The 230686-nt window shown below is 60.9% G+C and carries 214 protein-coding genes and 12 pseudogenes (2 of these 226 running past the window's edge); 93 read left to right on the top strand and 133 right to left on the bottom strand.

The features are described from left to right. The 3 genes in view from tnpC to H4I97_RS22545 are tightly spaced (at most 19 nt apart) and all read left to right on the top strand, a layout consistent with a single transcriptional unit that may run on beyond the window. Nucleotides 1-1305, top strand: the 3' portion of a protein-coding gene (gene tnpC / locus H4I97_RS22555; RefSeq protein ID WP_182307264.1) for an IS66 family transposase. Its footprint begins 333 nt before the window's first position; 1305 of the gene's 1638 nt are visible here — the last part of the coding sequence; its start codon lies off the left edge, out of view; it ends in the stop codon at nt 1303-1305. Continuing rightward, nucleotides 1305-1604: a hypothetical protein gene (locus H4I97_RS24700; RefSeq protein ID WP_244658735.1), complete on the top strand. Its 300-nt coding sequence runs from the start codon at nt 1305-1307 to the stop codon at nt 1602-1604. The genes tnpC and H4I97_RS24700 overlap by 1 nt, the downstream gene beginning before the upstream one ends. 19 nt (nt 1605-1623) lie before the next feature. Next, on the top strand, nt 1624-2013 hold the full coding sequence (locus H4I97_RS22545; protein ID WP_182307936.1) for an NAD-dependent epimerase/dehydratase family protein: 390 nt from the start codon (nt 1624-1626) through the stop codon (nt 2011-2013). 171 nt (nt 2014-2184) lie between these two features. Here H4I97_RS22545 and H4I97_RS22540 read toward each other — a convergent pair whose 3' ends face one another. The 8 genes from H4I97_RS22540 to H4I97_RS22505 form a co-directional block, all read right to left on the bottom strand. Further along, complete coding sequence (locus tag H4I97_RS22540; protein WP_244658832.1) at nt 2185-4368, bottom strand: glycosyltransferase family 2 protein; 2184 nt, start codon at nt 4366-4368, stop codon at nt 2185-2187. Between the two features lie 5 nt (nt 4369-4373). Beyond that, nucleotides 4374-4904: an ABC transporter permease gene (locus H4I97_RS22535; RefSeq protein ID WP_244658831.1), complete on the bottom strand. Its 531-nt coding sequence runs from the start codon at nt 4902-4904 to the stop codon at nt 4374-4376. Between the two features lie 292 nt (nt 4905-5196). Next, nucleotides 5197-6456 carry a KpsE/RkpR family capsule polysaccharide export protein gene (locus tag H4I97_RS22530; RefSeq protein ID WP_182307935.1) on the bottom strand — a complete coding sequence of 420 codons (1260 nt, stop codon included), beginning with the start codon at nt 6454-6456 and terminating at the stop codon, nt 5197-5199. Between the two features lie 37 nt (nt 6457-6493). Beyond that, the gene (locus H4I97_RS22525; protein ID WP_182307934.1) at nt 6494-7147 is read right to left on the bottom strand and encodes an ABC transporter ATP-binding protein; all 654 of its coding nucleotides are present in this window, start codon (nt 7145-7147) and stop codon (nt 6494-6496) included. A gap of 9 nt (nt 7148-7156) precedes the next feature. Further along, nucleotides 7157-8419 carry a KpsE/RkpR family capsule polysaccharide export protein gene (locus H4I97_RS22520; protein ID WP_182307933.1) on the bottom strand — a complete coding sequence of 421 codons (1263 nt, stop codon included), beginning with the start codon at nt 8417-8419 and terminating at the stop codon, nt 7157-7159. An 18-nt stretch (nt 8420-8437) separates the two neighbouring features. Further along, a complete protein-coding gene (locus H4I97_RS22515; protein ID WP_182307932.1) occupies nt 8438-9487 on the bottom strand; it encodes a hypothetical protein in 1050 nt (349 codons plus the stop codon). Nucleotide 9488: 1 nt separating this feature from the next. Beyond that, entirely contained in the window at nt 9489-10277 is a 789-nt protein-coding gene (locus tag H4I97_RS22510; RefSeq protein ID WP_244658830.1) for a class I SAM-dependent methyltransferase, read from the bottom strand. 343 nt (nt 10278-10620) lie between these two features. Next, nucleotides 10621-11085, bottom strand: a complete 465-nt coding sequence (locus H4I97_RS22505) for an alpha/beta fold hydrolase (RefSeq protein WP_182307930.1) — start codon at nt 11083-11085, stop codon at nt 10621-10623. 200 nt (nt 11086-11285) lie between these two features. Here H4I97_RS22505 and H4I97_RS24820 point away from each other — a divergent pair, with 200 nt between their 5' ends. The 12 genes and pseudogenes from H4I97_RS24820 to H4I97_RS22445 all read left to right on the top strand — a co-directional run bounded on the left by H4I97_RS24820 (nt 11286) and on the right by H4I97_RS22445 (nt 24417). Then, nucleotides 11286-12212 (top strand): CatB-related O-acetyltransferase, encoded by a 927-nt coding sequence (locus H4I97_RS24820; protein ID WP_182307929.1) that lies wholly within the window; start codon nt 11286-11288, stop codon nt 12210-12212. Between the two features lie 64 nt (nt 12213-12276). After that, a complete protein-coding gene (locus tag H4I97_RS22495; RefSeq protein ID WP_182307928.1) occupies nt 12277-13275 on the top strand; it encodes a capsular polysaccharide export protein, LipB/KpsS family in 999 nt (332 codons plus the stop codon). 140 nt (nt 13276-13415) lie between these two features. Further along, the gene (locus H4I97_RS22490; protein WP_182309040.1) at nt 13416-14159 is read left to right on the top strand and encodes a FadR/GntR family transcriptional regulator; all 744 of its coding nucleotides are present in this window, start codon (nt 13416-13418) and stop codon (nt 14157-14159) included. Nucleotides 14160-14198: 39 nt separating this feature from the next. After that, entirely contained in the window at nt 14199-15176 is a 978-nt protein-coding gene (locus H4I97_RS22485; RefSeq protein WP_182307927.1) for a sialic acid TRAP transporter substrate-binding protein SiaP, read from the top strand. A gap of 76 nt (nt 15177-15252) precedes the next feature. Beyond that, the gene (locus H4I97_RS22480; protein ID WP_182307926.1) at nt 15253-15864 is read left to right on the top strand and encodes a TRAP transporter small permease; all 612 of its coding nucleotides are present in this window, start codon (nt 15253-15255) and stop codon (nt 15862-15864) included. Next, on the top strand, nt 15828-17234 hold the full coding sequence (locus tag H4I97_RS22475) for a TRAP transporter large permease (RefSeq protein ID WP_182307925.1): 1407 nt from the start codon (nt 15828-15830) through the stop codon (nt 17232-17234). Before H4I97_RS22480 ends, H4I97_RS22475 begins: the two co-directional genes overlap by 37 nt. Nucleotides 17235-17245: 11 nt before the next feature. Continuing rightward, a complete protein-coding gene (locus H4I97_RS22470; RefSeq protein ID WP_182307924.1) occupies nt 17246-18289 on the top strand; it encodes an L-idonate 5-dehydrogenase in 1044 nt (347 codons plus the stop codon). Between the two features lie 148 nt (nt 18290-18437). Then, nucleotides 18438-18575, top strand: coding sequence for a DUF1127 domain-containing protein (locus H4I97_RS22465; RefSeq protein WP_182307923.1), 138 nt, complete (start codon nt 18438-18440; stop codon nt 18573-18575). Nucleotides 18576-19041: 466 nt separating this feature from the next. Next, nucleotides 19042-20640 carry a peptide ABC transporter substrate-binding protein gene (locus H4I97_RS22460; protein WP_182307922.1) on the top strand — a complete coding sequence of 533 codons (1599 nt, stop codon included), beginning with the start codon at nt 19042-19044 and terminating at the stop codon, nt 20638-20640. A gap of 118 nt (nt 20641-20758) precedes the next feature. Next, nucleotides 20759-21681 (top strand): annotated as a pseudogene (gene oppB, locus H4I97_RS22455) (oligopeptide ABC transporter permease OppB). Then, a complete protein-coding gene (locus H4I97_RS22450) occupies nt 21674-22822 on the top strand; it encodes an ABC transporter permease (RefSeq protein ID WP_182307921.1) in 1149 nt (382 codons plus the stop codon). Before oppB ends, H4I97_RS22450 begins: the two are co-directional and overlap by 8 nt. A gap of 2 nt (nt 22823-22824) precedes the next feature. Next, nucleotides 22825-24417 carry an ABC transporter ATP-binding protein gene (locus tag H4I97_RS22445; RefSeq protein WP_182307920.1) on the top strand — a complete coding sequence of 531 codons (1593 nt, stop codon included), beginning with the start codon at nt 22825-22827 and terminating at the stop codon, nt 24415-24417. Nucleotides 24418-24562: 145 nt separating this feature from the next. Here H4I97_RS22445 and H4I97_RS22440 read toward each other — a convergent pair. Then, a pseudogene (locus tag H4I97_RS22440) lies at nt 24563-25149 on the bottom strand (nucleotidyl transferase AbiEii/AbiGii toxin family protein); the annotation flags it as partial. A gap of 81 nt (nt 25150-25230) precedes the next feature. Next, entirely contained in the window at nt 25231-25500 is a 270-nt protein-coding gene (locus H4I97_RS22435; RefSeq protein ID WP_182307919.1) for a hypothetical protein, read from the bottom strand. Nucleotides 25501-25882: 382 nt separating this feature from the next. Here H4I97_RS22435 and H4I97_RS22430 point away from each other — a divergent pair, with 382 nt between their 5' ends. After that, nucleotides 25883-27949: an ATP-dependent helicase gene (locus H4I97_RS22430; RefSeq protein WP_182307918.1), complete on the top strand. Its 2067-nt coding sequence runs from the start codon at nt 25883-25885 to the stop codon at nt 27947-27949. Between the two features lie 64 nt (nt 27950-28013). On the opposite strand, the gene H4I97_RS22425 is transcribed toward H4I97_RS22430, so the two are convergent. After that, nucleotides 28014-28880 carry a hypothetical protein gene (locus H4I97_RS22425; RefSeq protein WP_244658911.1) on the bottom strand — a complete coding sequence of 289 codons (867 nt, stop codon included), beginning with the start codon at nt 28878-28880 and terminating at the stop codon, nt 28014-28016. Next, nucleotides 28780-29169, bottom strand: a complete 390-nt coding sequence (locus H4I97_RS24690; protein WP_244658829.1) for a GNAT family N-acetyltransferase — start codon at nt 29167-29169, stop codon at nt 28780-28782. The genes H4I97_RS22425 and H4I97_RS24690 overlap by 101 nt, the downstream gene beginning before the upstream one ends. Nucleotides 29170-29362: 193 nt before the next feature. Here H4I97_RS24690 and H4I97_RS22415 point away from each other — a divergent pair, with 193 nt between their 5' ends. The 3 genes from H4I97_RS22415 to H4I97_RS22405 are packed head-to-tail and all read left to right on the top strand — an operon-like array spanning nt 29363 to nt 32182. Then, on the top strand, nt 29363-30412 hold the full coding sequence (locus H4I97_RS22415; protein ID WP_182307916.1) for an aromatic ring-hydroxylating dioxygenase subunit alpha: 1050 nt from the start codon (nt 29363-29365) through the stop codon (nt 30410-30412). Between the two features lie 3 nt (nt 30413-30415). Further along, nucleotides 30416-31159, top strand: a complete 744-nt coding sequence (locus H4I97_RS22410) for a GntR family transcriptional regulator (protein WP_182307915.1) — start codon at nt 30416-30418, stop codon at nt 31157-31159. 42 nt (nt 31160-31201) lie between these two features. Then, a complete protein-coding gene (locus tag H4I97_RS22405; protein ID WP_182307914.1) occupies nt 31202-32182 on the top strand; it encodes a PDR/VanB family oxidoreductase in 981 nt (326 codons plus the stop codon). A 61-nt stretch (nt 32183-32243) separates the two neighbouring features. On the opposite strand, the gene H4I97_RS22400 is transcribed toward H4I97_RS22405, so the two are convergent. The 13 genes and pseudogenes from H4I97_RS22400 to H4I97_RS22340 form a co-directional block, all read right to left on the bottom strand. Further along, entirely contained in the window at nt 32244-33164 is a 921-nt protein-coding gene (locus H4I97_RS22400; RefSeq protein ID WP_182307913.1) for a nucleotidyltransferase and HEPN domain-containing protein, read from the bottom strand. A 440-nt stretch (nt 33165-33604) separates the two neighbouring features. Further along, the gene (locus H4I97_RS22395; protein ID WP_182307912.1) at nt 33605-35023 is read right to left on the bottom strand and encodes a 4Fe-4S binding protein; all 1419 of its coding nucleotides are present in this window, start codon (nt 35021-35023) and stop codon (nt 33605-33607) included. Continuing rightward, nucleotides 35020-35856, bottom strand: coding sequence for an FTR1 family iron permease (locus H4I97_RS22390; RefSeq protein WP_182307911.1), 837 nt, complete (start codon nt 35854-35856; stop codon nt 35020-35022). The genes H4I97_RS22395 and H4I97_RS22390 overlap by 4 nt, the downstream gene beginning before the upstream one ends. A 69-nt stretch (nt 35857-35925) precedes the next feature. After that, complete coding sequence (locus tag H4I97_RS22385) at nt 35926-36270, bottom strand: cupredoxin domain-containing protein (protein WP_378143326.1); 345 nt, start codon at nt 36268-36270, stop codon at nt 35926-35928. 57 nt (nt 36271-36327) lie between these two features. After that, a complete protein-coding gene (locus H4I97_RS22380; protein WP_378143325.1) occupies nt 36328-36885 on the bottom strand; it encodes an iron transporter in 558 nt (185 codons plus the stop codon). 181 nt (nt 36886-37066) lie between these two features. Continuing rightward, nucleotides 37067-37560: pseudogene (locus tag H4I97_RS22375) on the bottom strand (GNAT family N-acetyltransferase). Continuing rightward, nucleotides 37560-37865, bottom strand: coding sequence for a type II toxin-antitoxin system TacA family antitoxin (locus H4I97_RS22370; protein ID WP_378143324.1), 306 nt, complete (start codon nt 37863-37865; stop codon nt 37560-37562). The pseudogene H4I97_RS22375 and the gene H4I97_RS22370 overlap by 1 nt, the downstream one beginning before the upstream one ends. Nucleotides 37866-37968: 103 nt before the next feature. Beyond that, on the bottom strand, nt 37969-39066 hold the full coding sequence (locus H4I97_RS22365; RefSeq protein WP_182307908.1) for a glycoside hydrolase family 88/105 protein: 1098 nt from the start codon (nt 39064-39066) through the stop codon (nt 37969-37971). Then, a complete protein-coding gene (pglA, locus tag H4I97_RS22360; protein ID WP_182307907.1) occupies nt 39063-40613 on the bottom strand; it encodes a polygalacturonase PglA in 1551 nt (516 codons plus the stop codon). Before pglA ends, H4I97_RS22365 begins: the two co-directional genes overlap by 4 nt. A 59-nt stretch (nt 40614-40672) precedes the next feature. Next, on the bottom strand, nt 40673-41938 hold the full coding sequence (locus H4I97_RS22355; protein ID WP_182307906.1) for an ABC transporter substrate-binding protein: 1266 nt from the start codon (nt 41936-41938) through the stop codon (nt 40673-40675). Further along, nucleotides 41935-43074: an ABC transporter ATP-binding protein gene (locus tag H4I97_RS22350; protein ID WP_182307905.1), complete on the bottom strand. Its 1140-nt coding sequence runs from the start codon at nt 43072-43074 to the stop codon at nt 41935-41937. Before H4I97_RS22350 ends, H4I97_RS22355 begins: the two co-directional genes overlap by 4 nt. A 1-nt stretch (nt 43075) precedes the next feature. After that, nucleotides 43076-43981 (bottom strand): carbohydrate ABC transporter permease, encoded by a 906-nt coding sequence (locus H4I97_RS22345; protein WP_182307904.1) that lies wholly within the window; start codon nt 43979-43981, stop codon nt 43076-43078. A 3-nt stretch (nt 43982-43984) separates the two neighbouring features. Beyond that, nucleotides 43985-44866 (bottom strand): carbohydrate ABC transporter permease, encoded by an 882-nt coding sequence (locus tag H4I97_RS22340; protein WP_182307903.1) that lies wholly within the window; start codon nt 44864-44866, stop codon nt 43985-43987. A gap of 227 nt (nt 44867-45093) precedes the next feature. Between H4I97_RS22340 and H4I97_RS22335 the strand changes: the two genes are divergently transcribed. Further along, nucleotides 45094-46062 carry a helix-turn-helix domain-containing protein gene (locus tag H4I97_RS22335; RefSeq protein ID WP_182307902.1) on the top strand — a complete coding sequence of 323 codons (969 nt, stop codon included), beginning with the start codon at nt 45094-45096 and terminating at the stop codon, nt 46060-46062. Nucleotides 46063-46147: 85 nt separating this feature from the next. Here H4I97_RS22335 and H4I97_RS22330 read toward each other — a convergent pair whose 3' ends face one another. The 10 genes from H4I97_RS22330 to H4I97_RS22285 form a co-directional block, all read right to left on the bottom strand. Beyond that, entirely contained in the window at nt 46148-46726 is a 579-nt protein-coding gene (locus H4I97_RS22330; RefSeq protein ID WP_182307901.1) for a cysteine hydrolase family protein, read from the bottom strand. A gap of 86 nt (nt 46727-46812) precedes the next feature. Further along, a complete protein-coding gene (locus H4I97_RS22325) occupies nt 46813-48102 on the bottom strand; it encodes an amidohydrolase family protein (protein ID WP_182307900.1) in 1290 nt (429 codons plus the stop codon). A gap of 137 nt (nt 48103-48239) precedes the next feature. Beyond that, entirely contained in the window at nt 48240-49067 is an 828-nt protein-coding gene (locus H4I97_RS22320) for a carbohydrate ABC transporter permease (protein ID WP_182307899.1), read from the bottom strand. Continuing rightward, nucleotides 49064-49948, bottom strand: a complete 885-nt coding sequence (locus H4I97_RS22315) for a carbohydrate ABC transporter permease (RefSeq protein ID WP_182307898.1) — start codon at nt 49946-49948, stop codon at nt 49064-49066. Before H4I97_RS22315 ends, H4I97_RS22320 begins: the two co-directional genes overlap by 4 nt. Before the next feature lie 70 nt (nt 49949-50018). After that, nucleotides 50019-51293, bottom strand: a complete 1275-nt coding sequence (locus H4I97_RS22310; protein WP_182307897.1) for an extracellular solute-binding protein — start codon at nt 51291-51293, stop codon at nt 50019-50021. A 79-nt stretch (nt 51294-51372) separates the two neighbouring features. After that, complete coding sequence (locus H4I97_RS22305; RefSeq protein WP_182307896.1) at nt 51373-52443, bottom strand: ABC transporter ATP-binding protein; 1071 nt, start codon at nt 52441-52443, stop codon at nt 51373-51375. Between the two features lie 7 nt (nt 52444-52450). Then, on the bottom strand, nt 52451-53962 hold the full coding sequence (gene arfA, locus H4I97_RS22300; RefSeq protein WP_182307895.1) for an arabinosylfuranosidase ArfA: 1512 nt from the start codon (nt 53960-53962) through the stop codon (nt 52451-52453). Nucleotides 53963-54089: 127 nt separating this feature from the next. Further along, nucleotides 54090-55019: an ArsR/SmtB family transcription factor gene (locus H4I97_RS22295; RefSeq protein WP_182307894.1), complete on the bottom strand. Its 930-nt coding sequence runs from the start codon at nt 55017-55019 to the stop codon at nt 54090-54092. A 135-nt stretch (nt 55020-55154) separates the two neighbouring features. Then, nucleotides 55155-55979, bottom strand: coding sequence for a transporter substrate-binding domain-containing protein (locus H4I97_RS22290; protein WP_182307893.1), 825 nt, complete (start codon nt 55977-55979; stop codon nt 55155-55157). A gap of 160 nt (nt 55980-56139) precedes the next feature. Continuing rightward, nucleotides 56140-57069 (bottom strand): LysR family transcriptional regulator, encoded by a 930-nt coding sequence (locus tag H4I97_RS22285; RefSeq protein ID WP_182307892.1) that lies wholly within the window; start codon nt 57067-57069, stop codon nt 56140-56142. Nucleotides 57070-57226: 157 nt separating this feature from the next. Between H4I97_RS22285 and H4I97_RS22280 the strand changes: the two genes are divergently transcribed. The 10 genes from H4I97_RS22280 (at nt 57227) to H4I97_RS22235 (ending at nt 66659) form a co-directional block, all read left to right on the top strand. Then, a complete protein-coding gene (locus H4I97_RS22280) occupies nt 57227-58399 on the top strand; it encodes an NAD(P)/FAD-dependent oxidoreductase (RefSeq protein WP_182307891.1) in 1173 nt (390 codons plus the stop codon). After that, nucleotides 58396-58650: a 2Fe-2S iron-sulfur cluster-binding protein gene (locus tag H4I97_RS22275; protein ID WP_182307890.1), complete on the top strand. Its 255-nt coding sequence runs from the start codon at nt 58396-58398 to the stop codon at nt 58648-58650. The genes H4I97_RS22280 and H4I97_RS22275 overlap by 4 nt, the downstream gene beginning before the upstream one ends. Next, nucleotides 58643-59989, top strand: a complete 1347-nt coding sequence (locus tag H4I97_RS22270) for an FAD-dependent oxidoreductase (protein ID WP_182307889.1) — start codon at nt 58643-58645, stop codon at nt 59987-59989. Before H4I97_RS22275 ends, H4I97_RS22270 begins: the two co-directional genes overlap by 8 nt. Before the next feature lie 13 nt (nt 59990-60002). Then, a complete protein-coding gene (locus tag H4I97_RS22265; RefSeq protein WP_182307888.1) occupies nt 60003-61397 on the top strand; it encodes an aldehyde dehydrogenase family protein in 1395 nt (464 codons plus the stop codon). Between the two features lie 11 nt (nt 61398-61408). Then, nucleotides 61409-62152 (top strand): 4-hydroxy-tetrahydrodipicolinate reductase, encoded by a 744-nt coding sequence (locus tag H4I97_RS22260; protein ID WP_182307887.1) that lies wholly within the window; start codon nt 61409-61411, stop codon nt 62150-62152. Nucleotides 62153-62178: 26 nt separating this feature from the next. Next, the gene (gene dapA, locus H4I97_RS22255) at nt 62179-63096 is read left to right on the top strand and encodes a 4-hydroxy-tetrahydrodipicolinate synthase (RefSeq protein ID WP_182307886.1); all 918 of its coding nucleotides are present in this window, start codon (nt 62179-62181) and stop codon (nt 63094-63096) included. 172 nt (nt 63097-63268) lie between these two features. Next, on the top strand, nt 63269-63934 hold the full coding sequence (locus tag H4I97_RS22250) for an amino acid ABC transporter permease (protein WP_182307885.1): 666 nt from the start codon (nt 63269-63271) through the stop codon (nt 63932-63934). 15 nt (nt 63935-63949) lie between these two features. Then, nucleotides 63950-64723 (top strand): amino acid ABC transporter ATP-binding protein, encoded by a 774-nt coding sequence (locus H4I97_RS22245; protein ID WP_280527693.1) that lies wholly within the window; start codon nt 63950-63952, stop codon nt 64721-64723. Between the two features lie 4 nt (nt 64724-64727). Beyond that, a complete protein-coding gene (locus tag H4I97_RS22240; RefSeq protein WP_182307884.1) occupies nt 64728-65804 on the top strand; it encodes a saccharopine dehydrogenase family protein in 1077 nt (358 codons plus the stop codon). A gap of 189 nt (nt 65805-65993) precedes the next feature. Then, nucleotides 65994-66659, top strand: a complete 666-nt coding sequence (locus tag H4I97_RS22235) for an FkbM family methyltransferase (RefSeq protein ID WP_182307883.1) — start codon at nt 65994-65996, stop codon at nt 66657-66659. A gap of 27 nt (nt 66660-66686) precedes the next feature. Here the strand turns inward: H4I97_RS22235 and H4I97_RS22230 are convergent, their stop codons facing one another. The 6 genes from H4I97_RS22230 to H4I97_RS24685 all read right to left on the bottom strand — a co-directional run bounded on the left by H4I97_RS22230 (nt 66687) and on the right by H4I97_RS24685 (nt 69627). Continuing rightward, the gene (locus H4I97_RS22230; protein ID WP_182307882.1) at nt 66687-66962 is read right to left on the bottom strand and encodes a hypothetical protein; all 276 of its coding nucleotides are present in this window, start codon (nt 66960-66962) and stop codon (nt 66687-66689) included. 16 nt (nt 66963-66978) lie between these two features. Then, a complete protein-coding gene (locus H4I97_RS22225) occupies nt 66979-67269 on the bottom strand; it encodes a hypothetical protein (RefSeq protein WP_182307881.1) in 291 nt (96 codons plus the stop codon). A gap of 60 nt (nt 67270-67329) precedes the next feature. Then, the gene (locus H4I97_RS22220; protein ID WP_182307880.1) at nt 67330-68370 is read right to left on the bottom strand and encodes a fatty acid desaturase; all 1041 of its coding nucleotides are present in this window, start codon (nt 68368-68370) and stop codon (nt 67330-67332) included. A gap of 90 nt (nt 68371-68460) precedes the next feature. Next, the gene (locus H4I97_RS22215) at nt 68461-68808 is read right to left on the bottom strand and encodes a DUF6481 family protein (protein WP_182307879.1); all 348 of its coding nucleotides are present in this window, start codon (nt 68806-68808) and stop codon (nt 68461-68463) included. A 175-nt stretch (nt 68809-68983) separates the two neighbouring features. Beyond that, nucleotides 68984-69193, bottom strand: a complete 210-nt coding sequence (locus tag H4I97_RS22210; protein WP_182307878.1) for a cold-shock protein — start codon at nt 69191-69193, stop codon at nt 68984-68986. A gap of 263 nt (nt 69194-69456) precedes the next feature. Next, complete coding sequence (locus tag H4I97_RS24685) at nt 69457-69627, bottom strand: hypothetical protein (RefSeq protein WP_244658828.1); 171 nt, start codon at nt 69625-69627, stop codon at nt 69457-69459. 1158 nt (nt 69628-70785) lie between these two features. Here H4I97_RS24685 and H4I97_RS22200 point away from each other — a divergent pair. The 3 genes from H4I97_RS22200 to H4I97_RS22190 all read left to right on the top strand — a co-directional run bounded on the left by H4I97_RS22200 (nt 70786) and on the right by H4I97_RS22190 (nt 73475). Then, entirely contained in the window at nt 70786-70995 is a 210-nt protein-coding gene (locus tag H4I97_RS22200) for a cold-shock protein (protein WP_182307876.1), read from the top strand. A gap of 113 nt (nt 70996-71108) precedes the next feature. Further along, nucleotides 71109-71279: a hypothetical protein gene (locus tag H4I97_RS22195; protein ID WP_182307875.1), complete on the top strand. Its 171-nt coding sequence runs from the start codon at nt 71109-71111 to the stop codon at nt 71277-71279. A gap of 282 nt (nt 71280-71561) precedes the next feature. After that, nucleotides 71562-73475 carry a putative bifunctional diguanylate cyclase/phosphodiesterase gene (locus H4I97_RS22190; protein WP_182309037.1) on the top strand — a complete coding sequence of 638 codons (1914 nt, stop codon included), beginning with the start codon at nt 71562-71564 and terminating at the stop codon, nt 73473-73475. 30 nt (nt 73476-73505) lie between these two features. Here the strand turns inward: H4I97_RS22190 and H4I97_RS22185 are convergent, their stop codons facing one another. Together H4I97_RS22185 and H4I97_RS22180 are read right to left on the bottom strand one after the other, a co-directional pair. Beyond that, entirely contained in the window at nt 73506-74336 is an 831-nt protein-coding gene (locus H4I97_RS22185; protein ID WP_182307874.1) for a p-hydroxycinnamoyl CoA hydratase/lyase, read from the bottom strand. Between the two features lie 59 nt (nt 74337-74395). Continuing rightward, nucleotides 74396-75946, bottom strand: coding sequence for an AMP-binding protein (locus tag H4I97_RS22180; RefSeq protein ID WP_182309036.1), 1551 nt, complete (start codon nt 75944-75946; stop codon nt 74396-74398). A 141-nt stretch (nt 75947-76087) separates the two neighbouring features. Here H4I97_RS22180 and H4I97_RS22175 point away from each other — a divergent pair, with 141 nt between their 5' ends. Next, nucleotides 76088-76645, top strand: coding sequence for a MarR family winged helix-turn-helix transcriptional regulator (locus tag H4I97_RS22175; RefSeq protein WP_378143320.1), 558 nt, complete (start codon nt 76088-76090; stop codon nt 76643-76645). Between the two features lie 115 nt (nt 76646-76760). On the opposite strand, the gene H4I97_RS22170 is transcribed toward H4I97_RS22175, so the two are convergent. The 4 genes from H4I97_RS22170 to H4I97_RS22155 form a co-directional block, all read right to left on the bottom strand. Further along, on the bottom strand, nt 76761-76970 hold the full coding sequence (locus H4I97_RS22170) for a hypothetical protein (RefSeq protein ID WP_182307873.1): 210 nt from the start codon (nt 76968-76970) through the stop codon (nt 76761-76763). A gap of 176 nt (nt 76971-77146) precedes the next feature. Next, nucleotides 77147-77749, bottom strand: a complete 603-nt coding sequence (locus H4I97_RS22165) for a glutathione S-transferase family protein (protein ID WP_244658909.1) — start codon at nt 77747-77749, stop codon at nt 77147-77149. Then, complete coding sequence (locus H4I97_RS24680; protein WP_244658827.1) at nt 77631-78116, bottom strand: Rieske (2Fe-2S) protein; 486 nt, start codon at nt 78114-78116, stop codon at nt 77631-77633. Before H4I97_RS24680 ends, H4I97_RS22165 begins: the two co-directional genes overlap by 119 nt. A 24-nt stretch (nt 78117-78140) precedes the next feature. Continuing rightward, nucleotides 78141-78563 (bottom strand): DoxX family protein, encoded by a 423-nt coding sequence (locus H4I97_RS22155; RefSeq protein WP_182307871.1) that lies wholly within the window; start codon nt 78561-78563, stop codon nt 78141-78143. A 35-nt stretch (nt 78564-78598) separates the two neighbouring features. Between H4I97_RS22155 and H4I97_RS22150 the strand changes: the two genes are divergently transcribed. Beyond that, on the top strand, nt 78599-79123 hold the full coding sequence (locus tag H4I97_RS22150) for a MarR family winged helix-turn-helix transcriptional regulator (protein ID WP_244658826.1): 525 nt from the start codon (nt 78599-78601) through the stop codon (nt 79121-79123). 142 nt (nt 79124-79265) lie between these two features. On the opposite strand, the gene H4I97_RS22145 is transcribed toward H4I97_RS22150, so the two are convergent. After that, complete coding sequence (locus tag H4I97_RS22145; protein WP_244658908.1) at nt 79266-80501, bottom strand: pilus assembly protein TadG-related protein; 1236 nt, start codon at nt 80499-80501, stop codon at nt 79266-79268. A 253-nt stretch (nt 80502-80754) separates the two neighbouring features. Here H4I97_RS22145 and H4I97_RS22140 point away from each other — a divergent pair, with 253 nt between their 5' ends. The 8 genes from H4I97_RS22140 to H4I97_RS22105 all read left to right on the top strand — a co-directional run bounded on the left by H4I97_RS22140 (nt 80755) and on the right by H4I97_RS22105 (nt 88422). Next, nucleotides 80755-81267, top strand: a complete 513-nt coding sequence (locus H4I97_RS22140) for an A24 family peptidase (protein ID WP_182307869.1) — start codon at nt 80755-80757, stop codon at nt 81265-81267. 26 nt (nt 81268-81293) lie between these two features. Next, a complete protein-coding gene (gene cpaB, locus H4I97_RS22135) occupies nt 81294-82091 on the top strand; it encodes a Flp pilus assembly protein CpaB (protein ID WP_182307868.1) in 798 nt (265 codons plus the stop codon). A 28-nt stretch (nt 82092-82119) separates the two neighbouring features. Next, nucleotides 82120-83865, top strand: a complete 1746-nt coding sequence (locus H4I97_RS22130; protein WP_182307867.1) for an AAA family ATPase — start codon at nt 82120-82122, stop codon at nt 83863-83865. Further along, a complete protein-coding gene (locus H4I97_RS22125; protein WP_182307866.1) occupies nt 83862-84287 on the top strand; it encodes a TadE/TadG family type IV pilus assembly protein in 426 nt (141 codons plus the stop codon). The genes H4I97_RS22130 and H4I97_RS22125 overlap by 4 nt, the downstream gene beginning before the upstream one ends. 431 nt (nt 84288-84718) lie before the next feature. Next, entirely contained in the window at nt 84719-84895 is a 177-nt protein-coding gene (locus tag H4I97_RS22120) for a Flp family type IVb pilin (protein ID WP_182309033.1), read from the top strand. Nucleotides 84896-84994: 99 nt separating this feature from the next. Beyond that, complete coding sequence (locus H4I97_RS22115; RefSeq protein WP_182307865.1) at nt 84995-86425, top strand: TadA family conjugal transfer-associated ATPase; 1431 nt, start codon at nt 84995-84997, stop codon at nt 86423-86425. A 26-nt stretch (nt 86426-86451) separates the two neighbouring features. Continuing rightward, nucleotides 86452-87453, top strand: coding sequence for a type II secretion system F family protein (locus H4I97_RS22110; RefSeq protein ID WP_182307864.1), 1002 nt, complete (start codon nt 86452-86454; stop codon nt 87451-87453). 12 nt (nt 87454-87465) lie between these two features. Next, nucleotides 87466-88422, top strand: coding sequence for a type II secretion system F family protein (locus tag H4I97_RS22105; RefSeq protein WP_182307863.1), 957 nt, complete (start codon nt 87466-87468; stop codon nt 88420-88422). Between the two features lie 53 nt (nt 88423-88475). Here H4I97_RS22105 and H4I97_RS22100 read toward each other — a convergent pair whose 3' ends face one another. The 20 genes and pseudogenes from H4I97_RS22100 to H4I97_RS24670 all read right to left on the bottom strand — a co-directional run bounded on the left by H4I97_RS22100 (nt 88476) and on the right by H4I97_RS24670 (nt 109230). Beyond that, nucleotides 88476-89510 (bottom strand): chemotaxis protein CheB, encoded by a 1035-nt coding sequence (locus H4I97_RS22100; RefSeq protein WP_182307862.1) that lies wholly within the window; start codon nt 89508-89510, stop codon nt 88476-88478. A 7-nt stretch (nt 89511-89517) separates the two neighbouring features. Further along, nucleotides 89518-91548: a hybrid sensor histidine kinase/response regulator gene (locus tag H4I97_RS22095; protein ID WP_342344148.1), complete on the bottom strand. Its 2031-nt coding sequence runs from the start codon at nt 91546-91548 to the stop codon at nt 89518-89520. Between the two features lie 35 nt (nt 91549-91583). After that, complete coding sequence (locus tag H4I97_RS22090; protein WP_182307860.1) at nt 91584-93212, bottom strand: methyl-accepting chemotaxis protein; 1629 nt, start codon at nt 93210-93212, stop codon at nt 91584-91586. Continuing rightward, the gene (locus tag H4I97_RS22085; protein WP_182307859.1) at nt 93212-93853 is read right to left on the bottom strand and encodes a chemotaxis protein CheW; all 642 of its coding nucleotides are present in this window, start codon (nt 93851-93853) and stop codon (nt 93212-93214) included. The genes H4I97_RS22090 and H4I97_RS22085 overlap by 1 nt, the downstream gene beginning before the upstream one ends. Next, the gene (locus tag H4I97_RS22080) at nt 93850-94779 is read right to left on the bottom strand and encodes a CheR family methyltransferase (protein ID WP_182307858.1); all 930 of its coding nucleotides are present in this window, start codon (nt 94777-94779) and stop codon (nt 93850-93852) included. Before H4I97_RS22080 ends, H4I97_RS22085 begins: the two co-directional genes overlap by 4 nt. A gap of 68 nt (nt 94780-94847) precedes the next feature. After that, a complete protein-coding gene (locus tag H4I97_RS22075; RefSeq protein ID WP_182307857.1) occupies nt 94848-95561 on the bottom strand; it encodes a LuxR C-terminal-related transcriptional regulator in 714 nt (237 codons plus the stop codon). Nucleotides 95562-95675: 114 nt separating this feature from the next. Next, nucleotides 95676-98924 (bottom strand): bifunctional diguanylate cyclase/phosphodiesterase, encoded by a 3249-nt coding sequence (locus tag H4I97_RS22070; protein ID WP_182307856.1) that lies wholly within the window; start codon nt 98922-98924, stop codon nt 95676-95678. A 208-nt stretch (nt 98925-99132) separates the two neighbouring features. Next, on the bottom strand, nt 99133-100122 hold the full coding sequence (gene virB11 / locus H4I97_RS22065) for a P-type DNA transfer ATPase VirB11 (protein ID WP_182307855.1): 990 nt from the start codon (nt 100120-100122) through the stop codon (nt 99133-99135). A 10-nt stretch (nt 100123-100132) separates the two neighbouring features. Further along, nucleotides 100133-101302 carry a type IV secretion system protein VirB10 gene (gene virB10 / locus H4I97_RS22060; RefSeq protein ID WP_182307854.1) on the bottom strand — a complete coding sequence of 390 codons (1170 nt, stop codon included), beginning with the start codon at nt 101300-101302 and terminating at the stop codon, nt 100133-100135. Beyond that, nucleotides 101299-102165, bottom strand: coding sequence for a P-type conjugative transfer protein VirB9 (gene virB9, locus H4I97_RS22055; protein WP_182307853.1), 867 nt, complete (start codon nt 102163-102165; stop codon nt 101299-101301). Before virB9 ends, virB10 begins: the two co-directional genes overlap by 4 nt. Then, nucleotides 102165-102836, bottom strand: coding sequence for a VirB8 family type IV secretion system protein (locus tag H4I97_RS22050; protein ID WP_182307852.1), 672 nt, complete (start codon nt 102834-102836; stop codon nt 102165-102167). The genes virB9 and H4I97_RS22050 overlap by 1 nt, the downstream gene beginning before the upstream one ends. Before the next feature lie 4 nt (nt 102837-102840). Then, on the bottom strand, nt 102841-103116 hold the full coding sequence (locus tag H4I97_RS22045; RefSeq protein ID WP_182309032.1) for a hypothetical protein: 276 nt from the start codon (nt 103114-103116) through the stop codon (nt 102841-102843). A gap of 35 nt (nt 103117-103151) precedes the next feature. After that, complete coding sequence (locus tag H4I97_RS22040) at nt 103152-104087, bottom strand: TrbL/VirB6 family protein (protein ID WP_182307851.1); 936 nt, start codon at nt 104085-104087, stop codon at nt 103152-103154. An 8-nt stretch (nt 104088-104095) separates the two neighbouring features. Further along, nucleotides 104096-104323: pseudogene (locus H4I97_RS24675) on the bottom strand (EexN family lipoprotein); the annotation flags it as partial. Next, a complete protein-coding gene (gene virB5, locus H4I97_RS22030) occupies nt 104320-105018 on the bottom strand; it encodes a P-type DNA transfer protein VirB5 (protein WP_182307849.1) in 699 nt (232 codons plus the stop codon). The pseudogene H4I97_RS24675 and the gene virB5, both read right to left, overlap by 4 nt. Further along, on the bottom strand, nt 105018-107399 hold the full coding sequence (locus H4I97_RS22025) for a VirB4 family type IV secretion/conjugal transfer ATPase (protein WP_182307848.1): 2382 nt from the start codon (nt 107397-107399) through the stop codon (nt 105018-105020). The genes virB5 and H4I97_RS22025 overlap by 1 nt, the downstream gene beginning before the upstream one ends. Next, nucleotides 107392-107733: a VirB3 family type IV secretion system protein gene (locus tag H4I97_RS22020; protein ID WP_182307847.1), complete on the bottom strand. Its 342-nt coding sequence runs from the start codon at nt 107731-107733 to the stop codon at nt 107392-107394. Before H4I97_RS22020 ends, H4I97_RS22025 begins: the two co-directional genes overlap by 8 nt. Before the next feature lie 4 nt (nt 107734-107737). Continuing rightward, nucleotides 107738-108037: a TrbC/VirB2 family protein gene (locus H4I97_RS22015; protein WP_182307846.1), complete on the bottom strand. Its 300-nt coding sequence runs from the start codon at nt 108035-108037 to the stop codon at nt 107738-107740. Continuing rightward, the gene (locus tag H4I97_RS22010) at nt 108034-108705 is read right to left on the bottom strand and encodes a lysozyme family protein (protein ID WP_182307845.1); all 672 of its coding nucleotides are present in this window, start codon (nt 108703-108705) and stop codon (nt 108034-108036) included. The genes H4I97_RS22015 and H4I97_RS22010 overlap by 4 nt, the downstream gene beginning before the upstream one ends. 3 nt (nt 108706-108708) lie before the next feature. Next, nucleotides 108709-109230, bottom strand: a complete 522-nt coding sequence (locus tag H4I97_RS24670; protein WP_244658824.1) for a hypothetical protein — start codon at nt 109228-109230, stop codon at nt 108709-108711. Between the two features lie 95 nt (nt 109231-109325). Here H4I97_RS24670 and H4I97_RS22005 point away from each other — a divergent pair, with 95 nt between their 5' ends. Both H4I97_RS22005 and H4I97_RS22000 read left to right on the top strand, forming a co-directional pair. Beyond that, entirely contained in the window at nt 109326-109679 is a 354-nt protein-coding gene (locus H4I97_RS22005; protein WP_182307844.1) for a helix-turn-helix domain-containing protein, read from the top strand. 323 nt (nt 109680-110002) lie between these two features. Further along, nucleotides 110003-110515, top strand: a complete 513-nt coding sequence (locus H4I97_RS22000; RefSeq protein WP_182307843.1) for a thermonuclease family protein — start codon at nt 110003-110005, stop codon at nt 110513-110515. A 375-nt stretch (nt 110516-110890) separates the two neighbouring features. On the opposite strand, the gene H4I97_RS21995 is transcribed toward H4I97_RS22000, so the two are convergent. The 3 genes from H4I97_RS21995 to H4I97_RS21985 form a co-directional block, all read right to left on the bottom strand. Continuing rightward, on the bottom strand, nt 110891-111184 hold the full coding sequence (locus H4I97_RS21995) for a hypothetical protein (RefSeq protein ID WP_182307842.1): 294 nt from the start codon (nt 111182-111184) through the stop codon (nt 110891-110893). 59 nt (nt 111185-111243) lie between these two features. Continuing rightward, entirely contained in the window at nt 111244-112506 is a 1263-nt protein-coding gene (locus tag H4I97_RS21990) for an 8-amino-7-oxononanoate synthase family protein (protein WP_182307841.1), read from the bottom strand. A gap of 178 nt (nt 112507-112684) precedes the next feature. Further along, a complete protein-coding gene (locus H4I97_RS21985) occupies nt 112685-113410 on the bottom strand; it encodes a response regulator transcription factor (protein ID WP_182307840.1) in 726 nt (241 codons plus the stop codon). A 254-nt stretch (nt 113411-113664) separates the two neighbouring features. On the opposite strand from H4I97_RS21985, the gene H4I97_RS21980 reads away from it, so the two are divergent. From H4I97_RS21980 to H4I97_RS21970, 3 genes are all read left to right on the top strand, one after another. After that, on the top strand, nt 113665-114600 hold the full coding sequence (locus H4I97_RS21980) for a nucleotidyltransferase and HEPN domain-containing protein (RefSeq protein ID WP_182307839.1): 936 nt from the start codon (nt 113665-113667) through the stop codon (nt 114598-114600). A 455-nt stretch (nt 114601-115055) separates the two neighbouring features. After that, on the top strand, nt 115056-115799 hold the full coding sequence (locus H4I97_RS21975; protein ID WP_182307838.1) for a helix-turn-helix transcriptional regulator: 744 nt from the start codon (nt 115056-115058) through the stop codon (nt 115797-115799). A gap of 80 nt (nt 115800-115879) precedes the next feature. Beyond that, nucleotides 115880-116512, top strand: coding sequence for an acyl-homoserine-lactone synthase (locus H4I97_RS21970; protein WP_182307837.1), 633 nt, complete (start codon nt 115880-115882; stop codon nt 116510-116512). A gap of 187 nt (nt 116513-116699) precedes the next feature. On the opposite strand, the gene H4I97_RS21965 is transcribed toward H4I97_RS21970, so the two are convergent. The 8 genes and pseudogenes from H4I97_RS21965 to H4I97_RS21930 all read right to left on the bottom strand — a co-directional run bounded on the left by H4I97_RS21965 (nt 116700) and on the right by H4I97_RS21930 (nt 123843). Then, nucleotides 116700-117032 carry a helix-turn-helix domain-containing protein gene (locus H4I97_RS21965; RefSeq protein ID WP_182307836.1) on the bottom strand — a complete coding sequence of 111 codons (333 nt, stop codon included), beginning with the start codon at nt 117030-117032 and terminating at the stop codon, nt 116700-116702. Nucleotides 117033-117274: 242 nt separating this feature from the next. Further along, the gene (locus H4I97_RS24885; protein WP_342344147.1) at nt 117275-117469 is read right to left on the bottom strand and encodes a winged helix-turn-helix domain-containing protein; all 195 of its coding nucleotides are present in this window, start codon (nt 117467-117469) and stop codon (nt 117275-117277) included. A 529-nt stretch (nt 117470-117998) separates the two neighbouring features. Beyond that, nucleotides 117999-118742: a 3-oxoacyl-ACP reductase FabG gene (fabG, locus tag H4I97_RS21955; RefSeq protein WP_244658823.1), complete on the bottom strand. Its 744-nt coding sequence runs from the start codon at nt 118740-118742 to the stop codon at nt 117999-118001. Between the two features lie 29 nt (nt 118743-118771). Beyond that, a pseudogene (locus H4I97_RS21950) lies at nt 118772-119725 on the bottom strand (thiamine pyrophosphate-dependent enzyme); the annotation flags it as partial. A 16-nt stretch (nt 119726-119741) separates the two neighbouring features. Then, nucleotides 119742-120829 (bottom strand): IS3 family transposase gene (locus H4I97_RS21945; RefSeq protein WP_182305024.1). Its coding sequence is split into 2 segments (ribosomal slippage): nt 119742-120568 and nt 120568-120829, totalling 1089 coding nucleotides; the frame shifts between segments, so codons are not numbered across the junction. A gap of 60 nt (nt 120830-120889) precedes the next feature. Beyond that, a pseudogene (locus H4I97_RS21940) lies at nt 120890-121684 on the bottom strand (thiamine pyrophosphate-binding protein); the annotation flags it as partial. Further along, nucleotides 121684-123042, bottom strand: coding sequence for an aspartate aminotransferase family protein (locus H4I97_RS21935; RefSeq protein ID WP_182307833.1), 1359 nt, complete (start codon nt 123040-123042; stop codon nt 121684-121686). The gene H4I97_RS21935 and the pseudogene H4I97_RS21940, both read right to left, overlap by 1 nt. Nucleotides 123043-123145: 103 nt before the next feature. Continuing rightward, nucleotides 123146-123843: pseudogene (locus tag H4I97_RS21930) on the bottom strand (GntR family transcriptional regulator). 274 nt (nt 123844-124117) lie between these two features. Here H4I97_RS21930 and H4I97_RS21925 point away from each other — a divergent pair. From H4I97_RS21925 to H4I97_RS21910, 4 genes and pseudogenes are all read left to right on the top strand, one after another. Beyond that, nucleotides 124118-125235: pseudogene (locus tag H4I97_RS21925) on the top strand (ABC transporter ATP-binding protein). A gap of 50 nt (nt 125236-125285) precedes the next feature. After that, nucleotides 125286-126131, top strand: a complete 846-nt coding sequence (locus H4I97_RS21920) for an ABC transporter permease (RefSeq protein WP_378144383.1) — start codon at nt 125286-125288, stop codon at nt 126129-126131. Beyond that, nucleotides 126121-126987, top strand: a complete 867-nt coding sequence (locus tag H4I97_RS21915) for an ABC transporter permease (RefSeq protein WP_378144380.1) — start codon at nt 126121-126123, stop codon at nt 126985-126987. The genes H4I97_RS21920 and H4I97_RS21915 overlap by 11 nt, the downstream gene beginning before the upstream one ends. Nucleotides 126988-127020: 33 nt before the next feature. Then, the gene (locus H4I97_RS21910) at nt 127021-128094 is read left to right on the top strand and encodes an ABC transporter substrate-binding protein (protein ID WP_182307831.1); all 1074 of its coding nucleotides are present in this window, start codon (nt 127021-127023) and stop codon (nt 128092-128094) included. A gap of 261 nt (nt 128095-128355) precedes the next feature. On the opposite strand, the gene H4I97_RS21905 is transcribed toward H4I97_RS21910, so the two are convergent. Together H4I97_RS21905 and metB are read right to left on the bottom strand one after the other, a co-directional pair. Continuing rightward, on the bottom strand, nt 128356-128505 hold the full coding sequence (locus tag H4I97_RS21905; RefSeq protein ID WP_162699120.1) for a hypothetical protein: 150 nt from the start codon (nt 128503-128505) through the stop codon (nt 128356-128358). Between the two features lie 163 nt (nt 128506-128668). Next, entirely contained in the window at nt 128669-129835 is a 1167-nt protein-coding gene (metB, locus tag H4I97_RS21900; protein ID WP_182307830.1) for a cystathionine gamma-synthase, read from the bottom strand. A 115-nt stretch (nt 129836-129950) separates the two neighbouring features. On the opposite strand from metB, the gene H4I97_RS21895 reads away from it, so the two are divergent. Then, nucleotides 129951-130790 (top strand): LysR family transcriptional regulator, encoded by an 840-nt coding sequence (locus H4I97_RS21895; RefSeq protein ID WP_182307829.1) that lies wholly within the window; start codon nt 129951-129953, stop codon nt 130788-130790. 38 nt (nt 130791-130828) lie between these two features. Here H4I97_RS21895 and H4I97_RS21890 read toward each other — a convergent pair whose 3' ends face one another. The 3 genes from H4I97_RS21890 to H4I97_RS21880 all read right to left on the bottom strand — a co-directional run bounded on the left by H4I97_RS21890 (nt 130829) and on the right by H4I97_RS21880 (nt 133134). Next, entirely contained in the window at nt 130829-131899 is a 1071-nt protein-coding gene (locus H4I97_RS21890; RefSeq protein ID WP_182307828.1) for a tellurite resistance/C4-dicarboxylate transporter family protein, read from the bottom strand. After that, the gene (locus tag H4I97_RS21885) at nt 131892-132236 is read right to left on the bottom strand and encodes a hypothetical protein (protein ID WP_182307827.1); all 345 of its coding nucleotides are present in this window, start codon (nt 132234-132236) and stop codon (nt 131892-131894) included. Before H4I97_RS21885 ends, H4I97_RS21890 begins: the two co-directional genes overlap by 8 nt. A 301-nt stretch (nt 132237-132537) precedes the next feature. Beyond that, nucleotides 132538-133134 carry a carbonic anhydrase gene (locus tag H4I97_RS21880; RefSeq protein ID WP_182307826.1) on the bottom strand — a complete coding sequence of 199 codons (597 nt, stop codon included), beginning with the start codon at nt 133132-133134 and terminating at the stop codon, nt 132538-132540. A 235-nt stretch (nt 133135-133369) separates the two neighbouring features. On the opposite strand from H4I97_RS21880, the gene H4I97_RS21875 reads away from it, so the two are divergent. From H4I97_RS21875 to H4I97_RS21825, 11 genes are all read left to right on the top strand, one after another. After that, complete coding sequence (locus H4I97_RS21875; protein ID WP_182307825.1) at nt 133370-133816, top strand: Rrf2 family transcriptional regulator; 447 nt, start codon at nt 133370-133372, stop codon at nt 133814-133816. Nucleotides 133817-133837: 21 nt separating this feature from the next. After that, a complete protein-coding gene (gene ccoN, locus H4I97_RS21870; RefSeq protein ID WP_182307824.1) occupies nt 133838-135496 on the top strand; it encodes a cytochrome-c oxidase, cbb3-type subunit I in 1659 nt (552 codons plus the stop codon). Between the two features lie 2 nt (nt 135497-135498). Next, the gene (gene ccoO / locus H4I97_RS21865; protein WP_182307823.1) at nt 135499-136233 is read left to right on the top strand and encodes a cytochrome-c oxidase, cbb3-type subunit II; all 735 of its coding nucleotides are present in this window, start codon (nt 135499-135501) and stop codon (nt 136231-136233) included. Between the two features lies 1 nt (nt 136234). Continuing rightward, on the top strand, nt 136235-136405 hold the full coding sequence (locus tag H4I97_RS21860; protein WP_112691257.1) for a cbb3-type cytochrome c oxidase subunit 3: 171 nt from the start codon (nt 136235-136237) through the stop codon (nt 136403-136405). 2 nt (nt 136406-136407) lie between these two features. Beyond that, nucleotides 136408-137286 (top strand): cytochrome-c oxidase, cbb3-type subunit III, encoded by an 879-nt coding sequence (gene ccoP / locus H4I97_RS21855; protein ID WP_182307822.1) that lies wholly within the window; start codon nt 136408-136410, stop codon nt 137284-137286. Further along, a complete protein-coding gene (locus H4I97_RS21850) occupies nt 137283-137492 on the top strand; it encodes a hypothetical protein (RefSeq protein ID WP_112691255.1) in 210 nt (69 codons plus the stop codon). The genes ccoP and H4I97_RS21850 overlap by 4 nt, the downstream gene beginning before the upstream one ends. Before the next feature lie 15 nt (nt 137493-137507). Further along, nucleotides 137508-138293, top strand: coding sequence for a DUF2189 domain-containing protein (locus H4I97_RS21845; protein WP_182307821.1), 786 nt, complete (start codon nt 137508-137510; stop codon nt 138291-138293). Between the two features lie 71 nt (nt 138294-138364). Next, complete coding sequence (locus H4I97_RS21840; RefSeq protein ID WP_244658822.1) at nt 138365-138757, top strand: group III truncated hemoglobin; 393 nt, start codon at nt 138365-138367, stop codon at nt 138755-138757. Between the two features lie 162 nt (nt 138758-138919). Continuing rightward, nucleotides 138920-139609 carry an RNA polymerase sigma factor gene (locus H4I97_RS21835; protein ID WP_182307819.1) on the top strand — a complete coding sequence of 230 codons (690 nt, stop codon included), beginning with the start codon at nt 138920-138922 and terminating at the stop codon, nt 139607-139609. Nucleotides 139610-139693: 84 nt separating this feature from the next. Then, nucleotides 139694-140215: a DUF4142 domain-containing protein gene (locus H4I97_RS21830; protein WP_112691251.1), complete on the top strand. Its 522-nt coding sequence runs from the start codon at nt 139694-139696 to the stop codon at nt 140213-140215. Next, nucleotides 140212-140544, top strand: a complete 333-nt coding sequence (locus tag H4I97_RS21825; RefSeq protein WP_182307818.1) for a cupredoxin domain-containing protein — start codon at nt 140212-140214, stop codon at nt 140542-140544. The genes H4I97_RS21830 and H4I97_RS21825 overlap by 4 nt, the downstream gene beginning before the upstream one ends. A 116-nt stretch (nt 140545-140660) precedes the next feature. On the opposite strand, the gene H4I97_RS21820 is transcribed toward H4I97_RS21825, so the two are convergent. Continuing rightward, entirely contained in the window at nt 140661-142133 is a 1473-nt protein-coding gene (locus H4I97_RS21820) for an amidase (protein WP_182307817.1), read from the bottom strand. 87 nt (nt 142134-142220) lie between these two features. Between H4I97_RS21820 and H4I97_RS21815 the strand changes: the two genes are divergently transcribed. Next, nucleotides 142221-143003, top strand: a complete 783-nt coding sequence (locus H4I97_RS21815; protein ID WP_244658821.1) for a helix-turn-helix transcriptional regulator — start codon at nt 142221-142223, stop codon at nt 143001-143003. A gap of 38 nt (nt 143004-143041) precedes the next feature. Here H4I97_RS21815 and H4I97_RS21810 read toward each other — a convergent pair whose 3' ends face one another. Beyond that, the gene (locus tag H4I97_RS21810; RefSeq protein WP_182307816.1) at nt 143042-144373 is read right to left on the bottom strand and encodes an APC family permease; all 1332 of its coding nucleotides are present in this window, start codon (nt 144371-144373) and stop codon (nt 143042-143044) included. A 234-nt stretch (nt 144374-144607) separates the two neighbouring features. Next, on the bottom strand, nt 144608-149221 hold the full coding sequence (traA, locus tag H4I97_RS21805; RefSeq protein ID WP_182307815.1) for a Ti-type conjugative transfer relaxase TraA: 4614 nt from the start codon (nt 149219-149221) through the stop codon (nt 144608-144610). 203 nt (nt 149222-149424) lie between these two features. On the opposite strand from traA, the gene H4I97_RS21800 reads away from it, so the two are divergent. The 3 genes from H4I97_RS21800 to traG are packed head-to-tail and all read left to right on the top strand — an operon-like array spanning nt 149425 to nt 151845. Next, a complete protein-coding gene (locus H4I97_RS21800; RefSeq protein ID WP_378144365.1) occupies nt 149425-149721 on the top strand; it encodes a TraC family protein in 297 nt (98 codons plus the stop codon). Next, on the top strand, nt 149711-149941 hold the full coding sequence (locus H4I97_RS21795; RefSeq protein WP_182307814.1) for a conjugal transfer protein TraD: 231 nt from the start codon (nt 149711-149713) through the stop codon (nt 149939-149941). The genes H4I97_RS21800 and H4I97_RS21795 overlap by 11 nt, the downstream gene beginning before the upstream one ends. Further along, nucleotides 149938-151845 (top strand): Ti-type conjugative transfer system protein TraG, encoded by a 1908-nt coding sequence (gene traG, locus H4I97_RS21790; RefSeq protein ID WP_182307813.1) that lies wholly within the window; start codon nt 149938-149940, stop codon nt 151843-151845. The genes H4I97_RS21795 and traG overlap by 4 nt, the downstream gene beginning before the upstream one ends. Nucleotides 151846-152046: 201 nt before the next feature. Here traG and H4I97_RS21785 read toward each other — a convergent pair whose 3' ends face one another. Next, on the bottom strand, nt 152047-152370 hold the full coding sequence (locus tag H4I97_RS21785) for a DUF736 domain-containing protein (RefSeq protein ID WP_182307812.1): 324 nt from the start codon (nt 152368-152370) through the stop codon (nt 152047-152049). Nucleotides 152371-153038: 668 nt separating this feature from the next. Continuing rightward, nucleotides 153039-153299, bottom strand: a pseudogene (locus H4I97_RS21780) (type II toxin-antitoxin system prevent-host-death family antitoxin). A 326-nt stretch (nt 153300-153625) separates the two neighbouring features. Between H4I97_RS21780 and H4I97_RS21775 the strand changes: the two are divergent. Further along, nucleotides 153626-153886, top strand: a complete 261-nt coding sequence (locus H4I97_RS21775; protein ID WP_182307811.1) for an antitoxin — start codon at nt 153626-153628, stop codon at nt 153884-153886. Next, on the top strand, nt 153883-154287 hold the full coding sequence (locus H4I97_RS21770; RefSeq protein ID WP_182307810.1) for a type II toxin-antitoxin system VapC family toxin: 405 nt from the start codon (nt 153883-153885) through the stop codon (nt 154285-154287). Before H4I97_RS21775 ends, H4I97_RS21770 begins: the two co-directional genes overlap by 4 nt. A gap of 108 nt (nt 154288-154395) precedes the next feature. Here the strand turns inward: H4I97_RS21770 and H4I97_RS21765 are convergent. Beyond that, nucleotides 154396-155024, bottom strand: a pseudogene (locus H4I97_RS21765) (plasmid pRiA4b ORF-3 family protein). Nucleotides 155025-155168: 144 nt separating this feature from the next. Here H4I97_RS21765 and parS point away from each other — a divergent pair. Next, nucleotides 155169-155654, top strand: coding sequence for a type II RES/Xre toxin-antitoxin system antitoxin (parS, locus tag H4I97_RS21760; RefSeq protein ID WP_112691241.1), 486 nt, complete (start codon nt 155169-155171; stop codon nt 155652-155654). Then, complete coding sequence (locus tag H4I97_RS21755) at nt 155651-156157, top strand: RES family NAD+ phosphorylase (RefSeq protein ID WP_182307809.1); 507 nt, start codon at nt 155651-155653, stop codon at nt 156155-156157. The genes parS and H4I97_RS21755 overlap by 4 nt, the downstream gene beginning before the upstream one ends. A 79-nt stretch (nt 156158-156236) precedes the next feature. On the opposite strand, the gene H4I97_RS21750 is transcribed toward H4I97_RS21755, so the two are convergent. Next, nucleotides 156237-157178, bottom strand: coding sequence for a DUF2493 domain-containing protein (locus H4I97_RS21750; RefSeq protein ID WP_182307808.1), 942 nt, complete (start codon nt 157176-157178; stop codon nt 156237-156239). 364 nt (nt 157179-157542) lie between these two features. Then, nucleotides 157543-158607 carry a DUF7146 domain-containing protein gene (locus tag H4I97_RS21745; RefSeq protein ID WP_182307807.1) on the bottom strand — a complete coding sequence of 355 codons (1065 nt, stop codon included), beginning with the start codon at nt 158605-158607 and terminating at the stop codon, nt 157543-157545. Nucleotides 158608-159117: 510 nt separating this feature from the next. On the opposite strand from H4I97_RS21745, the gene H4I97_RS21740 reads away from it, so the two are divergent. Then, a complete protein-coding gene (locus H4I97_RS21740) occupies nt 159118-160308 on the top strand; it encodes a DUF1173 domain-containing protein (protein WP_182307806.1) in 1191 nt (396 codons plus the stop codon). A gap of 136 nt (nt 160309-160444) precedes the next feature. On the opposite strand, the gene H4I97_RS21735 is transcribed toward H4I97_RS21740, so the two are convergent. From H4I97_RS21735 to H4I97_RS21710, 6 genes and pseudogenes are all read right to left on the bottom strand, one after another. Further along, on the bottom strand, nt 160445-161146 hold the full coding sequence (locus H4I97_RS21735) for an RES family NAD+ phosphorylase (RefSeq protein ID WP_112691236.1): 702 nt from the start codon (nt 161144-161146) through the stop codon (nt 160445-160447). Beyond that, complete coding sequence (locus tag H4I97_RS21730) at nt 161143-161532, bottom strand: MbcA/ParS/Xre antitoxin family protein (protein WP_112691235.1); 390 nt, start codon at nt 161530-161532, stop codon at nt 161143-161145. The genes H4I97_RS21735 and H4I97_RS21730 overlap by 4 nt, the downstream gene beginning before the upstream one ends. A 394-nt stretch (nt 161533-161926) precedes the next feature. Then, on the bottom strand, nt 161927-162295 hold the full coding sequence (locus tag H4I97_RS21725; protein ID WP_112691234.1) for an XRE family transcriptional regulator: 369 nt from the start codon (nt 162293-162295) through the stop codon (nt 161927-161929). Then, a pseudogene (locus H4I97_RS21720) lies at nt 162295-162659 on the bottom strand (type II toxin-antitoxin system RelE/ParE family toxin). The gene H4I97_RS21725 and the pseudogene H4I97_RS21720 overlap by 1 nt, the downstream one beginning before the upstream one ends. Before the next feature lie 367 nt (nt 162660-163026). Continuing rightward, a complete protein-coding gene (locus H4I97_RS21715; RefSeq protein WP_182307805.1) occupies nt 163027-164220 on the bottom strand; it encodes a DUF932 domain-containing protein in 1194 nt (397 codons plus the stop codon). A gap of 131 nt (nt 164221-164351) precedes the next feature. Next, nucleotides 164352-166517 carry a ParB/RepB/Spo0J family partition protein gene (locus H4I97_RS21710; RefSeq protein WP_182307804.1) on the bottom strand — a complete coding sequence of 722 codons (2166 nt, stop codon included), beginning with the start codon at nt 166515-166517 and terminating at the stop codon, nt 164352-164354. Between the two features lie 451 nt (nt 166518-166968). On the opposite strand from H4I97_RS21710, the gene H4I97_RS21705 reads away from it, so the two are divergent. Genes H4I97_RS21705 through H4I97_RS21675 form a run of 7 tightly spaced genes read left to right on the top strand, consistent with a single transcriptional unit; the run spans nt 166969 to nt 174452 of the window. Then, a complete protein-coding gene (locus H4I97_RS21705) occupies nt 166969-167289 on the top strand; it encodes a helix-turn-helix domain-containing protein (protein ID WP_112691229.1) in 321 nt (106 codons plus the stop codon). After that, nucleotides 167286-169307, top strand: coding sequence for a hydrogenase 4 subunit B (gene hyfB, locus H4I97_RS21700; protein ID WP_182307803.1), 2022 nt, complete (start codon nt 167286-167288; stop codon nt 169305-169307). The genes H4I97_RS21705 and hyfB overlap by 4 nt, the downstream gene beginning before the upstream one ends. Next, nucleotides 169298-170254, top strand: a complete 957-nt coding sequence (locus tag H4I97_RS21695; RefSeq protein WP_182307802.1) for a respiratory chain complex I subunit 1 family protein — start codon at nt 169298-169300, stop codon at nt 170252-170254. The genes hyfB and H4I97_RS21695 overlap by 10 nt, the downstream gene beginning before the upstream one ends. Continuing rightward, nucleotides 170254-170919, top strand: coding sequence for a hydrogenase-4 component E (locus tag H4I97_RS21690; protein WP_112691226.1), 666 nt, complete (start codon nt 170254-170256; stop codon nt 170917-170919). Before H4I97_RS21695 ends, H4I97_RS21690 begins: the two co-directional genes overlap by 1 nt. After that, complete coding sequence (locus H4I97_RS21685) at nt 170916-172379, top strand: hydrogenase 4 subunit F (RefSeq protein ID WP_112691225.1); 1464 nt, start codon at nt 170916-170918, stop codon at nt 172377-172379. The genes H4I97_RS21690 and H4I97_RS21685 overlap by 4 nt, the downstream gene beginning before the upstream one ends. A gap of 12 nt (nt 172380-172391) precedes the next feature. Then, on the top strand, nt 172392-173903 hold the full coding sequence (locus H4I97_RS21680) for a hydrogenase large subunit (protein WP_182307801.1): 1512 nt from the start codon (nt 172392-172394) through the stop codon (nt 173901-173903). 15 nt (nt 173904-173918) lie between these two features. Beyond that, nucleotides 173919-174452, top strand: coding sequence for an NADH-quinone oxidoreductase subunit B family protein (locus tag H4I97_RS21675; protein WP_182307800.1), 534 nt, complete (start codon nt 173919-173921; stop codon nt 174450-174452). Between the two features lie 125 nt (nt 174453-174577). Here H4I97_RS21675 and H4I97_RS21670 read toward each other — a convergent pair whose 3' ends face one another. Then, nucleotides 174578-175747, bottom strand: a complete 1170-nt coding sequence (locus H4I97_RS21670; protein WP_182307799.1) for an ATP-binding protein — start codon at nt 175745-175747, stop codon at nt 174578-174580. A gap of 172 nt (nt 175748-175919) precedes the next feature. Beyond that, the gene (locus H4I97_RS21665) at nt 175920-176867 is read right to left on the bottom strand and encodes a LysR family transcriptional regulator (RefSeq protein ID WP_182307798.1); all 948 of its coding nucleotides are present in this window, start codon (nt 176865-176867) and stop codon (nt 175920-175922) included. A gap of 101 nt (nt 176868-176968) precedes the next feature. Here H4I97_RS21665 and H4I97_RS21660 point away from each other — a divergent pair, with 101 nt between their 5' ends. Genes H4I97_RS21660 through H4I97_RS21650 form a run of 3 tightly spaced genes read left to right on the top strand, consistent with a single transcriptional unit; the run spans nt 176969 to nt 178996 of the window. Further along, complete coding sequence (locus H4I97_RS21660) at nt 176969-177415, top strand: cupin domain-containing protein (protein WP_182307797.1); 447 nt, start codon at nt 176969-176971, stop codon at nt 177413-177415. 29 nt (nt 177416-177444) lie between these two features. Further along, nucleotides 177445-177864, top strand: coding sequence for a hypothetical protein (locus tag H4I97_RS21655; protein WP_182307796.1), 420 nt, complete (start codon nt 177445-177447; stop codon nt 177862-177864). A 43-nt stretch (nt 177865-177907) separates the two neighbouring features. After that, entirely contained in the window at nt 177908-178996 is a 1089-nt protein-coding gene (locus tag H4I97_RS21650) for a fascin domain-containing protein (protein WP_182307795.1), read from the top strand. A 383-nt stretch (nt 178997-179379) separates the two neighbouring features. On the opposite strand, the gene H4I97_RS21645 is transcribed toward H4I97_RS21650, so the two are convergent. The 5 genes from H4I97_RS21645 to H4I97_RS21625 are packed head-to-tail and all read right to left on the bottom strand — an operon-like array spanning nt 179380 to nt 185648. Beyond that, nucleotides 179380-181107: an acetyl/propionyl/methylcrotonyl-CoA carboxylase subunit alpha gene (locus tag H4I97_RS21645; RefSeq protein WP_182307794.1), complete on the bottom strand. Its 1728-nt coding sequence runs from the start codon at nt 181105-181107 to the stop codon at nt 179380-179382. Between the two features lie 11 nt (nt 181108-181118). Then, complete coding sequence (locus H4I97_RS21640) at nt 181119-182753, bottom strand: 5-oxoprolinase subunit B/C family protein (RefSeq protein ID WP_182307793.1); 1635 nt, start codon at nt 182751-182753, stop codon at nt 181119-181121. A gap of 7 nt (nt 182754-182760) precedes the next feature. Further along, complete coding sequence (locus tag H4I97_RS21635) at nt 182761-183567, bottom strand: putative hydro-lyase (RefSeq protein ID WP_182307792.1); 807 nt, start codon at nt 183565-183567, stop codon at nt 182761-182763. A 15-nt stretch (nt 183568-183582) separates the two neighbouring features. Beyond that, a complete protein-coding gene (locus tag H4I97_RS21630; protein WP_182307791.1) occupies nt 183583-184347 on the bottom strand; it encodes a LamB/YcsF family protein in 765 nt (254 codons plus the stop codon). 11 nt (nt 184348-184358) lie between these two features. Then, entirely contained in the window at nt 184359-185648 is a 1290-nt protein-coding gene (locus H4I97_RS21625) for an NRAMP family divalent metal transporter (protein WP_182307790.1), read from the bottom strand. A 346-nt stretch (nt 185649-185994) separates the two neighbouring features. Here H4I97_RS21625 and H4I97_RS21620 point away from each other — a divergent pair, with 346 nt between their 5' ends. Then, nucleotides 185995-186657: a GntR family transcriptional regulator gene (locus H4I97_RS21620; RefSeq protein WP_182307789.1), complete on the top strand. Its 663-nt coding sequence runs from the start codon at nt 185995-185997 to the stop codon at nt 186655-186657. 113 nt (nt 186658-186770) lie between these two features. Here the strand turns inward: H4I97_RS21620 and H4I97_RS21615 are convergent, their stop codons facing one another. Continuing rightward, the gene (locus H4I97_RS21615; RefSeq protein ID WP_182307788.1) at nt 186771-187478 is read right to left on the bottom strand and encodes a glutathione S-transferase family protein; all 708 of its coding nucleotides are present in this window, start codon (nt 187476-187478) and stop codon (nt 186771-186773) included. Between the two features lie 110 nt (nt 187479-187588). Between H4I97_RS21615 and H4I97_RS21610 the strand changes: the two genes are divergently transcribed. The 3 genes and pseudogenes from H4I97_RS21610 to H4I97_RS21600 form a co-directional block, all read left to right on the top strand. Next, nucleotides 187589-187948 carry a winged helix-turn-helix transcriptional regulator gene (locus tag H4I97_RS21610; RefSeq protein WP_182307787.1) on the top strand — a complete coding sequence of 120 codons (360 nt, stop codon included), beginning with the start codon at nt 187589-187591 and terminating at the stop codon, nt 187946-187948. A gap of 433 nt (nt 187949-188381) precedes the next feature. Next, nucleotides 188382-189551 (top strand): polysaccharide biosynthesis/export family protein, encoded by a 1170-nt coding sequence (locus H4I97_RS21605; protein WP_182309029.1) that lies wholly within the window; start codon nt 188382-188384, stop codon nt 189549-189551. A 235-nt stretch (nt 189552-189786) separates the two neighbouring features. Then, nucleotides 189787-190251, top strand: a pseudogene (locus tag H4I97_RS21600) (3,4-dihydroxy-2-butanone-4-phosphate synthase); the annotation flags it as partial. A 360-nt stretch (nt 190252-190611) separates the two neighbouring features. On the opposite strand, the gene H4I97_RS21595 reads toward H4I97_RS21600, so the two are convergent. The 12 genes from H4I97_RS21595 to H4I97_RS21540 all read right to left on the bottom strand — a co-directional run bounded on the left by H4I97_RS21595 (nt 190612) and on the right by H4I97_RS21540 (nt 204144). After that, the gene (locus H4I97_RS21595) at nt 190612-191799 is read right to left on the bottom strand and encodes a M20 aminoacylase family protein (protein WP_182307785.1); all 1188 of its coding nucleotides are present in this window, start codon (nt 191797-191799) and stop codon (nt 190612-190614) included. A 148-nt stretch (nt 191800-191947) separates the two neighbouring features. Then, nucleotides 191948-193567, bottom strand: a complete 1620-nt coding sequence (locus H4I97_RS21590; protein ID WP_182309028.1) for a dipeptide ABC transporter ATP-binding protein — start codon at nt 193565-193567, stop codon at nt 191948-191950. After that, nucleotides 193567-194406, bottom strand: a complete 840-nt coding sequence (locus H4I97_RS21585; RefSeq protein ID WP_182307784.1) for an ABC transporter permease — start codon at nt 194404-194406, stop codon at nt 193567-193569. Before H4I97_RS21585 ends, H4I97_RS21590 begins: the two co-directional genes overlap by 1 nt. 11 nt (nt 194407-194417) lie before the next feature. Beyond that, nucleotides 194418-195386: an ABC transporter permease gene (locus tag H4I97_RS21580; protein WP_182307783.1), complete on the bottom strand. Its 969-nt coding sequence runs from the start codon at nt 195384-195386 to the stop codon at nt 194418-194420. A gap of 61 nt (nt 195387-195447) precedes the next feature. Further along, nucleotides 195448-196998 (bottom strand): ABC transporter substrate-binding protein, encoded by a 1551-nt coding sequence (locus tag H4I97_RS21575; RefSeq protein ID WP_182307782.1) that lies wholly within the window; start codon nt 196996-196998, stop codon nt 195448-195450. A 74-nt stretch (nt 196999-197072) separates the two neighbouring features. After that, nucleotides 197073-199265, bottom strand: a complete 2193-nt coding sequence (locus tag H4I97_RS21570; RefSeq protein WP_182307781.1) for a N,N-dimethylformamidase beta subunit family domain-containing protein — start codon at nt 199263-199265, stop codon at nt 197073-197075. A gap of 7 nt (nt 199266-199272) precedes the next feature. After that, a complete protein-coding gene (locus H4I97_RS21565; RefSeq protein WP_182307780.1) occupies nt 199273-199896 on the bottom strand; it encodes a DJ-1/PfpI family protein in 624 nt (207 codons plus the stop codon). Next, nucleotides 199893-200405, bottom strand: coding sequence for a MaoC/PaaZ C-terminal domain-containing protein (locus tag H4I97_RS21560; RefSeq protein WP_182307779.1), 513 nt, complete (start codon nt 200403-200405; stop codon nt 199893-199895). The genes H4I97_RS21565 and H4I97_RS21560 overlap by 4 nt, the downstream gene beginning before the upstream one ends. 9 nt (nt 200406-200414) lie before the next feature. Beyond that, nucleotides 200415-201704, bottom strand: coding sequence for a TRAP transporter large permease (locus tag H4I97_RS21555; RefSeq protein ID WP_182307778.1), 1290 nt, complete (start codon nt 201702-201704; stop codon nt 200415-200417). After that, on the bottom strand, nt 201701-202324 hold the full coding sequence (locus H4I97_RS21550; protein WP_182307777.1) for a TRAP transporter small permease subunit: 624 nt from the start codon (nt 202322-202324) through the stop codon (nt 201701-201703). Before H4I97_RS21550 ends, H4I97_RS21555 begins: the two co-directional genes overlap by 4 nt. A gap of 45 nt (nt 202325-202369) precedes the next feature. Continuing rightward, nucleotides 202370-203413 (bottom strand): TRAP transporter substrate-binding protein, encoded by a 1044-nt coding sequence (locus tag H4I97_RS21545; protein WP_182307776.1) that lies wholly within the window; start codon nt 203411-203413, stop codon nt 202370-202372. 68 nt (nt 203414-203481) lie between these two features. Further along, nucleotides 203482-204144, bottom strand: coding sequence for a TetR/AcrR family transcriptional regulator (locus H4I97_RS21540; protein ID WP_182307775.1), 663 nt, complete (start codon nt 204142-204144; stop codon nt 203482-203484). 166 nt (nt 204145-204310) lie between these two features. On the opposite strand from H4I97_RS21540, the gene H4I97_RS21535 reads away from it, so the two are divergent. After that, complete coding sequence (locus H4I97_RS21535; protein ID WP_244658820.1) at nt 204311-205939, top strand: class I adenylate-forming enzyme family protein; 1629 nt, start codon at nt 204311-204313, stop codon at nt 205937-205939. After that, entirely contained in the window at nt 205936-207513 is a 1578-nt protein-coding gene (locus H4I97_RS21530) for a gamma-glutamyltransferase family protein (protein ID WP_182307773.1), read from the top strand. Before H4I97_RS21535 ends, H4I97_RS21530 begins: the two co-directional genes overlap by 4 nt. Before the next feature lie 407 nt (nt 207514-207920). Here the strand turns inward: H4I97_RS21530 and H4I97_RS21525 are convergent, their stop codons facing one another. Both H4I97_RS21525 and H4I97_RS21520 read right to left on the bottom strand, forming a co-directional pair. Then, nucleotides 207921-209069, bottom strand: a complete 1149-nt coding sequence (locus H4I97_RS21525) for an amidohydrolase (RefSeq protein WP_182307772.1) — start codon at nt 209067-209069, stop codon at nt 207921-207923. Between the two features lie 181 nt (nt 209070-209250). After that, nucleotides 209251-210063: an alpha/beta fold hydrolase gene (locus tag H4I97_RS21520; RefSeq protein WP_182307771.1), complete on the bottom strand. Its 813-nt coding sequence runs from the start codon at nt 210061-210063 to the stop codon at nt 209251-209253. A gap of 117 nt (nt 210064-210180) precedes the next feature. Between H4I97_RS21520 and H4I97_RS21515 the strand changes: the two genes are divergently transcribed. After that, entirely contained in the window at nt 210181-211692 is a 1512-nt protein-coding gene (locus H4I97_RS21515) for a class I adenylate-forming enzyme family protein (RefSeq protein ID WP_182307770.1), read from the top strand. Between the two features lie 312 nt (nt 211693-212004). Beyond that, nucleotides 212005-213126: a branched-chain amino acid ABC transporter substrate-binding protein gene (locus H4I97_RS21510; protein WP_182307769.1), complete on the top strand. Its 1122-nt coding sequence runs from the start codon at nt 212005-212007 to the stop codon at nt 213124-213126. A 530-nt stretch (nt 213127-213656) separates the two neighbouring features. Here the strand turns inward: H4I97_RS21510 and H4I97_RS21505 are convergent. Beyond that, complete coding sequence (locus H4I97_RS21505; protein WP_182307768.1) at nt 213657-214613, bottom strand: bile acid:sodium symporter family protein; 957 nt, start codon at nt 214611-214613, stop codon at nt 213657-213659. 89 nt (nt 214614-214702) lie between these two features. Here H4I97_RS21505 and H4I97_RS21500 point away from each other — a divergent pair, with 89 nt between their 5' ends. Then, on the top strand, nt 214703-215563 hold the full coding sequence (locus H4I97_RS21500; RefSeq protein ID WP_182307767.1) for a LysR family transcriptional regulator: 861 nt from the start codon (nt 214703-214705) through the stop codon (nt 215561-215563). A 141-nt stretch (nt 215564-215704) separates the two neighbouring features. Here H4I97_RS21500 and H4I97_RS21495 read toward each other — a convergent pair whose 3' ends face one another. The 6 genes from H4I97_RS21495 to H4I97_RS21470 form a co-directional block, all read right to left on the bottom strand. Continuing rightward, complete coding sequence (locus tag H4I97_RS21495) at nt 215705-216976, bottom strand: ABC transporter permease (protein ID WP_182307766.1); 1272 nt, start codon at nt 216974-216976, stop codon at nt 215705-215707. Further along, nucleotides 216973-218121 carry an ABC transporter permease gene (locus tag H4I97_RS21490; RefSeq protein ID WP_182307765.1) on the bottom strand — a complete coding sequence of 383 codons (1149 nt, stop codon included), beginning with the start codon at nt 218119-218121 and terminating at the stop codon, nt 216973-216975. Before H4I97_RS21490 ends, H4I97_RS21495 begins: the two co-directional genes overlap by 4 nt. Next, nucleotides 218118-219629, bottom strand: a complete 1512-nt coding sequence (locus tag H4I97_RS21485; protein WP_182307764.1) for an ABC transporter ATP-binding protein — start codon at nt 219627-219629, stop codon at nt 218118-218120. The genes H4I97_RS21490 and H4I97_RS21485 overlap by 4 nt, the downstream gene beginning before the upstream one ends. Nucleotides 219630-219703: 74 nt before the next feature. Then, a complete protein-coding gene (locus tag H4I97_RS21480) occupies nt 219704-220732 on the bottom strand; it encodes a BMP family lipoprotein (RefSeq protein ID WP_182307763.1) in 1029 nt (342 codons plus the stop codon). A 914-nt stretch (nt 220733-221646) separates the two neighbouring features. After that, nucleotides 221647-223056 carry an aldehyde dehydrogenase family protein gene (locus H4I97_RS21475; RefSeq protein WP_182307762.1) on the bottom strand — a complete coding sequence of 470 codons (1410 nt, stop codon included), beginning with the start codon at nt 223054-223056 and terminating at the stop codon, nt 221647-221649. A 207-nt stretch (nt 223057-223263) separates the two neighbouring features. Continuing rightward, on the bottom strand, nt 223264-224667 hold the full coding sequence (locus H4I97_RS21470) for an aspartate aminotransferase family protein (RefSeq protein ID WP_182307761.1): 1404 nt from the start codon (nt 224665-224667) through the stop codon (nt 223264-223266). A gap of 179 nt (nt 224668-224846) precedes the next feature. Here H4I97_RS21470 and H4I97_RS21465 point away from each other — a divergent pair, with 179 nt between their 5' ends. Continuing rightward, entirely contained in the window at nt 224847-225314 is a 468-nt protein-coding gene (locus tag H4I97_RS21465) for an Lrp/AsnC family transcriptional regulator (RefSeq protein ID WP_182307760.1), read from the top strand. A 198-nt stretch (nt 225315-225512) separates the two neighbouring features. Here H4I97_RS21465 and H4I97_RS21460 read toward each other — a convergent pair whose 3' ends face one another. The 6 genes in view from H4I97_RS21460 to H4I97_RS21435 are tightly spaced (at most 53 nt apart) and all read right to left on the bottom strand, a layout consistent with a single transcriptional unit that may run on beyond the window. Then, a complete protein-coding gene (locus tag H4I97_RS21460; protein WP_182307759.1) occupies nt 225513-226844 on the bottom strand; it encodes an aspartate aminotransferase family protein in 1332 nt (443 codons plus the stop codon). Next, complete coding sequence (locus H4I97_RS21455) at nt 226845-227900, bottom strand: branched-chain amino acid ABC transporter permease (RefSeq protein ID WP_182307758.1); 1056 nt, start codon at nt 227898-227900, stop codon at nt 226845-226847. Nucleotides 227901-227911: 11 nt separating this feature from the next. Next, nucleotides 227912-228802, bottom strand: coding sequence for a branched-chain amino acid ABC transporter permease (locus tag H4I97_RS21450; protein ID WP_182307757.1), 891 nt, complete (start codon nt 228800-228802; stop codon nt 227912-227914). A gap of 3 nt (nt 228803-228805) precedes the next feature. Further along, nucleotides 228806-229513: an ABC transporter ATP-binding protein gene (locus H4I97_RS21445; RefSeq protein ID WP_182307756.1), complete on the bottom strand. Its 708-nt coding sequence runs from the start codon at nt 229511-229513 to the stop codon at nt 228806-228808. Then, nucleotides 229500-230243 carry an ABC transporter ATP-binding protein gene (locus H4I97_RS21440; protein ID WP_182307755.1) on the bottom strand — a complete coding sequence of 248 codons (744 nt, stop codon included), beginning with the start codon at nt 230241-230243 and terminating at the stop codon, nt 229500-229502. The genes H4I97_RS21445 and H4I97_RS21440 overlap by 14 nt, the downstream gene beginning before the upstream one ends. Before the next feature lie 53 nt (nt 230244-230296). Further along, on the bottom strand, nt 230297-230686 hold the end of the coding sequence (locus tag H4I97_RS21435) for an ABC transporter substrate-binding protein (RefSeq protein WP_342344146.1). It continues 741 nt past the right edge of the window; 390 of the gene's 1131 nt are visible here — the last part of the coding sequence; its start codon lies beyond the right edge, outside the window — the gene reads right to left on this strand; it ends in the stop codon at nt 230297-230299.

The raw sequence follows: 230686 nt of genomic DNA, 5'->3' as shown, positions 1-230686 counted from the left end.
CCGTTCCCGGTGCACTTGCCGCGCGAGCGCGTGGTCATAGAGGTCCCCTCGAGCTGCACCTGCTGCGGTTCGGCGCGGATCGTGAAGATGGGCGAAGACATCACCGAGACGCTGGAGGTGATCCCTCGCCAGTGGAAAGTGATCCAGACGGTGCGCGAGAAGTTCACCTGTCGGGATTGCGAGAAGATCTCGCAGCCACCAGCACCTTTCCACGCCACACCGCGCGGATGGGCAGGACCGAACCTGCTCGCGACGATCCTCTTCGAGAAGTTCGGCCAGCATCAGCCCTTGAACCGCCAGGCCGAGCGTTACGCCAGGGAAGGCGTCGATCTCAGCCTCTCCACGCTGGCCGATCAGGTCGGTGCTTGTGCGACCGCCCTCCAGCCGATTCATGATCTGATCCGCGCCCATGTTCTGGCCGCCGAACGGTTGCATGGCGATGATACCACCGTGCCGCTTCTGGCTCGGGGCGCAACGCGGCAGGCCAGGCTCTGGACCTACGTCCGCGACGACCGCCCCTTCGCGGGCGGCGCTCCTCCCGCAGCGCTCTTCTACTTCTCCCCCGATCGCGAGAAGATCCACCCCAACCGGCATCTCGTTGGATGGCAGGGCACGCTGCAAGCCGACGCCTACGGCGGCTACAACGACCTCTATCGTGCCGACCGCAGTCCCGCGCCGGTGCTCAGCGCCCTGTGCTGGAGCCATGCACGGCGCAAGTTCTTCGAGCTCGCAGACATTGCCGGCAATGTGCGCAAGGGCAAACCCGCCCACGAGATCTCGCCTGTCGCGCTTGAGGCTGTGGCCCGCATCGACGCCCTGTTCGATATCGAACGTGGCATAAACGGCATGCCCGCCGAGGCGCGGCTTGCGGCGAGGCGGCAGCATGCGAGCCATCTCGTCGAGGAACTGCACGACTGGCTCAAGGCTCAGCGCGCGCAAATGTCGAAGCACAATCCCGTCACCAAGGCGATCAACTACATGTTCGAGAAGGAGGGGCGCTGGGAGGCCTTCACCCGTTTCCTCGATGACGGCAGGCTTTGTCTGACGAACAATGCGGCCGAGCGCGCCCTGCGCGGTGTCGCTCTGGGGCGACGGGCATGGCTTTTCGCCGGATCGCAGCGCGGCGGCGATCGCGGCGCGTTCATGTATTCGCTGATCGTCACGGCGAAGATGAACGATATCGACCCGCAGGCTTGGCTGGCGGATGTCCTCGCCCGGCTCCCAAGCATCCCAGTATCCAGGCTGCCGGAACTGTTACCGTGGAACTGGTCCCCCGCCGGCAATGCTCGACAGGAGGCGGCCTGATGGCGCGTCCAACCCATGTCTACACGATCGAATGCGCCGCCACGCTGATCGGCGAGAACCTCGAACTCCTCCAGGAAGTCGCCAGCAATTCGGACAACATCGACTACGGCGAGATGATCCATGCCCACGACGGAACCGACGAGGGCATCACGACCTTCACCGACCGTGGCATTGAGAGCCTGCAGGAGTTCCTCGCCGACGTAAGGACCTGGGAGGGCGGCGTTCGCCAATTCCTCACGGATTCCCAATGCGATCCGGAAGCAATCGAGCGCATCATGGCAGATGAGCCGAAATCATAGCCTCCGCGGCCTTGGCCGGATGCTTACCATTAATCTCTTTTACCGCCAGGCCTACGGCAAGGAATCGATCAATGTTTATGAGGACGGCGCCGTCGGTCGAGATTTTGTTTTCATCGATGATGTTGCGCGCGCGTGCAAGGCTGCACTTGATCGACCTGCGCGCACTATTAGAATACTTGATGTCGGCACGGGTCGGCCAACCACAATTCTTGACGCAGCTTTGGAAATTGCCAAGCTTAACGACGCACCGCCTCCGACCATTAGCGGACGCTTTCGCCCAGGTGACGTTCGATGGGCTGTCGCCGAGACTGACGACTTAGAGCGGCAGCTTCGGGTAAAAGCGTCGGTTTCCTTTGAAGAAGGTGTTCGTCTGCTCGGAAACTGGCTCGTTTCCAAACACTACGTGTGATTGGCCCGCCGGTTCGGCCCGATTAGGAGACGACAGGAGCTGACATGTAGACGGGCCCTAGAGTACTCCCGTTTCACGCGACATGTCGACCAGGTTGATTTCGCCCTGATGAATTGCCGTGGGGGAGGCTCCAGTGCATCCCGGCGAGGTCCGGGAATAGGCCGCACCTCGCTAAACGAACCACCTGCGCTCTTTCGGCAAGCGAACCGGTGAGATCACTCTTGGGTCCGAACGATCCCGGCTGTAAGCTGGATGAGAGGCGGGATCAATGAAGTCCTCGGTCCCATGTAACCTGCGGAGGTTGGCTTTCTCTACCTCAAACCTCGCGCGCCGTTCGCCAGACTTGTCGGATCCGCGCGAGACAGATTCGTGATGGATCATACAGGCGAAAGGCGTCCAGACGATCCGGTAACCGACCTTATATGCGCGGCAACAGTAGTCCACGTCGTTGTAGGCGACAGCGAAATTATCTTCATCCCAGGGCCCGATCTCCTCTGCGCACTTCCGCGTGATGAGCATGACCGCGCCGGTGACGCACGCCATCGAGCTGCGTAAATGAAGACGATTCATCGGGCCTCCGAACGTCTCCGGCTTATTCAAATACCAGTGACCGGCCAATCCTCCGAAGCCAACAATGACCCCCGCATGCTGTATTCTTCGGTCCGGATAAAGAAGCTTCGCTCCGACGATACCCACGTCGTCGTAGTTCAGGCACTGCACCATTTCACCTAACCAGTCCGGACTGATGATCTCGACATCATTGTTGAGCAGGAGGAAATGATCTCCACTTGCATGCACCATACCCTCATTAATCGCACGAGAGAAATTGAAAGGTGCGGGTTTTATATGGAACTGGAATGTAGGATGGCGACTTGCATATTCTTGATAGAGTTCAATCGTAGCGGGATCTGTCGTTCCGTTGTCGACGACGATCACCTCAAGATTGGCGTAGTTCGTTCCTTCATAGATGCCCTTCAGAAGCGTCGAGATCAGGGTATGGGAATCCTTGTTTGGGATAATGATCGAAATCTTCGGGCAAATCGCCCCGGCGCCTGCTTCAAAGTTAACTCGATGAAGCGTTTCGGTGAGCGCCGGCAGGACGGTATTCGGCTTGTGCTTGCGCTCGAAGTGCTCTCGCAATGCACGGCGCGCGCTTTTGGTCGCCTTTCCAAGAAAGGTGCGCGAATACGTCTTGCCATTTCGGCGCCACCAATAGGCGGGATACGGTATATGCAAGACTTGAGAGTTGTCCAACCCATCCAGGTAGCGCAACAGGAGGTCGTAGTCCTGTGAGCCGTCGAATTCAGGACGAAGAAAGTTCAAATCAAGCAATCTCTCGCGACGGTAGATCGAAAAGTGATTAATATAGTTAACTCCGGAGAGGAGGACGGGATCATACGCCGGCTTCAACAGCAGCCCGGTAGGTTTGAGATCATCGTTGACAACCAGTTCGTCTGTATAGAAGAAGCCGGCGTGCGGAGTCGCCTCCATCGCCTGACGAATGATCTTTAGTCCATGCGGCGCGATCACGTCGTCGTGGTCCAGGAACGTAACCCAATCGCCTTTAGCGGCGGCAAGGCCCGTATTGGTTGCGCCCGCTATACCGGTGTTGACCGGGTTGAGTACGCAGTTGACCCTGGCGTCATGTTCGCAGGCGGCGTACCAGCCAAGAGTCTCCTCTGCCGTCGAACCGTCATCAGACAAGATCAACTCGGCGCCAACGACATCCTGCTCGAGAAATGACGACACAAGGTCATCCAGGTACCGGGCCGGCGCATTGTAGACGGGAACAACAATGCTAAGCCATGGATGGTCGGAGAACCGTGCCTCGGCAAGGGATACCTCGCCGGCTAAATCGGCGACTGTTTGGATATAATCCTGCAAGGCGCTTCTCTTTCGCCGAAATGACAAGATCGGCAATGATGACCGGAAGCGGGGCAGCTTACCGAGACGTATGCACTCCAGGCCCGAAGATTGCCCTTTCTGTTCCGTGACATGATGCTCGACAGCGGCCGTCGTTTCAAACTCCTCGACGCTCATGGCGAAACGACAAGGCTCGGCGGCCGGGTCAAGGCGGATGGTGCCTATTGTACCGAAGCGTCCAATGTCAACGACGAAGAGGAGGTCCTTGCTGCGGCCAACCGCCCGGCTATCCTCCTCGCGAAAACCGCGCCCCTTGTTGATGTAGATTTTCGGCTCGATCTCGCCTTCACAGGCCGTCAAGCGGATGGCGAGAAAACGCTTCCGAACGAAGGGAAAGCGGAGAAGAAAGAACGGATCATCCCCTTCCGCGAACCAAACGGAATGACCCGTAGCATCAGCAGACAGCTCGTTCCGTGCAACAACTTCTACCACGAGACTTACTTCCCTTCCAGAACGATGCGGCGGACGCTTCGCTCCAACACTAGCCCCAGGCAAAGCGCTCCGAGGCCGAACGACAAGAGATAGTACTTATCGAGAACGGGACTGTCGTACGTGGGAAAGAATGCCGAGCGCATCCATTCGACGGCCTGCAACGCCGGGTTCCAGGAAAGCGCATAAGCGGCCTGAGCAGGAAGAGCGGAAACCACGAAGAGCGTGCCCGATGTTATGTAAACGAGGACGAGTGTCAGAGCGTAGATAGTCGCAAAAAACGTGAACATGGACGTCATAACTCCCACAAGAACACCCACGCCGATGGCCAGCAGAATAGTCGACAGGAACGCGAAAGTGGCCTGCTCCCAGTCGTTGGGAAAGGGGCTGTCGCCAAGAGCAAGCAAGATGGTGAAGGTCAAAAACACCATGAGGAAAGCCGCAATGATCTCGAGAAACGCACGCGCAAACAAGATATCAAGTACCTTGACCGCGGGAATCGCCAACATCGGGCGGTTGAGCACGATAGAGAGTGCCATGAACCGCGACACATACATGAACGTCAGGCAGGGCAACAGACCCGTTGCGAAGAAGATTCGTAGGCTATCTCCGAAGGGAGCCTTCCGCCCATAAAGGTATAGATCATCAGCAAAACAAACATGTGGGCGAGTGGCCACAGCGGTACCAGCAGAAACCCAAGGCCATGATTGAAGAAGCGAGTTCTCACATCACGCAGGATTACGGCCTGCATGACGTGTCCCTTCTGCTTCAAAGCATATTGTATCGATCGGGGATCGCGACCTCGATCGTTGTGCGCAATTGTCCGGGTCATCAAATATCGACCTTGCTTCTGGCCACCTTTAGAAGGCCCATCGAAATCAGCCAAACGAAAAAGCTACCTAGCGCCGTCAGCGCTACTGAGAGCCCGCGCCGAGGGTAGAGCGCGTCATCAGGCAGACTCGCCGGCAAGAAGCTGTCGAGATACATGAGTTGCTGCTTACTGGCGAATTGAACCTGCTCAAATGTACGAATGCTTGCCGCGAATTGCTCCTCCGCGAGACGGGTCTCGAACGCAAGGCTTGAGAGCTCTGCGGACACGCTAGCCAGGTTGCCAGCGCCATCACCTTCGGGACTGGCAATCTGACGCTGAAGGTCTTCTATCTGCGCTTGTTTGCTTTCTATCTCGCGCGCGAGAATCTTCATCTGAGGCGCCGTGCTGGCGATGCTTTCCAGCTTGACCGTGTAGGATTGCTCCAGCGCGATCTTCTCCTGCTGAAGCTTGGTAAGCAGCGACGAAAGCATTGCTGAAGCGCCTTCCACCGTAAGGACGCCGCTCTCGTTCTGCTGCGTGGCAACACGTTCGCGCACCTCCCGGAGCTTTTCCGTGGCACGGTCAAGATTGATTTGGACGGATTTTGTCACGTCTTGCCAGATCCGCTCGCTAAGCTGATTGATCATTCTTTCAGAAGCGGCAGTGATACCCGCCGCAACATCTCGCGCGTCTTCCGCAGAGAATGCATTCACAGTCACCGTAATGATTCCGCTGGAGGGGCTTACCGTCGTCCTTACTATTCCGTCCCAATAATCTAGGAACTCCTCGTAGGTGACGTCTGACCTCAAGCGGGCGACAAAGTCTATATCTGAGCGAGAGAAGCGCGAACGAATGTCCATGCTTTTCTCAAGTTCTTCGAGAATCGTTCGACTGTGGATGAAATTGACGACAATTTGGGTGTCCTGTGCAATTTTCGCCGATGGCAGTCCCGTCACTTTTCCGAGCTGATCCTTGCCGATCGCCGGTGTCGACGTCCTGACGACAAAACGCGTCTCTGACTGATATCGAGCCGATGCGATCAGACCAAAATAGACAACGGACCCGACAATGGGCACTAGCAGAAAGAATATGGTGTTGAAGACTAACATCCAGCGGAAAACGCGATCGATGAACCGGGGCCTGAGGCCAACTGCTTTGTAGAGCCCACTTCGATTCGACGTCGAGAAGCGGAGCTTACGCGCAGTTGCGGACAATGCCCTTGCTGCCCCGCGGCTCTTTTCCAGGGCCGACGGCTTCGACAGTTCCTGATCAAGCTTCATCATAATTTCAATTGCCCTTCCGCCTCTCGAGCAACGATCAGCGATTCAAGCGATAGTATGTTTCGATCGCATCTGCCACTTTGTCATATAACAGCATCTGACCATCCACGAGAACGACGCCTTTGTCGCAGTAGGCGTTGATCGTCGGCATACTGTGTGAAATCATAATGATGTCGGCATTTTTGCGACGGCTTTCGAAGGCGTCTTTGCACCGCTTCTGGAAGCGGGCGTCCCCGACCGCGGTAATCTCGTCGACGAGATAGCAATCGAACTCAACGGCCATCGAAAGCCCGAATGCCAGACGAGCCATCATGCCCGACGAATAAGTTCGAACCGGTGCAAAAATGTAGTCGCCGAGTTCAGCGAAATCCTCCACGAAGTTGGAGACGCGGCGAACGTCCTCGCCGTAGGCGCGCGCGACAAAAGCAAGATTGTCACGTCCAGACATCTGTGGGTGGAAACCACCGGCGAAACCGAGCGGCCACGAAACGCGCAGGTCCTTGATGATACGCCCTGAGTTCGGCAGCGCCGACCCCGCGATCATCTTCATTGTCGTCGATTTTCCGGCTCCGTTCACGCCCAGTAGTGCATAGGAATAACCCGGCAGGAACTCCATATTGCAGTCGTCGAGGATCACCTTTCGGTGCCCCTCCGTCTTGAAATGCTTGGAAACCTTCTTGAAACGGATCATCTCGCCTCCTCAGAGCTTATGATCTTCAATCGAAGCCCAGAGGAGGGCGCCGGTGCTCCAAAGAACCGTGAGTGCGAGAAGTATAAGTAGGGGCGTCGACAACCTATGAGGATAGAGCGATTCCTCCGGCACTGTCGGAGGAACAAAAACCACCAGGTACAAGCTCTTGCGCATGGCTTCAGCCTGCGCTTCTTCGAGATTCTTGCGGGCCGCCTCGTAGAGGCTCTCTGCCACTCGGCGGTCTGTTTCAATACGTGAAAAACTCTGAATGACACTGGCTACGCTTGCCGCTGATCCGGAATTCCCCGCCAACTCCCCCTTCAGCTTGTCAATCTGCTCGCTGATGCTCTGACTCGCGAGTAGAAGCTGCTGGCGAACCGGCGATGATTCCACCTTCGATTCCCTCAAGACGAATAAGCGAGTTTCAAGCTCGAGCTTTTGGGCGAGGAGCGCCGACAACAGCGTCCCCGCTTCGGTGGCTCGTGCTTCGGGCGTCAATAAGCCGGCTTCATTCTGAAACGCTTTCATGGTTTCCAGGGCGGATCGATAATTCTCAGCCGTTCGCTGCAATTCCGCCTCGAAACGAGCAATCAAGTCGTGCTGCGCACGCGCAGACAGTTCGTTTATCAACGTCTCACTTTCGCCGATGATTGCTGAAGCCAGAGCCTTCGAATCTCCCGGAGAAAAAGTACGGGTCTTAAGTGTGATTATGCCTGAGGGACCGTCAACGTAGGTCAAAATTTGGTTGGCCCAGTATTTTAAGAAACGCTCTTTCGACTCAGTTTCGTTGAAGCGAGACAGGATATCTGCGTCGCTCCGAGTGAACATCTGGCGATAATTGATCTTCTTTTCCAACCGTTCCAGAATTTCTGACGAGTGGATAAAGCTGGTAACGATAAACCCATCTTGGGACATCGCATTCATCGAAAGAACGCCGCTGTCGAGCGAGTCTTTGTTTCGATCCTCGGCAAGAGAGCGAACTGCGAACCGAGCCTCGGCGATGTATTGATCGGACGCTATAAAGGCGAAATAGAATATGCTGGCAACCACTGGCAGGATGACAACGGCGATGAAACTGATGAAAGCGAACGGCATGCGCGAATTGGTCTTCGCTTCTGCGTGCTCCCCCTGTATAGGGTCAACATCGATCGAAACCACAGACCGGCTGCTTTTCGACATCGGGAATGCTTGACGTGACAACCGACCTATCAAGCTGTGGCGCGGACGGAACGGCGAGTCAGTCTCGCTTCTCCTGATCTTGGTTTCAGTCATCGTCCGACATTCCGTTCGTCAAATCTTCTGCGCAACGGCATCGTCGATCGCCTTGCGCACGTAATAGTCGAGGATAAGGTCGTCCTCCAGATACGATTCCGCCACCGCAAAAGTTCGAAGCTCAGCAGCGACTCGATCGACCGCGTCGTTTCGCTGAAGGATCGGTATCCTATCCATATCAATGTTCAGCAGCTCTCCCAAGGACGAAGCAAATGAAAGTGTGTCATTAATATGCCCGATGACTTCGAGACGCGATATGATATCCATCACCACCGCTATGTCCCGTCGGGTTGACGGCTGGTCCGGATCAGCGCAGGCGAACTGCCGCGTCGTTGGAGACATCAGAACCGTTCGGACTCGTGGCGGCGCCCGCTTGAGCGCTTTCGCAACCGCACCCGTATCCTTGAAGTCCAAATCACCGAAGTAGGCGATGGCCGGAGACAGGGACATCAAGTCGCGCTCCCCGAGAAAGGGGGGCTTCGTCGTCGAACACAGCTTCAACGTCAACAGACGGAGAGCCATTTCGTAGTAGGGTTCCGTCAGAAGCGCGACGCCAGAAAAACCCTTGTCGAAAAAGTCCTGATGATTTCGTACCTGAAACCGACCGCTCAAATAAATCGACTGGAGCTTGTCGAGAAGAAAGACTTGGAGTGTCGTTTCGTAGCCGTAGCGTTCTATCGACGGAAGCACATACTGGAAATGGCTCCTCATCGCCCGGTCGAGTGCGGTGTGTGGAACGAGTTGCGTCTCGATGCGCAGGATCTTTCGATCTATCTGTCGCGAAGGAAGTGGGCGACGATAGATCAGCAATCCCGTTTTGGCATCCTGGATCACGAGCGTCGCGCGTTCCTTCAACCCAGGAATGTTGTGATCCGTGAGCTTGAAGCCAACCAAACCCGTGTTGTGCCGCCCGCTCGCGACGACGGCATTGTGCAATTGATCGCACTCGATTTCGGCTATGCGCCCGTCAGCATCCGAAACAAGAACAACCGGGACATCTGAGAACCCATCGGGGATAAGGTATCCCTCGACTACGTCTCCTTTGTCACGTTGGATATTGAAGAGCAATTCACGCCTGCATCGTTAGGGAGTCTCGCTTTGCAAAAAGACAAAAGCAAGGACCACCCCGGTGACTAGGATCTTCCTGCGTAATGTTGATCTCACCGAAACCCAAAGCTCGAATTAAACTGAGGATGTCGTTCCGATGCATCCAATAGTGCCGATCTTTCATGCCACCACAGAACTCTTTCGTCGCGTTGGCATTGAAGTAGTGACGTTCGTAGTAGCGGACCGGAACACCGGCAAAGGCCCGGGTTTCTATGTTTCCGTTGAACGCCTGACGACGTGGATCGTCGGAGGGCATCGCCGTGTCGTCAAAATAATGTGTCCATATGAAAAGCTGGTCGCATCGACGGGTCAATTGGGACAGAAATTGTCCGGGATCCGCCATGTGGTAGAGAACCCCCGAGGCAACGGCGAGATCGTAATGACGGTCTTCCGTCTCCAGCCACTTCAACGCGTCGCCCAAATAGAAATGCGCGCGATCGATGCCAAGAATTTCCTTCGTCACAAGGCACCGAAGGAAACATTGCTTGTTGGCCTCGACAGCATCGATGGATGAGGGGGCATGCCGATTCAGCATATAGGTGTGCATTCCTTCGAGAGGCCCAATCTCGAGCACCTTCTTGTCCTTTATCGAACCCGCTTGCTGCACCGCCCAATCGATTCGCGGATCCGCAAACAGCGCATGGTCGCCGGCTTTCAGCCGAGTTGACGCAGGGAACGCCGAATTCCATCCCGGCAGGATATCTATTGCATTCTGATGACTGGGCTTGTCGTTGCAGTACTGATCGAACAAGTTGTCGGTTTCCTGCCGTCTCCGAGAGGAGCCAACATCGAAGATCTTCTCGAGAAACCGCATCTCTATCTACCGCCAATCACATCTCGGGTCGCTTGCGGTGCGAGTCTATAATGCCCCCCCTAGGCGAACGCAACCCGAATATCCGTCGAAAGGTTGTGGTCTGGGGCCAGCCGTCTGAACCTTGATGTCTTCGCCACCGTCTCCCCGTCGAAAGAGACTCTGTTCGGCATATTTCAGCTCTGAATTGCCCGACTGACGAAGCTACGCCAATGATTCTGTCAAGCTGCTCCGTGTTCATGCGTCAGCTCAAGCGCGGATTCAAATTGCTTCAAGCGACGGGTTATCTCACCAGCCCGTGCCAACGGAGTTGCGACATGGTGCCCCCCTCGACCTCGATCAATTCGACGCCGGGAAGACCTTCCATATGCCTCGCGTGTTGCCGATCTACGTGCAACGACGAGTCGTAGAACAAGACGGTAGATGCCGGCGCGCTGGAAATGTACGCTCTTCTGACATCAAGTCCGTCGTATCCGATATTGGCGATCTCTGCCATTTTCCAGGGCCAGCGCCGGTCTAGTGCTCTCTCCCGCCACGCAGCGTGCAAACACGCCTGTGGTGCGAACGCTAGTACCAGGTCTGCGGAAATGTCTGAGCCGAGCTTCATCGCCGCGAATCCGCCCATTGAACTGCCGATGAGAGCCACGCGAGTGATGCCGTTTTCCATAATGTATCGTCGCAGATTCGCGAGAGTGTCGGCGTAAGAATAGGAAAAATCGAGTATTGGACCGAGATACCAATGCTGCATCTGATCTCGTAAGAAAATGCGGTGTGATCGGAGCTGCGCAGTTACGCCCTCCCATTCGAACCCGGTGGCGGGTAGTTGATCATTCCCGTAACTCGTTAGACAAATGACGAGACTGGCAACTTTTGATTGCAGTATTTTGACGCCTCGCACTATCCACCTTCCCCTATCCAGAGTATACCGCGTCATCAACAGGAGTATGAATGCGCCGTCAACCAGAGAATCTCGACGGCTATACGGCTGAGTTCAGTTTAGACGCATTTGGCCCGCCAGACGTCGCGCTACGCTCGTTGGCACGAGATCCTCTTGCCTCGTTCGGTCCTGGATTGCACATAGTCGACCGTGATGCCGAAGGCTATCAGGCGCGCAGGCCAACATGGAAGGAACTGGGAAAGGTGAGCACATTCACCCTGAACGCAGAAACTCAAGCACATCTCGCCGAAAGAGGCGTCTGGCTACATCATAGGCATGCCGACTACTATGTTGGAGCCAAGATTGATTTTGAGCCACCCGTCGCAATCGCGGCGGACCTCGCATACAATTTTCCAATCCGAATAGGTGCATTCAGTCACCTGAACGGTGGGTACATCCAGCGCGTCTCAATCGGACGCTATTGCTCGCTCGCACGCGATATACAGATCGGGCATGGGTTTCACCCAAATGATTGGCTTTCTGTTTCGCCCCTCCAGTACGCGCCGAATTATCGCGGGTTTTCGGAATTCGCCGCGCGCCATGGAGCGCGTAGAAGCGACATCAAGACGATTCCATTTGTCTTCGGCAAGCCAACTACCATTGGAAACGACGTCTGGATTGGCAATCATGTGTTTGTGGTCGACGGCATCACGATCGGCGACGGCGCGATAATTGGTGCCGGCTCAGTGGTGACTCGGGACGTCGACCCCTACACCATCGTGGCGGGCAATCCGGCCAGAGTGCTGCGAAGCAGATTCGATACTAATCTGGTAGAGCGTCTGCTTGAGCTCCGGTGGTGGAGGTATAGCCTTGCTGATCTCGGCGCTGTCGACTTTTCAAGGCCAGACGTCGCGCTCAATCGATTGGAGGAGTTAATCGCGTCGGATGAAATCAGCGAATACCTGCCTGACGTGATCACTCTCCCGTTGAGTGAATGATCCCGTTCGGAGGATGGGGCCGTTCCGACACAATCGGCCGGCGTTAGTAACACGAGACCAACGAATGGCAGCTTCCTATCAACGAAAATTCGCCGTCACATCGACAGGCATTCTTAAGACGCCCCTCATAGAGACCTTCCTCGACGCTTCCGTATGCCGCGCGCCCCTCTTTCTGAGACCAAGGAACATCGACGCGGTCGCCGGGTGGGGCGCCAAGGAAAGTGGCCGACGAGCCGCTAAGGTCGCGCGTAAGCTGGGTGTACCGGTTCTCTACCTCGAAGACGGGTTTCTTCGTTCCATCCGGCCGGGAAAGACATCGCCTGGATATTCGCTCGTGATCGACCATGAAGGGATCTATTACGACAGCACTCGCCCGTCTACTCTGGAGAGCCTACTCAACTCCGATAGCCAATTGCTGGCGGGCATAGAAGGATCTGTCGCACGCGCAAAGCACCTGATACTTACGCATCAGTTGAGTAAATACAATCATGCGCCTCGACTGGCCACGAGGGATCTCCGGGAACACGACAGCCAACGCGTGCTGGTCGTCGACCAGACAGCCGGCGACAATAGTGTCGAAACGGGTGGAGCAAATGCCCATACTTTTCAAAGAATGCTGGCTGCAGCGCTTACCGAGAATCCCGAGGCGACAATCTACGTGAAGACCCATCCGGAGGTCAGCGCCAAGACGAAACGTGGCTATTTGACCGACATCGTAGAGGACGAGCGAACAGTCGTTCTCCGCCATCCGATCAACCCGATGAGCCTGGTAGCCAAAATGGATCGCGTCTACACTGTAACATCGACGATGGGTTTCGAGGCCCTCCTGGCAGGTCGCCAGGTGACGTGCTTTGGCATTCCCTGGTACTCGGGCTGGGGGGTCACCGACGACCGGCAACTTTGCAGCCGCCGCAGCCGCAGCCGCTCAATCGACGAGTTATTTGCGGCGGCATACTTTCACTACACGACATATATAAACCCCCGCAATCGGAAGCGCGGTGACATCTTCGACGTCATCAGCTGGCTTGCGGAACATTCCACGTCCTCAGACACTCACGATTAGTCCCCTTTGGAACACACCTCAGAGGGGTCAACCGAGCACTCCCTCCCCATTTGACTCCCGCCCCGACCTCGGTATAGGCTCCCTTAATTGGCTTGACCACCTGACGACCTGATTGGAAAGTCGACGCGATGGTGTCATCTATGTTCACGGTCATGGAGACGCGGCGGCTCTACCGCCAGGTTGCGGACCAGATGCGCAGCCTGATCGAGCGCGGCGAATTGCCGGCCGGTTCTCGTCTTCCGGCCGAGCGTGACCTCGCGCAGCGCCTCGGCGTCTCGCGTCCGACGGTCCGCGAAGCTCTGATTGTGCTCGAAGTGGAAGGCCTGATCGACATCCGCATGGGCTCCGGCGTCTATGTCGCCGCGCGCAAGGCGCCGCCAGCCGGCGCGCCGCCGGAAGACTTCGAAGGTCCATTCGAGCTCCTGCGGGCGCGGGCGGTAGTGGAATGCGCCGTCGTCGAGGAGGCCGCCCGTCTCGCCCGGCCCGAACACGTCTCGCTCCTCGACCGGAATCTCCAAGAGATGGCGGCGGCGATCGGCGACCGGCACCGGGCGCTGGCGCTCGACCGGGAATTCCACGTCATCGTTGCGAGCATCATCGCCAACGCGACGCTCAACCGATTCGTCGGCAGTATGCACGACATGCGCATGACGCCCTATTTCGAGAAGCTCGCGAGCTATTTCGAGAACCGCCGGACGTGGCAGGCGGCGACGGAGGAACACCACGCGATCCGCGACGCGATCGCGGCAAACGACCCGGACGCCGCCCGAAAGGCGATGCGCGCGCATCTGCAACAATCCGAACTTCGGCTTTCGGAGAGCTTCGGGGAAGATCACACGCCTGATGCCGCAATGGCGGCGGGAGGACAGGCCGGAGGACTTTGACGACACGTTTCAGCGACTTCAACTCGGGAGGAGACAAAGATGAAGTTCAGACTGATGATGCTACTCGGTGCGACTGCTGCAATTCTCGCCTCGGCGATCACCGCCCAGGCGGAGACGGTGCTCAAATGGGCCCATGTCTACGAAACGTCCGAACCCTTCCACACGGAGTCCGTGTGGGCGGCGGATGAAATCGCCAAGCGCACCGACGGGCGCTACAAGATCGACGTCTTCCCGGCGTCCCAGCTCGGCAAGGAAGCCGACATCAACCAGGGCCTGAAGCTCGGCACGGTCGACATCATCATTTCCGGCTCGAGCTTCGCCTCGCGTGAATATCCACCGATCGGCGTCACCTACTATCCCTATACCTTCCGCGATCCAGCGCACCTGATCGCCTACACCAAGAGCGACGTCTTCAAGAAGCTCGCCGCCGGCTACGAGAAGGCCTCCGGCGGCAACCATATTACCGCCGTCAGCTATTACGGGACCCGCCACACCACCTCCAACCGGCCGATCGCCAAGTGCGCAGACATGGCCGGCCTGAAGATCCGCGTTCCGGACGTTCCGGCCTATCTCGCAATGCCGCGCGCGTGCGGTGCCAACACGACACCGATCGCGTTTGCCGAAGTCTACCTCGCGCTGCAGAACGGCACGGTCGAGGCGCAGGAGAACCCGCTTACCACGATCGAGGCGAAGAAGTTCTACGAAGTCCAGAAGAACATCAGCCTCACCGGCCACATCGTCGATCACCTCAACACGGTGGTCTCCGGCATGCTGTGGGCGAAGCTCTCCGACGAGGACAAGAAGATCTTCACCGAGGTGATGCAGGAGGCTGCCGAGCGCACCACCAAGATCATCGAGGAGCGCGAGAAGGCCCTGGTCGACAAGTTCAAGGAACGGGGCATCACCGTGACCGAAGTCGACCGGTCCGACTTCGAGAAGGCGGTCATGGAGAAGGTGAGCTTCGAGGAGTTCGGCTACGACAAGGCCGACTGGGAAGCCATCCGCGCCGTAAAGTAGGCCGGACCACCCATATCGCGCCCGGTGCCGTGTCGCCGGGCGCCCTTCCCTTTCCAAAGATCGGCGGAGTTCTCCGATGAACGAACGACAGCATGCCCCGGCCAGCGTCGAGGAAATGGCGCACGCCTTCGAGGAGGACGCAGGCCCGGCAGACCTCTCCTCCTACGCGGTGGAGGACTGGCTCAACATGGCCGTCTTCTGGTTGATGGCGGCCTGCGTCTTCCTGCAGTTTTTCACCCGCTATGCGCTGAACAACAGTCTCGCCTGGACCGAGGAAATCGCCGCGAACTGTCTCGTGGTGATCGTGTTCCTCGGCTCGGTCATGTGCGTGCGCATGGCGCGACACATCCAGGTCGACCTTCTCTACCGCTTCCTGCCCCAGCGGATCGGCCGTTTGCTGCAGCTTCTCGTCGATTTCATCGTCATCGGCTTCTTCACCTACACGACCTGGCTGATGTGGCGGTATATCGCGATCGTCGGCAACGAACGCATGGTCACGGTCAACCTGCCGCGCGGCTATGTCTTCTATACCGTGTTTGCCGCCTTCGCCCTGATGCTGGCACGCTCCGTGCAGAACTTCGTCAGGGACATGATCAACGAAAAGACCGTTCGCGAGCAGGCGAGCGAATCCGGCATTCAGGGGTGTGACCAGTGCTGCTGCTCATCGGATCCTTCCTCGCCCTCATGATTATCGGTACGCCCGTTGCCGTCTCGCTCGGCGTCTCGTCGCTCCTCTACCTGCTGATCTACGGCATTGCGCCGGACATCATCGCTGCCCAGCGGATGATCGCGGGGGTGGAGAGCTTTCCGCTGATCGCCGTTCCCTTCTTCATCCTCGTCGGCAACCTGATGAACATCGCCGGCGTCACCGGCCGCATCTATCACTTCGCGCTCTCCCTCGTCGGCTGGATGAAGGGCGGCCTCGCGCAGGTCAACATCATCGGCTCGGTGGTTTTCTCCGGCATGTCCGGAACGGCGCTCGCAGATGCCGCCGGCATCGGCACGATCGAGATCAAGGCGATGAAGGACCACGGCTACCCCGTCGAGGCCGCGGTCGGCGTCACGGCTGCCTCCGCCACCCTCGGCCCGATCTTCCCGCCATCGTTGCCCTTCGTCATCTACGGCATGATGGCCAACGTCTCGATCGGCGCGCTGTTCATGGCCGGCATCCTGCCGGGCATCGTCATGGCGGGCCTGATGATGCTGACGGTCTTCATCTTCGCGCGCCGCAAGGGCTGGGGCTCCGACACGCCGTTCGAACTGAGGCAGCTCGGCGCAGCCTCGCTGGAGGTCGGCATCGTCCTTTGCTTCCCGATGGCGGTCTATCTGCTGATCCTTGCCGGCCTGTCGATCAACATAGCGGTCCTTATCGCGCTCGTCGCCCTTATCGCGCTCGACTGGTATTTCGATTTCCACGCGGTCATGGCCCTGATGACGCCTGTGCTGCTGATCGGCGGCATGACTATGGGCTGGTTCACGCCGACCGAGGCGGCGGTTGCCGCGGTCATCTGGTCGCTCTTCCTCGGGCTTGTGCGCTATCGCACCATGACCCTGCGCACACTGGCAAAGGCGAGCTTCGACACGATCGAGACCACCGCCTCGGTGCTCTTCATCGTCACCACTGCGTCGATCTTCGCCTGGCTTCTGACCGTCAGCCAAGCCGCACAGCTCTTCTCCGATTTCATGTTCTCGCTGACAGACAACTGGTGGACCTTCCTCATCATCGTCAACGTCCTTCTGCTGATCGTTGGTGCCTTTCTCGACACGATCGCAGCAATCAGCATTCTGGTCCCGATCCTGATGCCGATTGCCGCGCGCTACGGTGTGGACCCCGTTCACATGGGACTGATCTTCACGCTGAACCTGATGATCGGCCTCCTGACGCCGCCGGTCGGCATGGTGCTCTTCGTGCTGTCGCGGATATCGAAACTGTCGATCGAACGAACATCAATGGCGATCCTGCCATGGACGATCCCGCTGGTGGTGGCCTTGCTGCTGATCACCTTCATTCCGGCGATCACCCTCTGGCTGCCGACTGAACTCGGCCTGTTGCGGTAGGGGTGGCCGCAATGCTGACACGGCTCGCGCGCCTTTACGGCCGTCGTGACCTCAAGGTCGAAGCGGCGCCGGTTGCGCCCCCCGGGCCCGGCGAGGTCCTGCTGAAGATGGCAGCCGGCGGCATTTGCGGCTCGGACCTCCATTACTACCAGGACGGCGGTTTCGGCCCGGTGCAGGTGCGCGAGCCGATCATCCCCGGCCATGAGGCCTCGGGCCATGTCGCCGCTCTCGGCGCCGGGGTCACCGGCCTTTCGGTCGGCGATCTGGTGGCAGTCAATCCGAGCCGGCCCTGCGGCACCTGCCGCTTCTGCCACGAGGGACTTCCGATCCACTGCCTCGACATGCAGTTCATGGGGAGCGCCATGCGCCTTCCGCATGCACAGGGCATGTTCCGCGACTGGCTCACCGTACCGGCCGTCCAGTGCCTGCCTGCGGGCCTGCTCGTTGGTGCGGACGAGGCGGCTTGTGCCGAGCCGCTCGCTGTCTGCCTCCATGCGGTTGCCCGGGCGGGCGAGCTCGAGGGCAAGCGGGTGCTGGTCACCGGCGCCGGGCCCATCGGGGTCCTCGCCGTCGCCGCCGCACGGCACGCCGGCGCCGGGGAGATCGTCGCGACCGACCTCGCCGACGCAGCGCTCGAACGCGCGCTCGCCATGGGCGCGACACAGGCGCTCAACGTTCGCCGCGAGCCCGAGCGCCTCGCCGCCTTCGAAAGTGACAAGGGATGTTTCGATGTCGCCTTTGAATGCTCCGCCGCCGAGGCTGCCCTTCGCAACGCCATCGCAACGGTGAAGCCACGCGGCACGATCGTCCAGGTCGGGGTAACCGGCGACATCACCCTCCCCCTGAACGCGCTGGTCGGAAAGGAACTGCGCCTCGTCGGAACGCAGCGTTTTGACCGCGAATTTGCGCTGGCCGTCGAGCTCATCGCCGACCGGCGGATCGATGTCCGGCCGATCATCTCGCACAGCTTCCGCCTCGAAGACGCCGTTACCGCCTTCGAGCAGGCCGGCGACCGTGCGCAGGCCTGCAAGGTCCAGATCACGTTTTCGTCCTGAAACTGTCCCGGTCACGGCCGGAATTTGCGGTGACGGCAAAATTTAGGCCCCAGATTTGCTGCCGATGCACGCCACCCATGCAAAATTTGATCTCCTGTTTTCTCGGCAAACGCCTAAATAGAGGGCATCAGATCGAAGGACAAATGCTATGAACATCGGCAACGCAATCACCGAATACTTCCGCCTCCGCAAGGCTTATCGCGAACTCTCCCGTCTCGACGACGCATCCCTGAAGGACATCGGCGTCTCGCGGTCGCAGATCCGCCAGGCCGTTTTCGGCCGCTGAGGCAACGTGGCCCGGCAACGGGCCAGCCAAAGAAGCCGGCAGAATGACCTTCTCCGGCCAACGACGACAACCCGGCCATGGCGAAAGCCCGCGGCCGGGATATTTTTTGGAGTGTCGCCGAATCGGCCCTCCCCTTCACCCACCCGGACCCGCGCCCCGCTTCCCCCTTCCCTGCGGCATTCGGCCTCACAGGCTTCCACCCTTTGCTTTTCCACTCACAGGCCGCCGCGACGCCCGGTCAAGCCGGCGCAGTCGGCAGTTGTCGACAGCGCGGTTCAGCCGAAAAACTCTCCCGCGAACCCCTCTTGCTTTGTCAGAATTCAAGTCGTAGCGTCGGCGCACGTGCAAGTATTAGCTGTCTCTCCCGAAAGGAAGTCAGCTTATTCAAGCATTTACGAACGTGAGAACCTTGAGGAAAACGGCTCCTCAGGGCGGATCAACTGACAAGACAATAGGGGATATAACAATGAACGCTTCAATCAGGCGTACCCTCAAGGCAGTTCTGCTTTCCAGCACGCTGCTTGCCATGACCGCCAGCCTCGCTTCCGCCGAGACGGTCATCCGCCGCGGCAATGGCGGCGAACCTCAGACCCTCGACCAGGCCCATATTTCCATCGACATCGAGGGCTTCATCGTCCGCGACATGTTCGAGGGGCTGACCATCTATAATCCAAAGGGAGAAGTCATCCCGGGCGTCGCCGAGAGCTGGACTGTCTCGGAAGACGGCACGGTCTATACCTTCAAGCTGCGCGACGACGCCAAGTGGTCGAACGGCGATCCGGTGACCGCCGACGATTTCGTCTTCGCCTGGCGCCGCATGGAAGATCCCAAGGAAGCCGCCGAATACGCCAACATTCTTTATCCGATAAAAAATGCGGAGGCGATCAATACCGGCAAGGCCGCTGTCGACACGCTGGGCGCGAAGGCGGTTGACGCAAAAACGCTGGAAGTCACGCTCGAGCGCCCGACGCCCTACTTCCTGCAGCTTGCCTCGCACTACGCGGCTCTGCCGGTCAACGCCGCCGCCGTTCAGAAATTCGGCGCGGAATGGACCAAGGCCGGCAACATGGTCTGCAACGGCGCCTATTGCCTGACGGAAAACGTTCCGAACGACCACATCACCGCCGTCAAGAACGACAAGTACTGGGATGCGGCCAACGTCAAGATCGACAAGGTGATCTACAACCCCTCCGAGGATCAGTCGGCGACCGAACGCATGTTCGAGGCCGGCGAGCTCGACGTCGTCTATAACTTCCAGACGGACCAGAAGACGTTCCTCGAAGAGAAGCTCGGCAAGGACCAGGTTCTCGCCAGCACCGACCTCGGCACCTACTATTACGTCTTCGACACCCGTCACGAGCCCTTCAGCGACGTGAAGGTCAGACAGGCGCTGTCGATGGCCGTCGATCGCGACTTCCTCGCGGAGAAGATCTTCTCCGGCGCCCAGCTCGCGGGCTATTCGTTCGTTCCGCCGGGCATGGAAGGCTACACCGCGGCCGCGCCCGAATGGGCCACCCTGGACCAGCTCGACCGTGAAGACAAGGCCAAGGAACTGCTGAAGGAAGCCGGTTACGGCGAGGGCGGCAAGCCGCTGAAGATCGACATCCGCTACAACACCAACGAGAACCACAAGAAGGTCGCGACCGCAGTCGCCGACATGTGGAAGGCTGTCGGTGCGGATGTCACGCTGCAGAACCTCGACGTGAAATCGCACTACGCCTACCTGCAGGAGGGCGGCGCCTTCGATGTCGCACGTGCCGGCTGGTCGGCCGACTACGCCGATCCCGAGAACTTCCTCAATCTGATGGTTTCGTCCAACACGAGCTTCAACTACAGCCATTGGTCCAATGCGAAGTACGACGAGCTGATGAAGGCCTCCTATACGGAGCGAGACCCGGCCAAGCGCATGCAGATCCTCCATGACGCCGAACAGATCGCCATGGACGAACAGGCGAATGCTCCGTTGATGGTCCATGCCTCGACCTGGCTTGTTTCCCGCAAGGTCAAGGGCTTCGAGATGAACGCCGTCAACGAGCACCTGACCAAGTTCCTCTCCATCGAATAAAGCACATGCAGGACAGGCGGAATCCGGGACGACCGGTTTCCGCCTCTTCGCGTTTTCGCGCGTCGGCTGGAGGAACCCTCCGGCTTGTCCTGCTGTTTCCGGATTTCAGGAGAGAGCAATGCTGTCATTCATCCTGCGACGACTGCTGTCGTCGATACCCACGATCTTTATCGTGATCACCCTGTCCTTCTTCATGATGCGCCTGGCGCCCGGCGGTCCGTTCAACCTGGAGCGGCCACTCGAGCCGCAGGTTCTCGCCAATCTCAACAAGGCCTTCCTGCTCGATCAGCCCCTGCCTGTGCAATATCTCCACTATCTCGGCAATCTCCTGCACGGCGACCTCGGACCGAGCTTCGTGTACCGGGATTTCACCGTCGGTGAACTGATCGCCAAGAGCCTGCCATACTCGCTGATCCTCGGCTCCTGGGCGCTTGCCGTCGGTGTCATCGGCGGCGTCGTTCTCGGAAGCTTCGCCGCCGTGCGGCAAAATTCGGCCTTCGATCACCTCGTCATGAGCTTTGCCAATATCGGCATCACCGTGCCGAGTTTCGTCGTCGCACCCATTCTCTCACTGGTCTTCGCCGTGATCCTGCGGCTTGCACCGGCCGGCGGCTGGGGGACGGCAGCTTCAACAATCTGGTGCTGCCGGTCATCGCACTTGCGCTGCCGCAGATCGGGATCTTTGCACGCCTCACCCGAGGGTCGATGATCGAGATGCTGCGAGCGGACCATGTCCGCACTGTGCGTGCCTACGGGCTGCCCGCGCGAAGCATCATCATCGTCCACGCGCTGCGCGGCGCGCTGATGCCGGTCATCTCCTATTTCGGGCCGACGGCCGCCGCAGTCCTCACCGGTTCCGTCGTCGTCGAAACGGTGTTCTCGCTCCCCGGCGTCGGCCGCTACTTCGTCCTCGGCGCGCTCAACCGAGACTATACGCTGGTCATGGGTACGGTCGTTCTCATCTCCGTCTTCATCGTGGTCTTCAACCTGATCGTAGACATCCTCTACGCGCTGCTAGATCCGAGGGTCCGCTATGAGTGAACCACACATCCAAACCGGACCCGCCGCAGCCCCCTTCGAGACGGACGCACGGGAGGGACTGAGCCTCTGGAGGCTAGCGCGCATCCGCTTCCGCCGGAATACCGCCGCCATGCTCTCTCTCGGCTATCTGCTGCTGATCGTCGTCTTCAGCTTCGGAGGAACGATCTTCTGGCCGCATCGTTACGACGCAGTTTTCACGAGCTACGTCGCTGTTCCGCCGTCGCTCTCGCCATACCCGCAGGAGGCCACGCTTGAACAGGTCATGACGAAGGCAGTCGAGCGCGCACGCGTCAGCCTGGACGCTTTTGACGTCTCCGGCTCCGACTACACCGCCACCATCTCTTCCGACAAACCGATCGACGAGCGCGTCCTACGCTACCTCGATCGGCCGGACGAGTTCGACGGTGCCGCGCTTGAAGAAGCGCGGAACGACGGCAAGACCCTCGTCATCACCGGTCGGGTCAACGGGCAATATTTCCCCTTCGGGACGGATCGCAACGGCCGTGACCTCCTGCCCCGCGTCATGCTCGGCGGCCAGGTCTCGATCGTCGTCGGCCTGCTTGCGACCTTTGTGTCGCTGGTCATCGGCGTCACCTACGGCGCAACCTCCGGCTTCGTCGGGGGGCGCGTCGACAATGTGATGATGCGATTCGTCGAGATCCTATACTCGCTGCCCTTCATGTTCTTCGTCATCATGCTGGTGGTGTTCTTCGGCCGCCACTTCGTGCTGATCTTCGCAGCGATCGGCGCCATCGAATGGCTGGATATGGCCCGCATCGTGCGGGGCCAGACCCTGTCGCTCAAGCGCCGCGAATTCGTCGAGGCCGCCCGCGCCATGGGGCTTTCCAACTGGCAGATCATCCGCCGTCACGTGATCCCGAACACGATCGGGCCTGTGGTGGTCTTCGTCACGATCCTCGTGCCCAAGGTGATCCTGCTCGAGAGTTTCCTCTCCTTCCTCGGGCTCGGCGTGCAGGAACCGATGACCTCGTGGGGCACGCTGATCGCCGAAGGTACAGCCAGTATGCAATCCGCATCATGGCTGCTGATCTTCCCCGCGATCTTCTTCGTAAGCACGCTGTTCGCACTCAACTTCGTTGGCGACGGCCTGCGCGACGCGCTCGATCCCAAGGACCGCTGACGATGACCAAAACGGATATGCTGCTTCAAATACGCGATATGCGCGTCTGGTTTGACACGCCACTTGGCAAGGTCGAGGCGGTCAAGGGCATCAGCCTCGATGTCAAACGCGGCGAGACCCTTGCGATCGTCGGCGAGTCCGGCTCCGGCAAGAGCCAGACGATGATGGCTATGATGGGCCTGCTCGCCGCAAACGGCTCCGCCTCCGGTTCGGCAAGGCTCGACGGTGCCGAAATCCTCGGCCTGCCGGTGAAAGGGCTGAACCACATCCGCGGCGAGCGGGTGACCATGATCTTCCAGGAGCCGATGACCTCACTCGATCCGCTCTACAAGATCGGTTACCAGCTCGCCGAGCCGATGATCCACCACAAGGGTCTCTCGGCGAAGGAGGCACGGGCGAAGGCGATCGAGCTGCTGAAGCTCGTCAAGATCCCCGACCCCGAGCACCGGATCGACTCCTACCCTTATGAGCTATCCGGCGGCCAGCGCCAGCGCGTAATGATCGCCATGGCGCTCGCCAACGACCCGGAACTCCTGATCGCCGACGAGCCGACGACGGCGCTCGACGTCACTATTCAGGCGCAGATCCTCGACCTGATGCGCGAACTGAAGGAGCGGATCGGCCTCTCGATCATATTCATCTCGCACGACCTCAACGTCGTGCGGCGCTTCGCCGACCGCGTTGCGGTGATGAAGCTTGGCGAGGTGGTCGAGCAGGGGCCGGTCGAGGCGATCTTTTCCAATCCGCAGCACGACTACACGAAGATGCTGCTCGCCGCCGAGCCGACGGGACACAAGGACCCGGTTCCGACCGACTCCCCAAGGCTCCTCGAAGGTCGCAACGTCGCCGTGACGTTCACCGCCGGCGGCGGGTTCCTGGGCCGCAGAAAGCTCGAGGTGAAGGCGGTTCGCGACGTCACGATCACGCTTCGGAAGGGGCAGACGATCGGCATCGTCGGCGAATCCGGCTCGGGCAAGTCGACGCTCGGACGGGCGCTTCTGCGCCTCTTCGACAGCGACGGCCGGGTCATCTTCGACGGACAGGACATCTCGAAGGCGAGCGCGCAGCAGATGCGCGTCCTACGCCGCCAGATGCAGCTCGTCTTCCAGGACCCGTTCGGCTCGCTCTCGCCGCGCATGACCGCCGGCCAGATCGTGACCGAGGGCCTGCTCGTCCACGCGCCGGAGATCAGCCGTGCCGAGCGCGACCGGATCGCTGTCGAAGCGTTCAGGGATGTCGGCCTCGATCCTGCCTCTCGCAACCGCTATCCGCACGAGTTCTCGGGCGGCCAACGCCAGCGCATCGCCATCGCCCGCGCCATGGTGCTGAAACCGAAGGTGCTGGTGCTCGACGAGCCGACGTCGGCACTCGACCGGTCGGTGCAGAAGCAGATCATCGAACTGCTTCGCGACCTGCAGCAGAAGCACGGCCTCTCCTATCTCTTCATCAGTCACGACCTCGCGGTCGTGCGGGCGCTCTCCGACTACATTGTCGTGATGAAGAACGGCGTGATCGTGGAGGAAGGCGAGACCGCAGCGATCTTCGACGCACCGCAGCAGGCCTACACGAAGGAACTGATGGCGGCCGCCTTCTGAAAGGTGCATGGGCTATGGCTGACGCCGGCGGCTAAAGCGCCGGCGTTGGCAGATCGATCACAATGGAGGGCTTCCTGACCTCTGTGGAAGGGCCTTTGTCAGGCCTTTCATCCGGACTGTTATCGCGAGGATCGGTAACACCGTCCGAAGACGCGCAGACGGTCTCCAGGAGTTCGCACGTCATCGCCTGCGCCTGCTTCGGAATGTCGGCGAAGCGCTCACGATAGAGAAGGCTCATCATCACGGTCTCCGCGAGCTGCGGGTCCATACGTCGTGCGACAGACAAGGCCCTCCGGCATTCTTCCTTGAAGGGCAACAAGGCACTGACGGCGTATTCTCCGCCTAGAACCTTGATGACGCAGGCTATGTCGAACATGTCGCGCGGCTGCATCGACGCACCACGGTAGCATATCTTCTTGGCGATGATTTCCGCAGGAGTCTCGAGCAGGACGTCGCGTCCGCGCACTCGCGCTTCAACCACGGGATGGGCAGTCAGGCTCGCGGCACAGATGAAGTCGATCTCCCCTATGTCCTTAAAGGCAATCTTCAACGTCCTCGATCCGTCGGACACATAGCCATTGGCCGTCAAATTCAGCGTAACCCTGTGTCTGCGGATTGAGATACGGCAGGATTTGAGGATCATCGACGAAGACGTCGACAGGCGAAGCTCTCGCGGTGATCGATCTGCAGCATGAGGGCCGTGCCGCCCCCGAAACTCCATCTGTCAATCAAGGTGAACCTGGAGTTCGCATGGTCGATGATGCGCGCGGCCTGATCAAACAGGTCGCCCCATCCGCTCGTGCGCGTGGGCAACTACGCCGCCCGCGCCAGCGGCAGCGGATAGCCAGCCAGCGCCGAGAACTTCCGCGCCAATTCGCAGGCAATCATTGGATCGACGCACATCTCGTCCAGGAACGAGTACTGGAGGCCCTCGTAGACTTCCGAAAAGAAGCAGAATGCCGATGGATCGAAAAGATCGACGCTGGCGGGATCAGAAATCTTCGACGCCAGTTGCTCAGCCGACAGCGCCGTCCCGTAAGGGGCGTTGACAGTGGCCAGAACCTTTACCGCAACAACCGACATGTTTCCGGACCGCATACCTCTCTCGATTATCTATATAACGCCACAAAGCCCGGGAAACAAGAAATCCACTGCGTCGTGCCTTTAGCCGCTCCCTGGGACCGTCCGATCACCGCACCGACGCTGGTCGATGCCGCGTAATCTTCATTCACACCGACGCCCTTCCCATCCGATCCTCATCGGGTTATGTTCCTAATTCGTTCTGCGAGCGCGGGGAACTTGCCTCAGCGCACGTGAACGATGACGAGGAAATGCGGCGGCAAGGTCAACTCACGGAAAACACGGACGCACCGGCAAGACACCGGCGCGCCTGCGGTGTTGCTCTCTCCGCCATGCCGGTGACGTGCCTATGCATGTCCTGGCGCATGAGGGGACAGAATTTCTGATGAGCCTTGCCTACCTGGAGAAGCTGAACGACCGGCAGCGTGCCGCGGTCGAGCATGGTGTCGGCGCGCCCGGCGGCCAATTGCCCGGACCGCTCCTGATCATCGCCGGGGCCGGGTCTGGCAAGACCAATACCCTCGCCCACCGCGTCGCCCACCTGATCGTCAACGGCGCCGATCCCCGTCGCATCCTCCTGATGACTTTTTCCCGCCGCGCCGCATCGGAAATGGCCCGCCGCGTCGAGCGCATCTGCCGTCAGGTGCTGGGCGACAAGGCCGCCGTCATGACCGACGCACTCGCCTGGGCCGGCACCTTCCACGGCATCGGCGCCCGTCTCCTCCGCATCCATGCCGACCAGATCGGCCTTGCGGAGGATTTCACCATCCATGATCGCGAGGACAGCGCCGATCTCATCAATCTCGTGCGCCACGAGCTCGGCCTCTCGAAGACCGAGAGTCGATTCCCGACCAAGGGCACCTGCCTTTCGATCTATTCCCGCGTGGTGAATTCGGAAACCTCGATCGGCGAGGTGCTGAAGGCGCACTACCCCTGGGTCGCCGGCTGGGAAGAGGAGCTGAAACAGCTCTTCGCCGCCTATGTCGAGGCCAAGCAGGTGCAGAACGTGCTCGATTACGACGACCTCCTGCTCTACTGGGCGCAGATGGTGAGTGAGCCGGAGCTTGCCGACGAGATCGCCGGCCGCTTCGACCATGTACTGGTTGACGAATATCAGGACACCAACCGGCTGCAGGCGGCGATCCTGCTGGCGCTGAAACCCGGCGGGCACGGGCTGACGGTCGTCGGCGACGACGCCCAGTCGATCTATTCGTTCCGCGCCGCGACGGTGCGCAACATCCTCGATTTTCCCAACGCTTTCTCGCCGCCGGCCGATGTCGTCACGCTCGACCGCAACTACCGCTCGACACAACCGATCCTCGCCGCGGCGAATGCGGTGATCGGCGAGGCGCGCGAGCGCTTCACCAAGAACCTCTGGAGCGACCGTGAAGCCGAGGAGCGCCCGGCGCTGGTGACGGTCCGCGACGAGGCCGACCAGGCCCGCTACATCGTCGAGCAGGTTCTCGAAAACCGAGAGCGCGGCATCGGATTGAAGCAGCAGGCGGTGCTCTTCCGTTCGTCGAACCACAGCAGTTCGCTCGAAGTCGAGCTCACCCGCTCGAACATCCCCTTCGTCAAGTTCGGCGGCCTCAAATTCCTCGATAGCGCTCATGTGAAGGACATGCTGGCGGTGCTGCGCTTTGCCCAGAACCCGCGCGACCGTGTCGCAGGCTTCCGTCTGCTGCAGCTGCTGCCGGGGGTCGGGCCGCAGACCGCGGGCCGCATCCTCGATGCGATCGCCGCCGACCCCGAGCCGCTCATGACGCTTGCCGAAATTCCCGCGCCGCCGAAAACGGGCGCGGACTGGCCGACCCTGCTCGACCTGCTGCTCGGGCTTCGCAAGACGGGCCCGGGCTGGCCCAACGAGATCAGCGCGGCGCGCATCTGGTATGAACCGCACCTCGACCGCATCCACGAGGATGCCGAGACACGCAAGGCCGACCTGCTTCAACTCGAGCAGATCGCGGTCGGCTATCCGAGCCGCGAGCGCTTCCTGACCGAGCTCACGCTCGATCCGCCGGACGCCACCAGCGACCAGGCTGGCGTTCCGCTGCTTGACGAGGACTACCTGATCCTCTCGACCATCCATTCGGCCAAGGGGCAGGAATGGCGCTCCGTCTTCATGCTGAACGTCGTCGACGGCTGCATTCCCTCCGATCTCGGGGTCGGCACAACCGCGGAGATCGAGGAGGAGCGTCGGCTCCTCTATGTCGGCATGACGCGCGCCCGCGACAGCCTGACCCTTGTCACGCCGCAGCGCTTCTTTACCTACGGCCAGAATGCGCAGGGCGACCGCCATGTCTACGCGGCGCGCACCCGCTTTGTCCCGGCCGCCATGCTCGGCCTCTTCGAGACGAAGAGTTGGCCGAAAGTGCCGAGCGCGACCACCGAACGCAGCACGCGGCAGGTCCGCGTCGACGTCGGCGCCCGCATGCGGGCAATGTGGAAATAGGAGCAGCGGAGCGGTGAGGTTAAGACCGACAAAGAGCCTATGCGCCGCGATCTCCGGTACCACGTCAGGACGGCAGAGCGGCAGACAGTTGCTGGTATGTCACGGCCAACCGCCTGACCACAGTTGCCGCCTCCGCATCGCGTGCGGTCGAAAGTGAATATTGCAGCGACCCAACCAATACCGCTTGCTCGGAGAGAACCTGAGCGGCATCCCTGCAGCCGATCCGGGCGAGGCAGGTTGCAGCGTCGGCGAGCCGCCGGGCGCCCACGCGAACAGCAAAATGGATCAAGTGTCCGCGCAAGCTCTCATCGCACCCGGTCTCGATCATCGACGCCAAGGCTGTGGCGGCGTCCCCGTTTCCGAGAGTTCCTTCTGGCAAATTCTCCTGCTGCTGCATCGAAAGCCACGCCGCCGCGGCGGGAAGCGTCGCCCTGATGACGTCCTCCTCGTGCACCACCTGCAGACGGCGAAAGTTGGCCCGCATCGTGAAAGGGAGCCCGTAATCGATGCTCTCGGCCCGCCATGCCTCCAGGAAGTCACCAATCGGCAGAGTGGCATAGGGATACCCTTGGGGATCATGCATCCTGAGGCGGTCACCTTCGATCGCGAGCACGACGAGATAGTGATCAGCGCCGATCGGCCCGTTCATGCCCGGCTGGTAACGAAGCCATCCCATTTCCAGGGGGCCGACCCAAACCGGACCGTAGACGAGCTCGCGACGAAGGCGTTCGAATGCCTCGTCGGCACTCCCTCCGCTGGTGACACTCGACGTCCATCCCATGGCATCGAGCGCGGCGTCGAAGCCGAGATCGGGAGTCCACCCATACGGATCAAAGAACGGCAACGCACCGCCGACGAGCTGCATGCCAAATGCACTGCAGGTCGCAAACTCGGTCACTGCGGAAGACGGCGCGGCTTCCCCGAACATCATCGCAAACGAGTTGGTGTAACAGTACGGGCCGGAACCAATATACGGCAAATGCTGCATGGGATTCCTCCAGAATATGTTTCAGAGGTATGGCAAGAGCGGCATTTTTCGCAAAATTGTCAACCACATGGGCGTCGTCAGGGTCCATACGGCAGTAGAGATACCGGTCGTAACCGCCGAGCATGAAGCCGACGTCCTGGTAGAAGCGGCATGCGGCGACACTGTTCGTCTGCGTTTCCAGGCGGATCGTATTCAAGCCCTCTGCCTCGGCCCAGAGAACGGCCTTGTTCATCAAGGTGCCCGCAAGGCCACGGCGGCGACAAGGCCGTGCGACCGGCGCCGAACCACTCGCGGCACCTCGCGATCCTTCCGGGCCGGAGGCATCCGACATGTATACATCCTCAGCCGTGAGGACCGGATTTTTGCGTCCGCCTTGACTGATTGTATACATTATGTCTTTCTAGTCCTCGGAGGAGGACATGATCATGGACAGACTGAGCTATCCGCTGAACGCCTGGTACGCGGCCGCCTACGACGTGGAGCTGAAGCGGGCGCTTCTGCCACGCACCATCTGCAACAAGCCGATCGTCCTGTACCGCAAGGAAAACGGCGATCCCGCCGCGCTGGCGGACGCCTGCTGGCACCGCCTTGTGCCGCTCTCTCTCGGTCGCCTCGACGGCGACAATGTCATCTGCGGCTATCACGGCCTTGAATTCGACGACACCGGCCGGTGTGTATACATGCCATCGCAGCAGACCATCAATCCTTCGGCCTGCGTGAAATCCTATCCGGTCGCCGAGCGTCACCGTTTCATCTGGATCTGGCCGGGCGACCCCTCGCTCGCGGATCCGGCGCTGATCCCCGACCTGCACTGGAACGACGACCCGGCCTGGGCCGCCGACGGCAAGCTGATCGAGCTCAAATGCGACTACCGGCTCGTCGTCGATAATCTCATGGATCTCACCCACGAGACCTTCGTCCATGGTTCTTCCATCGGCAACCGCGCCGTCGCCGAGGCGCCGTTCGAGGCAAGTCATTCGGATCGTTTCGCCTACATCACCCGCTGGATGGAGAACATCGACCCGCCGCCGTTCTGGAAGAAACAATACGGCAAGCCGGGCAAGGTCGACCGCTGGCAGATCATCCGCTTCGAGGCCCCCTGCACCATCGCGATCGACGTCGGGGTCGCCGCCACCGGCACGGGTGCGCGCGAAGGCGACCGCTCGCAGGGCGTCAACGGCTACGTCCTCAACACGATCACGCCCTCGACCGACGGGACCTGCCTCTACTTCTGGGCCTTCGCGCGCAATTACGACCTTCACAACCAGGCCCGCACCCACGAGCTGCGGGAAGGCGTCGCCGGTGTCTTTCACGAGGACGAAGTCGTACTGGAGGCCCAGCAGCGCGCGATCGACGCCAACCCCGATCACCAGTTCTACAATCTCAACATCGACGCCGGCTCCATGTGGGCGCGCAGGTTGATCGACCGGATGATTGATGCCGAGACCGGCCCGGCGACGATGGCCGCGGAGTAGAAGATGACGAAGGAACGGGCGGCCAGTCCGCGCCAGCAATCGGTAAAGGCCCTGCTGGGCCTGCGTGACCTGATCCTCAAGGGGGAGATCGAGCCCGGCGAGCGGCTGTCGGAGGTGGCACTTTCCGAGCGGCTGGACGTCTCGCGTACGCCGCTCCGCAGCGCCCTGCAGAAGCTCGAACAGGAGGGGCTCGTCACGCTCATTCCTTCCGGCGGCTATGCAGTGCGCAGCTTCACCCGGCAGGATATCATCGATGCGATCGAGCTGCGGGGCGTGCTCGAAGGAACGGTCGCGCGGCTTGCTGCCGAGCGCGGCGCCGCACCGGCACGATTGAAAGCAATCCGCGAAGTGGTGGAGCAGATCGACGCGGTGCTCGACGGAGGCCCGGAGGCGCTCGACATCGGCCGCTACGAGAGCCTCAACGGACGCTTTCATGCGCTCCTTTCCGAACTCGCTGGCAGCGAGGTGATGCGTCGCGAGCTCGAACGGATCACCAGCCTGCCCTTTGCGAGCCCGAACGCCTTCGTCAACACCGACGTCGACGTGCCGGCGTTTTACCGCTCGCTCGTCGTCGCGCAGGCACAGCACAGGGCGATCGTCACGGCCATCGAGCTTCGCGAAGGCGGACGCGCCGAGGCGCTGGCGCGCGAACATGCACGCATTGCGCGGCAGAACCTCGACTTCGTGCTTGAGGAAAGTCCCGAGCTGAGGCGCAAGGTTCTGGCCCTCGCACTGATGTCGGGCTGAGCGCTGCTGCAGACAGGTTCTTGAATTACGGAGGAGAAATCAATGCGCTCGAGAGAAGAATGGCGCAAGGCGCGGGTCATCGCCGTCGAGACGCCGGCAGACGAGGTCAGGGCCGTCACATTCGCAATCGAGGGACCGCTGCCGGCTTTCGATCCCGGCTCGCATACCAATGTCAGGGTGATGATCGCCGGCAGCCCGGCGATCCGCACTTATACGGTCGTCCCGAGCGCACCCGGCACGCTTCAGATCGCCGTCAAGCGGCACCCGAACAGCCGCGGCGGCTCGGCCTGGGTGTGGACGCTCGAACCGGGCGACGAGACGGAAATGACCGTCCCGGAAAACCGCTTCGAGCTCTCCTGGCGGGCGCCGCATTATCTCCTTGTCGCCGGCGGCATCGGCATCACGCCGATCTACGGCATGGCGAAGGCGCTTGCCGCCCGCGGGCAGCCGCTCCGCCTCGTCTACGCCGCAAGGGCGCGCAGCCAGATGGCCTTTGCCGACCAGCTCGAAGCGCTGCTCGGTGAGCGGATGGAGTGCTTCGTCGACGAGGAAGGCCACACACTGGACCTCGGCGCCGAGTTCGCCCGCCTGCCGCCCGAGGGCGAAACCTATGTCTGCGGACCGCTCGGCATGCTCCACGCGGCGCGCGCCGCATGGCAGAAGAGCGGCCGCTCGATGAGCCGGCTACGCTTCGAGGTCTTCGGCGACAGCGGCCGCTTTGCCGAACAGCCGTTCCGCGTCGAGGTCGCCGGCCTCGGCCGCACCGTCGAGGTGAGGGCCGACCAGAGCATGCTCGATGCGCTGACGGAGGCCGGTGTGCCGATGATCTACGACTGCCGCCGCGGAGAGTGCGGGCTCTGCGCCGTCGACATCGTCGCCGCGGAGAAGGAGATCGATCACCGCGACGTGTTCTTCTCGGAGGCCGAGCGGCGTGAGAATGACCGCATGTGCGCCTGCGTCTCCCGCACCCTCGGCGGCCACCTCGTCATCGACACGGGCTACCAGCATGAGAAGGCGGTGTGAGGATCGGTAGGGGTGCTGCTTCTCTGGATTGAGGGAAGTCGTGGGTGGTCGCACACGCGCTTCAGTTCGCGTTGGCGGTCACCGAATGCCGGAGCTTCTCCAGATGTCCGTGGCAGATTGCCTCGATTTCCAAGATAAGTCGCTGGGCGCGCTCGAGGAGCCAAATGAGCGCTTCCTCGTTGATCTCGTAGTGCTTCGAATAGCGGGATTTGACGTAGGCCTCGTTAAGGATGTTGAACCAGGCGACGTATTGGTGCTGGTCGGTGAGCCAGACGTCGGCGAGCCGCTGATCACAGCCCTCGGCGAGGCCGCGCAGGTGCTTCAGATTGTGGGAGGGAGGAGCGTAGCTCGTCAGAACAAGCAGGAGCGCTGAATAGGCCTGCTCGATTGACTGATGAAGCAGGAAAGCAGCCTCCTTAAGGTCGTCTTCTCGGACGCAGAAGCGGGCGGTCTTAAGGAAGACTTTCGCATGCGGCAGGCGCTCTTCAAGATAGTCGCCGGCAATCCGCAGGGCGTCTGCCGCTGTTCGTTGTTTCGGCTCGGCGAGCGGTTCATCGTCGAGTTCGTAGAGCGCGATGCCGTCACGACGTATGTCGACGAAGAAATACTGCCCTTCGTAGAGCGCTGTGTTCACCTCGCGTCTCGAATGGACAATCAGGCTGACGGGCGTCTGGATTTCCGGCAAATGCATCAGCCGGTCCTGCGCCTTGTGCCAGTAGGTGGCGAAGTCCGTGAGCTTCTTGTTGTTGACGATGATCAGCAGATCATAGTCGGACTTGTATCCCTTCTTCGTGTGCGGTTCGTCGACCCAGGTTCCGCGGGCGTAGGATCCGAAGAGAATGATCTTCAGGATGCGGCCGCGCTTCTTGAACTCGGCTGTTCCCTCCTTCAAGGCGTCCTCGAACTCCTCATGCAGCACCTCGACGATGCGCGCGAGCTCACGCTGCTTTCGATGCGGGAGATGATCGAGGCTGGTCTTCATCGGATGCGGTGGGTTCCTTGAGGTCATTGAGCATGAATAGCGCCGAATTCATAGAGTGCCTATAGCGCGAGAAATTTCAACAAAATGTTGCAACAAAATGCCGGGACAACCGCTGAATTCGCTCGAAGTTGGATTCGCTTCGGGGTTTTGCACCCCTGATCTCCAAGTCTCTCTCCGCTAAGGGCCGACCGCGAATCCAAGGGCACCATCCCAGCCGTTGCGCGAGTGAATCTACGCCGCGTGCCACCAGAATGAGCGAGCCTTTGAGCGAGACGGGGACATCACAACCACTCGTGTCGTCGACCATGACAAGTGAGTTTGGAAGCAGTGCGCAGCCATATCATTGCTCGCCGCCCGCTTTGACGGTTCCAGACGACATGGTCACCGCGGAGGAACCGAGCGTTACAGCGCTCAATGCCTCGCGCGGTTATGAAGTTACCTCACCAGATCCAAAACAACAGCACCCAGGGCAGCAGGGCGGCCGCGACCGCGCCGCTGCTCACTGCAGTCGCGACCACGCGCCGAGGCCCGGGGTTATATCGCCCCGCGATCTTCCAGACCAGGAGGAGGCTCCAGGCCGCGGCGACGGCAAGAGCCATCATCCTGATGTCGTTCGCCCAGGCAAGCGGGAAGCCGTCGGTCCTGAGCAGCGTGACCGTTTGGGCCGATAGGCCGAGGATCACGCCGCATGCCGCGAGCGGCAGGAGCCCGTGGACCATATGATGGAAGCGCTGCGCGCTCCACGGGCCGACGACCCGGGCCGCAAGCATGAGCGGCAGCAGGATCGCAACGCTGGCGACGGCAGCGGTGGCTGCGATGTAAAAGAGCAGCACGGCTCCGTCGAGCACGCTCAGCACGTCGTTATGTGCCGGATAATTGGTGAGCAACCACCATGGCAGACTCTGTTCGAGCGGCCAGGTTTCGCCGTTTCCGACGAGCCAGACGGCCGCCTTCTGTTTCAGCGCCACGAACCATGGCGACGACGCCCAATGGAAGGCGCCGACGGCGACACCCATGAGGCCCGGCACGATCAGCAGCGTGTCCCAGAGATTTGCGGTCTTCCCGCTGACCTCGACGATCTCCGAGCCCGGCGGACGCGCGGCAAGTTCGATCGCATTGCGGAATCCGGCGCAGCGCCCGCACATATGACAGGACGACGCGCTCTCCATCGTCCTGAGCGGCACCATGGGCGCGCAGGAAACGTTGAGCGTGCGGCCGAGCTGCGGCGGGCATTGGTCCCATTCGCGGTGGTCAACGCGATAATGGACGGGCGCGAGCTTCGCGAGCAGGCCGAAGACGCCGCTCACCGGGCAGAGATAACGGCACCAGACCCGGTGACCGCGACCATAGAGATAGCCGATGAGGATTGCGGCGGCCGTCGATCCGCCGAGGATCAGCAGTGCGGGCAGCGGATACTGATAGACGCTGACCAGCTGGCCGTAGACCGTCGTCAGCACGAAGGCGGCGAACGGCCAGCCCTGCCAGCGGATCCAGCGCGGGATCGCCCGGCCGCGGCCGCGCTTGCTCGCCATTTCCGTCAGCGCCCCTTCCGGACAGAAGATGCCGCACCAGAGCCGCCCGAAGAGCAGCATGCTGATGAGCACGCCCGGCCACCAGATGCCCCAGAAGACAAAGCGGGCAAAGAGCGAGACGTCGTTCCAGATATGCGCGGCATTGTCCGGCAGCGGCATCACCGCCGGTACGATCAGCAATACGGCGTAGATGAGGACGACGCCCCATTGCAATCGAAATACCGCCTTCTGGTGCAGGCGAAGCCAGTCGCCGACGGCGGCCAGCCTCGCGCTTGCCCCGCCGCGTGATGCCCGTGGCGGCGCGGTGTAGATCGTGATCGGTGTCATGCGGAAGCCTGTGCTACAGGTCTCGCCTGCCGCGCCTGCATCCGGAACGCAAAGATGATCCCGCTCCAGTAAAGAACCCAGGTCGCGACCGTGACCGCGTCGGGCATCGCCCGATAGCCGGTAAGGCCGGCGACGATCCCGCCAAGGCGCGTCATATCGTCGAGCAGGAAGGAGGTATCCCAGAGCGGTTCGGAATATGGCAGCAGACCGAGAGAAATGAGATAGCCGGTCCCGGTCACCAGCAGCGCGGAGGCGAGCAGAAGCAGCATTGCCTCGGTCAGGCGGAAGAACAGGCGCCAGGAGAGATAGCGTCCACCAAGCTGCAGCAGCCCGTAGGTCGCGCCCGCCGCAAGCACCGCAGACACGATGCCGACGGCGATCTGACCTCCGGTTCCGGCAGCGGAAGCAATGACGCCCTGCAAAAAGATCACCGTCTCGGCGCCCTCCCGCATCACGGCAATCGCCGCAACCGCGAAGATGCCCCAGAGATTGCCCCGGCGCAGGCTTTCGGAGAGGCCCTGCTCGAGATCCCGTTTCAGGGTGCGGCCGTGGCGGCGCATCCAGAACACCATCTGCACGATCAGGGCACAAGCGGCAAGGATGAGCGCTGCCTGGAACCAGTCCTGCCCTTCCGGCGGCAGGGCCGCGCTGAAGCGCATCAACACCACCGAGAGCAGGCCCGCACAGATGATACCCGCCGCGACCCCGCTCCACAGATAGCCCGTCGCGCCCCGTCCGGTTCCATTGTGACGGAGCCAGGCATGCAGGATGCCGACCACGAGCAGAGCCTCGATGCTTTCACGCCAGACGATGAAGAAGGTTTGTACGAACATGATCGGCCGTCTATTCCTGTGGGAGGAAGATGTCGAGCGGCGGAGCTTCCGTCGCGCGTATTATCAGTCTCAGTCCTGGCGCGCCACGATGACGCCCTGGCCCTTGTCCATGTGGAATTCGTCATAGAAGGGATATTCGCCTGGCGAGGCCTTGCGGATGACGACGAAGGATTCCGCACCCGGCGCCAGAACCTTCTCCTTGCGCAGGCGCAGGCTCTCGAACTCGGCCGGCGTTGTGCCGGTATTGCGCAGGATGATCTTGACCTCGGTTCCTGCGGGAATCTCGATCCGGGCAGGGTTGAGGACGCCGTCGTTCATTTCGAGGACGAAGCTCGCCGGGTCGCCGGCGTGCACCACGGCAGGTGCCGCGAGAAGCACGGCCAGCAGCATCGGGGTGAGTATGTTCGAGCGCATATTGTCTCCTTGCGCAGCGAAGCGGGGAACAGATGGTTCCCCGACGGCGCCGTATCGTCAGTAGGAACCCTTCTTGCCGGTACCGGCGAAGGTGAAGGTGTATTCGTTGGTGACGGGAGCGAACCAGGAAGCGACGCCGGTCTCCTTGTCGGTGTGGCGGCCGAAATGGCCCATCGGATCCTTGTCCGGCGGCGAGACGGTCAGCTTCAGCCGGTAATTGCCCATGCCGGCGATCTTCAGATTGTCACCGTAGTGCGGACCGTCGCTCGCGACCATCGGCATCATCCGGCCAGATACTGCTTCACCGGTGTCCACTTTCGTCAGTTCGTAGTCGACGACGAGATACGGTACCCACTCACCCTCGGCAAAGCCGTTCGGATTGTCGGCGAGCGCATGGATATCCGCTTCCAAATGGATGTCAGAATCGGCTGCGGGACGCATCATGCCCGGCGGGTCCATCTCGATCGGCTGCAGATAGACCGCGGCAATCTCGAGCCCGCCGCCGGACTGCGGCTCCCCGATCGGGTATTCCGCGGCTGTTACCGCCGATGCGGAGAGGAGAAGGAAGCCGGCGACTGCGCCGGATGTCCCGGCTCGGCGAAGATGTCTCATCATTGTCCCTTGTGTTCGTTCGACACTGTTGCGAATGACTTGCATTCGCCGTGACAATGAATACCATACTTAAATAGTCATCTTTGATCCAGCGCAAATCGGTAAAAAAGGTGAAGCCGCAACGCCCAATCCCCGCGACGTGTTGCCGCTGCCTGTTCGCGGATCCAAGACGTCCGGGAAACCGTCAACGCGCGGCCAGGGAAACAGCCTGTTTCAGAGACAGGACAAGCGTCATGGGCGGGCGCGGCGACGCAGCAAAGCCGTGGCGTTCGTAGAATGTCTTGGCCTCGTCTGAAAGGGCATGCACGAGAATGCCGCGAATGCCCATGATATGCGCCGCCTGGCCAGCGCGCAGTACGGCATCCTGGAGCAAAGCTACACCGAGGCCCCTTCCCTGCCACGCCCTGTCGACCGCCAGCCGGCCGAGAACAGACATCGGGTGGGATCCGGCATCTTACGGCGCAGCGACCCCGGGGCCTCACCAATCGCAAGTGCGCCGGACGAGAGGCTGTAATAGCCGAAGAAGACGCCGTGCTCACATACGACATAGATGCGGGACGCGCCGCTGATCTGATTGGCGCGGGCACGCCGTCGCAACCAGTCATCCAAGACATTGTAGCCGCTGTCGAAGAGATCGAGATTGTGTCATTCGACGAGCGGCGTCGGCGCCGACAGCATCACGACTGCCAGGGCTTCGGCGCATTCATCAGGCGCGCATACCCCTCGCCGCCCGGCGGTCGATCGAGTACGTCGAGATAATGCTGAAAGCTCTCGGCATCGACACGAACGAGCGTCCGGTCGAGGAGTGCATCTTCGGCAGCGCGGCGAGCGGCATCGATCATGAAGTCGGATCGCGTCTTGCCCTGCGCCCGGGCGGCCTGGTCGATAATGTCCGAAATATCCGTGCGGATCCGAAGCTGGACAGGCTTTGTGCGGGTTTCTGTTTGGTTTTTTGCGGTCACCGCCTTCACCTCGGCAATCATTTCATGTTGCGTAGATATACGTTGTATATCCGTAATTGCATATACGTGCCTCAGCACATCCTTTCGGGCTCCGGACTCCGCGGACATCGGAGTGACCGGCTCGCTATCTGGCGGACTGCAGGCCCTCCGCGAAGGCCATCATCAGTGGCCCGACACCCTTCGCGTCGTCGGAAACGACTGGCTCGGACAGGTAATAGCCGGGCGTACCATCCCGGTCGTGGCCCTCGAACCCTCCCAAGCCGGCGACACGAACAATGGTGGTTAAGCGGGTGACACCCTGCCCGTCGGCAACGAGACGGTTCGATAGAAGCGCCTCGAGTGACCGCCGTCCGGCAGCCGCCGCGGCCTTCGTCCATTCAGGCTCCATCAACCCTAAGCGTGCAGCACGCAGCAGCGCATAGGCAAACATCGCCGATGCCGAGCTTTCCTCGTAGTTGCCTTCAAGGGCCGGCGCGTCAAGAACCTGCATCCACAAAGCCGAGGGTCTCTGACGGGCAATGATCTCCTGCAGCAGAAGGCGCGTTGCGCGCCTGAGCGAAGCGGTCGCCTCGTCCGCGGGCAAGAGGGTCAGGGCATCGACCAGCGCCATAGCGAGCCACCCGACGGCGCGCGCCCATACCGCCGGCGACTTGCCGGTGACGGGATCGGCCCAGCCTTGTTTGCGGCTCTCGTCATAGCCGTGCACGTAAAGCCCACCGACTGTCGCCGTCAGCGCCAGTGCAGTGGAAAATTGCTGCAAGGCATCGGCGATCAGTCCGGACCTGCTCGTTACACGCCCGTATTCGATCTGAAACGGCAGGCCCATGTAGAGCCCGTCGAGCCAGACCTGATGCGGATAACGCTCCTTGTGCCAGTAATTGCCGGCGCGCAGACGCGGATGGCGCTCGAGCTGGCCCATCAGCTGGCTGGCGCCGGCAAGATAACGCGGCTCGCCGGTGACGGCGGCAAGATGAAGGAGCGCACGGCCCGGCAATATGTTGTCGATGTTGAACTCGTCGGGGTCATAGCCACTGAGGGTTCCGTCGGCGCGGACCTGCGGCCCGATGAGACGCAGGAGATGATCGCGCCAGCGGGCCTCGCCGGTCGCTTCGGACAGCAGGACGAGGCCGCGATAGATGCAGCCGTCCTCATAGCACCAGGCGCCGCCCTTGTAGGGTCGATAGCGTCGGCAATAGTCGTCGAAATAATCGCGCGGGTTCATGGAGCGTCCCTGACGGAGGGAATGGAAACGGAGGCGGAAGAAAGAAGCGCGGGATCGTCGCAGGAGATGTCGGCATGCTCCGCAACGATCCGCTCGTGTCGCATCGGCCGGACGTGATCGGCCATCACCGGCGGCGTGGCGACGGCCTCGGGCGCCGAGGAATGCAGGCGAAGACGACGGATGCGTACACCGCGGATCGGCGTCTCGGGGAGTCCGAGGAAGACGCCGGCGGCATGGGCGAGATGATGGACGTCGACGTCTTCGATGACCGGCGTGCCTGTGCCGACCGGCGCGGGCACACGTGATTGCACCCACCCCTCGTGGCCGTCGGCATCGCAATGATAATGGGCATTGGCGGAGATCGCCGTCAGCACACGCTCCATCCGGACCCGGCGCATCGCCACGCGCGAGATGGCCCCTCCCCGACCGCGCCGGGTCTTCAGCCTGAGTCCCCGATCGGTGCCCAGCATCTCGCTGTCCTCTATGGTGACGTCGTGGACGCCACCGGACATTTCCGAACCGATGACGAGGCCGCCATGGCCACGCTCCATGAGGCAATGACGCACCCTGACACCGCGTGTCTCGGACAGGTGGTCGGCCTCGCCGGACGGGCCGCGCTTGCCGGCCTTGACGGCGATACAGTCGTCACCGACCGAGAAGCGCACGCCTTCGATCCTCACGTCGCGGCAACTCTCCGGATTGAAGCCGTCGGTATTGGGGCTGTCAGGCGGAGCCTCGATCGAGAGACCCGCTGCGACCAACCCGTCGCAGCCCTGCGGGTGCACGGTCCAGGAGGCCGCATTGCGAATGGTGAAGCCGAGAAGCGCGACGTTGCGGCAGCGGATGAGGTGCAGGCCGCGCGGCCGCCGCGCGCCCTCACGGCTCTCCTTGGCCCAGGTCCACCAGTCCCCGGCATCGCCCGAGCCGTCGATCACGCCGGCGCCCTCGATGGTGAGCCGCTCGGCGTCGACGGCATGGAGCGGTGCGGCGAAACAGGCATCCGGCAGCCCTTCCCAGCTCCCGAGCATGTGCCCCGTACCGTCGCGTGCCGGCAGGATCGGCCAGCCGGTGCGGAGCGCCGGCCCGCGCAATACCGCACCTTTCGCCAGGTGCAGCGTGACGCCGGAAGCAAGCCGCAGCGGCAGTGCCGTCCAGAGACCGGCCGCAAGTCTCAGCGTGCCGCCCTCCGGAACCGCTCGAACCGCCCTGGCCAGCGCCTCGGCATTGTGCCGCGCACTGTCGATGTCGGCCAGATCGGTTCCCTCCACCAGCCCGAACTCCGCCGCCTCGACGAGCGCGGTGCAGGGCCTCGTTCTGAATTCGAAAGGCTCCAACCCGTCCGCCTGGAACCAGTAATCTGTCCCGGGCGACAGGTCGTTGAGGAGCATTACGGCACGATCGGCCAGACCGGTACGCACCTCCTCGGGTCGCGCAACCGGGGTCAGGCGGAAGGCCAAAGGCCGCGGCAGGTGGTAAAGGGCGCCGGGCACAGGCAGTCGTATGGCCGCGATCCGGGCGGAGATCGCAACTGCGATAGGTCGGGTCATGATTTCCGTCTCGTGGGTGATCCGCCGCCCCTTACGGGAGCGGCGGCCTTCATCGGTTCTCAGTCGAATTTGGCGAGTACGTCGTTGCTGCCGTCGATAATCTGTTCCGCGGCGGCTTTTGCATCCAGCTCGCCGTAGGCATATTCCTCGAGCGTATCCAGGAAGACGGAGCGGATCTCGGGGTTCTCATTGAACGGTGAGACGGACGGGCCGGAGGCTGCCATCACCATCGCGTTTGCCTCGCACACCTCAGGCTCGCCGGTCTGTCCAAGCCTCGCGGTGGCGGCTTTAGATGCGGGAATGCCCCGCGTCGTGCCGAGCGCATCGATGCCTTCCGGCTCGTTCAGCAGGCAATTTACAATCTGGGCGGCCGCCTCCTGGTTGTTCGAATGCTTCGAAATTGAAAATACCATGGAAGGCTTGCGGTAGACGCCGGCGGTCACGGCGCCGTCAATCTTGAGGATGCCGGCCGGCTTCAGCACCTGGCCTTCTTTCAGCGGATGAGCGTACTTGCCGAAAGTCGAGTCCCATTCATAGGAACCAGCGATCTTGCCCTCCGCCCATTCCGGCTTTTCGAACAGGTTGACATTGCCGTCGGCCGCCTCCTCCTTCTGCGACCGCATTACGCCGTCCTCAACCAGCTTGCCGAGGAATGTGATGCCGTCGGCCAGTTCGTCAGCCGTCCAGGCCACGCGGTTGGTTTTCGGATCGACCATGTCCTTGCCGGTCTTCTGCACGACGACCAGCGTTGTGACGAGTTGAGCCGTCTCCTTCACCGCGTTGAAGGTGTAGTAGTCCTTGCCGAGCTTTTCCTTGATCGTCTTGGTCGCGGCGAACAGCTCTTCCCAGGATTTCGGTACGGCGACGCCGGCCTTTTCGAAAGTCGTCGTATTGAAGAGAAACACGCGGCCCGTTGTCGACACAGACAGGCCCTGCAGCACACCGTTCATCGAGCCGGAGGCGAGATCAGCCTCGCTCCAGTTCGACAGATCGATCGCCTTCAGCGTCCTCAGATCGGCGAACCCGTCGCCATTCCTGGAGAACAGCGGCAGCCATGGCCAGTTGACCTGGACGATGTCGGCCTCGGTCTGGCCGGCCATCTGTGTCGTGAGCTTTTCGAGATATCCGTCGAAACCTGTAAACTCGCCCTTGACGGTATGACCGTGCTTGGCGCCGCAGGCCTCCAGCGCCTTCTGTGTCGCGACATGGCGACTTTCTCCGCCCCACCACGACATACGCAGCTCGGCAGCCGGCACGGCGGATGCAAACCCGATGACGCCGAGCGCGGTGCCGGCGAGAATGTTGGATATCCGTCCTTTGGTCATGCTTCTCCTCCTCTTGGTGTCTCGGGCGCAACGCTGCCTCCTCGCAGCGAAATGTTGCGCCCGTCGGTCTTGTCGAAAACATGCAGGGATGAGAGCTCCGGCCGAAGTGCGATCCGGTCGCCGGTCCCGAGCGCCTCGAATTCCGCGGCACTGACCACCGCGACGATGCGTTGCCCTTCCAGATCGGCGTGCAGGTTGACCTCATGGCCCATGAACTCGGCGCTCGTCAGCCGCGCCTCGACCCCCGGACCGGTGCCGGCGAGCGCCAGGTGCTGCGGCCGAATGCCGAGCACGGCCGCGTCGGGTCGCGCCGCCAGGCGGCCGGCCACTACCTCACCGAGGCGAAGGCGCTGGCCGCCGATGACGAAGTCGGTGCCGTCGAGCGCTCCGTCGACGAGGTTCATTTCCGGGCTGCCGATGAAGCCGGCGACGAACAGATTGGCGGGCGCGTTGTAGAGTTCCTTCGGCGTCGCCACCTGCATGATACGGCCCGCCTGCATGACACAGATGCGGTCGCCCATCGTCATCGCCTCGGTCTGGTCATGGGTGACATAGACCACGGTCGACGACAGCCCATCGGCTTTCAGCTGGCGGTGCAGGTCGGTGATCCGCACCCGCATCGAGGCACGCAGCTTGGCGTCGAGATTGGAGAGCGGCTCGTCGAACAGAAAGACGCCCGGTTTCTTGATCAGCGCGCGGCCGAGCGCCACGCGCTGCGCCTGACCGCCCGAGAGCTGCTTCGGCAGCCGGTCGAGCAGCGGCTCGATTTCGAGAATGCGTGCGACATTGTCGATCGCCGCCGCGATCTCGGCCTTGGGCGTACCGGCGATCCTGAGCCCGAAGGCGAGATTGCCGCGCACCTTCATGTGCGGATAGAGCGCATAGTTCTGGAACACCATGGCGATCGATCGCCGGCTCGGCGGCAGGTCGTTGACCCGCTGTTCGCCAATGACGATCTCGCCGCCGCTGATTTCCTCGAGGCCGGCGATCATGCGCAGGGTCGTCGACTTGGCGCAGCCGGACGGCCCGACCAGCACCATGAACTCGCCGTCGGCTATGTCGAGATCGATGCCGTGCACCGCCTTCACGGTGCCGCCGTAGATTTTTTCGAGATTCCTCAAGTGAACGCGTGCCATGTCAGCCTTTCCTGCTCCCGGCGGAAATGCCCTCGATGAAATACCGCTGGGCGACGAAGAACACGACGAGTGCCGGCGTGATGGTGAGCACCGACATCGCGAGGATGCGGTTCCATTCAAAGGCCTCGGTGGTGTCGATGGAGAGTTTGAGCGCCAGGCTCACCGGGTACTTGTCGACGGAGGAGATGTAGATGAGCGGCCCGAGGAAGTCGTTCATGGTCCACATGAACTGGAACAGGCACACCGAGATCAGCGCCGGCGCCAGCATCGGCACGACGATGTATACGAGCGTCTGCAGGCTGTTGGCACCGTCGACCCGTGCCGCCTCCTCCATGTCGCGCGGCAGCGAGCGCAGGAACTGCACCAGCATGAAGACGAAGAAGGCGTCACCCGCGAGCGCCGAGGGCACCCAGAGGGGCAGGAAACTATCCAGCCAGCCGAGGTCGCGAAACAAAATGTATTGCGGAATGCGCGTCACGACGTTGGGCAGGAGCAGGATCGCGATCACCGACGAAAACAGGACCTTCTTCAGCGGGAAGTCGAACCGGGCGAACGCGTAGGCCGCGAACGTGCAGGAGATCGCCGTGCCGATTACCTTGGGCAGGATGATGAGGAAGGAATTCCAGAAGAACCGGCCGAAGGTGTAGGGCGTCGAGGTCTGCCAGCCCTTGATATAGCCGTCGAGCGTCGGGTGTTCGGGAATGAAGCCGGCCCCCGCGAATATCTCAGAATTGGTCTTGAAGCTCGCGCCGATCAGCCAGATCAGCGGATAGAGCATGACGAAGCCGACCGCGAGGAGCAGGCCGTAGCGGATCACGGTCGAAATCGTCTCCAAGCGGGCGCGTCTCGCCGCCGCCTTCGCGTTGAGGCCGCCAAGATCGGTGGTGGTGGCGTGGATCTCGGTCATCTCTCAGTTCCTCTTGTCGCCGGCGTAGTAGACCCACTTCTTCGACGACCAGAAGGCGAGAAGCGTGAGCGCCATGATGATGAGAAACAGGACCCAGGCGATCGCCGAGGCATAGCCCATGTTGAACTTCTTGAAGGCTTCTTCGTAGATGTAGAGCGGCAGCAGATAGGTCGACTTGAGCGGCCCGCCCTGGGTGATGATGTAGGGGCCGTTGAACTCCTGGAAGGCCTGGACCATTTGCATGATCAGGTTGAAGAAGATCACCGGCGTCAAAAGCGGTAGCGTGATGAAGACAAAGCTCGTCACCTTGCCGGCACCGTCGATCGCCGCCGCTTCGTAGAGGGACTTGTCAATCGATTGCAGCGCGGCGAGAAAGATCACCATGGCCGAGCCGAACTGCCAGCAGCGCAGGAGCGTGATGGTGAACAGCGCGTTGGTCGGGTCGCCGAACCAGTCGACCGGCGCGAAACCGATCGTCGCCAGCGCCATATTGACCAGCCCCTCGGTGGAGAACAGGTAGCGCCACAGCACCGCGATCGCGATCGAGCCGCCGAGGATCGACGGCACGTAGAAGGCGGTGCGGAAGAGGTTGATCGCCTTCAGCCTGTAGTTCAGGATCGCCGCGATGAAGAGCGCGAAGGCGAGCTTCAGCGGCACCGTGATGAAGACGTAGAGCAGCGTGACGTTGAGCGACTTGATGAAGGTCCGGTCGCGGGTGAACAGCCGCTCGTAATTGGCAAGCGCCGTCCATTTCGGACTGTTCATCAGGTCGTAGCTGGTGAAGCTCAGGTAGAGCGACGACAGGAACGGAATAGCCGTGAAAACCAGAAGACCGAGGACGTAGGGTGCCAAATAGGCGAGGCCGAGAAGGCGCTGGTTCTTCACGCGTGCGCCCCCTTGCAACAGTGGCTCAACCAATGACCCGCGACGGCGCGAATAGATGCGGTTTCGTACAAGTCAAGCTCCCGGATCGTATTGGGTGAGGATGCGCGGCGCACCGCCTCGACCCCATTTCCGATCTCCTCCCGAGACAATTCGGTTTGCCTCTGCCGTGTGTGGGGTGACATAATCGTATTTCCCTCGCTGAATGAATAAACAAAGGCGAAAAAAAGATGGACGAAATCGAAGGCGGTATCCTCTCCCGTATTCCGCCCTCGGCGCTGACCTTAAACCTGACGCGGGCGACGATCCGCATGGAGCATTCGCAGACCTGGCGCATCGACAAGACGAATTCGGTCGACGATCTGGTGATCGGGCTCACCGGACGCGGCCATTATCTCATCGACGGCGAGCCCCGCACGATCGAGCCGGGCGAAGCCATGCTGATCCGTCGTGGCCAGCGCTTTCAGGGCTGGAACGGGGATGCCGCCACCTATCTCGGCATCGCCCAGCATTTCACGCTCGACATCTACGGCCGCCACGACCTGCTGGCACAAATGGAACTCCGGCCGAAGGTGCCGCTCAGCCGCTGGAACCTGCTCGAACCGCTGGTGCGCCAGTACCGCCAGACGGCGCCGCCGTCCTCGGTCACGCTCGGCCAGCACCACCTGTTCATGTATATCCTGATTGCCTTCATCGAGGATGCCTTCATGGGCTGGCGTGACCGTGCCGCCTACCAGCCGGAAGGCGCCGATGCGCTCGATCTCGCCGTCATGAAGGCCGCGACCATGATCGCCGCCAATCCTCTCGACCCGGACATTGCGGAAAGGGCTGTCGCCGGATCGGCCTTCAACCGCGATTATTTCCTGCGCGAATTCAAGAAGCGCGTCGGCCGGACGCCACGCAAGTACCAGGAAGTGCAGCGCATGGAGCGCGCCATGCATTTTCTCGAGGCGGGTCTTCCCGTGGCGAGTGCCGCAGCGGAAGTCGGCTATGCCGATCCCTACTATTTCTCGCGCATGTTCCGCCGCATCACCGGCTTAAGTCCCCGGGACCACGTGCGTTGCGTTCGCCAGAGCCGGCACGGTGGATTGATGCGGTTTGACGAACCGGAGCAGGCCGAGGCGTTGGCGCAGGCGTTCTCAGGCAAGAGAAGGGGCGCGGGCTCGTTGCCGAGGACGACGCATTTTCCTTCGACTTGAAGGCGTTTCAACCGGGGTCAGACGGGCGGTCAGGTTGCCCGTCCGGCCGTCCCGCCTCGTGCATCGGCGTCGAAGATGCCGTCCCTCACAACGAAGACAGGAACGCCTCGGTCCGGCAGATCTCCACCTGCACGGACAAGCGTTCGCCGAGCACTTCGAGCGATGCATCATGGGTCTCGTCGGCACCGCTGCAGACGGCGTCCGAGAGGACCACGACATGGTAGCCGAGGTCGACAGCACCGAGGACGGCTGCGAGCACGCAGACATCCGTCTCGCCGCCCGTCACGACGAGGTTCGATACCCGCTCTCCCTTCAACATCCAGTCGAGGCTGCCGTCAAACCAGGGGGAGTACGTCGCCTTGTCGAAAATGCGGGCGGGCGGTACGAGCCGGCGCAGCTCCGGCACGAGATCGAGGAGCTCCGGCTCCAGATGCTCTCCCGTCATCATCGGCCATTTCTCGTAGTAGCTCCGCCACATGCCCCAGATCTCGTCGGGTCGCCGCGGTGGGATGAACCGGGTGAAGATCGTCTTGTCGCTCAACCGTTCGGCCACCTCGACGACCGTGTCGGCGACCTGCGCCATCCACGGCACGTGCCAGGGCGTCGGCTGTTTGAACATCTCCTGCATGTCGATGCAAAGGTGGACGAAGGCGCCGTTGCTCATCAGGCAATCCTCTCTTGATGCCCACTCGAACCGGCTCACGGCCCCTCCTGTTCCCTCCTCCGGCACGCAGGCGCGAGTTCGGCCGTTCAGAGGCGCGGAGCGTAATCCCGACCGGGATCGATGCTGGCCGGGCGGCCTTCGAGAAAGAGTTCGCCAATACGGGGGGCGGAGCGGGAAACGACTCTGCCGCCCTTGACGACGAGGAGCCGCGTCGGCTTGAGCCGCAGGGCTTCCACGACATCCGCGGCCTGCAACACGACGAGATCGGCCTTGCAGCCGACCGAAAGCCCGTAGCCGTCGAGGCCCATGGTCCTCGCCGAATTGACGGTCAGTGCCTCGTAGATCCGCCTTTTGTCCTCGACGCCGCCCATCTGCGCCACATGAATCGCCATGTGGCCGACCTCGAGCATGTCGGCCGAGCCCATCGCATACCACGGGTCCATCATGCAGTCCTGCCCGAAGGAGACGTTGAGGCCCGCCGCCATGAGTTCGCGTACGCGCGTCATGCCGCGGCGCTTCGGATAGGTGTCGTGGCGACCCTGCAGCATGATGTTGATCAGCGGGTTGGGGATGACGTTGATCTCGGCCTCTGCCATCAGCGGCATGAGCTTGGAGACGTAATAGTTGTCCATCGAGTGCATTGAGGTGAGATGCGAGCCAGCGACACGTCCCTGCAGCCCGTGGCGCACGGTCTCCGCCACCAGCGTCTCGATGTGGCGCGACATCGGATCGTCCGTCTCGTCGCAATGGATGTCGACGGGAAGGTCGCGCTCGGCAGCGATCCGGCAGAGCGCCTCGAGCGAGCGCCGGCCATCCTCCATGGTCCGCTCGAAATGCGGGATGCCGCCGACGATGTCGAGGCCCATGTCGAGGGCGCGTTCGAGTGATTTCTCTCCCTCGGCCGCGCGATAGTATCCATCCTGCGGAAAGGCGACGAGCTGCAGCTCGATATAGGGTCTCACCCGCTCCCTCACCTCGATCAGCGCTTCGGCCGTTATCAGCCGCGGGTCGGAGGTGTCGACGTGGCTGCGGATGAAAAGAAGGCCCTGGGTGACGGCGAGGTCGCAGTAGCGCAGCGCCCGTTCGACCAGCGCCTCCTTCGTCAGCCGCGGCCGCAGCTCGCCCCAAAGGGCGATGCCTTCGAGAAGCGTGCCGGAGACGTTCATGCGCGGCAGGCCGAGCGAGAGCGTCGCGTCCATATGAAAATGCGGATCGCAGAACGGCGGGCTGGCAAGGCGTCCCGTTGCGTCGAACGTCTCACCGGCGGTCGCGTCGATGCGTTTTTCGATCGCTGCGATCCTGCCGCCGGCAAGCCCGATGTCGAAGCCGGAACGGCCGTCGGGCAGGTTGGCGTTGCGGATGATCAGATCGAACATGGCGAGCCTCGTCGTCGGGGAACATGCCGGAGAGCGGGCTCCGATGTCCCGGACAGACTATACCGATTCATCCGGAAAAGCTGGTGAGGAAAGAAGGCGAGCGCCGCCTTCTTGCGGAACCATACGGCGCGCCGAGCTCAGCCCTTGACGCCGGACGAGATCATGATCGCCTCGGTTACCCGGCGCTGGAAGAGAACATAGGCGAGAATGACGGGCAGTGCGGCGAGCATGGCTACCGCCATCAGACGGGCATAGGCGACACCGAAAGCGTCGTTCACCTGGGTGATGCCGACGGGGATTGTCATCATGTCTTCGGATGTGACGACGAGGAAAGGCCAGAGGAAGGCGTTCCACACCGTGATGAATGTGACGATTGCCATGGCGGTGGTGATGCCCCAGTTGAGCGGCAGATAAATCCGAAACAGAATGGTGAATTCTCCGCCGCCGTCGAGCACCACCGCCTCGCGCATCTCCTTCGGCACACTGTCGAAGAACTGCTTGTAGACGATGATGACGATCGGCGTGATGAGCTGCGGCAGGATGATCCCGGCCCAGGTATTGATGAGGTTGAGGTTGTTCATCAGAATGAACTGATTGACGAGAAGCGCCTGCGTCGGAACCATGAAACTTGCAAGGACCACGCCGTAAAGCAGGCGGCGTCCGGGAAACCGGATCTGCGACAGCGCGTAGGCGCAGAGCATTGAGATGACGAGGACGGTGACCGTGACGATCACTGCGGTTCCGACCGAGTTGAAATACCAGACCATCAACCGGGTATTGAAGATGGCGTCGACATAGGCCGACAGCCGGAACTCGTCCGGAAGGAGGGAGGCATTGCCGACGACGTTTTCCTCCGAGCGCAGCGAGGTCACGAAGCTCCAGTAGAGCGGAAAGATCCAGACGAGCGCGGCGGAGAAGGTGAAGATCGTCAGGACGAGGTTTTCGAGACGTCTGGCGGCACTCATGCTCCCCTCCGAATGCGCAGAAGCTGGTATTGCAGAACGGAAACGACGGCGATCAGCATGAAGAGCACGGTCGCGACCGCCGAGGCATAGCCTCCGTGGTTCATCTGGAACGCCTCACGGTAGACCTTCAGCAGGAGAACATAGGAGGAGTTGAACGGCCCGCCGCCGCTTAGGAGGTAGATCTGGTCGAAGATCTTGAGCTGCAGGATGAGCTGGAGCGTGAGCACAAGCGCCGTGACCGGCCAGAGCAGCGGCCAGGTTACCCGCCGGAACCGCTGAAAACGTGTCGCGCCGTCGAGCGCGGCCGCCTCGTAGAGTTCCTGGGGGATGTTGCGGAGCCCGGCGATGAAGAGCAGGACGTTGAAGCCATTCGTCCACCAGATCGTGACGAGGGCAACCATCGGCATTACCCAGTAAGGGTTCTTGAAGACCGCGACGGGCTTGCCGGAGACGAGCGCGATCAGCGGCTGCAGGATACCGAACTGGAGGTCCAGCATCCAGGCCCAGATTTCCGTCACCACCGACACCGGGAGCACGTACGGCAGGAAGAAGAGACTGAGCGCCAGCGTCTGCGCCACGCCCTTGAGGCGACTGACCGCAAGCGCGATCAGGAGTGCAATCACCGTCGTCGGCACGACTGTCAGAAGCACGAAATAGCCGTTGTTCTTCAAGGAGGTGACGAAGAGACGGTCGCCGATAAGGCGGATGTAGTTGTCCACCCCGACCCAGTTCCCCTCTCCGACGAGCGGCGCATCGGTGAAACTCATCCGGATCATCTCGATCATCGGGTAGAGAAAGAAAGTCGAGAAGACCACGATGAACGGCGCCACCATCGTCAGCGCGATCAGCGACTTCTTTTTCCGATTCTCGATCATCGCCATGGCTGGGCCTCCGATACGTGCGGAAAACAAGCCGCCCTCCGGCGAGGGGAACTCCGGAGGGCGGCCGGGATCACTGCAGCTTGTCCTGCAGGTCCGCCTTGATCTGCTCCACGGCGTCGGCACCGCTCATATAGCCCTGGATCGCCGGGGCGATGATGTTGAGCGCCGCGTCATAGGCCGGCGATGCGACGCCCGTGATCGTCGTCTTGGGATCGAAGACCGCCGCTTCCGCCAGCGAAGCATAGGTGGCGTTCGGCTCCATCGCCTTGTATTCGTCGCTCGTCGTCACCGCCTTGTAGGCTGGGATGTGACCGGCATCGGCCCAGCCGATCGCATGCTTTTCCATCCAGCCGATTACCGTCATCACGGCTGCGCGCTTCTCCCCGGAGATCGTCTTGTCGCCCTCGTTCGGGATCGCAAACGCGTGGGAATCGGCCCAGGTCGCGCGCTTGCCCAAGAGGGCCGGCACCTCGACCGCACCCCACTTGAAGCCGAGCTTGCCGCTCTTTTCGAGATCCTTGAAGGTCGGAACCTCCCATACGCCGTTCAGCTGGAAGGCGGACTTGCCGGCGGAAAACAGCGCGACGGAGGCCTCGTATTCCGCCTGTTCAGGCGCCCAGCCGTTCTCCCGCCACTTCGACATGATGTCGATCGCTTTGGCAGCCTTTTCGGCATTGTCGCCGGAAAGCACTTCGCCGTTCGTCACGAACTCACCGCCCTGCTGGGAAAGAAGCGTGTAGAAGACGCGCCAGACCCCGCCTTCGCCGCCAGTCTGGTAGGTGACGGGCGTCTCGACCCCTTTCTCCTTCGCCCATGCGAGCGCTGCATCGAAGTCCTCGATCGAGTTGATGCCCGTCAGCTTGCCATTGGCGTCGAGGTAGGGCGAGCCTTCGAGCAGATCGGCATTGTAGTAGAGGATCAGCGCGTGGATATCGAAGGGCACGGCGTAGAGCTTGCCGTCCTTCGTCGCCGCGTCGATCGGTGCCTCGAAGAAGTCGCTTCTTTTCAGCTCGGCTGTCGCGAGGTCCTCGTTGGTGATTTCGCTGAGAACGTTTTCCTCGAGGCCAAGCGGCGCGCGCGACAGATGATAGGTCATGACGTCGGGGCCTTCCCCGACGGCGGAGGCGGTTCTCACCTTGGTATAGAAGGGCACGCCCCATTCGAGCGTCGTGCCCTGGATCTGAATGTCGGGATGTTCCTTGTTGAAGCCGTCGATCAGCGCCTTCATGCGGACACCGTCGCCGCCCGACAGGAAATCCCACCAGATGACGGTTTCCTTTGCGAGCGCCGGCATGGCGCCCAGGGTCAGTGCGGTACCCAGCAGCAATGTCTTGAACAGTCGCATCGTCATTCCTCCCGGTTTTAGTCGCCGTCATCCCGCGCTCGGGATGATCTCGCGAAATGCGAAAGGCGCCTCCCTGCGCCTAGCGCAATCTTTTCCCTTCCTTGTCGAAGACCAGCACGTTCTGCGCTGCCGCCGAAACGGCGACCGCCCTGCCGTCCAGGCGCTCGCGCGATCCCTGCCGCTGGACGATGAGCTCCCGCCCGCTCGCCGTGCGCGTGTAGAGATAGGAGATGTCGCCGAGCTCCTCGGCCACCTCGACGGTGACGGGCAGCCCGCCCTCGCCGATCGCCAGGTGTTCCGGCCGTATGCCGATCTCGACGGCATGACCCTCCGGCAATGGCTTTGCCATACGCGCGACGAACCGGTGCTCGCTCCCCTCGACGGCAACGACGGCGCCCTCAGGCGCCCGGCCGACCACGGTCGCGGGCAGGAAGTTCATCGAGGGCGAGCCGATGAAGCCCGCGACGAAACGGTTCTCCGGCTCGTCATAGAGTTCGAGCGGGGCGCCCGCCTGCTGGAGCACGCCGGCCTTCAGCACGAAGATCCGGTCGGCAAGCGTCATCGCTTCCACCTGATCATGGGTGACGTAGATCATCGTCGCGCCGAGCTTGCGGTGAAGACGTGTGAGTTCGAGGCGCATCTGCACGCGCAGTTCGGCGTCGAGGTTGGACAGCGGTTCGTCGAACAGGAAGACCTTCGGCTGCCGCACGATGGCGCGGCCGATGGCGACGCGCTGCCTCTGCCCGCCGGAAAGCTGCGACGGTTTCTTTTCGAGGTGCTCCTCGAGTTGCAGGATGCGGGCTGCCTCGCCAACACGCTCGGCGACTTCCGCCTTCGGCCGGCGCGCGAGTCTCAGGCTGAAAGCCATGTTCTCGAAGACCGTCAGATGCGGATAGAGGGCGTAGTTCTGAAACACCATGGCAACGCCGCGATCGGCCGGCTCGACGGCGGTCACCTCGCGGCCGTCGATGAAGATCTGCCCGCCGCTCGTCTCCTCGAGCCCGGCGATCATGCGCAGCAGCGTCGACTTTCCGCAGCCGGACGGACCGACGAAGACCGCGAAGCTTCCCGTCGGGATGTCCATCGAGACGTCCCGTATGGCGCGGAACGATGCGAAGGACTTGGCGACGTTTGCGAGACGGACACCCATCCCGCCCTCACCGGACCTTCAGGCGGAGAACGTGGTAGGAGAGCGCCGGCAGCGAGCCCTTCAGCGCCCCGTCCTCGACGCCGACGCCGGAACCCGGAACCGGTGCGACGCGATCCGGGTGGTCCGGCCCGTTGCCCGTGCGCAGGTCATGACCCGCCATGGTGAGATGCAGGAGAAGCTCCGGCGCGGCAAAACCGGTGAGGCCGAGGTCGAGCTCTGCGGCGTCGCTCAGATGCCTGTTCAGGATGAAGAGAGTGACGATCCCCTCCTCCTCGTCGTGGACACCCGCCACGTCGAGGTACTTCACGTCGTCGGCGGCACGGCAGTCGTAGGTCGGGCAGTCGACCGCCACGTTCAGCGCAGTGCCCCGTCCATAGAGCGAGGCGAACTGGTAAGGGTAGTAGATCGTCTGGCGCCAGGCGGGGCCGTTCTTTTCGGCGCGGATCGGCGCGATCACGTTGACGAGCTGGGCGATGCAGGCGATCCGCACCCGGTCGGACCGGCGGATGAACTCGTTGAGCAAGCCGGCAACGAAGAGTGCGTCCTCGAAATTGTAGGTCTCCTCGAGCAGAGCCGGCGCCTCCGGCCAGTCCCAGCCCTTGATCCGCCGGCCGTCCTCCTCGCGGATGTGATACCAGACGTTCCATTCGTCGAAGCAGATCCGCACATCGTTCTTCGCGCGCTTCTTCGCCTTCACGTAGTCGATGACACCGGCGATCGTCCCGATGTAGCGGCCGGTCTCCTCGATCTTGCCGAAATAATTCAGCGTGTCGCCGCTGTTATTGCCGAAGTATTTGTGCAGCGAGATGTATTCGACGTTCTCGTAGCATTCCTCCAGCACCTCGCGCTCCCATTCGGGGTAGGTCGGCATGCGGTCGTTGGAGCTGCCGCAGACCACCGTCTCGATGGTCGCGTCGAAGGCCTTGAAGGCTTTGGCCGTCTCGTTGGCGAGCCGGCCGTATTCGACGGCGGTCTTGTGGCCGATCTGCCAGGGTCCGTCCATTTCGTTGCCGAGGCACCACATCCTGACACCGTGCGGCGCGGTCGCGCCGTGGCTACGACGAAGGTCGCTCAGCGTCGTCCCGCCCGGGAAGTTCACGTATTCGAGGAAGTTTCGCGCGTCATCGAGGCCGCGGGAGCCGAGATTGACGGCAAGCATCATCTCTATGCCGGCCATCTTCGCCCATTCGGCGAACTCATTGATGCCGACCTGGTTCGTTTCCTTCGACCGCCAGGCAAGGTCGAGGCGTACCGGTCGCTGGTCGCGCGGGCCGATGCCGTCTTCCCATCGGTAGGCGGAAACGAAGTTACCGCCCGGATAGCGGATCGCGGGAATCTTCAGATCCTGAACGAATTTCAGCACGTCCTTGCGAAAGCCGTTTTCGTCTGCCTGCGGGTGCCCGGGCTCGTAGATGCCGCCGTAGATGGCACGGCCCATGTGTTCGATGAAGGCGGAATAGAGCCGGTCGTCGATCGGGCCGATCCGGAAGTCACGATGGACGGAGACGCGCACTTTCATAGGCTTCCTCCCGCATGATTTTCTATATCACTATTTTTGATATAGACCGTATTTTTTAATATTCATGCAGGGAGTGATTGAAGCTGTCAACCGGAAAAATCACACTTTTGCCAGCCGGGTCATCGTGTCAGTCGGCGACGCGCAATCTGAGCACGATGTCCTGATCGTAATTGCCGAAACCACGGCCGAAGATGTTCAGACCGCCGGGATGCTTGGCGTCAGCCTTCACCTCGATCCTCAGACGGATCGAGCGATGGGCCGAGAGATCAAGATCTTTCAGAGCGATATCGGAGATCTTCGTGCCGTCGACGAAGGTTCCGTCATTGGTGATCCGCCACGTCTTCAGCATGCCGTACTGCGAGCCGGAAAGCTTCCACCAGTCGGGCGTGTAGGTGCCGCGCTTGTCGCCGAAATCGCCAGGCGAGGTCCAGACGCCGATCTCGATGCCGTTGACGCTGAGCGTGATGTCGGAGGGCCAGTTGCTGTGCGTGCCGGGAACTTCCGAGCTCACCTCCATGGCAAAGGACATCTCGCGGACGGCGCGGCCCTGGATCTTGGCATTGTTGGGAAACTGGTATTCCACGTAGCCGGAGGTGAACCAGAGGAGCGCCGCCTTCATGCGGTCGGGATCCATGAAGGTCTCCGGCACGTCGAGAAGCCCGATGATGCCTTCCGGCGAGCAGATGCCGCACGGGCCCGTGACCGAACTCTGGGTATAGAGACCGAGCGGCATCGCGACGGTTATATCTTTGCTTTCGCTCGCCTTCTCCGCCTTGTGAAAAGATACGATCAGCTCGTCGCAGGTGGCGAAACACACCTTCTGACTACCCTTGCGTCCCTTGCGTGCTTCGGTCCGCAAAAGGCCCGCCTCCTCGAGCAGCGCCACGCTTGTCGACACCGTCGATTGCGGGAGCTCCAGCCTCTCGGCGATCTCGTTGACATTAAGGCCGTTCGCCTCGTGCAGGAGCTTCAGGATCTGGACCCGCACGAGCGAGGCTGCCGCCTTCAGCACGTCGAATTCCTTCTCCGCATCGATCAGGAGAAAATTGGGTGTCATGCGTTCATCCAGACAAACCGGGTCTATATCACGATTTCCGATGTAAAAGATCGCGCCCGGAAAGTCCATGTCGAACGAAAGCCGGCGAGCACTTTCATGCTCGCCGGCGTGTACTGTTCGTTTGACTGCGGAGGATCAACCGCCGAAGCCGAAGCCCGGAGGCATGTCGGTCAGCTCGACGCCGAAGGGCTTCAGGCTGTTCAGGATCCAGGTCTGGTTGTTGCCAATGCGGCGATTGTATTCCGCCCAGGCCGAGACGAAGCTCTTGAACGTTTCGTCGGCACCGTAATTGAGCGCGATGACGGACGGGGTGGAAAGGACGGGCGTCGGTACCTTGACGTTGCCCACCGCGGGCGCCTTCTTGGCGATAACGAGCCCGTTCAGCATCGTGTTCACCAGGCCCTCAGCCTTGCCCGTCGTCACGGCGACGATCGCTTCATCGCGGGTCTTGAAGCGCAGGATGTTCGCCTTCGGAAGATACTGGGTGGCCATCAGGTCCTGGGCGGAGCCGAGGTCGACGGCGAAGGTGTATTTCGGGTCGTTCAGCTCGTTCCACGACTTGCCGGCGAGCTCGTCGTTGGCCGAGACGAGGACGAAACTGTTATAGTAGGTCGGATCGGAGAAGGAGACCGACATGGCGCGGACCGGCGTCGCGGTCACGGCAAACGCCATATCCACCTTGCCGCTCTGCACGTCCAGGATTGCGTTCGACCAGCTCGACTCCACGACTTCGAGCTTCACGTCCAGCGTCTTGGCGATGTCGTTCGCCATGTCGATGACGAAGCCCTGCCACTCGCCTGTGCGCGGGTCCTTGTTGAAGTAGGGCACTTCGTTGAGGATCGCCGGTATCCTGAGCACGCCGCGCGAACGGATGTCGTCGATCGTGCCCGCCGAGGCAGATGTCGCAAGAAGCGATGCCGCGACGGCGGCAATACTACAAAGCTTGGCGAAAAGTTTCATGGTAAGGTTCTCCCTTGTTCCCCGAGATCGATTGTCTACCCGCCTCGCATCCGTCCATTTCCGTAGGAGCAATCGCGGCCATGGACAGCGTATCGCCGAACGGAAGCGGCACAATGCTAGAGAACCGGAGTCACTTATCGGCATTTTTGTATGTTGTCGCTCAAAGGCCGCTTCGGGGAAAGTCGCCGCCTTGCGGCGGGTCGAGCACCGGGCCGACGAGTTCGCGCTGACAGTCCTCGAAGAGCTTCAGAACCATCGGATGCTTCTGCAGGAAGCTGGCGCTTCCGAAATAGACCCGCACTTCCGGCAGCGTATCCAGCCTGACCGACGCGATGGTGTGGTCTTCCGGACCGATGCACCAGGACGGGATGATGGAAAAGCCGAGCCCTTCCTCCACGCAGCGTTTGACGCTCGAACTGCCCGACGTTGAGATGATCGGCTGGACGGCGACGCCGTCGCGCGCAAGGAAGTCGACCGAAAGGTTTCTGAGTGTCTGTCCCGGCTCGTAGGTGACGAAGGGCCGCCCCTCCGTCCAGGCGGGAATGTCCTCAGCCGCCGGCGGCTCACCCCAGGCACGGGGATAGACGAGGCTCAGCCGATAGCTGCCGAGAAGCCGTTGCGGCACCACCGGATCACCGAAATAGCGCTCCGAGATGCAGACATCGAGACTGCCGTTCTTCACCAGCTCGGCGAGCACGGTGTCGCGCTCGTAGATGGCGAATTCCATCTCCGGGAAGCTCTCGCGGAAACGCGCCAGGACCTTGGGAAACAGGTAAAAGAAGATGGCCTGCGGCATGCCCACGCGAAGTGACGAGCGCTGGTTCTCGATCAGCTTGGTGAGCCGTTCGAGCATAATGTCCAGCTCCGGATGGAGGAGATTGTAAAGGGCACGCCCCCGCGGCGTCAGCGAAATCCTCTTCGCCCCCTGTTCGCTATCGATGAGCTTGCCCTGAAGGATCTGCTCGAGCCGCCGGACGTGGTTTGCCGCCGACTGATAGCTGAGATTCAGCTCGCGCGCCGCGCCCGAAAAGGAGCCGTGCCGCGCCACCTGATAGAAGGTCTGGATGAGTGTAAGGCTGATCTTCGCCATTGCTGGGCCCCTTTTATACCCGATCGGCATAAGGGGACTTTTCTTTCCAGCGGATACAAATTTCGTGAACTGGTAAGGCCGTCATCTTGTATCGACGGGAGAGGCCGCACTTCGCCAATATCAGATGTATCGAACGCAAGAATCTCGGTCAAATGATATGAAGTCCCGCCCACCAAGATCAGCCATCGTCATCGGATCGGGGATATCCGGCGCGGCAGCCGCCTATTTCCTGGCGCGGCGCGGCGTGGATGTCGAAGTGCTCGAGGCAGCCGCTCCCGCCGCCGCGGCAACCGGGGCCGCAGACGGTGCAGTCTCGGTCGCCAGCAAGCGGCCGGGTCCGATGATGGAGGCCGCACTGCGCGGCATCCGGCTCTATCGCGAACTGGCTGGCGAAGGCCTGTTTGCCGATCTCTTCAAGCTGCGTTCGACCTTCATCGTCGCGTCGTCGGAGCAGGAGGCGCAGGTGCTGCACGCCCATGCCGATGCTCTGGCGAGCACCGGCGTGCATACCGAGAGGCTTTCCCGTGCCGAGACCGCACGACGCTTTCCCGTGCTCTCGCCCAATACAGAGATGGCGGTCGAGGTTCATGGCGAGGGTCACGCGATCGGCTACCGGATCGTCCATCGGCTGCTGACGGCTGCCGGTATGACGGTCCGGCGCGACGAGCCCGTGCGCAGGCTTCTTGTCTCCGGCGGACGTGCCGAGGGTGTGGAAACCAGCAGGGGCATACTGAAGGCCGACGCGGTGATCCTCGCGGCCGGAAGCGGCTCGGCACATCTGCTCGGTCTTCGCGACACGTTCGCGCCGCGCAAGGGGCAGCTTCTCGTCACCGAGCGCGCGCCGCAGCTCAATGCCGCCATGCCGGGTGCAATCATGTCCGGGCGCTACCTCCTGAGCAAGGGCAGCCAGAAGACGGCCGACGCCGGCAAACCCGCCCGCGGCATCGGTCTGGTGATTGATCCGCTGACCACAGGGCAGTTTCTCATCGGCGGCACACGCGAGGATACCGACAACCATCGCACCAACGACCTCGACGCGGTGTCACGCATTCTCGCGGATGCGGTTGCGCTGGTTCCCGGTCTCGCCGAGGTCCGGCTACTGCGAAGCTTTGCCGGTGTGCGCACCGCCGTCGTCGACGGCCTGCCGCTGATCGGTCGCCTGCCGGGTCTCGAGAATACCTACGTCACCACCGGCTTCGAAGGCGACGGCATCTGTCTCGGTCCAGTCGCCGCCAAGGCGGTTGTCGAGCTCGCCTGTGACGAAGAACCGTCCATCGATCTCGCCGCGTTCGATCCCGCCCGGTTTGCCGGTATCGAGGTAGCTGCATGAGCGGGCATCTCTTCGATTTCATGGGCCGGGAGATTCCGTTCCGTCCGGGCGAAAGCGTGGCGGCGGCGCTCGATGCCGCCGGTATCACGATCCTCGGGCGTGACGCACTGGACGTCGAGGCACGCTATTTCTGCGGGACCGGCGCCTGCCAGTGCTGCCTGGCGATCATCGACGGCGTCGCACGCGAGGCCTGCCTGACACCCGCGCGCGCTGGAATGAAGGTCGAGAGCATAGGGGTGCATCATGACTGACGTCGATGTCCTGATCGTCGGCGCCGGCCCCGCCGGGCTCGCCGCAGCCGTCGAACTCCGCCGCAGCGGCGTCTCGGTCGAAATCGTCGACCAGCGCGAGACCATCGGTGGTGCGATCTATCGCCAGCCGATCGCAGGGGTTAGCCCCGTACGGCAGACGGCAAGCGCCGAGCGCCGCTGGCACGCGCTTGCCGATGACTTTGCCGCAAGCGGTATTGCGGTCCGGCATCGCTCGGTTTTCGTTGGTGTCGACGGGACCGGCCTCGTCCTCATTGAAGATCGCCATGCCGGAAAGGTCAGGCAAATTGCGGCCCGGGCCGTCATCCTTGCTGTCGGTGCCGTGGAGAAGGTCTTGCCCCGTCCCGGCTGGCAGCTTGCCGGCGTGTCGACGGCGGGCGGCCTTCAGGTGATGATGAAGGAAACCGGTCGGGCGCCTGTCGGGCGCGTTCTGCTCGCCGGCAACGGCCCGCTCCTCATCGCGGTCGCGGCGCAGATGGCGAAGCTCGGCAATCCACCCGCCGCCATCGTCGAGGCCGGCGATCCCCTCCGCCGGTTTGCGGCAGGTGTCGGGCTTTGCGCCTATCCGGACCTCGTCACTGAGGCACTCGCCTATCTGCGGACGGTCCATCTCCACCGCATTCCCTGGATGCGCACGGCCTCGGTCGTCGGGATCGAACGGCGCAACAACAGTTTGCGCGCCCTCGTGCGCGATGGCCGTGGTCGCGAGCGTGTCTTCGAGGTCGATCGCATCGGTCTTCACGACGGCATCCGGCCCAACGAATTCGGGCTTCCCGCCGAGCACACCGAGGAAGCGTCGCATCCCGTCATACTGCGCGCCGGAGATTGCCGCGAGGCACTCGGCGCGAGGGCGGCGATTTCCGACGGAAGGCGGGCCGCGGGAGAGATCGCCAGGCGGCTCTCCGGCGGTGGCAGCCGGCCCGGAAACGAGATCAAGAGGCTGCGACAGGCCCAGGACGTTCTCGGCCGGCTCTTCCAGCCGGTCGACCGCGCGGATCCGCTTTTGCGCCTGCCCGACGAGACAATCCTCTGCCGCTGCGAGAGCCGGACGGTCGGCGACCTGAGGCGCCTGTGTGCCGGACCGGACGCTCCGAGCGGACGCGAGGTGAAGCACAATGGTCGCTACGCCATGGGATCCTGCCAGGGACGGTTCTGCGCCGACAACACCGCCGCGCTGATGGCCGCGCTCGGACCCGACCAGCCGCCCCCCTCCCCCGAGGATCTGACCGGCCGACGCTGGCCGATCCGACCCGTGCCGATCGGCGCAATCGTCGCCGCGCGCGGCGACGAGACGATCCCCCAAGACGAACAGCAAGATTAGAAGAGGCCCATAGATGACCCAAGTCGCGACCCTCAGCGCCGGCTCGACAATCACCGTCCGGAACCCGTTCAACGGCAATGTCGTCGGGGACGTCGCCGAAAGCACGCCGTCCGAGATCGCCGCGGCCGTGGCCCGGGCGAAGATCGCCCAGCAGGACTTCCGGCGTTCGACGCCGGCGCTTCGTCGCAGCCTGCTGAATGCCCTTGCGGCCGAAATTGCGGCAGATGCCGAAGACCTGGCGCGGATCATCTCGTCGGAGATGGGCAAGACCATCCGCGAAGCCCGCAATGAAGTCCGTCGTGCCCAGAATACTCTGAAGCTCTCGGGTGACGCGGCGACCTTCCTCGACGGCGAGGCGCTCCACTGCGCGATCGTCGAGGGCGGAGCCGACCGGCTTGCGACGATCACCTATGAACCCGTCGGCGTCGTCGCCGCCATAACGCCCTTCAACTATCCGCTCAACCTCCTCTGCCACAAGCTCGGCCCGGCGATTGCGGCCGGCAATGCCGTCGTCGCCAAGCCCTCGCCGAAGGCGCCACTCACGGCCGAAAGGCTCTGCTCGCTGGCGGAGAGGGCCGGCTGGCCCCGCAATCTCTTCCAGGTCGTCCACGGCGGTGCCGAGGTGGCCCTCTCGCTCGCCCGCTCGCCGATCAATCTTCTCTCCTTCACCGGCGGACCGACGGCGGGCTTGGCGCTGAAGAACGCAAGCGGCCTCGTCCGCTGCCTGATGGAACTCGGCGGCAATGATCCCCTCTTCGTCATGCCGGACGCGGACCTCGACAAGGCCGTCGCCACCACGATCGGTCACCGTTTCGAAATTGCCGGCCAGAGCTGCGCGGCCGTCAAGAAGCTCTATCTCCACCGCGATATCGAGCGGGCGTTCACGGAGAAGCTGCTCGCCGAAGTCGACGCGGTCGAATTCGGCGATCCTTCCCTCGACGACACCGATATGGGTTCCCTCATCGATGCGGTCGCAGCAAGGAACGTCCAGGAACGGATCGATGCGACCATCGCCGGCAAGCGTGGCAAGCTCTTGACCGGTGGCAATCATGCCGGGGCGCTGTTCGCACCGACCGTCCTGTCGGAGATCGCTGCCGACGCGCCGGTGATCGCCGACGAGACCTTCGGCCCCGTCATCGCCATCCGCACCTTCGGCGACGCGGCGGAAGCGATCGCGGAGGTCAATGCCGGGGAGTACGGACTGCAGGCGGGCGTCTTTACCAACGACCACGCCGTCATCAAGCAGTTCTCTCGCGACCTCGTGGTGGGCGGCGTAATGATCAACGAAGGACCGGATTTCCGGGCCGAACATGTGCCGTTCGGCGGCGTGAAACGCTCAGGCCTCGGCCGCGAAGGAGTCCGCATTGCGCTCCGGGAAATGTCCGAGCCCAAGGTGGTGATCGATTGAGGGCCGGGACGATGAGAGTAGGCATTCTCGGGGCGTCCGGCCGCGTCGGCACAAGGCTCGTGGAGCTCGTCCTCGCCAATCCCGGCCTGCAACTGGCGGCAGCGCTCGTCTCCCCGGCGTCCCGGCTCTGCGGAACGCCGGTGGCCGGGGGCAGTATCGAATACCGGGCCGCCGACAGTGCGATGAACAGCCACTGCGACGTCGTCATCGACTTTTCGACTCCTGCGGCAAGCCTCGCCTTCCAGGAGCAGATCGGCGAAAAACCGATCCCGATGGTCATCGGCACGACGGGCTTTTCCATCGAGGAGGCCGAGAGGCTCGCGGGCTATGCCGCCCATCGGCCGATGCTCATCAGCGCCAATTTCGCGCGCGGGTTCGAAGCCTTTCGTCTCGGCGCCGTCGATTTCATGCGCCGCATGGCTGCGGCGGAGCCTTCGGTCGCCGAGATCTATCACGCGCGCAAGAAGAGCGAGCCCTCCGGCACGTCGCGGCTTCTGGCCGGCGAACTGCACGCGACGCGCAGTGAGGTCATGGGATTTGCCGCCCCCGAACCGCCGATCTCCGTTCATCGGGAAGGCGATACCGTCGGCGTCAACGAGGTTCGCTTCGATCTCGGCTCGGCGGACGTCACCTTCACCTACCGCGTCCACACCCTTGCGGCTTACGCGGAAGGTGCACTTGCAGCAGCCGAGTGGCTGATATCGGAACCACGCGCCAACAGGCGCTATACGCTGGCCGACAGTCTGGCCAGGTAACAAGAGACAGGAAAGGATCGAGGCACATGCAGGATTTGGCTCAGCGCTTCAAAGGCGTCTTCACCGCACTCGTCACCCCCTTCAAGAACGGGAGTGTCGACATCGCCGCCTTCGACGCGCTCGTCGAACGGCAGCTTTCGGCCGGTGTCACCGGGCTCGTCCCCGTCGGCACGACCGGTGAGGCCGCGACCTTGTCGGACGAGGAGGCCGTCGAGCTCGTCGCCCGCACCGCAGCACTCGCGAAGGGCCGTGCACTCGTGGTCGCCGGCGCCGGCGCCAACAACACGTGCAAGGCGGTCGAAAAGGCGAAGGCGGCGGAAGCAGCCGGAGCCGATGCGCTGCTGGTGGTCACCCCCTACTACAACAAGCCGACCCAGGCCGGATTGATCGCCCATTACGGCGCGGTGGCCGAGGCGACCAGCCTGCCCATCATGCTCTATTCGGTTCCCGGCCGCTGCGGCGTCGAGATCGCACCGGAAACCTGTGCAACGCTGACGGAACGCTACGCCAACATCGTCGCGATCAAGGAGGCCGGTGGCAATCCGGGCCGCGTGACCGCACTGCGTCGGACTTGCGGCAACGACTTGATCATCCATTCCGGAGATGACGGGCTCACCCTGCCGTTCCTTTCTCTCGGTGCCTGCGGGGTTACCAGCGTCGTCGCCAACGTCGCCCCCCGCGAAATGGTCGCGATGGTGAGGGCATGGGAGAACGGTGACACCAGCCTCGCGCTGGCGCTCAACGATATCGTCGCCGAGCTCACGGAAGGCATGTTCATCGAGTCCAATCCGGGACCGGTCAAGGCGGCACTCGCCCTCTCGAACCTCGCCGGTCCGGAGCTGCGCCTGCCGATGGTGCCGGTTTCCGACGCCAACCGTGAACGGCTCACCGGCATCCTCGGGCGCTACAGCGCCGCTGCGGCGGCCTTCCAAGAAATGCGGTAAGCGCCTGCCGCAGCTTTGCATTGCCGCACGCCGCGGAAGATAGGACCATGAAACCATGGCTGGACCACGCCAGTCCCGGATCACGAAGAAGATGGGGAACGACCATGAGAGCCAGTAACACCCACCGCCATATCGGCCGGTGGCGGAGATTCACGCAGGAGAGAAGGCCAAGATGACCTACAATTGGGACTTTCACTCGGTCTGGCTCAACTACGACCTCTTTCTCGAAGGGCTGTGGATCACAGTTCTCTACACCTTCGGGTCGATCTTCTTCGGCGTGATCATCGGCTTCGCCACCTGCGGGGCGCGCCTGTCGCGCTTCAAGGTTCTCAAGGCGGTGGCGCGGGTCTACCAGGAGATATTCCGCTGCACGCCGCTCCTCGTCCAGTTGCTCTGGTTCTACTATGCCTTCCCGCTGCTGGTCGGCGGATCCATTGACAACCGCGTGGCGGCGATGCTGACGCTTTCGCTCTATGTCGGCGCCTTCTACGCCGAGATTTTCCGCGGCGGCATCGTCTCGATCGACCGTGGCCAGCGCGAGGCGGCCGCCGCCATCGGCATGAGCCCGTGGCAGTCGATGACGCGCATCATCCTGCCCCAGGCGATCAAGCGCATGCTGCCCTCCTTCATCAACCAGTCGGTGATCCAGTTCAAGAACACCTCGCTGGTCTCCGTGATATCCGTCGCCGACCTCGCCTACATGGCGGCCGTCGTCAACGGGCAGACCTACCGGCCGCTGGAGTCCTACACGATCATGGCCGGGCTCTACATCGTCATGCTTCTGCCGCTGACGCAGGCTGCCGACTGGATCGAACGACGCCTCCGGGCAAGCGACTAAGGGAACGGTGCGATCATGAGTATGAACAAGGAAACAAGCGCACCGGTCATCGAAGCGGTCTCGCTACGCAAGAGCTACGGCCCTCTCGAAGTCCTGAAGGGGCTGGATCTGAGCCTTGGACGTGGCGAAGTGGTGGCCCTGATCGGCCCCTCCGGCTCCGGCAAGTCGACCTTCATCCGCTGTCTCAACATGATGGAGATCCCGAGCGCCGGCACGATACGCTTTCGCCAGAAGAAGGTCGGTCAGAAGTTCCGCGACAAGGACGGCGACATCGGCATCGGCACGCTCCGCCGCCACGTCGGTATGGTCTTCCAGCACTTCAATCTCTTTCCGCACAAGACCGTTCTCCAGAACGTCACGGAAGGTCCGATCGTGGTCTGCAAGACGCCCCGCAAGGAGGCCGAGGAGCGCGCCATGGACCTGCTCGCCAAGGTCGGACTCGCGGAAAAGCACGCCGCCTATCCGAGCCATCTGTCCGGCGGGCAGAAGCAGCGCGTGGCGATTGCCCGGGCCCTTGCCATGGATCCCGAGGTTCTCTTGCTCGACGAGGTGACCAGTGCGCTCGATCCCGAACTGGTCGGCGAGGTGCTGACGGTCATCCGCCAGCTGGCGGATGCCGGCATGACGATGGCGATCGTCACCCACGAAATGGCGTTTGCCGCCGAGGTTTCCAATCGAGTCCTGTTCCTCGACCAGGGTGTGATCGCAGAATCCGGATCGGCCAACGATGTGATCCTCAACCCGCAGAACCCGCGCCTGCAGGCGTTCGTCTCGCGCTTCAGAGGGTGATCCGATGGTCGACTTCCGGATAACGATCGTCGGCGCCGGCAATATCGGCTCGGCGCTGGCTGCCTGCCTCGTAAGCAGCGGAGGCTTCGACATCCATGTCGTCGATCCCTCAGAGCAGGCGCTCGACCGACTGCAGGAGCTGGGCCTTCCCGCCCGCCTCCATCACCTGGGGCCTCACGAACCGCTGGCAAGCCGGCTGAAGCAGAGCGACGTGACGGTCGCGGCCGTGCCGGAGCGAGCGATACCGGCGGTCGCTCGGGCGGCCGCATCCGCGAAAACGCATTTCCTCGATTTCTCGCCGCCGCATGCCGAGACGCGGCAGGCGCTCGAACCGCTTGCCGGTGAAAGGGTCGTGCTCAACGGCTGCGGCGTGTCGCCGGGCCTCGTGGAAAACATCGCAAGCGGGCTGCTCGCCCGATATGCGCCCGTTTGCGAACTGACGATCCGCGTCGGCTCGGTCCCGCGCTTTCCGACCAACCGTCTGGGTTACGGGCAGATCTGGGATATCGACGGCCTGATCGATGAATACACGGCGCCCTGCGAGGCGCTTCGCAACGGCGAGCATGTCCTTCTCGCGCCGCTCGAAGGCAAGGAACACGTCGTCCTCGACGGTGTCACCTATGAAGGTTTCACGACGTCGCGGGGCCTGAAAGATCTCGCCATGTTCCGGGCGGCCGGCGTCGGTGACGTCACTTTCAAGACACTGCGCTACCCCGGTCACCTCGATCACATGCAGTTCCTTCTCGACGACCTCGGTCTCAGGACCCGCCGCGACATGCTGCGCTCGCTTCTCCTCAACGGCCTGCCGATCGTCGAGGAGGACGAACTGGTGATGTTCCTGACGGCGCGCTCCGCCAGAGGTGCACGCAAGCTCGAAGCCTCGTCGTCCTACAGGTTCCGCCCGAGCGCGACCCTCGGTCCCTTCAATGCGATCACGTCGGTCGCGGCAGGCTATGCGGCCGGATTGCTGTCCCTCCTGCGCGACGGCGATCTCGGAGAAAACGGCTTCGTGGCTCACCACACCGTTTCGCCTGCCGGGGTCCTGGAGAATCCGTATTTCGCACCGCTGTTGGTGAGGTGACGACGGACCGCCGCCCTTGCACACCGACGCCTGATCTTGCCGCCGCCGCACACGAGCTTGCCGGCGGGCCTTGTCCGCCCGGGAGCCGGTTGACAAACGGCGGGCATTCATCGGATGGAAGGCCTGGACGGAGAACAGCTATCGCGCGCGTCGCCATAAGGTCATGCGCAAGGCGGACAGGGGTAGACAATGCAGAAGATCGGCGAATTCTGGGTGCCTGACATCGACGCCCTGCCAGGCAGGAACCTCGAACGCAGCAAGGAAGGTTTCGAGAAGCGCCAGGGCATTCAGATACACCACCTTCGAAGGGCGCTGGAACTGGTCCCCGGGCGCGCCGTCGCGGTCGACGGAGGAGCAAATGTCGGTGCCTGGACCAGGGAAATGGCCCTGCACTTCGGCCACGTCCATGCCTTCGAGCCGAACACCGATGCCTTCCAGTGTCTCGAGAGAAACGTCGAGGAATGGGGCATTCGCGACCGGGTCTCGCTCCACCCCAAAGCGATTTCGGATCGCCACGGCTATGTGACCGTTGCGCCGCCGAAGGCGGAAGCCCGAACCGTCACCAGCAGGATTTGCGGTCCCGGACCGACGGAATGCATCTCGATCGACGAGTTGCAGCTTGATGCCTGCTCGTTCCTGAAGTTCGATCTCGAGGGCCACGAGGCGAACGCGATCCGCGGTGCGACGAAGACGTTGAAGCAGTTCAGCCCCTGGGTGCTCATCGAAAACCGGCGGCCCGGGTCCATCTTCGGATGGCTCGGAACCAGGGCCGAATGGGAGCTCCGCATCAGGGGTTACCGGCTCGTGGAAAAGATCGGCGATCACAAGCTGGACTGGCTCTACGCACCCGCCTGAGGGCATGCACAGTCCCTGAGGCGTAATTCAGCCAAGGAATGACGTCGATGCCTTTGTCAGCGCCTGAGGTTGCCGGCGGCATGCGCCGCCCGACCTTCCCTTGACAATATCGTCTTCCGACCCACGGCCCACTATCGCCGGTTGGCCGGCCGGGTTGGCGAAGCTGCGATCCTTCTCGCCGTTCATCGAAGCAGACAATTTGTAGCGTTGTGGATCCGTTGCATGAGGTTGCGGCTTCCCTCGGCGGGTGACGAGCGCGAACCAAGGAGCATGTTTGGACGGCACATCCACCAGATCTGCCAATGCTTCTTTGCTGGCGTCACTTGTTCTTGAGAAGCCACATCTTTCCTGCCATCGTGATGGCGTGAGCGGACTCTTCCGTCTGCGCTTCGGGATCGAGCTTCTTCAGAAGACCGAATTCGGTCAGTTCAACCAGCGTGCTGGTTTTCATGAACTTGACCTTCTGCGGTCGTTCCTTGAACCGGTCGGTCTTTGCATAGGTTTCGGTGGCGTCGAGATGCGTCCACCTCTTGCCGTCTTGGTGGAGAAATACGTCTCCGTCCTTCGCGAGTTTCAGACTTCGTATCTGTATCGGTGTTAGTTCAATCATGATCGTCCTTCTTTGTCATTGCGAGGAAGTGCGGCCAACAAGAAGCCGGCTGCAACGCATTCACGCGGTGGTCGTAACTTTGGCGGCATCCCGGAAGGAGAGAAGTTTTCTGCTTCGCTCGTCCCAGAGGACGAGCCTGACGCACTTCAGGCTCTCCCAGAAAGTGATGCGCCCGATGGAAGCGAGCTCCGGGTGATGACGCAGCACCTCGGGGAGCCGGTAATAGGGAATGCGGCTCGACAGATGATGCACGTGATGAATGCCGATGTTGCCGGTGATCCATCGCAACGCCAGTGGCAAATCGTAATGGGAAGCACCGTGAAGCGCCGCTTCCGGGAAATGCCAGTCGTCGCCTTTGGCCCAGTGGGTCGCTTCGAACTGATGCTGGACGTAGAAGAGCCAGATGCCGGCCGCACCCGCCAGTAGCACGATCGGCAGGTGGATAGTGACGAAGGGTCCAATTCCAATGAGCCAGACCATCACGCCCGCCAGGATGGCGATGGCAGCGTTGGTGCCCATCGTCGATATCCACGGCAAGGCGCCTGATCGCATCATTCCGAACGGCAGGCGTTGCTTGAAAAGGAATAACCACGCGGGACCGATACCGAACATCACCAGCGGGTGCCGGTAGAGTTTGTAACCGAGACGCCCCGTGCGGGAGAGCGAACGATACTCGGCAATCGTAAGAGTCGTGATGTCGCCGACGCCCCGTTCGTCCAGATTCCCGGCCGAGGCGTGGTGGGCGGCATGAGCGCGACGCCAGTAGTCATACGGCGTCAAGGTAAGCACGCCGAGCAAGCGCCCGACCCAGTCATCAAGACCGCGACGGGCAAAAAACGAACCGTGCCCGCAATCATGCTGAATCATGAACAGGCGCAACAGAAACGCTGCTGCCGGTATGACGAATATCAGCCCGAACCACAGACCAGCGGAGATGCAGGCATATGCGAGAAACCAGAAAGCCGCGAACGGAACAATCGTCACAACGAGTTCAAAGATGCTGCGCGGCACTTGTGGCTGGCGGTACCGCGACAAGGTTTTCAACCAGGCCGCGGCATCGACCTCGAGAGGCCCTGCAGGCACTTGGATCATAGTGTTCATCGGAAAACCATCCGTTCACGCGCTTCGCTGCATGAAAGTGCAGAGGGCGGTGTTGTTCCTCGCGCCCGATCAGGGGCGCATCTCGAATCGTCAGGACCGGCGCGCCTTTCGGGCGGCATAGCGGCGATCCCGTTCCGCCTTGCGGGCAGCCTCGTCGTCCTGTCGTGTCTTGGCGGCGTCTGCCTCCTCGGCTGCTGCTGCAGCCGCGCGAGCCTGCGCATCCGCGAGCATTCGCTCGTGCTCCGCGACTTTCATCGCTTGTCGCTCGGCCCGACGCTGCTCTCTGGCGATGGCGACCGCTTCACGCGCGGCCAATCGCTCCCGCATCTGCGGATCGACCGCCTTGGGTGCGGATGCGAATTTTTCCAATAATGCGCGCTTTGCCTCGGCCGCGGCCGTACGGCGTGCATGGAAGCCGTTGTCGTTCGGGTGTCTCAATCTCTCATCCCTTGGAACTCGTTAGTTCGAGAGTTCCGCCACGTCACGCCCTGAGCGGGACTGGCTCCAGAATTTGCAGCGGTGTGCAAGCTAAGAAAAAGGCCAGACACGTGCCTGGCCTTTCCAACTTTTCGCCGCGATGCCAGTACATCCGTGGTCACCTGCGGCTGAAGCTTCAGGCGGCGCGAAGCATGCCCGCCGACATCTTGCCTGACTTGCGGTCACGTTCGAGTTCAAAGCCGATCTTCTGGCCTTCAACGATCGTGTTCATGCCTGCCCGCTCGATAGCGGAAACATGGACGAAAACGTCCGCGCTGCCATCGTCAGGCTGAATGAAGCCGAAACCTTTGGTGGAGTTGAACCATTTAACTGTGCCAGTGGCCATAACGAGCCCTTTCTTAGCAACGTTGAGTACCGCCGGGCGACGCACGGCGGTGTTTTCGACTTTTGAAGGGGAAGTTCGTCACGAAGCGCGAGGCGCAGCCAAACAAATATCAGCAAACAAAGTATCGATGGGTGTTCAATATACGGTCACTGAGCAATCGTCAACCTTTTGTTTTGCTTTTCCCTTGTTTCTACCTATGATGGTATACGCGACTGAAGACCCGCCCGCGCAGATCGGTGGCCGCGCGAACTGCGCGACACTGGTCACCGGCGCTGGCGGCCCGGGCGAAAGCGCCGCGGAAGCGGGTAGCTGTCAGCATCGTAGAGCTTCTGCATCTGCGCCCCATCGAAGCGGGCCTCATCGACCTCAAGGACGCAGCCTCGGAGCATCGAGCTGGGCATGTCCTCGATTGCAAAACGGAGCGCTTCCGCCACGCTTTCAAACCTCTTGTATCGAAGCCTGCTCGCGCGGCGCACCGTTTTGCAGGGGTAAAGTCCCGCGGCGGCAGTGTAATCAACGTTCGTCATTGGTCCAATTGCTCTCTTTTGGAACTGAACACGCGGAGAAGCCGCAGCAGCGGCCCCGCTCCTGCCAACGCAAGTGAGGATCGGAAGAAACTCTCGGACAAACGGCAGACTATATCTGTCATGGACTGTCTCCTCGAGTATTTCCGCCAGTTCAGAGTCACTCTGGCAGATATCGTAGGTCGGTACGTTCCGTGAAAGGGCACTACCACCAAGGACCGGCCGGCCCGGTCAGTCGGGAAATGGGAACTGCTCGTGATCCAAACCACCCGCCAAGGGCGCTCTTGCTTTTATCACGGCAGCTATCGCTGCTTCTTGCCGAGGCTCAATCCGCTGTTCGCGAGCTTGACCTGAATGCCCGAAACGACGGGCGGGACTGACGTGACCTTCTCCTTCTTTGGTTTCCGCGCTTCGCGGTTACTTCGCATTTGGCCCTTTGCCATGGCAATTTCTCCAAGGTTGACTGTCTGGTGAAAGGAAGCGAACCGCCGGACCGCTTTGACCGATTTCTGGCCCGATGTGGAACAACGACCGCCGGATCGAACTCAGCTTTGAGGAGTTGCAGTATCCGCGCGCCCAGCCAGCAAGGCCGACATGGAGCAAAAGGACAACGAATACGGCAGGGCCTGACCTGACGCCGAAAGACCTGTGCGGAACCGCCATATAGTTCGTGCAGCGGCGTTCGTCGGACCGCTCTCACGATGGCGGATATTCTCACGGTATCCAGGCCCGCTTACGCTGAGGAGATTTCGATGTAGCTGAAGCTCGGAAGACACGGGCGTCCTCCTTTCGTTGGGGCCGAGGCATGCTGGCCCCGAAGCGGCAGCGCCCTGAACATGGCTACCGATGCCTTATAATGCGCCCCGCCGTCGCAAAGTGCAACAAAATAAAAATCGAAGCTGCCTTGTATCGAACACACTCGACTGATAGTTTCTGAAAATCGAATTTGGCTGATTTTCTTCATTTTTGTGCAAATTGTGCTGGTGTGATCTTCAATTTCAAAATCGATGACTGTTTAGCCCGCATATTGCCGGCCAAAAACTCCTGAAATATCGAAAGGAAATTGTTATGAGCAACGGCATCGTGAAGTTCTTCAACTCGACAAAAGGCTTCGGTTTTATCGAGCCCACGGACGGCGCGAAGGATGTATTCGTGCATATCTCCGCGGTCGAACGATCTGGCATGACGCACCTCATGGAAGGTCAGAAGGTCAGCTTTGACGTCGTCACCGACCAGCGCTCCGGCAAAACTGCCGCCGAAAATCTTCAGGCAGCCTGAGCCAGTCCTGGTTCTGGTCTCTGGCCACCGTAGAGGGCACAGATCATAGAACCGTACGAACAAGGTCGGGCTCGCCCGGCCTTTTCTCGTTTTCCAATCTAGGAAAAACACTCATGAAAAAGACAGACGCAGCACTCCAGATCCTCAGAGCGCAACGGCAGGTGGCGAACACCAGTGCTGGTGGGCACCTCGGCGGTACGAACCACGGCCAAGGGTATGACGCAAAGACATCCTCGGCCAGGGGCAAGCTCGACAAGACACGACGGGTCGCCGGCAAGAGGTAAGCTGGGCCGGAAGGGGAGTTCCGGTCAACCCGGGACTCGTTCCATCGGCGTAGCCTTGTGGTAGCTCGGGCAGTTCCGATGGTCCCCGTCCGCAAGGCACCCCGAGGCGAGGAGCGCCGCCTCCGCTGCCCGCCGTAACCGATTCTTAGCGACCGCCGTCGATAATGCAGGACGTTTTTTATGCGATCTGCGTGAATGAAATTATTCAAGCCCTCTGCCGGATATCCACCCGACGCGCGAAATCACCCACTGAGATCGGCGGTGTCACGCACCATCGCCTTCATGTCGGTGCCTTCCGACAACCCGGCGCTGCTCAAGGAGCAGTACCGCGCCTTCGCCCGCCAGATGCCGATGATGTACTTCATCCTGATGACGAGCACCTGGGCGGTCGCCGCAACCCACATGGCGACAGCCCCTCTCTGGCTGACCATCGGGCTCCCGTCCCTCTTCACCGCGGCGAGCCTCGCCCGCATCCTGCACTGGTGGAGATCGCGCAACATCGAACCGACGCCAGAGGCAGCGCTCCACGCGCTCCGGCGCACCAACCGGCTGGCCTTCATCATTGCGGCGGTCTTTACCGGCTGGTCCTATATGCTCTTTCCGTATGGCGACGCCTACGCGCAATCGCACCTCGCCTTCTACATGTCGATCACCGTCATCAGCTGCATTTTCTGCCTGATGTTCCTGCGGTCGGCAGCCGTCATGGTGACGGTCATCGTCAACGGCACCTTCATCCCCTTCTATGCGCTGACCGGCCAGCCGACCTTTATTGCCATCGCCGTCAACATCGCCCTCGTCAGCGCCGGCATGCTGGTGATCCTGATGGTCAACTACCGCAATTTTGCCGAGATGGTGGATGCGCAGGCGCGCACAGAGACGCTGAGCAACGAAAACCTGCGGCTCGCCAATCTCGACAGCCTGACCGGCCTGCCGAACCGACGTGCCTTCTTCGCCCACCTGCAGGCGGTCTGGGAACGCGCAAGCACGACCCGAGCCCGCGTCGCCGTCGGCGTCCTCGACCTCGACGGCTTCAAGCCGGTCAACGACATCTACGGCCACTCGACCGGCGACAAGCTCCTGGTCGAGGTCGGTAGCCGTCTGGAAAACCTCGGGACCGACGAAAACCGCTTCTTCCGTCTCGGCGGCGACGAGTTCGCCTTCGTGACCACGGATCTGTGCGCGACCGACGTGCTCGTCTCGTTCGGCACCGACATCTGCCGCGCCCTGCAGGAGCCTTTCGCGCTGCCCGCCGCCACGGTGCAGATTTCCGCCTCGGTCGGCGCCGCCGTCCATCCGGACTCGGCCTCATCGCCGGAGATGCTGTTCGACCATGCCGATTACGCGCTCTATCACGGGAAGCGGACGCGCCGCGGCACCTGCACGCTGTTCTCGAACGCGATGGATGCACAGATCCGCCGCGAGGCACTGATCGAGCAGGTCCTGAAGCAGACCGACATGGACGAGGAACTCACCGTCGTCTTCCAGCCAATCGTCGACAGCTCGAGCGGAACGACGATCGGCTTCGAGGCACTCGCCCGCTGGGAAAGTGCCGTTCTCGGGCCTGTTCCGCCCGGGGAGTTCGTCCCGGTCGCCGAGCGGGGCGGCTTCGTCGGCAGACTTACGCGCAGCCTCTTGCGGAAGGCAGTGACGGCTGCGGAACATTGGCCCGCCGGCATGCGGCTCTCGTTCAATCTCTCGGCACACGACCTCAACACTGAAGAGAGCGTGCTCGCGATCGCCGCCATCCTCGGCCGCAGCAGTTTCGACAGTCACCGGATCGACTTCGAGATCACCGAGACGGCCTTCGCACACGATTTCGAGCAGGTGCGCCGTTCGATCGAAATGCTGCGGGCATTGGGTTGCGGCATTTCGCTCGACGATTTCGGCACCGGTTATTCAAGTCTGACACGACTGCACGCCTTGCCATTGACCAAGATCAAGATCGACCGCAGCTTCGTAAAGGACCTGCACAAGAATGCGGCAAGCCTCAAGATCGTCAAATCGCTTCTGGCGCTTGGCCGCGACATGCACCTCGACTGTGTGGTCGAGGGCGTGGAAACCCAGGAGGAGATGGACGCCCTGACGGGTCTGGGCGCCGTGTTGATCCAGGGCTATTTCTATTCGCCGCCGGTGGCGGGACATGAACTGGGCAGCTATCTCGACGCCGCCGGATCCGCCGCGCCCAAGTCGAGGTGACGCAGGACGACGGTGAGCGAGCTTCGGGCTTCAGCGCTTGTAAGCGCCGAGGCCTGGGCGATAGGTCTTATCGTCGAGGAACTGCTTCAGGCCCTCGTCGCGTCCACGGGTCTTGTCGAGATAGAGCATCTGCTCGAGCTTGGCGTAAATGTAGTCGTCGGCAAGATCCCAGGGCATGTTGCGGACACGCTTGAAGGTGTCCTTCGCCGCCTTCAGGGTGACCGGATTCTTTTCGAGGAGGCTTGCGCAGATCTTCCGGACGCGTGTTTCGAGTTCGGCAAGCGGCACGGCCTCGTTGACCAGTCCCATCTCGCGGGCCTTCTCGCCGCCGAAGGTCTCGCCGGTCATGATGTAGTAGAGCGCGTCGCGGTGGTTCATCACCTCGGCGACGGCGCGGGTGACGTTGCCGCCGGGCAAAATGCCCCAGTTGATTTCCGAAAGACCGAAGGTCGCCTCGTTCGCGGCGATCGCAAGGTCGCAAGCGACGAGCGGGGTGAAAGCCCCGCCGAAGCACCAGCCGTTGACCATGGCGATGGTCGGCTTTTCGAAGAACATCAGGCGGTTCCACCAGCCACCCGATTGCCGGCGGCTCTTGAGCGTCACGTGACGCCCCTTGCCGTCGTTGTCGCGGAAATACTCCTTGAGATCCATGCCTGCCGACCAGGAGGAGCCTGCGCCCCGCAGCACCAGCACGCCGCAGCGCTCGTCGCCCTCAAGCTCGTCGAGGACCTCCATCATCCGGCGGTTCAGCGCCGGGTTCATGGCGTTTCGCTTCTCCGGTCGGTTGAGGGTCACGAAAGCGATGCCGCCGTCGAAGTCGACGACGACCGGATCGGCCTTGGTCTTGTCGGTTTCGGTCATTGTTGCAGTCCTTTCATCCAAATCTGTGTGAGGGCCGAACCCGGCCGCGAAACGGAAAATCAAGAGGGCAGATGACGGGTACGCAGCACGTGCTTCTGCGCTTTTCCGGAGGCGGTGCGCGGGATCGCCTCCAGGAACACCACCCGGGCGGGCCGCTTGTAGGAGGCGAGCCGTTCGGCGCAGTGGAGGAGGATCTCGTCGGCGGTCGCATCCGCAACAGCGGCCACGACGAAGGCGATGCCGCATTCGCCCCATTTCGGGTCCGGCGCGCCGACGACCGCGACGTCGAGGACCTTCGGGTGGGCGCCGATGACCGCTTCCACCTCGGCGGGGAAGACGTTTTCGCCACCGCTGATATACATGTCCTTCAGCCGGTCGGGCACGTAGATGACGCCGCCGGGGCCACGGCGGCCGAGATCGCCGCTGCGGTACCAGCCGCCAACGAAGGCGCTTGCGGTCTCCTCGGGTTTGTTCCAGTAGCCCGGCGTCACCGATGGGCCGCGGAGCCAGATCTCGCCGACCTCGCCGTCAGCGACGTCGCGATCATCGTCGCCGACAAGGCGGACATCGAGCATAGGTGCCGGAAAGCCTACGGCTCCGGGGAAACCCGCTACCATGTCGGGGTCCAGTGGCATATGGATCGCGGTACCCGCCTCGCTCATGCCGTAGCCGTTGACGAGCGGGATACCGTCCGCGAGGAAGGTTTCGATCAAAGCCGGAGAGAGAGGCGCTCCGCCGATGAAGATCGCCTGCAAGGCTCTCAGCGCGGTGGAGTCCCAGTTCGGAGAGGCGCGCAATGCGGCCGCCATCTGTGGTACGGCAAAATAATGCGTCACGCCGAGCGAGGGATCGCCGAGTGTTGCAAGCGTCCGCTCGGGCAGGAATCGGTCGGAAATCACCAGCCGTCCGCCCATCAAGAGCGTGGTGCGGGCGATCGCGACGAGACCGATGGTGTGGAAGAGCGGCAGGTCGAGAAGGGCGACCGAGCGCGCCGTCACCTCGCCGACCAGGGCGAAGTTGAGCGCTGCGGCAAAGGCGTTGCGGCGCGTCACGACGACGCCCTTCGGCGCTCCGGTCGTTCCGGAGGTGTAGAGCATGATGCAGGGCCCGTCGCCGGTCGCGGCCTCAGGCTCCGCACGCGGGCTGTCGGCGGCCAGCGCCAGCAGGCCATGCTCGCCCTCGACGGAGAGCAGCGCGGGAACGTGATCAGAAATCTCGCCGACCGCGTCGGCAAACTCGGCACTGTGGATCAGGAGAGATGGCTGGCAGTCGGCCAGGATCTGAAGAATCTCGGCGGGGCCGAGACGCCAATTGACTGGAACAAAGACGTAGCCGGTGCGCTGGCAGGCGAGGCAGACCGCGACTGCGGCGATAGAATTTCGTCCGAGATAGGCGATGCGGGGAAAAGGTTCGGGCGTGGCGACGGTGTTCAGGAAGACCGCGGCGAACCGGGCAACCAGGTCGTCAAGTTCTCCATAGGTGAGATCGTTACCCGTCCCTACCTCGTACACCGCCGGCCGACGGGGACCGACCAGAGCGCGGTAACCGACCGGATCGCCGAGCGCGAAGGCCGTATCCATCGAGACGCCGGCAAAAGCGTGCTGGTCCATCTTCTCCTCCACCTTCTCCTCCACGGTCCGCACTCCCATACGAACCACATTAGTATGTATTACATATTATATAATCCGGTCGCCGGCACAAGCGGAAAATGCTAGGAGTGCCGCGATCGTGAAATCTGCGGGGAGACCGGCGTGGCGGGAGACGGAAAACTGGAAGACGATGGACATTCGGTGCCCGGTCCGGGCACTGCGGGAAAGCACCCTCTGGACATGGGCTGCCTGACGGAGATCCTCGGCTTCCACCTCAGGATGGCGAACGTCGCTATTTTCCAGGACTATCAGGCGACGATGGCCGGCCTTTCCCTGACCCCGAAACAATTCACGGTGCTGGAATTGGTCGGGCGCAATCCCGGCGTCGTGCAGATCGACATCGCCGAGCTTCTCAGCATGGACAAGGCAACGACGATGGCGCTCGTCGATCGTCTGGAGGCACGCAACTTCCTCGAACGCCGCACCTCAACCATCGACCGCCGGCGCAAGGACCTCTTTCTGACCGGCGAGGGGCAGACGGTGCTGCAGGAAGCCCGGGATCTCATCGCCGCCCATGAAAAGCGCTTCACCTCGCGCTTTTCCGCGGCCGAACTCGACGCGTTCATCGCGCAGTTGCGGCGGATCTATCTCTCTGGCGAAGGGCCGCATGGGGACCAGGAAGCCGGCAACCTGCCGGAACGGCGGACGCGCCCTGACTGAGCTTGCGGAGCCTCCGGCGCATGGCATAGCGAAGTCCCTGGACTTCGATCGTCGGCCGAGGGGACGTCCATCGGCCGACCTTACCCGGACCAAGTTCGGAGCAGCGACGATGCGCTCAGCGCCATGCGCTTTCGCTGCGGGTCTCGTAGTGCGAGAACGCCGTTCTCAGCCCTTCGAGGACTTCCGCCGAGGTCTCGAACATCGCCTTGAGCTGCGGCTCGTCAACCTTGTCGATATCTTCACGGAGGTGATTGATCGTCTCTTCTAGGCGGGCGCGCATCTTGCGCGTGTGGTGCCGCGGATCGCGGTCGCTATCGCTGACCATCGGGATACTCCTTTCGACGGCTCGATCCTGCCCCGTCCTGGTCGAGCTGTGGGAGGATCATCTCACCCAACGCCGGCAGCCTTCACCGGTTGCACGGCGGCTGGGTTCGCAGCGCGGGCATCGGAAGCGGCGCGTCTGCCACGCCCGCGCCGTCAAAACACTGAGATCAGCACAGGTCATTGCATCAGTCTTGCCAGATAGGATGGACGCCCATGCAGGAAGGCTTTGAGGCGCATGTTGTAATCGGCGCCGACTGCGGATGCGACGGAGGGGCGTGCAGCGAGAGCCGAGCGCCAGCCGTTCGTCTTGGGCCTATCCGCCAGAATGCCGAAGTCGCCGACGAGGTCGAAGACATCGAAATACCGAAAGACGGGTCCGAAGACCGCATCGACCAGCGAGAACCGGTCGCCGTCGAAGAACGGGCCGTCACCAAGGCGCTGTTCGATCCGGCCGAATTTCGCCTTGAGGGCAACCATCCTGGCCTCGAAAGCTGCCTCGTCAGGGGCGGAATAAAAACCTGCAATGTCGTTCAGGACCGCTGAGCCGAACTCCATCCATGCCCGATGATCGGCACGCGAAAGGGCATCTGCAGGATGCAGCGGATGGGGCGCCGTCTCTTCCAGGTATTCGAGAATCACGGCGCTTTCGAAGATGGGGTGATCACCGACCTTGAGGACCGGTGTCTTGCTGAGTGGGGAAATCGCCATGAACCAGTCCGGCTTTTGGGAAAGGTCGATATCGATGCGTTTGAACGGCACGGTTTTTTCCGAAAGCGAAATCACTGCGCGTTGCACATAGGGGCAGAGCGGATGGCTGATCAACGTCAACGAGGTCATGCCCTGCACTCCCCCAGACATAGTAGAGGCCGTCGTCTTCGACGCGTGTCGACAGGAACATCAGGCGCGATCCCTTCGGCGCCGGGCCGTCCACACGGTCACCTGTCGCCATGTCGAAGGCCGCGTTGTGCCACGGGCACACCAGCCGACCGTCCCGGCACTCGAGCGGTCCGCCAAAATGCAGGCACACATTGGCCGCCGCCCTTATCCGGTTGCCGCTGCGATAGACATGAAGTTCGCGCCCGAAAAATGGGACAAGGAGACTGCCTTCGGCGGGAATGTCCGCCACCTTGCAGAGTTCGTGTTTCATGACGGAATCTCCTGTTGTCTCATGTCAGCCGCGGCTGAACTCGAATGTGCGCGAACGGGAAAGAGCGAAGGCTCCGTCGCCGAGAAGGAACTGGACGATGCTTATTGCCAGCAGAAACGCCGGATATTCCCAGCCGCCGTTCGGCGCGGTGAAGACCCAGCCGTTGGCGCCGTGAACCCAGATGATGGCGCCCGCCAGAGCCGGCGTGAGCGCAAGAGCCACCCACCGGGTTTGGATCCCCAGCACAAGCAGTATCCCGCCTGCCGCCTCAGCGACGAAGGTCATGTAGGCGAGCCAGCCAGGCAGGCCGACGTGCACGAAGAACATCGCCGTTCCGTCGAGGCCGTAAGTCACAAACTTGAGAAGGATGCTGTGGGACAGGTACATCAGCCCGAGGCTGAGGCGCAGCACAAGGCCGGCGTAATCGGAAGAGGTGATGGGAAACATGGCGACTCCATTTAGATGCATTTGCATGTTTTTTAATGCATATGCATCTATCTGTCAATCTGGATGCATTTGCATCTTTGTGTTATGACGCCGTTATGGAAAAAACACCGAGTGATGCCGCTATTCGCGCCTGGGCGCGTTTGACGAGAGCGCAACAGACCGCCATGGGCGTAATCGAGCAACGCCTGAAGGCCGCAAAGCTGCCGCCACTCGCGTGGTATGACGTTCTTCTCGAGGTCGAGCGGGCCGGGCCGGCAGGTTTGCGCCCCTTCGAATTGGAGAAAGCCATGCTGCTCGCGCAATATAGCCTGTCACGCTTGCTGAGCCGGATCGAAGAGGCCGGATACATTGTGCGCCAGAATTGCGAGGAAGACGGCCGTGGCCAGCTCATCACGATAACCGACGCCGGCAAGACGGCGCGGCGCGAGATCTGGGCAGTCTATTCCGCCGCGATCGAAGCCGCGGTCGGACAGCACCTTTCTGACGAGCAAGCGAACACGCTCAGCGATCTGCTGGAGCGAATAGTGGCTCACCGCCCGAAAAAGCGCACGCCGCGTTGATCGCTGCCGCAGCGGCGACCGCCATCCGCCGGTGACGTTCACGAGACCGACGTTGCAGCCGACTTGAGCTTGTGGTGGTTGCGGCGTGGCGGCACAGCTCAGGATGCGTCCGAGCGTACACGACCGGCCGGGCCGGGCCGTCCTATTCGATGAGCGCGACCGTCTGGCCGACCAGGATTTCATCGCTCGACAGGGCGCAAGTTTCCATCGCGGAATTGCCGGTGAAGACCACCTGATCGGCGACGATCTGCGTGCATCCCCCCGAAACCGAGGAGTTGCCGGTGAACGCAACCTGCCCGGTCGGCATGTATATGTTGCCCTGAAAGGTCGACTCCGTATTCCCGGTGATCTCATGGACCAAACCCGTGGTCCTGCGGCTAGCAAAGAAGAGGAGACCTGCGTAGGGCCCGCTCGTCGGCGCCGAGAGGTCGATGTTTCCGTTTCCGGTCAGCTTCACAGCCGCGCCGTTGACCAGCAGCAGGGTCACGCCGCTACCGGACAGGTTGGCGCCGGCGGTTACGGTGAAATCGCCTCCATCGAGAATGTAAAGCCCGGATTTCAGCGTCACGTTTCCCTTGATGTCCAGCCCACCACAGAACCGTAGGGCCTCCTCCCCCGACGGGAATCGGTCAAACGTGTAGGTGGAATTCGAGATATACTCGAGCGTTCGGCAAGGAAGCTGCTGGATCTGCATGTCGTCGGGTTCGGCGACCGAGGCGAAGGGGTCGGCAGTCGGTGGTACACGCTCGACAGGCGCATCGCATCCCGACAGGGTAAGGCCGCTTGTGGTCATCGCACCGCCTACGGTGTAAACGCAGTCCGTGGACATCATCGCGCTGCCATTCTTCATCAGAAAGGCGTCGGAGGCCGTCGAGTTCGAAACGACGCTGCACCCGGACAACTGAACTTCCGTCGAACCCGTCACAGTGACAGCACCCGAGGCAGAATTCGACAGCGCCAGGACGCAGGCCTTCGAGCCCCCCGTGACCTGTGCCACCGCACGGGCGCTGAAAACGACCGGGGCATTGGAGAAGACGGAGGAAAACAGCCGCGCATGCGTCTCGCTGATGACGACAGTGACCTTTTCGGCCCCAGACCCCGCTTCGGTGCTGACATTGAGCGTGCCGGAAGAAGACACAAAGCCCGAGGCGACAGCGACGGTCGTCGCCGCAGCACCGAGGGATGAAAGTCCGTCGCCCGCGCGGTAGCGGATGGCCGCGGCATGGGCAGCGACATCGGCCGCGTGCTGCAATTCGCGCTGTTTGAAGTACCAATAGCCGGTCTCGGCCCCCAGCCCCATCGCGCCAACCACGACTGGAAACACAATGGCGGCGATGACCGCCACAGCGCCCGCATCATCTCGCACAAAGTGCCTCATGAACCCGCGGGCGTAGCGTATCGGGAGATGCCGTCGTGACTTCTGGCGCATCTGCGTCTCACATCCTGTGGTTTCGCTCTAGTATCGCTATACGCGAGAAGATGCGCCCACGACCATTCGACCTGACGGACTAGTCCAGACCGTTGATCGCCCGTCCTCCCTTAGTCCATCAGGCCGAATGGCGCGGACGACGAGAAGCGGGCACATAGTGCATCGTCACCAAGTCACGGTCGGTACTCCGAAAGGTACGAACATGCTCTCGGCACTCTTTGCGTGGATTGCGCTTCTACTCTTTGCAGGGACGATAATCTTTGCGGGCATCAAGGACGTGCTAACGATGACGATCTCCAACCGTCTCGTCATCGTCCTCTTCGCTGCCTACCTGGTTCTCGCTCCTGCCACTGGTATCGGCGTCGATACCGCGTTCCTGAGCGCTCTGGCGGCGACAACCGCCCTCGCCTGCACGATGGGCCTCTTCGCCATGGGATGGATCGGCGGCGGAGATGCCAAGCTTGCTCCCGTCGTAGTCCTCTGGCTCGGTCACGGTCTTGCGCTCGAGTTCGCTCTCTACGCGTCCGTGTTCGGAGCAGCATTGACCATGCTGGTCCTTCCGTTGCGGCGCATTTCCGTGCCCACGTCACTCGTATCGAGAGCATGGTTCCGACGCCTTCATGACGACGACATGGGCGTGCCCTACGGCGTCGCGCTCGCCTTGGCAGCACTCGTTCTGCTTCCACAAAGCCACTGGTACGCCACCGTCCTGTAGAATCGCCCAAGGAAAGGGTCGCCGCAATGATACGGATCCTCATACTCGTGCTCGCCCTCTCATCCGGCGGTGTTGCCGCATGGCTCGCGGCTGCCTCGTCCGAGGAGCCCGCCGACACGATCGTCACTGCGACCACACCGACGTCATCAAAGGAAGTCCTGGTCGCGGCGTCCGACATGGCAAGAGGAGCGGTCGTCGAGAAGGGCGCGTTGCGTTGGCAACGGTGGGAGGGCGACGTGCCTTCCGCCTTCATAAGCCGCGCCGACGTCCCTGACGCGCCTGCGTCTTATGAAGGCTGGCACACGCTCGGAGACCTCGTCACGGGCGAACCGATCCGGCGTGACAGGCTCTCCGAGCGAGGGGCCGGCTTCCTTTCCAGCTCGCTCCCGGGAGGAATGCGGGCGATCGCGGTTCGCGTCACGGCAGAGAGCACCGCCGGCGGGTTCATTCTGCCGGACGATCGTGTCGACGTCATCCACACTGTCGTCAGTTCAGGTGCATCCGGAGCCGCCGGCAAGGTCACGAGCAGGACCTTGCTGACGAATGTCAGGGTGCTTGCGATCGACCAGGTTGCCTCGGACGGTGCAGGCGGTGCGGCGGTCGTCGGCAAAACTGCGACGCTCGAAGTGAAACCGGAGCAGATCGCGATCATCACTGCGGCGGAGGCGTCCGGTACCGTTTCCCTCGCCTTGCGCTCGACGACCGACAATACCGACGTGTCGGCGTCGGTGCGCGAGCAGACGAAACAAGGCGTGGTCCGGGTCTTCGCTGGTGGACGCGAGATGGTGGTCCAGGTGCCGCTCTCCGGCACCAGCGGGAGTTGATCGAGACGCAAGGAAGGCAGGCACCCACATGAACCAGCTCGACAAAGAAGCAAAGCCCATCCAGGCTGTAGCTGCTTCTCCGGCACTATCCATCCCGAAAGTGGATATTGCCGTTTTCTGCACATCCGACGTCATTGCCGCTGCAGCCCAGACAGCTGCGATCGACCGCCGCATGGCACGCGTCACACTGACGGTAAAACCCGGAGGGATCAGAGAAGCCACTGCGCTCTACGGCGGCGTCACGTCCCCGAATCTGATCGTGATCGAGAACGACGACAGCCAAGCGAGCCTGATGGCGGCGCTGGAGGCCCTAGCCGTGGAATGCGTGACCGGCACGAAGGTCATCATCGTCGGCCGTTCGAACGACATCGACCTCTACAAGACATTGCTCGACGCCGGCGTGAGCGACTACCTGCTTTCGCCTCTTGATCCAATGGCGTTGATTGCAGCAGTCCAGCGTTGCTTTCGCCATACCGACAGCGAGAAGCTCGGGCGCATCATTGCCTTCGTCGGCACCAAAGGAGGTACGGGATCATCCACCATCGCCCATAACGTCGCGATGGCGATGTCGAACAGGACAGGCGCCGACGTTCTGCTGGCCGACCTCGACCTGCAATCCGGAACACTCGGCCTGAACTTCGATGTCGATGCGCCACAGGGAATGGCGGAGGTGCTTGCGAGCACGGAGCGGCTCGATGACGTACTGTTGCGACGCCTCGCCGTGCAGTACTCGGATCATCTGCATTTGCTCACCGCTGCAGGCGACTACAGCAAAGCTGTCAAGCTCAAGGAAAGCGACGTCGATCGCCTTCTCGACGTCGCACGGTCGAGCTCCTGGAACGTCGTTCTCGACCTGCCTTATCTGTGGACCGAATGGACGCGGAAAATCCTTATGGAGGCAGACGAGATCGTCATCACGGCGACGTCAGATCTCGCAAGCATGCGCAATGCCAAACACATGGTCAGCTTCCTGAAGCAGGCCCGGCCGAACGATCCGCCACCGAGACTGGTTCTCAACAGGATTGGGACTCCGAAGCTCCGAGAAATCAAATCGAAGGACTTTGCTGACGCCGTCGGCCTGGACGAGCATGTGGCGGTGCCACTCGACGTGCCACTGTTTGGAAAGGCAGCCAATGACGGTCGCCTGATCATCGAGACAGCCCCGCAATCGGCGGCCGGGAAGGCCATGGTATCCCTTGCCTGGCGGGTCGGCGGAACCAGGGAGCGGCGAACGAAGCCGAAATCGGTGTTTCGAGGACTGCTTTCCGGATTTTTGAAGGGCAAGAAACCGACGGGAGACCGGCTTTCGCCGGCACAGCACTTCAACAAGCTGAAGGCCTCGGAAAGTGGTGTTTCGGCTGTTGAATTCGCATTGATCGCACCGGTTTTCGCGATCGGCCTGGTCGCCACGGCCGATATTGGGCTTGCCCTGCATCAACGCATGGCAATGGATCACGTTCTCCGTGCAGGGGCGCAGGCTGCGATGTCCGATGCAGGTGAGGCAAAGGTGCTGGCGGTGATGGAATCGACGCTCGCAGGGAGTGGCGAAGCCAGCAACGTGGTCCTGGACCCGGTCCATCGTTACTGCGCGTGCCCGGAAAGCGCAGGCGTGGCGCCAGAGACAGCTCCCGCCTGCGGGACGCCCTGCTCCGGCATGGCGTCCCAATACGTCTACTATCGGATGCGGGCGCACAAGGACTATCAACCAATGTCGCTCCCTGAAGCCCTGCCCGCGTTCCGGCTGAGCTCTTCGATGCAGGTGCAGGTGCAATGACGAGCGTTCGTTCGCGTCTCGGGCGTGTTCGTCAATGCCAGTCTGGCGCGACGGCCGTCGAGTTCGCCCTGGTCGGCCTGCCACTGTTTCTCCTGATACTGGGCGTTGTGGAGTTCGGGCGAGCATTCTTTCTGCAAAACGACTTGTCCTATGCGGCAGACGTCGCGGCACGCCAAGTCCTGATCGGACAGGTCGGCCCGAATCTATCGGAAACGGATGCCACGGCGAAGCTCGACAATGCCGTGCGGGCGAATTTCCGAAGCGGCGATCCTGCCCTGCTCCAGGTCATGACGGCGAGGGAAACGGTGAACGGATCGGATTTCAGAGTGTTGACCTTGCGGTATCCGTTCACGTTCCTCCTGCCGGACCTGGTCGACACGCCGATCACGATTGGGCTCTCGCGCCGTATCCCGATCGGTTGAGATCACGCACCCTTTACACGGGCGGCCCTGTGCCGTCGCAATTGGCAAGCCTCGTATCTTCCGACGTTTCCCCGTCCAAACAGGCAGCCCACTTGCCGATCGCCCCGGCGTCTGCAGGGCGCTTTCTTCGCCGCGCGTGACCAATTCTCGCACCGCCATACTCAACGAGCTGCCTGAACGGTCTGCCGGGCCTGGCGCGGCGGAGCCTGCCGAGACGATGTCCGGGCGAGCGGTCTAGACCAACAGGCCGAACCGGTAGTCCAGGTGAGTTCGGCCATGAAGCCGAATAGATCGGCAGGCTCTTCAGCAGCTATATAACGGCTACACAGAGCGCGGGAAGCCAGAGAGTTGCCCACCCGGCTGTGGTACCGATCCAGCCAAAGCATGCTTGGTGTCGGCTCAACCAGAACCCCACACAAGGAACTTGAATGATGAAGAACCTTCTCGCACGCTTCGTTCGCAACGAGTCCGGCGCCACTGCCATCGAATACGGCCTGATTGCCGGCCTGATCGCTGTCGCGATCATCACGACGGTTGGCCTGGTCGGCACCGACGTGAACGGCGCCTTCCAGGCAATCGCGAACGCCCTGAACTTCCCGACCGCGTAAGCTTTTCTTCAACGCAGTGCGAGCGGGCTGGCGGCGGAGAAAATCCACGCCGGCCCGTTCGCGTAAAGAACGATGCAGCAGCAAGCGAGGTGACATTCCATGTTCGGCAGGAAGTCGTTGAGTGATGCGGAACACGCCAGCGTGGCCGTGCAGGATGATGCATCGAAGGACGAGCAGAAGAGGGAAGCACCTGCCTCTCCTCCCCGTCAGGCCGTCGAGCCGCCGCCCCCCAAGACCGAGAAGTCCGACCAGTACTATGTCCTGAAAAAGGACGTCTTCAGCGCGCTGATCGCCACCATTGATGTCGCAGCACTGTCCGGGATGGATGTCGAGCAGGCCCGCAAAGAGATCGGCGCCATCGTCAACGACATCGTGGCGGCAAAGAAGGCGGGAATTTCCATGGCGGAGCAGAACACGCTGCTGCGCGATATCTGCGACGACATCCTGGGCTATGGTCCTCTCGAGCCTTTGCTTGCCCGGGACGACATTGCGGACATTATGGTCAATGGCGCCAATCAGGTCTTTATCGAGGTTGCAGGCAAGGTCGAGGAAACGGGCGTCCGCTTCCGCGACAACGAGCAGCTCGTCAGCATCTGCCAGCGGATCGTCAGCAAGGTCGGCCGCCGCGTCGATGAATCCAGCCCGATTTGCGATGCCCGTCTTGCAGACGGGTCGCGTGTGAACGTGATTGTCCCTCCGCTTGCAATTGACGGGCCGAGCCTGACGATTCGAAAGTTCAAGAAGGAAAAGCTGAACCTGGATCAACTGGTCCGTTTTGGCTCGATTTCGCCTGAGGGTGCCGAGATCCTCAAGATCATTGGCCGGGTTCGCTGCAACGTCCTGATTTCCGGCGGTACCGGGTCGGGCAAGACCACACTGCTCAACTGCCTGACGGGCTACATCGACAATGGCGAGCGCATCATCACCTGCGAGGACGCCGCCGAGCTCCAGTTGCAGCAGCCACACGTCGTCAGACTCGAAACCCGTCCGCCGAACATCGAAGGTCAAGGTGAGATCACCATGCGCAGCCTTGTGAAGAACTGCCTTCGCATGCGGCCGGAGCGCATTATTGTCGGCGAAGTCCGCGGTCCCGAGGCATTCGACCTTCTCCAGGCGATGAACACCGGGCACGACGGATCCATGGGAACGCTGCACGCAAACTCGCCTCGGGAGGCAATCTCCCGTGTCGAGGCGATGATCACCATGGGCGGACACAGTCTTCCCGCCAAAGCCATCCGGGAAATGTTGGTTTCGTCCGTGGACGTCATCGTGCAGGCGGCCCGTCTTCGGGATGGCTCCCGTCGCATCACGCACATCACCGAAGTGCTCGGCATGGAGGGTGACGTCGTCACGACGCAGGATCTGTTCGTTTACGAGATCCTGGGCGAAGATGCCAAGGGCAACATCATCGGTCGGCACCGTTCGACGGGGATCGGGCGACCGGCCTTCTGGGACCGCGCTCGCTACTACGGAGAGGAAAAGCGGCTCGCTTCCGCTCTCGACGCCGCGGAAATCGCGGCGGCGGCTTAGCCGTCGCTTCTTACAGGAGGTCTTTCATGCTTCCCCAATCTCTCCTGCCGGTCCTCGTCTTTATCCTTGCCGCGACGAGCATAGGCGGTGTGTTGCTGACTGTCTTTTTTCCACGCGCAGCAAAGCTGAGCCCATACCGCCGGCGGTTCACCGCGTTGGCTACGCCGGACGTCAGTCCCAGCGACGGGCGCGCTGCCGATGATGACCACGATCGCCGGCGATCTGTCGAAAAGACGCTGCGAGAAATGGAAGCCAAGCAGAAGAACAAGCTGAAGAAGGCCGGCAAGGTCGCTCTTCCGGTCAGGCTGGCGCAGGCCGACCTCCGGTGGTCCGTCAAGACCTACTATCTTGTTGTGGTCGCCTGCGCACTCGCAACCGACGTCGTGGCGGTATCACTGGGGGCGGGTCATCCGGCTGCGGCGGGGTTTGCCGTCACGGGGGGGCTCATGCTGCCGCACCTCTACGTCAACGCGAAGCGGAACCGGCGCCTTAACCGTTTTACTGCTGAGTTCCCGAACGCCGTGGACGTCGTCGTGCGGGGTCTGAAGGCCGGACTGCCGGTGGCAGATTGTCTTCGGGTGATCGCGTCGGAAGCGCAGGAGCCTGTCAGAAGCGAGTTCCTGCTGATTGTTCAGGACCAAACCCTCGGCATTCCGCTGGACGAGGCGGTACAGAGGATGCGCGAGCGTGTCCCGCTGCCGGAGGCGAGCTTTTTCGCGATCGTCATCGCCATCCAGTCACGCACCGGCGGCAGTCTCTCCGAAGCGCTAGGAAACCTCTCGAAAGTGCTACGAGATCGCAAGAAAATGAAGGCCAAGATCAAGGCGATGAGCGCCGAGGCCAAGTCGTCGGCCGGCATCATCGGCTTCCTGCCGATCTTCGTCGCCGGAGCAGTCTACTTCACCAGCCCGGACTACATGTCACTGCTGTTTTCGACGGCAGTGGGAAAGGTCGTGCTGGCGGGCTGTGGCCTCTGGATGGCGATGGGAATCCTCGTCATGCGCAAGATGATCAACTTTGACTTCTAAGGGCCGTCGACCGTGAACATTCCAAGTCCCGAACACCTCACAATCGCGCTTTCGGCGTTCGCAGCCTTCGCGGCCGTTCTCGCCGCTTCATGGCCATATGTCTTTCCGGACAACCTCACTGCGCGGATGCGCAGGATCGAAGGCGAACGGGAGCGTATCCGGGTTCGGGAACGCGCTCGCCTGAACGCAAGAGTGCGCCCCGCGTCGCTTCGGGCGGAGCCCCGCAAGCTCTACACGGCGATCGTCGATCGGTTCAATCTCGCCAAGCAGGCCGAAAGCGGCGAACTCGTCGAAAGACTACACATGGCCGGTTATCGCGGTCAGGCGCCGGTGACGACCTTCCTCGCCGTTCGTCTGCTGGCGCCGCTCGTCATCTTCATTGTGGGCTTGATCTATCTCTTCGTGGTCATGAGGCCAGACCTTTCACCGGTGCTGATGGCGGCAATGGCAGCCGGCATGGGCGCCGTCGGCTACTTTGCGCCGACGATCTACGTCAAGAACCGGATCACCAAGCGCCAGCAGGCGATCGGGCGCGCATGGCCCGAGGCTCTGGACCTGCTGCTGATCACGGTCGAATCCGGCATGGGCATCGAAAGTGCGTTTCGCAAAGTCGGTGAGGAAATCGCCGTGCAGTCGGCGGAGGTCGCCGAAGAAATGATGCTGACTACCGCGGAGCTGTCCTATCTGCAGGACCGCCGCCAGGCTTACGAAAACCTTGCGCGGCGGACAGGGCTCGACGGTGTCCGGGCCGTGGTGACCAGTCTGATCCAGGCCGAAAAATACGGGACCCCGCTCGGACAGGCTTTGCGGGTCATGGCTCAGGAAAACCGTGACATGCGCATGAGCGAGGCGGAGAAGAAGGCAGCCTCCCTTCCGCCGAAGTTGACAGTCCCGATGATCGTGTTCTTCCTGCCGGTCCTGTTCGCCGTCATCATCACACCGGCGGTGATCCAGATAATGGACATCTGAGCCTGATTTTGACACGGCGCTCGTCAGCATAAGCCGAACGAGGAAAGGGCAAGTCAGCCGGTGGCGGGCCTGCTTGCCAGAGAGACCAACTTGTCGGCAATGGCCTCCAATGGAAGCACATCATCCGCAAGACCGGCAAGGATGGCTGCTTTCGGCATTCCGAATACCGTGGACGTATTCTCATCCTGGGCGATAATTCTACCTCCGCGGCGCCTTATGTCGCCAAGGCCCGCAATTCCGTCATCACCCATGCCGGTCAGGACGACAGCAAGCGCTTCCTCCTTGAAGCAATCGGCCATGGCCCGGAACAAATACGTCGCCGAGGGCCGGAATGCACCGACGGGCGCGTCGTCCGTCACGCGTATGCGCGTCTTTCCGGAGAGGCCGAGCTGGCGACCGTCGGGTGCAAGATAGACGAAGCCCGGTCTCAAGCGCTCACCGTCGACGGCGATCCTGACCGTGAGGGAAACGGTGGCATCGAGACGTGCGGCGACGCCTTCGATGAACCCGTCCGACATATGTTGGACGACCAGAACCGGTGCGGGAAACGTTGCCGGAAGTGCCGTCAGAATGGTGCGCAGCGCGGCTGGCCCCCCGGTCGAGGCCGCTATTCCAACGACGGATGCAGCGTACCGTGCCCTGCCCGCAGGCAGCTCGGCCTCGAGCCCGTGCCTGCGTTCGCGTCGCCGTTGGCGGACGACCATGACCTGCGCCATCGCCCGAATCGTCGAGAGGAACTTGCCCATCGACGGATGATCGTCCGGCAAGGGTGCCGGGATGACGGCAAGTGCGCCCGCCTCGAGTGCCTTGTCCGAGATTGCCCCGGCCCCACCCCCTCCGGGACCGGCAATCGCGACGACAGGCCTTGGCGACGCGATCATGATTTCCTTGATCGCATCAGCTCCGTCGTGGCCCGCAAGCTCGAGTTCGATCGCAACGACATCCGGGCGAAGTTCGTTCGATATTGCCAAAGCCTGTTCACCGTCCCGGGCGATCCCAACGAGGGTCATGGACGTGTCCATGCGAAGCGCTGCCGCTGTCCTGCCGGCAAGATCGGGTGAGGTCGTGATGAGAAGCAGCCGGATCATTAGGCCCTCAGACGACCCGGCGCATGGTTTCGAGGAACTCTTCTGCGTCAAAACGGTCTTTTCTCAAACAGGCATTCGCACCGCCGGCGACGATCGTGCGATCGGCGTCATCGAAATCCCGTCCCGTGACAAGGATGACCGGCAACCTGGCGAACTGGTCGGATCGTCGAATCGTCTCTACGAGCTGCAAGCCGTCCATCTGGGGCATGTCGATATCGGAAACGACGATGTCGGCGCGCTGTAGCGCCAGTTGCTCCAGCGCTTCCGCGCCATTGCTTGCGACAACGACTTCGTAACCGGCCCGCTCGGTGATCATACGGAGAAGCGAGCGAACGGCATTGGAATCGTCGACAATGAGCACCCGAGACGGCTTCGGCTTCGCCCCAAGAATTGGGGCTTTGGGCGACGACGGTTCGGGGGCGACATCGACAAGGGCGGCCGCGTTCAAGAGCAGGGCGATGCGCCCGTCCGGCAGGTTCATCGCACCACAATACTGGCGGAATCCTGCCAGTCGCGGGCCGAGTTTTCGAATGAGGAGCTCTCGTTCCCCCTCTATTTGGTCAACGAGAACAGCAATCCGACGGCCGGCGAGGTCCATCACGACCGCCCGCATCGCGAGTGGCCGCGTGGCACCGGCGATCCCCAGCCAGCGCGCCAAATCGACAACCGGAACTGCGCCCTCGGACGTTTCGACTGCCGACGATACGGCAACAGCCGTCGGGTCTATACTGATCACTTGCCGCACCGATGCGGTGTCGACTGCAAAGATGTGGTCGGCGCAGCTCACCTGCAATATCCTGATAGTGGATACCGAGAGCGGGATGGTCAGGATGAACGCAGCTCCACCCCCTTCGACCTGCAAGACCTCCACCGTCCCGCGCAGGCTCTCGACCGCGGTTTTGACGATATCAAGACCAAGGCCGCGGCCCGACAAACGCGTGACGGTTTTCGACGTCGAGAAGCCCGGCGAAAATACCTGCTGCAGGAAGTCCGGACCGGGGCTGTTGCCGGGAGCCGCTTCTCGAGAATCCGGGAAGTTGAATCCGCGCCCGTCGTCCTCGACCCTGACACGGATGCGATCTCCGGTCACGGCGGCGGATATCGCGATCTTCCCCACCTCCGGCTTTCCAGCCTTGCGGCGGTCATTGGGAGGTTCGATGCCATGGTCAATCGCGTTTCGCACCAGATGGCGCAGTACATCCCGCAGGCTCGAGAGGATCGCACGATCGATCTGGATATCGCCGCCATATATCCCCAGTTCCGCCGACTTGCCGGCGGTCTCGGCAACGTCTCTGATGATGCGGTTCAGTCCCTGGCAGGCTTCGGAGAACGGGAGTGTACGTGCCTCGCGAACCTCCTGGTCGAGGGCAGTCGAGGCGCGTTGAACCTGGCGCGAGCTTTGCCGCAGCGAGCGGACGAGTTGACGCAGGCCGCGTTGGATGACCGCGATTTCGCCCGCATGTTCGGACGATGCGCGAACCGCGCTTGCTTGCTCTCTCAAAGCCAGGGCTGCTTCAACCTGGTGGCGCAAGATGTGATTGAAGGTGAGCAATTCACCGCTTCGGTAAAGGAGCGCATCCAGCCGTTCGGCCGCTATTCGCAAGGAACCATCCAAGTCATCTGCACGAAACCTCGTTGACCGCCGATGTGTGCGAGCCCCCGCGCCGTGGCCCGCCTGCACCGCGCGGTGCATTGCTTCGAGCAGTTCACGGTCCTCAGCGGAGGTTTCGGGCGCCGCATCGCCGACCGATCCCGCGGCCTCGCGGAACCTGTCGGTTGCCGCGAGAAAGAGATCAAGCTTGCGGGCGTCAATCGTTCTGCTTTCTTTGAGCGCCGTCGAGAGGATCTCTTCCATGGCGTGGCACAGGTTCTCGACAGGGCGAACCTGCATGAGGCCTGCAGCTCCCTTGAGACTGTGGACCGCCTTGAGGAGTTGTCGCTGGAGTTCCTCACTTGTCGCGGGCCGATCTGCCCGCTCGAGCGCAAGCACGAGATTTTCGATGCTGGAGGAGCGCTCGCCAAGCTCCTGGGCGAACATCTGGCGGAGTTCACGGTTCAATGGATCGGATGTCATCACACTTCACCGCCGTGTTCGGTCAGCAGGCGTTGGAGCCTCGACCCCAATCTATTGAGATCCTTTGCGGCCTCTTCCGACTGTCTGATGGCGGAGAGATTCTGACTGCTCGCCTGTTCAATGTCGTGCATGGCGTCCTGGATCTGCTTCATGCCGGCTTTCTGTTGCCCCGCCGAGGCAGCGATCTGGGCAACCGAGCGCGCCGACTCGGCAATGATCGTCTCGAGTTGGCGTATGGTGTCGCCCGCCTGGGTCACCGTCTCCAAAGCGCGCCCGACACTCTTGCTGCCTTCCTCCGTGCCGATCACCGCAGCATTGGTCGATTTCTGGTTCTCCATCAGTATTCGCCTTACCCTCGCCGTGGCGATCTTGGACTGGTCGGCCAGCGCCCTGATTTCGGTCGCGACGGCATTGAAGCCTCTGCCGTGTTCACCTGCGCGGGACGCTTCGATGGCCGCGTTCAACGCCAGAAGATTGGTTTGATCGGCGATTTCCGACACCACGGACACGATCTCGCCGATCTCGAGGCTGCTTTCGACAAGGGAAAGAATATCGTTGGCGATGCTCTCGGTGCGACGGCTAACGGCATTCATAGCTCCGACCGTTTCATCGAGAGCGCGACGTCCTTCACTGCTTATGCGCACGGCGGAATCGTATGCGGCGGAAACCTGCTGAGCGCGCTCGGCGGCCTGCACCGCGGTTCCGCGAACATCATCGACGCTCTTGACCGTCTCGGCGACGGCGACCGACTGTTCGCGCATGCCTTCCGCCTGGAGCGTGGTTCCTGCAAGGATCTCCGCGGCCGACGATGAGAGATGCTGCGCCGTTTCGGCGATCGTCCCAAGCAGGCGTTCCAGCCTTTCCTTGGCACTTCGTTCCTTCTCGATCATTCCCGCAAGCTTGTCCGTCGTCATGTTGAAGGATGTATTGAGGACGCTCAGTTCGTCGTCGCCGTCCACGGGTGCTCTCTGGGTGAGGTCGCCTGCGCTGATCAGCTTGGCGATCGCCGCAAGTGCACGCACCCGTCCGATGAACTGCCGAACGACCCGCAACATGAGGAAGAGCGTTACGATGGTGACGGCGGCAAGGCCGAGCTGCAGCAACTCAGAACGTTGCAGTCGCGTCGTCGCCGTTTGTTCAATTGAGCCTACATAGCCCTCGAAGTGTGCCGCGTAGTCTCTGATCTTCTGCTCCAGATCGTCGAGCGCCGCTTCATTCAGTGGCGCCGCCGCGATTGCGGACTCGAGCGCGGGCTTCACCTCTGCCTGCCAAAGGGCGCGAATGCGCGCCGAGTTGAGCATTTCGGTCGTTTCAGACGGGGATTGCTCCGGTTGTTTCATTCCCGAGTCGAGATCATCCAGCACTTGTTCGTAGCGCCCCATCAGGTGCCTCAGCTGATGTGCCCGCTCGAACGAAGTAGGACTGCCGGGAGCCTCAAGGCGGCTGGCTGTGTACAGCATTTCATGGAATATCCGCCCATTGGCGAGCGCAGACGCCAGCGAAAGGTCATTCCGCACGCGGTTCAGAGCGATCCAGCTCGAGGTGAGGAGCAAGGCCACGGCGGCGACAAGCAAGAATACGGCGATCCCGAGCCTCCCGTAGAGACCACTTCGCCAAATGCGTTTCATCACCCAATCTCCTTTGCAGCAGGCGGAGATATTCCTGCGTCCGATCTCTCAGGAAAAAGGCGCGGATCCGTCAGGAGGAACCGTTCATCGAGGCGACGAATATCCGGCTCGGGCACAACCCTGCGACCGCTGTCGGCCTCGTCGTCCGCCGTGGAGTCGCGGTCCCGGTTGTCGGGGGCAAGCGCTATGATCTCCGGAATGCTCTCGCAAAGGACGGTAAACTCCGGTCGAGACGCGCCGACTACGATACCCCAGTCCGTGGTGCTTTCGTCGCCGCAGGGCAATTCCAACAATGGACGCAGATCGAAGACCGGCAGCAGATCACCATGCATGTCGTGGATGCCAACGAGATGCGGCGGCGCCCCGGCGAGCGGCGTGACCCTGAGCTTGGCGACGACCTCACAGATCAGGTAAAGCTCGATTGCGAACCTCTGTCCTGCAAGTGTAAACGCCATGGCAATGCCAGCGTCCTCGCTCCCCTGCGAAATGCCTCCCTTTTTCTCTTCCGGGTTCCGCAAAGACGCGGCGTGTCGGGCGGCCGGGAAGAGTAGCGCTTCGGTCTGCGCTATCGCCGCATTCATCCGCGAGCGGACGTCGATCCAATCGATTGCCGAACGGGACTGCGTGTTTTGGGGCGTCACGTTGATATCTCCCCTGGCGGCTTGCGGCGGTCATTCGGCCGTCGCGGTTGAGTGCCATTCGGCTTCACGTCGGGTGCTGCATCCGTGTTCAGTGACGATGGGGGTTCTGCGGTTGCCGCCCGACGGTACACGACACCTGCTTCGGTCGTCATGGTCAGGAACGGAGCAACCTTGGGAATCAGGGGATCGACGGGTGCCGTGATCAACCAACCGCCCTGCGAAAGGCACTCGAAGAGATGGCGGCCTATCCGGTTCACCGAGGTCTGCTCGTAGTAGACGAGCAGGTTGCGGCAAAGAACGAGATCATAGCCACCCTGCACATCCGGCGATGCGACGTCTTGCGCCGCCACGTCGAGGAGGTGAAACCCGACCTGCGTGGCGATCGAGCGCCTGAGGCGAAAGCGTCGTCCTGTGGGTATGAAGTATCGTTGCCTGAAGGCGGGAGGGAGCCTCCTCAGGGACCAGGAATCGTATTCGCCGTCTCTGGCGCGCGCCAACGCTTTGCGGCGAATGTCGAAACCCGTGATCTGCACCTCGTCCGAGAGGCCCTCCGCCGCGCACAGGATCGCTAGCGAATAGGGTTCTTCACCTGTCGAGCAGCCAATGCTGCAGATACGGATGGGGCTGCCAGCGCGCCTCTCACGTATCTCGGGGATGATTTCATCGCGAATGAAGGCGAACTGCTCCGCGCCGCGGAAGAAACACGTCTCCCCGACTGCCACAGCGGACACGAGATCCCGCACAAGGTCTTCGTCCCAAGTCAGCTGCTGCAGAAGACGATCGGTGCGAACCCGATGCGCCACCATCACCCGCCGAACCGCCGACGTGAAACGCCCCTGCCCCGGTTCCGAAAAGCGCATGCCGAGCCCTGCCGCGACGCTCTCGGCCAGCCGTCCCATATCTGTACTGACTTGCGTTCCGGTCACGAACCACCTTCCACATGCTGCGATATTACTAGGTCGCGGGCTTCCGCTACGCTATTCGGCCGGTTGATCTAGGTTGGTCGGCCGGCGGGACTAGGTCGTCCGACGTCCGGGTCCGCCAGGAGACGCGCACCGGCGACCGCCGCCTCCTGGCGATTTCGCACCTGGAGGCTGCGAAAGAGCGCGGCGAGATGAATTTTGATCGTTCCCTCACCAAGCTTCAGCTGACGGGCGATCTCCTTGTTCGAAAGGCCACGAACCAGGAGAGAAAGAACTTCGCGCTGCCGAGGCGTCAGCGACGCCAGCGTCCGACCGACCTGATCGGCCGCTTTATCGGGGATTGAGGTCGCTTCGGATTTCTCATCGTCCCGGGATGACCGGTCGGTGATGGAAGGGGGCACGAATACCCTCCCCTCGATGATCGCGCGGATCGCATTGGCGAGATCCCGTGCCCCGAGGCCTTTTGGGACATATCCGTTGATGCCTGCAGCCAGGGCGGCGAGGATGTCAGCCCTGCGGGAGGAGGCCGATACGACCCCGATCTTCAGGTGCGGGTGGACGTCGCGCACGCCCGCAAGACTTGCGGCACTCTCCATTCCGGGCATCTGAAGGTCGAAGAGCGCGAGTTCAAAGCTGCCTCGCTCAGAGAGTTCGTCGATTGCTTCGTCAAGCGATCTCGCTTCCACGACCGTTTGAAACCCGAGTTCGTTCTTGAGAATGAACGCAAGTGCAATCCTGAAGAACTCATCATCGTCGGCAATCAGTGCTACGCGTAACTCGTCCATTACCTACTCCGGACGGGTCTCCCCCGAACTGTGGCCCGGAATGGGCCGAAACGTTCAACATTACTTCGAACCGCAACCTCAGGCCGGTTCCATCTCCAACTCTAAGTGTTCAAGTCACTGGGGCGCCGACAGAGCCAGTTCCCCTTGCGTCATTCCGTTCTTCAACAGCAGTTGGATTTGCGCGGCCGGCAGCGGTCGCGCAAAGAGGTAGCCTTGCGCCTCGTCGAAACCTTCGACGTTAACTGCTGTCAGCTGCTCCTCGGTTTCCACGCCTTCGACGGTGGTCATCATGCCGAGACTGTGGCCAAGGCCTGCCACCGCGCGGACGATAGCAAGTGACTCTTTTCCTTGCGGCAAATCACGGACGAAGGCCTGATCGACCTTTATCTTGTCGAAAGGAAAGCTACGCAGATAGCCGAGCGACGAATAGCCGGTGCCGAAGTCATCCAGTGCGATTTTCACGCCGATATTGCGCAGGGCCTGGAGTATCTCAAGATTATGCTCGCTTTCCTCCAGCAGAACCGATTCTGTAATCTCGAGTTGAAGGCGTGCCGGATCGAGACTCGAGGCTGAAAGGGCGTCGGCCACGACTTTGACGAGTGCCTTGTGCTTGAACTGGACGGGCGACAGATTGACTGCAACGCTAATGTGAGAAGGCCACCCTGCGGCCTCGCGGCAGGCTTGCCGCAGGATCCACTCACCGATCGGTACGAGCAGACCGGTTTCCTCGGCAATCGGTATGAACTCGGATGGCGGAATTGTGCCTCTTTCGGAATGGCGCCACCTCAGGAGGGCCTCACATCCGGTCACCTGCCGTGTCTGCAAATTCACAAGCGGTTGGTAGTGAAGTTCGAGCTCCCCCTTTTCGAGGGCCTCACGCAAGGCGACGATCAACTGCTGATGTGCCTGCAACTGCGCGTGCATGGCCTGGTCAAAGCATCGGTACGTCCCTCGGCCACTCGCCTTGGCGCTGTAGAGCGCGATGTCGGCCGCCTTGATGAGTTCGTCGGCGGACGTGCCGTCTTTCGGTGCGAAGGCGATCCCCACGCTGACACCGATGACGGCGGTGACACCTTCGATGCTGAAGGGCTGGGCCAAGGTATCGATGATCCGTCTGGCGAGTGCGACAGCGTCGTCCGTCGACTTCGACAGGGGCTGAATAATGGCGAACTCGTCGCCCCCAAGGCGCGCCAGAATGTCGGAGGCACGAACGACCTGAGCGAGCCGCGTGGAAACCTGCCGAAGCAGAGCATCGCCGGTCGGATGGCCAAAGGTATCGTTCACGGCCTTGAATCCGTCGAGGTCCATGCAGAGGACTGCCATGCCGGCGGACGTCTCCTGCTCGGCGAGGGCAAGCTCGAAGCACTCGCGGAAGAACACCCTGTTTGCCAGACCGGTTAGCATGTCATGTCGCGCCATATGCACCATCTGCCTTTGGGCGAGGAGTCGGTTCTCCTCCGCCCTGCGGCGTTCGGTAATGTCGCGGAAGAAGACGGAAATGCCCTCGTCGGACGGTGACGCATTCGCCTCGACCCAGATATCGAGGGAAGGCAGATAGTCCTCGAAAAACGACCGAACACGCCGCTCCATGACTTCCTTGCAGTGTTCGGCAAAGCTCTCCGTCCCCTCTTTGGGGAAAAAGGCCCACAGCGTGCGGCCGACAGCTTCGTCCCCGATCCGAAGCAGCTTCTTTGCATTCTCGTTGAGGTAATGAATTCGCCAGTCCGCATCCAACGACAAAACGCTGTCCATGGTGCTTTCCAGGACGGATGCAAGTTGGTGGGCCGCTGCTTCGGCTTCCTTGTGAGCTCTGTTCAACTCCTCGCTGGCGCGACGCGAATCCGTGATGTCACGCCAGATCGTCAGCATCCGTATCGGGTTCCCGTCACGATCACGAACGGGCGCTGCGATCACGTCCATGCAACGGTCGTTTCCCTCCACGTCTCGAACGGAGATCTCGAACCGCGCCTCCCGGCCCGCCCTGACCTCGTCCCAGCCGATTTGTACTCTCTCTGCATCGGCTGGATCGCCGACGACGTCCCACGTCTGCTCCGATATCGGGGCATCTTCGTCGATGCCGAATAGTCGCCGACAGGCCTTGTTCATACCCGTCGGCCGTCCGTCCATGTCAAGCACGCGTACACAATCCGGGCTGCTGTCGAAAATACTCGTGATGAAGGCCTGCGTCTCCTGCTGGGCGAGTTCCGCGGTTCGGCGCTCGCTGATGTCGAGAACGGAGCCGATGTATCCGAGAAAGGTGCCGTCGCTGGCAAAGCGCGGCTGGCCGATATCGATCACCCATGCCCATGTGCCGTCAGCCCGCCTCAACCGGTACTCGCTTTGCACCGGCTCATGATCTTTGCTCGCCCGCTGGAACGCCTTCTCTACCTTTCCCCGATCATCGGGATGAATGGCATCAAGCCAACCGAAGCCTTCTGCTTCTTCTTCACTCTGCCCCGTCGTTTCCCGCCACAGTCGGCTGAGAAAACTTGTGCCACCATTTTCGCCTGCGACCCAGATCACGACCGGAGCATCATCTGCAATGGCCCTGAACCTCGCCTCGCTCTCGCGCAATGCATCGGTCGCGCGCCGCCTCTCGTCGACATCCTCCAGGACACCATACCATCGCAACACCTTGCCGTCCTTGTCCCGCTTGGCCGCGGCGCGGGCACGAAACCAGCGATAGTCGCCGGTCTTCGTGATAATCCGATACTCGAGGTCGAGAGGTTCGCCGCTGGCGATGGAATGCTGCCATTCCCGCTGAACTGTTGCGGCGTCCTCAGGATGCACTGCCTTTGCCCATTCACTTCCAAGCGACTCCTCTACCGGAAAACCGGTCAGCTCTGTCCATCTCGGCCCCGCGTCTAGGACTTGCCCGGAGGCATCGGCGGTCCAGGGCACCTGAGGATGAAGGTCGACCAGCGAGCGATAGTGTTCTTCGCTGGCCCGCAGCGTTGCCTCAGCCTCACGAAGGTCGGTGATATCGACAAGAACGGCGACCAGGAACTTCCGGATGGCCGCCCCCACCCGAACTGTCCCGCAACGCTTCTTCGTCAGCAGGGTTCGAGAGGAACCGTCCGCGACCGTGATCGTCTCCTCCAACCGGTGTTCCTCGCCGGTCGAAAGAACAAGTCTGTCCGTTGCAACGATCTCGTCGGCTTCTTCCTTTGGCAGGAAGTCATAGTCGGTGTGCCCGATAAGATCAGAGCGGCTCTTGCACAGAAGCGCACAGGCCGCGTCATTGACAAAGACGAAGCGCGAGCCGTCGTCCTTGATGATCACCGGCTCGGCGACGCCATCGAGCACGGCTTCCACGAGATGACGGGATGCAGGAGACAACTCTTCCTGAAATGCATCGTACATGTAACGACCTCACGACGGCGCAATGCAGACATTTGAAGATGGACGGCCAACCAGTATCAACGGTTGCGGATCGCATCGGTTCCCGCATCACGCAAGTCGAAGTCCGGTGTGGTTAACGAAGGCCTGACGCACCGCGGGGAACGAGGATCTGGCGAGCCCGGAAAGAACGTGAAAAGCCGGCGGGCCTCGCTGAGACCATTCCTCCATCTCACGTTCGGAAGTAGACCTCTGTCGCCCGGAACCGTCCCTCAATTCGACTGCACTGAACGATCACATCGATCGACAGTCTCAGCAATGCTTCGATGTCTTTGCGCTCCAGGTTGTGCCCGCCGTCAGATTCTTTCACGAGCAGTGTCAACTGCTGGAACGCGAGGCTGGCAGAGTCGGCGTGGACTGTCGTTATCGATCCAGGGTGACCAGAGTTGACGTTGCGGACGTAGTAGAAGGCGGTGCCGTCACGAAGTTCCTGCAGCAAGATGCGGTCCGGCCGCATACGCAGACTCGATTCCAGCAGTTCTTTCGCGCTGGCACTCGATAGCCCCTGAGCGCCCTTGGAATAGAAGAGGCGTACGTGGTTTGCCTGAGGAATTACCAACTCCGGCGTGTCCTCGATCGAGATAATCCGCTCATCCTCTGGAATATGCCTGATCAGCGCCTTTGAAAGGGTCGTCTTGGCCGATCCGGTTGCGCCCGAAATGATGATGTTCTTGCGTGCGATAACGGCGTGCTGCAGAAACTCCTTGAAGCGGCCGGCACGGTATAACTCGCGCAACTCCACGTCCGGTGTCGTGGCTCCGCCGTCGGCTGCTCGTGTCCCCTCGAAAAAGTCCCTGTCATCAAGATCGTCAAGTGTGAAGGCAACGGAGGATGGCTTCCGAATGGTCATGCTGACTGTGCCCCTGGTCGTCGCCGGCGGGATGACAATCTGAATTCGTTCGTCGCCCGGGAGCGTCGCGGACAGGATTGGTCGGGTCTCATCGATCGCCTGATGAGAGAAACTGGCCACGGCCCGGGCAAGACGCATCAATTTTTCGAATGAAAGCCCGGGCAGATCATAGGTCCGCCACCCACCTGAGCCCTCCGTCAGCACCTGCCCGGGCCGATTTACGATCACTTCGTAGAGCGTTTGGTCGTTGAGGAACGGCGCCAGCGGTGACAACAATTCCCGGACGACAGTGGCGTCGGCTCCCTCGGTCATGCACCCTATCCTATTTCGTGACGAGCGTGGATTGCGGACTGAAGTTGCCGAGCACCGCGCGGTCCAGGACCTTGTTCATCGGCTCGGTGACACGCAATCCATAGACACGTGAGAAGTCGAGATCCCGCGCCACGAAGATCGAGACGATCTCGCCCTGGTGTTTGTTGAGTGTCGGCGGGATGTTGATCGACTGCTCGACAGCGATGGCGGCCGCCTGTTTTCCAGCGCCGGTCGTGTTCTCAGCGCCCACGTCATTCTGTTGCAGGCGACCATTCGCGTAGCCTGTGGCATCACCGACGATCGAGAGAAGAAGAGCGCTTCCAAATCGCTCCCACCAGTGCGTATCGACATAGCCGTCGACGCCGGCGCGGCCGAGCGCGTCCGTCGCCGGTGAGGCCAATGTGACGATGACGCCTTTTGGCGTCTTTGCCCGATTCCAGAGCACAAACAGCCGCTTCTGTCCTCGCTGGAGGCTGCCGCGATACTCGCCGACGAGTTGGGTGCCCTTCTCCATCAGCACGACCCGGCCGTTGTCCGAGAGAACGTCACGGTTGAGCACGCAACTGGTAAAGCCGGGCTGATCCGACGAGAGGGCCGTTTCAAGGACGCAGGGTATCGAGGTGCCCATTGCAACGATGAAGTTCCGGTTTCCGAGGGTGCCCGCTCGAGAGCCCTCAAGTCGGGTCGGCCGCAGCAATCCGCTGAATCTCTGTTCATCAGCGATGGCCGTGTCCTGACCAACCGCTCTATCGAACGGCACAAAATGGGTTTCTGTGGCTATGGAGGCATCCTGGTTCTGGCGATGCGCCGTCGCGGAGTTCTGTCCGCCGCTATACGCCATGACCGGCGCACGTCGAGCGGAGTCGAGCAGCGGATCCTCGTGCTCTTCCTCCTCAGTGGCGACGGGGACTGGCAGCTTCACCTGCGGCTCGGCCTGGACCGGCTCGACCTGTTCCTTGGCCGGTTCGAAATCCGCCGTCTGGCGGATGACCACCCGCTCTGGTTTTTTGGGTTCCGTCGGCGTTTTCGTGCCACTCATGGACCAGAGCGCGAAGGCGACAAAAGCAACGACGGACAGTGACACAGCGCCCCGCCTCAGGACAGAATTGCTCGCCATCCGCCTGCCCGTGAGGGTCTCCGCGCGCTCGCCGGGAATGCGGCTTCCATCTTCATCAGTCATGGCCGCCCCCGATCGATCCCGTCACCATCCGTGCGCACGACTCGCTCGACCGATGGTGACGTCGTGTTCGTGTCGGGATCGATGCCAACCCGCTCGTAGGCCTCGTTGAAGACGCAGAGCACGTCGCCTCCCCGGCGCAGGATGAACTTTCGGCTGATCGCATGGACGAGGACCAGGTTACCGTCGACCGATTTCGGCACCAGGCTCTCGCTGCCGTCAGAATTCTCGACGTAGATCGCGGGCATTTCCTGATTGCCGACAAAGGCAAAGGTGGTGACCTTGCCGTTGTCGTAGATGGATTGTGGTTCGAGAGCCTTGGAGCCTTGTGCCGAGTAGCGCCAGTTTCGCGGCCCATAGGCCTCGTGAAGAGCGAGCACATCATCGGCTTCCTTGGCCCGTGCTACCAGGGCGCGGGCTTGAGCCGCCTGCCGCCGTTGCTCGGCTTCGTCGGCCGGGTATCGGTACTTGACGTAGAAATAGGTATTCTGGCCGACATCCACGGTTCCGTCACGCACGGTCAATTCCATCTGATAGCTGCGGGTCGATCCGTCCCGGCGTGTCGTGACAACGGAGATGTTGGTGACCGGCTGGTTCTCGCGGGGTTTGAGGAACAGGATGTTTCCTGCCGGCGCCACTTCCCACGCGACGCTGTTACCGAGTGCGACATGAGCGATCTCCTCGTCGCCCGCGAACTCGACCTGTACGGAGGACCGCAACGTGCCGATGATGCGGGTTATGTTGTAGGGCTGGTAATCGACAAAGCGCACACGGCTGTCCTGCGATGCACCGCGCGGTATTTCGAGAGCAAGCGTCGCTGAAGTTGAGCCCGCCAAGAGAAGAGTGAGAATTGCAGTCGTCCGCATCAGTTGATCGCCTCCGGATCGGCCCGGTATTCGCTGACGGCGAAGCCGAGAGGGTTCACAAGCCGGTCGGTCGACGACATCGGCGCATTCACGTAAGCAAAGGTGAGCGTCGCAACCCAGTGAGTCGTGCGGACGTCATCGCCCCGGGTGATCGTGCGCATGTAGCGGACGGAGACGACATTCGGGTTGATCAGCGAGATCGAAGCGATGCCGACGCGCACGGTGGCGCCGCGTCCGTAGGTATTCTGGGGCGACTCCGGATTGCTGCCACGGTAGAAGACGGAGAACCGGGTCTGCTCGGGCTGAGTGGACAAGAGGGCGACCGTGCGGAAGTTCTCCTCGGATTCGCTCCAGACATAGCCCTCGCGAGCGCGGACATATTTGGCGGCGAAGTATTTGGTCACCGCCTCATCATAGGTACCGGCGGTCGACGTCAATGCCGATACCACGTCGACAATGCCCGTCGAATTGTCGACGCGGACAACAAACGGTTCGACCGTCTTCAGCGGCGTGAGACCGGCGACAGCAAGGACCGAAGCTCCCGCGAGGACGCCGGCCATGATTGCGACGGACCAGGCGATACGTGCCGAGCGCTCGACCTGGATCATGCGATCCTGATCGAAGCGGCGTGCTTTGTCGAAATAGCTCTTTAGCTCGTCCCTCGAGAACATGGCGCTATCCTTCACAAGGACGATAAGATGTGGCGATGTCGAGATGCGCGAAGGCTGGATTCTCCTTACGTTCCGCGACATAGGCTGCGCCCATGGCCGGCGACTTCGCCGGCGGCGCATTCGAGTGTTCCTGTTTGACGTTGCTATTATCCTCCCACTCCCACATCGATCGATTGAGCGGCCGACGCGAATACCCGTCGCATTTGGGGAGTGGATAGGTCATCGATGCGCAACCGCTCAAGATCACCGCCATGGATAGCAGGAGGACTGGTCTGATCATTTGTGAATTGCCTTCTTCTCGTTCGGCGACGGGTATCATGAGCTGGCGTCCTTCGATCTGAACGTTCGCCCGACGGCTCGAACTCCGCGACCTGTAGCGTGAAGGCCGCGTGAGGCAGCCCAGGCCAGCGAACTCTCGTGAGCATCCCGGGCCGCACCGTAGCCGTACGTCAGCGATGCACCGCCAGCTGCCAGAGCAGAGGCAATGCTCGGAAGCTGGTAGAAGACGTAGAGAGCGGCAAGGCAGATTGCACAAAGCGCGATCGGCCGCATCAGGACGTCGCTGTATCCCTCGATGGCCGTGAAGGTGGTGTCGATGCAGGTGATCAGCAGCGATCCGACTGCCATGACCAAGACCTGAAGGATCACGAAGTTCGCAAGCTGCCCGATCCACGCCTCGGTGAAGCGCCTCGTCGATTTGAACATGGCGAGGGTCACGAAGATCGGACCGATTGCAAGCACGATGGCGAGCGCGAGCCGGGCGTAGAGCGAGACGATGTAGCCGATTGCCGCAACGACGAAGCTGGCGGCGATCACCATCATCCCGCAGACACCCGTGACGACATCGACGGGCCACGAGCCCCGCGCCCATATCTCCTTTGCAGAACTTTGTCCCTTGTCGAGCAGACTGTCGAAGGATGAGGCGCTCGGTGCGGCACCGGTATTGAGTGACTGCGAGATCTCGCGCGGGAGGGCGTCGAAGAATATGTCCGTGACGTAGGTCTGGTAGGAATCGGCATTCTTCACCAGCATCACGATGATAGCGAGCTTGATCCCCCGAAATGCGAAATCGAGGACCGGCTCCTGGACGGAGCCGCGAAGCACAAGGTATCCGTAGAGCACGACGTAGAGAGTCACCCCGGCTGTAAGAGGATTCGAGACCCAATCGGAGATGTTCGAGGTTCCGTCCGAAACAAAGGTTTCGAGCGGCGTCTTGAACTGTTGGTCCACAAAGGCAAATACCTGGTACATGCCTTAGCCCCCAGTACCTTGCCCATCCTTCCAAGACGCGCCTTGAAATCCGCGGCGGCGGCGTTCTGGCAGTTTGGCGTGTCACCCAACTCTCCCGGATTGTCGCGGCATTTGCCAACCCACTCGACAAGCAACGCCTCGTCGGCCATCAGTTCTTCCACCGTATAGACACGCTCCGCATCGTCCGAACAGCCGGCGAGAAGGACGAGAAAAATAGACACAAGCTGAGATCTCATTGTAGGGCTGCCCCCATCGCGTCCATGCGCTTGCGCCAATCCTCGGCCTTGCGTTGCTCACCGATCTGAACCTGGGCCTGCTGAACCATGCGGAGCCCCTCCATCCGCAGCACATCGGCCTGAAGAAAGGCCTGCTCGGCTTGAAGCCGCGCCTGAAGATCGGCGACATTCTTGGCGTCACTTGCCGTCGATATTTCCTCACGCAACTGATCGATCCCATCGATGCGCCTGGTCACCGCATCGTAGATCTGCTGCCCGAGGCTCATCTGTCCGGCGTTCCTGTTTTGAATGCGGGTAAGCTCCTGCGCATAGAAGTCATCGGCGCTGGTCCGGTACGTCGAATTCGTCTCGACGAACTTCGAAGCGGCGTCACTGAAGACGCCCGCACCATTGCCGTTGAACAGCGCCTCGATGGCGGCGAAGTCCTCAGGCAGCGCCCTGCGGATCGCGGGATCGTTCAGGACGCCGGCGACATCGGCCATGTCGGTCAGCTTGTTGAGCGAGCCGTAGAGTTGCTGCGCCTGCTCGATCTGCTGATTGAGAGCGTCGAGCTGCGACTTGAGCTCAGCGATCGTCTCGATGTGCTTGGCGATTGCGGTCTGGTCAATCACCGGGATCCCCTGGCCCGCTGCCCCGCTGGCAGCAAAGACGATCGCAGCAGCAAGCGCTTCGCCGTGGAATTGGAAGTAAGTCATCAACTCGCACTCCTTCGTTCATGGAAGACCGGCAGCCAATCCTCAGGATGGTCGCCGACCTCGCCGCGGATGTCGTCGACGAGTTCGATATTGGCGGTGCGGCCGGAGAGGATGGAGAGTTCGTCGTCGAAGCCGTTCAGATCCAGTTCGGCGACGACGCTGTTGTGTCCCTGTTTGAGGACGAAACGGCGACTCTCGACGGTGAGCTCGCGCGAGATCAGCTCGTATTCGCGTTCCGTCAGATTGAATCCGTCGACATAGTCGGCATGATTGCCGCGGGAGTTCGGCAGAAAGATCTGCGTCGGGCATTGCTCGATGATCGTATGGGCGATTGGCGAAACGAGTGCATCGCGCGGGCTCTGCGTGGCAAACAGCATGAGACCGTTCTGTTTGCGGATCGTCTTGAGCTTGTTCTCAGCGAGATCGCGAAACCCTTCATCCTGGAGCGTCTTCCAGAACTCGTCGATGACGATGATAATCCGCCGGCCGTCGATCAACTGCTCGACGCGATGGAAGAGATAGGCCATGAGGGGCGTGCGGATTTCCTCGTTGTCGAGAAAATCGGTCATGTCGTAGCCGACGAACTTGCCGCCGATGCCAAACTCGCCGAAACCGATATCCTCGATGACGTTGTCGAAGGCCCAGCCGAGGGGCCCTCCCCTTTCCCACCGCCGCAGCCGCGCGGCAATGCCTTCGGGATCAGTGTTGTTGAGGAAGGCCCTTAGCGCCCCGATCGTGCGGCGCTCCACCGGAAGATCGGAAAGGCCCTCGATCGCGGAGGCGATGTCGCGGAGTTCGCCGACGCTGAGTTCCCGGGAAGACGAGCCGACAAGCTTGCCGACCCAACGTGTCAGGAAAACCTTGTTTGCCGGCGTGAGTTCAAGAGCCTTAAGAGGCGCGCAGCCGGTTGGCATGCCGTTCTTGAGGGGTCGGTAGGTGCCGCCGGCGGCGCGCACAAAGAGGTCTGCACCCCTGTCCTTGTCAAAGAACACCACATGCGGATCGTGCTTTCCGAGTTGCGACAGCATGAAGTTGAGGAGCACCGTCTTGCCGGCTCCGGATGGCCCGCAGAGGAAGGTGTTGCCGAGATCACTATAATGAAAATTGAAGTAGTATGGCGATCCGGATGCAGTTTTGAGCAGCGCAACGGCGGGACCCCACTCGTTGCCATCTTTCTGCCCGGTCGGATAGGAATGGAAGGGCGACAAGGCGGCGAAATTCCGTGAGGTGATTGCGCCGGAGCGGGCACGGTAGCGGAAATTGCCAGGCAGTTGCGCCCACCAGGCCGCCTCAAGGCCGAGATCCTCGCGTGCGACGATAGCGCCGCCGCTCGTCAGGCCCGCGCGCGCCTTGGCAAGATTGTCGACAAGCTCCTTCACAGAAGGGGCGAAGACAGCGAGGGTCAGGTGATGCTCCCCTAGCACGAACCGGTTGGACTCCAGGTCATCCATAGCCTCGTAGAGTTCGTCGATCTGGGAGGCAGCCTTGTCACCGCTGCTGACCATTTGGTTCTGCTTTCGGCCCAAAATGGTCCGGGCGTCGACCTTCGAAACGAAGGAGAAGGATTGTGACAGGATGAGTTCGAACGGACCGGTGAGCACGCCGTCCAGCATGCCCACCCGAGTGCGGGCTGGATATTCCTTGAAGCTCAGCATGCCGGCATAGCGGCTGTCTGCCTCGCTGCGAATTTCGATTATCTCGCGTCCGAAGATGAGACGTTCCGAATAGATCGCGGAACCGACACGCCCCTCCGTCAGCGGGATCGGCTCACGCCGCCCGCCGACGAGTTGATGCAACACCTCGCTTGGCTCCGAGAATAGAAGGCCATCGCGCTCATAGACGGAAAGTACCCTGGGTTCGAAGCGCTTCAACGCGGTTTTGATGTCGACGACTGTGTCCCGAAGCTGCTTCAGGGCTTCCTCGTCCAGTTCGGCACGAGCGCGGCGGGCATGCCATAGCCGCGACAGCAGCTTCGCCGCCCTGTCAGCCGGATCTTGGGCGGGGGACAGAATGACTGTCAGGTAGAGATCGTTGCGGAACAGATGCTGGCCGACCATACTCTCGCGGTACTTGTCGTCGAGCGTGGCCGAAAAGGTGCTCGTGAAGGTTCCATCGGGATAGTCACTGTCCCGACGGCGAATGAGATGGGTCCATAGGGCAAGCCGCTCGTCCGCGATGTTCCGGTAGAGCGTGTTGAGGTCGCAATGAAGCGCGTTCAGATCGAGAAAGTCGGCTGTCTCGAATGAGACGCCTTCGAGCGCAATCATCATCATCATCGCCCTGGAATCGAGCGCGATCGCCGACTCGTCGACGTGGCGGATGTAGGGGATGAAGGTCTCCGGGCCGAGCTCGCGAGATCTGAGCGTGGCGAGGTCAGGCATAACCAAGGTCTCTTTCGTCATAACGGCGGGCGAGCTTCAGCGGCGAAACCGTCGCTCCACCCCAATAGGAGCTGGTGCGCGACCGGCCGCGCGTTTCCACCCAGGCAAGCAGGATGCGGAACATATTGTGGTCGTGCGTCACACTCGCGCGAAAGACGAGATGGAAGACGACGCCGACGGCCAAGTAGGCGATCGAGCCGGCGAGGATGTAGAGGACCGTCGTGAGCATGATGTTTAGCCCCATCGCCTCCATTGTGACGCCGGCGATCATTGCCGGCCGTGTGCAAGCAATGAAGAGAGTGTCTTCCTCGAGCGTTGGCCGTGGGGGCAGCATGCGCTCAGCTCCCGACAATCGTGTTCACAAGTTCAGTGGCACCGAAGATGCCGCCGATCCCGATGATCCAGAACCCGGCCCGTCTCAGGTCCATGTAGCCGAACATCCAGGCAATGCAGATCACGATCACGGCGATCACTGCCAGCAGCTTGGCGATGTTGCCGGTCAGCATATCGACGATGTTCTGCAGCACGGTCTCGATGCCGGCCGCTTGCGCGAAGGCCGGTTCGACCAGGATGATCATGGTGGCGACGGCCATCGCGGTCGAGGCGGCGACCGGGCGGAATCGGGAAATCAAGGTCATTCGCTCTGCTCCATTTGACTGTTCTGAAACACGAGGACGGGGGACCTCCGTCGCAAACTAAAAACGTCCCACGATGGCGCCGATGCCGCTTCGTCGGGTCGCTGGTCGCTGGTTGCTGCCTCAACCGTGACTTCGACATGGCTGTCTTCGATGCTGTCTCCATCCTGCTCGTTGTCTGCGATCACGGCAGTCGCCAGCGCTCGATCGAGCTGCCTCGCGTTCTCCTCGACCTGCTTTTCGTACCGGAGCGAGGAGCCGACAGAGGAACCGCCTCCGTCGTAGTAGGATTGCAGCATCAACTGTTCAGGCCGGCCGGAATCTGCGCCTGCCTTCATGGCGAGACGGTAATACTCGTCGAGCAGTCCCGCCGTGACTTGAAGGTTTCGGCGCGGATCGAAGGTCTCGGACATTGTTATGTTCAACGTGCGGAGTCGCTGGGTGCTGATGGCGCCGAGGCCAAGCTGAATATCCTGGCGCTCGGCCGTCAGCGACGTTGCGAGTTCGATCGCTTCCGAGCTGGACGCCGGCTTTCGCGAAAGCGGGGCGGGACCGGTGATCCGAATGGCGAACGGATCGAAGCCGCTTTCAGCGCTAACGACACGAGCCGGGGTCTCGGTCACGAAGGTCGGCACGCAACTTTGTGTGAGGTAGAGCAAAGCGACGGACATGGCTCAGTACCACACCCGTTGGCGCCCGATTCCGTCGATTGTCACATCGATATAATGCGGTTTCGAACGAAGATGCGGCTGTCTCGTCACGTAGCGCCGACACGTCCGTTCCCGGTCCCCGGCGCGCCGTGCTATAATGAGTTGCGAGTGATCTCTGCCTGGAGAACACTCGGGACCCGTCACGACTTGCGGTGCCGTTGACACACAGCTTGCCTCCCGTCCGCGACCACCAAAGCGAAGCGAGAGCCTGTAGCCTTCGTCGCAATAGAGAGGCTCGTATCCTGGCCCGGATGCCCAGAACCCCACGCCGGTGCAAGTCGGAAACGAATGACCTTGTGCAAGTTCACGCCACAACCGCTCGACGGGAGGACGGCATTCGGCAAACTGTGTCGCGCCTCCGGGATTGGAGAGGCATAGGATCACCTGGCACCCCCAATCGTTTGCGTGCGCGTTGCCGCCCGGAACGAGATGTGATGAACTGGCAGCAGCGAGCGATACGAACCACCCAACCAGAAGGCTCCTCATATGCCGTACCCTCCGAAACCGGCGTGCTGCTCAAAACCGCAGCGACCGCTCGGCGTTCAACGAATTAAACAGCCTTATATAATGTAGTTAAAAAGATGACAAGTACCTTGGACGCCCAATGGCACAATCTCGCCTTCTCGGCCTTCATATTCCGGGAGATCCTCGACAACCCTCTAGAGGACGAGACGCCCCAATCACGGCTGAAGCAGATCGGCATGATGAGCATTCTCTACATTATGCATCAGGGACATCAGGCATTAACTATCTCAAACATAACGGATAAAACGAAACTCACGCGTACAGGAGTTGCGGAGACCATCGACCCGCTGGTAAGACGTGGACTGCTGACCGAGACGTTTGTGAAGAATTCTATGGGTCGCGGCAAAGCACGCCAGTTTGAGATCGCACCGGAAATATTTGAGAAGATTCGTAGCTTTCAGCCCGCTTAGCGCATAAAGGCCGCGGTGAAATCCCCGTGATACTGACTTGAACCAGTGCGTTATGCTTGGCTGCGGTGGGTAGGCAGGATCGCTTTGCCAGCGTTCGTTTTGTTGCCTGCGTGCCCGAGAGGTCAACAGAGGGCGTTCCGGGAAATTTTGTGGCAGCGGATAACGCAAGGCCGCCCCAAAGTGCGTTTGGCGACCATCGTCTAAGAGTGATGCGGACATTTCCGCGGTTTACGCGGCCACGGCGGACATTGCTCGTCTACAGTGCCGTCATATGTTTTCCTCCAGTCTCAGGCCACGTGGCCGCGCCAATCTTGAGGTGATCCATGCCAGGCAACATAATTCCATTCAAAAGACCCAAGAAGCCGGCGCGAAACGAACCACCGGGCAAGGGACCGTCGCTAGTGACAGTTCTGATCGCTGCACTTTGCCTGACCGCTGCACTGTCTGCATACACATACTTCTCATTGTCCGAATCCAGATCGCGCGCACGATCTGAGACCTTCCAAAGATGCGGCATCATCAAACGGAATTGTATCGTCGACGGAGATACACTCTACGTGGCCGGCGAGAAGATCCGCGTCGCAGACATCGATACTCCTGAGATCTCGGAGCCCAAATGCACGTCAGAGAAGACTCTCGGCGAGCGTGCGACCGCGCGCCTCACACAGCTCGTGAATGCTGGTCCGTTTGAACTGCGTGCATGGCAAAACCGCGATGAGGACAAATACGGCCGTAAGCTACGCGTGCTCGTCCGCAACGGCAGGAGCCTCGGCGATATTCTGGTCGCGGAGGGTTTGGCAAGAACGTGGTCAGGCCGACGAGAACCGTGGTGCTGACGTTGCGTCTTGGCTTCCTCCGAAGGTGACAGCTGCAAGGCGCCGCGGTCCGCGCCGGACTACAGAGGCGATGGCCAAGTTTTCGTACGTCGCACGAAGGAGCCCGGTCTTTCAACCACCTCTCCAATTAGCACCTTCCGAAACGATCGATGCCATTCTCAACATCGTTCCCTGACGCCCCGCGATCGATCGGGCCGTCGCTCACCCTGCCCCGACTTCGAGCACGCTCAGACCGACGGTCCGGTTTTGGTCCCATACGTTCGTTTCGGCTTTTGGAGCCTTCATGGGCGCCCTTTGTAGCGACCGAAAGGCGGAAGAACGTGTCGCTCTGCGTGCCGCAACGAAGTGGTCCTAGACGGCCTAATGCAGTTCGTCTCAACCCGGGCACCAGAAGAACTCGGCAGGGACCACCGCGGATGCATCGAAAATGCTAGCCTCGAACGCGATCTTTAGCGCTCGCAACACAATAATGTTGGCGGCAGAAACCTGCATCAGAAGCCGACCGTTGACTGATTTCATGACAGCCACGCCCTCATCCAGGAGGAATACCGTCTCCGAGTCGTTGAGCACTATCGACGCGCCCAATGCGGACATGCGAAGGGAAACGTTTTCGATCAATCTTGCTTGATCTGGAGGATAGACGCTGCACTCAGAGAAATGCTCGTCCATGGATGTGCTCCGCCTGAGCAGTTGGAACTTGGATCAACGGGATACATGTAAGTAGATGGCTAAAGCCGAGGCGCTACGTCCAAGTCTGACAGGACGCCGTGGATTGCATGCCCTACGGCTCGGATGTCCTCCTCCGAATGCCCAGCCGTCGGGCAAAGTCGCAACCCAGCTCGACCCCGCGCAACTGTCGGAAAGAAGATAGCCGATGAGTAGAAGCCACGATCAAGCAGCGCACGTGCTGCAGAGATTGCCGCTAGCTCATCTCCAATCTCCACCGTCCGGATCGGCAAGAGAGAACCTTGTTGGCCGGTTGCAACGAGACTATCGAACAACGAGATTCTACTCCTGAGCCTCCGCTGTAGACGGCCGAGTTCGTCGGTCCGGTGCAGCGCCTGCGACGCCAATGCGGAGCCGATAGCCGCCACGTTCATTGACGCCGAAAACGCATGCGCAACGGCGAACCGCCGGAACAGCTCTTCTTGCCTCGCGGTACCAAGCATGAGCAGACCGCCGGAGGCGCCGAAACCCTTTCCAAGCGACGCAGCAATGATCGTGCGTTCGCCTAGCGGCCCCAGAAGCTGAGACCTCGCAAAACCCTCGCCGTGCTCCCCGAAAATCGATATCCCGTGCGCATCATCTATATAGAGAAAAAGCCCGTAGAGGTCCTGCAAACACCGCAGTCGTTCGATATCAGCACTTCCCCCCATCGAATATACTCCATCACAGACGAATGCGACGGAGCTATTGTTTCGGCAAAGGTCTTCAAGGGCGTCAAGATCGTTATGCGCGATTGTCGCCACACGAGTTTCGGCCGCGATTGTTCCCTTGTGAAAGGCAAGCGTCGCATGGGCTAGTCGATCAAATACAACCACCGGCTTCACACCGCCCGTCAAGTGCCCCGAAGCAATCAGGGGCAACGCGCTCATGTTCGCAGCGAGCACCGTGGTGTAGGTAACTACCCGGGAACGAAACAGATCGGATAAGGCATTTTCCAGGTCACCAAGGATTGAAAAGTTCAACCGTGTCCTGGCGCACGACCAGTGAAGCGCGCCATACTCTCTCATCGCTTCGATGGCACCGGCGATGAGGTGCGGGTGATTATCCAGACCCAGATATGAGCAGCGCACGAAATCGACCACGCATCGCCCACCATCGTGGATGAGGCCAACGGAGCGGCCAGCGAGAGGCCGCGCATAAATCGCCATTAAGCCTTGAAAATGTGCGGCATCGAAGTGGCCTTCGGCGTGCTGGATTACACTCGCAGTGTTCCTTGGGACATTTTTAATGGGCAGCCCCGGTTGCGTCGACATTTTGCCTGCCATTTCGGACGATCTCCCATGGGATTGATACGATAATGGGAGAGTCGCTTCACGCGATGCGGAACTCAACGAAGCATATCGGAAATATCTTTTGAATTATTTGTTAACCTTGTTGCGAATGTATTTTCCTTGAATTCACAAAGCCATTTATGATGGTAATAATAATCGTCGACCTTCATTATCAGACAATATTGTCGAATTCTATTGCATAGCCGGTGGAGCGAACCGTACGAATAAGGGTGCGTCCTGTGAGGCGCTCGAGAGCCCGGCGCAATCGACCGACATGAACATCGACAGTACGTGGCTGCACGTAGCGGTCGCCGGGCCACGCGGCCTCGATAAGTTCCGAGCGGCTGCATACTCGACCCGGAGCATGCAGCAAGCGGCTTAATATGTTGAATTCAATAGGTCCGAATTGAACTTCGTTGTTGCCATGAGAGACGAGGCGACGTCGGACTTCGAGTTTCAACGGTCCAATTGTCACTTTCCTCTCGTGGGACTTGTCTGCCAAATGATGATCATTTGCATCGAACGGATGCAACGAATCGAGGTATGCCAACAACCGCGCAGGCGAGATCGGCCGCACAAAGTTCTCGTCAATGCCCGCTTTCAGCAGTGCGAGGTAGTGGCGCTCGTCCCCTGACGGCACAATCGCGACTGTCGGAATTTTCGATGTCTCTTCTGAAGCCTTGATTGCAGCACAGACTTTCAGGACCAGTTCCGATCCCTCTCCGGAATCCAGAATGAGCGCGGTGACGTCCGCGGACGCCGCGCGTTCTAGCACCTCATCTTCACTCACCAACGCAGTCCGAAAGCCCTCTCTGTTCAAGATGTGCGCGAGCAGCATGTAGAGGTCGGCATTGTTAGAAACAAAAAGGACCAAGCGTGACATGTTCTGCGCCTTCATACTGTGAATTAGCCCTCTTCGATGTCATCACTCGGATTTTTGATGTCACAAAACTAGCATTTACATCGCTATACGGCTCGCCGTCATCCCAACAAATCTATGGGATTGACGATATATTCCTATAAATTGGCTCTGCGCGGCCAAACGCCGCCGCCTTATGTTGCAACATTTTTGTTGAAATTTCTCGCGCTATAGGCACTCTATGAATTCGGCGCTATTCATGCTCAATGACCTCAAGGAACCCACCGCATCCAATGAAGATCAGCCTCGATCATCTCCCGCATCGAAAGCAGCGTGAGCTCGCGCGCATCGTCGAGGTGCTGCATGAGGAGTTCGAGGACGCCTTGAAGGAGGGAACGGCCGAGTTCAAGAAGCGCGGCCGCATCCTGAAGATCATTCTCTTCGGATCCTACGCCCGCGGTACCTGGGTCGACGAACCGCACACGAAGAAGGGATACAAGTCCGACTATGATCTGCTGATTATCGTCAACAACAAGAAGCTCACGGACTTCGCCACCTACTGGCACAAGGCGCAGGACCGGCTGATGCATCTGCCGGAAATCCAGACGCCCGTCAGCCTGATTGTCCATTCAAGGCGCGAGGTGAACACAGCGCTCTATGATGGGCAGTATTTCTTCGTCGACATACGTCGTGACGGTATCGTGCTCTACCAACTCGACGATGAACCGCTCGCCGAGCCGAAACAACTAACGGCGGCAGACGCTTACGAAATATCGAAAAACTACTTCTTCAATCGTTCACCAGATCTACAGCTTCTTTTGGAAACGGCGGGTTTCCAAATCGAACGGGCGAGACAGGATGCAGAATGGCGGAAGCACGCGGCGTTTACACTGCATCAAGCCATCGAACGCTCATACTCAGTCGTGCTCCTTACACTCACTAGCTACGCCCCCCCTTCACACAACCTAAAGCATTTGCGTCAACTCGCCGAGGATAGGGATCATCGTCTCGTTGAAATCTGGCCACGCGGCAGACAGCGTTATAGCGCGTGGTTCAACGCAATAAATGAAGCCTATGTGAAAGCTAGGTATTCGGACCACTACGAAATCAGCCAAGAGGGACTGGAATGGCTCGTCGAGAGGGCCGAAGCGTTAACCACTCAAGTGAAGACGATATGCAAGGAGAACATCAAACGACTGCGACTCCAGGCGGATAAAGCTAACGGCTGAAACCGCCGCAGTATTCAGGACACGTTTGCCAGGGACGGCACGATGCGAACCGCACAGGTTCTGTGGCTCGCGCAAGCGAGATCTAACGTTCGGCAAATCTTAATCTTCCCTGCCGGATCGCAGGAGATACTACCGTGTCCAAGTTTTCGAGCATTACCGTGTCCATTGAGCAAAGTCCCGGGAAGGACGGCGCCTGGCAGGAGCATCAAAAGGCAGACGTCATCGAGACCGCACTCTCTCTCTACGGCAACGAAGCCGCCACGGCAGCAGCATATTGTGCTCTTGACGCGTGGGCAGAGCGGAGGCGGAGCGATTACCATTTTTGGTTCGACGTGTTTCTCCAGCTTAAACGCCGGCCCACTTAGCGCTCCTCGCACGCGATTCGTGTAACCGGGATCTCATTCTTGGAGCCGCTCCTATAGATGGGAATTCGCAGGCACGTTATACGTGTTTGCATGGCGACGAATGAGCTTTCCATAGGCCTTGAGCGGACGCTTTCATTTTTGTCTGATGTGCGAAGCATTAATAACCACGCAGATCTGACGACAGCAGTGAAGCGGGCGACAGCGACGTTTGGGATTGAGAAAATTCTGGCGGGCTTCATCCCGAAACCGGGAACGTTACCGGGCGAGCAATTGCGTCATGTCCTCTTGGCCGATTGGCCGGAGGATTGGGCGACAATCTATTTTCACAGGGGGTTGCTGTTCCAAGATCCTACGATCCGACGAGTTCTTCGCGCGCAGCCGACATTCACCTGGTCCGAGCTACCCGCTCAACCAGATCTCAGCACAAACGAGCGTTACGTCATGGCTAGCGCCGCGGACTTTGCATTGCGCAACGGCTGTACCGTGCCATTGTTGTCTTTGGACGGCCGCCATGTCGGGTTTTCATTCGCCGGCGCGTACATCGATGACGCCCCGGAGGCAAAAGGTGTGATGACGCTCATCGCAAGTTTTGCCTTCGGTAGAGCAGTCGAACTCAAGAACAATGAAGTCCGGGCAAGGGTGCGCCTGACCGCGCGCGAGAGAGAGACCTTGGCCTGGGTCGCCGCGGGTAAAACTGATTGGGAAATTGGTGTCATTTTTGGCGTCTCCGACAAGGCAATCGCCAAGCACGTGCACAATATCCGTATGAAACTCGGTGCTGTGAATCGAGCACATGCCGTCGCAGAGGCTTTCCGGCTCAGGTTGATCAGTTAGCGTCTGTCAAGGTGGGAACTTCCCCACTGTCTCTCGCTGTTCTGATACAGCACACTTGGCTCAACTCCTGGGGGCCAATCATGATTGAAATCATCACCGCCGACAACATCCACCTGTACCGGACCGAAATGGACGAGGCATATCGGCTCCGTCACGATGTATTCGTCGAGGAAAAGGGCTGGTGCGATCTAGCACATGCCGATCATCGCGAGATCGACCAGTTCGACAATCATTATGCCTTGCACATGATCTGCAGACAGGACGGTCGGGTTGTGGGCTATCAAAGGATGTTGCCGACCACCAAACCGCATCTGTTGTCCAGTGTTCTTGCTGACTTGTGTGAAGTCGAAAGACCCGTTGGCGAAGATATTTGGGAGTGGACCCGTTACTGCGTTGCTCGACCCTACCGTGAGCGTGGCCGCACACTAAGCCCCGTCGCCAATGCATTACTCTCCGCTATCGTGGAATGGGGCATGGAGTCCGGCGTCAACCGAATTATCATCGAGATGGAACCGATTTGGCTCCTGCGGTTGGTTCAGCTCAATTTCTTAATTACGCCTCTCGGTATCCCGAGGGATATTGGCAAGGACAGTGTGGTCGCTGTCGTTGCCAAATTCGATTGCCGAACTCTGGAGATGCTGCAAGCCCTGCGTGGAAACAGCGAGCGGGTGCTTCAAGGGCAGCGGCTTCCGAACCCTGTTGCGGCTGAATAGAAATGGACGTGGGGAGCAAAATGGTCACCTCACAGAAGGAGGCTCTCCTGGAAGTTTCGAGGGCGCGCGACGAAATTCAAGGTACGGTTCAACTTGCTCGAAAAGGCGGCTATCTGTTTCTAATATACTTACTAGCCATGGTCCTGGAGGAACTCGCCAACATAGAACACGGACGACCGACAGAACTCTAGATTTGGTCGTCTCCTGCTGTGGCTATCGCGGTGACAAATGACACGACTGCTCTCCTCAGGGACGGCGTTTTAATTCTGGCAAAATGCCTATTCAACTCAAGCGCGTCGCCTGCAGCCACCAGGTCAATCAGCCTGTGCATCTCAGACGAAGCCTCCACTACGTCCTTCGTCACGCGGTCCTCTTCATCGAAGAAGAAGCTCGGCATCACGCCGAGGGCGTTCGCCGCCGCAACAATTTTGCCGGCACTTATTCGGTTCTTCCCGTTCTCATACTTCTGTATCTGCTGAAACGTAACGCCAAGTATACGGGCGAGTTCCACTTGGCTCATTCGCTTCAGTCGCCGTGCCGACTTGAGACGCGATCCCGCTCGGACGTCCACTTCGTCTGGCGCCTTTTGAGTTGCCACCATTTCATCTTACCATCCGAAATTGAATTGCCACCATAGAAACAAACTTGGATTGCGGCAACTGGAAGCTTTGGTGGACGCGACAGAACGAAAGATCCGGAGGACCTTGGCGCGTGCGCCGCACCTGCGGCCGCCGGGGGCTACATTTCGGATAGGTTCGTCCCCTATTCGCTAGAAAACATGTCGAGAGAGTAGCCGACTGATCGCACTGTGCGTATGACTTCGGGCCCGTATCGATTGAGCGCACGTCTAATGTGGCCGATATGAACGTCTACGGTGCGTGGCTCGACCTCGACGTCGGGTGGCCATCCCGCCGTAATCAGTTCCTCACGACTATGCACGGCCTGAGGCGTCTTCATGAGGTATAGAAGCAGTCTGAATTGTAGCGCTGAGAGACGAACGGGGTGTCCCTTCCGGGTAACCCGAACCCTGGCGACATTAATCTCGATGTCTGCATGCGAATAGGACTGTTCCGGCCGCGTGTGCGGACGGCAATCCGCGGTCACGTCCTTCCGGATGTCCCCGAGAAACGCAAGCAACCGACGTGGTTCAATTGGGCGACATATCACGAGATCAACCCCCACGGCGTTAAGGTCACGACCACACTCGTCCCATCGCGCTTGCGCAAATGCCGCAATCCGAACGCGCCCGTCTGCAGCTCTATTGATGCTGCGGCACAAAGTGGGCGCATCTACGTGGGAACCGGAGCAATCAATCAAGACGGCCGATGGCCGCTCGACGGCCGCCAACGTCAGCAATTCCTCGCGATCGGTGCAAAGCCGTACAGAAAAGCCTTCCACCTCAAGGATATACTCTATGAGGAGAAAGAGCTCAGCATCTGCCGTGTAGATCAGAATATGACCGTGGGACAGCATATCGCCTCCGACCTTACACCGGCGCGTACTCTCCACCGTTGACGTCTATAATCGCGCCGCTGATGAATGCCGCTTTCTCAGACGTCAGAAAGCCGATCGCGGCGGCAACCTCCTCCGGTTCGCCAAGGCGACCAGCAGGAATACGCGCGATGGCCGCACGGTTGGTCTCATTGCTACTCGCACCGGACATCTCCGTCGCTATCCTGCCCGGTGCAACGACGTTCACTGTGATCCCCTGCGGCGTGAGAAGTGGAACGAGTGAACGAGCAAGCCCCGAGAGAGCCGCTTTTGAGACGACATATGCTGAACCGGCAATTCTCGGGACCGCGCGGCCCGCAAGAGAGCCGACAAACACGATCCGACCGAACTTTTCAGCAACCATGCCGGGCACAACCGCTTGGCAACATAGCATCGCTCCAGTCAAGTTGACCGCAAGCACGTCATTCCATTCATTAAGCGTGAGGGTTTGGAAAGGGGTTGGACCGTTTGGTCCTTTGGGAGAGACACCTGCATTGCAGATGAGGATCTCGGGAGTGCGCCAGCAACTGCGCAGATCCTCGAAAAAGGTCGTTATCTCAGCGGGCGCTGCCAAATCGGTTATACGCGCGAACAGACGCTCGGAGCCGAAATCGGACGACAATATTTGGACAGCACTTTCTACACTGGCGGATCGCTGGCCAAAGATGGCAACACGGTGGCCGCGCGCGAGAAGGTACCGGGCTGTCGCCAGCCCGATACCCGAGGTGCCGCCCGTCACGACGGCAACCCTTTGCGCGTCACGAGTTCTCACGCCGCTTCGTCCATTCTAGCAAACAGGGAGAGCGGTGGATGCGCCTCCGGATCCGTAATCACCTCGATAAGCAGTGGTCCTCGTTGGATCCCTCGCTGCAGGTGCTCAGCGATCTCACTTGGATCCTGCACTCGAACGGCCGGACATCCACATGCTTCCGCGAGTTTCACATGGTCGACTTCCGCAAATAGGCATGCGGATGTGTATTTCCCGAACTTTACGGTTTCCGCATCCCGTTGGAAGCCAAGAATACCGTTGTTGAGAACAATAATAGTAATGGGCACATTCATGCGCATCATCGTCTCGAGTTCGGCCCAACTGTGGGCGAAGCCGCCATCGCCGACAATCGCAACAACGGCTTTCTCCGGACGGGCCGTCTTGGCGCCTATTGCGAGGGGTACGCCCCAACCAAGACCGGCAAGCCCGCGCGGAGCTATGAAGCGTGCGCCAACGGCAGTTGCTCTCAACTGGCCCAAGACCCACATTGACGAATAGCTCGCATCGGCGACGACGACCACATCATCGGTCAGGAGGGCTTGAAGCTCGGACATGAGGCGCTCGGGGCGTACGGGACGGTCGCGAGATGTCACGAGATGGTGGCGGTCAAGGTCGAAACGCTGCCAGTATGACGCTATACACTCCTGCAGACGTGGACGTGCCGCATGCCTTTTTGTGAGGGCCACATTAGTAAGGGCGGCTCGCAATGCCGCCAGCGTTTCCCGAGCGTCGCCAACGAGGCGAACGGATTCATAATTGCGCCCGATCTCTCCCGGATCGACATCAATGTGCACGACGGTCGCCCCAGCGGGGATCTGGCTCCAGTTGTCAGTGCCGTTTTGATTTGTCCGCGTACCAACCAGAAGGATCAGGTCGGCACATTCAAGCAAGGCGGAGGAGTGGCGTCCGAGTGAACGTGGTCCGACAAGCGGTAATCCTCCCCGTTTTAACGGGGTTCAGCGGTAGAATTCACGCGGCCATTTTCAGTTTCTGAGCGGGTGTGATGCCGCCAATGCCCATGTTGGGCCGTTCGTGGTTATATGTCCAAAGCCACTCTGTGGCGATCTCTTGCACCTCCGTTATGCTGTCAAAAATATACAGATCAAGCCATTCGTGCCGGACCGTTCGATTGTAGCGCTCGACATAGGCGTTCTGCTGCGGCTTGCCGGGCTGGATGTAATTCAATGCGATTCCCTGTGTTTCTGCCCATTCGATGAGCGTCGAACTGACATATTCCGGGCCGTTATCAACCCTGATCGACAGCGGCTTTCCCCGCCATTCGATGATCTGGTTGAGACTGCGCACGACCCGTTCGGCGGGTAGCGAGAAGTCGACCTCGATGCCCAGACCTTCACGGTTGAAGTCATCCAGCACATTCAAGAGCCTGAACTGGCGGCCGTCTGCCAGGCGGTCCGCCATGAAGTCCATCGACCAGACCATATTCGGCGCATCCGGCACCGCCAGTTCATCCGGCTTCTCCCGCTTCAACCGCCGACGAGGCTTGATCCTGAGGTTCAGTTCAAGCTCCCGGTAGATGCGGTAGACACGCTTATGGTTCCAGCGATGTCCCTGGACATTGCGCAGGTGAAGGTAGCACAGGCCGAAACCCCACGTCTTCTTCACCTTCACAAGCCCAAGCAACAGATCGGCGATCCGTTCGTTGTCGGCATTGCGCTGAGGGCTATACCGATAACAGGTCTCGCTGACGCCAAACGTCCTGCATGCCAGCGCTATGCTCACACCGCCTTGCGCCACTGCTTTCTCGGCCAGCTCCCGGCGCTGAGATGGCCGCGTTATTTTTTTCCGAGAGCCTCCTTCAGCAGATCGGCCTGCATGCTCAAGTCCGCATACATCCGTTTCAATCGTCGGTTCTCTTCCTCAAGAGCCTTCATCTGGCTCATCATCGAGGCGTCCATGCCGCCATACTTCGCACGCCATTTGTAAAAACTGGCGGTGCTGATGCCATGCTCCCTGCAAAGGTCAGGCACCGGCATTCCACCTTCCGCCTGGCGCAACACGGCCATGATCTGGGCTTCGCTAAATCGGCTCTTCTTCATCGAAATCTCCTCGAGCATCTTGCCGAGAAAATTCTACTTTTAAAGCCCTTTATTCACGGGAGGATTACCAAGCGACCCCAATACGCCAGCGGAAAGCGGATGGTGTTCGTCGACGGCTCCCTTTCCCATGTTGGTAGTGAAAACCGGCAAACATGCCTCCTGCTGAAGCGCCGCGAGCTCATGCGCCGCGCCACCGCAATGAATACCTCCGCCTGCAATCACGACTGGCGAGTTTGCGGATGCGAGCAGCGAGGCGACGTTTGCCACATCAGCTTCGGAAGGACGGGTACGATCTAGCGGCCAATGGCCGAGATTCCTTGAGCGTACGACTGCCGGCGCTTTCAACTGAGCTCTTAAGAGATCGGCCGGAAGGAGAAGGGCGACCGGCCCTGCACGCCCTGACGTTGCGGCCGTGAACGCAGCATCAAGGTAATCGTCGATGCGTTCGGCAACTGTCACACGACGCACCCATTTGGTGCACGCTTGGAACAGGGAAATCTGATCGAAGTCCTGAAACGCGTTCTTGTCGGTTTGATCGCGCTCGACGTCCTGCACCAGGGCGATGATCGGTATGCTGGCCTTGAGAGCTTCTGCAAGCGGGGGTACCAACAAGGTTGCTGCAGGGCCATTTTGTGCCGCTACGACGCCGACTTTGCCGGACATGCGGGCGTATCCGTCGGCCATGGCGCCGCCCATATTTTCCTGACGATACGCGATCTGGCGAATACCGTTTGCTTCCGCAGCTAGTATCACTGCCGACGGAAGGCTTTGTGCGAAAATGACTTCGACATCATGGCGTCGAAGTGTCGCCGCGATTCGCTGAGCGACCGTTTCGGTTGACGTTTGCTGGGCCATTACGCACATCCCTTTCCGGATTGAGTTTCTGCACAGAGAAAATCCTCAAATGCACTGAGAACGCTTTCGATGTCGCCATCGCCCATTGCCGTCGACAGGCAAGCAGCGGCACCGTAGGGTAGCAAGATGCCTGATTGGGCGAACTGGTGGGTCATTCGTCGCATGACCGCCATCCCCGCGACGTCCAGATATGCGTCCCGATATTCTGTCGGTGCGATCGGTGTCGGATGTATACGAAAGAGCGATGCGGCACCTGTTATGGAGAATGGGGCGCCCCTTCTCGCAATTGTCTCTCTGAGACCGAGGCGAACTCTGTCTCCCATTCTCTCGAGGCGGTCGAACGCTTCCGGCGTCATAGCCTCCATAGCGACGCGGCCGGCGGCCATGGAAAGCGGATTGGCTGAAAATGTCCCGCCCTGCGGTAACAAAGGTTTCGCGTCTTCAGTCCCAAAGACGCGCATCACCTCCTCTCTTCCACCGATGGCGCCGATCGGGAAGCCGCCACCTATTATTTTGCCGGCAGTGATCAGATCCGGCCTCAACCCGTACCGAGCTGAAGCCCCAGCGTAGCCCTGTCGAAGATTGAGCACTTCGTCTGCGATGATCAGGATGCCATATCTGGATGCAACCTCCGACAGCGCGGCAACAAAACCGGGATTCGGAGCTATCAGTCCGGCGCGGCTCGGCATCGGGTCGATTAGCACACATGCGATATGTTGGTGCTGTGCAGCCAACAGCCGTTCGAGCCCATCTACGTCGTTAAATCGCAGAAGATGCACATCATCCAGGACGCTCTGCGGCGTACCTCGATAAACAGGCCTCGCGCGGGGAGGGCTCTCCCACCCACCTCTACCGGGCGAAACGCTCTGCCCGACCTCCGCCCAGTCGTAGGCGCCATGGTACGCTCCCTCGATCCGAGCGACCCCAGGCCGGCCCGTGAACGCGCGCGCCGCCTTGATCGCAAACATGACAGCTTCCGTTCCGCTATTGACGAAACGGACGCGTTCCATTGCAGGAATGCGGCTCGTTAGCAGCTCCGCTAATGCAATTTCGTGTTCCGTCGGGTTGGCGAAGCAGGTCCCCGAATTCAGCAAACCGACGACCGCCTCGGACACCGGCGCATAACCATGCCCATGAATGAGAGTGGTGAAGTTGTTGTTGAGGTCGAGGAAGCGGTTCCCATCGACGTCGACAAGATATGCTCCCTCTCCCCTTTGGACGTAGACTGGGAATGGATCCCTCTCGACTGTTACGCGCGTGGTTCCATCGGGGAACACCGACTTGGCACGGCTGAACAGACGGAAGGAATTACTGCGGACAGACGTCTCCCGCAGTTCTCGTGGCGCTTGCGTGAGCATAATCCCTGCTTCCTAGAACGAGAAATCGGTCGCCCGCTTTGCACGAGCTTCACATTTTTGTTGCAACAAAATTATGCCTCGTCAAGCCCACGCAACAAAAATCTTATCTGAGGGAAGCGGCAGCCCTCTCTTCAGAGGCGCGCCTGAGGCGCCGATATCCGTCGCGGATATCATTCTCCATGGCCGCACGGAGACTTGGCCCATCACACTCTCCCAGCGCCTCAATAGCAAGCTCGTGATTACGAACTCCGTATTTTTCTTCGGCAAACTCTGGGTAGAGATTGTGGAGGGATGGCCCAATCCTCAACCACAGACTCTCAATCATTGTGACGAGATGAGGAAGCCCTGAAAGACGATAAATCGTGAAGTGAAATTCCTTGTTGTGCCATAACGCTTCTGCGTAGTGCCCTTCGTTGAGCGCATTGTTGATAAGTAGCTGCAATGACCTGAGTTTTTCGATAGCGTCTTGCGTCCCGAATTGAGCCGCCTGCTCTGACGCCAACCCCTCAAGCGCCAGGCGAGTAAGCGTGATTTCTCGCAGCGCTGCCGCATCCAGAATCGGCACGACGACGGTCTTCGGCCCGAGTAGACGAGAGCACCCTCGCTCGCCAATCGGTTGATTGCGTCACGCGCAGGCGTTGTGCTGAGATCAAGGTCCTGGGCGACAGCACGCACAGTCAATTTGTGGCCCGGCCGATAGACGCCCCGCACGATGCGCTCCTTCAATTCCCGGTACGCAGCATCCCCCAGCCTTTCCGATACTCTCTCGATATCTGCGGCTTCGTTCGCTTGATCGGCCATTCTTCATCCCCAAGATCGGTTGACATTGCATTTTTTTGATGCAACAAAATTCAACTATGAAGGAATTGCGAAGTTTTTGTCACATCAAAAGACCACTAGCATCTTTCACACACGCCGTCATGCAGGCCACCTGAAGCGGCCGACGTGACGACACTGCCCCAATAGGAAGTACATCGCCGCGGCCCGTCACGGTCCGAGGAAGGGATTTCTCTGCGATTCAATACGGATCGCAATACGCGGATGCGGAACAGAAGCAGCTGAAAGGGATACAGAATTGATCGGCCAATGTTTGACTCTTGCAGGACTTCAAAAGCGATATGGCGAGATATCCGCTGTTCGCGATCTTTCACTCGAGATCTCTGCTGGCGAATTCGTCTCGCTTCTGGGGCCGTCGGGCTCGGGAAAGACGACGGCCTTGACTATGATCGCCGGCTTCGAAGTTCCAAGCGCCGGCAGGATACTCATTGGGGGCAGTGATGTGACGTCTCTCGTACCCAATCATCGAAACATTGGGATGGTATTTCAGAAGTATGCTCTCTTTCCGCATCTGACGATCAGGCAGAACATCGCATTCCCGCTTCGAATGAGGCGCCGGATGGATAGCGCCGCCATCGGCCGACGCGTGGAAGAAATGCTCGAGCTTGTGCAGCTCGCAAGTTACGCCGACCGCTACCCCAATCAGCTGTCTGGTGGTCAACAACAGCGCGTCGCTGTTGCTCGCGCACTAGCATTCGAGCCACCCGTACTATTGATGGACGAACCGCTCGGCGCACTCGACAAGAAACTGCGCGAGGCGATGCAGTTCGAAATCAAGCGCATACAAGAGCACCTCGGAGCCACAGTCGTCTACGTAACGCATGATCAGGACGAAGCACTGACTATGTCAGATCGCGTCGCTATCATGTCCGATGGTCGCTTGATGCAGCTCGGCTCACCGAGCGATCTTTATCGGCATCCGAACTCACAGTTCGTCGCAGATTTTATTGGGCGGATGAATTTTGTTGACGGCGATTGCCTTAACTGCACGGAGGCGCAGGCAGTCATCCGTCTATCCGAGCGAACCGTCATCGCCCTGCGTCAAACGTCGAGTGGCCATCTTGAAGAATGCATGGCAGGCGCGCCGGTGCGCCTCGCGATCCGCCCAGAACGCGTGCGTCTCTCAAAGCGCGCTCAAGGGGGGCCTACCGCCCTGCCCGGTATTGTGGAGGCGGCAATCTTCGTCGGCTCGACTTATATTTACCTCGTTCGCCTGGTCGACCGGCCAGGGACGACGCTACAGGTACAGATGGCCGCCGACAGCTTCGCCTCATTCCACGGGGGGACGAGGTGGACGTCATCCTCGACGATACGGCCGTGCATGTCTTCCCGCTGGCGGAGAGGTGCGCGGCATGACGAGCTCTGCACCAACGTCTGCGCGGCGTAAGCATCGGACCGCTCGGCGAATGACATCATCTGCCCGCTTCTATTCGCAGGCCACATCAATTTGGCTCGCCACGCCGCTCATGCTCGCTCTTCTAGCAGGGTTCGTGTACCCGGTTGCGCGACTAATAGCGCTGAGCTTTTCAGGCGGAACCCTCAACCACTATCGGCGGATCTTTACCGAGCCACTACACCTGAGCGTCCTCCTCAGCACGGTAGAGGTCGCCGCCGTCGTAACCATGGCGTGTCTCGCGTTAGGCTTTCCCGTTGCCTACCTCATGGCGAAGCTCAGCAAGGGCTTGGCCATGGTGACCGCCGCCTGTGTTTTCATCCCGCTGTGGACCTCCATCCTGATCCGCTCGTATGCTTGGGTCGTTCTGCTCCAACGCCATGGCCTGATCAATGGATTGCTGGTCAAATCGGGGATCGTGGACGACCCGCTCAAGCTGATCTACACGCAGGGCGCCGTCGTGGTCGCGATGACCCACGTGTTGTTACCCTTCATGATCCTCCCGATCTATTCCGGACTTCGCGGAATGTCTCCCGACTACCTGCGTGCAGCTCGCAATCTCGGGGCGGGTCCGACAAGGGCCTTTCTTGAGGTTACCGTCCCACTGAGTCTGCCGGGCGTCTTTGCCGGCTCTGTGATGTGTTTCGTCCTCGCGCTCGGATTTTACATCACTCCGGCGCTGGTGGGTGGCCCAAGTTCCATGCTGATGGCGACGCTCATAGGCCAGCAGACAACTGTGCTCCTCGATTGGCCCTTTGCAGCTGCACTTTCGACGCTTCTCCTCGCGGTTACCGTCATCTCCGTCCTGCTGTTCCGCCGGACGCTATCATTCAGCAAGGGATTGAACAGTGTCCATTGACCAAGCACACGACAAGGCTCACTTTCCGCTGCCCCGAAGAGTCATTGCCAGCCCGGCCTTTCGCACGTACTCGAGAGCTTTGGGCACTATTGCCACAGGCGCCCTTGTTGGCTGTATCCTCATTTTCCTGCTGCTGCCGACGTTGATCGTCATCCCCATGTCGATCAGCGAAACGGACTACATCCAGTTTCCGCCACGAGGCCTGACCCTCAAATGGTACGGCGCGTACTTCGGCGACGCCGATTGGATGGCGGCAACATGGTTCAGTCTGAAAATCGCCCTCGCGACGACTGCGACAGCAACGGTCGTTGGTACAATGGCAGCACTTGCAATTGTACGTGGAAATCTGCCGTTCAGGTCATTCCTGCAGACCCTCGCGCTTGGGCCGATGATCGTGCCTCACATCATCCTCGGCGTTGCGCTCTATCTCTCGTTCTCGCCACTACAACTCACTGGAAGTCTATTAGGCTTTCTTGTCGCGCATACAGTGCTTGCTGTTCCCTACGTGATCATCACGGTTACTGCGTCGCTCCAGAAGTTCGATCCAGCACTCGAATTGGCAGCGTTGAATTGCGGGGCGAACAGGCTACAGGCGTTCTTCCTGGTTATTCTGCCAAACATCGCGCCAGGAGTCGCGGCAGCAGCTGTATTTGCCTTCCTCGCCTCCTTCGATGAGGCGACCGTGGCGTTCTTCATATCTGACACGGGAGGAAAATCGATCGGGCGCAAAATGTTCGAGGACATCGATTTCAACCTGACTCCGATCATCGCCGCAGCATCGACGATTCTCGTTGCGACATCCCTCTTACTGATGGGCGCGGCCCACGTTCTGAATGTCCGAAAGCCGAGCGCGTAACCGCGACCTCCAAATTGAGAAAGGAACATCTTCATGACCGCTCACCTTCCAAGCGCTGCAAAGGTACTCAATCCCATCGCAGTTGGCATTTTGTCCCTCGCCGTGATTTCTTCACCAGTTTCTGCCGGCGAACGGGTCGTTATCGCCTCCACCGGCGGTGCCTATGACCGCGCATTGAAAGAAGCCTGGTTTGCCCCCTTTACAAAGGCAACCGGAATCGAGGTCGTCACGGTAGTCGCGACCAATTCGGAAATGCGTTCCAAGGCCGCCGCAATGGCGAAAACCGGGAACGTTACCTGGGACCTGTACCTTGATGGCGAGATACAGGCCGCATCGAAGACACATCGTGAGGCCACAGAAGATTTGACGGAGTTCTGCCGCCAGTTCGCGGATCGGAAAGATCTCGGCGCCGAAGCATGTTCCGCCGGCGGCGTACTTCTCCAGTCGACGGCAACCCTGATGGCTTACCGAACGGATCTTCCTGGAGAAGCGGTGCCCGCGACTTGGGCAGACATGTGGGACACGAAGAAATTTCCGGGCGAGCGAGCTTTCCCCAATTTCGACGATCCTTGGCGCGTGATGGCTGCCGCACTTCTCGCCGACGGTGTTACGCGCGACAAGCTCTTTCCTCTGGACGTCGACCGCGCACTTGCCAAGCTCGATCAAATCAGACCGGCCGTTTCCCTTTGGTGGAAAACAGGTGATCAGAGTGTTCAAGGATTCCGCAATGGTGAGTACGCGCTCGGACAGATCTGGTTAACGCGAGCAAAGGCAATGCGAAACGAAGGCCTTCCGATCGCCTGGTCCTACAAGGCCTCTTTCCTTGTGGGAGATAGAATAGCGCTCCTCAAGAATGCGCCAAACCGCGAGAACGCGCTGAGATTGATGGCCTTCTGGCTCAACTCGCCGAAAGCGCAGGCCGAGGCGTGCGAGATTCTCTCGTGTACACCGCCGAGCCGTGACGCGATTGCGTTGATGTCCGACGAGGCTCGCCAAACGATGCCCCATGGCGAGGAAGTGCGGGACTACGTCATTGTTCCAGATGCTGAGTGGATCAACGAGAATGCTGCGATGATGCTGCAGCGCTGGAACGAGTGGATTCGCTGATGGATTGCCGGCCTGGCTTCGGCTGATGTTCCCGCTAGGCTGAAGGGCCGCGGCGCTGGTCCACCGCGGTCGTCCTAGGCGGGCCGGCAAAACCGTTCGCAGCCGGACACCAACTGCAGACCGAACCGCTCCCGCCTTTACTCACTGGGCCTTGATGCCGGGCGCGAGCGGAAAATCACTCTCGCCCGCAGAGCTCGGCTCACCTGCTCACAGAGGCGCACTTCCGCCGGAGTGAAGGACGGCGGAGTCTTTACCTAGCGCCTACACGAAAATCATGATCGCGGCATAGCCGATCGCGATCAGAACAAGGCCGATGATCAGCATCGGCATCAAGCTACGACCATCGACGTCTCTTCCGCTCACATGCTCGCTGGAGAAGACCACTGGCCTGCGCACTTCGTTCCTGTCCATCATTACCTCCGTTATTGTGGCATTTCATATACCACTTTTGCGACTGAGGAAAGGCGAAGCCGGTCAGAAAGCGCTTTGCATCCGACTGATTTTCCTGCCCGGTGGACCCGGGGCTGGAATGCACCAGCCACGGCGGTGTGTGGAAGATCGATGAATCTACGCCTCAGCAGTCCGACAGGCCGGCTTGCAATCCGGCCCGCAGGTCGTCGATGTGTTCGAGCCCGACCGACAACCTCAGCAGACCATCGCCGATACCTGCCCTTGCACGCGCCTCGGCTCCCATGTCGAGATGGGTCATCGTCGCGGGGTGCGCCACCAGACTTTCGACGCCGCCCAGGGATTCGGCCAGAGTGAAAGTGCGCACCGACCGGACGAAGCGCTGCACGGCCGACACTCCGCCGGCGAGCTCGAAGCTCATCATGGCGCCGAAGCCCTTCTGCTGCCTCGCCGCCAGGGCGTGGTCCGGATGGCCGGCGAGCCCTGGATAGTGGACACGGACAACGGCCGGGTGCGCCGCGAGCAACTCGGCGATCGCCATCGCGTTCTTTTCCTGCCTCTCCATCCGGACGAACAGGGTCCTGAGCCCCCGCAACGTCAGCCAGGAATCGAACGGAGCCGCTATCGCTCCCGTGACGTTGGCCCAGTGTTTCAGCGCCCGGTGCTCATCAGCATCAGCGGCGATGACGGCGCCGGCAATCACGTCGGAGTGACCGTTCAGGAACTTTGTCGTCGAATGCAGCACGTAGTCGGCACCGAGCGACAGCGGCTTTTGAAGGGCCGGCGAAAGAAACGTGTTGTCGACCACAACACGGGCGTCGACGGCGCGCGCGCGGGCCGAGAGCGCCGCGATGTCGACCACACGCATCAATGGATTGCTCGGGCTTTCGACGAGAACCAAAGCGGCGCGCGCCGCGAGATGCGTTTCGAACAGTTCGAGATTCGACTGATCGACCAGTTCTAGACGGATCTGCCTGAGTTCCGCCCGCGCCTTCAGGAGACGCATCGTGCCACCGTAGCAATCGAAGGGCGCCAGCACCAGGCTTCCGGCCGGCAGGCGCCCGACGATCAGGTCGATTGCGGCCATGCCGCTTGGCGTCAAAACTGCCCCGGCTCCTTCCTCGAGCTTGGCAATTGCCTCTGCCAGAAGGTCTCTCGTGGGATTGCCGACGCGGCCATAGTCGTACGCCCGGGGTTCGTCGTAGCCCGCAAATTCGTAGGTGCTAGACAGATAGAGCGGCGGTGCCACTGCTCCAAAGGCCGCATCACTTGCCACGCCATGCGCCGCGGCGACCGTTTCTGGTTGAACTCCTGGCGCCGTCTTGTCGCACATGGGTATCACTCCTCAAGCTTCTGCTGGAAAATGGCTGGGAGCCACATCGCTGACAAATGAATTCTATTGTTATATGTCCGCAACTATCTTGCGGTTATCTGGAGGGAAGTCTTCCATGGACATCGGCGTCGCCCGCACCTTCCTGGAGGTCGTTAAAACCGGCAGCTTCGTGGGCGCGGCAGAAACACTTCATATTTCGCAGACGGCGGTGAGCGCGCGCATCCGCGTGCTGGAAGAGCATTTGGGACGAGCGGTATTCGTGCGAAACAAGGCCGGTGCGCGGCTGACACCCGCCGGCGACCGGTTTCTCCGTTTTGCCGCCGGCCTCGTACAGACCTGGGAGACGGCACGAAGCACCGTCGCGCTCCCGCCCGGCCGGGCAGCGTCGATATCGCTCGGTGCCGAACTCAGCCTCTGGAACCCGCTTCTGTCGCAATGGCTGGTCTGGATGCGGCGCGAATGCCCCGATATCGCTTTGCGCACGAGAATTGAGACCGGCGAACGACTGCTAGAGCTGGTGCGAGAGGGCGCTGTAGACGCGGCCGTGCTCTATGGTGCTCCACGCAGGCCGGGTCTTGTAGCCGAGCTGCTCTTCGAGGAACGGCTCGTGCTCGTGCGGACGGCGTCGCCCCGGGAGGAGGTCGAGATGGTCGGCATAGACTGGGGTGAGGAGTTTGCCACAAACGTCCGGGCGGCGTTTCCCGAGCTCGCGAATCCGGCAGTCACCATCGATTACGGACCATTGGCGCTCGACTATATTCTCGCGGTCGGGGGCGCCGGTTACTTCCGAGAGGGGTTTGTCCGGCCGCAACTTGCCGAGGGACGGCTCGAAATCGTCACCAACAGTCCAGCTTTTTCCTACCCTGCTTACCTGGTTTCGTCGGAACGAACCGACCCGGCGATGCTGCCGCTTCTTCGCGAGGGTCTGCGCGTGGCAGCCGCAGCGCGGGTGTGAGCCGCCAGACTCCCACAATTCCCGCAAAGTCCCCGAAGCTATGTTCGGACGAGCGACCTCGCGATACGCCGCAACAGTCCGGCCATGCCGAGGAGCCAGGCAGAAAGCGCAACGAAGACAAGTACCTTCGGAACCGGGTCGAGGAACCCGTAGCCCATGGCGCGACCGAACTGGTATGTGCTGGTGCAGTACATGCCCATCGGGAAGACCATTCCCCACACCGCAGGTTCGTACGTGAACCGGTCCTTCATCCAGACATAGCGCCAGGCCATAAGTGCAAAAAGGAACGGGATCCACCAGCTCGCGACCGCCCAGAAGAAAAAGGTAAAGCCTCTCAGGAATGGCAGGAGCGGCGTGATCATCGGCCATGTTTCGCCGCGAAGGACCAAAATGGAACCGGCCAGAGCCGTGATCGCCACAGCTCCCATGTTGATCCAATAGGGCGGACTGAAGTCCTCGCGACTGAGCGATATGAAGGTGAGACGATAGAAGATGAGCGGAATGATCGCGAGATAGAGCATGCAACCGATCAGGAACATGGCAAGCACCTGGAACTGGACCAATTCCGCTGGCGCCTCTGCGACGTCAATCACGCCCCGCAATACCACCACGGACTGGGTGGAGACTGCGGCAATCAGCCAGGCGCCGTTGATGCCACGCGCGAGCGTCGGCTTGCCCCGCCGTACGGTAACGGCCGTGAAGAACGTGTACATGACCACGAACCACAAAAGCAGCCCGAACCACCACAGCACCGAGGCGATACCTGCCGCGCCGAGGACGATCATGTTCTGCGTTCCGAGAACGCAGGTGCTTGCCACGATCGTGAAGAAACCGGGCGCCCTCTGGTGATCCGAAATGTCGCGGAAGAGCAGGTCGCGAAATCGCAACGCTCTAACGAACGTCAGGACCCAGAGCACTGGATAGGCAATCCAGTTTACCGCGACGAGCATTAGCGCAAGGCCACGCATCCCCAGGAGCTCGCAGGCAATGGAGACCACACCTGTCGCCATGACCAATGCAAAATAACCGGGAAACAGCGTGGCCGCCGCATCTAGGATCGGGTGCGGAGCGACGCTCGCGGCAGCCTCCTTCGTACCTTGCCTATCCATGTCCATATTGCACCAGCAGATCAATCTGCAAAAACAGGAGGACAAAAAGGGTATTGAGAGCCCACGCCATGGTCAGCCACCTGGCCATTGTCCCCCAGAACGCTGCGGCATTGTCCGCTGAACGCCAGATCACGATCAGGATCCACGGCGTGTAAACCCCAAAGACGACGATGAGCATCTGCTGGACCAGCGGCTGCTGCAGATAGACGGCAAGAGCATACAAGGCCGCAAGCTCGCCACTCACGAAGACACCGTAGCCCCAGAAGACGGCAGCAAGAGGCAAGTTGCCTCGCCAGGCCCGAAGCTCTGGCGCGAAGAACCGCCCAAGATACCACAAGACACAGGATCCCACTCTCGTCATTTCGCAGCCTGAAACGCAGGAAGCCGACCGATTCTTTTGGTCAGCATACTCTCACGCGCGACAACAATCGCGGCAAAAAAATGCGCGATCGCGGACCGAACCTCCGTCTCAGCATCCCGCGTTGGCCGCACAACGACACCTGCGTGGTCTGTCTCGATCGCGCGTCGAGCGGGAATCGGCTTTCGTCGGAAGCCTGGCTACACCAAGCAAGGTCGACAGACGCCGCGTTGGGAACCCCGTCGTACATTCCCGCAACCGCCCCTGCCGAACGGTAAGCTCAGGACCTAGAGCCTCCCCTCACCGTGCAGTCGAGATTGGACAGCAAGCCGTCCTGCAATCCGTAGATCCAGCCATGGATGGAAACGTCCTTTCCTGCTTGCCAGGCCTCCTGGATCGTCGGCGTCCGGGCAAGACGTTCGACCTGCGCGGCGACGGAGACTTCGCACAGCCGGTCGAGGTCCTCCTCGCTCCAGCATTCGCGACATTCAAAGCGAATGTCGGCCACGTCGCGAATCGGCTGCAGCCAATGATCGATCAGGCCGAAGCGCTCTCCGCTCACCGCCGCCCGAATGCCGCCGCAACCGTAGTGCCCGCAGATGATGATGTGCTTCACGCCGAGCTGATTGACGGCAAATTCAACGACCGACAGCATGTTCAGGTCGGCGGGGTGGATCAGGTTGGCGATATTGCGGTGGACGAACACCTCTCCCGGTTCGAGGCCGGCGATCACATTGGCCGGTACACGACTGTCGGAGCAGCCGATCCACAGATACTCCGGCGCCTGCAGTTTCGACAGGCGCTCGAAATAGTCCGCCCTCTCTGCCTTGCGCTCGGCAGACCATGCTCTGTTGCGGGTGAAAAGGTCTTCGATCATGACGACGCTCCGCTTGTGGATGACACCGGACGTATCTCTTTCCAACTGACATCTGTCAAATCCGCATTCCTTTGTTATCGGACCCCGAGGACGGCTCCGTGAAGCGTCAAGCGAGGATGGCGACTGCCCCTGCGACGTTATTGCACTTCCATGATCGAAACTTCGGCGATAAAAGTGGTATTCAGAATACCTATTTTACATTGACGATCGGCCACGCCTTTTTGGGAAACGCTCCATGCGAATGACCCTCCACACCGACTACGCCTTGCGCATGCTGATCTATATTGCGACCCGGCCGGATCGCACATGCACCGTCACGGATGTCGCGTGCGCCTACGAGCTATCGCGCAATCATCTTATCAAGGTGGCACAGACGCTGCGTGACCTCGGCCTCCTGGAAACGACGCGCGGCCGGACGGGGGGACTGCGGTTGTTGAGACAGCCGGAGGAAATCGGAATCGGCGCGCTCGTTCGGGCAACCGAGGAAGAGTTCTCGTTGGCCGAATGCATGCAAACCTGCGGCAGACCTTGCGCCATTTCGCCGGCCTGTCGGCTCAAAGGCATGCTGCATGAGGCGCTGTCCGCCTTCCTAGCGGTCCTCGACAAATACACGCTCGCCGATCTCGTGCGCAACAAATCCGCCCTTGGCCCGCTGCTCGGCATTGATCCTGCGATCGCCTGATCCACGAAAGGAAGAAAATTCATGGTAACGGCACTGACCGGTACGGAACGTCGTTTGGCCCTCGTCGTGCTCGGTGCGCTCGCCCTGATCGGGCTGGCGATGGCTGTGGCTGGCCGCGGAGATCCACTTGCGGTGCACGGCTACGTCGTCCTCGCATTCAGCCTGGCCCTCGGATCTGCAGTGCTGTCGGTGATCTTTGCGCCTGAGCCGCCGTTGAGCCGACTTTCGGAATATTATGACGACCCGACGCGGATCGGGATCATACTGGCTCTCGCATGGGCCGTCGTCGGCATGTTCGTCGGCGTATGGGTCGCAGCCCTGCTTGCATGGCCGGAACTGACCTTTGTGGACTCGGCCTGGGCGAGCTTCGGACGGCTGCGCCCGGTACATACGTCAGGCGTCATCTTCGGATTCGGCGGGAATGCACTGATCGCCACCTCGTTTCACGTCCTGCAGCGGACCTGTCGCGCGAGACTGCCGGATCAGTTCAGCCCTTGGTTCGTCCTGATCGGATACAACCTTTTCTGCGTCGTCGCCGCGACTGGCTATCTGATGGGCCTTACGCAATCCAAGGAGTACGCCGAACCTGAGTGGTATGCGGATATCTGGCTGGTCGTCGTATGGGTCGTATACTTCCTTATTTACATTCGCACGCTGCAGCGCCGCAAGGAGCCGCATATCTACGTGGCGAACTGGTACTACATGGCGTTCATCCTCGTCGTTGCGGTCCTACACATCGTCAACAATCTTGCGGTCCCCGTTTCCCTCGGCCATGCCAAGAGCTACTCGCTGTTTGCCGGTGTGCAGGATGCGATGACGCAATGGTGGTATGGGCACAACGCCGTTGCATTCTTCCTGACGGCAGGCTTCCTCGGCATGATGTATTACTACATGCCCAAGCGGGCGGAGCGGCCGATATTTTCCTATCGGCTCTCCATCATCAGCTTTTGGGGCATCACCTTCATGTACATGTGGGCCGGCGCGCACCACCTGCATTACACGGCCTTGCCACAATGGGTGCAGACGCTCGGCATGACCTTCTCGATCGTATTGCTGGTGCCATCATGGGCATCCGCCGGCAATGCGCTTGCCACACTCAACGGCGCTTGGCACAAGGTTCGAGACGACGCGACGCTACGGTTCATGATGGTTGCCGCAGTGTTCTACGGCCTCTCCACCTTCGAGGGCTCGTTCATGGCAATTCGCGCCGTCAACTCGCTCTCACACTATACCGACTGGACCGTCGGCCACGTCCATGCCGGAGCTCTCGGCTGGGTCGCGATGATCACTTTCGGATCGATCTACGCTCTGGTGCCGTGGATGTGGAAGCAGGACCGCATGTACTCGCCGAAGCTAATCGAGGTCCATTTCTGGCTCGCGCTTGCCGGCACCATCATCTACGTCTTCGCGATGTGGAACTCGGGCATCGTTCAAGGCCTGATGTGGCGAACCTATAACGACAGCGGCACGCTCGCCTATTCCTTCATCGACAGTCTGGTTGCCATGCACCCTTACTATATCGCCCGCGCTTTCGGGGGTCTCCTGTTCCTGACCGGCGCTGTCATCTGCGCTTTCAACGTCGGGATGACGATCCGGATGGCTCAAAGCCGCCGCAAGGCGGAGGCTGACGGCGACGTGCCGCTCTATGCCGCGACAGGCGTCACGCAGGCAGGAGAATAAGCATGAAGGAGTTTTTCCATCGCAAGATCGAACGCAACGCGGTCGGCTTCGTTCTGGCGATCGTCGGCGTCGCCTCGATCGGCGGTTTCGTCGAAATCGCCCCGCTGTTTACCATTCATGAGACGGTCGAGGCGGCGCCAGACATGCGTGTCTACACCCCACTCGAGCTCGCCGGTCGCAACATCTATATCCGCGAAGGCTGTTACGCCTGCCACTCACAGATGATCCGGACCTTGCGCGACGAGGTGGAACGTTACGGGCCGTACTCTCTCGCCGTGGAGTCGAAATATGATCACCCTATGCTGTGGGGCTCAAAGCGGACAGGGCCTGATCTTGCCCGTCTCGGAGGCAAATACTCCGACGCCTGGCACGTGGCGCATCTCCTCAATCCACGTGACGTCGTGCCGGAATCAGTGATGCCCCGCTACGGCTGGCTGAAGAGGAATGCGCTTCGGATCGATGATCTCGGTGAACACCTCGCGGCTCAGCGCGCGGTCGGAGTGCCCTACACGGACGCGATGATCGAAAATGCAACGGCTGACGCCAGAGGCCAGGCAGCACCGGACAGCCCTGAATCATCCGGCGTGACGGAACGCTACGGCGAGGCGACCAATGTGCGCACCTTCGACGGCAATCAGGGTGTGCTGACCGAAATGGACGCACTCGTCGCCTACCTCCAAGTCGTCGGCCAGTTGACGCAGGCGGCGCGGGAGGAAACCGCAGTGAAGGAGGACTGACGTGGAGCTGGACCACAACAGCGTCGTCGCCTTTGCGAAAAGCTGGGGGCTCTTCTATCTCGTCGCAATGGCGCTCGCCATTCTGATCTACGCACTCTGGCCCGGTAACCGGAAGCGCTTTGATCGCGCGAAGAATAGCATCCTCGACAAAGACGATCGGCCGGGAGACTGAGTATGGCCAAAGAGAGACACGATTCCGCCACGGGGCGATACACGACGGGACACGAATGGAACGGCATCGAGGAGCTCGAAACGCCGATCCCACGTGTCGTCCTGTTCTTCCTTGCCGCCACCACGCTTATTGCGATCGGTTACTGGATACTGATGCCCGCCTGGCCTCTGGGGGTGACCTATACGAAAGGCCTGCTCGGCATAGACCAGCGCAAGGTCGTCACCAAACAGGTCGAGGATGCCGCGGCTCTCCGGGCCGCATGGACGGACCGCATTGCCGAAGCAAGCCTTGGTGAAATCGCGGCCAATCCCGAGCTGATGCAGCATGTGCGCGAGACAGGTCGCACGCTTTTCATCGACAATTGCGCCGCTTGTCACGGAACGCGAGGCACCGGTGGACCTGGGTTTCCGAACCTTTCGGCCAAAGCCTGGCTTTGGGGTGGCGAACCGGAAACCATCCTCGATACGATCCGCGTCGGCATCAACTCCGCACATTCCGACACACGGAGCTCGCAGATGCTGGCTTTCGGTCGCGACGGGACGCTTGAGCGTGAGCAGGTCCGTGCCGTCGCGGCTTACGTCCGCTCTCTCTCCGGCCTGCCGATGAGTGACGACAACAAGGCCCTGATCGACACCGGCAAGGAGATCTTTTCGGAGAACTGCACGGCCTGTCACGGCGAGGACGCAGGCGGAAGCACCGATATCGGCGCACCGAATCTCACCGACAAAACATGGATCTACGGCAGCGATGCACAAACTGTCTTCACCACGATCTATTCCGGGCGACAAGGCCAGATGCCGAGCTGGGAAGATCGGCTTTCCCCGGTCGATATGAAGCTGCTGGCGCTTTATGTCGGCACACTCGGAGAAGACCGCCAATGAGCAAGGCCATGGAGAAGACTGAGCTGTCCGAGCGCCTCAACTGGCGGATCGTCTCATGGCTGCTTGTCGGCATGGGTGCACTCGTCTTTGTCGGGGCAAATGTCCATCTCGTCCACGTCGCAACTGGCAGTCAGCCCGAATGCGTGGATCACCTGAAGGCGGAAGGTAGCGACGGCACATATCGTGCCGCAGCGTCAGCCTGCTGAGAGGAGCAAGAACAAATGGGAACGACCCAAAAAACCGCCCACACGAGCATACCTCTCGCCGAGCAACGGCGACGTCACCTGCCCGCCGGGGCGGCCTTCGGCTGGCTTTCAGAAGGTTGGCGCGACCTCTGGCGTAATCCTCTTCCGAGCCTCCTCTACGGCTTTGCAGTCTTCCTGCTCTCGCTTGCGATCGTCTGGTGCCTCTTTCGCTTTCAGCTCGATTACATCCTCTTTCCGGCTCTCGCGGGCTTCATGGTGGTGGGCCCTCTGGTCGCCATCGGTCTCTATCGCAAGAGCCGGGATATCGAAGAGGGTGTTCGCCCCAGCCTCGCACGCATGGTCCTGGTAAAGGCTGCGTCCGGTGCACAGGTCTGGTACACGGGCGCGATCCTCTGCCTGCTGATGCTGGTCTGGATGCGCGCAGCGGTTATCATCTATGCCCTCTTCATGGGATTGCGCCCCTTCCCGGGTCTGGACCGTATTGTGACAATGCTCTTCAGTACGACCGAAGGTCTGGGGATGATCTTCGTCGGCACTGTGGTCGGCGGGCTTTTCGCCGCCTTCTCCTTCGCCATCAGCACATTCGCCATCCCGATGCTACTGGCCGAACGGACGGACGCTTTCACGGCGATGGGCACGAGCATCTCACTCGTCTTCCGCAATCTGCCCGTCATGCTCGTCTGGGGCGCAATCGTGCTGGCATTGAGCGCCATTGGCATCGTGACGGGACTTCTGGGGCTCATCATCATCTTTCCGCTGCTCGGCCATGGCACGTGGCACAGCTACAAGGCAATTCGATGAGAGGTCGCCCCACTCCTGAACGAACGATCGTCATTGACGGGAAGCCGCTCCCAGCCGTGCTTGACGAAGCGATGATCCATTCCGTTGTCCACGGCTTTTACGACAGGATCCGCAAGGATGAACTGCTGGCACCGATCTTCGACGGAGCCATCCCACCGCAAGACTGGCCAGCGCACCTCGACAAGATGTGCGCCTTCTGGTCCGCCACACTTCTTCGCACCGACAGGTATGAGGGCCGCCCGCTGCCGCCGCATCTTGCCATCCCCGAATTGGCGGAGGAGCACTTCCGTCGATGGCTGTCGCTGTTTCGAGACACGGTCGACCAGCTCTGCCCACCTGAGGTGGCAAATCTGTTTCTTGATCGGGCGCTTCGCATCGCCCACTCCTTTCGTCTTGCAATTGCCTTTCATCGCGGTGAGGATTCCATGCGGATCGTTCCGATTTCGCGTGACGCGCTGTCGTGACATCGTGGCGGTCGCGAGCCTCGAAGGACCAAAGGGCCCCGGGCGTTCGTTCCCGACGAAACATCTCGTTCGTTTTTCGATGTGCCTTCGAGAAAGGCGCGCAAGGGCGGGAACCTTTCGTCACCGTCGGCATCCAATGCCGGACGAACGGAGAATAGACCCATGTCATCCTTGCAGATGCCCATGCTTCCCACCGGCGCCGAGGCCGAAGCCGACCTCGTGCGGCGAGCCATTTCAGGCGACGTGCAGGCCGTCAGAGAGATCATTCGCACGCACAACCAACGCCTTTACCGGCTGGTACGAGCCGTCATCCGCAATAATGCGGACGCGGAAGAGGCGCTGCAGGAGGCCTATCTGAGCGCGTTCTCCAATCTCAGCCGTTTTGCAGGGGAAGCTTCCCTTTCGACATGGCTCTCCCGGATCGCCCTCAATGCCGCGCTGGCGCGGCTGCGCGCGCAGAAGCGCCTGAAGCGCACGACACCCGCGCAAACATCAGCGGAGGCAGACATCGTTCCCTTCCCGGGCTCCGTCCCGACAGCCGATCCGGAGCGCATCATGGCGCAGCGACAACTTCTCATTCTGGTTGAGGAGGCGACCGACGCCCTTCCCGAAACCTTCCGCCTCGTCTTCGTCGCGCGGGTCATCGAGGGTCTGAGCGTCGAGGAAACCGCGTCCCTGCTGGACATCCCGATCGCCACCGTCAAATCGCGGCTCCATCGCGCTCGCAGGCTGATCAGGATCCGTCTGGAGGAGCGGATTGGTCCCGTCGTGACCGACGCCTTCCCCTTTGCGGGAACACGCTGCGACCGGCTGACGGAAACCGTCATCGCAAGGCTGGGTCTGTCGAAATAGCGGGAACCTCCACGGCTGGCCGGCATCAAATGCAGTGCCAACCGAAAACAGCGCCCGCAAGGTGCCGGCGCCAAGGAGACTCCCATGAAAACGCTTATCGCCGCGGCAGGTGCCGCTTTCCTCATGCTCACCGCCCCGCTCGTCCTGGCCGCCGACGCGCCGAGTGATCCCCAGATTGCTCATATCGCCTACAGCGCCGGCGTGATCGACGTCGAAGCTGCCAAGCTCGCCCTTTCCAAGACGACCAATGCGGAAGTCAAAGCCTTTGCAGAGTCCATGCAGAAGGACCACGAGGCGGTGAATGACATGGCACTTGCACTCGTCAAGAAGCTGAACGTGACGCCGGAAGACAATGCCACCAGCCAGGCGCTCGCCAAGGCCGCCGAAGACAAACGTGAAGAACTCGCCAAGCTCGACGGCGCGGCCTTCGACAAGGCCTATATCGAGAACGAGGTCGCCTATCATAAGCAGGTCAACGGCGCTCTTGAGACGGTGCTGATCCCCTCGGCACAGAACACCGAGTTGAAAGCCCTGCTCGAAACCGGCCTCAAGCTCTTCCAGGGCCACGAGCAGCATGCCGAGCAGGTTGCGGAAGGACTGAAATGACGACAACCCTCATCCGTCGCAGGAGCCTTCTGCTTGCCGGATCGATGCTGTTGGCCGTCCGAGCGGTGGCCAAAGCGCACAATGGCACTGTGCATGTCACCGTCGAGAAGCTCGCTTTTACCCCGGCTGAAATCGACGTGAGGGTCGGCGAAACCATCGAATGGACCAACCGGGATCCCTTTGCGCACACCGCGACGGTCAAGGGCGGCTGGGAGGTTCCGATCCCGCCCGGAAAATCGGCGACACACGTGGTAGCTCCTGGTGACACCGTGGACTATTTCTGCCGATGGCACCCGAACATGAAGGGGCGGATAAAGGTCATCGCCTGAGGAAAATGCGTTTGCCGGAAACCCTCCCGGCAAACGCAAACTGGAAATCGGCCCTCCACACCGAGAAGTCTCGGCCGCCAACGACGCATTCCTCTGTAGAAAGAAGGGCGACCGCGCTAACCTTGAAAGCTCCTTGCCATTGCGTAGGTCGCAGTCCGGGATCGAGGCCTTCCGGAAGACGCGAGCCGCGCCTCAAGAGCTGCGGCAATCGAAAGAATATCTTCGTCAGCGAAGCGTCGTCCGACGATTTGCAGTCCGACAGGCAGACCTTTGGCCGCAAGACCTACGGGAAGGGAAAGGGCCGGCAGCTGTGGGAGCATGTTGAACGGGCAGGTCATGTCCAGGCCGACGAAGCGATCGTCCGGGCCGGTTGCGACGTAATCGTCATCGTTTTCCCCGACCCGTGGTGCGGTGACGGCGCAGGTCGGACACAGAAATGCATCGAAGGTCCTGAACAGACTGGCCATGTCCTGCCACATCTCTGTGCGCAACAGTTCAATACGTTTGTAGCTGGTGGCATTCATCGACACTCCCCGCTCGATCATTGCCACGACGGCAGGATCCATTTGCGGTCGTCGGTCTTTGGTCGCCTCGCCGAAGAAGGCCGACATGAAGACGCACCAGAGGTCAAACCATCCGTCATTGACGGTACGGCTCCACTGCATAGAGACGACCTCTACCGTCGCGCCTGCACGACGCAGTTCTTCTGCGGCATCGCCGACCAAGCGCTCGACCTCGGGCTCGACCGCGTAGTAGCCGAGGTCGACTGAGAGCGCAAAACGTTTGCCCTCGAGACAACCGGCTCTGGCTTGACGCGAAGCGAAGCCGATCGGCAAAGACGAGATATCCTCGTCGCTCGGCCCGCAGGTTGCTTCCATGAACGAGACGGCGTCTGAAACCGTGCGGGCGAGCGGACCGAAATGGGAGATATTGTCGAAGACACTCGGCAGAATGGTCATCGGAATACGCCCGATGCTGGGCTTGAGGCCGACCGTGCCACTGAGCGCTGCCGGGATGCGCACCGACCCGCCCATGTCAGATCCCTCGGCAAAAGGAACCACGCCCGTCGCGACCGCAACGGCCGAGCCACCTGAGGAGCCACCTGACGTACGCTCGGGATCCCAGGGGTTGCGCGTGACGCCCCACCGCGGGCTCTGCGTGAAGCTTGAATAGGCAAATTCGGGCGTCGTCGTCTTTGCGATCAAGATGCCGCCAGCCTCCTGCAGCCGGCGAACGACGAGCGCCGTCTCCTCCGGCACCCAGTTGCCCTTGGTCCAGGAGCCGAACGTCGTCAGATCGCCTGCCGTCGGGGTCAAATCCTTTGCCGCGAACGGTACACCGTGCAGAGTCCCGAGAGGCTCGCCACGCTCGACTGCCCGGTCGGCCGCCCGCGCAGTCTCCAATGCTCCTTCTTCCCGGATGACGACAAACGGATTCAGCACGGTACTGACAGCCTTTGCGCGCCGGATCGACTCCGCAACCACGCTCTCGGCACTGAAACGCTGCTCGCGGATGCCGCGTGCGATCTCGCAGGCAGGAAGATCCAGCGGATGTTCGACAGTGGAGGTCGTGGTTTGTATGGTGCGCATGCTGACGGTCCAATAGTTGTACTTTGATCGGAAGAGCTTCTTGAAGCCGGGTACGTTTCTGCCGGATTCAATCATCGGGGAAAAATCGTGAGTTCGGCGCTCGGTCCACTTGCTTCTTTACCGACATTCAAGGCTTGGAACACGCTTGTTGCGGAGGCGATCGACTGCCTCGGCTCGCGTGGTTTTCCGGATGCGCTGGGCGCTTCTCTTAGACTGCTCTCGCCATTTCAGATGATGAACGGTTTCATCTACTCATCGGACGGTCGGGCATTTGATCTCTATAATGACAAGATCGTTGCCGAGCGGACGCTGATCGTCGACCGCTATCTGGCCGGCGCCTTTGTGCTCGATCCTTTTTACGACGCCATCCGTACCGACAGCAGCGAGCGGATGATCGTGATGCGCGAGCTCGCACCCGACGATTTTTCCCGCACCGAGTATTTTCGTCTTCACTACGCAACAACCGCAATCGTCGATGAGATCGGTTTCGTCCTGCGATTGAACCACGGCTATACCGCGGTTCTGTCCTTGTCGCGAACAGGCCGTGCGGCTCCGTTTTCCGAAGAAGACCTTCAGTGCTTGCGATCGGCTGCACCTCTGGTCTGTACCCTGGGAAGTCGTCATTGGCGCGATGCTCCCGCCCTCTTGCTGGAGATCAGGAATGCAACCCCTGTGTCGAGGATTGAACATCCGCGGCTCACCAGACGCGAACTCGAGATCGTGACGCTGATTCTGAAAGGACATTCCAACCTCTCGCTTGCCGCCGTCCTTGGTCTCTCGCCCAACACCGTCAAGGTGCACCGTCGGCAGATATATTCGAAACTCAACATCTCCAGCCAGGGCGAGCTCTTTCGCCTCTTCCTGGCATAGCCCGGCCATTTGATGGCCGGGCCGCCGCACTGGGTCGATCACTCCGCAAAGCTCATCTCGGGAGGGGCTGCCTGGAAGAATCGGGTGAGATAGATCAGATAGCCGAGGCCAATCATCAACCAGGCCAGTCCCAGGAGCTTTGCGTGCCCGTCGAGGTTCCAGAGCAGGAAGAGGTCGCAGACCGAAGCCACCGCCGGGATGACAAGGCCGATCAAGGCGCCAAGCGGCTTCACCTGTACATTACCCTTCATGGACAGCGCGATGACCGAGACATTGACGGCCGTGAAGGCAAGGAATGCGCCGAAATTGATGAAGGAGGTGGAGGTGGTGACATCCATGGTCAGCGCCAGCAAGCCGACCACGCCGACAAGGACGAGGTTCACGACCGGCGTGTGCCACTTTCTGTGCAAGCGCCCGAACAGCGAGCCCGGCAGGACACCGTCGCGTCCCATGGCAAAGAGCAGGCGACCGACGGCCGCCTGAGCGGCGAGCCCGGAGGTGAACTGCGCAACAACCAGCGTTGCGAGAAAGATGGTCACGAAGAGGTCGCCACCGATCGTCCGGGCGATTTCGCTCGCTGCGGCGTCGATCGAAACGAAATCCATGCCGGGATGTGCAAGCTGGGTAAAATAGGCCGCGGTGACGAAGATCAGGCCGCCACCAAGCGCCGTGATGAGGATCGCTCGCGGCATGGTACGCTTCGCGTCCTTGGTCTCTTCGGTCAGGGTTGAGACCGCGTCAAAACCGAGGAAGGAGTACGCGGCAATTGCAGCGCCCGCAATCGACGCCGAGAAGGGAACGCCTGCCTTGAAGAACGGTGTTGCCGAGACGAGGCCACCGGGGCCATTGCTCGCGATTACATAGCGCCCCGCAAGGACCACGAAAGCGACGAGCACCGCAAGCTGCACCAGCATGAGAACGAGATTTACGCGGTTTGCAAAGGCGATGCCGACAAGGTTGACGATCGTAGTCAGTATGATGAAGCCGACAATCCAGACATAGGCGGGGACAGAGGGGAAGGCTGAAGTCAGGTAGGCCGCACCGATCAGCCAGATGACCATTGGCAGAAAGAAGTAGTCGAGCAACACCGCCCATCCGACGAGGAAGCCGACGCTCGGGCTGATGGACTTGCGTGCGTAGGTGTAGGCGGATCCGGCGACGGGATAGACGCGCGCCATCACGCCATAGCTGATAGCCGCCAGAAGAATGGCTGCGGCAGCAACCAGATAGGCCATCGCCGTTGTGCCCTCGCTCGCGGCCGCAAGGGCTCCGAACGTGCCGAAGACAATCATCGGCGTCATATAGGCAAGACCGAAGAGCACGACGGACCACAGTCCCAGTGCGCGGTCTAGTTTAATCGCGTCATTCATGTTCCACCTCCCAGGGAGTTGTTGTTGATCTTCTCGGCACCCGCGAAAGGCAAATCCAACCGCTGTACCGCAGGCCTCCACCCACATCTCTTGATTTCGGAGAGGATGAACGAGCGACGCTGGATCGAACATAACCCCAAAGTACTATGGCGTCGGCCGGAGGCGGCAGGTCCGTAATCGATGACGCGCATGAACTGGGACCTTGCGCCCTGAGAAGAAGGGCCTGCATCCCTGTTATCGACGAATGTCATACCCCCTGTTTGGCCGAGCGGTACGATCGGGAACGTTGTCAAGGCCTTCCAGCCGCGCGATCTGCTGGAAGGCTTTGAGTTCTTCGAGCATCGCCTCAAGAGCCCGACGTTGCGCCGGCGGTACCCGCTTGATGATCTCCCGTTCACCCCGCAGAATCGCGCCGTTGCCGAACCGCTCGTCAAGTGCCCGACTGACGGAGGCCAACTCCTGTCTTACCTGGGGATCGAGGAGCGCAGAGGACGCGCGGGGCATTATGGCCTCGTCCTTCGTTCGTCTCGCGAAGGTCCGCAGGGCTTCTTCGGCAGCTTGCGACAATCCGGGAACGACAACGGCCATGCGTCGTCGTTCCTCCGTGACCGCCCGGTGCTCTGCGTGCACGGCGCCGACGTAAGCTGAGGCGAGAGCGCGCAGACGGACACTCGCTTGTGGGACAGAACGCTGTGCCTCCTTCCGTTCTGCGCCGGAAGCAAGCAACCGGTCCATCAGACGGCCCGAGCCGCGCAACGCGCCATACGCAGAGGGGTCGTTGGCCACGGCTGCGGCGATCCTCTCGCCGGCAAAGCCCTTCACAATCAAGGCCTCGATCTTGTCAACGGCGGCTGCTGGATCGCGCCATATCTGCCTGGCCGTCTCGGCGAGCGCGACCCGATTGTCACGATAAGGCTCTGAGGCGAGTGCGCGCTCCCTCGCCTCGTCCGCGATCGTTGTTCTGAACTCCGTCACGGCAGGAAGGATCGGCAGCACGTTGGCAGGCCCGTTCGTCGCGGCGATGCTCGCGCCGGCAACGACCTTCGCGCGGTCGTACCTCTCGGCCAGCTTCTGTTCATCGGCAAAGCGCCTTATGGCGCGAAAGAGGCGGACAAGCGCCTCCCGACGCTCGGGACGAAGGTCCTTAGGCATCCGTTCGAACATGTTGCGTTCGGCAACTGCATGCGCCTTTTCGGTGAAGGCGCTGAAGCCGAAGCGCGCGGTCAGCGCCTCGTCGGCGGCCTTGAGCTCTCGGACCAGCGGGCGATGCTCGGCGGCATAGGCAAAGGCTGTCTTGTAGGCATCATTCCCGCCGTGTTCGCGGACGGCCTCGATTTCGACGAGACGCACCATTGCCTGTTTTGAGAGCGCGGGGACCGACAACGCCATGTGCGCGCGCCGCTGCTGCTCGCGGGTGGCAAAGTGTCCTGCCTGCCTGCGGAACTCGACCGCGTGCGCACGGGCCAACGGCAACATCACCGACACGGCGGCCATCGCGGCTTTGCGCTCGTCGCGGGCTGCACGACCATCGACGATCAGGTCGGATCCGCGCAACCGGCCGAGGCGATCTGGTTCAGACCGGAGGTCATTGGCAAGCACGCGCGGCTCAATCCTGGTGTCCGAGGCGAACTCGTTCAGCGTCGACATCGCGCGATCCGGGTCGCGATAGATTCGGGCGAGCACCGGTCGTAAGATCGCCTGGCGACTCTGCCAGGCTTCAGAAGACAGCTGTGCAAGGCGCGCATCCTCCTCGAGGCTGCGCGCAAAAATCGTCGTGGGCGGGAGCAGATATTTGACACCCGGCAGGGTACCGGCCGAAAGGGATGCGCTCCGCTCCTCGTCGACGTACGAGACACCCCGTTCGCGCTCGATCGCAAGGTCAGGCGCAAAAACCGCCCGCTCCCAGAGCTTCACCACCCGCTCCCGCTTCTCCGCAATCCACGTCAGCCGTCCAGAAGCGCCTTCGTCCACTCCGGCCACGGCCGCAGCGAACTGTTCTATCCCTCGCCGCCGTGCGAAATCGCGGGCGTGCGCCTGATAAGCCTCCTCACTTTCAAAATCTAAGGTCGTGGTCTTCGCGCCGGATCGGCCGAGGCGCTCGACAAGTTGCTTGAACAACACCGGCCGTCGGCTTTCCCGCTCGATCCTCTCCCGGCGGATATGGGCAGTTTCGATCTGCCTTCCGGTCCACACATTTCGGTCGACCTCCCTTTCCTCAAAGCGCCTTTGACCGGTTTTCTCGTCGGTAACGGCAACCTTGACCTTGACCCGCTCTACGCCATCCTTGCGCAGTGTGATCGTGTCACCTATCGAGATGCCACCCTCCTCGAGCGCCTTCGGCAGGCTCACGCCCCAAAGCCGGTGGACGGCTCCGTCGTCGGTCTTCACATCGGCATAAGGGCTCTCTTCAGCATCCTCCTCAGTGGAGCGGAACTTGGCTCGTCCGGCCGCCACAAGCTCGCCGGTGACGCCGGCGGCATGATCGACGCGGGGCTTTCGTTCCCACTCCCGCTTCGGTTCAAAATCTTCCTTCGCGGCATAGAGATCCACGCGGTCGCGATGGCGTGTCATTGCCACATAGGTCAGATGCCGATCCATCATGCCGGTCGCGAGCACGAAGGTCCGCTCCACGGTTGACCCTTGGGACTTGTGGATGGTTGCGGCATAACCGTGATCGACGTTGCGGTAGCTGTCCTGGCTGATAATCAGGTCGCGGTCATTGTCGAGACGCACCGTCAGAAGCGGATCGCCTCGTTTGTCGCCGGTCGAAACGACCGTGCCGAGCATGCCGTTCCTGACGTATTGGGGACCGAGAGATTTCACCCGCGGCTCGACGAAGCGAGCATTCTCGAGGAAGATGAGGCGGTCACCGGCAGCGAATTCGCGAAGCCCGCGCGCCGTCTGGAACTGGCGCGTGCCAGTCAACGCACCCTCGCCGATCATGACGTTGCGCAAGGCCTCGTTGAGCTTTCGAACATCATCGTTGGTGTGGGCAAGGACGAGCAGTTCGTCACCGCGCAGGCGGCCTGGATGTTCAAAGGCGGCGGAGTTCCTGAGGAGACCGCTGCGGGCTTCGGCCCAGTCGGCAACCAGGCGCTCGATGACATCGCGGCGGGTCTCGAACTCGACGATGCGGCCTCGTTGAGCATAAGCATCAAGGGCCTCTTCGACCCTGCCGCGGGCAAACAGCCGCGATGCGTGACGAGCCCAGGCATCGCGCTGGCGGCGCACACCGGACAGTTCTGCAAAGCCGATCCGCTCAGTCATTGCCCTGAATGCGGCGCCTGCCTGGATCGGCTGCAACTGCATGGCGTCGCCGACGAGCACGACCTTTGCTCCTGCCTTTGCGACGAGGTCAACGGCGCGTGACATTTGTTGCGAGGAGATCATGCCGGCTTCGTCAATTACGAGGACGTCACCGCGTTTGAGCTTCTCCCGGCCGGCGGCCCATGCCAGTTCTAAGGAGGCCAGCGTACGCGATCTGATCCCGGAACTTTCCTCCAGCCCCTCGGCTGCTTTGCCAGAAAGTGCGGCGCCGATCACCCGACGGCTGTCGCTTTCCCAGGCGATGCGCGCGGCCGAGAGCAGGGTCGACTTGCCTGCGCCCGCAAGGCCGACGACCGCCGCGATGGCATGGTCACCCGTCACGTGACGGATGGCATCGATCTGCTCAGGATCGAGACGGAGAGGCTTTTGTGGATCCTGCTCCATCTGTGTAATCGCGGCGGCGACCATATCGACCGAGATCGCAAAGCCACGGCGCTTCGACAGAACGCGCGCCGACTGTGCCATGTCATATTCGATGCGCAGGATCTCCCGAGTCGTGAAGATCGCCGGTTCCTTCACCTGACCCGTTTCGCCGACAAGCCCCTGAGGTCTCAGCAGGACCAGGCTTTCAGAGCTCATAAGCTTCGCGCGGATGTTTGCGAAATCCACCGGATCGTCAACGTAGCGATGGAGCGCCCTGGCGATGTCCCTCTCGCTAAAGGTGGAACGTTCATTTGCGAGCTGCCTGAGGAGAAGCTCGGGATCGCCCATAAGCCGATCGGACATCGCCTGCCGGTGTGCCAGGTCGGCGGGCGCGAAGTACATCTCCGTGCCCCTGCGTGCGAGCGCCGCCTTCTGCGGCCCGAGGTGTCTTTGGGCAATCCCCTCCAGACCCTGTTCGGCATAGGAGCGACCATCAAGACGGATGTCATGGCCGGCAAGTGCCAGATGACGGTTAGCGGTTTCCGCCCACGCGATCTTCCATTCCTTCATGGTTTCCTTGTCGCCAGCCCAGAGCTTGTAGACGATCTTCCCGCCTGGTCTGTCCGGCGTGACGACGCGCAACGGCTCGCCGTTCTCGCCAAGGACAGGAACCTTCTTCGGTCCAAATCCAGCCTCCGACAGGGGCCGCAAGGTCGTCATCAGATGGATGTGCGGATTGCCGTCCTTGTCGTGATAGACCCAGTCGGCCACCATGCCTTTCGATGTGAGGGCGAGACGGACAAAGTCACGGACGAGTGCGATGTTTTCGCTCCGCGTCAGTTCCTCTGGCAGAGCAATGATCACCTCGCGGGCGAGCTGCGCATCCGCCCGCGCTTCGAAGGCATCGACCGCGTTCCAGAAGGCCTCGCTTGCTCTTGCCACTGGCCTTCCGTCGATAAGCGATTTGATCCACTGCGGCGCCTGATCCGGCAGTGTCAACTCCTCATGCGCCAGTTCGCGGGACCCGCCGCGATAGCTGAATGCCTCTCCGGTCAGCGCGGCCGTCATGCGCGCTCGGTGGCGATAGGCGGCGGCCGAGACGACGCTGCGTCCCGCTCCCCTGCTGATCACCTGCGCTCTGACGAACATGATCGCCAAGACAGTCTCCAGACCACTTCGAGCACGTCGCGCCAGCGACGTATATTGCGCCCTCGCCGGACCGAACCCGTTGTTCCGGTCCGGCCTTCTGCCAGACGGCCTCATCGAAAGCGTCGCGTGCCATTCATTGGCTGGCCTAGACTATTCCATTTTACTAGCTTATTCTAGGCAGTATAATTGAAGCGATCGATCCTGTCGAAGTCATGGAGGGTACGGAAATGAGGCCGAAATCATCGATCTCGGATCTCGAGGCACAGATAGAGCGGCTCAGAGAGAGGCGAAAACTTCTGATAGTTAAATCGGCGGAGCGATTTGCCCGTGCGGCTATCAGGACGGGGCTCGCAGAAATGGAAATCGTCGACGCGGCGGTCGAGCAGATCATGGACGAGATCGCGACGCGATTTCGCAAACAGGAAAGGAGGTCGAGCCCAAGCACTTCGTCGCATCGCTCGCCAGATGGCGAAACTGGAGCGCCGGCGGAGGCTCCTCATGACCCTTGATCGGACGACCGCCGCACGGGAGCGAGTGCTGCTTGGCAGTCTCGTGGTCAAGGCGGGTCTGGCCCGAGCCGACCGGGCATTTCTGCTCGGCGGCCTTATCGAACTGGCAAGGCTCGGTCCTGATTCTCCGGAACATCATCGCCTGCGCAGGGCCGGACAGGAAGCGTTCCAGGCGGACCCGTCGGCGGCATCATCGCCGATCGGGGAGGCGACCGAATGATGGCGGAGACAGGGAGACGTTTGGTTTTCCTGCTACCCGTCGCCGTGACGGGTTTGGCCGTCTATGTCGTCGGGTGGCACTGGTCGCGGCTCGCCGTCGACTTGCCCGGACACACGCAGTCCTGGTTCCTGCGGGCCTCGCCCTTGCCGCCTCTCTTGCTCGGACCGCTCGCTGGCCTTATGGGCGTATCGATCCTGCCCATGCACAGGCGGAAGTCTGTCGCAATGACCAGCCTGGTTTGCTTCCTGACGGTGGCAGCATTCTATGGGCTGCGAGAATTCGGCAGACTCTCGCCCTACGTGGAGAGCGGCGAGGTCTCATGGGATCGGGCGCTCTCATTTCTCGACGTGGCCGCCGTGATCGGTGCGATCGGCGGCTTCATATCGGTCGGCATCGCCGCACGCTTGTCCACAGTCGTGCGGGAACCGGTAAAGCGAGCGAGGCGCGGGGCGTTCGGAGACGCGGATTGGCTGCCAATGACGGCGGCCGGACGCCTTTTTCCGCCAGATGGAGAAATCGTCGTGGGCGAACGTTATCGCGTCGACAAAGACAACGTCCATAAACTGCCCTTCGACCCGGGCGATCCCACCACGTGGGGCCGCGGCGGCAAGGTCCCGCTGCTGACGTTCAAACAGGACTTCGACTCGACGCACATGCTCTTTTTTGCCGGCTCGGGTGGGTACAAAACCACCAGCAATGTCGTCCCGACCGCCCTGCGCTATACGGGACCGCTGATTTGCCTGGATTCATCTGCCGAGGTCGCTCCGATGGTCATTGAGCACCGCAGCCGGGTGCTCGGCCGGGATGTCATGGTGCTCGATCCGACGAACCCGATCATGGGTTTCGACGTTCTCGATGGAATAGAAGCGTCACGGCACAAGGAAGAGGATATCATCGCCATCGCACACATGCTGCTTTCTGAAAGCGCGCGGCTGGAAAGTTCGACCGCCTCGTATTTCCAGAACCAGGCCCATAATCTCCTGACCGGTCTGCTGGCACATGTCATGCTCTCACCCGAATATGCGGGCCAGCGCACACTGCGCAGTCTGCGCCAAATCGTGTCCGAGCCGGAGCCCTCGGTGCTGGCAAGGCTGCGAGACATACAGGAACACTCCGCCTCCGCGTTCATCCGGGAGACGTTGGGCGTCTTCACCAACATGACCGAACAGACGTTCAGCGGTGTCTATTCGACTGCATCGAAGGATACCCAATGGCTCTCGCTTGACGCCTATGCGGCGCTCGTTTGCGGCAATGCCTTCAAGGCCCAAGAGATCGCCCGCGGCACAAAGGACGTCTTCCTCAACATACCTGCCTCGGTCCTTCGTTCCTATCCGGGGATCGCGCGCGTCATCGTCGGCTCCCTGATCAACACCATGGTGCAGGCGGACGGCGTTTTCGAGCGCCGGGCTCTCTTCATGCTCGATGAAGCAGATCTCCTTGGCTACATGCGCCTACTCGAAGAGGCGCGCGACCGTGGTCGAAAATATGGCATCACGATGATGTTGATGTACCAGTCGGTGGCGCAGTTGGAGCGACATTTCGGAAAGGACGGGGCGACGTCATGGATCGAGGGTTGCGCCTTCGCGTCCTATGCCGCGATCAAGGCACTCGACACCGCCCGCCATGTTTCGGCGCTGTGCGGCGAGATGACGGTGGAGGTGAAGGGAAGCTCGCGCAGCATCGGCTGGGCGACAAAGGGGAACACATCGCGCAGGTCCGAAAGCGTGAGCTTCCAACGCCGACAGTTGATCATGCCGCATGAGATCACCCAGGCGATGCGCAAGGACGAACAGATTATCATCGTGCAGGGGCACAGTCCCATCCGCTGCGGCCGAGCCATGTATTTCCGTCGGAAAGACATGAAGCAAGCGGCAAAAACCAGCCGCTTTGTCACCCCCACGTGATGAGGCCCCATGCCAGTCGTGACAGAAAGCACGGACGGTCAGATGTCCGCGACGCCCGGCGCGGAACTTGGGAAACCCCGGGCGACCCGCAGACGACGTTGGCGATCGCCGGGGAAGGGCGACGACCCGGTGGCGACAACGTCGGATAATTGTAGAAGCGACGAGGCCGGCCCCGATTTCGCGGGGCCGGCTGCTTTCGGCTCAGTTCGGGTTGTTCCAGAGGATCACCTTGCGGTTCGGGTCACCGCCGGGTGCGGGAGCGACGTTACCGAAGATGACGCCGATCTCCGGAGCCTCCAGCTTGACCGAGAGGTATTCCTCGCCGGTCTGTCGGGCGATGCGGTTCCACGCTGCGCCGATCTCGAAGCCGGTCTTGCGGTGGATGACGCGGTAGTCGGGCGCTTCTTCGCTTGCCTTGGCGGAGTTCGGGACGATGGCGATTAGGGCGTTGACCCGGATGGTGGCGAAGACGCCTTCGAGGGTGCCGTCGGTCTTCTGCGTCAGGGTTGCGATCGTGGTGGCCATGGTATTGTCTCCTTCGTTTGCTCGGGACCATTCCCGATGACGCGCGAAGAGACGGCCGATCTGCTGCGGTCATCTCGGCGAAAATTCTGCAAAATTCTATTTTCCGCCAAAAAGGCGGGCGCACTTTCATCCCGCTTGCGGGATGAAAGTGCCAGGCGCCCGCATGACAAACCAAAATCGAATTTTGCAGAATTTTCGTCGAGACGTACCCCTTCAGGGGTTGACCGCAAAAGCAGACGGTCGCCTAAAGGGCGACATAGAAACGGGAATGGTCTCGTGCAACCGAAGCGGCGACAAACCATTGAGGCCGCCCGGTCCGGCACTGAAAGAGACTGCCAGCACCTTCCGTTGCGGACCTACCGTCCGACCCGATGTCCCCTCGGCCTTCCCGGCCAAGCACGGTCAGCAAGGAATGTCGACTGGCCGCCACATCTCTCGGGTGCACGTTGAGACGACCGCGGTGACCATATCGCGAACAAGCGGCGCCGCAACGTCTCGGGAGGCTCATCCCTCTGATCTCGACCAGGCGATCTTCAACGATACCGCCCGCCGTCCGGTCTCGGCACGACCACAGTCTCCTCGACGGACGCCCTCCTGCCCCGATCCGTCGGTCCTGAGCAGCCGCGGCCGACATCGCTTCACGTCGGTGAATTCGCGCGGGCAGGAGCTCACGGGCCGGCGTCACACCCTTCGCCGTTTGCCAGCCGATCGATCGCCGCGGCGAAGGGTTCCTTGTGCTCTTCCGGCATCTCGGAGACACGATGGCCGCGTCGAGGGTCTCCACCGGCTCACATCCTCTCGTAATGCTCGTAGTTCATCAGCACGAACCGGGATTTCCCATGCCGGGTGAGCACAGCGGACTCGCCGCCGGCGGCGGCGGTGACATCGCCAATGTGCTTGCTCAGGTCGCGTGTCGCAGACTGCCGCATTGCCCACTCCTCTGTTAATCCTCCGCATTATCCAGATTTTCCCGCCGTGCAGGAACCTCGGAGGATAGAGCGCTGAGCACGAAGGCGTTGCAGCGGTTCAGAAACGTGACGGCCTCGGCGATGCGGCAGGTCGGTGACCTGGGACAACGCAAGGGATCATTACGTCATCAGGCGCGAAGACTGCTTGCAGGCTTCGTGGAGCCGGCTTGCCAGCGAAACAGAGCCCGATCCGGCGGATCGCCGATGCGATCAAGTGACATGTCCTTCTTGAACTGACGGTCGACGAGCCGTATATACATCTCAGTAGATACAGAAAGGAGGCAACTATGCCCCATTTTGCACGCGTATTCCAGTCCGGAAACTCGCAGGCCGTCCGCCTGCCGAAGGAATTCCGCTTCAACGTCGAGCGCGTGGAGATCACGCAGGAGGGCGATGCGCTCATTCTCCGTCCCCATGTCGAGGCGGGCGAGCCGTGGTCGTCGCTGAAAGCAGCGCTGGCCCGCGGCATGAGTGAAGACTTCATGGAGAGCGGGCGCGAGCAGCCTGAACAGCAGGATCGACCGGAGCTTGACGCGGTGTTTCAGTGATCTCGCATCTTCTCGACACCAACACCGTTATTGCCTTGATCGGCCGCAAGTCAAACGCCTTGGTAAGCCGTGTACTCCACAGCCCTCAGGGCAGTATCGGCCTGCCGACGGTCGTCGCGTATGAACTCTATTTCGGAGCGCAGAAAAGCGCGAAGGTCCAGCACAACCTGGAAACCTTGCGTTTGTTTATGGCAGATTTTCCGATCCTTGAGTTTGACCGGAACGATGCCTTTGTCGCAGGCGAAATCCGGGCGGCCCTTGCCGCGAAGGGGACGCCCATCGGCCCCTATGACGTGCTGATCGCGGGGCAGGCGAAGGCCCGCGGACTAACTCTCGTCACCAACAATGTCGGCGAATTCAACAGGGTTGACAACCTGCATGTGGAAGACTGGTCGCTTTAAGCCCGGCGGGTTCGGGCCATGCAAGGGAATCCACGACATCGTCATTGACCGTCAAGGCTGAATGCTAACGGCGGAGTAAAAAATGGGGCGTGGTGGAGTTGCGCTGATCTACGCCGTTTTCGGTTCGCTGCGCCTCGGCTTTGGCTGATACAGCCGGCGCTTCACATTCGGGCGCAATGCGTTGCGCACGTCCTTGTCCACGACAGCGAGATCGAACCACTCGGGATCGAAATGCCCACCACACCACCGTTTGGTTTGCGCGTGTTCGGGGTCCTCTCTGTCCGACATGATTCCAGAAAGCGCTTGTAGCCGAGCACGCTGCCGACATCTTCGGGTGGCCGGGCATGCCCGCCATCGATGCAAACCCCGTGCCTAGGAGCGACCTCGAGAGCCCTGAATTCCTCGATCGCGACAGAGTGGCACCAGCTATCGCCGAAGTCATAGAGGTAGTTGAAGATGGCTCCGTACTCGAAGTCGCGAAGGCGAACCTCCCGAAAATCAAAGACACGAGAATCGTCGTCGAAGGCATCTTCGGTCAATAGCTCCACGTCGCCGTAGCGCAAGCCGCCGATCCGGAACTCATGCAGGTGATAGTTCCACCAGTTGAAGGCCGCCTGAATGGCAAGATGCACTTGCTCGAGATTCCAGTGCACCGGCAAAACCAGTCGACGCCAGACCTCCGGCTCGATCTCGTCGAGGGAAACGTGAATCTGTACGGCATTGATGGTTTTGAACATGCCGCATGTGAACAATTTCAACCTGTACACGTCAAGTCGAAGCTGCCGAACGTGTACCGTGTAACTGTGGGCAGCAACACGCCGCCTTGAAATTGATGGCGTCAACTGTCATATATAGAACGACAAATGACGTGGAGTTGGCCGATGGCTATTGCTGCAGAGAAAATTGCTCCTGAAGCGACGACCAGCGAACTGCAGAAGGTAGCTGCGTTGCTTGGTGGTGTGCGCGTGCTTGCGCGCAGCCTGACCAGCCCCCTCGATGCGCATGAGTTGCTTTTGCGCGGCCTGCCGTCCTCGGCGCTGGATCACCTTGTCGGACATCTGGTCATCATCGGCAAGACGGACTCGCTCGAAAAGGCGGTGGGCATGAGCCTGCGCACCTGGCAGCGGCGGAAGGACACGCCCTCCAAGCCGCTCAGTCAGGAACAGAGCGGCCGGGCGTGGAAATTCGCCGAGATTCTCGCAAAGGCAACGGATATTTTCGGATCGCAGGCAGAGGCAGAGCAATGGCTGGAGCGGCCTGCGATCGGGCTCGACCAGCGCCGTCCGATCGATCTTCTTGGGACGCCCGCTGGCGTGGAACTGGTTGAGGATCATCTCGACCGTCTCGAATACGGCGTCTATGCATGAGCCTTTTACCTATCGGTCTCGGCGGGACCGAGTTGGTCGCCTGGCGGCTCGATCAAGCCGTCCACGCGCCGACATGGGATAGCGGCGAAGGCGCCTATCGCGTGGGCGGCCGCTGGAACAGCAAGGGTGTTCGCGCGGTCTACTGCTCGCTCGATCCCGCCACTGCGATCCTCGAGGTCGCGGTCCACAAGGGGTTTCGGGCTCTCGACACGGTTGCGCATATAATGACAGCGGCTGTCATTGCCGATGCCGGCGATGTCCATGTCGTCGACCCGGCAAGCCTACCCAACCCCAATTGGCTCCGCCCGGGCATCCCTGGCGCGGGACAGCAAGCATTCGGAGACGATCTGCTTCAACGTCACCGTTTCGTCGCGATCCCGAGTGCCGTGTCGTCGCATAGCTGGAACCTGATCTTTCTGCCGGGCAGCGGGACTGGCGCCTATGCTCTGAAATTTCAGGAGGCTTTTGCGCTCGACACGAGATTGCACCCACCGGCTGCGTGAACAGATACACGTTGCGTCGACGCGATCTAGACGCGAACGCACAATCATCCCGCACTTCCTTGCGCGGAAGAAATGGCGCTCACGCGCCATCCCCAGCGACCTGCCAGACCGGAATACCGAGGCGACGCGCCTTGTCGGCGAGATTGCCGGTAATGCCGGAGCCGGGGAAGATGACGACCCCGGCGGGTAGGACCGACAGCATCTCGTCGTTGCGCCGGAAAGGTGCCGCCTTGGCGTGCTTCGCCCAGTTCGGTTTGAAGGCGATCTGCGTCACCTTGCGCGCCTCGGCCCAGCAGGCCGCAATGCGTTCGGCCCCTTTCGGCGAACCGCCATGCAGCAGCACCATGTCGGGATACTTGGCGAGGGCCTGGTCGAGCTTCGCCCAGATCCGTTCGTGATCGTTGTAGTCGATGCCGCCGCCGAAGGCGATCTTCGTGCCGCCGGGAATCAGCACCTCGGTCTCGGCACGGCGGCGGGCGGAGAGAAAGTCGCGGCTGTCGATCATCGCCGCAGTCATATTGGCGTGACTGACCTTCGATCCGGTGCGCGGGCGCCATGCAGATCCTGTTTGGGCTTCGAAGAGATCGCCGGCATAGTCACGCATGAACTCGAAGGCGTTGCGACGCTCCAAAAGGGTTGTCCCCTCGGCGATGAGACGCTCAAGCTCGACGCTTTTCACCTCCGAGCCGTCCTGCTCGCTCTGTCCGCTTCGCTGTGCATCCTCGTTGCGCTGAAGCTCGCGCTGGATGCGCTCGCCGGAGCGATGGAAGAGATTGACGGTCGACCAGAGCACGTCCTCGAGATCGGGCTCCAGACGCGTGTCGCCGAGCATCTCGGTGAGGGCATCGAAGACCGCGGTCAGGGCCGTCTGGACGAGCGGCTCTTCGGGCAATGGCCTTGGGTCCGGTTCGTCCTGGAAAGGACGATGCCCGTAGATCTGCATCTCGTAGATGAAGCGGTCGGTCGGAGATGAGGTGTGGTGGGGTTCAAAGGCGTCGTCGGCGGGAAGGGTCAGGTCCATGATGGTCTCCGTCGGTTGCGGCCGCGCCTCTCGCGGCCTGGCGGCGACCTCTGTCCTTACGGCGGCGGGCCGGAACCGCGGCGCTTCAGCGCCGCGGCCCAGCGAAGCGCCGGGCGGCGGAAGAAGGGATTCTTGTCGCGCGAGGAGCGCCGGCGCCGATCGGCCCGAAAACCGGGCACCGGTTTTCGGAACAGCCGATGCGCCAACGGCGCGGGGAAGAAACCCGCCTGACCCGCTGAAGGCCCGACGGCCGTATGGTAAGGGTCGTCCTCGGCAGGCACGCGGGCGCGCCGCAGAAACGCCGACCATCCGACCCGGCCTCCCCGCCACGCCCGACCTGCCCGCACCGACAGGAGTGGCTTCATCATCGTAGGAAGGCCCGGGCGTCGTCAGGCGCGAGTTGCGATCGCAAGCTGGCCGTGAGACGTTCAGGACCGAGCCGACGCAGGTCCTCGTTGAAATCACCGAGTTCCGGATTAAGCACGAGCGGCACGATTCGGAGTGCCTGCGCCCGGCGGCTCAAGCCCTCGACGCCGTGGCGGCCGGCCGCATCCGCGTCCGTGGCGATGTAGAGGCGGATACATCCAGTCGGGAGCCGGAACGCTGCAAGGTGGTTGGCGCTCAGCGCGGCAACCATCGGCATGGCAGGCATCACCTCCGAAAGCGACAGGATGCTCTCGATCCCCTCACCGGCGACCATCACCGGAACGCTGCCATGTTGGGGGAAGTGAAAGCGGACCGCATTGCCGAGAAGCCTGCCGAGCGCTCGGCGCGGCGTGTCGACCCGGGCTTTGCCGATGCTGCGCGGCTTGCGTGCCGCGCTATCGAGATAGGTGCGATGAACGCCCGTGATCGCACCGACTTCGTCGGTCACTGCGGCGATCACGGCCGGATAACTGCTCGTCACACCCGTCGCGAGATCCCGGTAGTAGCAGCAGGGATGAAAGCGCAGGGCCGGGTGTAAAGCCCCGTGCCGGATCGCGCGTCCGCGCAGGTAGGCGTCTGCAACTGTGCCGGCGAGCGGCTGTGTCATACGGAACAAGCGCCTGGCGCGATCGACCGCAGATGCCGCGGCCGACACGTGATCGTTCACGTTACTCCCACGGGAGGGCAGCCGATCAGCGTCGACCAAGGGCGGGTGCGGAAGGCTGAGGAAGCGTCGGGCCTCGTCGGCGACGTCGCGGAAACTGGCGAGGTCGCAGGTCTCTCGCACGAGATCGAGCAAATCACCGTGCTGTCCGGTCGCGCAATCTGTCCAGTGACCCGCACGTGGGCCAGCCAAATGAACATAGAGTGAGCGGCCGCTATTGTTGGCAACGTCCCCGACGAGCCAATAGTTGCCGAGACGACGACCGGCCGAGAGATAATGACGGCAAACCGCCTCGACATTTTTCGCAAGGCGGTCCGCCAGTTGCGAGGCTGAAAGCATGGGAACCTCCATCACAGCCGGCCGATCACGCCCGACATGCAGCGCGCTTCCCGAAAGCTTGGGAACTTCGTAAGAGGCGCGGCGGCGTTCATCGCAGTCGGGTCGGTGGCATTGGCATAGAGAACGGGACGAGTGACGCGCCAGGAGGACGCAGCGCATCGCCCCCACTGCGTGGGTCAGGTAGGCGGAGCGTTTCGGCGCCTGCTCGAGCACTTGGAGAGGGATCATGGTCATGGCAAACCTTGCCGAGAGCGACTGGTCAGCGGCCCACCGGGCGCTCTCCAAACCGGGCTGGCCGCCCAAACCGCGGCCCCTCTCTCCCTCCTTGCGTGACTTCGTCGTGGTTCAATCAAACCCATAGCCTTCAGCCGCCTTCACCAGCCTTCATCGCGCCTCCAATTGCATTATACTGCCCCATAAACGGCAGTATAATAGCGGAAGGTCGTACGCCTCCCGCCGGAGCGCGCTGGTCCTAAGCACGACCTGCGAGGAGAAAACAGGAGGAAGGACATGCGACGATTTCTGATCGACGGCAGGATCATCGATGGAGAACCGAACGCGATCCAGTCGTTCCTGTCGCGCGCCTACGAACAGGAAACTCGACCGCACTGCCTGTGCCGGGAGCCGCCGATCCCGATGTACATCGCCCGGGTAGAGGGGAATTATATCGTCAAACGCATGCCCCTTTCGGGGCGGGCCCACGATCCGTCCTGCCCGTCCTATGACCCGCCTTACGAACTGTCGGGTCTCGGACCCCTGGTCGGGGGCGCCATCAGGATTGGCGCAGACGGGCGCGCGAGCCTGAGGCTGGATTTTCCGATTACGAAGAGAGGATCGCGCAAGACGCCTTCTCAGCCCATCGAGCCTGCAGAGGCGCCCATACGAAACGAGGCGAAGAAGCTCTCTTTGCGGGCAGTGCTGCACTATCTCTGGGAGGTGGGGGAACTGACCGAGTGGAGGTCATCCTGGGCAGGCAAGCGTGGCTGGGGTCGAGTGCGCGCGAGTGTTCTGGGTGCCGCCGCACAGATGACTGTCCAGGGCAAGGAACTCAGTGAGCTTCTGTTCGTGCCGGAGGTTTTCCACCCGGACGACAAGGCGGGCATCGCGACGCGCCGGACAGCCACGTTGGCCGCTGCACAGGCGTCCGGAACGGGACCGCGCAGGCTGATGCTCACAATTGCGGAGGTCAAGGAATTCAAGCCAGGGCGTGACAGTCAACGCGCCACGTTACGGCATCTTCCGTTTCCGCTGATCATCGAGGAAGCTGCGTGGCAGCGATTGAACGCAAGGTTCAAGCCCGAACTCGAACTCTGGCGCTCGAGTGAAGACCATCACCTGATCCTGATCGCCACCTTCGGGATTTCCGCCTGCGGTGTCGCGACCATCGAAGAGCTTGCAGTGATGGTGGTGAACGAGAACTGGATTCCGTTTGAAAACGTGCACGAGCAGTTGCTTCTGAAGCGCTTGTCTGGTCTGCGGCGAAAGAGCATCAAGGGTCTGCGCTTCAACCTTACTCGCGATCGACCGATTGTGTCCGTCACCTTACCGGACCTGCGACCGGCACCCGTCGCAATGTTCATCGTTCCGGCGGCAGCGGACGAGAATTACGAGCGCATCGTGGCGGAAATGACCAGCGCAAGGCCCGAGATCGCGTCGTGGGTCTGGCGTGTAGCCGACGGCCACATGCCGAGATTGCCGTAACCGCTAAATCCGCCAAGGTGCAGCGCTGATCGGTCCAGCCCCGGCAAATCGACCGGCCCGAATCCAGGATCGCGAGGTTGATTGAACTCTGCATCCGAAGGATGGATGTTCCCGAGAGTGACCTTCACAAGCGAGATCAAGCGACGGCAAGGATTGAATAATCCGGGGTTCCATCCCAGACGAGATCCCAGGACGCCCCCGGGCGGACATTCTGGATGGCGTGAGGCTCGAAGCAAACAAGACAATTCCCCCCAGGGTGAGGCGCCCGGACAGACGGGTAGATCAGGCCGCGCGAGCCTTCGCGCCGCAGATGCCGGGCAAGACTCTGCCCTTCGGGATAGCCGATTTCAGGATCGGGGTTCAGCGCTGGATGGCGTGGTTCGTCGGTGATGTCATTGAACTCACCGATGAAGTCCGCCAACAATTCGACGTATCGGGCGCTGTCATTGAATGAACCTGCGTAGCCAAGCTCCCTTGTACGATGCCAGGCCACCTCGCTGACGCTGACCAAGACATCCCAGGCGCAGTACCAGGCGCCACGCTCGTCGGAATTGAAGCGGTTGCCGCCCGCGCGCGTGTATACGAAGGCAGCATTAACGTGCGTATCTCCATAGACGGCAAGATCACGGCTCCGCCGCCGCCAGGCAAGTTCGCGCGGGTCGAGATGAGGGTTTCTGCCCCGTTCGGCGAGAAGACGGCCACTGGTTAACCCCTCGACTTCCGCAAGAACCGTGAGTTCGTCGTCAGTGTCCACGAGGCCACGAAGCGCGGGCGGCTTGTGGTAGGTTGCAGGCAAAAGACGGATCAGACCTCGGTCGCGAATCTCGCTCCGCCTCATGCGCCACCGCGCACGGCATCGAGATAGGTACGAACCGCCAGGATCTGCGGCAGCCCTCCCTCGATCGCGGTGTCCACGGGTCGTCGGCCACCGAACAGGGGCCCCGCATTCGGGCGCGAGAACCAACTGCGCGCGAGCGGCTCGGAAAAATAGAGTTCGAGCGACTTGTAGATGCCTATCACCGCACTGAGACGCAGGAGTTGGTCCTTCGTCAACTCTCCCGCGAAATCGGGCTTCCTGGCGCGCTTCCATGTACTCTCGGACATGTCTGCAAGACCAGCTGCCTCCTTCACGCTGAGGCGCCAGAGGTCGACAACACGTGCGTAGGCTTTCAGCGCAACGGCGTTGATGTTAGCGGGCTCGCGTGTTTTCTCTGCAACTTGCATCGCAACCTCCAACAAAGCAATTATAGTCCATATGCACCGCACGTAAAGTCCATATGACTTGACAGAGTGGCCATGAACCTGCCGACGCGTCGCCTACGCCCGAGCTCTCCGTGCCCAGTCCCGCAAATGCGACGACGACACCAAATCAATGATGTCGGGCGTTAGGTAGCAAAGATCATAGAAAACGGCTATCGAATTGAATTAAAAGAGCAATCTTGGATACTAGCAACCGCCACAACTCCCGCGGAGCGCACCACAAGACGACATCGCCGTTTGCATGCGACGCGGTTCCTTAGCGCTTATTCACGGTCAATTCCCGTATGCAACCTCGGTGCAGGAGCGGCGGCGTGCAGACAATGGAGCGGACCGCTGTCGCTGCCACTATGGCAATATGTTAAGCGGCAATACGGCGGGAGCGGTTCTGTCTTCGTGGAACTTCCGAAAAAATCTTTTCGCCAATACCCGCCAAACGAACAGGCGCATGGTCCTTGAACTTGACGACCAGCTCTAGCTCTCCACCGAGAGCCTCCACGTAATCCCGAAGCGTTGAAAGAAGAAAATCGGAGCGCTTCTCCATCTGCGCAACCGAAACCTGCTTCTTGCCCATCTTGCGTCCGATATGCTCCTGTGTCAGGTCGAGGGCTTTCCGCAGCTTTTGAAGCGTGTCATATTCCTCAAGCAATTCCTTAGCTCGCAGGTCGGACGCCTCGATCATCTCGGGAGTCATCGTTTCGGCAAAAACGTCTTTTGCTGATTTAGCCATCACTCTTTCTCCTTCTTCTTCAACTCTCTTAAATGCGCTTTGTAGCGCTTGTCAGCAGTGTTGATCAGCTTCTTATAGAACTTCTTTTCATTCGTACCCGACTTGTCTCCGGCGACAAGAATAACGGCTTTTCTCTCCGGATCGAATGCAAATGCGGCCCTCCAAACTCCATCAGCCGCATCAAATCGAAGCTCCTTCATATTTGCGTAGTCCGAACCATTAAGGGTATCAGCGCGTGGCCGTCCAAGCTCAGGTCCACGATCTCGAGAAGCAAGACCATTGCTCGCAGTTCGATCTTTACCTCCTTGTCGAACCCCCTGAACTCCCTAGCGAAGTCCTCATCAAATACCACATTCCACGACATTGGATATAGCTTCCACTTTATATAACGTCAACCCTATAACGCCACCCTAGGTTGGCGCTATATCGTTACCCACCCCTGATTAAACAACCGCGTCAATTCATCCGACGTTTGCCTGCCAATTGAATATGGCAGACTTCTCGATGGGCCTTCCGGGCCGCGTGTGGCGACTATATTCCGGAATGTCTTGCAAGGCACAATAGCCGAGCCTCAGAAACGACACGCAGAGGTAGATCGATCCGATGCGCCCCGCCGAGCGGTTGGCCGCGCGACGGAGTGGTATCTTGCACGGCACCTCCCTCGACACGAGGCAGACACGGAACCTCGTTACAGGAGAAATGATACGGATCGTTGAGCGCCGGGAAGATTGTCACGAGGCTTGCTCGAGCAACTTTCTTGCCTTCCCCTCCAGTTCAAGACGAGCGTCCTGATGGGTTCTTCTTCGGGCAAGCGCCGTCATGCCCTGAACGAAGTCGAAGATCGATTCCGGCGGCCTCCCCTCCTCCTGCAAGACCGTTTCGATGATCCTGGCGCTGTCACCTTTCGAGAAGCCGCGCTTGCGCAGGAAACCCTCGCGGTCCTCGTCGGTGCGGGCAACGATACGATCTCGCGCGGCCCTGATTCCCGCGACGAAATTTGCCGGAGAGGAGTTGGCGAAGCTCGTCAATGCTGGCGCGGCCTCACGGGCGAAGCGATGGCCGGCGAACTTCGAATGACGGATCACGATTTCCTCGAAGTTCTCCGTTCCCCAGAGATTGCGATTGGCGCACACCGCCCGCAAGTAGAAGGACGCAATCCCCAGTGTCTTCGAACCCACTTCACTGTTCCAGCAGTAGAAACCGCGGAAATAGAGATCCGGTTCGCCATTGGGCAGCCGGCCGGCTTCGATCGGGTGGGTGTCGTCAACGAGGAACAGGAAGACGTCGCGATCGCTGGCATAGAGCGTGGTGGTCTCTTCACTGACTTCGACGAAGGGATTGTGGGTCATCGTTGACCAGTCGAGAACACCCGGCACTTTCCAGATCGTGTCACCGGTTCCGTTTCCGGCAATATGCATGACCGCCGACACCAGTTCATGATCCCAGACCCTGCCGTATTCCGGCCCCGTGATGGCGCGGAGTTCGACACGTTCGTCATCGGTCTCCAGCGTCTTCATCAGCTCAGACCGGTGGGAGAGCAGTCCGTGCTGGAGGTTGATGCCGGCAAGGGGCGCGGGAAGCTGGCGCATATAGGTCGCCGGTGCGCCAACGAGACTGCAGAGCTGCCCATAGCTCCAGTGGGTCGGGAAAAGGGGCCGTCTCTGGCCGGGGACGATCAGTTCGATCCTGTCGGCATCAGCGCGATTGGCCTCAACCCGGATTGCCGCACTTTCGACGGTACGCGACTGGGCACGGTCGGATCGCATTTTCACGGCTTCGTAGAGCGCACCGAGCGACAGATAGCGCTCGTCTGCGGGGCGAGAAAACCACTCCGACGACACGCGTCCGACACGCTCGCCACGCGAGATGTCGACCTTGAATCCTGTGGTCGAAGCAGGGATTGAACTGAAGATCGTGGTATTCATGTGCTGTCTCCTGAAACAAGATCGCCCGGCGCGAAGGGCCGGGCTGTTGGGGTGGTTGCCGCCGAAGAGATGGCAGCCGGCGGAGTAGAGCGAGGCCCGGCAGGAGGGCCGGGCCTTCTTGAAGGGTTGGCTCAACCTGTGGCCGAAACCGATGCGCCTTCATCCTCGACGAGACGGAAAGCAGGATCTCCAGCGTCCGGCTCCTGCACCGGAGACCGCGGAGCGCCAGTTCCTGCATCCTCATCCGTAGTGCTGCTCGTATAGCCACCGGCATTCGCATCGGCAGCGACGGCGCGAGCCGCGGCTTCTTCCGGCGAGACTTCGGGAGCAGATGCGCGCAGCGGCTCCGGGAGCCATTTCCTACGCCGCAGCAGCCGCTCGGCCTCGCGCGCCATGTCGGGCTTCTTGAGATGGTCGATAAGCTGGACCGACGGCTCTCCACGGGCCTCGCGAACGGCCTTCAAGATATGCGCCTTGGTGATCCTGCCGAGGTAGTTGTCGACGGTCGGTTCCCAACCTGCCTCGGCCATATCGAAGCCGAGGGAGCGGGCAAGCTGTTCGGCATGCAAGAGTGCGGCAGGCCGCCGGTTCCATGCCTGGACGACGGCGTTGAGCGACAGCGAAATGCAGTGCGCGAACAAGGCCTGTCGACGGACCTCGTCGAGCGAGATCAGGTAGTCCCAGAGCGCGCTGGCATTCCGCGGGAGATCCTGTCCCCACGCCTCGTGGCGTCGGTCGATCTCCTTTGCCCAGACGGTGTCGCAAAGGCCCGGCGTCTGGCCCAGATTTGCGCTCTGGAACGTCAGTTCGAGGCAGGAAGCGGAACCTTGGGAGAAGAAGGTCCTGAGCACGAGGGCATGCAGGGCGGCGACGAAGGCAATCGCCGGATCGTTGGCGAGCGCATTTCTGAGTGCCAGGGTGCGCGCGGCCGTCAGGTCTTCGACAACACGGTCGGAAAGTCCACGCGCGGTACCATCTTCCTCGTCGGCTCCATCCACCGTGTTCGCCTCTGCGCTGGAGCGGGCACCTTCCGTCGTGGACGGCGCACCATCTCCTTCGCCGTCGTCCTCCTCGTTACGGTCGCTCGCATCGTCGCCTTCGGCAGTACCAGCCGGCTCATCTTCGGGGCGGACGAAGCCCCGCTCGATTTTCGGTATGCCGTCGGCGCCAAGCGAGATGAACGCGCCGCCGCGGGCGACCTCCTGCCGATCAAAAACCAGGGGTCGATTGTTCAGCCGATCAAGTTCGCCGCCGAGTTCCTCCAACCGTTGTTCGAGGTCGGCGTCGTATTCGGTCGCTTCTGCGTAACCGGCATCGAGCGTCTTGTACTGTGTCTCAACCTCTTGACGGCGATCAAGCTCGTCATCCGTCAACTCGACCCGCTCTGGGTAGAAACGACGAAGACCGGCGGAGTGTCCGTATGGGAAATCAAATGCGGCCTCGACCCATTTCCAGCCTTCGTCGGTTTTCAGAGCGTCGGCGTCTGCCCTGAGCTTTTCGATCGCGAGCTGTTCCAGCAAGGATGGATCCTCCAGCCATCCGCCGTTATCGTCGTCGAAGAGATCGCGCATCACGATCCCGCCCGCCGCTTCATAAGCCGCGATGCCGACATAGACTGCGCGGCGATCCGTTGCGCGCACAGTCGTTTCGGTCAGGAGCCTACGAATGTAGTAGGGTTCGCGCGACGGCTGGCGCGAAATCAACTCCCAGACCTGCTCCTGGCGTGCGCGGTCATCGGTGATCGAAAACGCCATGACCTGCTGGAGCGTCATCTCGTCGGCGGCATATCGCTCGAGAAGGCGCGGAGAGACGGATGCAAGCCTCAGCCTTTGCCTCACAGTCGCGACGGAAATAAAGAAGCGTCCGGCGATTTCCTCTTCTCCGACACCCTCCTCCCAGAGCGTCATGATCGCCCGAAACTGATCCAGCGGATGCAGATCGAGGCGCTGAGTGTTTTCCGCAAGCGAGTCCTCCACCTCATCGGTCGTGGATTTGCTCAGGATGCAGGGAACGGCGACGGTTCTGGAAAGGCGTCCCTGACTGACGAGGAGCTCGAGCGCCCGGTAACGGCGCCCGCCGGCCGGAATACGAAAGAACCCGGTTTCGTGCCCTTGCGCGTCATGTTCGACGCGAACGTTGAGACTGGTCAGAAGTCCGCGTCGGGCGATGTCCTCGGCGAGATCCGCAACGGACATGCCCGCCTTCGTCTTGCGAACATTCCGCTGACTGAGCACAAGCTTGTTGAAGGGAATTTCGCGCCCGGTATTGAGTGTGATCTTTTCAGAAGCTTTTACCATCTGGCTTTCTCCATGGCGGATTGCCCGGAGCCTCTCTCCAGACACCTCACTCCGCCAGGAAGCCCCTTCCCCACTCTCCCTCTCGCAACAGCCTTGCCTTTTCCAGCGGACCTCTCGTTCGCGTCGGTCGGAAGACCCGGGCGAACGTTGGTGTGGAGAAGAAGCGCTTCGCTTTCAGGCATGGTGCGCGTAAGCAGCACGGTACCGACTGCACCTTCTTGCGACCCGCTATGAAAAGACGCCAGCGCCGACCCGTGTCGGGCAAGCTTCCCCCTCCAATGCGTGGCCGACAAGACATGACGGAACGCAAGAAAAGGCGGAGCAGATCGCGGGAGTATTGCGATCCGAAAAAAGCAGAATTCCGCCGAAGGTTCGCGAAATGTCGCGCCGTAAGAATATGGTTTGAAACATCAATAGATTGGTAGTAAACATGAAACACCAAGGCTGAAATATGAGAAGCGATGGCGGAACTGTGATTACCTCCGCTCAATTGCGAGCCGCCAGGGCTCTTCTCGGAATTGACCAGCGTCAACTGGCCGGCCTCGTCGGTGTGTCCGTACCGACCATCCAGCGCATGGAAGCAAGCCCGCACGTCATCCGCGGCAACGTCGACTCGCTGATGCGCCTTTTGCGTGCGCTCGACGGAGCCGGCATCGAACTGATTGACGAGGGCGCTGCAAGCGAGACCGGCGGACGCGGCGTGCGATTGAGAGCGGCGCCCAAGGCGGGCGAAGACGCCACAGGCATCCAGGACGCGGGGGGTCGTTCATGACGCCGGTCCAGGTCATCCTCGTCTCGGTCGGCGCGTATGTGGGAACAGCAGTGCTCGGCGCAGCGACGGGACGGAAAGCCTGGGCAACCTCCCTCGTCTACACACTTGCCCTTTGCGTTTCCGCAGTCATCCTTGCGACGGCGGTCTTGCAACTGCTCGGCGCGGCGAATGGGGCTCCCGCCTCGGAGATGTCGCTGCCGCTCGGGCTGCCCTGGCTCGGATCGCATCTCCGGCTCGACGCGCTCTCGGCCTTTTTTCTTTCGGTGGTGGGACTGGGCGGGCTGCTCGCGAGCCTCTATGGCCTCGGCTACGGGTATCATGAACAGGCGCCGCAGCGGGTGCTTCCCTTTTTTCCCGCCTTCCTCGCGGGCATGAACCTCGTGATCCTGGCGGCCGACGCGTTTACCTTCCTCATCTCCTGGGAATTCATGTCACTCGCCTCCTGGGCACTGGTGATGGCGCATCATCACGAGGCGGCCAACCGCAGGGCCGGTTACATCTACATCGTGATGGCGAGCTTCGGCACGCTCACGCTGCTGCTCGCGTTCGGGCTTCTGGCGGGAGCGGACGGCAACTATGCCTTCGCCGCAATCCGCTCCGCAGAGCATACGCCGCTCATTGCCGGAAGCGTCTTGGTGCTTCTTCTTCTCGGCGCCGGTTCGAAGGCGGGTCTCGTGCCGCTGCACGTGTGGCTTCCGCTTGCCCATCCGGCCGCGCCGAGCCATGTCTCGGCGCTGATGAGCGGCGTCATGACCAAGGTCGCGATTTACGGTTTCGTCCGCGTCGTTTTCGACCTTCTCGGACAGCCGACACCTTGGCAGGGCATTCTGGTACTGGTGATCGGCGGCGCGACCGCCAGCCTCGGCATCCTGCACGCACTGATGGAACGGGATCTCAAGCGGCTGCTCGCCTACAGCACGATCGAGAACATCGGCATAATCTTCGTCAGCCTCGGACTGACGCTCGCCTTTGCGGCAAACGGCATGAGCGGTCCGGCGGCACTCGCCTTCACGGCGGCGCTCTTCCATGTGCTCAACCACTCTTTCTTCAAGAGTCTGCTCTTCTTCGGCGCCGGCGCGGTGCTGAGTGCGACCGGCGAGCGGGACATGGAAAAGCTCGGCGGGCTGATCCATCGCATGCCTGTCACCAGCTTCGCCTTCCTTGTCGGCAGCGTGGCGATTTCGGCGCTGCCGCCTTTCAACGGCTTCGCCTCGGAATGGCTTGCCTTCCAGGCAATCCTCCAGAGCCCGGATCTGCCGCAATGGGGACTGAAGATCATCGTCCCGGCGATCGGCGGGCTCCTGGCCCTTTCGGCGGCGCTCGCCGCCACCTGCTTCGTCAAGGCATTCGGCGTGACCTTTCTCGGGCGCCCGCGCACGGCCATCGCCTCCGTGGCGGCCGAGGTCGACCGTTTCTCGCTCGCTGCCATGCTCGTGCTTGCGGCACTTTGCCTTCTCGCCGGCATCCTGCCGGGCCTCGTCATGGACAGCCTTGCCCCGGTCGCGCTTGCGCTTGTCGGCGATCGGCTTCCGGAACAGGCCGGTATCGGCTGGCTGTCAATCGTGCCAATCACCGAAACCCACAGCTCCTATAACGGCCTTCTGGTCTTCCTCTTCATCGCCTTTTCGGCCTCCGTGTCCGCCTTCCTCGTCCATCGCCTCGGCTCGCGGGCACTCCGGCGGGCGCCGGCATGGGATTGCGGCTTCCCCGAACCGAGCCCGATGACGCAGTACTCCGCAGCCGGTTTCGCACAACCGATCCGTCGGGTGTTCGGCACTCTGGTCTTCCGTGCGCGAGAGCGTGTCGATATGCCGGCGCCGGGCGAACTGCGGCCCGCACGGCTGACCGTTACAATGCGTGACCTCATCTGGGATTGGCTCTATGCGCCGTTGACCGGCGTCGTCGGCTATGCGGCGGAAAAGCTCAATCACCTGCAATTCCTGACGATCCGGCGGTATCTCAGCCTCGTCTTCGTCGCCCTGATCCTCCTTCTTCTGGTGGTGGCGCTATGGACGTGATCTTCGCCTTCCTCGTCCAGGCCCTGCAGATGGCCCTGGTCATATCGCTGGCGCCGCTGCTGACCGGTTTCGTACGCAAGGTGAAGGCGCGGCTGTTGCGCCGCCGGGGGCCTTCGATCTTCCAGCCCTACCGTGACCTCGTGCGGCTCTTCCGCAAGGAGGCGATCGTGGCGGAGAGTGCCTCCTGGCTCTTCCGGGTCGCGCCCTATCTGATCTTCGCCGCGACCTGGGTGGCGGCCGCGATCGTGCCGACGTTTGCGACGGGGCTCATCTTCAGCTGGACGGCGGACCTGATCGCCATCGTCGCGCTTCTCGGCAGCGCCCGCTTCTTTCTCGCGCTTGCCGGAATGGATGTCGGCACAAGCTTCGGCGGGATCGGCTCGAGCCGTGAGATGATGATCGCGACACTTGCCGAGCCGGCCATGCTGCTCATCATCTTTTCACTGGCGCTCGTCGCCGGCTCGACGCAGCTTTCGAGCATCGCCGCCTTCGTCAATTCACCGGAGGTCGGCCTGCGCGTCTCACTCGGCATCGCACTCGTCGCGATCGTCATGGTGGCGATAGCGGAGAACGCGCGTATTCCGGTCGACAACCCGGCGACCCACCTCGAGCTCACCATGGTGCATGAGGCGATGGTGCTCGAATATTCCGGGCGGCATCTGGCAATGATCGAACTTGCCGCCTCGCTGAAACTTTTGCTCTACGTTTCGCTGATCGCCTGCATCTTCGTGCCGTTCCAGCTTGCCGGCCCCGGCGACGCGCCAGCAACCTACGTGGTCGCGGCACTCGCCTACCCCGTCAAGCTTGCCGTCGCCGCCATCCTGCTTGCCGTCTTCGAGACCGCGACCGCCAAGATGCGGGTTTTCCGCGTTCCGGATTTCCTCGGCGCGGCCCTGATGCTCGGGCTGCTCGCAACCCTTCTGCGCTTCGTCTCGAGGAGCCTTTGATGCACGGTCTCGTCTTCGACATCGCACATCTTCTGGCCGGCGGCCTCGTCGTCGTCAGCATGATGATGCTCTATCAGGACCGGCTCTATGCCCTCCTCAACGTCTTTGCTCTGCATTCGCTGGTGCTGACCCTCTCGGTCGCCTGGCAGGCCTACATTCAGGATGCGCCGCACCTTTATGTGACGGCGGCAATCGCGCTCGTGTTCAAGGCGATCGTCATCCCGGTCGTGCTGCACCGGATGATCCGCCAGCTCGGCATTCATCGCGAGATCGAGACCGTGGTCGGCATCGGGCCGACGATGCTTGCCGGCATCGGGCTCGTGGCGCTTGCCATGGTCGTCATGCTCAGGGTCACCCCCGGGGCCAATCCGCTTGTGCGCGAAGATCTCGCCTTTGCGCTGTCGGTACTGCTGATCAGCCTGCTGGTGATGGTAACGCGGCGGAATGCGGTGAGCCAGGTCGTCGGCTTCATGTCGCTCGAAAACAGCCTCGTTCTGGCCGCGACCGGCGCCAAGGGCATGCCGCTCGTCGTCGAGATCAGCGTCGCGTTCTCGATCCTGGTTGCCTTCATCGTCATCGGCGTCTTCCTCTTCCGCATCCGTGAGCGTTTCGACACGGTCGATGTCGCGGCCCTTGATGACTTCAAGGGGAGGATGCGCAAATGAACGCGTTCTCACCCCTCCTCGCCTTCGACGCAGAACGCGCGGTCCTCGTCATTCCGATCGTGGCGGCCGTAGTGCTCGCGGTTCTGCCCGGCTATCGCCTCACCGCCCGGCTCAACGTGGTCGCGAGCCTGCTCACCCTTCTTTCGGCCCTTTCGCTCTTCGTCACGCCGCGACCGGAGGCCGGGCAGTATCTCCTGGTCGATGACCTCAACATCGTCTTCATTGTCCTCAACACCTTCGTCGGCTTCACAACCAGCGTGTTCAGCGCCAGCTACATTGCCCATGAACTGGAGATCGGCCGGCTGACACCGGCGAACCTCCGCTTCTACCACGCGATGTACCAGGTCATGATGTTCGGGATGAACCTCGCCTTCGTCTCGAACAATATCGGGCTGATGTGGGTGGCGGTCGAACTTGCGACGCTGACCACAGTGCTTATGGTCGGCATCTACAGGACCCACGAAGCGCTCGAGGCGGCGTGGAAGTACTTTATTCTCGGCAGCGTCGGCATCGCGTTTGCCCTGTTCGGGACGATTCTCGTCTATCTGGCTGCCCAGCCGGTGGTGGGCGAAGGCTATGACGCCATGGTCTGGACGATCCTGATCCAGCATGCGGCCTCCTTCGACGCCGCGCTTCTCAATATCGCCTTCGTCTTCCTGTTCCTCGGCTACGGCACAAAGGTGGGGCTTGCACCCCTGCACGCCTGGCTGCCGGATGCCCATGCGGAGGGGCCGACGCCGATTTCGGCTGTACTGTCCGGCCTGTTGCTGAACGTTGCGCTCTACGCCGTGCTGCGCTTCAAGATGCTGCTGTCTGCAAGTCCGGATGCGCTCGCACCCGGACCACTGATGATGACGATGGGGCTCGCCTCACTGATCTTCGCCGGCTTCATGCTTTACCGGCGCCGCGACATCAAGCGCATGTTCGCCTATTCCTCGATCGAGCATATGGGCATCATCGTCTTTGCCTTCGGACTTGGCGGGCCACTTGCGAACTTCGCCGGTCTCCTGCACATGGTGATGCATTCGCTGACGAAGTCGGCGATATTCTTTGCCGTCGGCCACGTAGCCCAGATCAAGGGAACGCAGCGGCTTTCGGCGATCCGGGGGCTGACCGAGACCCATCCGGGCCTCGGCTGGGGGCTCGTCGCAGGGGTCGTGGCAATCGCCGGCCTGCCGCCCGGCGGCATCTTCATGAGCGAGTTCCTGATCGTGAGTTCGGCCTTCTCCAAGCAGCCCGTGCTCGGTGTCCTGCTGGTGTTCGGGCTGCTTGTCGCCTTCGGGGCGCTTCTCCTGCGGCTGACAGGGGCAGCGTTTGGCCGTCCGCGCGGGAGCACGGCACCGGCGCAAGCCTCATACCTGCCAATGTATGCCCATCTCGCGCTCGTGCTGATCGCGGGGATCTACCTGCCACCGCCGCTGGTCGCCTGGTTCCAGCACATCGCCAACCTGCTTCGCTGACGGGAGGAGATCGTGACGACACTTGCCGAATTCCTCCTCGAGAGCCGACTGGTCGAGCAGCACCGCCCCTTTGCGCGTGCCGTCGTCGACGAGGCGGATTGGATCGCTGCGGCCGAGGTGCTCGCCGCGGGGCGCTGGACGCTCCTCGGCCTTTGGGGCGAGCCGAACGCGGTACACATGGCGCTTTTCGAAGAGCCCGGGACAATCGGGGTGGTGAGCCTTGAAGGTCTGAGCGGGAGCTATCCATCCGTCGCGCGCCACCATCCGCCGGCAATGCGTCTCGAACGCGCGATCCGCGATCTCTTCGGGCTGGAGCCGGTCGGGTTACCCGACCCGCGGCCGTGGCTCGACCACGGACGCTGGGGCATCCGCGCCCCCCTCGGCGCAGCGGAGCCTGCGGACGACACGGGTCGCACCTACGCTTTCCTGTCCGCGGAAGGCGAAGGCCTGCACCAGATCCCCGTCGGCCCCGTCCACGCCGGGATCATCGAACCGGGGCACTTCCGGTTCTCCGTAAACGGCGAGACGATCGTCCGGCTGGAAGCGCGGCTCGGTTATGTCCACAAGGGCATCGAGGGGCTGATGGCGGGCGCCGGGATCAGCCGCGCAGCGCAGCTTGCAGGGCGGACGTCCGGCGACAGTACGGTCGCCTACGGTCTTGCCTTTGCACGCGCCGTCGAGGCGGCGATCGCCTTCGAGGCCCCGCCGCGCGCCGTCTGGCTGCGCGCGCTCATGGCCGAACTCGAGCGGCTGGCAAACCACCTCGGCGACATCGGGGCGATCTGTAACGACGCGGCCTTTCCCCTCATGCTCGCCCATTGCGGCGTACTGCGCGAGAAGGTGCTGCGTGCTGCGGACACCGCCTTTGGCCATCGACTGATGCGAGACCGGATCGCACCGGGCGGCGTGACCGTCGATCTCGAAGGTAGCGGTATCGCCGCGATCCGGCAGGTCGTGGCCGACATCCGCCGGCGCTTTCCGCCCCTGATCGAACTCTATGAGAACACGACCTCGCTCCAGGACCGAACTGTGACGACAGGTGTCCTGAAACCGCAACTGGCACAGCAATACGGCACCGGCGGCTATGCCGGCCGCGCTTCGGGCCGCGGCTTCGATGCGCGCCATGTCCTGCGGTATGCACCTTATGACCGTTTGATCTTCGACGTGCCGGTCTTTGCCGAGGGCGACGTCAATGCCCGTGTGTGGGTGCGCATTCGTGAAGTGGAGCAGAGCCTTTCGATGGTCGACCAGTTGCTCGACCTTCTGCCCGACGGACCGATGGCCGTTCCGGTGCCCGACCTCGGCAGGACGTGCGAGGGCGCAGCTCTCGTCGAGGGTTTTCGCGGGGACATTCTCGTCTGGCTGCGGCTTTCGGCGGACGGCACCGTCGAGCGGTGCCATCTGCGCGACCCCTCCTGGTTTCAATGGCCATTGGTGGAGGTCGCAATCGAAGGCAACATCGTCGCCGACTTCCCGCTCTGCAACAAGTCGTTCAACTGCTCCTATTCGGGCCAGGATCTTTAGGGAGGGACGGAAGCCATGCGCAAACTCCTCTTCGAAAGCCTCGTGCGGAAGCCCCTTACGGAGAAGGCGCCAGCACCTTCGCAAGGGGCAGTCGACGAGCTTGGCCGCGCCGTCGATGAGCGCGCGCGACGCAGGCTCGGTCGCAGCCTCTCGATCCGTGTGGTCGATGCCGGTTCCTGCAACGGCTGCGAACTCGAAATCCACGCGCTCAACAACGCCTTCTACGATGTCGAGCGTTTCGGCATCCACTTCGTCGCCTCGCCGCGCCACGCCGACGTGCTATTGGTCACCGGTCCCGTGACAAAGAACATGCGCGAGGCGCTCGAACGGACCTTTGCCGCAATGCCCGCCCCGAAATGGGTGGTGGCAGTTGGCGATTGCGCCCGCGACGGCGGTTGCTTTGCCGGGAGCTACGCAGTCACGGGCGGCGTGTCGGAGGTCGTTCCGGTCGATCTTCATATCCCCGGCTGCCCGCCATCGCCAACCCGTCTCCTCGAGGGACTGCTCGCTCTCCTGGAACGGGCGGAGGGGAAGCGCGAGGCGGGGTGAGGAAATCGACCCTTTGCCGGAGCGATGCTCGAATATCGTTGTGCATACGACCGGACCCGGGACAATTACGCCACCGGACAGTTTGCACGACGAACGTCGAAGGCACCCGCCCACTCGACATCACTTCATTGCCCGAGTTCGGCAAGTTCGGTTGCCAGTCGACGTAACGGAAGAACCTCGGTCTGAATGTTGAGCGGGTAAGCATCACAACCGGGATAGACAACGATCCGTCGCTCGGGACGAATGTCTTCGCACGCATGATGGAAGCCGCGTTCAACATTTGGACTGAGGCTTCTCTTGATCTCGATCGCCCACTGCCGTTGACGAGGCAGTGTCAGAACCAGGTCGATTTCGGCGCCGGCAGAACTGCGATAGAAGTGGGGCAGAGAACCCTCGGGCATAGCAGAAATCAGAGTTTCGATTACAAAGCCTTCCCAACTCGCTCCGCTTACTGGATGACCAAGGAGGTCATCCAGGGTTTCCAATCCAAGTAGAGCGTGAAGAAGGCCGGAGTCTCGAACATAGATGCGAGGGGATTTGACGAGTCGCTTGCCGACGTTGTTGTGCCAGGGCTCAAGTCGGCGGACCAGAAGCAGGTCGACCATCAGATCTAGGTAAGAAGAAACCGTTTTGCTGTCGACGCCGAGAGATCGAGCGAATTCAGCCGCATTCAAAAGACCAGATTGATGGTGAGCCAGCATGGTCCAGAAACGTCGCAATGTCTCGGCCGCAATTCGAGGACCCAGCATGGGGATATCCCGCTCGAGGTACGTCCGAATGAAATCCTGGCGCCAGCGCTGACTGATCCGATCGCTCGCGGCAAGGAAGCTGTCCGGAAAGCCTCCCCGGAGCCATAGATTTTGGAGATCACCTTCGGATACCTCAAGTGCATCAATCGGCGCGAGTTCAAGATACGCTATGCGACCTGCCAGAGTTTCTCCAGATTGTTTCATCAGATCAATGGATGCCGATCCGAGCAGAAGGAAGCGGCCGGTACGAATGCCTTTGCGACGGCCACGGTCGATCAATCCTCGCAGGCTCTGGAACAGACCAGGGACCCGGTGAACTTCGTCCAGGATGACGAGCTGGTTCTCGAAATTCGAAAGATAAAGCTCGGGTTCTGCAAGCTTTGCCCGGTCGGCCTCGGATTCGAGGTCGAGATAGAGCGCGGACCGGCTTTCGCCAACCTCAAGGGCGAGCGTTGTTTTTCCAACCTGCCTTGGGCCGAGAAGTGCTACGGCGGGGTTGGTGTTCAGTAGCTCGACGAGCTGGGCGGCTTTTCTCCTGGGAATCATCCTTGCATTTATGGAATTTAATTCCAGAATTGCAAGGTTATTTTCGACCTATCCGGGCGACCGCGCATGTCAGGTATAGGCATGAGGACATGCCCAAACCGCCGGTTCCGCTGCGATGACTGTTCACAGAAGTGAAAGAGCGAACAGACAGTCGCGTTCCTCGAACGTCGAACTACGCCCGTTCTTCATCGTCGTTCAGGGGTGCGAGAAGCTCCAGAACCAAGTCCCGCAGCCATCGGTGGGTCGGGTGATTGGTGTTGCGCCTGTGCCAGATCATGCAGATCTGAACCGGATTGATCGGCATGGGTGGCGTGTAGATGGCAAGGCCCAAACGGGGCGCCACCTTGCGCGCGAGTTGTTCCGGCAAGAGCGCGACGAGGTCGCTTCCCGCGACCGCATTAGTGACGCCTCCGAAGACCGGCATGGTCATCACGACACGCCGTTCCCGGCCGATCCGGGCAAGTGCGGCATCACCCATGGCCTTCAGCTTGCCTTCGGGTGAGAACACCACATGGCCGAGATCGCAGAAGAGATCGATCGGCACGATCTCGCCTGCCCGGACCTCGGCGTGCGCCAGCCGCGGATGTCCTGAACGCGCAATCATCACAAAGCGGGAGCGGAAGGCCGGCGCATTGTCGGTCCAGGTCGGAAAGTCGATCTTCGGCACGAAGGCGAGGTCTATCCCATGCCTTTCGAGCGTCCCAACGTAATTGTCAGGCACCAGGTCGACGAGTTGCACCTGGATCTTCGGCGCCAGTCGCGAGAGCGCGTTCGCAAGCGAGGGCATCAGCATCTCCGCAAAGAAGTCCGAGCCGGAGATCTTGAAGCTCTGCTCGGCGTTCGCCGGGTCGAAGCTCTCAGGCCCGGCAAGGAGCGCCTCGACATCCTCCAGGATGTGACGGAGGGGGAATTCGAGACGTCTCGCATATTCAGTGGGCACGAGACGCTGCCCCTCGCGCACGAAAAGTGGATCGTTCAGGGCATGGCGAAGCCGGCCGAGCGCAGAGGAGACGGCCGGCTGCGAAAGGCCGATGCGTTCGCCGGCCTTCACGGTGGACTGCTCGTGCAACAAGGCATCGAGCACCCGCAGAAGATTGAGGTCGAAGCTCGATAAATTCATCCGCCGAATTTATTCTATAACAACTATCGATTTCAATTATAGATTCCGTTCTGGCACGCTTTCCCGCATCGATCACGATGACACGACGGCGGGAGGCTTCGATGGTTGCGCGCTCGGTACCCTACAGCGTTGAGTGGCTCGGCACGACCTACAGGATCTCCCTGACGGCGGCGCAGACGCAGACGCGCGTCGGCATCTTCGAAAGCCTCGACCAGCCGGGCTACGGCCCTCCCCGGCACATTCACAATCGCGAGGACGAGACCTTTCACATCCAGTCCGGCGAAGTCGAATTCTGGATGAATGGCCAAAGACGACTGGAAGGTCCGGGCAGCGTCGTCTTCGTTCCACGCGGGACGGAGCACACGTTCCGGGTGATCGGCGATCTACCTGCCCGAATGCTGACCATCATGACCCCCGGCGGCTTCGAACGTTTCTTCGCCGAGATGGCTAAGCACAACTGCCGTATCCCCGAAGACATGGATCAGGTCGCCGCGATCGGCGCACGTTTCGGCCTAACCTTCACCGGGCCGCCGCTCGGCGCGGCTTGATCTCGCAAGCGCTAACAGGAGCAACGGACATGCGTGGCATATCTTTCTGGTTCTTTATGACGGCGGTCATCTACGTGACGCTTGGAATGATCTGGGGCATCGTCATGGCCGCAACTGGCGATCATAGGCTGGCGGCAGCCCACGCCCACCTCAATCTCGTGGGCTGGGTGACGCTGGCACTCTTCGGCATCTACTACCACCTCGTTCCCCGGGCCGGCGAACACTTGCTGGCGAAGCTGCATTTCGCTGTGGCAACCGTCGGCGTGGTGCTGCTCGTTCCGGGCATAGCCATGGCGGTCTCTGGCGCAGGCGAATTGCTGGCCAAGGTCGGTTCGGTTCTCACCCTTGCATCGATGCTTCTGTTTGCGGTGGTTGTCTTCCGTAGCCGGAAGGCCGTGGAGGTGCCTGAACGGGCCATGGTCAGACAAGGCCTCGAGCAATCCGCCTGACATGACGTGCGATGAGATTTTCTGTTGAACGATGGAGGGACAGATGGTTCTCCGACCCATAGGCGCCGGCGAAGGACAGGTTGAAGGCCGCGCCAATCGCGGTCGGCCAATCGGGCGCGTCGAGGATCGTGTTGCCGATCTCGACCGGTCGCAAAGAGGGCTGCTGCTGCATGGCGGCGCGTTCGATATCGACCACTTCCTGGCCGATCCCGAAACCTACAAGGCCGTCCACGAGATCGTGCGGGAGGGACCGTCGGCCGGCGACTTCAAGATGAAGGGTCCGGTATGGACGCTGATCCTGGATCATGACCAGACGATCAAGCTGAGCCAGGTTCTGATCGAAGGAGGGGGTCCGCTTCTTGCTGCTGCCGGGGTCGCAGCTCCGGTGATTGCCGGCGCCCTTTTCGCCTCCATCGTCTACATCAACTTTGTGGATCGGCTCGGCGGCAACAATGGCGTTGAGATCAATGGTGTGGTCGGCGTTCAGGGAATTCTCGTTCATCCCCGGCTTATGGGCGGGCGGTTCGAACTTCTCGCCGACAGCGCAAGGATCGGCGTCGCCGGGGTCACGATCACCGCCTGGCTCGTCGCGGCCATTGCAAAATCACCGGCTCTAGCGACGGCGCTGCAGTTTGCGCCCCTGGCGACGATCGCCAATGCCGTCTCGATCGGGACGCCGCTCGGCCTTGCGATCGGCGCAGCACTGGGCCTGGTGCTTGAAAGCGAGCCCGACCCCAACACCTTCGGCCCCGTGGTCGCAAACCGTACCCAGGTCGGAGAATGGGAAGCGTTCGAGATCGGAACCTGCCGCGACAGCAGCGAGGTTTCGCTCATGTCGCACATGGGTCATTTCTCTGCCGTCGATGGAGGCGGAAAGGGCGTTTACGCAAACCGCCCGGAAGTCGGAGCGTGGGAGCGATGGGGATTGATCAAGCATGGAGACGGGACGGTGAGCTTTCTCACGGCCAACGGGCATCTGCTGACCGCCGAATCGGGAGGCGGACGCGAGTGCAACGCAAATCGCACCAGCATCGGATCCTGGGAGAAGTTCCATATGGAGCCCCTCGCCGGCGGCAAATTTGCTCTCAGAACCTTCGTCACCGGTCATTACGTCTGCGTGGAACCACGGTGATATCCGCCACGGCTTCGGGACGCGGCTGAGGGGCTGGGCGACTTCGGCGACGGTCTCTCGTAATTCACCGCCGCAAGTCAAATTTCGTGCGCTGACGGGCGGCGGCGGTGCTCGCGTCAGAAGCACCACCTAGACCGGCATTACTGGCGAATGCTGCATGCTCGAGCTAGGTTCGTTTCACCCTCAGCCGCCTGAAACGGAAGCGCAACACGCATCATCCGGGATGCGATGAGAACCTTGAGGACAATTCGCTGGTGTGACCTGCGGGTACAGGCCTTTCGATAACGCGAGCGCTCCGGGCAGTTCGAACGTACGTCCCCTGCGCAGCGATAAGGGTTCGGGCTTTTCAGCCGGAAAAGTTGAGTCGGACCTCCGCCGGCTTTCTACTCCTCGTAGCGGCCGAGGGTTGCACCGGCTTCGAGATAGCTGCCGGTTCCGGCGACAATGCGGAAGGCGCCGCTGCGGGTCGCCGTCACCTGCGTTTCCATCTTCATCGCCTCCATCACGGCGAGCAAATCACCCTTCTCTACCTTGTCGCCGTCGACAACTTTCCAGGCTTGCAGCGTCCCGGCGATCGGCGCCGAGAGGATGGCCGGGTCCGCGGCGGGAATGGCCTGTGCCTGGTTCCCGGCGACCGGTGACGCTGCAAAGCCCTGGAAGAGCAATGCCGGAAGGCCAAGCTCGTGCCGGCGGCCGTCGATCTCGACATGCGTACGGACGAGCGCTGGTTCGGTGACCGGTTCCGGCCGGGGTTCGGCTTCCAGCCGTCCGGCGAATTCATTCTCGATCCAGCGAGTATGGACCTTGAAGCCGTCCTCGCCGACGAAATCCTCCGCCTCGATCGCGGCGCGATGGAAAGGGAGCACCGTCGTCACGCCTTCGATCCGGAACTCGGCGAGCGCCCGGCGGGCGCGTTTGAGCGCCTCTTCCCGTGTCGCTCCAGTGACGATGAGCTTCGCCACCAGCGAATCGAAGACACCGGGGATCGAGGAACCGGTCTCGACGCCGCTGTCGAGACGAATGCCGGGACCGGACGGCGGCACGAAAGCGTCGATACGGCCGGGCGTCGGCAGGAAGCCGCGGCCCGGATCCTCGGCATTGATGCGGAATTCGATCGCATGGCCGCGTGGCGCCGGTGTCTCCGTCACGCGAAGCGGCAGGCCTTCGGCGATGCGGAACTGTTCGACCACGAGGTCGAGACCGGTCGTTTCCTCGGTCACCGGGTGTTCGACCTGCAGGCGGGTGTTCACCTCGAGGAAGGAGATCGTGCCGTCGACGCCGAGCAGGAACTCGACCGTGCCCGCACCGGAATAGCCGGCCGCGGCACAGATCTTGCGGGACGCAGCGTGGATCGTGTCGCGCTGGGCGTCTGTGAGGAACGGTGCCGGCGCCTCCTCGACGAGCTTCTGGTTGCGCCGTTGCAGCGAGCAGTCGCGGGTTCCGAGCACGACGACATTGCCAAGCCTGTCGGCGATCACCTGCGCTTCGACGTGGCGCGGGCGGTCGAGGAAACGCTCGAGGAAGCACTCGCCGCGGCCGAAGGCAGCGGTCGCCTCGCGCACGGCGGACTCGTAGAGCTCGGGGATTTCGTCCATCTTCCAGACCACTTTCATGCCGCGGCCGCCGCCGCCATGGGCGGCCTTGATGGCGACCGGCAGGCCGTGCGCTTCGGCAAAGGCGAGCACCTCGGCAGCAGACGAGACGGGGCCGTCGCTGCCGGCGACGAGCGGTGCGCCGACGCCTGTTGCAATCCGCCGAGCCTCGACCTTGTCGCCGAGCGCCTCGATGACCTGTGGGTCCGGACCAATCCAGGTGAGGCCGGCCTCGATCACGGCGCGGGCGAACTCCGCCCGCTCCGAGAGGAAGCCGTAACCCGGATGGATCGCATCGGCGCCGGAGCGGCGGGCGACCGCGATCAGTTTTTCGATGTCGAGATAGGTCTCGGCCGGCCGAATGCCGGAAAGCCCGTAGGCTTCGTCGGCGAGCCGCACGAAGAGTGCGTCCATATCGGGGTCGGCATAGACGGCGACCGACTGCAGGCCGTAGTCGCGACAGGCGCGGATGATCCGCACGGCGATCTCACCACGGTTGGCGATCAGGACTTTTTTCATCGGGCGTCTCCTCACTGTCTTTCCGCGGCGTCTCGGCCGGTCGACGGCATGATCTCGGCAAATTGCGAGACCAGCCGGAATCTTATTTTCGCGTTGGCCGGAACCTGTCCGGCGAGATCGAGATGGTACTCGGCGACTGCGCCGATCACCGGATAGCCGCCGGTGAGCGGATGATCGGCGAGGAAGAGCACCGGCTGCCCGCTGTGCGGCACCTGGATTGCCCCCGTTGCCGTCCCCTCACTCGGCAGTTCGGCATTGTCCCTACGTTCGATCGGCTGCTCGCCCGAAAGGCGGATGCCGACGCGGCTCGACTGCGGGGTCACCGCCCAGAGCTGATCGGTGAGGCTCGCGAGACCGGCTTCCGTAAACCAGTCGGTGCGCGGCCCGAGAACGACGTCGAGCGTCACAATCTCTCCGGGTTTCGGTGCCGCAAAGGCCGGCGTCTCGGTGAGCGAAACGCTTGTCAGACCCTCGCGCTCGTCTGAAAGCGCAAGCACCGCCCCTGCGCCGACAGGCTCGGGCCCGACGACGGCAAGCGTGTCGGTCGCGGCGCTGCCGAGCACTGGTTTGACGGCGAAGCCGCCGCGGACCGCGAGATAGCTGCGCATGCCGGCCGGGGGATGGCCGAGGGAAACGACATCGCCCGGTTCAAGCCCGATCGGCCGGTAGGCGGCGGCCTCGATCTCCCGGCCGGCGGCATCGCGCACTAGAATTGGACACGGCGCGCCGGCAAAGGCGACGACGGCGCGGGCCGCTGCCTCGAAGGAGAAGCCGCCAAGCGTGATTTCGAGGCAGGCCTGATCGGGCGGATTGCCGACCGCGCGGTTCGCCGCTTTCAGCGCACCCTGGTCGAGAGCGCCCGACGCCGAGACCCCCTGCCCCGTCTGGCCAAAACGGCCGAGATCCTGGAAATGTGCGGGAATCGGCGCGGCGAGAACCTTGAACACAGGGGCCGCGGGTCCGCTCCCAGTCTCGTCTGGCGCCTTCTCCACGGTCGTTGTGGCCGATGTTACTGTTTCAGTCGAGCTCCGGCGCTTTTCGAGATCGAAGAAGCGAACGCGGTAGCCGGGCTGGAAGAGCGCCGGCGGATCGCGGGAAAGGTCCCACATCTTTTCCGGCGTCGTGCCGATGATCTGCCAGCCACCGGGGCTCGCCTGCGGATAGACCCCGGAGAAGGCGCCCGCAAGTGCGACGGAACCTGCCGGAATGCGGGTGCGCGGGCTCTGCCGCCGCGGCACCTGCAAGGCGGGATCACCGCCGACGAGATAGCCGAAGCCAGGCGCAAAGCCGCAGAAGGCGACCGTGAATTCGCCTTCCGTGTGCCGGCGGATCACCTCCTCGACGGAGAGCCCGGTCAATGCTGCGACTTCGCCCAGATCCTCGCCGTCGTAATGCACCGGGATTTCGACGAGGTGCTCGGATAGCGAAGTGCGAACCGAAAGATCACGGCCCGAGACCGCCGCGGCAAGCTCACCGGCGCTCACGCGTTCCGGCCGGAACCGGATCATCAGCGTGCGGGCGGCCGGAACGAGGTCTTCGACGCCGGGGAGCGGCTCGGCCTGAAGCGAGGCAAAGAGGGCCAGCGTCTCCTCGAGATCGGCAAGCTCAACCAGAATGGTCGTCAGGCTGACGGGCAGAAAGCGCATGCCGACCTCAGGCGTGATAGGCGGAATCGGGAATATCGGTGATGAACATGTGCCCCGGCGCGTGCGTGATCGCAAACGGTACGCCGGAGGCCATGACGGCTGCCTGCGGCGTCACCCCGCAGGCCCAGAACACCGGCACTTCGCCGGGCTCAATGCGCACCGGATCGCCGAACTCCGGTTTCGACAGATCACGGATACCGATGAGTTCGGGTTCACCGACATGCACCGGGGCGCCATGGACGGCGGGAAAGCGGCCGGAGATCATCGCGGCATCGGCGACGCGGGATGCCGGGATCGGCCGCATGGAGACGACCATGTTTCCCTTGAGCCGTCCAGCAGGCCGGCAGGGCCGGTCCGTGAGGTACATCGGCACATTGGTGCCGTCGGTGATATGACGGATCTCGATGCCGGCCTCGATCATCGGCGTTTCGAACGTGAAGCTGCAGCCGATCAGGAAGCTCACGAGGTCGGGATGCTCGGCCCAGGCGGACGTTGCATCCGGCGTCTCTTCGGCAAGCCTGCCGTCGCGCCAGATGCGGTAGAGCGGAATGTCCGTCCGCAGGTCGGCGCCGGGGGCGAGCACCGTCTCATGCGAACCTGGATCGCAAACGTCGAGAACCGGGCAGGCCTTCGGGTTGCGCTGCGCGTAAAGCAGGAAATCGAACGCCCAGTCGCGCGGCAGCACGATCATGTTTGCCTGGGTGAACCCGGGAGCCACACCGGACGTCGGCTCAACGACGCCGGTCCGATAACGCTCGCGCGCAGCTCGTGCCGCACCCACGTCGACATGGCGGAGAGATTGGGGAGCGATCATGCCAGTTCCCTCCGCTCAGTGTGCAAGGAAGGAACGCACGCGGACACCATCGGCCTCGAAGGCGCGACGGATGTCCCGGGCGATGGCGACGGCGCCGGGGCTGTCGCCGTGTACGCAGATCGATTGCGCTTCGATCTTGATCATCGAGCCGTCGATCGCCTCCAGCGTTCCCTGGTAGGCGAGCCGCAGCATGCGCCGGGCGATCAGCTGCGGGTCGTGCAACACGGCACCCGGATCCCGACGTGAGACGAGCTGGCCATCCGGCTGGTAGGCGCGATCGGCAAAGGCCTCCGCCACCACTTCAAGTCCCGCCTTGCGAGCGAGGTCGAGGATCGGAGAGCCGGCAAGCCCCATCAGGACAAGGGAGGGATCGACCGCCTTGATGCCGTCGATTACCGCCTGCCCCTGCTTCGGATCATGGGCGATGCGATTGTAAAGCGCGCCATGCGGCTTGACGTAACCGACCGTCGTTCCGGCCGCAGCGGCAAGGCCCTTGAGGGCGCCGATCTGGTAGATGACGTCCGCGGTGAGCTCGCCTCCCGTGACATCCATGTCGCGCCGGCCGAAGCCGACGCGATCAGGATAGGACACATGGGCGCCGATCGAAACACCCTTCTCGGCCGCCGCCTTGACCGTCTTCAGGATGCCGACAGGGTCGCCGGCATGGAAACCGCAGGCGACATTGGCGCTGGAGACGATGGCGAGCATGGCTTCGTCATCGCCCATATTCCAGGCGCCGTAGCCCTCGCCGAGATCGCTGTTGAGATCGATTACCGTCATCGAAGGTCTCCTTATGCGGTTGCCGTGAGAAGCGCGAAGATCGGGCCGATCGACTTGTAGCCCATGTACCAGGTGAGCGCACAGACCGCCGCACCGAGAACAAGCAACCAGCGCGGATAGCGGTAGCCGCCCATCAGGTCCGACCGCGCCCAGGCCGCATAGACGAAGATCGAAAGGCCGATCGGCAGGATGAGGCCATTGAGACCGCCTACGAAGACCAGCATCTGCGCCGGCGGCGTGGTGATCACGATGTAGAAGAAGAGCGATACGGCGATGAAGGCGACCGTCGCGAGGTTGCGGGCACGCTCGCTGATGTCGGGCTTGAAGGCCGTGAGGAACGAGACCGAGGTATAGGCCGCGCCGATGACGGAGGTAATGGCGGCGAACCACAGGACGAGGCCGAAGATGCGCAGGCCAACAGTGCCGGCGGCAGCCTCAAAGGCCTGCGCCGCGGGGTTGGCGCCCTTGCCGGAAACATCGATGACGACACCGCTTGCGACGACGCCGAGGATCGCGAGAAAGAGCACGTAGCGCATGAGGCCCGTCACTGCGATGCCGGAGAGTGCGGCACGGTTCACGGCGCCGAGATTTTCGATGCCGACCGTTCCCTTGTCGAGCAGGCGGTGTGCCCCGGAATAGGTGATGTAGCCGCCGACCGTTCCGCCGACGATCGTCGTGATCGTGGCGAAATCGATCGTGGCCGGCAGGACGGTCTGGTAGAGCGCGTCACCGACCGGCGGCCCAGAGACGATGGCGACGTAGAGCGTCAGTACAATCATCATGACGCCGGCGACGATGATCAGCCGGTCGATGGCGACGCCCGCACGTTTTGAGAGAAAGATGCCGATCGCGATCAGCGCGCTGATCGCCCCGCCGAGCTTCGGGTCAATGCCGAGCATGGCATTGAGGCCGAGCCCGGATCCGCCGATATTGCCGATATTGAAGAAGAGTCCGCCGACGATGACCAGCACGGCGAGAGCGTAGCCGGTTCCCGGAATGGCTGCATTGGCGATCTCGGAGGCGCGCATGCGCGTCAGCGTCACGATCCGCCAGACGTTGAGCTGGACCACGAAATCGATGACGATCGAGGCGAGGATCGCAAAGGCAAAGGCGGCGCCGAGCTTGGACGTGAAGGTGGCCGTCTGGGTGATGAAGCCGGGTCCGATGGCCGAAGTCGCCATCAGGAAGATAGCCGCGGTGAGCGAGGCGCGACGAGATTTGGCCGATAAGCTGGCGGGAGCGGAAGACGACGCGTCTTCGACCGGAGCCGCACTACCTGGGGATATCGAATGCTGTTCCATGAACCCTCTCCTTATGATTATGGCCCGCCTGAAGCGTGGAGGCCGGCAGGTCTGCTGTATGCGACAGGGACAGCGTCGCCGCGTTTCACAATTCTGTCAAGATTGTTGAACAATTTTCTTTTTTGATTCCATCATTCTGCCATTCTGTTGAGCGCAGTGGTGTGGATATGTGCAGAACCTGCCCTTCTGCTGCGCATATTTGCCGCTCCCGCGAAGGGGACCTTGCCTCTCCTCCTTCTTCGGGGATATTGGCCCATGGGGTCACCCGGCAACACGCCGTTGCCCGGATCCGGGAACGGACGGCCTCTCGGGAACAGCAGAACACACGGCGCGCCGAAAGGGGCCAATGGCACATCACGATCCAGCACTGACGCTAGCACAACGGCTTGCCGAACAGATCCGTGTGCGCCTGATCGGCGGCGAGCTGAAGCCCGGCCAACGCCTGTCGGAGGCTGCATTGAGCGACGATTTCGATGTGTCGCGCAACTCGCTTCGCGAAGCGTTCCGTCTCCTCACCAAGGAAGGTCTGCTGCGGCATGAGCCCAACCGCGGCGTCTTCGTCTCCACACCGAGCATGGCGTCGATCATCGACATCTACCGGGTCCGCCGGCTGATCGAATGTCGGGCGCTCGAACGCGCCTATCCGGAACATCCGGCCGTCCAACGCATGCACGCAGCTGTCGAGACCGCCCTGAAATGCCGCGAGGCGAAGGACTGGGTCGGCGTCGGCAGTGCCAACATGACGTTTCATGCGGCGATCGTCGACCTCGCCGACAGCACGCGTCTCAATGCGTTCTATGGTCAGATTGCCGCCGAACTGCGCCTGAGTTTCGGACTTCTTGACGATCCGGAGTTTCTTCATGCGCCCTACGTCGACCTGAACGCGGCGATTTTGGAGCAGTTGAAGGCTGGGAAATGCGCCGACGCTGCACGCGCGCTCGAAGCCTATCTCGAACGCTCCGAACGCACGGTGCTCGCCGCCTTCTCCAGGCTCGAGGAAAGGAGCTAGGCCCATGATCGCGCGGCTGATTTCCTAGCCCTGCGCGGACGACCAGCGACACGATCGCGCGCCAGACCGAAAGCTATGGAAGTAGCAGATCGGCGTTGGCCGACCTGCATTCGTTAACCGCGACCGAAACGATCGGTCACTTCCGCAAGTGAAATATGTCCTTGCAGGGCGCCGGATCCCGCAGCAGCATCACCCCTTTCGAGCGCACTTGCAAAGCGCACCGCTGGATCCGCCTCCAGCCGACGGCGGAGCGTCTCGATTCGGGGCCACCGGCTTGCTGGTGCGACCTCGTGAAAATCGACCCAGCGGGCAACGCCGACGAAGACGCCATCGGCCAGTGTCGGGTGATCTCCGAGGAGATAGGGGCTGTCGCCCAGCATCGCCTCGAGCTTGTCATGCCGTGCGATCACAGCCTCACGGCCCCACCGCCTCAAGGCGTCTTGCAGCACCGGGTCCCGAGGGTCCATCTCGAGTGCGGCCCAAAGCGGGCTGAAGGCCGCAGTGAAGCCGGTATTGATGAAGGCCATCAACTGCATCATGCGATCAGCCTCAGCCGACCTCGGATCAAAGCTGATACGCCACTCCGTGTCGCGTGCCGCAAACCAATGAGCGATCGCCATGGTCTCGGTGATGACCCGACCGTCGTCGGTGACGAGGGCTGGCGTCTCGTGTCGTGCATTCAGCCGGGCGTAGGAAGGGTTGCGCATCACGCCGAGCATATCGACCCGGCAGAGCCGATAGGGTTTTCCCAGCCATTCGAGGGCCGCGACGAGCCCCATCGAGCTCCCGAGGGGAAAGCCATAAACAAGAATAGGTTCCAACGTTCTTCTCCGTGATTTCTGTTGATCACGCTGCGCAGCAATGTGGATCTACGGCCTACCCTTGCCCATGTAAATTACGCACATTTTTGTCACCACGCCGGAGCCCCGACATGAAGAACCTTGTTTCGCGCTGCCCGATCGAAGAAGTGATGCAGGTGCTGAGCGGACGCTGGCCAACCTTGCTCATTTACTACCTGAAGGACGGCACAAAGCGTTTCAGTGATCTGAGGCGTGACAATCCGACTGTCTCGCACCGCATCCTCACCCTGGAACTGCGCAAGCTCGAAGATGCGGGTATCGTCGAGCGAACGGCGTTCGACGGGTATCCGCTCCGTGTGGAATACGACCTGACGCCCGCCGGAACGACCCTCGTGCCTCTCCTTGATGCACTCGGGACGTGGTGGATCGGGCAGGACCACCATCAGAAGACGGCAGCCCCGCCGGCATCAGCTCAAATCGTGGCGAGATAGTCGTCGACGAGATTTGTTGCCGGGCTCTGCCGCAGCGTGAACTCCTCGATTCGAAGCTCGAATACCTGAGAAGACTGCCGCTTCGATTCTCGTGAAGACACAGGGGCGCGGGTCGTCTTCACGGTTTCGTAACGGCTTCGGCCGCTACATCCCAGTCGGAGACATCCAGAACTTCGGAGCTGCGCGCATGGTTGAGCGCGACTTTCGAACTCGGGTGGGGCACTCGAAGTCCGGCACAATCATCATTGCGTCGGCGAAGGGCGTTTTCGACTCATCGGAAAAAGCGCTAATGACAAGAGGCTTTGAGGATACGGCCGCTCACAAAATGTTAGTTGTGCATTCTTATTTGTGCTTCCCGGCTGGAAATGGCGAATTTTCCTATGCTATGGGAACGCAGTCTGCCTTCGGGTGGTCTTTGTCGGGAGACTTTGGTTTGAAACGTATTGTTGTGGTGGTTGTTTGTGCGGGCCTGGCAGGTTGTCAGGCTCTTCCCGGCGCAGGTCCATTGGCAGCGGACATAAATGCACAATCCGGAAGATCCATCGCTGAGTCGCACCGGCCCAACGCCGCAGTGTTCGAAGTGGTCGACGTGGACGCACGCACTGCGAGGACCGTCGCGAACTTTTCCGTCGGCCTTCTCAAGCGACGTTTCGGCATCGGTGGCGGTGCGAAGAGCGCGGTGATCGGCGTCGGCGACCAGCTGCGCGTGACGATCTTCGAGGCGGGCTCCGACGGCCTGTTTTCGACCTCGGATTCCAAGCAGACGAATATTGATATCGTCGTCCAACCGGACGGAAAGGCTGCGATCCCCTATGTCGGGCAGGTCGTCTTTGCCGGCCGCACATTGGAACAGGCCCGTCAGGCCGTCCTGAGTGCACTTGTCAACAAGGCTGTCGAGCCCGACGTGATCGTGACGAGTGCCAGCACTGCATCTCGAAACGTGACCGTCTCCGGCGCCGTGGGCAAGCCTTCAATGGTGCCGCTGGGGCTTTCGGGCGAGACCATCATGGAGGTGATCGCCAAGGCCGGCGGTCCCGCTGCCCAACCCTATGAATCCTATGTGACGCTTACGCGTGGCAACAAGACCGGTACCGCGTTGCTGCAATCGATCGTCGATAATCCGTCGGAAAACATCTACGTACAGCCGAAGGATCAGATATTCGTCACTCAGGATCCACGCACGTTCACTGCACTCGGAGAAGTCTGGAAGAACGGACGTATTCCGTTCGGTGCGAACGACGTAAACCTCCTCGAGGCGATCGCCCTGGCTGGAGGCGGAAGCGACGAACGTATCGACGCGAAAGGCTATTTCGTCTTCCGTTACGAAGAGCCGGAGATTGTCTCGGACCTGCTTGGTCCCGAACGGTTCCACGACCTTCTCTCGAAGGGCATGGCGCCGAACAAGGAAGGCAAGTACCCGATCGTCTATCGGTTCGACATGTCGGTTGCCGACAGCCTCATCATCGGACAGAATTTCCCGATTAAGAGCCGCGACGTGATCTACGCATCTCGCCATCCGGCCGTCGATTTCCAGAAGTTCATGAGGCTTGTATCCGGTCCCGTGACCACAGCCCGGACCGCGCAGCTCATGATGAACCAGTGACGACGCACGTCTTGCTCTTTCCGGAGGCCACTCGCAGGCGGCATGGTGAGGGGTCTCAAACACGTCATCGTTAGGACCTACTTCTCTACGTCACAATGCCGTGACCGCAGATGATCGTCGCAAGGCGATCATAGCCTGTGGCGCGGGTGACGAGCACACTGAGAAATTTTTGTTCTAATCCCTATTCAGTTGTGCCTGCAAATTTCCGCGCGTTTCCGTTGTGACTTCGCCAAGTGTGGCTATGGAGGGCGAGCGCCTCGACGCGCTCGACATTCCGCTGATGGTCCCCGACAACACGGAATACCTGAAGACGGCATTCATGGTGTCGGTCGACTATGTTCACGGCACGACCACCGGAATCTCCGCCGCCGACCGGGCCGCGACCGTGCGGGCGCTGATGGACGAGACGTCGGCACCGGCAGACTTTGCCCGGCCGGGCCACATCTTTCCCCTCAGGGCACATCCCCGCGGCGTGCTCGGCCGTCCGGGTCACACGGAGGCCGCCGTCGATCTAGCGCGTCTTACGGGCCGTCGACCCTCCGGCGTGATCTGCGAGGTGGCGAATGACGATGGTACCATGGCACGGCTGCCGGAACTTCTGGAGTTCTGCCGCCTTCACGACCTTCCCATCATCACCATCGAGGAGTTGATCCGGTACCGGAAGCGGCAAGACGCGCCGGCGTCCGCCGTCGCAGCCTGACATGTGCTGCCGCGGTCAAGGTATTCGACCCGCTGACCGCGGCCTGCATGCCAGCACCGGCGACCAGGGTGGAAGCATATGGGAGATTTGGGGATTTCGCAGCTTCCGCAGTGGGTTTGAGACGACGCCTCCCGGCGGTCACCTACACGTCGACCGTGGCCGACCTGGGGCCGGACTTCATCGCGCAGCGACAAGAGTGATTGACCAGGAGTTCCGACTCATGCACCCGCGCCGATGCGCTCAGATCGTGGGCTTCGACAACCCCGCAAGCCGAGATCACTCATAGCCAAATCAATCTGAAGCGCCGAGATCATAGCAGCCGGGACCAAAGTTGCTATGCGACACAGCAGTCGACATGGATCACTTCGGCAAGACCCTCGCTGCAAGTTCGCTCCAATACGCGACTCCATAGCCAATGGCATCATCGGCGAAGTCGTATCCGGGGTTGTGAAGAGCGGCGGAGCATCCGTTACCGAGAAGAACATAAGCACCCGGCACCTGCCGCAAGATAAAGGCAAAATCTTCGGAGCCCATAACTGGTTTCAGATCGTCCCTCACCTTGTCGGCACCGGCCACTGCGCGCATGGCGTCGAGCGCGATCTCGGTCTCCGTCGTGTGATTGATTGTTGGAGGATAGGGCGTGAGGGGTGGTCTCGAGACTGTCACTTTGACGCCGAGCGCTTCGCCGGTCTTCTCGCAGATCCGCCAAAGCTCTTCTTCGATCGTGGCCGCAACCTTCTCCGAGAAACACCGGAATCCGCACTTCATCTCCACCTTGTCGGGAATGACGTTGAAAGCGTCGCCACCGTTGATCGCTGTGATAGAAACCACCGCCTGTTCAAATGGATCCACCACGCGACTGACGATCGTCTGTACGGCACTGATGATGTGGCCGGCAGCCACGATCGGGTCGCGCGTCGTGTGCGGCTGCGCAGCATGTCCGCCCTCACCCTGAACGGTGATGAAGACGCCATCGGCCGACGCCATCGCCGGACCCCGCATGACACCGAATTCACCGACCGGCATCCCCGGCCAGTTATGGAGCGCGTAAGCTCCCTTGACCGGGAAACGCTCGAGCATGCCGTCATCGATCATGGCTTGCGCGCCCGCCTGACCTTCCTCCGCCGGCTGGAAACAGAAGATGAGTGTCCCATCGAATGTTCGTGTGTCAGCGAGATACCTTGCGGCGCCCAACAGAATAGCGGTGTGTCCATCATGGCCGCAGGCATGCATCCGTCCCGCAACAGCGGACGAATACGCCGCACCCGAGGCCTCTTCAATCGGAAGAGCATCCATGTCCGCCCGGAACAGGACGCGCTTATCCTTCGATGCCGCCGGCCCGCTCGAGCCATGCAATATGCCGAGGATACCGGTTTTGCCGATCCCCTCGATCACCTCATCGAAGCCGAATGAGCGAAGCCGCTCGGCCACAAGTCCCGCGGTGCGCGGTAAATCATACATCAGCTCAGGATGGCGGTGAAAATCTTGTCGCCACTCGATCAGGTCAGGGAGCATCGCCGCAATCGAATTTCTAAACGAGGTGTTCATTTCGTCAGGATCCCGTATCTGTTGCAGATTTGCCCTACCTGGATGGCGGAACAATAATGATTGGTCTGCGGGCCTTTGGCGCGCTGCGGAGTGTCAGGCTACAGCGCCGATTGTCGGTTAAAGGCAACTCTCTGATCAACACCGACCATCAGGTGCATACAAGGTCCGGCCGCGGATCACCGGATGAAATCGACCCGACTGGAAACCAGTCTTGGCCCGGTATCGCTGTCAGAAGTTCATCGACATATGGATGCCGACCCGCCATCATGACCTCCACGGGTGTACCCTTAGCCACGGCTTTGCCGTTCTGCATCACGACAACGTTGTCGCAGATCTCGGCAGCAACTCTGAGATCGTGTGTGATGAAGAGGATCGCCAGACCACGTTTCTTCTTCAGGTCGTCGAACAAGTCCAGCATCTCCCGCTGCATGGATACATCCAGTGCCGACAAAGCCTCGTCAGCAATCAATACCTCTGGGTTGGCAGCGAGGGCGCGGGCTATGCAGACGCGTTGGCGCTGGCCTCCCGAAAGTTCGTGGGGAAACCGGTCGAGAAACCTGCGGTCAAGCTGCACGTCGTCGAGAAGACAAAGAGCCCTGTCCCTTTCTGCGCTTCGCGCGGAACCGTTCACCCGGGCAACATCCATGAGCGTCCGACCGATCGTGTGACGCGGATTGAGGGCTGCCGTGGGGTCCTGAAACACCATCTGCATGCAATGCCGATATCGGCGTTTCAGGGACCGCGGAAGAGGCACGATGTCTGTCCCATGGACGGCAATTGCCCCGGAATCGGGCTCCTCCATACCGATCAGACACTTCGCGAAGGTCGATTTTCCCGACCCGCTTTCACCGACGATACCAAGGGTCTCTCCGGCCGCGAGCTCAATCGAGACATCGTCGAGCGCGGTGAAATGGCCTTTGAATGTCTTGCGCAGAGCGCGCGCGGATATGATCGGCGCAGCTTGCAGCCCACCGGATCGCGGCCTCCACGCCGGTACCGCGCCGATGAGCGCCCTCGTATAATCGTGCCGGGGATCCTTGAGCACATCCCCGACCCTCCCCTGCTCGACGATACGGCCTTGGCGCAGGACCACGACATCATCGGCAATTTCGGCGACGACACCGAAATCATGGGTGATGAAGAGGACCGCCGTCGAGAAACTCCTCTGCAATTCTTCAATCAAGTGAAGAATTTGCGTTTGCGTCGTCACGTCGAGTGCGGTCGTCGGCTCGTCTGCGATCAGGAGATCCGGATTGAGCGCCATTGCCATTGAGATCATGATGCGCTGGCGCTGACCTCCGGACAGCTCGAACGGGTAGGAATCGAGGATGCGGCGAGGGTCCGGAAGATGCGCCATATCGAGCAGTTCACGCATGCGAAGGTCGCGCCCACCCTGCGGCTCGATGCGATGGGCCGAGAACACCTCGTTGAACTGCGTCTGGATTTTTCTCACCGGATTGAGCGCGGACATCGGATCCTGGAAGATCATGCTGATCCGCTTCCCACGCAGGTCACGCATCGCGGTCTTGGCCAGCCCGAGCACGCTGTCATCTCGGAATCTGATATCGCCTCCGGTGATCCTCAATTGCGTGCTCGGCAGAAGGCCAAGCACCGCATTGGCGATCATCGACTTGCCCGATCCACTCTCACCTACAAGGCAAACCGTCTTCCCAGCCTCGACAGAGAAGCTGACATTTTCGACAATGGGCGTCTCTTGCTGTCCGAGGCTTACGACGAGTTCGCGAACGTCAAGGACGAGACCAGGCATCATTTGGATTCCCTCCGCTCGAAATACGGATCCTGGCTGTCGCCAATCGCATCACCCAGGGTAGTGATCGAGACGATCGTCGACATGATCGCAAGTCCTGGCAGGAAGGTGAGCCACCAGCTCTGCGACATGACACCACGCCCGGCACTGATCAAATATCCCCAACTGACGACCTTCGGGTCCCCGAGACCAACGAAGCTCAGCGCACTCTCGAACAGTATCGCCATCGACACCATCAGCGCTGCCATGACGGTCAGTGAAGACAGGATGTTGGGGAGTATCTGAGACCACGCGACGCGGAGGCTCGATTGCCCGGAGAGCATGGCCGCCTGAACGAACTCGCGCCTGCGCATGGAGAGAAACTCAGCACGCGCCAACCGGGCAACGGGCGGCCAACTGACGACGCTGATCGCGATCATGATGGAAAAAGTCGACGGCGCATAGATGGCGACCAGCAAGATTGCAAGCGCAAAGCTGGGCACGGTCTGGAACATCTCCGTGCTGCGCATCAGGGCACTGTCGACGCGACCACCAACGAAACCAGCAACGGCCCCAATGCTCGTGCCGACGACGATTGCCACGCAAGTCGAAACGAGGCCAATCGCCAGCGATGTTCTCGCCCCAAACATGAGCGACGCCATTAGATCTCGCCCAAGTGCATCGGTTCCAAGCGGGTGCGTCATGTCCGTGAATGGTGCAATCAGGGGACGAGCAACCATGCGCCAAGGCCCGTCGGGGAAAACGATCGGCGCCGACAGCGCCGCTAGAGCGATTGCAGTCAAAAATGCGAGCGCAAGCACGGCGTCGAGCCGTGAAAGAAGTGATTTCCAGATCGGCATCGGCTCGGTCCTCAGGCGCTGCGGGTTCGCGGGTCGACAAACCGGTAGAGGAGGTCGACCAGAAGATTGGCCAGGATCACGATTGTCGAGGTGACGATGAAGACCCCGATCACGACATTGTAGTCCCGTGAACCCAGTGCGTCGTACATCAGACGGCCGATGCCAGGCCATGCAAAAACCGTCTCTGTCAGGATCGTTCCGGCGACAAGCTGTCCAGCCTGAACGCCCGCCATCGTCGTGATCGGCAGCAACGAGGTGCGCAGCACATGCCGAAACCAGATCTTTGCCGGCGCCATGCCTCTGGCATGTGCGGCCTTTACAAAGAGGGCATTGGCTGTATCGATCATCGATGCTCGAACGAGGCGCGTATAGAGAGCCATGGTAAACAGCGCCGAAGCCATGGCCGGCATGACGAGGTGATGCAGGTAGTCGAGAATTGCTGCGATCCCGGTATAGCCCGCCCCGATCGTCTCGGTGCCATGCGACGGGAACCATCCCAGCTTGCCCGAAAAGAGCAGGATCGCCATGAGGGAGACCCAGTAGTACGGCGAGGAGAAGAACAGAACGGAGCCTAGGCCGATCAGTCGATCGATCCACCGGCCACGGTGGATGGCGGCGACAAAACCTGCCGCCGTGCCCATGAACAGCGCAAGGATAAAGGCCGCACCCGCCAGGATGAGTGTATTGGGAAGACGTTCGGCGATCATGTCGAACACGGGCCGACCCTCGCGATAGGACTTACCCAAGTCGAGGCTCGCGACGTCCCTCAGATAATAGCCGAGCTGAACAGGCAACGGCTGATCAAGGCCCATCTGGGCACGCAGGTGCTCGATGTATGCGGGATCACCCGAAGCTGCCTCACCGGCGATAAAGGCCGCTGGATCGCCTGGCGCCGCCCTGACGAGCAGGAACGTTCCGGTGATTACGACAAGGATCACGACAATGCGCTTGGCGAATTCGGACAGGACAGTCCTGAGCATGGCGTCAACTCCGGGCGCGACCCGGCGGACCGGCTGACGCGCCGGTCGGCCGAACTGGCACCTATTTTTCGATCCAGACATTCTCGAAGCTGTCGCTGAGACCAAGTGCTGTGGTGATCAGGTCCCGGACCCTTGCACGGTATAGCGTGGGAAACTGAAGCTCGGCCGTCCAAACCTGGACGGCATCGTCGGCAATGATCTTCTGGGCCTGGGCGTAGAGTGCGGAGCGATTGGCGGCGTCACCCACGGCGTCGGCTTTCGCGAGCAACTCGTCCAATCGGGGATTGGAATAGCGGCCAACATTGTTCCATGGCGAACCGATAACGTCGTTGCGCGAATAGAAGTTTCGCGTCACACCGACCGCAGGGTCACCATACTGGTAGAGATAGATATTACCGAGATCATAAGTGCGCTCGCCGAGCTTTTTCAGATAGCCACCCACGTCATTGGTGTCGAGTTCGACATTGAGGCCGATCTCCTTCCAAGCCTGCACTTCATATTCGGCAAGGCGCGCCCAGGCGGAGCCGACGGGTGCGGTGCTAAGCCTCAGTACTTCGCCCTTGTAGGACGACGCGGCAACGAGGGCCTTCGCTTTCTCAACATCGAATTCGTACGCGTTGACGGACGGATCGAAGAAGAGCGTCCGCGAATCGAATGCACCGCGTGGCGGCGTTGCAAGGCCGCTGAAAACCACATCGCGGACGAAGTTCTTGTCCAGTGCATAGTTCAACGCCTGGCGCAGTTTGACATCGTCGAGGGGCACCTTTTGCGTGTTGATCCACAAGAAGGCGTGCGGAGCCAGCATCTCCCAGCCCTTTGTGGTCGATTTGACACCATCCAGGCTTGCAAGTCGCGAGACGTCGAAGCCTTCGAGATTGGATGCCGAAACAACATCCACGCTGCCCTCCTCAAAGGCGACCGCGCAGCCCTGAGCGTCGGGAATGATCACGAAGTAGAGGTCGTCGAGATAGGGTTTCGTTCCGTCGCGGTAGTCGTTGAAGCGGGCCAGATGGATGAAGCTGCCCTTCTTCCATTCCTTGATGTAGAACGCCCCCGTTCCGATCGGTGTGGAATTGGCCGGATTTTCCCGGAAATTTCCGCCCGCATAAAGGTGAGCAGGTATGATCGGCAGGTTGCCGTAGTTCAGCATGTAGATGAAGGATGGGATGCTCTCCTCAAGCGTAAACCGCACCTGGTGCTTCGACGTCGCCTCGACCTTCTTCACCTTGTCAGCGACCAGTTTCAGGCGATCATTCTCCACTGAGAACACTTGGTATGAGGCCACGACGTCAGCGGCCGTGAACGGTTTTCCGTCATGCCATTTGGCGTTTTCCACGAGGTTGAAGGTCCAGATCAGCCCGTCGTCGGACTTTTCCCAGGAACTCGCTAGCCAAGGCTGCGGCTTCAGCTCGAAATCGAACTTGACGAGCGCCTCATAGATCTTGCTGGAAACAATGCTGGCGGAGCCAAGGCCGGACAGACCGGCCACAGCCGTCGGCGGTTCGGGAAAAAGCGCGACTTTCAGCGCACCGCCTCTTTCCTGTGCTGCAAGCGGCGCGGCAAATGCCAAGACCACTGCGACGGTAATGGCAACCAATGATCCGAGTTTCATTTGTCTTCTCTTCCAACGGTTCGTCGTCTGGCTCCCGCTCCGAGAGCCCGATGGTTCAATCAATTGGTTCTTGCCTACCGGTCTGCGCGAAACGGCGCCGGATCGAGAAATCGGTTAATGACATTCGCCGTCATCCGGACGACGTCGTTGCGGCCAGCCGGGTCACCACCATCGAGCAACGCCCCGACCCAGGTCATGGATCCGACGGAAAAGACCGCCCCAGATCGGCCGGCAAACCTGATCGCGATGTCCGACCGCGCTTTCGGATCGGTAAAGGGAAGTACTGTCGACAGCATTTCTTCCTTGGTACGAAGCATGGACTGGGGATGGCCCAAACTGCTCGCGATCAGGTGAACATCTGCCTCAGGCGCAAGACGGCGCTCCACCCGATCGACTTCCTGACCGGCTGCGCCGTTGCCGAGCCAGCCGTGGCGTCCGAACGTGTCGCCCACTCCGTCGAGTGCAAAGGCGGCTGGCCCTGAACGGGCATCCGGATTGACCTTGTAATACCCGCTCTCATCGAACCCCTGCGCTGCGAAGCCTACTCCTGCCAGCCGGTTGGGCGGCCGGCCAAGTCGCCTCCAGAGCCCACCATAGCCTCCGTCCATCATGTGGTGACCTTCGCCCGGCTCGGCGATCCATGCACGGGTGCCGTCTTCGGTGCGGCGCACCTCGATCTGGCCGGGGACACGGTCTGAAACGCTCACACGCCAGTAAAAACCGTTGCCGCCGAGATAGAGCAGCCGACCGCCGCCGTCACAATAGGCGTCGAGCGCATTCAGCATTTCCGCCGAATAATACTCGGGATGGTTCCCGGTAACGACAACCCGATGTCCGGCCAGGGCTTCGGTCCCTTCGCGGTGCAGGTCTTCGTCAGTGAGCACGTCGACCTGGCCGAACTGTTGCCTGAGCCAGCTAAGCAGCCATGTGTCGGGGGCGATACCCCACGGCAGGCTCGCAAAGCGCATCGACAACACGGGCCGTAGACGAGAGGATAACATGACCGGCGAACCGTCCTTGTGCCGGTCATAATGCGACCGACCAAATCCCTGATGTCCATCGATAGGTGCTTCGTCGGGGTAGAAGGTGATCCCGTGGTCCGGTCCCCGCATCGCTTTCGGCGCATTGCCGTAGGACAGATAGGTAAACGTCGGAAGGAGGAGGGCGACAGGTGCCTTGGAAGCATGACGCGCGCGGACCACGAAGGGGACCACGTCCGACCCGCTATCGGTCTCGAGCGAGATACCATAGAGCCCTGAGGCGCAACCCTGAGGGATCTCCAGCGCCAACGCGTCCGGCCACCCGCAGTCGGCAAGGTCGTCGGAATGGAAGTGAACCGCGTTGTAGTGCCCCGGCCGCTGACGCCAGTCAAAGACGCTGCCATCCCAGAATGGGCCCGTGATCGCACGGGTCGGTGTGTTAACCAAGACGGCATCGCAGCGCGCAGGTCCGACGTCGATGACGCGATCGCGTTCCGGGAACAGCGAGAAGTCCCATCGCGAATGGATTGTCGCCGCGCCATGGTCATGTGTTAAACGCCGCCACCCCTCAGGGCCGCCGGCCAGTGCCGATGCGATATCCCGGGCGTCCGCGGACGCGAGCACTGGGTCGGCGACACGCCCGTCGACGGCCTCGCAGGGGAGACTGCCAGACATGCGCGCGCCGAGCGACAGGGAATATGCCTTTTCCAGCCCGTCAAGCTGGCGTTCCGCGCTGGCCACGCTGACATTCCCGAGAAGCGGGGCAATCGCCACAACGGCCCCTCCTTCCGGCTGTGCGAACGTGACGGCAATTGCCGTCCAGCGACCACGTTCAAGCGCAGACCCGGCGCGCAACAGTGCCGCGTCCTTCGCATCGACGATAGCGACATGTCCATCCTCCTCGAGGCACACACCGCCGAGATCGGTTCCATCCGCGTCATAGAACCGCGCGATTGTCTGCCGCCGCCCCATGAGGGTCGGCATAAACAGGAGGCCGAATGTCTTGGTCGCGGAAACGCGCAGGGCCTCCGCCACCGGAGCCGTCGCATAGGAGCCAAGCGGCGCCTTGTGATGCTCCCCCGCCAAGACCGTGTCTTCGAAACCTTCGGCATTCCCGAGGTTCACCTTCGGTCCGACCTCGGACGACCAGAAGGCGCCTTCGATCCTGCGGACGCCGAGACGCACCTGCTTGGCGGTCGTAGAAACCTTGATCCGTAACGTCTCTCCCGCCATCACGGCGATCGGGTCCGTGTAACCGACAACATTCTTGGTAGGCGACGTACTCATGACGACCTCACAGGGTTTTCATATAGGCGGGCATGCCCGAAGAAAGGTGCGCCGACCCGTAGAGCCTGCGCGTGGGGTAATATTCAGCGTTATGCTGGACTTCGCCGGCCGTATCCGCACCGGCTGTCTCGGCGATGAAATGCAGCATCAGATCCATCCCGGCAGATACACCGCCGCTGGACCAGACGTTGCAGTCACGGAGGAAACGCTCCTCGACCACGTCGACACCGGCCTCACGCAGTCGGTCCAGGACCTTCCAGTGCGTCGTCGCCCTGCGGTTCTTGAGGAGACCGGCGGCCAGCAGGATGAATGCGCCGGAACAGACCGACAGGATATTCTTGCCCTCGCCGCCGTGATCCCGAACGAAGCCGACGAGACGTTCATTGCCCATCTCGTCGAAGGCGGAAAACCCTCCGGGAACCACCAGAGCATCGAGCGATGGACAGGTCTCGAAATCATGTTCCGCAACGATCTCGAGGCCTTTCGCGCACCTGACCGAGCCTTTCTCCGCAGCGACAACCAGACAATCGGGGCCGCCGGCATAAGTCCGCCACATCGTGGCCATTTCCCATGGCCCTGTCAGGTCGAGCTCCTCGACGCCGGGATAAGCGAGAAAGCCTATCCTTTTCATCGGTTCGCGCCGCCGGCCATTTCAGGGCGACGTTCCGATTCGTCGCCGTTGACCACCATGAACAGCCAATCGGCGACGGCAGCAGGCTTTTCTTTTCCCTCGACCTCCACCGTCATCTCGATCGTGACCAGGAATCGGCTCTCCCCGCGATCCTCGATCTTCTTGAGCTTCGCAATGCCGCGGATCGAAGCCCCGACCGGGACCGGCGCCATAAGCCTGACTCGGTCGAAGCCGTAGTTGAGCTTGTAGGCCTCGGTGGAACCCCGCTTCAGAATCTCGTTGATCATCGCGGTCATCATGGAAATGGTCTGAAAGCCGTAGACGATCGTCACGCCGTAAGGGCTGTGATCGCGCGCCCATAGGGGATCCATGTGCATGGCATCAACGTCCTTGGTAAGCCGGCCGAATGTGTCGATGTCCATCTGGCTGATGATGTGCCAGCCGGATCGGCCGATTTCCTTGCCGAGGTGCTGTTGGAGGGATGTCCGGTCGGATAGATCGATACGCATGTATTTCTCCTAGGAATCAAAGGCAATTGACGGCAGCCACAGGGCCAGATTGGGAAAAGCCATCAGGATCAGGATCATCAGAAAGATGATGACGACGAACGGCAGCGATCCCATGATGACGTCGCTGAGCGGCCCGCCCTTGCGCACGCCCTGCACGACATAGAGGTTCATGCCAATCGGAGGCGTGATCAGCGCAGCCTCCAGCAGCAGGGTCAGGACGACGCCGAACCAGATGGAGTCATAGCCAAGCGAGACAACGATCGGGACGATGATCGGAACCGTCACCAGGAGGATTGAAAAGCCCTCCATGAAACAGCCGAGCACGAGGTAGAAGGCGACGATGGCGAGCATCAGCATCGTCGGGCTGAGATCGAGGGCGACCACGACGTCGACAATCTGCCGGGAGATGCCGAGGAAGGTCATCACAAAGTTCAGCAACAGCGCAGTCATAATGATAGCGGTGACCATGGCTGTCGTGCGCATGGTGCCCTCGATCGCTTCGGTCAGCATTGCAGTCGTCACTCGGCCATGCATCGCGGCAAGCCCCAAGGCTCCCACGACACCGAAGGCTGCGGCTTCCGTCGGCGTTGCGATTCCGACATAGATCGTGATCACGACCAGTGCGAAGATGAAAAGCGGCGGGAACAGATCAGGAATCGCACGGATGCGGCTCTTCCATGAGGTTTTGACCGGCCGTCCGCCAGCCGCCGGGCGCATGATGCATATGCCGGCGATCAGCAGCATGAATAATCCGGCCAGAACGATTCCCGGAAGCATGCTTGCCATGTACAGTCGGGGGATGGAGGTCTCGGTGAGCGCACCGTAGACAATGAGCGATACGGAGGGAGGAATAAGTATTCCGAGCGTCCCGCCGGCCGTCAGCGAACCAAGGAAGAGGCGCTGGCTGTATCCATGCTTTTCGATTTCCGGAATTGACACCGTTCCAATCGTCGCGGCGGTCGCGACGCTTGAGCCGGACGATGCGGCAAAGAGAGCGCAGGCCCCAATATTAGCATGCATCGTGCCGCCCGGAAGCCAGGACAGCCATTCGACCAGCGCGCCGTACATTCGTTCGGCGATACCCGCGCGCAGCAGGAGCTCGCCGAGCAGGATGAAGAAAGGGATGGCGACAAGCGTGTCCGAGGACATGGCTTGCCACGCGACCTCGCCGACCATCCTGTCAAGTGGCGCGGACGTAAAGAACCACATCAGCGCGAAGGCGACAACGCCCAGCGATGCGGCGACCGAGATCGACAGGGCGAGCGCTCCCAGCAAAATGGAGATAGTGGCCGTGATCATGACATTTCTCCGATCTTGCGGCTGCCGGTTGACGTCGCGGCGAGTGCGGAGATGTGGGAAAGCTCCTGCTCCACCTCATCGGTGGGCGACAGCAGCGCCGCGGCGTCTTGCACCCTTCCGGATCGAACCAGCCCGATAAAGCGAACCGCCACTGAAAGCGACGCGATCAGTGCGGCGACCAATCCCAGAGCCCAAAGTCCCTGGGGAATAGCCAGGTAGCTGCGCAAAGGCGTGATTGACCGGGCTCCCTCCTGCCAGGATTGCCACGCAAGGCCGCAGGCGCGATAGGCGATCAGACCAAAGACGAACGTGAAGGAAGCCCAGGAAAGAATGTCCATTGCAGCGCGCACGGAGGCGGGAAAAAAATTGCGCAGTATATCGATCCGGATATTTGCGCGCTGCAGGATTGCGAATGGCAACGCGAGGGTCGTCGTGATTGCGAAAACATAGGCAGTAATTTCGTCCACGCCGCCAAACGAGTGGCTGAGAAACTTGCGCATAAGGGCTTCGACGGTGATGACGAACGACATCACGATGAGGGCGCCCCCGCACACCCAGACAAGAATGCGGGCGCCGCGCTCAAGCGTGCTATGCCCGCGAAGCAGGATTCGGTCCAACATCGCTGATGTTCCCAATTTGTGGTTTTTGGATTGTGTCTGGCGCGATTACGGTTTCGCGTCGACGCCGACCACCGCACCGGCGGTTTCGTTCCAGCGCGCGGTGCATTCGTCACCACAGCGTTCGGCGTACCGCTTCAGAACAAACCCGGCGAGCAGCTGCTTCCTGATCGTTTCGTCGGCGTCCGTCGCCTTCACGAGTTGCATCTTGGCAGGCTCGCCGTAGCGGCATTTCTCGCCCTGGCCTGTGAGGCAGGCCACCCCCTGGATCTGCGAGTCCTCCAAAGCGGCCCAAGCGCCATCCACGAATTTGGCGACTTCCGCTTCAATCACCGCCTGCGTTTCGGGATTGAGCTTGTTCCATCTGTCCTTGTTCATGGCAAGGAAGGCGATGCCGGCGGACACCGGCGTCTCGTACACGTACTTCACGACGTCCTGCCATTTCGCGGTGTACATGCTGATACCGCTGGAAATGCCGCAATCGACTACACCGCGCTGGAGCGCCGGCACGACATCACCAAGCGGGATCGTGACACTCACACCACCCAATCCTTCGGCCATGTCGCCCAGTGTCGTAGAGTAGACGCGAATCTTGCGCCCCTTGAGCTCCGCCAGGCCGTTAAAGGCGTCGCGGCAAACCAGGATCTGCGCAGGGAACGGATAGCTCGCCAGAAGTTTCACGCCATGGATGCGCTCGAATGCCTCGGCGACGACCGGCTCATAAGCCTCGACAAGCCGGCGGTTCTCCTCTCCGCTTCCGGATGCAAGAGCGAGGTCGATACCCTCGAATACGGGATTTCCCGAGGCAATGTAGGAATAGGCGCCAAAACCAGCGTCATAGACACCTGTCTGGAGCAGTTTGACGGTTTCGAAGCCTTTAAGGCCCAGATCGGTCATGGGCTGGATCTCGGCGACAAGCTTGCCACCCGAGGCGTCGGGCAACGCCTTACTCCACAACGGCGCCTCGTGCTCCGGATACATGGCGCCTGTGCCCCAAGTACCCACGACCTTGAACTTTCCTTCCTGGACCTCTGCAAGCGCCGTGCTCGCAAGGAGGCTGAATGCGGTAGCAGTGATAATCAGTCGCTTCATGGTAAGGTTCCCCTTTTTTTGTTCCCACGATGCGATCAGTTTCTCATTTTTTACATAGTTGTCAATATCTATCTGAGGAGCTTGGAACTGGCCTGTCCTTCCGCGTCGACAAGCCGGCTGACTGAACGTACGGCCTGGGCCGCAACAACCTCGGCGACCGCCTCGGCACTCATCTGGCCATCGGGATGGAACCAGAAGACAGTGTAGGACAAGATGCCGAGAATGCCGAATGCCGCCATGGTCGGCGAACCGGGTGCGAATTCACCGGACTTCTGTCCGGCGACGACCACATCTCGGTAAAGACCGACGATGCGCCGCTGCAACCTGAGGATATCATCGCGCTGCTCCTCACTCAGCTTTGCGGCATTGCGGAGCGGACCGTATAGGAAAGCATTCACAAAAGGAATGTAAGCGCGGTCGTCCAATTCATGGAAAACCTGTGCGCGAGCAAGGGAATAGAGTTGCAGTGCGGGATGTGACGGGAGATTTTCTACTGCCTTTTCCATCGCGGCAATCTCATCGAGAATTGCCTTTTCCACCGCCTCGTAGACGAGTTGCTCCTTGGACGAGAAATAGTGGTACAGCGCCGGATGCGTCAGACCCAGACTTGTCGCGATTTCCTTGATCCCTGTGGATTCCAGCCCACGTTCCGAAAAAACACGAAGCGCCTCGGTCAATATATGCTCGCGTCGCTTTGAATAGCGTTTGGACTGGTTCACTTCGGTCGACATGGTGTTGCTCCTAGCCCTTGGCTTCCATGGTCTGCTTATCACGGCACATACCGTAAAACGCAATACGTGTACCTTTAGCGATAAGGTAATCCCATATATTTGACAAATATGTCAATTTTGATCGATACTGCGCGGCGCGTTGTGCGAACAGATAACAGGCGACCCAATGACCCACAGCAGCTCAGTTCCGAAAACCCGAATCGCCGCGGCGATAAGTCGAACGCATGAAATCGGAGAAGCCATTCCGCGCACGACTATCGGATGCGCGGTAAGGAATGCATGCACTCGCTTTGCCGACCGGGTGGCGATTGAGGTTTTCGACCGACAAGAACGAATAACCTTCGCACAGTTTGAGGTGCTGACCCACCAATATGCCCGAGCTCTTCTTAAGATGGACATAAGCCCAGGTGATCGCGTGGCGGTCATGCTCCCCAATCGGCTTGCCTATCCAGCGCTCTTTGTCGCCATTGCCCGCATCGGCGCGGTCCATGTGCCCGTCAACACGCGCTACACTCCCCACGAGATCGCCTATGTCGTCAATGATGCCGGCGCACGCATCCTTCTTCACGACACCACTTTCAGCAGGACAATCGACGGTTTGTCAGTCGAACTGGAAGGGCCGACAAGGATCGTCGATCTCGGAACCGGGGAAGGCGAATTCGAGCGTGTCGTTGCACTCTGCTCGTCGGAGCCCGTCACGAGTGATGACGTGGTTCCCGACAGTCTCGTGAACATCCAGTATACGTCGGGGACGACCGGCTTCCCGAAGGGTTGCATGTTGACGCATGACTATTGGCTGGTTCTCGCCAATGCAGCCATCGCATGGGATTTGGAACCTGCCCGCCGCATCCTATCCGCCCAGCCCTACTTCTACATGGATCCGCAATGGATCACACTGAAGGCGTTGATTACGGGCGCGACGCTGGTTATCGCGCCAGGTCTTTCCTCCTCGCGCTTCCTGGGCTGGATCCACGATCATTCAATCGAATGGTGCATGTTTCCGCTACTGATGACGCGGCAGGAGCCGTCGCCGAGGGATTCGCAAACGAAGTTGAAACAGGTCGCAACCTTCGGCTGGCCGCCGGAAACCTGCCGCGAGTTCCACAATCGCTTCGGAGTCATGGCGCGCGAAGGGTTTGGAATGACCGAAATCGGACTCGGAACCTGGATGCCGCCGGAGCTTGACGAGATGTATGATTCAGGAAGCGTCGGCATTGCGGCGCCGTGTCGTGAAACATCGATCCGCGATTCCCAAGGCCAACCTGTCGCGCGCGGGGAGATCGGCGAACTCTGGGTCAGAGGGCGCTCGATCTTCAGGGGATATTGGAACAGGCCGGACGCAAATGACGAGGTCTTCCGTAGCGGCGGCTGGTTTCGCACCGGCGATCTGTTTCGCGAGGACGAAGAGGGATTTCTCTATGTCGTCGGGCGCCTGAAAGACATGATCCGCCGCTCGCAGGAAAATATTGCTGCGCGCGAAGTCGAGGCCGCAATCTGCATGCTGCCGGAGGTCGAAGACGCCGCCGCAGTCCCGGTTCCGGATCCCGTGCGCGGCGAGGAAGTGAAGATTTATGTCCAGCTCAAGAGCGGTGTCTGTCGCGACACGCTGCCGGTGGAGAGGATCCTCGAGCACGCACGCAACTACCTGGCGAAATTCAAGGTTCCGCGATATGTCAGCTATGTCGACAGCTTCCCGCGCACCGCATCCAACAAGATCGAGAAGAAGACACTGATCACCGGCGTCGGTGACTTGCGCAGAGGCGCCTACGACGCCGAGGAAGGAGCCTGGCGATGAGCCTCGACACGTGTTTCCCCTATGCTTCCCGACGGGTCGCGCAGTTCGGCACCGCCTCCGTTGCCACCAGCCAGCCGCTGGCTGCACAGGCCGGCATAGCCGCTCTTGCCGCCGGCGGCAACGCCGTCGACGCCGCTCTTGCCACCGCGATAACCCTGACGGTGGTCGAGCCGACAATGAACGGACTCGGCGGCGACTTGTTCGCCCTCGTCCATGACGGAGCAAATCTCCACGGCCTCAACAGTTCCGGACGGTCGGCGCGGGCCTGGCAGCCCGAGCGTCTCGCCGGGGCAGGCACGATGCCAATGACGGGCTGGGACACGGTCACCGTGCCCGGCCAGGTACGCGGATGGGAGGCTTTGCATTCGCGTTTCGGTCGTCTGGCTTGGGCAGATCTGTTCGAAACCGCGATCCGTTACGCAACGGACGGCTTCCTCGTCCCGCACGTTGTTGCCCTACACTGGGCCATGCAGGCCAACTGGTTCCGTGACGTACCGGGCTTTGCGGAGATGTTCCTCCCCAATGGCCGCGCGCCAGAGCCTGGCGCGTGTTTCCGCAATCCGTACCTCGCCTCTTCGCTTCGGTGCCTCGCACAGGAAGGAGCGGACTCGTTCTATCGCGGACGTCTTGCAAGTCAGATCGTGGCGTTTGCCGAAGAAACCGGAGGGTCGATGCGCAAGGGCGACTTGGAGGACCACGCTGCCGAGTGGGTCGAACCGATGTCGGTCGATTTCGCGGGCGCCACGATCCACGAGCTTCCGCCCAACGGACAGGGGCTGACGGCCCTCATCGCGCTCGCCTTGATCGAGCGCATCGGCTTTGGCCGCGACGCTGCAACCGACCTCCATGTCGAGATAGAAGCGACACGGCGTGCGCGCGAGGTCGTCGCCCGAACGGTGGGCGACCCACAATCGATGCGGATGGAACCTGCAGCACTTCTCGACGGCGCGGTCCTCGATAGGCTTGCCAGCGGCATCGATCCGGAGCGGGCACGGCCGGCCGATCCCATCGCGAACGAAGGATGGGGTACTGTCTACCTTTGCGCCGCCGATCACGAGGGCATGATGGTTTCACTGATCCAGTCGAACTACCGCGGCTTCGGGTCTGGCCTTGTCGTGCCCGGCACGGGCATCTCGCTGCACAATCGGGGCTCCTGCTTTGTTTTCGAAAAGGGCCATCCGAATGAGGCGAGGCCATGCAAGCGACCGTTCAACACCATCATTCCGGGGTTCATGACGCGCAACGGTCGTCCGCTGGCGGCCTTCGGCGTCATGGGGGGCGGAATGCAGCCGCAAGGCCATGTCCAGATCGCCGCCCGCCTCCTCGCACGCGGCGAGAACGTGCAGGCGGCGATCGACGCGCCGCGCTGGCGCATCGCAGACGATGGAACGCTCATGGTCGAGGAAGATCTGCCGGAGGCACTGGTCTCGGATCTCTGTCGGCGCGGACACCAGGTCGTCCGGCAACCACGTTGGGACTATCAGTTCGGAGCCGCGCAGGCCATCGTGCGACGTGACGACGGTTATGAGGCGGGAACGGAATCGCGCCGCGACGGCTGTGCTGCCGTAATCTGACGGTGCGGGCAACTTGTTCGTCCCCGGGCGAGACCTCGGGGACCACGCTTCATCATGAACCCTGCCGGTTCGCCTGCGCTTTCCGAAGTCGCAAGTCAAAACGCGTGTCGTTTTGAACCTACACACCAATGCGGCGCCGTTGCTGCCGTGTGCGCCCACGGCGGTGCTGTTGCGCAGTTCGTCCAGCGGGGCAACCGCCTCTGCGCATGCCGTACCGCCTCTATCGAGAACGATGGTTGCCACGTCCGATTTCACATCCTCAAAACCCTGAGGAGCGTAGACCACAGCATCGGGGCCGAAGGGCCTGGTCCAGCAGGAAATCCCGTCCTCGATGGACGATTTAGGATGACAGACTGCTCTTTTCGCGTGTCGGTCGTTCAGCGGCGAGCCGGATGGCGGGAGATTCGTCAGCCAAGCATGCCGCGCACGACCCGATCGAAGATGCGTGCACCGATGCCAATCAGTTCATCGGGGACGTCGTAATCTGGATTGTGAAGGTGGGGGCGGTTCTCGCCGGCGCCGAGAAGAAACATCGCGATCTTCGTTCCGTCTTTTCCGAAACCGCCGAAGTCTTCGGAGCCCCTTAGCGGAAGGTCACCCGAATCGTAAGCGATGTGTTCATCGTCCAGTGCGCGCCCGAGATAGTGGACGGCTTCCGGATCGTTGACGCAATCGGCGAAGATGTTGTCGTAGTTGATCTCCACAGCAAGACCGGCGGCTGCCGCCTCATGCGCAATCCTTTCGGCGTCCAGCCGAAGTTTCTCCATGCGGGCGTCTGCGAGCGTGCGAAGCGTCAGCCAGATTTCGCCACAACCGGGCGCTATGCCGAACACGCGTTCGCCCGCCTCGATGTGGGTGACCGTCGTCATGGCGAAATCGGGGGAGTGAGGCTCGCCGGACGACAGGCCCTCGAGCGCCGGCAACAACCGCAGCAAGGACGGCACTGGCGAAAGACCTGTTTCCGGCATGGATGCATGCGCGGTCCGCCCGGTAAAGGCAATACGCATCCCCCGCGAGGCGCATGTAATGGGACCATCAACCAAGGCTACCCGCCCCAGCGCCATTCCCGGCATGTTGTGATAGGCGAAGGCAAAATCCGGCTTGATCGTGGCGTAGCGCTGGTCCGCGACGACGGCAGCGGCGCCGGCGCCGTTCTCCTCCGCCGGCTGGAACATGAGAATTACGCGGCCTCGCTTCGGGCGTTTGCGAGAGAGGCCGCGCGCCAGCGCCATCAGCGTCGCCATGTGGCCATCATGGCCGCATTGGTGTCCCCGCCCCGGAATGCGCGACCGGTAAGCGACATCCGACATGTCCTCGATCGCCAGGCCATCGAGTTCGGCCCGGAACATCACCGACGGTCCCGGTTCGAAACCACCATAGATGGCAGCGACGCCATGCCCGCCCAGATCGGTGACAATGCGATCCGGACTGGTCGCCGCGAGGGCGATTTCGACCTCCCGTGCGGTCTCGGTTTCCTCGCCGGATATTTCCGGCGTCATATGCAATTTCCGTCGCCACTCCACGAGTTCGATCAGATCCTGGTTCGTTAAATGCATCGACTTCTCCGGTCAAAGAAGCGGCCCAGAAACGCGTCGAGCCTGACAATCTGCGCTGGCCGCCTGCGCTTCGGCATGTCCGACAGGCCCGGGGTTCCGCCTCGAGGTCGATCTCGACGACGCGCGATTGTGTCGTGCCCGTCGCGAAGCGGTGGATAATCCTCGGTGCGACGCGCGCAGCCTAGGGCGCTCCTCCTGAAACCCGGTCGAGATGCGCAAGCAGGCGATCGGCGAGAAGCTCCGGGGCTTCAACATTGGGCTGGTGACCGACGCCATCGAATACTTCAAAAAGGCTTCCGGAAATCCCAGCGGCGATTGTCCTCGACTTCTCCGGGGGATTCGCCCCGTCGAGCGCGCCACAGAAGACGTAGGTCGGACTGCCCACATGCGGCAGCATGTGGCGGATATCGACCCGGCGCAGGATCGGCGCGGATGCGCGGGCAACGGCCGGGCCGTCATTCGACAGAATCAGCTGGCGCTCGCGGGCCAGCACGTCGGCGCGCGCCGGATCCGTGCGGAAGGGCTCGCCGTAGAGAATGGGGAGAAGCCCATCGACGACGCTCGCCGGGTCTTGAGCAAAGCCGTCGAGGAGCAGCTTTTCGTATTTCACGACCTTCTCGATCGGTTCGGCCTCGGCGGACGCACCGCCGATCGCCAGCGATCTGATCCGCTGCGGCATCTGGGCGGCGATCCTGATGCCCGTCACGCCGCCAACCGACATGCCGACCCAGTGGAAGCGATCGAGGCCCAGCCTGTCGGCGACGCCGATCACGTCGTGACAGAGGTTGTCGACGTCATAGCCGCCGAGCGGCTTGCCACTACGGCCCATGCCGCGCCAGTCGACCGTTATGCACCGGTAGCGCGCCGCAATACGTTCGATCTGACGTTCGTACATACGGCCATTGAAAAACAAGGCGTGTGTAAAGATGACCGGGTCGCCGGTCCCGAATTCTTCAACGAACAGATCCGCGCCATTGATATGCATCAGAGACATCGCCACCTCCTCAGTCAGCGAGACAATACGGCTTGTATGATTTTTACAACTATGTTAATTATTGAGAGCCGTCAATCGGAAACTCCAATCGAGCGTAGTCAATAAGGTTGATCATCAATGCCCTCTTCTCTTCCCGGCTTCGGTACACTTGATGCTGTTCTTGATCATTATGCCACCTCCAATTCCGGGGCCGAAGTCGCCGTCGAGGGCGACAGAAGAGTGACATATATCGAGATAAATCAGCTTGTTGATAGATATTGCGACTGGCTTGAAGACAAGGGAGTTCAACAAGGCGACCGCGTCGCCCTTCTCGCCGCCCCGGGGATCGACTATCTCCTGCTGCTGATGGCGGCTTCGCGTCTCGGCGCAATTTACGTTGGTGTCAATCCACGCTATTCTTCGGATGAGATATCTCACGTTCTCAAGGTAACCGAGCCAAAGGTCCTGCTTCACGCCGAGGCACCCAACGAACACGATCTGGCCGGCCGCGCGCATGCCGCCGCAGGATGCGTAGCGGTCCTTTCCGCGCCCGATGTCGCCGCCATGCCGGCGTCGGCAGCTGCGCGAAAGAGTCCTGCCGGTCGCATGGACGTCGCCGTCATCGTCTTTACATCCGGATCTACGGGGAAGCCAAAAGGGGCTGCCCTCCATCATGACGGGCTGATTGGGGCGGCAATTGGTCAATACGACCACCTCGACGGCGAACCGCGACGATACATTTCGAACCTGCCGATCAATCACGTTGGTGCCATCATGAACACGACGATGGGATGCCTGGTGGGCGGAGGCACGCTGATATTTCAGGCGAAATTCGATCCCGCAGGCGTTCTCGCGTTGATCGAGCGTGAGCGAGCTCAGACATGGTTGCAGGTGCCCGCAATGTTCACGCTGGCAGTGAACCATCCGGATTTCGCCAACCGCGACCTTTCCTCCTTGCGCTCGATCTGTATCGGCGGGGGCGCGGTATCTGCTCCGACGCTTGCCGCACTGCGGTCGATAGGCGCTAAAGTATTCGTCGAATATGGGCAGACTGAGGTGATGAGCTCAGTTGCCTATTCGGATGACGCCGACCCGGATGAAGTCCTTCTCAACACGATCGGCAAGTTCGATCCGCGGTTTGAGACGCGAATCGCCGACGAAAGCGGCGGGATCTGCACGATAGGCGAGACCGGCGAAATCCAGGCACGCGGCACCTGCGTGCTACGATCCTACTGGGGGGATGAGAAAGCAACCCGCGAGGCCTTCACGGCCGACGGCTGGCTGAAGACGGGTGATCTTGCGGCCCGACGGCCCGACGGCAATATCTCGCTCAAGGGTCGCTTGCGTGAAATGATCAAATCTGGTGGCTACAACGTCTACCCGCGCGAAGTCGAGGCAGTAATCGAGACGCATGAATCAGTCGCCGAGGTCGTCGTCTATGGCGCGCCTGACGATGTCTATGGGGAGGCGGTACGCTGCGCGATCGAGTGCAAGCCGGGTGCCATGGTCACGGCTGAGGTCCTCAGGCAGCATTGCGCGGCGGCGCTCGCCAACTACAAGATCCCGAAATCATTCGACATCGTCCCGATGCTGCCGCGTCTCAACAACGGAAAGGTGGACCGAGCATCGGTGCGGAGCCATGTGGCGTGATGCCGGCCTACATAGACACACGATCACGAGTGCTTGGTGGCCTGACGTGTGATCGCTGGGCCGGGAGGCGGAGAGGTAAGGCCACCGCCGAAGGCGGGCAGCACGAACTATCGTGGATTCGATAATTGTCCTTCGCTAATGCGGCACCAGCCAAATGGACAATAACTACTACTGACGACACCAGCAAACTCGACCGTTCACATGGGGAATACCCGCTAGTTGCTTGGTTGCGCCAACGATTGCTCAACCCAATACGGCGGCACAGTGGGCGCGCCGCTTTTTTGACTTACGTCCACTTCATGGGAGGAAGAAATGAAAAGAGGACTATTTTCGACAGCGTCATTGATGGCGATGATAATGATCGCCGGAGGAGCACGAGCCGAAATTCTCGTGGGCATCGGAGCTCCAATAACAGGTGCGAATGCTGCTTTCGGCGCCCAGATGCAAAGGGGAGCTGAACAGGCCGCCGCGGACATCAACGCGAACGGCGGCATCAATGGCGAGCAGATCAAGATCGTGCTCGGGGATGACGTCGCCGATCCCAAACAGGGCATCTCAGTTGCCAACAAATTCGTCGCCGATGGGGTCAAATTTGTAATCGGACATTTGAATTCCGGTGTGTCGATCCCAGCTTCCGAAGTCTACGCGGAAAATGGGATCCTCGAAGTCACTCCGGCTGCCTCAAATCCCGTTTATACGGAGCGGGGCTTGTGGAACACATTTCGTGTTTGCGGTCGTGACGATCAACAGGGCGCAGTCGCTGGCGAGTATATTGCCAGTCACTTCAAGGATGCTCACGTCGCCATCGTCCATGATAAGACCCCTTATGGGCAAGGTCTCGCTGACCAAACCAAGAAGGTCATGAATGACGCGGGCCTCATCGAAGTGATGTACGAAGGCATCAACGTCGGTGATAAGGATTTTTCCGCACTTATCGCGAAAATGAAGCAGGGCGGCGTTTCGATCATCTTCTGGGGTGGTCTACATACGGAAGCTGGACTCATCATCCGGCAGGCGAAGGATCAGGGACTGAAGGCAACGCTTGTCGCGGGTGACGGTCTCGTATCGAACGAACTGGCTTCGATAGCGGGTGATGCGGTCGCGGGAACTTTGAATACCTTCGGGCCGGATCCGACACTGGATGCGGCCAACAAGGACCTTGTTGCGAGGTTCAAAGCGAACGGCTTCAACCCTGAAGCCTATACCCTCTATTCGTACGCTGCTCTGCAGGTCATAGCGGGCGCCGCTGAGGCAGCAGGTAGCAGCAATCCTGAGGAAGTTGCGGAAGCAATGAAGGCAAAGGGGCCGTTCCCGACCGTGCTTGGCAGCTTGTCCTTCGACCAAAAGGGCGATCTCAAGGTCCCAGGCTACATTATGTATGAATGGGAAAAGGGGACTGACGGTACCTATAGCTTTGTGCCCAAAGTCGATTAAGTCGCCGACAGACATTCAGCATAGAACTGAGAGGCCTCCCATCGAGGGGCCTCTCACCACCATGCAGATGGACCCCTCACATATTTTAATGGAGGCTGGCCGGCGTGTTGTCGCTGAACACATCGCCGATCTCCTCTGCCCATTCGAACTGAGGTAACCTCCATGTGCATCCGGAATAAGGCCAACCGTTCATAACGCGTCTTGAGTCGAATTCCAGATCGCCATCGTATCGGGGCACTGAGCCACTCTTACCGCAAACGTACGCTCCGCCGTAGATCGGGTTCGCGATCATCTGGAGTATGGTTGCACAAGTCGGTCTGCGCCAGACGACGTCGCCATTGATATATCTGGAGGTAAGGTCCAAGTCCCGCTCAAGTGGCCATATCACGGCCTGTCGTGCACTGGCGAGTTTGGCAACCTCGTTGAAGGCGAACACAATGGCTTCCTGGATAGAAAGGATGGAATTCCACCAGAGGCGTCTCACAGCTAAAAGCGGCGTGGGGACGAGCAACCGCCACGTCGGTTCGCCGTCAGGCACTTCGCGCGTAGCGTTGGGCAATCAGTGCACACACCATCAACTGGATCTGGTGGAACAACATAAGGGGCAGGACGATGGCGCCGACGCTCTGGCCAGCGAAGATCGCGCCGGCCATCGGAACGCCACTGGCAAGACTCTTTTTCGAGCCGCAGAAGGTGATGGTGATTTCGTCCTCTCTGGAAAACCCGAGGAAACGGCTGCCGAACATGGTGACGGCAAGCACCGTTGCGAGGAGGACGACGTCGACAATAGCGACAATGCCGAGATCTTGAAACGAAAGCGTCCGCCACAGGCCCTCGACGACAGCGGAGCTGAAGGCGAGATAGACCACCATCAGGATCGAGCCTCGATCAACCGGCGCCAGCAGCTTCTTGCGGGCGCGGATCCAGTCGCCGATCCACGGTTGGAGGATCTGCCCAAGAATGAAGGGCGCCAGCAACTGCAGCAGGATCTGCTCGAGCGCCGTCATCGAAAATCCACCGCCGCCTGACGCCGAAAGCAGCAAGCCGACGAGAAGCGGCGTCAGGAACATGCCAAGGATATTCGAGGCGGACGCAGCGCAAATGGCGGCCGGCACGTTGCCAGCGGCCATCGACGTAAATGCGATCGAGGACTGTACTGTCGAAGGCAAGACGCAGAGAAACAGGAGTCCGGTATAGAGCGCCGCGGGAAGCGATGACGGCAGCATGAGACCGGCGGCGAGCCCGAGAAGTGGAAAGATGGCGAAGGTTACAAACAGGATCACACTGTGCAGCCTCCAGTGCAGCAGGCCGGCGATCACCACGTCGCGCGAGAGGCGCGCGCCGTGCAGAAAGAACAGCAGAGCGATGGCGAGCTTCGTCGCAAGCGCCATCCACACCTGCGCCTCGCCGGTGACCGGCAGGACAGAGGCCAGGAGCACTGACGCCAAGAGCAGCATTGTGAAGGTATCAGGGAGGAAACGGCGCATCTTCTCATTCCGGTGGACGTCGTCTCGCTCATTCCATTATTGTGATACAAGATGCAAGAAATAACACCCATCACGAAATGGGATATAAGATGCTCGATCTCGTCCAGTTGCGTAGTTTCCTCGCGATTCAGCAGACAGGCAGTTTCACCCGCGCCGCGGAATATCTCCGGCTTGGGCAGTCAACGGTCAGCCAGCATATCCAGAAGCTGGAAGCCGCCCTTGATCGCCGTCTCATCTTTCGCGACACCCATCGCGTCGGCTTGACACCCGACGGCGAAGTCCTAGCGAGCCACGCCCGCGCAATGCTGGCGATCGACGCTCAGGTCATCGACCTATTTGCGGCAAACAAGCTGCGCGGCCAGTTGCGATTTGGCGTCTCCGAAGACTTCGCAACCAGCCGCCTGACAGCGGTCCTTGAAGATTTCATCCGTGCGTATCCCTCCGTGGATCTGCAATTGACCGTCGCATTGAGCGGTGCGTTGTACGAAATGCAGGATCTAGGAGAAATCGACCTTGTCTTCGCCAAGCGACGCCTTGGCGACCAGCGCGGTCGTCTCGTCTATCGCGAGCCGCTGGTCTGGCTGGCACGCGACCCGCTGCAGCTGGCGGCTCAGTCGGCTCCTTGGCCATTGATCGCGTTCCCGCCACCAAGCATTACCCGCAAGCTTGCTCTCGAAGCGCTGGATGCGGGCCGGATTTCCTGGCGCATCGTATGCACATGCGGCAGCCTCAGCGGACTGACGGCTGCAGCGCGCGCGGGCATGGGCGTCCTGGTGCAGCCTCGCAGCATGGCGCCCGCCGGACTGAAAGAAGTCCCCCAAGACATTCTGCCGCAGCTCGAGGACGTGGAATTCGTCCTGGTTCCGCGCAACGGAGCCGACCAGGCGCTCATCACCGCTCTGTCGGACCAGATCTTCTCCAAGGTCGGAGGCAATCTTGAAATCAGCTGAAAAGCGGAACAAGCGTTCTCATTCTTGATCGGCGCTACGCTGTCAGGCTCCCTGTCGGCGGGAAAAGAGACGCACGTTTCCAGCAAATCTGATTCATATTTTTATGGACACAGTCGCCGGATAGGCCAGCCGGCTCCCGGGCTATTCCTTGATGTAGGGTTTACCATCCGCAGCGGGAGGCCTTGCACGACCGATCAGTCCCGCGACGACAATGATCGTCGCGATATAGGGCGCCATGGCAAGAAATTCCGATGGGATCGGGGTTTGCAGCAAGGCGAGCTTTTGTTGCAATGAATCCGCAAATCCGAATATCAATGCGGCCATCAACGCGCCAACGGGATGCCAACGTCCGAAAATCATTGCGGCCAGGCCGATGAAACCACGCCCGCCGGTCATGTTTTCATCGAAGCGCCCAACGGTACCGAGGGTGAACCATGCGCCACCAAAGCCCGCGACCATGCCGGCGAGGATGACGTTCACATAGCGCGTTCGATAGACATTGATCCCAAGCGTATCGGCCGCGCGCGGATGCTCGCCCACCGCACGAGCCCGCAAGCCGTGTCGGGTGTAGAAGAGATAATAGGTAGCAAGGGCAACCATAACCAAGGCGCCGTAGACGAACACATTCTGCTGAAAGAGCATGGGGCCGATCACGGGTATGTCGCCGAAAAGGGGGATCTTGACCGCGCGGAACACCGGGGCGTCGTTCAAGAAGCGGTATTCCTGAAAAACCTGGCTGCTGACATAGGATGTCAGCCCCAGCACAAACAGATTTATCACGACGCCGGCAATAATCTGATCCATGCGATAGGTGACAACAAGAGCAGCCAGGATAAACCCGAAGAGACCGCCGACAATGACGGCCGACATCAATCCACCGACCCCGCCTATCAAGGATCCGGTCAGCGCCGCCGTGAATGCACCGGCGAGCAACATTCCCTCAATGGCGATGTTGACCACAGCAACGCGCTCGGACAGCACGCCAGCCAATCCTCCGAGTGCGATAGGGACGGCCCTCACCATTGTGGCCTGCAGCATTCCGGTGAGTGAAAAGGATTTGCCCGCAGTCGCCCATACCAGAAAGGCGAAGACAGCAAGAACTAGTCCGAATCCGATGGAGAGCGCTGTCCACCTCGCCCCGCCACGGAGGAACTGGCGCACGCCAAGGAAGGCCAGAACCGCGGCCATCAGGTAGTTGAAAGGGGCAACGGCGACCACGAGATCCGGAAGAGCCCAGGTATCGGTGGGACGCGACAGCCGAAAGACCGCGTTGCCCGTCGTTCCTAAGCTGAAGACGATTGTCACCAGAATAGCGAGCGCGATGAGCGCGGCTCCCGATATGCATGCCTGACGGTTCTTGCGCATGTCGATGTCGCGTGCGGATGACGTTGAATGCGGCGATGCTATGGTCATGACGCGCTGTCCTTCTCATCCGTCATGGGTTTTCGAAATCCCCAGGGGAAGATCGCACGCACCAGGAGGGGTGCCGCTATGAAGACGATGATCAAGGCCTGAATTATGCCGATCAGATCGATGCTGACGCCGGCATCGACCTGCATTTGGCGCCCTCCAGCCTTCAACGCACCAAAGAGCAGCCCGGCGAACAGGACACCGATCGGATGGGAGCGACCGAGCAGAGCAACCGAAATCGCATCGAAACCGATACCGGCGGAAAAGCCCGGTGTCGCGCGGCCGAGAACGCCCAGCACCTGGTTCGCGCCGGCGAGCCCCGCAAGTGCGCCGGCCGACCCCATCGCGGTGACGATGATGAGCGGTGCGCGGATGCCGGCGTAACGTGCCGCGTCGGCATTCTCGCCGCTCGCGCGGAACTCGAATCCCAGTTTTGTCCGAAACAGCAGCCAATAGATCAGGATGACTGCCGCGACCACGAGGAAGAGGCCGGCATGGACGCGGAGGTTCGCATCAATCCATGCGAACAACCGTGGAAGTTGCGCGCTTTCCAAGACAGATTTGGAAATCGGATCAGCACGTTCGGCCTTTTGAACCCAGGATAGTCGTAGCATGTAGTCAAGCAGGCGGTACGAAATCAGGTTCAACATGATTGTTGAGATCACTTCGTGCGCGCCTGTGGCGGCCCGCAACCATCCCGCAATCGAAGCATAGGCGGCACCGGCAAAGGCTCCAGCCAGAAGTGTCAGTGGCAAATGCACGATCCATGGCAAACCTTCGAAACTGAAGCCCACGATTGCCGCGACGAGCCCGCCGACGATGATCTGTCCCTCGGCTCCGATATTGAAGAGGCCGGCCCGAAAACCAAGCGCAAGGCCGAGGCCGGCCAGGATCAGTGGCGCAGCTGCCGTCAACGTCTCTGAAACCGCATTGAGCGAACCGACCGAGCCCTCCCACAGAGCAATGTAGGAGCGGCCGATGGTCACCGGATCGACCGCGGTTGCCAGCATGACCAGGGCCCCGATGATTAACGCGACGATGAACGCGAAGACCGGCACGACCACGAGGTCCTCGTATTCGGCACGACTGGGTGCTGCTCGCTGCAGGAGTTTTTCAGATAGCGTCTCACTGGCGGTTTGAACGGTCATGCCTGTGCTCCTGCCATGGCGAGCCCGACGGCGTTCTTGTCGACAGGACCTTTGGTCGCATCGAATTCGGCGACAAAGCGACCCTTGAACATCACAAGGATCCGATCAGACAGGGAAAGGATCTCATCCAGTTCCGAGGAGACGATCAATACACCGTCGCCTGTGTCGCGGGCATGCATCAGACGGCTATGGATGTATTCGACGGAACCCACATCGAGGCCGCGTGTCGGCTGCGCGGCGACGACGAGACACGTCTCCCGTTCCAGTTCGCGCGCCACGATGAGCTTCTGCTGGTTGCCGCCCGACAGGCTGCCTGCCCTGGTGAAAACCGAAGGCGTGCGCACGTCGAAATCGGCAGCGTACTTCGCTGCGCTCTTGAACACGTCAGGCCAGCGGATACTCGGGCCGGATGCATAACGTTCGTCGTAATAGGTGTTGAGCACCATGTTCTCGGCAACGGTAAAATTCGTGATCATTCCGCTTCGTTGCCGGTCCTCCGGAATGTGCGCCATACCCATACGGTGACGTTCGCGAACCGACGCACGCGTAATATCCTTGTCGAGGAACAGTATCTTGCCGGCGGCGGCATGATGGAGACCGGTCACCGCCTCGATCAGCGCCGACTGGCCATTGCCCTGGACGCCGGCGATCCCAACGACCTCACCACTTTTGACGTGAAAACTGACGCGATCGACAGCGATCTTGTCGTCCTCGCTCAGTACTGTCAGTTCGCTGACATCAAGAAGGGTGCGGCCCGGCGCATAGGGTGCCTTCTCGACATCAAAGACGACCGGCCTGCCGACCATCATTTCCGCAAGCTGCGCCTCCGTCAGCGTCTTTGGGTCGCCCTCGCCGACGATCTGGCCATCTCGCAACACGCTGATACTGTCGGCGATTTCAAGAATTTCGTTCAGTTTGTGCGTGATGAAAACGAGGGCCTTGCCGGCGTCGCGCAATGACCTGACGATTTCGAAGAACTCGGTAACCTCTTGCGGGGTCAGAACTGCTGTCGGCTCGTCCAGAATGAGGACATCGGCCGAGCGGAACAAGACCTTGATGATCTCGACACGCTGCTGAAGTCCGACCGGAAGGTCTTCGACGCGGGTGCCAAGATCAACCTCGAGACCAAATTTTCTATTGATCTCGTTGACCTGGTCGCGGGCGGCTGCCAGATCGAGCCAATCGAACTTGCCGGTCGGTTCGACACCCAGAATGACGTTTTCCGCGACGGTAAATACAGGAACCAGCATGAAGTGCTGATGCACCATTCCGATCCCGGCCGCGATCGCGTCCCCGGGACCGCGGAAAACAGCCGGTTTGCCATCGAGCAGGATCTGGCCCTCGTCGGCGGCATAGAGCCCGCTCAAGATATTCATCAACGTCGATTTGCCGGCGCCGTTTTCGCCGAGGAGCCCAAGGACCTCTCCCGCGCGGATCGTCAGATTCACATTCGAATTGGCAATTACCGGACCGAAGCGTTTGGTGATCCCCTTTAGTTCGATATCCACTGCCGCTCTCCCAAGGCCGACGCAAGAGACCGTGCCCGCCGCCTGTGAAGGCGGCGGGTAAGGTGCGAGCCGGATTATTCATTGACCTTGATTGTCCCGTCGATGATCGCCTTGCGAATGTCGGCGAGCTCTTGTTTCATTTCGTCCGAAACTTCGCCTTCCATGTCATGGAACGGGGCAAGCCCGACCCCGTCGTTTTCAAGCGAGCCGACGAGAACGCCGCCCTTGTAGGTGCCCTTCATTGCCGCTTCGATGACCGCGTAAACGGTCGAATCCATGCGCTTGGTGATCGACGTGAGGTAGACGTGCTTCTTTTGCGGGTCGGTCAGATAGAGGTCCGCGTCGACACCGATGATCTTCAGCTTGTCTGTCCCGAGCTCATCGGCGAGCGCCGCTGAACCAAGGCCCACGGGACCTGCGACCGGCAGCACGATGTCTGCGCCTTCATCGTAGAGGTTCTGAGCGAAGGCGCGTCCGTCATCGAGCGAATCGAAATTGTTCGTGAACAGACCTTCACGCGTCTCGGGGTTCCAGCCGAGAACGGCAACCTTCGTTCCCTTCTGCTTGTTGTAGTAATTCGCTCCACGGTAGAACCCGTCCATGAAGATCGTCACCGGCGGAATGTTGATGCCTCCGAAGACGCCGATCGTGCCGGACTTCGAAACGCCAGCGGCAAGGTAGCCGGCGAGAAACGCCGCTTCGTCGGTGGAGTAGACCTGGCCCACCACATTGTTAAGTGGCGGATCATAGGAAAAATCGACGATGGAAAACTTCTGATCCGGATTGGCCTCCGCGGCCTTCTTGGTTGCATCACCAAGCAGGAAGCCAACCGTGATGATGACATCGCACTGCCCGCCAAGCAGGGAATTGATATTGGCTTCGTAGTCGGTTTCGGCCTGCGATTCCAGGTATCTGGCTTCGACGCCAAGCTTCTCCTTTGCGTCCAGGACGCCTTTCCATGCGGTCTGGTTGAAACTGTTGTCATCAATTCCGCCGGTATCAGTCACTTCACAAGCTGTGAACGCCGCAGCAGCAGAAACGGAGCCCAGCAACAACGATGCCGTTACCGCAGCACTCACGAAGAATTTCTCACTGTAGAGCATGATGGTAACCTCCCTGGTTTGATCGCACGATCGAGATTGTCATCGGTAAATGCTATTGTATCGGAAGAATGTCATCTTGTTAGAAATAGCACCATCCGAGATGCACGACTTGATACATATTAATGAAGAGTGTGCAGGTTTGCTGCGCTTTATCGCGATTGAGGCAGTGCTCGTACCTCACTCTGGAAAAACCTATTTGACTTCATCGGGAATCAACTGCTCAACTGCCGAGTTGCCACCATCCCCATACCAGGTCAGGGATCGAGCACGTAAGACCTACTCGGGGTCAAAGGTGCAAAACCTGCAATATTTTGCTCACCCCCTGTGGCTCGAACATAGTGACGACGTGGTCTACCGTATTCCTTAGCGCCTCAACCGATCGATCGACTTTGGTGCGCAAGTTTACTTTCAGCTTGGCGAATGCCTTGTCGTTGGGACTGAAGTTCGGGCTATCCGACTGAAGGCAGAGCAACCGGCAGCCCGCCGCCTATCGAGGAGGAAAAGCCCTTCAGATCACACCGAATGCCGTCTGATCATGACGGCCCGGTCCCACACTCGAAATTACGCCAACATGACGGACGCCATCAAAATTCTACTTTTGAAGCCCTTAGTGGCGGGAGAGATTACCGATCCCAGAAACAGCAAAATTCTCTATCGCTCGTACGGTCTACACGCCGAGGAGAGGTGGCTGGGAGGCTGCTATCACCGAGGCGATCGGTTTGAATCCGTGTATTCACTAGGGTTTCCGGAGGTCGGCGTCGCACCTGAAATAGAGCGTGACGATATCTGCGATTGCCGGTGCGCAGGCCTATCCGGGCATCGTAAATTGGAATTGGCTTCCTGCGCGTTTGAGTCCGTCGAAAGACTGGAAACACGGCGCAGCGAACGTCTGCCAGCGCAGCGTTGGCAAGATTTCACGCCCGGTTGATACAAACCACTTTAGGCTGAGTCATTTCCTCATAAGCAAAACGCACCCCTTCCCTGCCCATGCTGCCGTACTTAAATCCTCCGAACGGCATTGCATCGAAGCGGTAGTCCGAGGAATCGTTGATCATAACGCCTCCTGCATCGATCCGGTTGGCAGCTTCCAGGGCGACCGCCAAGTTGTTGGTGAAGATTCCAGCGTGCAAGCTGTATTCCGGGTTATTTGCCTCACTGATCGCTTCATCCAGTGTGGCGAACGGCGCAAGCATTACCACGGGAGCAAAGACTTCCTCAGACCAGAGGCTGCAGGACCGGGGCGTGCCGTCAAGAACGGTAGGGGAGTAGAGCGAGCCTTCCCGGTAGTGCCCACATAGCAATTCAGCTCCTCCCGCAATCGCTTCTGTAACCGCAATTTCGGTACGTTCTGCCGCTTGCTTCGAGATCATCGGCCCGACGTCCGTCTCCTCGTTGAAAGGATCGCCTGTCCTCAGTTTCTCTGTCGACGCAACAAATGCGCCCCGAAAACGGTCATAGAGATCGGCTTGGACGAGGATACGTTGCGCACCGATGCAGTTTTGACCGGCGGCCCAAAACGCGCCAGAGACGCATCCTTCCACTGCCTTGTCAAAGTCGCAGTCGCTCATCACGATAACCGGTGCATTCCCGCCGAGCTCCATCGCCATTTTCTTTAGCCCTGCCGTACGGCAAATAGCCTCGCCCGTGGCAAAGCCGCCGGTAAACGATACCATTCTGACATCCCGCGCAGATACTATGGCCTTCGCCAGTCCAACGCCTCCAATTGCTATTGTAATGACTTCATCGGGGAGACCAGCTTCCAGCAGCGCTTCTTCGAGCTTGATAGCGGATAATGGCGTCAGCTCGGACGGCTTCAGCAGTATCGAATTGCCACCCGCTATCGCCGGGCCGAGCTTATGAGCGACCAAATTCAGGGGGTCGTTATACGGGGTGATAGCTGCGATGATGCCCAGCGGTTCTCGCGTGAACCATCCTTGGCGCTGTTCTGACCCGGCATAGGAGTCGAATGGCACAATCTCACCGGCATTTCGCTTTGCTTCCTCCGCGGATAGCTTCAGCGTATTGATGCAGCGAAGAACTTCTTTCCGTGCTTGAACGATCGTTTTTCCTGCCTCAACCACAATGGTTTTGGCGAAAGTCTCACGCTCGCTTTCTATAATCCGTGCTGTCTTCTCGAGGATGTCCGATCGTTCATGCCTTGAGAGGTTGCGCGAACGCTTCGCACCGCGGTGGGCACACGCAAGAAGATCGTCGATCCTGCTGGCATCCGTTTCGTCAACCGATGCAATCAACGATCCGTCGTATGGGCAGAACACGGGAATTGTGCTTGTACCATTTGCCACATGTAGCTTGGCGGCATTCATTAGGGGCTTCCCTTTCCGATTTTGATGCAAACGCGAGAGCACGTGCACTATTAGGCGCTGCCCCTCACGTCAGAGGCCGCGCTTGCGAACATTTTGCTCGGAATGACGAACGGCCGAGCCCCTGAGCCAGGCCCGTTCGTGAGCGCTGATCGTCGTCCAGCGTCACAACAAGTGTTGAGCGGCCGCATCGGGGCGACCGCTGCACACCTAGATCTTTTGGCCGGCTACGATGAGCTCATCCATCACCGATTTGACGGCGCTCTCGGCAATTGCGACAATCTCGTCAACCTCGTCCTTTGTTGTAACGAGCGGAGGGGCAAAGCCTAGGATGTCACCGTGTGGCATCGCGCGAGCGATAAGCCCGCGGTCACGAGCCGCTTTCGAAATCCGAGCTCCAACCTTAAGTGCCGGATCGAAGCGCTTCTTACCCTCGCGGTCGCCTACGAACTCGATGGCTCCCATCAGGCCGACGCCACGGACTTCACCAACGATTGGCAACTGGGCGAATTTCTCTTTCAGTTGCTTCTGAAAATACGCCCCAACTTCCTTGGCGTTGCCAGGGAGGTCCTCTTTCTCGACAATATCAAGGACGGCGTTGGCGGCCGCAGCACCGATTGGATGTCCGGAATACGTATAGCCATGGGAAAATGCACCTACGCGATCAGCGCCTTCCTCAAGGACATTATAGACCTTTTCGCCAACGATCGAGGCGGACAGCGGGAAGTAAGCAGAAGTCAGGCCCTTGGCGACCGTAATCAGATCCGGCTCAATTCCATAGTGCTGCGAACCGAACATAGACCCGGTTCGACCGAAGCCGGTGATGACCTCATCAGCGATCAGGAGGACATCGTGCTTTTTTAGCACCGCCTGGATCGCTTCCCAATAGCCTTCCGGTGGCGGCGTGATGCCGCCTGTACCAAGCACAGGTTCGGCAATAAATGCTCCGACGTTGTCCGGCCCAAGCTCCTCGATAAGTTGATCAAGCTCGGCTGCCCGGCGCGCGGCAAATTCCCGCTCAGTCTCGTTCGCGTTAGCACCCCAGTAGTGGTGCGGCGCACCAGTATGGACGATGTGCGGCAACGGAAGGTCCATGTGGTCGTGATAGAAGCTCATTCCGGTCATTGAACCGGAGACAACGCTGCAGCCATGATAGCCGCGTTCGCGCGAAATGATCTTCTTCTTCGTCGGCTTGCCGCGCAGGTTGTTGTAGTACCAGACGAGTTTGGCCTGGGTCTCGTTGGCGTCCGAGCCGGACATGCCATAGAACACCTTGCTCATCTTGCCCGGCGCCATCTTCACCAGGCGATCGGAAAGAATCGCCAGCTGATCGGTCGTGTGCGCGGCATAAGAATGATAATAGGCCAGACGATAAGCCTGCCGAGAGATTGCCTCGGCGACCTCGGTTCGACCATAACCTACATTGACGCAATATAAGCCGGCAAATCCGTCAATTAGGTGGTTTCCGAACGCATCTTGGATGCGGATACCTTTACCGGTCTCCACGATCGTCGGGTCCCCGAGCTTGCCAGACGCGAAATCTTTGAGCTGTGTAAAGGGATGCAGGACGGTATTGCGATCCTTTTCACAGATCTCCTTGATATTGATGGTCATCGGTCTTTCCTTCCTATGCAATTTGGTGATGCCATGCGCATCTGATTTAGATTCCTGCCCTCGCTTGCAGGCTTATTGTCCGCCAACTTTAGTGCCGCCTCTTGATCAATTGACACCGCTATTTCGCTACAATATGCAGGATTCCTGCAAAGGATGGCGCAGATGCGCAGGAATTCGCTATGACTGAACTCGACCGTGCTGACGTCGCCTTGCTTGAAGCCGTCCAGAAGAACAACCGGCTGACGTCAGAAGAACTTGCCCGGATAGTGAACCTGTCGCCGACGGCCTGTCAGCGGCGTTTGAAGCGATTGCGAGCTGAGGGCGTGATCGAGGCAGATGCGTCGATCGTCTCTCCGAAAGCTGTCGGTCGTCAGATTACAATGATCGTTCTCGTGTCCCTAGAACGAGAGCGTGCGGACATTGTAGACAGATTCAAAACCGCTATCCGAAATACTCGAGAGGTTATGATAGGATATTACGTGACAGGAGACGCCGATTTTATCTTGGTAGTCACCGCCAAGGACATGGAAGGCTACGAACAGTTCACCCGTCGGTTCTTCTATGAAAACCCCGACATTAAAGGCTTCAAGACGATGGTCGTGATGGACCGTGTCAAAACGAGTTTCGCGTTTCCCATTGCCGAATAGACCGGCAATAGTTCTGTGCAGCTAACTCGTTTGAACGGGTCGCGGCCCTGATTGCGATCTGCGGCCGAGACATCGGGATACAATGACATGCACCAGACCAGAGGCTTCATTTTCCGCGGCCTTCATCGCGGCTTTTGGCGTATCGTATAGACGCAATTTTCGGCGACGATGTGAACGAATGCGGTTTGACCGTATCAATTACCAGCCGGTGAAATTCCCGTGCTCGCCCTCGTCAGCAACGCCCCCGACAACATCGCTGATTGCACGCTCCAAAATGGAAACGCCCCTTGCCGCATCTTCGTACGACAGAGTCAACGGCGGTGTAAGTTCAACAACGTTTGAAGAAATCCCCACATAGTACACCACCAGACCGAGTTGATAGGCGCGATAAACTACCCGCGCGGTGAGTTCCCGAGCTGACAAGCCGTCACTCGCTCGGTGCGTTAGCTCTATTCCTATGGCGAGTCCGATCCCACGCACGTCGGCAATAGCACTCTGGCGTGCGGCTAAATCGACCAGTAGACGGTGCAGATACCCGCCGACCTTAGATGCATTATGCAACAGTTTTTCCGTTTCGATTGTACGAACAACGGCGCCGGCCGCTGCGGCGCACACTGGATTGCCGTGCAACGTCTGGAAGGAGAAGGCGGCGCAGTGATTCATCAGCCATTCCGGGCCGATCACCGCAGAAATCGGCAGCCCGCCGCCCAAGCCCTTGCCCAGAACCAAGACGTCCGGTTCGATGTCGAAATTTTGAAACGCATGGAGGACGCCTGTACGGCCTAGCCCGACTTTTACTTCGTCCGACACCAGCAGGATGCCGTTATCGCGGCAACGCCGTTGCACCGCTTCGAAAAAGCCGGGCGGCGGCACAAGCACTCCACCATCGGACTGGATCGGCTCGATGAAGAACGCGCCGAAATAGCCGGGCTTTCGCTTGATGGCGTCGTCGATCACTTCCAGGGTGCTGTCCGCTGAAGCGGTTGGATAGGGCACGAGCGTCAGGTGTGGTGACCTCACCTCCTGTTGCGACGGGTGCCCCGAAAACGCCATCGATCCGCTTGTCCCGCCATGATAGGCGCCCTCAAATGCCAGAATGCCCGGTCGGCCCGTAGCGGCTCGGATGACACGGCTTGCAGTCTCGTTGGCGTCGGATCCGGAATGGCCGAGCCAGACCCTTCCCGCTGCCCGCGCCGGCGCAAGGGCGAGAAGCATCTCGGCGAGCTCGATTGCCGGCAGATTGGCGCTCGAAAGGTAGCTCGCGCCCGCCTGGTCGGCGAGCGCGGCGTCCACTGCCGAGCGTATTGCCGGATGCGAATGCCCGAGCGACGCCGCACCCCAGGAGGCGGAGAAGTCGATTAAGATCCGTCCGTCATCCGCGCGGAGGGTGGCTCCCTTGCCACCTGTTACGGCAAGGGGGAAGAAGCGAAGATGGGCCAGTTTGGAAACCGAGTGCGCTTCGCGCTGGTAGAGCGCAACATTCGCCGTGGCGGAGCTGGATTCTGTTGCGGGCGGTCGACAGCGTGTCACTCATCCCTCCCGTTTCGCTGAGAGTTTTCCGGCTTTTGCTGCCGGCCGGGGCCTCCGCTGGCGAAAGATGCTCCCGATTTCGCGGTTTTCGATCAGGCCGCCTGGCCGAAGCACGAGGATTGCAATCATCGCGAGTGAAAGGACGATCTCGGTCAGTCCGACGACCTGTCCGCCGGCGATGTTTAGAGCATTGAGCTGTCCTTCGAATGCTCTCAAACCTTCGTAGACGAAGGTTACCAGCAGCGTTCCGACCACAGCCCCGGTCACGGTATTTGTCCCGCCAATGACGAGCATCGAGATGATCAGGAACGTCTCCTTCAGGTAAAATGCCTTGGGGGCAAACGACGTGATGAAATGTCCCCACAGCCCGCCGCCAATGCCGGCAAGCAATGCCGCAAGCACGAAGGCCCGCCACCGAAGCACAGGGATATTGGCACCGATCGCCGCGGCAGCGCGCTCATCGTCGCGGCTTGCGCGCAGCAGCTTGCCGGTCCGCGACTCCTTGAACCAAACCGCGACGATCACGGCCCCGATCGCGGCGACAGATGCCATCCCGAGATCAGTCGCTTTCGGCAGTCCGAATAGGGTGCGTGGGCCATTTGTCAACGCGCTCCAATTGTTGGTGACGGTGTAAATCACCACGAGCAGGCCGAAGGAGGTGATTACGGCAGCTGAATCGGAAAGTCGCATCAACGGGAACGAAACGGCGGCTGCGACGATCGCAGCAACGACACCACCGATGAGAATAGCAGCATAGACCGGCAGATGCATGTCCTTCATGAACGGGTAGAGGTCGGGGAGCGCCATTCCCTTCATCTGCACGGGGATGGTGAAAATGGCGGATACATAGGCACCAATCGCCATGAACCCGACATGGGCGAAGGAAAGGATGCCGGAATTTCCCATGAAGGACTGAAGGCTAATGACGAGGACCATCATGATCATCATATTGGTGACGATACGCTCATAGAGGGTCGTCCCGAGAATGGTGGTCGCGGTCGCGATCACCACGATGATGAGCGCCAGAAGGCCTGCTGTGTAGAGTTGACGTTGCATTGTTCCTCCTCCTAGGTCCGCGCGCCGGTCGCCGGGCCCTTCAGCAGCCCGTCCGGCCGCCAAAGAAGAATCATGATCACCAGACCGAACGTGAATGCGTCCCTGAATTTCAACAGGTCTTGCGGCAGCGTGTAATTGAGCGTCGTGTCGATGAACGCCAGCAGAAACCCGCCGAGGACAGCGCCCGGCAGGCTGCGCATGCCACCAATCACGGTAGCGATGAAGGCGATGAGCAAGGGCTCGCCGCCAATACCTGGCACGACCGTCCCAATTCGGGCGACCCAAAGGATCCCCGCGACCCCCGCCATAAAGCCGCTCATGGCAAAGGCGGTTGAAACGATGAGGTTGGCCGGAACACCCAGCATGCGCGCCATCGTGAAATTCGTCGCTGCCGCCCGCATCGCGATGCCTAGGATCGTCTTCTGCATGAGCCAGGCGAAGAGAGACAGGAGCACGAGAGCCGCAGCAATTGTGATGAGGTTTCTGAGCGGCGTCACCACGCCGAAGATCTCGACGGTGTCGGAAAAGAACGCTGGAAGAGGAACGTTGCGCGGCCTTGGCGAGATCAAGAGTAGCGCCAGGTTTTGAAGCAGATTCGAAAACGCGAAAGAGGTGATCAGCACGGCTGTCATCGATTTCGCCCGCACAGGTCGAAAGGCGATATAGTCCGTCGCGATACCAAATATCACCGCGACGATGATCGCCAGGATCGCCATTCCGATCCATGGGATGTCGGCGCCACCGACGAGGTAGAGGCCGTAGCCCGTCACCATGATGAGCTCGCCATAGGCGAAGTTGACGAGCTTCAAAATGCCGAACACGATCACCAGGCCAAGCGCGATCAGTGCATAGGCGCCGCCGAGACTGAGCACATCGATGACAAATTGAATTGTAAAAGCCATTGCTCAGCCTCCGAGATACATGGCACCAAGATTGGTGTGCGAGCGGATTTCCGCGGCCGTGCCTGTGAATTCGATCTTTCCAAGACGCATTACGTACGCGCGGTCGGCGACCGAGAGCGCCGTCGACATGCTCTGTTCGACCAGCAGCATCGTGAGGCCGGTTGTCTTCAGGGTGGCGATCATCTCGTAGATCCGCTCGACGATCGCCGGAGCAAGCCCGAGCGAGGGCTCATCCAGGAGGAGCACGGACGGCCGCGCCATCAGCGCACGCGCGATCACGAGCATCTGCTGCTCGCCTCCGGACAAGGTTCCTGCCGCCTGATGGGCGCGTTCCGCCAGTCTCGGAAATAGGTCGAGCAGCCTTTCGAGATTTTGCTTGTTGCCCTGAATATCCCGGCGATGGATGTAAGCGCCGAGCCGGAGATTTTCCGCAACCGTCAGGTCGGGAAAGACGTCCCGATTTTCCGGCACCGTCGCCAGGCCGCTTCTGACAATGCGCTCCGGCGACGAACCGCCGATTGCCACCGTCTCGAGATGGACAGAGCCCGCAGCCGGCTTCACGGCACCTGCGATGCACATGAGGGTTGACGATTTGCCGGCGCCATTCGCCCCGAGGAGGGCGACGAGTTCCCCTTTCGCGACAGAGATGTCGACACCGCGAACCGCGCGAATGGCCCCGTATCGGACCTCCAGATCATTAACTTGCAGCATGTGCTTCGGCCTCCGCGCTGCCCAGATAAGCTTTGATGACCTCCGGATGGCGACGAACGTCGTCTCCACTTCCTGCAGCAATGGTTTTGCCGGACGCCAGCACGTGCAGGCGATGACAGAGCCGCATAATGAGCGCCATGTCATGATCGATGATCATGATACCAAGGCCCCGCTGCGCAGGCAGGATGGTCAAGGCATGGAGCAACCGTTCGGTCTCTGCGTCGTTCATTCCGGCGGCCGGCTCGTCGAGCAGCAAAAACTGCGGATCGGCCGCGAGCGCCCTGGCGATTTCGACGCGTCGCTTGTCGCCGTGGTTCAGGGCTGCGGCAAGATCGTGCGCCCTTGCCCCGAGCTTGAGCTCCTCGATCAGCCGTTCCGCCTTTCGGCGCGCGTCCCGCAGGCTGTCGCCCCGGGCGATCGCCGCCGTCTCGACATTCTCGACAACTGTCATGTTGTTGAACAACCGAACGATCTGGAACGAACGGCTGATGCCTCCGAGTGCAATCTGGCGCGGCGTCAAACCAGAAATCGTTCGCTCGCCGAGAGTGATCGATCCGGAGGCGAGCGGAACTTGTCCGGTGATTGCGTTGATGAGTGTGGTCTTGCCGGAGCCGTTAGGACCGATCAGGCCTACGATTTCGCGCGGGGCAAGGGAAAGCGATACGTTGTCCAGCGCGCGCAGCCCCGAAAACTCAACGGTCGCGCCCGCCACAGTGAGCGTTGCGTTCATGTTCCAGTCCTAAAGGTAAGCTGCCGGACACAGCGTCCGGCAGCAGGTCAAGATCAGGGAGCCGGGAGGCTTTCGGGTTTGCGCCAGCCGAGGAACCTTGGTTTGCCACCCTGCAGTTCAACAAGTGCGGCCGCCTTGTTAGGCACGTGGCCTTCGTCTGCCGTTCCGTAGTCGAGGTCGCCCGTTAGAAGCTTGAACTGCTGGTCTTCAATACCCTTGGCCAGAGCGGAACCTTCGACGGACCCGGCCGCCTTGGCCGCTTGCGCGATCATCATAATCGTGTCCCAACCAGTTGCCACGAACGCCGTATCAGGCTCGGCCTCGAACATGTCTTTGTAGAGGGCCTGGAACTTTTTCATGTCGTCGCTGGCCCCCTCGCCCGCCCAAGTGTGGGTAACGAAATAGATGTTGTTGCCCATCTTCTCGCCGAGCGCCTCGTGGAG

Origin of the sequence: Ciceribacter thiooxidans (genome assembly GCF_014126615.1) — a bacterium.
Taxonomy (GTDB): Bacteria; Pseudomonadota; Alphaproteobacteria; order Rhizobiales; family Rhizobiaceae; genus Allorhizobium; species Allorhizobium thiooxidans.
The sequence above is the reverse complement of the archived record's forward strand: the minus strand, read 5'-3'. Positions and strand labels throughout refer to the sequence as shown.

Bases quoted from the DNA above. Each gene is read 5' to 3' on its own strand.
- H4I97_RS22045 (WP_182309032.1), bottom strand. From the start codon at position 103,116: ATGATCAGACCAGTCCTCCTGCTATCCATGGCGGTGATCTTGAGCGGT.
- H4I97_RS21975 (WP_182307838.1), top strand. From the start codon at position 115,056: ATGGCGACGAATGAGCTTTCCATAGGCCTTGAGCGGACGCTTTCATTT.
- H4I97_RS22450 (WP_182307921.1), top strand. From the start codon at position 21,674: ATGAGTGAACCACACATCCAAACCGGACCCGCCGCAGCCCCCTTCGAG.
- H4I97_RS21705 (WP_112691229.1), top strand. From the start codon at position 166,969: ATGAGAAGCGATGGCGGAACTGTGATTACCTCCGCTCAATTGCGAGCC.
- H4I97_RS22265 (WP_182307888.1), top strand. From the start codon at position 60,003: ATGACCCAAGTCGCGACCCTCAGCGCCGGCTCGACAATCACCGTCCGG.
- H4I97_RS22110 (WP_182307864.1), top strand. From the start codon at position 86,452: ATGCTTCCCCAATCTCTCCTGCCGGTCCTCGTCTTTATCCTTGCCGCG.
- virB11 (WP_182307855.1), bottom strand. From the start codon at position 100,122: ATGACCGAGGGAGCCGACGCCACTGTCGTCCGGGAATTGTTGTCACCG.
- H4I97_RS21625 (WP_182307790.1), bottom strand. From the start codon at position 185,648: ATGGAACAGCATTCGATATCCCCAGGTAGTGCGGCTCCGGTCGAAGAC.
- dapA (WP_182307886.1), top strand. From the start codon at position 62,179: ATGCAGGATTTGGCTCAGCGCTTCAAAGGCGTCTTCACCGCACTCGTC.
- H4I97_RS22310 (WP_182307897.1), bottom strand. From the start codon at position 51,293: ATGCGACTGTTCAAGACATTGCTGCTGGGTACCGCACTGACCCTGGGC.
- H4I97_RS22385 (WP_378143326.1), bottom strand. From the start codon at position 36,270: ATGCGCTCGAACATACTCACCCCGATGCTGCTGGCCGTGCTTCTCGCG.
- virB10 (WP_182307854.1), bottom strand. From the start codon at position 101,302: ATGACTGATGAAGATGGAAGCCGCATTCCCGGCGAGCGCGCGGAGACC.
- H4I97_RS22490 (WP_182309040.1), top strand. From the start codon at position 13,416: ATGTTCACGGTCATGGAGACGCGGCGGCTCTACCGCCAGGTTGCGGAC.
- H4I97_RS22220 (WP_182307880.1), bottom strand. From the start codon at position 68,370: ATGAACACTATGATCCAAGTGCCTGCAGGGCCTCTCGAGGTCGATGCC.
- pglA (WP_182307907.1), bottom strand. From the start codon at position 40,613: ATGACCCGACCTATCGCAGTTGCGATCTCCGCCCGGATCGCGGCCATA.
- metB (WP_182307830.1), bottom strand. From the start codon at position 129,835: ATGTGCGACAAGACGGCGCCAGGAGTTCAACCAGAAACGGTCGCCGCG.
- H4I97_RS21825 (WP_182307818.1), top strand. From the start codon at position 140,212: ATGACGACAACCCTCATCCGTCGCAGGAGCCTTCTGCTTGCCGGATCG.
- H4I97_RS21970 (WP_182307837.1), top strand. From the start codon at position 115,880: ATGATTGAAATCATCACCGCCGACAACATCCACCTGTACCGGACCGAA.
- H4I97_RS21610 (WP_182307787.1), top strand. From the start codon at position 187,589: ATGAAGAACCTTGTTTCGCGCTGCCCGATCGAAGAAGTGATGCAGGTG.
- H4I97_RS22465 (WP_182307923.1), top strand. From the start codon at position 18,438: ATGAACATCGGCAACGCAATCACCGAATACTTCCGCCTCCGCAAGGCT.
- H4I97_RS21445 (WP_182307756.1), bottom strand. From the start codon at position 229,513: ATGCTGCAAGTTAATGATCTGGAGGTCCGATACGGGGCCATTCGCGCG.
- H4I97_RS22200 (WP_182307876.1), top strand. From the start codon at position 70,786: ATGAGCAACGGCATCGTGAAGTTCTTCAACTCGACAAAAGGCTTCGGT.
- parS (WP_112691241.1), top strand. From the start codon at position 155,169: ATGGCTATTGCTGCAGAGAAAATTGCTCCTGAAGCGACGACCAGCGAA.
- H4I97_RS22190 (WP_182309037.1), top strand. From the start codon at position 71,562: ATGTCGGTGCCTTCCGACAACCCGGCGCTGCTCAAGGAGCAGTACCGC.
- H4I97_RS21595 (WP_182307785.1), bottom strand. From the start codon at position 191,799: ATGAACACCTCGTTTAGAAATTCGATTGCGGCGATGCTCCCTGACCTG.
- H4I97_RS22225 (WP_182307881.1), bottom strand. From the start codon at position 67,269: ATGATTGAACTAACACCGATACAGATACGAAGTCTGAAACTCGCGAAG.
- H4I97_RS24680 (WP_244658827.1), bottom strand. From the start codon at position 78,116: ATGAAACACGAACTCTGCAAGGTGGCGGACATTCCCGCCGAAGGCAGT.
- H4I97_RS22350 (WP_182307905.1), bottom strand. From the start codon at position 43,074: ATGGCACGCGTTCACTTGAGGAATCTCGAAAAAATCTACGGCGGCACC.
- H4I97_RS22145 (WP_244658908.1), bottom strand. From the start codon at position 80,501: ATGAGGCACTTTGTGCGAGATGATGCGGGCGCTGTGGCGGTCATCGCC.
- H4I97_RS21565 (WP_182307780.1), bottom strand. From the start codon at position 199,896: ATGAAAAGGATAGGCTTTCTCGCTTATCCCGGCGTCGAGGAGCTCGAC.
- H4I97_RS22445 (WP_182307920.1), top strand. From the start codon at position 22,825: ATGACCAAAACGGATATGCTGCTTCAAATACGCGATATGCGCGTCTGG.
- H4I97_RS22245 (WP_280527693.1), top strand. From the start codon at position 63,950: ATGAGTATGAACAAGGAAACAAGCGCACCGGTCATCGAAGCGGTCTCG.
- H4I97_RS22130 (WP_182307867.1), top strand. From the start codon at position 82,120: ATGAACCAGCTCGACAAAGAAGCAAAGCCCATCCAGGCTGTAGCTGCT.
- H4I97_RS21650 (WP_182307795.1), top strand. From the start codon at position 177,908: ATGGTTCTCCGACCCATAGGCGCCGGCGAAGGACAGGTTGAAGGCCGC.
- H4I97_RS22285 (WP_182307892.1), bottom strand. From the start codon at position 57,069: ATGGCGAAGATCAGCCTTACACTCATCCAGACCTTCTATCAGGTGGCG.
- H4I97_RS21590 (WP_182309028.1), bottom strand. From the start codon at position 193,567: ATGCCTGGTCTCGTCCTTGACGTTCGCGAACTCGTCGTAAGCCTCGGA.
- H4I97_RS21450 (WP_182307757.1), bottom strand. From the start codon at position 228,802: ATGGCTTTTACAATTCAATTTGTCATCGATGTGCTCAGTCTCGGCGGC.
- H4I97_RS21660 (WP_182307797.1), top strand. From the start codon at position 176,969: ATGGTTGCGCGCTCGGTACCCTACAGCGTTGAGTGGCTCGGCACGACC.
- H4I97_RS21490 (WP_182307765.1), bottom strand. From the start codon at position 218,121: ATGACCGTTCAAACCGCCAGTGAGACGCTATCTGAAAAACTCCTGCAG.
- H4I97_RS24885 (WP_342344147.1), bottom strand. From the start codon at position 117,469: ATGAAGACGCCTCAGGCCGTGCATAGTCGTGAGGAACTGATTACGGCG.
- H4I97_RS22470 (WP_182307924.1), top strand. From the start codon at position 17,246: ATGCTGACACGGCTCGCGCGCCTTTACGGCCGTCGTGACCTCAAGGTC.
- H4I97_RS22425 (WP_244658911.1), bottom strand. From the start codon at position 28,880: ATGATGTTCGGGGAAGCCGCGCCGTCTTCCGCAGTGACCGAGTTTGCG.
- H4I97_RS21470 (WP_182307761.1), bottom strand. From the start codon at position 224,667: ATGACCATCAATATCAAGGAGATCTGTGAAAAGGATCGCAATACCGTC.
- H4I97_RS22280 (WP_182307891.1), top strand. From the start codon at position 57,227: ATGAAGTCCCGCCCACCAAGATCAGCCATCGTCATCGGATCGGGGATA.
- H4I97_RS24820 (WP_182307929.1), top strand. From the start codon at position 11,286: ATGCGCCGTCAACCAGAGAATCTCGACGGCTATACGGCTGAGTTCAGT.
- H4I97_RS21835 (WP_182307819.1), top strand. From the start codon at position 138,920: ATGTCATCCTTGCAGATGCCCATGCTTCCCACCGGCGCCGAGGCCGAA.
- H4I97_RS22120 (WP_182309033.1), top strand. From the start codon at position 84,719: ATGAAGAACCTTCTCGCACGCTTCGTTCGCAACGAGTCCGGCGCCACT.
- H4I97_RS22010 (WP_182307845.1), bottom strand. From the start codon at position 108,705: ATGTCCGTCGCTTTGCTCTACCTCACACAAAGTTGCGTGCCGACCTTC.
- H4I97_RS22025 (WP_182307848.1), bottom strand. From the start codon at position 107,399: ATGCCTGACCTCGCCACGCTCAGATCTCGCGAGCTCGGCCCGGAGACC.
- H4I97_RS22535 (WP_244658831.1), bottom strand. From the start codon at position 4,904: ATGGCACTCTCTATCGTGCTCAACCGCCCGATGTTGGCGATTCCCGCG.
- H4I97_RS24690 (WP_244658829.1), bottom strand. From the start codon at position 29,169: ATGAACAAGGCCGTTCTCTGGGCCGAGGCAGAGGGCTTGAATACGATC.
- H4I97_RS22330 (WP_182307901.1), bottom strand. From the start codon at position 46,726: ATGAGCAACGGCGCCTTCGTCCACCTTTGCATCGACATGCAGGAGATG.
- H4I97_RS21990 (WP_182307841.1), bottom strand. From the start codon at position 112,506: ATGGCAGGCAAAATGTCGACGCAACCGGGGCTGCCCATTAAAAATGTC.
- H4I97_RS21560 (WP_182307779.1), bottom strand. From the start codon at position 200,405: ATGCGTATCGATCTATCCGACCGGACATCCCTCCAACAGCACCTCGGC.
- H4I97_RS24670 (WP_244658824.1), bottom strand. From the start codon at position 109,230: ATGAGGAGCCTTCTGGTTGGGTGGTTCGTATCGCTCGCTGCTGCCAGT.
- H4I97_RS21540 (WP_182307775.1), bottom strand. From the start codon at position 204,144: ATGTCGACCGAAGTGAACCAGTCCAAACGCTATTCAAAGCGACGCGAG.
- H4I97_RS21585 (WP_182307784.1), bottom strand. From the start codon at position 194,406: ATGCCGATCTGGAAATCACTTCTTTCACGGCTCGACGCCGTGCTTGCG.
- H4I97_RS21510 (WP_182307769.1), top strand. From the start codon at position 212,005: ATGAAAAGAGGACTATTTTCGACAGCGTCATTGATGGCGATGATAATG.
- H4I97_RS22005 (WP_182307844.1), top strand. From the start codon at position 109,326: ATGACAAGTACCTTGGACGCCCAATGGCACAATCTCGCCTTCTCGGCC.
- H4I97_RS21980 (WP_182307839.1), top strand. From the start codon at position 113,665: ATGAAGATCAGCCTCGATCATCTCCCGCATCGAAAGCAGCGTGAGCTC.
- H4I97_RS22210 (WP_182307878.1), bottom strand. From the start codon at position 69,193: ATGGCCACTGGCACAGTTAAATGGTTCAACTCCACCAAAGGTTTCGGC.
- H4I97_RS21670 (WP_182307799.1), bottom strand. From the start codon at position 175,747: ATGATTCCCAGGAGAAAAGCCGCCCAGCTCGTCGAGCTACTGAACACC.
- H4I97_RS24700 (WP_244658735.1), top strand. From the start codon at position 1,305: ATGGCGCGTCCAACCCATGTCTACACGATCGAATGCGCCGCCACGCTG.
- H4I97_RS22380 (WP_378143325.1), bottom strand. From the start codon at position 36,885: ATGATGAGACATCTTCGCCGAGCCGGGACATCCGGCGCAGTCGCCGGC.
- H4I97_RS21710 (WP_182307804.1), bottom strand. From the start codon at position 166,517: ATGGTAAAAGCTTCTGAAAAGATCACACTCAATACCGGGCGCGAAATT.
- H4I97_RS21575 (WP_182307782.1), bottom strand. From the start codon at position 196,998: ATGAAACTCGGATCATTGGTTGCCATTACCGTCGCAGTGGTCTTGGCA.
- H4I97_RS21995 (WP_182307842.1), bottom strand. From the start codon at position 111,184: ATGGACGAGCATTTCTCTGAGTGCAGCGTCTATCCTCCAGATCAAGCA.
- H4I97_RS22315 (WP_182307898.1), bottom strand. From the start codon at position 49,948: ATGGCGATGATCGAGAATCGGAAAAAGAAGTCGCTGATCGCGCTGACG.
- H4I97_RS22015 (WP_182307846.1), bottom strand. From the start codon at position 108,037: ATGACCTTGATTTCCCGATTCCGCCCGGTCGCCGCCTCGACCGCGATG.
- H4I97_RS22295 (WP_182307894.1), bottom strand. From the start codon at position 55,019: ATGACACCCAATTTTCTCCTGATCGATGCGGAGAAGGAATTCGACGTG.
- H4I97_RS21630 (WP_182307791.1), bottom strand. From the start codon at position 184,347: ATGACGGTAATCGATCTCAACAGCGATCTCGGCGAGGGCTACGGCGCC.
- H4I97_RS21455 (WP_182307758.1), bottom strand. From the start codon at position 227,900: ATGCAACGTCAACTCTACACAGCAGGCCTTCTGGCGCTCATCATCGTG.
- H4I97_RS21480 (WP_182307763.1), bottom strand. From the start codon at position 220,732: ATGCTCTACAGTGAGAAATTCTTCGTGAGTGCTGCGGTAACGGCATCG.
- H4I97_RS21440 (WP_182307755.1), bottom strand. From the start codon at position 230,243: ATGAACGCAACGCTCACTGTGGCGGGCGCGACCGTTGAGTTTTCGGGG.
- H4I97_RS21850 (WP_112691255.1), top strand. From the start codon at position 137,283: ATGAGCAAGGCCATGGAGAAGACTGAGCTGTCCGAGCGCCTCAACTGG.
- H4I97_RS21675 (WP_182307800.1), top strand. From the start codon at position 173,919: ATGCGCAAACTCCTCTTCGAAAGCCTCGTGCGGAAGCCCCTTACGGAG.
- H4I97_RS21840 (WP_244658822.1), top strand. From the start codon at position 138,365: ATGATCCATTCCGTTGTCCACGGCTTTTACGACAGGATCCGCAAGGAT.
- H4I97_RS21730 (WP_112691235.1), bottom strand. From the start codon at position 161,532: ATGCAAGTTGCAGAGAAAACACGCGAGCCCGCTAACATCAACGCCGTT.
- H4I97_RS21745 (WP_182307807.1), bottom strand. From the start codon at position 158,607: ATGCTTTCAGCCTCGCAACTGGCGGACCGCCTTGCGAAAAATGTCGAG.
- H4I97_RS22290 (WP_182307893.1), bottom strand. From the start codon at position 55,979: ATGAAACTTTTCGCCAAGCTTTGTAGTATTGCCGCCGTCGCGGCATCG.
- H4I97_RS21795 (WP_182307814.1), top strand. From the start codon at position 149,711: ATGACCCTTGATCGGACGACCGCCGCACGGGAGCGAGTGCTGCTTGGC.
- H4I97_RS22325 (WP_182307900.1), bottom strand. From the start codon at position 48,102: ATGTTCGATCTGATCATCCGCAACGCCAACCTGCCCGACGGCCGTTCC.
- H4I97_RS21640 (WP_182307793.1), bottom strand. From the start codon at position 182,753: ATGCGCTTTCTGCCCGTCAGCCTGACGACCATTCTGGTTGAGCTTGCC.
- H4I97_RS21530 (WP_182307773.1), top strand. From the start codon at position 205,936: ATGAGCCTCGACACGTGTTTCCCCTATGCTTCCCGACGGGTCGCGCAG.
- H4I97_RS21920 (WP_378144383.1), top strand. From the start codon at position 125,286: ATGACATCATCTGCCCGCTTCTATTCGCAGGCCACATCAATTTGGCTC.
- H4I97_RS21820 (WP_182307817.1), bottom strand. From the start codon at position 142,133: ATGCGCACCATACAAACCACGACCTCCACTGTCGAACATCCGCTGGAT.
- H4I97_RS22320 (WP_182307899.1), bottom strand. From the start codon at position 49,067: ATGAGTGCCGCCAGACGTCTCGAAAACCTCGTCCTGACGATCTTCACC.
- H4I97_RS22240 (WP_182307884.1), top strand. From the start codon at position 64,728: ATGGTCGACTTCCGGATAACGATCGTCGGCGCCGGCAATATCGGCTCG.
- H4I97_RS22170 (WP_182307873.1), bottom strand. From the start codon at position 76,970: ATGGTCAGCGATAGCGACCGCGATCCGCGGCACCACACGCGCAAGATG.
- H4I97_RS22100 (WP_182307862.1), bottom strand. From the start codon at position 89,510: ATGATCCGGCTGCTTCTCATCACGACCTCACCCGATCTTGCCGGCAGG.
- H4I97_RS21735 (WP_112691236.1), bottom strand. From the start codon at position 161,146: ATGAGGCGGAGCGAGATTCGCGACCGAGGTCTGATCCGTCTTTTGCCT.
- H4I97_RS21665 (WP_182307798.1), bottom strand. From the start codon at position 176,867: ATGAATTTATCGAGCTTCGACCTCAATCTTCTGCGGGTGCTCGATGCC.
- H4I97_RS22095 (WP_342344148.1), bottom strand. From the start codon at position 91,548: ATGTTCGCCCAGGAGCTTGGCGAGCGCTCCTCCAGCATCGAAAATCTC.
- H4I97_RS22050 (WP_182307852.1), bottom strand. From the start codon at position 102,836: ATGTTCTCGAGGGACGAGCTAAAGAGCTATTTCGACAAAGCACGCCGC.
- H4I97_RS22270 (WP_182307889.1), top strand. From the start codon at position 58,643: ATGACTGACGTCGATGTCCTGATCGTCGGCGCCGGCCCCGCCGGGCTC.
- H4I97_RS22075 (WP_182307857.1), bottom strand. From the start codon at position 95,561: ATGGACGAGTTACGCGTAGCACTGATTGCCGACGATGATGAGTTCTTC.
- H4I97_RS22480 (WP_182307926.1), top strand. From the start codon at position 15,253: ATGAACGAACGACAGCATGCCCCGGCCAGCGTCGAGGAAATGGCGCAC.
- H4I97_RS21830 (WP_112691251.1), top strand. From the start codon at position 139,694: ATGAAAACGCTTATCGCCGCGGCAGGTGCCGCTTTCCTCATGCTCACC.
- H4I97_RS21905 (WP_162699120.1), bottom strand. From the start codon at position 128,505: ATGGACAGGAACGAAGTGCGCAGGCCAGTGGTCTTCTCCAGCGAGCAT.
- H4I97_RS22260 (WP_182307887.1), top strand. From the start codon at position 61,409: ATGAGAGTAGGCATTCTCGGGGCGTCCGGCCGCGTCGGCACAAGGCTC.
- H4I97_RS21515 (WP_182307770.1), top strand. From the start codon at position 210,181: ATGCCCTCTTCTCTTCCCGGCTTCGGTACACTTGATGCTGTTCTTGAT.
- H4I97_RS22405 (WP_182307914.1), top strand. From the start codon at position 31,202: ATGCGCTCGAGAGAAGAATGGCGCAAGGCGCGGGTCATCGCCGTCGAG.
- H4I97_RS21880 (WP_182307826.1), bottom strand. From the start codon at position 133,134: ATGATCGAAGACCTTTTCACCCGCAACAGAGCATGGTCTGCCGAGCGC.
- H4I97_RS22415 (WP_182307916.1), top strand. From the start codon at position 29,363: ATGGACAGACTGAGCTATCCGCTGAACGCCTGGTACGCGGCCGCCTAC.
- H4I97_RS21645 (WP_182307794.1), bottom strand. From the start codon at position 181,107: ATGAAAAAAGTCCTGATCGCCAACCGTGGTGAGATCGCCGTGCGGATC.
- H4I97_RS21535 (WP_244658820.1), top strand. From the start codon at position 204,311: ATGACCCACAGCAGCTCAGTTCCGAAAACCCGAATCGCCGCGGCGATA.
- virB5 (WP_182307849.1), bottom strand. From the start codon at position 105,018: ATGACTTACTTCCAATTCCACGGCGAAGCGCTTGCTGCTGCGATCGTC.
- H4I97_RS21715 (WP_182307805.1), bottom strand. From the start codon at position 164,220: ATGAATACCACGATCTTCAGTTCAATCCCTGCTTCGACCACAGGATTC.
- H4I97_RS22195 (WP_182307875.1), top strand. From the start codon at position 71,109: ATGAAAAAGACAGACGCAGCACTCCAGATCCTCAGAGCGCAACGGCAG.
- H4I97_RS22435 (WP_182307919.1), bottom strand. From the start codon at position 25,500: ATGTCGGTTGTTGCGGTAAAGGTTCTGGCCACTGTCAACGCCCCTTAC.
- H4I97_RS21550 (WP_182307777.1), bottom strand. From the start codon at position 202,324: ATGTTGGACCGAATCCTGCTTCGCGGGCATAGCACGCTTGAGCGCGGC.
- H4I97_RS21525 (WP_182307772.1), bottom strand. From the start codon at position 209,069: ATGCATTTAACGAACCAGGATCTGATCGAACTCGTGGAGTGGCGACGG.
- H4I97_RS21725 (WP_112691234.1), bottom strand. From the start codon at position 162,295: ATGGCTAAATCAGCAAAAGACGTTTTTGCCGAAACGATGACTCCCGAG.
- H4I97_RS21545 (WP_182307776.1), bottom strand. From the start codon at position 203,413: ATGAAGCGACTGATTATCACTGCTACCGCATTCAGCCTCCTTGCGAGC.
- H4I97_RS22235 (WP_182307883.1), top strand. From the start codon at position 65,994: ATGCAGAAGATCGGCGAATTCTGGGTGCCTGACATCGACGCCCTGCCA.
- H4I97_RS22545 (WP_182307936.1), top strand. From the start codon at position 1,624: ATGCTTACCATTAATCTCTTTTACCGCCAGGCCTACGGCAAGGAATCG.
- H4I97_RS22505 (WP_182307930.1), bottom strand. From the start codon at position 11,085: ATGCAGCATTGGTATCTCGGTCCAATACTCGATTTTTCCTATTCTTAC.
- H4I97_RS21495 (WP_182307766.1), bottom strand. From the start codon at position 216,976: ATGACCATAGCATCGCCGCATTCAACGTCATCCGCACGCGACATCGAC.
- H4I97_RS21785 (WP_182307812.1), bottom strand. From the start codon at position 152,370: ATGGCCACCACGATCGCAACCCTGACGCAGAAGACCGACGGCACCCTC.
- H4I97_RS21570 (WP_182307781.1), bottom strand. From the start codon at position 199,265: ATGAGTACGTCGCCTACCAAGAATGTTGTCGGTTACACGGACCCGATC.
- H4I97_RS21810 (WP_182307816.1), bottom strand. From the start codon at position 144,373: ATGAATGACGCGATTAAACTAGACCGCGCACTGGGACTGTGGTCCGTC.
- H4I97_RS22125 (WP_182307866.1), top strand. From the start codon at position 83,862: ATGACGAGCGTTCGTTCGCGTCTCGGGCGTGTTCGTCAATGCCAGTCT.
- H4I97_RS21985 (WP_182307840.1), bottom strand. From the start codon at position 113,410: ATGAAGGCGCAGAACATGTCACGCTTGGTCCTTTTTGTTTCTAACAAT.
- H4I97_RS22185 (WP_182307874.1), bottom strand. From the start codon at position 74,336: ATGACCGAAACCGACAAGACCAAGGCCGATCCGGTCGTCGTCGACTTC.
- ccoN (WP_182307824.1), top strand. From the start codon at position 133,838: ATGGTAACGGCACTGACCGGTACGGAACGTCGTTTGGCCCTCGTCGTG.
- H4I97_RS22305 (WP_182307896.1), bottom strand. From the start codon at position 52,443: ATGGGTGTCCGTCTCGCAAACGTCGCCAAGTCCTTCGCATCGTTCCGC.
- H4I97_RS21755 (WP_182307809.1), top strand. From the start codon at position 155,651: ATGAGCCTTTTACCTATCGGTCTCGGCGGGACCGAGTTGGTCGCCTGG.
- H4I97_RS22020 (WP_182307847.1), bottom strand. From the start codon at position 107,733: ATGCTGCCCCCACGGCCAACGCTCGAGGAAGACACTCTCTTCATTGCT.
- H4I97_RS22140 (WP_182307869.1), top strand. From the start codon at position 80,755: ATGCTCTCGGCACTCTTTGCGTGGATTGCGCTTCTACTCTTTGCAGGG.
- H4I97_RS22525 (WP_182307934.1), bottom strand. From the start codon at position 7,147: ATGATCCGTTTCAAGAAGGTTTCCAAGCATTTCAAGACGGAGGGGCAC.
- H4I97_RS21465 (WP_182307760.1), top strand. From the start codon at position 224,847: ATGACTGAACTCGACCGTGCTGACGTCGCCTTGCTTGAAGCCGTCCAG.
- H4I97_RS21500 (WP_182307767.1), top strand. From the start codon at position 214,703: ATGCTCGATCTCGTCCAGTTGCGTAGTTTCCTCGCGATTCAGCAGACA.
- H4I97_RS22495 (WP_182307928.1), top strand. From the start codon at position 12,277: ATGGCAGCTTCCTATCAACGAAAATTCGCCGTCACATCGACAGGCATT.
- H4I97_RS22040 (WP_182307851.1), bottom strand. From the start codon at position 104,087: ATGTACCAGGTATTTGCCTTTGTGGACCAACAGTTCAAGACGCCGCTC.
- H4I97_RS21895 (WP_182307829.1), top strand. From the start codon at position 129,951: ATGGACATCGGCGTCGCCCGCACCTTCCTGGAGGTCGTTAAAACCGGC.
- H4I97_RS22155 (WP_182307871.1), bottom strand. From the start codon at position 78,563: ATGTTTCCCATCACCTCTTCCGATTACGCCGGCCTTGTGCTGCGCCTC.
- arfA (WP_182307895.1), bottom strand. From the start codon at position 53,962: ATGAAAGTGCGCGTCTCCGTCCATCGTGACTTCCGGATCGGCCCGATC.
- cpaB (WP_182307868.1), top strand. From the start codon at position 81,294: ATGATACGGATCCTCATACTCGTGCTCGCCCTCTCATCCGGCGGTGTT.
- H4I97_RS22365 (WP_182307908.1), bottom strand. From the start codon at position 39,066: ATGAACCCGCGCGATTATTTCGACGACTATTGCCGACGCTATCGACCC.
- H4I97_RS21555 (WP_182307778.1), bottom strand. From the start codon at position 201,704: ATGATCACGGCCACTATCTCCATTTTGCTGGGAGCGCTCGCCCTGTCG.
- H4I97_RS22115 (WP_182307865.1), top strand. From the start codon at position 84,995: ATGTTCGGCAGGAAGTCGTTGAGTGATGCGGAACACGCCAGCGTGGCC.
- H4I97_RS22150 (WP_244658826.1), top strand. From the start codon at position 78,599: ATGCATATGCATCTATCTGTCAATCTGGATGCATTTGCATCTTTGTGT.
- H4I97_RS21875 (WP_182307825.1), top strand. From the start codon at position 133,370: ATGCGAATGACCCTCCACACCGACTACGCCTTGCGCATGCTGATCTAT.
- H4I97_RS21620 (WP_182307789.1), top strand. From the start codon at position 185,995: ATGGCACATCACGATCCAGCACTGACGCTAGCACAACGGCTTGCCGAA.
- H4I97_RS22520 (WP_182307933.1), bottom strand. From the start codon at position 8,419: ATGACTGAAACCAAGATCAGGAGAAGCGAGACTGACTCGCCGTTCCGT.
- H4I97_RS21695 (WP_182307802.1), top strand. From the start codon at position 169,298: ATGGACGTGATCTTCGCCTTCCTCGTCCAGGCCCTGCAGATGGCCCTG.
- H4I97_RS22180 (WP_182309036.1), bottom strand. From the start codon at position 75,946: ATGGACCAGCACGCTTTTGCCGGCGTCTCGATGGATACGGCCTTCGCG.
- H4I97_RS22345 (WP_182307904.1), bottom strand. From the start codon at position 43,981: ATGACCGAGATCCACGCCACCACCACCGATCTTGGCGGCCTCAACGCG.
- H4I97_RS22530 (WP_182307935.1), bottom strand. From the start codon at position 6,456: ATGAAGCTTGATCAGGAACTGTCGAAGCCGTCGGCCCTGGAAAAGAGC.
- H4I97_RS21935 (WP_182307833.1), bottom strand. From the start codon at position 123,042: ATGCTCACGCAAGCGCCACGAGAACTGCGGGAGACGTCTGTCCGCAGT.
- H4I97_RS21890 (WP_182307828.1), bottom strand. From the start codon at position 131,899: ATGGATAGGCAAGGTACGAAGGAGGCTGCCGCGAGCGTCGCTCCGCAC.
- H4I97_RS21655 (WP_182307796.1), top strand. From the start codon at position 177,445: ATGCGTGGCATATCTTTCTGGTTCTTTATGACGGCGGTCATCTACGTG.
- H4I97_RS22370 (WP_378143324.1), bottom strand. From the start codon at position 37,865: ATGATTGCCGAGGTGAAGGCGGTGACCGCAAAAAACCAAACAGAAACC.
- H4I97_RS22485 (WP_182307927.1), top strand. From the start codon at position 14,199: ATGAAGTTCAGACTGATGATGCTACTCGGTGCGACTGCTGCAATTCTC.
- ccoO (WP_182307823.1), top strand. From the start codon at position 135,499: ATGAAGGAGTTTTTCCATCGCAAGATCGAACGCAACGCGGTCGGCTTC.
- H4I97_RS21475 (WP_182307762.1), bottom strand. From the start codon at position 223,056: ATGAATGCCGCCAAGCTACATGTGGCAAATGGTACAAGCACAATTCCC.
- H4I97_RS21845 (WP_182307821.1), top strand. From the start codon at position 137,508: ATGGGAACGACCCAAAAAACCGCCCACACGAGCATACCTCTCGCCGAG.
- H4I97_RS22250 (WP_182307885.1), top strand. From the start codon at position 63,269: ATGACCTACAATTGGGACTTTCACTCGGTCTGGCTCAACTACGACCTC.
- ccoP (WP_182307822.1), top strand. From the start codon at position 136,408: ATGGCCAAAGAGAGACACGATTCCGCCACGGGGCGATACACGACGGGA.
- H4I97_RS22090 (WP_182307860.1), bottom strand. From the start codon at position 93,212: ATGAAACGCATTTGGCGAAGTGGTCTCTACGGGAGGCTCGGGATCGCC.
- H4I97_RS22000 (WP_182307843.1), top strand. From the start codon at position 110,003: ATGCCAGGCAACATAATTCCATTCAAAAGACCCAAGAAGCCGGCGCGA.
- H4I97_RS21740 (WP_182307806.1), top strand. From the start codon at position 159,118: ATGCGACGATTTCTGATCGACGGCAGGATCATCGATGGAGAACCGAAC.
- H4I97_RS21580 (WP_182307783.1), bottom strand. From the start codon at position 195,386: ATGCTCAGGACTGTCCTGTCCGAATTCGCCAAGCGCATTGTCGTGATC.
- H4I97_RS21910 (WP_182307831.1), top strand. From the start codon at position 127,021: ATGACCGCTCACCTTCCAAGCGCTGCAAAGGTACTCAATCCCATCGCA.
- H4I97_RS22395 (WP_182307912.1), bottom strand. From the start codon at position 35,023: ATGACACCGATCACGATCTACACCGCGCCGCCACGGGCATCACGCGGC.
- H4I97_RS22335 (WP_182307902.1), top strand. From the start codon at position 45,094: ATGGACGAAATCGAAGGCGGTATCCTCTCCCGTATTCCGCCCTCGGCG.
- H4I97_RS22390 (WP_182307911.1), bottom strand. From the start codon at position 35,856: ATGTTCGTACAAACCTTCTTCATCGTCTGGCGTGAAAGCATCGAGGCT.
- H4I97_RS21505 (WP_182307768.1), bottom strand. From the start codon at position 214,613: ATGCGCCGTTTCCTCCCTGATACCTTCACAATGCTGCTCTTGGCGTCA.
- H4I97_RS22400 (WP_182307913.1), bottom strand. From the start codon at position 33,164: ATGAAGACCAGCCTCGATCATCTCCCGCATCGAAAGCAGCGTGAGCTC.
- H4I97_RS21775 (WP_182307811.1), top strand. From the start codon at position 153,626: ATGCCCCATTTTGCACGCGTATTCCAGTCCGGAAACTCGCAGGCCGTC.
- H4I97_RS21965 (WP_182307836.1), bottom strand. From the start codon at position 117,032: ATGAGCCAAGTGGAACTCGCCCGTATACTTGGCGTTACGTTTCAGCAG.
- H4I97_RS21635 (WP_182307792.1), bottom strand. From the start codon at position 183,567: ATGATCGCTCCCCAATCTCTCCGCCATGTCGACGTGGGTGCGGCACGA.
- H4I97_RS21800 (WP_378144365.1), top strand. From the start codon at position 149,425: ATGGAGGGTACGGAAATGAGGCCGAAATCATCGATCTCGGATCTCGAG.
- traG (WP_182307813.1), top strand. From the start codon at position 149,938: ATGATGGCGGAGACAGGGAGACGTTTGGTTTTCCTGCTACCCGTCGCC.
- H4I97_RS21685 (WP_112691225.1), top strand. From the start codon at position 170,916: ATGAACGCGTTCTCACCCCTCCTCGCCTTCGACGCAGAACGCGCGGTC.
- H4I97_RS21750 (WP_182307808.1), bottom strand. From the start codon at position 157,178: ATGGACCTGACCCTTCCCGCCGACGACGCCTTTGAACCCCACCACACC.
- H4I97_RS22355 (WP_182307906.1), bottom strand. From the start codon at position 41,938: ATGACCAAAGGACGGATATCCAACATTCTCGCCGGCACCGCGCTCGGC.
- H4I97_RS22070 (WP_182307856.1), bottom strand. From the start codon at position 98,924: ATGTACGATGCATTTCAGGAAGAGTTGTCTCCTGCATCCCGTCATCTC.
- hyfB (WP_182307803.1), top strand. From the start codon at position 167,286: ATGACGCCGGTCCAGGTCATCCTCGTCTCGGTCGGCGCGTATGTGGGA.
- H4I97_RS22460 (WP_182307922.1), top strand. From the start codon at position 19,042: ATGAACGCTTCAATCAGGCGTACCCTCAAGGCAGTTCTGCTTTCCAGC.
- H4I97_RS22430 (WP_182307918.1), top strand. From the start codon at position 25,883: ATGAGCCTTGCCTACCTGGAGAAGCTGAACGACCGGCAGCGTGCCGCG.
- H4I97_RS22275 (WP_182307890.1), top strand. From the start codon at position 58,396: ATGAGCGGGCATCTCTTCGATTTCATGGGCCGGGAGATTCCGTTCCGT.
- H4I97_RS21690 (WP_112691226.1), top strand. From the start codon at position 170,254: ATGCACGGTCTCGTCTTCGACATCGCACATCTTCTGGCCGGCGGCCTC.
- virB9 (WP_182307853.1), bottom strand. From the start codon at position 102,165: ATGCGGACGACTGCAATTCTCACTCTTCTCTTGGCGGGCTCAACTTCA.
- H4I97_RS22410 (WP_182307915.1), top strand. From the start codon at position 30,416: ATGACGAAGGAACGGGCGGCCAGTCCGCGCCAGCAATCGGTAAAGGCC.
- H4I97_RS21520 (WP_182307771.1), bottom strand. From the start codon at position 210,063: ATGTCTCTGATGCATATCAATGGCGCGGATCTGTTCGTTGAAGAATTC.